At 44.4% G+C, this 230,686-nt stretch carries 205 protein-coding genes and 1 pseudogene (2 of these 206 cut by a window edge); 80 read left to right on the plus strand and 126 right to left on the minus strand.

Annotated features, from left to right (window positions below):
• Positions 1–823: the 3' portion of a substrate-binding domain-containing protein gene (locus tag L1D60_RS06000; RefSeq protein WP_239840190.1), read on the plus strand. Its footprint begins 179 nt before the window's first position; only the last 823 of its 1,002 coding nucleotides appear in the window; its start codon lies off the left edge, out of view; the stop codon is at positions 821–823.
• A gap of 162 nt (positions 824–985) precedes the next feature.
• On the opposite strand, the gene L1D60_RS06005 is transcribed toward L1D60_RS06000, so the two are convergent.
• The gene (locus L1D60_RS06005; protein ID WP_239840191.1) at positions 986–2,164 is read right to left on the minus strand and encodes an EAL domain-containing protein; all 1,179 of its coding nucleotides are present in this window, start codon (positions 2,162–2,164) and stop codon (positions 986–988) included.
• Positions 2,165–2,566: 402 nt separating this feature from the next.
• Here L1D60_RS06005 and L1D60_RS06010 point away from each other — a divergent pair, with 402 nt between their 5' ends.
• Positions 2,567–5,047: a CHASE3 domain-containing protein gene (locus L1D60_RS06010; protein WP_239840192.1), complete on the plus strand. Its 2,481-nt coding sequence runs from the start codon at positions 2,567–2,569 to the stop codon at positions 5,045–5,047.
• Between the two features lie 37 nt (positions 5,048–5,084).
• Here L1D60_RS06010 and L1D60_RS06015 read toward each other — a convergent pair whose 3' ends face one another.
• The 4 genes from L1D60_RS06015 to L1D60_RS06030 all read right to left on the minus strand — a co-directional run bounded on the left by L1D60_RS06015 (position 5,085) and on the right by L1D60_RS06030 (position 7,021).
• Positions 5,085–5,624 (minus strand): RDD family protein, encoded by a 540-nt coding sequence (locus L1D60_RS06015; RefSeq protein WP_239840193.1) that lies wholly within the window; start codon positions 5,622–5,624, stop codon positions 5,085–5,087.
• Between the two features lie 248 nt (positions 5,625–5,872).
• Complete coding sequence (locus L1D60_RS06020; RefSeq protein ID WP_239840194.1) at positions 5,873–6,022, minus strand: hypothetical protein; 150 nt, start codon at positions 6,020–6,022, stop codon at positions 5,873–5,875.
• An 83-nt stretch (positions 6,023–6,105) separates the two neighbouring features.
• Positions 6,106–6,585 carry a GNAT family N-acetyltransferase gene (locus L1D60_RS06025; protein ID WP_239840195.1) on the minus strand — a complete coding sequence of 160 codons (480 nt, stop codon included), beginning with the start codon at positions 6,583–6,585 and terminating at the stop codon, positions 6,106–6,108.
• 130 nt (positions 6,586–6,715) lie between these two features.
• Positions 6,716–7,021, minus strand: coding sequence for an NIPSNAP family protein (locus L1D60_RS06030; protein ID WP_239840196.1), 306 nt, complete (start codon positions 7,019–7,021; stop codon positions 6,716–6,718).
• 312 nt (positions 7,022–7,333) lie between these two features.
• On the opposite strand from L1D60_RS06030, the gene L1D60_RS06035 reads away from it, so the two are divergent.
• Positions 7,334–7,687, plus strand: coding sequence for a hypothetical protein (locus L1D60_RS06035; RefSeq protein ID WP_239840197.1), 354 nt, complete (start codon positions 7,334–7,336; stop codon positions 7,685–7,687).
• Positions 7,688–7,813: 126 nt separating this feature from the next.
• Here the strand turns inward: L1D60_RS06035 and L1D60_RS06040 are convergent, their stop codons facing one another.
• From L1D60_RS06040 to L1D60_RS06100, 13 genes are all read right to left on the minus strand, one after another.
• Positions 7,814–8,440 (minus strand): LysE family translocator, encoded by a 627-nt coding sequence (locus tag L1D60_RS06040; protein WP_239840198.1) that lies wholly within the window; start codon positions 8,438–8,440, stop codon positions 7,814–7,816.
• Between the two features lie 136 nt (positions 8,441–8,576).
• Complete coding sequence (locus L1D60_RS06045; RefSeq protein ID WP_239840199.1) at positions 8,577–8,966, minus strand: carboxymuconolactone decarboxylase family protein; 390 nt, start codon at positions 8,964–8,966, stop codon at positions 8,577–8,579.
• A 58-nt stretch (positions 8,967–9,024) separates the two neighbouring features.
• Positions 9,025–9,381: a MerR family transcriptional regulator gene (locus L1D60_RS06050; RefSeq protein ID WP_239840200.1), complete on the minus strand. Its 357-nt coding sequence runs from the start codon at positions 9,379–9,381 to the stop codon at positions 9,025–9,027.
• A 38-nt stretch (positions 9,382–9,419) separates the two neighbouring features.
• Positions 9,420–9,602: a hypothetical protein gene (locus L1D60_RS06055; protein WP_239840201.1), complete on the minus strand. Its 183-nt coding sequence runs from the start codon at positions 9,600–9,602 to the stop codon at positions 9,420–9,422.
• A 28-nt stretch (positions 9,603–9,630) separates the two neighbouring features.
• Positions 9,631–10,245, minus strand: coding sequence for a LysE family translocator (locus tag L1D60_RS06060; protein ID WP_239840202.1), 615 nt, complete (start codon positions 10,243–10,245; stop codon positions 9,631–9,633).
• Positions 10,246–10,274: 29 nt separating this feature from the next.
• On the minus strand, positions 10,275–10,730 hold the full coding sequence (locus L1D60_RS06065) for a GNAT family N-acetyltransferase (RefSeq protein ID WP_239840203.1): 456 nt from the start codon (positions 10,728–10,730) through the stop codon (positions 10,275–10,277).
• Between the two features lie 131 nt (positions 10,731–10,861).
• Entirely contained in the window at positions 10,862–11,374 is a 513-nt protein-coding gene (locus L1D60_RS06070) for a GNAT family N-acetyltransferase (protein WP_239840204.1), read from the minus strand.
• Between the two features lie 60 nt (positions 11,375–11,434).
• Entirely contained in the window at positions 11,435–11,779 is a 345-nt protein-coding gene (locus L1D60_RS06075) for an energy transducer TonB (protein ID WP_239840205.1), read from the minus strand.
• A gap of 55 nt (positions 11,780–11,834) precedes the next feature.
• A complete protein-coding gene (locus L1D60_RS06080; RefSeq protein WP_239840206.1) occupies positions 11,835–12,188 on the minus strand; it encodes a hypothetical protein in 354 nt (117 codons plus the stop codon).
• A 220-nt stretch (positions 12,189–12,408) separates the two neighbouring features.
• Entirely contained in the window at positions 12,409–13,101 is a 693-nt protein-coding gene (locus tag L1D60_RS06085; RefSeq protein WP_239840207.1) for a hypothetical protein, read from the minus strand.
• A 91-nt stretch (positions 13,102–13,192) separates the two neighbouring features.
• Positions 13,193–13,645 carry a hypothetical protein gene (locus L1D60_RS06090; RefSeq protein ID WP_239840208.1) on the minus strand — a complete coding sequence of 151 codons (453 nt, stop codon included), beginning with the start codon at positions 13,643–13,645 and terminating at the stop codon, positions 13,193–13,195.
• A 355-nt stretch (positions 13,646–14,000) separates the two neighbouring features.
• Positions 14,001–14,951, minus strand: a complete 951-nt coding sequence (locus L1D60_RS06095; RefSeq protein WP_239840209.1) for an alpha/beta hydrolase — start codon at positions 14,949–14,951, stop codon at positions 14,001–14,003.
• A gap of 232 nt (positions 14,952–15,183) precedes the next feature.
• Positions 15,184–15,684, minus strand: coding sequence for an opioid growth factor receptor-related protein (locus L1D60_RS06100; RefSeq protein WP_239840210.1), 501 nt, complete (start codon positions 15,682–15,684; stop codon positions 15,184–15,186).
• Between the two features lie 72 nt (positions 15,685–15,756).
• Here L1D60_RS06100 and L1D60_RS06105 point away from each other — a divergent pair.
• Positions 15,757–16,040: pseudogene (locus L1D60_RS06105) on the plus strand (transposase); the annotation flags it as partial.
• A 201-nt stretch (positions 16,041–16,241) separates the two neighbouring features.
• Here the strand turns inward: L1D60_RS06105 and L1D60_RS06110 are convergent.
• The 7 genes from L1D60_RS06110 to L1D60_RS06140 form a co-directional block, all read right to left on the minus strand.
• Positions 16,242–17,270, minus strand: a complete 1,029-nt coding sequence (locus L1D60_RS06110; protein ID WP_102459962.1) for an IS110 family transposase — start codon at positions 17,268–17,270, stop codon at positions 16,242–16,244.
• Between the two features lie 68 nt (positions 17,271–17,338).
• Entirely contained in the window at positions 17,339–18,190 is an 852-nt protein-coding gene (locus L1D60_RS06115; protein ID WP_239840211.1) for a DUF4062 domain-containing protein, read from the minus strand.
• Positions 18,191–18,348: 158 nt separating this feature from the next.
• Positions 18,349–19,044 (minus strand): hypothetical protein, encoded by a 696-nt coding sequence (locus L1D60_RS06120; RefSeq protein WP_239840212.1) that lies wholly within the window; start codon positions 19,042–19,044, stop codon positions 18,349–18,351.
• A gap of 7 nt (positions 19,045–19,051) precedes the next feature.
• Positions 19,052–19,663, minus strand: coding sequence for a DarT ssDNA thymidine ADP-ribosyltransferase family protein (locus L1D60_RS06125; protein ID WP_031817782.1), 612 nt, complete (start codon positions 19,661–19,663; stop codon positions 19,052–19,054).
• 370 nt (positions 19,664–20,033) lie between these two features.
• Positions 20,034–20,630 carry a hypothetical protein gene (locus L1D60_RS06130; protein ID WP_239840213.1) on the minus strand — a complete coding sequence of 199 codons (597 nt, stop codon included), beginning with the start codon at positions 20,628–20,630 and terminating at the stop codon, positions 20,034–20,036.
• A gap of 200 nt (positions 20,631–20,830) precedes the next feature.
• The gene (gene rarD / locus L1D60_RS06135; protein ID WP_239840214.1) at positions 20,831–21,790 is read right to left on the minus strand and encodes an EamA family transporter RarD; all 960 of its coding nucleotides are present in this window, start codon (positions 21,788–21,790) and stop codon (positions 20,831–20,833) included.
• A gap of 349 nt (positions 21,791–22,139) precedes the next feature.
• The gene (locus L1D60_RS06140) at positions 22,140–24,722 is read right to left on the minus strand and encodes a nitrate reductase (RefSeq protein ID WP_239840473.1); all 2,583 of its coding nucleotides are present in this window, start codon (positions 24,720–24,722) and stop codon (positions 22,140–22,142) included.
• A 509-nt stretch (positions 24,723–25,231) separates the two neighbouring features.
• Between L1D60_RS06140 and nirB the strand changes: the two genes are divergently transcribed.
• The 4 genes from nirB (at position 25,232) to L1D60_RS06160 (ending at position 31,821) form a co-directional block, all read left to right on the plus strand.
• Positions 25,232–27,814: a nitrite reductase large subunit NirB gene (gene nirB / locus L1D60_RS06145; protein ID WP_239840215.1), complete on the plus strand. Its 2,583-nt coding sequence runs from the start codon at positions 25,232–25,234 to the stop codon at positions 27,812–27,814.
• A 107-nt stretch (positions 27,815–27,921) separates the two neighbouring features.
• The gene (gene nirD, locus L1D60_RS06150) at positions 27,922–28,266 is read left to right on the plus strand and encodes a nitrite reductase small subunit NirD (protein ID WP_239840216.1); all 345 of its coding nucleotides are present in this window, start codon (positions 27,922–27,924) and stop codon (positions 28,264–28,266) included.
• A gap of 138 nt (positions 28,267–28,404) precedes the next feature.
• Positions 28,405–29,874 (plus strand): NarK family nitrate/nitrite MFS transporter, encoded by a 1,470-nt coding sequence (locus tag L1D60_RS06155; RefSeq protein WP_239840217.1) that lies wholly within the window; start codon positions 28,405–28,407, stop codon positions 29,872–29,874.
• Between the two features lie 138 nt (positions 29,875–30,012).
• Complete coding sequence (locus L1D60_RS06160; RefSeq protein WP_239840218.1) at positions 30,013–31,821, plus strand: bifunctional protein-serine/threonine kinase/phosphatase; 1,809 nt, start codon at positions 30,013–30,015, stop codon at positions 31,819–31,821.
• 93 nt (positions 31,822–31,914) lie between these two features.
• Here L1D60_RS06160 and cra read toward each other — a convergent pair whose 3' ends face one another.
• A complete protein-coding gene (gene cra, locus L1D60_RS06165; RefSeq protein ID WP_239840219.1) occupies positions 31,915–32,919 on the minus strand; it encodes a catabolite repressor/activator in 1,005 nt (334 codons plus the stop codon).
• A 384-nt stretch (positions 32,920–33,303) separates the two neighbouring features.
• Between cra and fruB the strand changes: the two genes are divergently transcribed.
• From fruB to fruA, 3 genes are read left to right on the plus strand one after another with little or no spacing between them, the layout of a single operon-like run.
• On the plus strand, positions 33,304–34,437 hold the full coding sequence (gene fruB, locus L1D60_RS06170) for a fused PTS fructose transporter subunit IIA/HPr protein (protein WP_239840220.1): 1,134 nt from the start codon (positions 33,304–33,306) through the stop codon (positions 34,435–34,437).
• Between the two features lie 9 nt (positions 34,438–34,446).
• Positions 34,447–35,427 carry a 1-phosphofructokinase gene (pfkB, locus tag L1D60_RS06175; RefSeq protein WP_239840221.1) on the plus strand — a complete coding sequence of 327 codons (981 nt, stop codon included), beginning with the start codon at positions 34,447–34,449 and terminating at the stop codon, positions 35,425–35,427.
• Positions 35,428–35,441: 14 nt separating this feature from the next.
• Complete coding sequence (gene fruA, locus L1D60_RS06180; RefSeq protein WP_239840222.1) at positions 35,442–37,178, plus strand: PTS fructose transporter subunit IIBC; 1,737 nt, start codon at positions 35,442–35,444, stop codon at positions 37,176–37,178.
• 76 nt (positions 37,179–37,254) lie between these two features.
• Here fruA and L1D60_RS06185 read toward each other — a convergent pair whose 3' ends face one another.
• The 4 genes from L1D60_RS06185 to L1D60_RS06200 form a co-directional block, all read right to left on the minus strand.
• A complete protein-coding gene (locus L1D60_RS06185) occupies positions 37,255–38,205 on the minus strand; it encodes an AraC family transcriptional regulator (protein ID WP_239840223.1) in 951 nt (316 codons plus the stop codon).
• 89 nt (positions 38,206–38,294) lie between these two features.
• The gene (locus L1D60_RS06190) at positions 38,295–41,402 is read right to left on the minus strand and encodes an efflux RND transporter permease subunit (RefSeq protein WP_239840224.1); all 3,108 of its coding nucleotides are present in this window, start codon (positions 41,400–41,402) and stop codon (positions 38,295–38,297) included.
• Positions 41,399–42,589 (minus strand): efflux RND transporter periplasmic adaptor subunit, encoded by a 1,191-nt coding sequence (locus L1D60_RS06195; protein WP_239840225.1) that lies wholly within the window; start codon positions 42,587–42,589, stop codon positions 41,399–41,401. The genes L1D60_RS06190 and L1D60_RS06195 overlap by 4 nt, the downstream gene beginning before the upstream one ends.
• The gene (locus L1D60_RS06200) at positions 42,579–43,466 is read right to left on the minus strand and encodes an ABC transporter six-transmembrane domain-containing protein (RefSeq protein WP_239840226.1); all 888 of its coding nucleotides are present in this window, start codon (positions 43,464–43,466) and stop codon (positions 42,579–42,581) included. The genes L1D60_RS06195 and L1D60_RS06200 overlap by 11 nt, the downstream gene beginning before the upstream one ends.
• A 189-nt stretch (positions 43,467–43,655) precedes the next feature.
• Between L1D60_RS06200 and L1D60_RS06205 the strand changes: the two genes are divergently transcribed.
• The 5 genes from L1D60_RS06205 (at position 43,656) to L1D60_RS06225 (ending at position 47,369) form a co-directional block, all read left to right on the plus strand.
• Positions 43,656–44,249 carry a hypothetical protein gene (locus tag L1D60_RS06205; protein WP_239840227.1) on the plus strand — a complete coding sequence of 198 codons (594 nt, stop codon included), beginning with the start codon at positions 43,656–43,658 and terminating at the stop codon, positions 44,247–44,249.
• A gap of 20 nt (positions 44,250–44,269) precedes the next feature.
• The gene (locus tag L1D60_RS06210) at positions 44,270–45,190 is read left to right on the plus strand and encodes a sterol desaturase family protein (protein ID WP_239840228.1); all 921 of its coding nucleotides are present in this window, start codon (positions 44,270–44,272) and stop codon (positions 45,188–45,190) included.
• Positions 45,165–45,836: a response regulator transcription factor gene (locus L1D60_RS06215; protein ID WP_239840229.1), complete on the plus strand. Its 672-nt coding sequence runs from the start codon at positions 45,165–45,167 to the stop codon at positions 45,834–45,836. The genes L1D60_RS06210 and L1D60_RS06215 overlap by 26 nt, the downstream gene beginning before the upstream one ends.
• Positions 45,836–47,131 (plus strand): HAMP domain-containing sensor histidine kinase, encoded by a 1,296-nt coding sequence (locus L1D60_RS06220; protein ID WP_239840230.1) that lies wholly within the window; start codon positions 45,836–45,838, stop codon positions 47,129–47,131. The genes L1D60_RS06215 and L1D60_RS06220 overlap by 1 nt, the downstream gene beginning before the upstream one ends.
• An 85-nt stretch (positions 47,132–47,216) precedes the next feature.
• Positions 47,217–47,369 carry a hypothetical protein gene (locus L1D60_RS06225; protein ID WP_239840231.1) on the plus strand — a complete coding sequence of 51 codons (153 nt, stop codon included), beginning with the start codon at positions 47,217–47,219 and terminating at the stop codon, positions 47,367–47,369.
• Between the two features lie 154 nt (positions 47,370–47,523).
• Here L1D60_RS06225 and L1D60_RS06230 read toward each other — a convergent pair whose 3' ends face one another.
• The 3 genes from L1D60_RS06230 to yghU all read right to left on the minus strand — a co-directional run bounded on the left by L1D60_RS06230 (position 47,524) and on the right by yghU (position 53,564).
• Positions 47,524–47,847 carry a DOPA 4,5-dioxygenase family protein gene (locus L1D60_RS06230; protein WP_239840232.1) on the minus strand — a complete coding sequence of 108 codons (324 nt, stop codon included), beginning with the start codon at positions 47,845–47,847 and terminating at the stop codon, positions 47,524–47,526.
• A gap of 159 nt (positions 47,848–48,006) precedes the next feature.
• Entirely contained in the window at positions 48,007–52,440 is a 4,434-nt protein-coding gene (locus L1D60_RS06235) for an SslE/AcfD family lipoprotein zinc metalloprotease (protein WP_239840233.1), read from the minus strand.
• A 266-nt stretch (positions 52,441–52,706) separates the two neighbouring features.
• Positions 52,707–53,564: a glutathione-dependent disulfide-bond oxidoreductase gene (gene yghU, locus L1D60_RS06240; protein ID WP_239840234.1), complete on the minus strand. Its 858-nt coding sequence runs from the start codon at positions 53,562–53,564 to the stop codon at positions 52,707–52,709.
• 274 nt (positions 53,565–53,838) lie between these two features.
• On the opposite strand from yghU, the gene L1D60_RS06245 reads away from it, so the two are divergent.
• Complete coding sequence (locus tag L1D60_RS06245) at positions 53,839–54,183, plus strand: YajD family HNH nuclease (protein WP_239840235.1); 345 nt, start codon at positions 53,839–53,841, stop codon at positions 54,181–54,183.
• A gap of 134 nt (positions 54,184–54,317) precedes the next feature.
• Here the strand turns inward: L1D60_RS06245 and L1D60_RS06250 are convergent, their stop codons facing one another.
• Positions 54,318–54,698 (minus strand): NADH:ubiquinone oxidoreductase, encoded by a 381-nt coding sequence (locus tag L1D60_RS06250; protein ID WP_239840236.1) that lies wholly within the window; start codon positions 54,696–54,698, stop codon positions 54,318–54,320.
• Between the two features lie 593 nt (positions 54,699–55,291).
• On the opposite strand from L1D60_RS06250, the gene L1D60_RS06255 reads away from it, so the two are divergent.
• From L1D60_RS06255 to L1D60_RS06265, 3 genes are all read left to right on the plus strand, one after another.
• Positions 55,292–56,527: an OFA family MFS transporter gene (locus L1D60_RS06255; RefSeq protein WP_032552300.1), complete on the plus strand. Its 1,236-nt coding sequence runs from the start codon at positions 55,292–55,294 to the stop codon at positions 56,525–56,527.
• Between the two features lie 136 nt (positions 56,528–56,663).
• Positions 56,664–58,304 carry a VRR-NUC domain-containing protein gene (locus tag L1D60_RS06260; protein ID WP_239840237.1) on the plus strand — a complete coding sequence of 547 codons (1,641 nt, stop codon included), beginning with the start codon at positions 56,664–56,666 and terminating at the stop codon, positions 58,302–58,304.
• 116 nt (positions 58,305–58,420) lie between these two features.
• On the plus strand, positions 58,421–60,775 hold the full coding sequence (locus tag L1D60_RS06265) for a fatty acid cis/trans isomerase (RefSeq protein WP_239840238.1): 2,355 nt from the start codon (positions 58,421–58,423) through the stop codon (positions 60,773–60,775).
• Between the two features lie 199 nt (positions 60,776–60,974).
• On the opposite strand, the gene torS is transcribed toward L1D60_RS06265, so the two are convergent.
• Positions 60,975–63,938, minus strand: coding sequence for a TMAO reductase system sensor histidine kinase/response regulator TorS (gene torS / locus L1D60_RS06270; RefSeq protein WP_239840239.1), 2,964 nt, complete (start codon positions 63,936–63,938; stop codon positions 60,975–60,977).
• Between the two features lie 92 nt (positions 63,939–64,030).
• On the opposite strand from torS, the gene torT reads away from it, so the two are divergent.
• Together torT and L1D60_RS06280 are read left to right on the plus strand one after the other, a co-directional pair.
• Complete coding sequence (gene torT, locus L1D60_RS06275; RefSeq protein WP_239840240.1) at positions 64,031–65,080, plus strand: TMAO reductase system periplasmic protein TorT; 1,050 nt, start codon at positions 64,031–64,033, stop codon at positions 65,078–65,080.
• A gap of 64 nt (positions 65,081–65,144) precedes the next feature.
• On the plus strand, positions 65,145–65,600 hold the full coding sequence (locus tag L1D60_RS06280; RefSeq protein ID WP_032552293.1) for a methylglyoxal synthase: 456 nt from the start codon (positions 65,145–65,147) through the stop codon (positions 65,598–65,600).
• A gap of 123 nt (positions 65,601–65,723) precedes the next feature.
• On the opposite strand, the gene L1D60_RS06285 is transcribed toward L1D60_RS06280, so the two are convergent.
• Positions 65,724–66,074 (minus strand): VOC family protein, encoded by a 351-nt coding sequence (locus L1D60_RS06285; protein WP_239840241.1) that lies wholly within the window; start codon positions 66,072–66,074, stop codon positions 65,724–65,726.
• 38 nt (positions 66,075–66,112) lie between these two features.
• The gene (gene helD / locus L1D60_RS06290) at positions 66,113–68,188 is read right to left on the minus strand and encodes a DNA helicase IV (protein WP_239840242.1); all 2,076 of its coding nucleotides are present in this window, start codon (positions 68,186–68,188) and stop codon (positions 66,113–66,115) included.
• A 176-nt stretch (positions 68,189–68,364) separates the two neighbouring features.
• Between helD and yccS the strand changes: the two genes are divergently transcribed.
• The 5 genes from yccS (at position 68,365) to L1D60_RS06315 (ending at position 74,079) form a co-directional block, all read left to right on the plus strand.
• Positions 68,365–70,527 (plus strand): YccS family putative transporter, encoded by a 2,163-nt coding sequence (gene yccS, locus L1D60_RS06295; protein ID WP_239840243.1) that lies wholly within the window; start codon positions 68,365–68,367, stop codon positions 70,525–70,527.
• A gap of 376 nt (positions 70,528–70,903) precedes the next feature.
• Entirely contained in the window at positions 70,904–71,065 is a 162-nt protein-coding gene (locus tag L1D60_RS06300) for a hypothetical protein (RefSeq protein WP_191907742.1), read from the plus strand.
• 310 nt (positions 71,066–71,375) lie between these two features.
• Positions 71,376–71,696, plus strand: a complete 321-nt coding sequence (locus L1D60_RS06305; protein ID WP_239840244.1) for a hypothetical protein — start codon at positions 71,376–71,378, stop codon at positions 71,694–71,696.
• A gap of 166 nt (positions 71,697–71,862) precedes the next feature.
• Positions 71,863–73,122: a hydroxymethylglutaryl-CoA reductase gene (locus tag L1D60_RS06310; RefSeq protein WP_239840245.1), complete on the plus strand. Its 1,260-nt coding sequence runs from the start codon at positions 71,863–71,865 to the stop codon at positions 73,120–73,122.
• Positions 73,123–73,155: 33 nt separating this feature from the next.
• Positions 73,156–74,079 (plus strand): LysR family transcriptional regulator, encoded by a 924-nt coding sequence (locus L1D60_RS06315; RefSeq protein ID WP_239840246.1) that lies wholly within the window; start codon positions 73,156–73,158, stop codon positions 74,077–74,079.
• A 190-nt stretch (positions 74,080–74,269) separates the two neighbouring features.
• On the opposite strand, the gene L1D60_RS06320 is transcribed toward L1D60_RS06315, so the two are convergent.
• From L1D60_RS06320 to L1D60_RS06345, 6 genes are all read right to left on the minus strand, one after another.
• On the minus strand, positions 74,270–74,668 hold the full coding sequence (locus L1D60_RS06320) for a DUF4345 domain-containing protein (protein ID WP_239840247.1): 399 nt from the start codon (positions 74,666–74,668) through the stop codon (positions 74,270–74,272).
• Between the two features lie 525 nt (positions 74,669–75,193).
• Positions 75,194–75,964 carry a hypothetical protein gene (locus L1D60_RS06325; RefSeq protein ID WP_239840248.1) on the minus strand — a complete coding sequence of 257 codons (771 nt, stop codon included), beginning with the start codon at positions 75,962–75,964 and terminating at the stop codon, positions 75,194–75,196.
• A gap of 135 nt (positions 75,965–76,099) precedes the next feature.
• Positions 76,100–76,606 carry a DUF2199 domain-containing protein gene (locus tag L1D60_RS06330; RefSeq protein WP_239840249.1) on the minus strand — a complete coding sequence of 169 codons (507 nt, stop codon included), beginning with the start codon at positions 76,604–76,606 and terminating at the stop codon, positions 76,100–76,102.
• 244 nt (positions 76,607–76,850) lie between these two features.
• Positions 76,851–77,747 (minus strand): YjjW family glycine radical enzyme activase, encoded by an 897-nt coding sequence (locus tag L1D60_RS06335; protein ID WP_239840250.1) that lies wholly within the window; start codon positions 77,745–77,747, stop codon positions 76,851–76,853.
• A 22-nt stretch (positions 77,748–77,769) separates the two neighbouring features.
• Complete coding sequence (locus tag L1D60_RS06340) at positions 77,770–79,329, minus strand: YjjI family glycine radical enzyme (protein ID WP_239840251.1); 1,560 nt, start codon at positions 79,327–79,329, stop codon at positions 77,770–77,772.
• A gap of 188 nt (positions 79,330–79,517) precedes the next feature.
• Positions 79,518–80,117 (minus strand): methyltransferase domain-containing protein, encoded by a 600-nt coding sequence (locus L1D60_RS06345; protein ID WP_239840252.1) that lies wholly within the window; start codon positions 80,115–80,117, stop codon positions 79,518–79,520.
• Positions 80,118–80,279: 162 nt separating this feature from the next.
• On the opposite strand from L1D60_RS06345, the gene L1D60_RS06350 reads away from it, so the two are divergent.
• Together L1D60_RS06350 and L1D60_RS06355 are read left to right on the plus strand one after the other, a co-directional pair.
• Complete coding sequence (locus L1D60_RS06350) at positions 80,280–81,158, plus strand: LysR family transcriptional regulator (protein WP_239840253.1); 879 nt, start codon at positions 80,280–80,282, stop codon at positions 81,156–81,158.
• A 330-nt stretch (positions 81,159–81,488) separates the two neighbouring features.
• Positions 81,489–82,385, plus strand: coding sequence for a cation diffusion facilitator family transporter (locus L1D60_RS06355; protein WP_239840254.1), 897 nt, complete (start codon positions 81,489–81,491; stop codon positions 82,383–82,385).
• 18 nt (positions 82,386–82,403) lie between these two features.
• On the opposite strand, the gene yddG is transcribed toward L1D60_RS06355, so the two are convergent.
• Entirely contained in the window at positions 82,404–83,345 is a 942-nt protein-coding gene (yddG, locus tag L1D60_RS06360) for an aromatic amino acid DMT transporter YddG (protein WP_239840255.1), read from the minus strand.
• Positions 83,346–83,501: 156 nt separating this feature from the next.
• On the opposite strand from yddG, the gene L1D60_RS06365 reads away from it, so the two are divergent.
• Complete coding sequence (locus L1D60_RS06365) at positions 83,502–85,670, plus strand: diguanylate cyclase (RefSeq protein ID WP_239840256.1); 2,169 nt, start codon at positions 83,502–83,504, stop codon at positions 85,668–85,670.
• 137 nt (positions 85,671–85,807) lie between these two features.
• Here the strand turns inward: L1D60_RS06365 and yjjG are convergent, their stop codons facing one another.
• Positions 85,808–86,482: a pyrimidine 5'-nucleotidase gene (gene yjjG / locus L1D60_RS06370; protein ID WP_239840257.1), complete on the minus strand. Its 675-nt coding sequence runs from the start codon at positions 86,480–86,482 to the stop codon at positions 85,808–85,810.
• Positions 86,483–86,677: 195 nt separating this feature from the next.
• Here yjjG and L1D60_RS06375 point away from each other — a divergent pair, with 195 nt between their 5' ends.
• The 3 genes from L1D60_RS06375 (at position 86,678) to L1D60_RS06385 (ending at position 92,392) form a co-directional block, all read left to right on the plus strand.
• On the plus strand, positions 86,678–86,839 hold the full coding sequence (locus L1D60_RS06375) for a hypothetical protein (protein WP_239840258.1): 162 nt from the start codon (positions 86,678–86,680) through the stop codon (positions 86,837–86,839).
• A gap of 254 nt (positions 86,840–87,093) precedes the next feature.
• Positions 87,094–88,242, plus strand: a complete 1,149-nt coding sequence (yiaY, locus tag L1D60_RS06380; protein WP_239840259.1) for an L-threonine dehydrogenase — start codon at positions 87,094–87,096, stop codon at positions 88,240–88,242.
• 403 nt (positions 88,243–88,645) lie between these two features.
• The gene (locus L1D60_RS06385; protein ID WP_239840260.1) at positions 88,646–92,392 is read left to right on the plus strand and encodes a hypothetical protein; all 3,747 of its coding nucleotides are present in this window, start codon (positions 88,646–88,648) and stop codon (positions 92,390–92,392) included.
• Between the two features lie 52 nt (positions 92,393–92,444).
• Here L1D60_RS06385 and L1D60_RS06390 read toward each other — a convergent pair whose 3' ends face one another.
• Entirely contained in the window at positions 92,445–92,879 is a 435-nt protein-coding gene (locus L1D60_RS06390; RefSeq protein WP_239840261.1) for a YccF domain-containing protein, read from the minus strand.
• A 234-nt stretch (positions 92,880–93,113) separates the two neighbouring features.
• Here L1D60_RS06390 and L1D60_RS23535 point away from each other — a divergent pair, with 234 nt between their 5' ends.
• Positions 93,114–93,239, plus strand: coding sequence for a hypothetical protein (locus tag L1D60_RS23535; protein ID WP_008218887.1), 126 nt, complete (start codon positions 93,114–93,116; stop codon positions 93,237–93,239).
• 99 nt (positions 93,240–93,338) lie between these two features.
• Here L1D60_RS23535 and L1D60_RS06395 read toward each other — a convergent pair whose 3' ends face one another.
• Positions 93,339–94,415: a beta-eliminating lyase-related protein gene (locus L1D60_RS06395; protein WP_239840474.1), complete on the minus strand. Its 1,077-nt coding sequence runs from the start codon at positions 94,413–94,415 to the stop codon at positions 93,339–93,341.
• A gap of 304 nt (positions 94,416–94,719) precedes the next feature.
• On the opposite strand from L1D60_RS06395, the gene L1D60_RS06400 reads away from it, so the two are divergent.
• The 3 genes from L1D60_RS06400 to L1D60_RS06410 all read left to right on the plus strand — a co-directional run bounded on the left by L1D60_RS06400 (position 94,720) and on the right by L1D60_RS06410 (position 99,002).
• Positions 94,720–95,334 (plus strand): NAD(P)H-dependent oxidoreductase, encoded by a 615-nt coding sequence (locus tag L1D60_RS06400; protein WP_239840262.1) that lies wholly within the window; start codon positions 94,720–94,722, stop codon positions 95,332–95,334.
• Between the two features lie 3 nt (positions 95,335–95,337).
• Positions 95,338–97,263, plus strand: a complete 1,926-nt coding sequence (locus L1D60_RS06405; RefSeq protein WP_061031172.1) for a monovalent cation:proton antiporter-2 (CPA2) family protein — start codon at positions 95,338–95,340, stop codon at positions 97,261–97,263.
• A gap of 515 nt (positions 97,264–97,778) precedes the next feature.
• Positions 97,779–99,002 carry a DUF819 family protein gene (locus tag L1D60_RS06410; protein ID WP_239840263.1) on the plus strand — a complete coding sequence of 408 codons (1,224 nt, stop codon included), beginning with the start codon at positions 97,779–97,781 and terminating at the stop codon, positions 99,000–99,002.
• Between the two features lie 78 nt (positions 99,003–99,080).
• Here the strand turns inward: L1D60_RS06410 and L1D60_RS06415 are convergent, their stop codons facing one another.
• Positions 99,081–99,326: a hypothetical protein gene (locus tag L1D60_RS06415; protein WP_061031174.1), complete on the minus strand. Its 246-nt coding sequence runs from the start codon at positions 99,324–99,326 to the stop codon at positions 99,081–99,083.
• A gap of 287 nt (positions 99,327–99,613) precedes the next feature.
• Here L1D60_RS06415 and L1D60_RS06420 point away from each other — a divergent pair, with 287 nt between their 5' ends.
• Entirely contained in the window at positions 99,614–99,769 is a 156-nt protein-coding gene (locus tag L1D60_RS06420; protein WP_239840264.1) for a hypothetical protein, read from the plus strand.
• Between the two features lie 47 nt (positions 99,770–99,816).
• Here the strand turns inward: L1D60_RS06420 and L1D60_RS06425 are convergent, their stop codons facing one another.
• The 3 genes from L1D60_RS06425 to L1D60_RS06435 all read right to left on the minus strand — a co-directional run bounded on the left by L1D60_RS06425 (position 99,817) and on the right by L1D60_RS06435 (position 103,144).
• Entirely contained in the window at positions 99,817–100,662 is an 846-nt protein-coding gene (locus L1D60_RS06425; RefSeq protein WP_345772857.1) for a hypothetical protein, read from the minus strand.
• A 173-nt stretch (positions 100,663–100,835) separates the two neighbouring features.
• Positions 100,836–101,867 carry an L-threonine 3-dehydrogenase gene (tdh, locus tag L1D60_RS06430; RefSeq protein ID WP_061031177.1) on the minus strand — a complete coding sequence of 344 codons (1,032 nt, stop codon included), beginning with the start codon at positions 101,865–101,867 and terminating at the stop codon, positions 100,836–100,838.
• Positions 101,868–101,950: 83 nt separating this feature from the next.
• Positions 101,951–103,144, minus strand: a complete 1,194-nt coding sequence (locus L1D60_RS06435; protein ID WP_032550346.1) for a glycine C-acetyltransferase — start codon at positions 103,142–103,144, stop codon at positions 101,951–101,953.
• Positions 103,145–103,501: 357 nt separating this feature from the next.
• On the opposite strand from L1D60_RS06435, the gene L1D60_RS06440 reads away from it, so the two are divergent.
• On the plus strand, positions 103,502–104,251 hold the full coding sequence (locus L1D60_RS06440) for an EAL domain-containing protein (RefSeq protein ID WP_239840266.1): 750 nt from the start codon (positions 103,502–103,504) through the stop codon (positions 104,249–104,251).
• Positions 104,252–104,284: 33 nt separating this feature from the next.
• On the opposite strand, the gene L1D60_RS06445 is transcribed toward L1D60_RS06440, so the two are convergent.
• Complete coding sequence (locus L1D60_RS06445) at positions 104,285–105,097, minus strand: helix-turn-helix transcriptional regulator (RefSeq protein ID WP_239840267.1); 813 nt, start codon at positions 105,095–105,097, stop codon at positions 104,285–104,287.
• A 53-nt stretch (positions 105,098–105,150) separates the two neighbouring features.
• Complete coding sequence (locus L1D60_RS06450; RefSeq protein WP_239840268.1) at positions 105,151–106,395, minus strand: MFS transporter; 1,245 nt, start codon at positions 106,393–106,395, stop codon at positions 105,151–105,153.
• Between the two features lie 240 nt (positions 106,396–106,635).
• Here L1D60_RS06450 and L1D60_RS06455 point away from each other — a divergent pair, with 240 nt between their 5' ends.
• Together L1D60_RS06455 and L1D60_RS06460 are read left to right on the plus strand one after the other, a co-directional pair.
• Positions 106,636–107,568, plus strand: coding sequence for a LysR family transcriptional regulator (locus L1D60_RS06455; RefSeq protein WP_239840269.1), 933 nt, complete (start codon positions 106,636–106,638; stop codon positions 107,566–107,568).
• Positions 107,568–107,951 (plus strand): VOC family protein, encoded by a 384-nt coding sequence (locus L1D60_RS06460; protein WP_239840270.1) that lies wholly within the window; start codon positions 107,568–107,570, stop codon positions 107,949–107,951. Before L1D60_RS06455 ends, L1D60_RS06460 begins: the two co-directional genes overlap by 1 nt.
• 77 nt (positions 107,952–108,028) lie before the next feature.
• On the opposite strand, the gene L1D60_RS06465 is transcribed toward L1D60_RS06460, so the two are convergent.
• The 4 genes from L1D60_RS06465 to L1D60_RS06480 form a co-directional block, all read right to left on the minus strand.
• Positions 108,029–109,453, minus strand: a complete 1,425-nt coding sequence (locus L1D60_RS06465) for a PepSY domain-containing protein (RefSeq protein WP_239840271.1) — start codon at positions 109,451–109,453, stop codon at positions 108,029–108,031.
• 114 nt (positions 109,454–109,567) lie between these two features.
• Positions 109,568–109,918 (minus strand): hypothetical protein, encoded by a 351-nt coding sequence (locus L1D60_RS06470; protein ID WP_239840272.1) that lies wholly within the window; start codon positions 109,916–109,918, stop codon positions 109,568–109,570.
• A gap of 233 nt (positions 109,919–110,151) precedes the next feature.
• Positions 110,152–110,547, minus strand: coding sequence for a cytochrome b562 (locus L1D60_RS06475; RefSeq protein WP_239840273.1), 396 nt, complete (start codon positions 110,545–110,547; stop codon positions 110,152–110,154).
• Positions 110,548–110,677: 130 nt separating this feature from the next.
• Positions 110,678–111,424, minus strand: coding sequence for a phosphatase (locus tag L1D60_RS06480; RefSeq protein WP_239840274.1), 747 nt, complete (start codon positions 111,422–111,424; stop codon positions 110,678–110,680).
• A 158-nt stretch (positions 111,425–111,582) separates the two neighbouring features.
• Between L1D60_RS06480 and L1D60_RS06485 the strand changes: the two genes are divergently transcribed.
• Entirely contained in the window at positions 111,583–114,486 is a 2,904-nt protein-coding gene (locus L1D60_RS06485) for an HD domain-containing phosphohydrolase (RefSeq protein ID WP_239840275.1), read from the plus strand.
• On the opposite strand, the gene L1D60_RS06490 is transcribed toward L1D60_RS06485, so the two are convergent.
• A complete protein-coding gene (locus L1D60_RS06490) occupies positions 114,458–115,432 on the minus strand; it encodes a DMT family transporter (RefSeq protein WP_239840276.1) in 975 nt (324 codons plus the stop codon). The genes L1D60_RS06485 and L1D60_RS06490 overlap by 29 nt on opposite strands.
• 91 nt (positions 115,433–115,523) lie before the next feature.
• On the opposite strand from L1D60_RS06490, the gene L1D60_RS06495 reads away from it, so the two are divergent.
• Both L1D60_RS06495 and L1D60_RS06500 read left to right on the plus strand, forming a co-directional pair.
• Entirely contained in the window at positions 115,524–116,453 is a 930-nt protein-coding gene (locus L1D60_RS06495) for a LysR substrate-binding domain-containing protein (RefSeq protein ID WP_239840277.1), read from the plus strand.
• The gene (locus tag L1D60_RS06500; protein WP_239840278.1) at positions 116,450–116,770 is read left to right on the plus strand and encodes a heavy metal-binding domain-containing protein; all 321 of its coding nucleotides are present in this window, start codon (positions 116,450–116,452) and stop codon (positions 116,768–116,770) included. Before L1D60_RS06495 ends, L1D60_RS06500 begins: the two co-directional genes overlap by 4 nt.
• 76 nt (positions 116,771–116,846) lie before the next feature.
• Here L1D60_RS06500 and L1D60_RS06505 read toward each other — a convergent pair whose 3' ends face one another.
• The 4 genes from L1D60_RS06505 to L1D60_RS06520 form a co-directional block, all read right to left on the minus strand.
• Entirely contained in the window at positions 116,847–118,112 is a 1,266-nt protein-coding gene (locus L1D60_RS06505; RefSeq protein WP_239840279.1) for a peptidoglycan DD-metalloendopeptidase family protein, read from the minus strand.
• A gap of 140 nt (positions 118,113–118,252) precedes the next feature.
• On the minus strand, positions 118,253–119,092 hold the full coding sequence (locus L1D60_RS06510; RefSeq protein WP_239840280.1) for an alkyl sulfatase dimerization domain-containing protein: 840 nt from the start codon (positions 119,090–119,092) through the stop codon (positions 118,253–118,255).
• A gap of 200 nt (positions 119,093–119,292) precedes the next feature.
• On the minus strand, positions 119,293–119,715 hold the full coding sequence (locus L1D60_RS06515; RefSeq protein WP_239840281.1) for a hypothetical protein: 423 nt from the start codon (positions 119,713–119,715) through the stop codon (positions 119,293–119,295).
• A gap of 51 nt (positions 119,716–119,766) precedes the next feature.
• Positions 119,767–120,051, minus strand: a complete 285-nt coding sequence (locus L1D60_RS06520) for a hypothetical protein (protein ID WP_239840282.1) — start codon at positions 120,049–120,051, stop codon at positions 119,767–119,769.
• A 343-nt stretch (positions 120,052–120,394) separates the two neighbouring features.
• On the opposite strand from L1D60_RS06520, the gene L1D60_RS06525 reads away from it, so the two are divergent.
• Positions 120,395–121,912, plus strand: coding sequence for an arylsulfatase (locus L1D60_RS06525; RefSeq protein ID WP_239840475.1), 1,518 nt, complete (start codon positions 120,395–120,397; stop codon positions 121,910–121,912).
• A 41-nt stretch (positions 121,913–121,953) separates the two neighbouring features.
• Here the strand turns inward: L1D60_RS06525 and L1D60_RS06530 are convergent, their stop codons facing one another.
• The 3 genes from L1D60_RS06530 to L1D60_RS06540 form a co-directional block, all read right to left on the minus strand.
• Positions 121,954–122,868, minus strand: a complete 915-nt coding sequence (locus L1D60_RS06530; RefSeq protein ID WP_239840283.1) for a LysR family transcriptional regulator — start codon at positions 122,866–122,868, stop codon at positions 121,954–121,956.
• 300 nt (positions 122,869–123,168) lie between these two features.
• Positions 123,169–124,953 (minus strand): ABC transporter ATP-binding protein, encoded by a 1,785-nt coding sequence (locus L1D60_RS06535; RefSeq protein ID WP_239840284.1) that lies wholly within the window; start codon positions 124,951–124,953, stop codon positions 123,169–123,171.
• Positions 124,947–126,710 carry an ABC transporter ATP-binding protein gene (locus L1D60_RS06540; protein ID WP_239840285.1) on the minus strand — a complete coding sequence of 588 codons (1,764 nt, stop codon included), beginning with the start codon at positions 126,708–126,710 and terminating at the stop codon, positions 124,947–124,949. Before L1D60_RS06540 ends, L1D60_RS06535 begins: the two co-directional genes overlap by 7 nt.
• A 444-nt stretch (positions 126,711–127,154) precedes the next feature.
• Between L1D60_RS06540 and L1D60_RS06545 the strand changes: the two genes are divergently transcribed.
• Entirely contained in the window at positions 127,155–128,204 is a 1,050-nt protein-coding gene (locus L1D60_RS06545; RefSeq protein ID WP_239840286.1) for a polysaccharide lyase family 7 protein, read from the plus strand.
• Positions 128,205–128,280: 76 nt separating this feature from the next.
• Here L1D60_RS06545 and L1D60_RS06550 read toward each other — a convergent pair whose 3' ends face one another.
• From L1D60_RS06550 to L1D60_RS06565, 4 genes are all read right to left on the minus strand, one after another.
• Positions 128,281–128,874 carry a glutathione S-transferase family protein gene (locus L1D60_RS06550; RefSeq protein WP_239840287.1) on the minus strand — a complete coding sequence of 198 codons (594 nt, stop codon included), beginning with the start codon at positions 128,872–128,874 and terminating at the stop codon, positions 128,281–128,283.
• 84 nt (positions 128,875–128,958) lie between these two features.
• A complete protein-coding gene (locus L1D60_RS06555; protein WP_239840288.1) occupies positions 128,959–129,465 on the minus strand; it encodes a DUF2059 domain-containing protein in 507 nt (168 codons plus the stop codon).
• A gap of 332 nt (positions 129,466–129,797) precedes the next feature.
• Entirely contained in the window at positions 129,798–130,316 is a 519-nt protein-coding gene (locus L1D60_RS06560; protein ID WP_239840289.1) for an NUDIX hydrolase, read from the minus strand.
• Between the two features lie 207 nt (positions 130,317–130,523).
• Positions 130,524–131,456 carry an exopolyphosphatase gene (locus L1D60_RS06565; RefSeq protein ID WP_239840290.1) on the minus strand — a complete coding sequence of 311 codons (933 nt, stop codon included), beginning with the start codon at positions 131,454–131,456 and terminating at the stop codon, positions 130,524–130,526.
• 239 nt (positions 131,457–131,695) lie between these two features.
• Between L1D60_RS06565 and L1D60_RS06570 the strand changes: the two genes are divergently transcribed.
• Positions 131,696–131,950 carry a DUF333 domain-containing protein gene (locus L1D60_RS06570; RefSeq protein WP_239840291.1) on the plus strand — a complete coding sequence of 85 codons (255 nt, stop codon included), beginning with the start codon at positions 131,696–131,698 and terminating at the stop codon, positions 131,948–131,950.
• A gap of 227 nt (positions 131,951–132,177) precedes the next feature.
• A complete protein-coding gene (locus tag L1D60_RS06575; protein WP_239840292.1) occupies positions 132,178–132,867 on the plus strand; it encodes a hypothetical protein in 690 nt (229 codons plus the stop codon).
• Positions 132,868–132,871: 4 nt separating this feature from the next.
• Here L1D60_RS06575 and L1D60_RS06580 read toward each other — a convergent pair whose 3' ends face one another.
• Positions 132,872–133,735, minus strand: coding sequence for an ElyC/SanA/YdcF family protein (locus L1D60_RS06580; RefSeq protein WP_239840293.1), 864 nt, complete (start codon positions 133,733–133,735; stop codon positions 132,872–132,874).
• A 254-nt stretch (positions 133,736–133,989) separates the two neighbouring features.
• On the opposite strand from L1D60_RS06580, the gene L1D60_RS06585 reads away from it, so the two are divergent.
• From L1D60_RS06585 to L1D60_RS06595, 3 genes are all read left to right on the plus strand, one after another.
• Positions 133,990–135,360 (plus strand): L-serine ammonia-lyase, encoded by a 1,371-nt coding sequence (locus L1D60_RS06585; protein ID WP_239840294.1) that lies wholly within the window; start codon positions 133,990–133,992, stop codon positions 135,358–135,360.
• Positions 135,361–135,769: 409 nt separating this feature from the next.
• Positions 135,770–137,248 carry a peptide MFS transporter gene (locus tag L1D60_RS06590; RefSeq protein ID WP_239840295.1) on the plus strand — a complete coding sequence of 493 codons (1,479 nt, stop codon included), beginning with the start codon at positions 135,770–135,772 and terminating at the stop codon, positions 137,246–137,248.
• 227 nt (positions 137,249–137,475) lie between these two features.
• The gene (locus L1D60_RS06595; protein WP_239840296.1) at positions 137,476–138,261 is read left to right on the plus strand and encodes a siderophore-interacting protein; all 786 of its coding nucleotides are present in this window, start codon (positions 137,476–137,478) and stop codon (positions 138,259–138,261) included.
• Positions 138,262–138,349: 88 nt separating this feature from the next.
• Here L1D60_RS06595 and gntR read toward each other — a convergent pair whose 3' ends face one another.
• The 12 genes from gntR to L1D60_RS06655 all read right to left on the minus strand — a co-directional run bounded on the left by gntR (position 138,350) and on the right by L1D60_RS06655 (position 152,295).
• Positions 138,350–139,351 (minus strand): gluconate operon transcriptional repressor GntR, encoded by a 1,002-nt coding sequence (gntR, locus tag L1D60_RS06600; protein WP_239840297.1) that lies wholly within the window; start codon positions 139,349–139,351, stop codon positions 138,350–138,352.
• 146 nt (positions 139,352–139,497) lie between these two features.
• Positions 139,498–141,036, minus strand: a complete 1,539-nt coding sequence (gndA, locus tag L1D60_RS06605; protein WP_239840298.1) for an NADP-dependent phosphogluconate dehydrogenase — start codon at positions 141,034–141,036, stop codon at positions 139,498–139,500.
• Positions 141,033–141,542 carry a gluconokinase gene (locus tag L1D60_RS06610; protein ID WP_239840299.1) on the minus strand — a complete coding sequence of 170 codons (510 nt, stop codon included), beginning with the start codon at positions 141,540–141,542 and terminating at the stop codon, positions 141,033–141,035. The genes gndA and L1D60_RS06610 overlap by 4 nt, the downstream gene beginning before the upstream one ends.
• Before the next feature lie 86 nt (positions 141,543–141,628).
• Positions 141,629–142,951 carry a TRAP transporter large permease subunit gene (locus L1D60_RS06615; RefSeq protein WP_239840300.1) on the minus strand — a complete coding sequence of 441 codons (1,323 nt, stop codon included), beginning with the start codon at positions 142,949–142,951 and terminating at the stop codon, positions 141,629–141,631.
• Complete coding sequence (locus L1D60_RS06620) at positions 142,944–143,501, minus strand: TRAP transporter small permease subunit (RefSeq protein ID WP_032550293.1); 558 nt, start codon at positions 143,499–143,501, stop codon at positions 142,944–142,946. The genes L1D60_RS06615 and L1D60_RS06620 overlap by 8 nt, the downstream gene beginning before the upstream one ends.
• Positions 143,502–143,586: 85 nt before the next feature.
• The gene (locus tag L1D60_RS06625; RefSeq protein ID WP_239840301.1) at positions 143,587–144,603 is read right to left on the minus strand and encodes a TRAP transporter substrate-binding protein; all 1,017 of its coding nucleotides are present in this window, start codon (positions 144,601–144,603) and stop codon (positions 143,587–143,589) included.
• Between the two features lie 202 nt (positions 144,604–144,805).
• Positions 144,806–145,708: an EamA family transporter gene (locus tag L1D60_RS06630; protein ID WP_239840302.1), complete on the minus strand. Its 903-nt coding sequence runs from the start codon at positions 145,706–145,708 to the stop codon at positions 144,806–144,808.
• Between the two features lie 104 nt (positions 145,709–145,812).
• On the minus strand, positions 145,813–146,517 hold the full coding sequence (gene phnR / locus L1D60_RS06635) for a phosphonate utilization transcriptional regulator PhnR (RefSeq protein ID WP_239840303.1): 705 nt from the start codon (positions 146,515–146,517) through the stop codon (positions 145,813–145,815).
• Positions 146,518–146,594: 77 nt separating this feature from the next.
• A complete protein-coding gene (locus tag L1D60_RS06640; protein WP_239840476.1) occupies positions 146,595–148,304 on the minus strand; it encodes a putative 2-aminoethylphosphonate ABC transporter permease subunit in 1,710 nt (569 codons plus the stop codon).
• Positions 148,305–148,324: 20 nt separating this feature from the next.
• On the minus strand, positions 148,325–149,434 hold the full coding sequence (locus L1D60_RS06645; protein WP_239840304.1) for a putative 2-aminoethylphosphonate ABC transporter ATP-binding protein: 1,110 nt from the start codon (positions 149,432–149,434) through the stop codon (positions 148,325–148,327).
• A gap of 285 nt (positions 149,435–149,719) precedes the next feature.
• Complete coding sequence (locus tag L1D60_RS06650) at positions 149,720–151,141, minus strand: FAD-dependent oxidoreductase (RefSeq protein ID WP_239840305.1); 1,422 nt, start codon at positions 151,139–151,141, stop codon at positions 149,720–149,722.
• Between the two features lie 143 nt (positions 151,142–151,284).
• A complete protein-coding gene (locus L1D60_RS06655) occupies positions 151,285–152,295 on the minus strand; it encodes a putative 2-aminoethylphosphonate ABC transporter substrate-binding protein (RefSeq protein WP_239840306.1) in 1,011 nt (336 codons plus the stop codon).
• 299 nt (positions 152,296–152,594) lie between these two features.
• Between L1D60_RS06655 and phnW the strand changes: the two genes are divergently transcribed.
• The 4 genes from phnW to L1D60_RS06675 all read left to right on the plus strand — a co-directional run bounded on the left by phnW (position 152,595) and on the right by L1D60_RS06675 (position 157,470).
• Positions 152,595–153,701 carry a 2-aminoethylphosphonate--pyruvate transaminase gene (phnW, locus tag L1D60_RS06660; protein WP_239840307.1) on the plus strand — a complete coding sequence of 369 codons (1,107 nt, stop codon included), beginning with the start codon at positions 152,595–152,597 and terminating at the stop codon, positions 153,699–153,701.
• Entirely contained in the window at positions 153,698–155,110 is a 1,413-nt protein-coding gene (locus tag L1D60_RS06665; RefSeq protein ID WP_239840308.1) for an aspartate aminotransferase family protein, read from the plus strand. Before phnW ends, L1D60_RS06665 begins: the two co-directional genes overlap by 4 nt.
• 64 nt (positions 155,111–155,174) lie before the next feature.
• Positions 155,175–155,993, plus strand: coding sequence for a phosphonoacetaldehyde hydrolase (gene phnX / locus L1D60_RS06670; protein ID WP_239840309.1), 819 nt, complete (start codon positions 155,175–155,177; stop codon positions 155,991–155,993).
• Between the two features lie 400 nt (positions 155,994–156,393).
• Positions 156,394–157,470 carry an OmpA family protein gene (locus L1D60_RS06675; protein ID WP_239840310.1) on the plus strand — a complete coding sequence of 359 codons (1,077 nt, stop codon included), beginning with the start codon at positions 156,394–156,396 and terminating at the stop codon, positions 157,468–157,470.
• 85 nt (positions 157,471–157,555) lie between these two features.
• On the opposite strand, the gene L1D60_RS06680 is transcribed toward L1D60_RS06675, so the two are convergent.
• Positions 157,556–157,954, minus strand: coding sequence for an OsmC family protein (locus L1D60_RS06680; RefSeq protein WP_239840311.1), 399 nt, complete (start codon positions 157,952–157,954; stop codon positions 157,556–157,558).
• Positions 157,955–158,172: 218 nt separating this feature from the next.
• Between L1D60_RS06680 and msrB the strand changes: the two genes are divergently transcribed.
• Complete coding sequence (gene msrB / locus L1D60_RS06685; RefSeq protein ID WP_239840312.1) at positions 158,173–159,315, plus strand: peptide-methionine (R)-S-oxide reductase MsrB; 1,143 nt, start codon at positions 158,173–158,175, stop codon at positions 159,313–159,315.
• A gap of 62 nt (positions 159,316–159,377) precedes the next feature.
• On the opposite strand, the gene L1D60_RS06690 is transcribed toward msrB, so the two are convergent.
• Together L1D60_RS06690 and L1D60_RS06695 are read right to left on the minus strand one after the other, a co-directional pair.
• Positions 159,378–160,745: a TrkH family potassium uptake protein gene (locus L1D60_RS06690; protein ID WP_239840313.1), complete on the minus strand. Its 1,368-nt coding sequence runs from the start codon at positions 160,743–160,745 to the stop codon at positions 159,378–159,380.
• 8 nt (positions 160,746–160,753) lie between these two features.
• Positions 160,754–161,413 (minus strand): TrkA family potassium uptake protein, encoded by a 660-nt coding sequence (locus L1D60_RS06695; RefSeq protein WP_239840314.1) that lies wholly within the window; start codon positions 161,411–161,413, stop codon positions 160,754–160,756.
• Between the two features lie 280 nt (positions 161,414–161,693).
• Here L1D60_RS06695 and L1D60_RS06700 point away from each other — a divergent pair, with 280 nt between their 5' ends.
• Positions 161,694–162,809, plus strand: coding sequence for a mechanosensitive ion channel family protein (locus L1D60_RS06700; RefSeq protein ID WP_239840315.1), 1,116 nt, complete (start codon positions 161,694–161,696; stop codon positions 162,807–162,809).
• 70 nt (positions 162,810–162,879) lie between these two features.
• Here the strand turns inward: L1D60_RS06700 and L1D60_RS06705 are convergent, their stop codons facing one another.
• From L1D60_RS06705 to L1D60_RS06745, 9 genes are all read right to left on the minus strand, one after another.
• Positions 162,880–163,293: a hypothetical protein gene (locus tag L1D60_RS06705; RefSeq protein ID WP_239840316.1), complete on the minus strand. Its 414-nt coding sequence runs from the start codon at positions 163,291–163,293 to the stop codon at positions 162,880–162,882.
• A 174-nt stretch (positions 163,294–163,467) separates the two neighbouring features.
• The gene (gene aroG, locus L1D60_RS06710; RefSeq protein ID WP_150868654.1) at positions 163,468–164,520 is read right to left on the minus strand and encodes a 3-deoxy-7-phosphoheptulonate synthase AroG; all 1,053 of its coding nucleotides are present in this window, start codon (positions 164,518–164,520) and stop codon (positions 163,468–163,470) included.
• A 294-nt stretch (positions 164,521–164,814) separates the two neighbouring features.
• On the minus strand, positions 164,815–165,030 hold the full coding sequence (locus tag L1D60_RS06715; RefSeq protein WP_239840317.1) for a DUF3820 family protein: 216 nt from the start codon (positions 165,028–165,030) through the stop codon (positions 164,815–164,817).
• Positions 165,031–165,048: 18 nt separating this feature from the next.
• Positions 165,049–165,714: a DUF3313 domain-containing protein gene (locus tag L1D60_RS06720; protein WP_239840318.1), complete on the minus strand. Its 666-nt coding sequence runs from the start codon at positions 165,712–165,714 to the stop codon at positions 165,049–165,051.
• Positions 165,715–165,812: 98 nt separating this feature from the next.
• On the minus strand, positions 165,813–166,163 hold the full coding sequence (locus L1D60_RS06725) for a helix-turn-helix transcriptional regulator (protein ID WP_239840319.1): 351 nt from the start codon (positions 166,161–166,163) through the stop codon (positions 165,813–165,815).
• A gap of 220 nt (positions 166,164–166,383) precedes the next feature.
• Positions 166,384–167,307: a heme o synthase gene (gene cyoE / locus L1D60_RS06730; protein WP_239840320.1), complete on the minus strand. Its 924-nt coding sequence runs from the start codon at positions 167,305–167,307 to the stop codon at positions 166,384–166,386.
• A complete protein-coding gene (locus L1D60_RS06735; protein ID WP_239840321.1) occupies positions 167,300–168,349 on the minus strand; it encodes a COX15/CtaA family protein in 1,050 nt (349 codons plus the stop codon). The genes cyoE and L1D60_RS06735 overlap by 8 nt, the downstream gene beginning before the upstream one ends.
• 52 nt (positions 168,350–168,401) lie before the next feature.
• Positions 168,402–168,974, minus strand: a complete 573-nt coding sequence (locus tag L1D60_RS06740; protein ID WP_239840322.1) for a hypothetical protein — start codon at positions 168,972–168,974, stop codon at positions 168,402–168,404.
• Positions 168,964–169,827 (minus strand): SURF1 family protein, encoded by an 864-nt coding sequence (locus L1D60_RS06745; RefSeq protein ID WP_275665583.1) that lies wholly within the window; start codon positions 169,825–169,827, stop codon positions 168,964–168,966. The genes L1D60_RS06740 and L1D60_RS06745 overlap by 11 nt, the downstream gene beginning before the upstream one ends.
• Between L1D60_RS06745 and L1D60_RS06750 the strand changes: the two genes are divergently transcribed.
• Complete coding sequence (locus tag L1D60_RS06750; protein WP_239840323.1) at positions 169,826–170,056, plus strand: DUF2909 domain-containing protein; 231 nt, start codon at positions 169,826–169,828, stop codon at positions 170,054–170,056. The genes L1D60_RS06745 and L1D60_RS06750 overlap by 2 nt on opposite strands.
• A gap of 51 nt (positions 170,057–170,107) precedes the next feature.
• Here the strand turns inward: L1D60_RS06750 and L1D60_RS06755 are convergent, their stop codons facing one another.
• Genes L1D60_RS06755 through coxB form a run of 4 tightly spaced genes read right to left on the minus strand, consistent with a single transcriptional unit; the run spans position 170,108 to position 174,497 of the window.
• A complete protein-coding gene (locus L1D60_RS06755; RefSeq protein WP_239840324.1) occupies positions 170,108–170,992 on the minus strand; it encodes a cytochrome c oxidase subunit 3 in 885 nt (294 codons plus the stop codon).
• A 39-nt stretch (positions 170,993–171,031) separates the two neighbouring features.
• Positions 171,032–171,637, minus strand: coding sequence for a cytochrome c oxidase assembly protein (locus tag L1D60_RS06760; protein ID WP_239840325.1), 606 nt, complete (start codon positions 171,635–171,637; stop codon positions 171,032–171,034).
• 8 nt (positions 171,638–171,645) lie between these two features.
• Positions 171,646–173,292 (minus strand): cytochrome c oxidase subunit I, encoded by a 1,647-nt coding sequence (gene ctaD / locus L1D60_RS06765; RefSeq protein ID WP_239840326.1) that lies wholly within the window; start codon positions 173,290–173,292, stop codon positions 171,646–171,648.
• Positions 173,289–174,497, minus strand: coding sequence for a cytochrome c oxidase subunit II (gene coxB, locus L1D60_RS06770; RefSeq protein WP_239840327.1), 1,209 nt, complete (start codon positions 174,495–174,497; stop codon positions 173,289–173,291). Before coxB ends, ctaD begins: the two co-directional genes overlap by 4 nt.
• A gap of 398 nt (positions 174,498–174,895) precedes the next feature.
• Here coxB and L1D60_RS06775 point away from each other — a divergent pair, with 398 nt between their 5' ends.
• Positions 174,896–176,602, plus strand: a complete 1,707-nt coding sequence (locus L1D60_RS06775) for a phospho-sugar mutase (RefSeq protein WP_239840478.1) — start codon at positions 174,896–174,898, stop codon at positions 176,600–176,602.
• A gap of 46 nt (positions 176,603–176,648) precedes the next feature.
• Here L1D60_RS06775 and L1D60_RS06780 read toward each other — a convergent pair whose 3' ends face one another.
• The 4 genes from L1D60_RS06780 to yegD form a co-directional block, all read right to left on the minus strand.
• Positions 176,649–177,278, minus strand: coding sequence for a LysE family translocator (locus tag L1D60_RS06780; protein WP_239840328.1), 630 nt, complete (start codon positions 177,276–177,278; stop codon positions 176,649–176,651).
• Between the two features lie 287 nt (positions 177,279–177,565).
• Positions 177,566–178,198, minus strand: a complete 633-nt coding sequence (locus L1D60_RS06785) for a fumarylacetoacetate hydrolase family protein (protein ID WP_239840329.1) — start codon at positions 178,196–178,198, stop codon at positions 177,566–177,568.
• A 258-nt stretch (positions 178,199–178,456) separates the two neighbouring features.
• Positions 178,457–179,521, minus strand: a complete 1,065-nt coding sequence (locus L1D60_RS06790; protein ID WP_239840330.1) for a porin — start codon at positions 179,519–179,521, stop codon at positions 178,457–178,459.
• 502 nt (positions 179,522–180,023) lie between these two features.
• Entirely contained in the window at positions 180,024–181,376 is a 1,353-nt protein-coding gene (gene yegD / locus L1D60_RS06795) for a molecular chaperone (protein WP_239840331.1), read from the minus strand.
• 136 nt (positions 181,377–181,512) lie between these two features.
• Here yegD and L1D60_RS06800 point away from each other — a divergent pair, with 136 nt between their 5' ends.
• The gene (locus L1D60_RS06800; protein WP_239840332.1) at positions 181,513–181,821 is read left to right on the plus strand and encodes a DUF1289 domain-containing protein; all 309 of its coding nucleotides are present in this window, start codon (positions 181,513–181,515) and stop codon (positions 181,819–181,821) included.
• A 98-nt stretch (positions 181,822–181,919) separates the two neighbouring features.
• On the opposite strand, the gene L1D60_RS06805 is transcribed toward L1D60_RS06800, so the two are convergent.
• Positions 181,920–182,264, minus strand: coding sequence for a HopJ type III effector protein (locus L1D60_RS06805; protein WP_239840333.1), 345 nt, complete (start codon positions 182,262–182,264; stop codon positions 181,920–181,922).
• A 248-nt stretch (positions 182,265–182,512) separates the two neighbouring features.
• On the opposite strand from L1D60_RS06805, the gene L1D60_RS06810 reads away from it, so the two are divergent.
• Entirely contained in the window at positions 182,513–183,172 is a 660-nt protein-coding gene (locus L1D60_RS06810; protein ID WP_239840334.1) for a PilZ domain-containing protein, read from the plus strand.
• A gap of 70 nt (positions 183,173–183,242) precedes the next feature.
• On the opposite strand, the gene luxQ is transcribed toward L1D60_RS06810, so the two are convergent.
• The 5 genes from luxQ to L1D60_RS06835 form a co-directional block, all read right to left on the minus strand.
• Positions 183,243–185,825, minus strand: coding sequence for a quorum-sensing autoinducer 2 sensor kinase/phosphatase LuxQ (luxQ, locus tag L1D60_RS06815; RefSeq protein ID WP_239840335.1), 2,583 nt, complete (start codon positions 185,823–185,825; stop codon positions 183,243–183,245).
• A complete protein-coding gene (locus L1D60_RS06820; RefSeq protein ID WP_239840336.1) occupies positions 185,825–186,919 on the minus strand; it encodes an autoinducer 2-binding periplasmic protein LuxP in 1,095 nt (364 codons plus the stop codon). Before L1D60_RS06820 ends, luxQ begins: the two co-directional genes overlap by 1 nt.
• A gap of 249 nt (positions 186,920–187,168) precedes the next feature.
• Entirely contained in the window at positions 187,169–187,492 is a 324-nt protein-coding gene (locus L1D60_RS06825) for a GIY-YIG nuclease family protein (protein ID WP_239840337.1), read from the minus strand.
• Entirely contained in the window at positions 187,493–188,146 is a 654-nt protein-coding gene (locus L1D60_RS06830; RefSeq protein WP_239840338.1) for a YceH family protein, read from the minus strand. It abuts the gene before it with no gap.
• 62 nt (positions 188,147–188,208) lie between these two features.
• A complete protein-coding gene (locus L1D60_RS06835; protein ID WP_239840339.1) occupies positions 188,209–188,409 on the minus strand; it encodes a hypothetical protein in 201 nt (66 codons plus the stop codon).
• Positions 188,410–188,604: 195 nt separating this feature from the next.
• Between L1D60_RS06835 and L1D60_RS06840 the strand changes: the two genes are divergently transcribed.
• From L1D60_RS06840 to L1D60_RS06850, 3 genes are all read left to right on the plus strand, one after another.
• On the plus strand, positions 188,605–188,919 hold the full coding sequence (locus L1D60_RS06840) for a DUF496 family protein (protein WP_032550242.1): 315 nt from the start codon (positions 188,605–188,607) through the stop codon (positions 188,917–188,919).
• 106 nt (positions 188,920–189,025) lie between these two features.
• On the plus strand, positions 189,026–189,652 hold the full coding sequence (locus L1D60_RS06845; RefSeq protein WP_239840340.1) for a D-Ala-D-Ala carboxypeptidase family metallohydrolase: 627 nt from the start codon (positions 189,026–189,028) through the stop codon (positions 189,650–189,652).
• 154 nt (positions 189,653–189,806) lie between these two features.
• The gene (locus L1D60_RS06850; RefSeq protein WP_239840341.1) at positions 189,807–190,043 is read left to right on the plus strand and encodes a hypothetical protein; all 237 of its coding nucleotides are present in this window, start codon (positions 189,807–189,809) and stop codon (positions 190,041–190,043) included.
• 59 nt (positions 190,044–190,102) lie between these two features.
• Here the strand turns inward: L1D60_RS06850 and L1D60_RS06855 are convergent, their stop codons facing one another.
• Positions 190,103–192,670, minus strand: coding sequence for an ATP-binding protein (locus L1D60_RS06855; protein ID WP_239840479.1), 2,568 nt, complete (start codon positions 192,668–192,670; stop codon positions 190,103–190,105).
• Positions 192,671–193,464: 794 nt separating this feature from the next.
• Between L1D60_RS06855 and L1D60_RS06860 the strand changes: the two genes are divergently transcribed.
• Positions 193,465–194,901 (plus strand): glyceraldehyde-3-phosphate dehydrogenase, encoded by a 1,437-nt coding sequence (locus tag L1D60_RS06860; RefSeq protein WP_239840342.1) that lies wholly within the window; start codon positions 193,465–193,467, stop codon positions 194,899–194,901.
• 204 nt (positions 194,902–195,105) lie between these two features.
• On the opposite strand, the gene L1D60_RS06865 is transcribed toward L1D60_RS06860, so the two are convergent.
• Positions 195,106–196,155 (minus strand): hybrid-cluster NAD(P)-dependent oxidoreductase, encoded by a 1,050-nt coding sequence (locus L1D60_RS06865; protein ID WP_239840343.1) that lies wholly within the window; start codon positions 196,153–196,155, stop codon positions 195,106–195,108.
• 93 nt (positions 196,156–196,248) lie between these two features.
• A complete protein-coding gene (gene hcp, locus L1D60_RS06870) occupies positions 196,249–197,910 on the minus strand; it encodes a hydroxylamine reductase (protein WP_239840344.1) in 1,662 nt (553 codons plus the stop codon).
• Positions 197,911–198,188: 278 nt separating this feature from the next.
• Here hcp and L1D60_RS06875 point away from each other — a divergent pair, with 278 nt between their 5' ends.
• Together L1D60_RS06875 and L1D60_RS06880 are read left to right on the plus strand one after the other, a co-directional pair.
• Positions 198,189–198,419, plus strand: coding sequence for a hypothetical protein (locus L1D60_RS06875; RefSeq protein ID WP_239840345.1), 231 nt, complete (start codon positions 198,189–198,191; stop codon positions 198,417–198,419).
• Between the two features lie 88 nt (positions 198,420–198,507).
• Positions 198,508–199,695, plus strand: coding sequence for an alpha/beta fold hydrolase (locus L1D60_RS06880; protein ID WP_239840346.1), 1,188 nt, complete (start codon positions 198,508–198,510; stop codon positions 199,693–199,695).
• A gap of 85 nt (positions 199,696–199,780) precedes the next feature.
• On the opposite strand, the gene L1D60_RS06885 is transcribed toward L1D60_RS06880, so the two are convergent.
• The 3 genes from L1D60_RS06885 to L1D60_RS06895 all read right to left on the minus strand — a co-directional run bounded on the left by L1D60_RS06885 (position 199,781) and on the right by L1D60_RS06895 (position 201,886).
• Positions 199,781–200,395, minus strand: a complete 615-nt coding sequence (locus L1D60_RS06885; RefSeq protein ID WP_239840347.1) for a LysE family translocator — start codon at positions 200,393–200,395, stop codon at positions 199,781–199,783.
• 88 nt (positions 200,396–200,483) lie between these two features.
• Complete coding sequence (locus tag L1D60_RS06890) at positions 200,484–201,431, minus strand: LysR family transcriptional regulator (protein WP_239840348.1); 948 nt, start codon at positions 201,429–201,431, stop codon at positions 200,484–200,486.
• Positions 201,432–201,439: 8 nt separating this feature from the next.
• Entirely contained in the window at positions 201,440–201,886 is a 447-nt protein-coding gene (locus L1D60_RS06895; RefSeq protein WP_239840349.1) for an Lrp/AsnC family transcriptional regulator, read from the minus strand.
• A 231-nt stretch (positions 201,887–202,117) separates the two neighbouring features.
• Between L1D60_RS06895 and yjeH the strand changes: the two genes are divergently transcribed.
• The gene (yjeH, locus tag L1D60_RS06900) at positions 202,118–203,377 is read left to right on the plus strand and encodes an L-methionine/branched-chain amino acid transporter (protein WP_239840350.1); all 1,260 of its coding nucleotides are present in this window, start codon (positions 202,118–202,120) and stop codon (positions 203,375–203,377) included.
• Between the two features lie 34 nt (positions 203,378–203,411).
• Here yjeH and L1D60_RS06905 read toward each other — a convergent pair whose 3' ends face one another.
• Positions 203,412–204,866, minus strand: coding sequence for a PLP-dependent aminotransferase family protein (locus L1D60_RS06905; RefSeq protein WP_239840351.1), 1,455 nt, complete (start codon positions 204,864–204,866; stop codon positions 203,412–203,414).
• Positions 204,867–204,956: 90 nt separating this feature from the next.
• Between L1D60_RS06905 and L1D60_RS06910 the strand changes: the two genes are divergently transcribed.
• Positions 204,957–205,619: a pyridoxamine 5'-phosphate oxidase family protein gene (locus L1D60_RS06910; RefSeq protein ID WP_239840352.1), complete on the plus strand. Its 663-nt coding sequence runs from the start codon at positions 204,957–204,959 to the stop codon at positions 205,617–205,619.
• Positions 205,620–205,637: 18 nt separating this feature from the next.
• Here the strand turns inward: L1D60_RS06910 and L1D60_RS06915 are convergent, their stop codons facing one another.
• Positions 205,638–206,645, minus strand: coding sequence for an AraC family transcriptional regulator (locus L1D60_RS06915; protein WP_239840353.1), 1,008 nt, complete (start codon positions 206,643–206,645; stop codon positions 205,638–205,640).
• A gap of 156 nt (positions 206,646–206,801) precedes the next feature.
• On the opposite strand from L1D60_RS06915, the gene L1D60_RS06920 reads away from it, so the two are divergent.
• The 6 genes from L1D60_RS06920 (at position 206,802) to L1D60_RS06945 (ending at position 213,392) form a co-directional block, all read left to right on the plus strand.
• Positions 206,802–207,152, plus strand: a complete 351-nt coding sequence (locus L1D60_RS06920) for an MFS transporter (protein WP_239840354.1) — start codon at positions 206,802–206,804, stop codon at positions 207,150–207,152.
• Entirely contained in the window at positions 207,146–208,369 is a 1,224-nt protein-coding gene (locus L1D60_RS06925; protein WP_239840355.1) for a biotin/lipoyl-binding protein, read from the plus strand. Before L1D60_RS06920 ends, L1D60_RS06925 begins: the two co-directional genes overlap by 7 nt.
• A gap of 606 nt (positions 208,370–208,975) precedes the next feature.
• Positions 208,976–210,214 (plus strand): cytosine permease, encoded by a 1,239-nt coding sequence (gene codB / locus L1D60_RS06930; RefSeq protein ID WP_239840356.1) that lies wholly within the window; start codon positions 208,976–208,978, stop codon positions 210,212–210,214.
• Positions 210,215–210,223: 9 nt separating this feature from the next.
• Entirely contained in the window at positions 210,224–211,501 is a 1,278-nt protein-coding gene (locus L1D60_RS06935; RefSeq protein ID WP_239840357.1) for a cytosine deaminase, read from the plus strand.
• A 356-nt stretch (positions 211,502–211,857) separates the two neighbouring features.
• Complete coding sequence (locus L1D60_RS06940) at positions 211,858–212,070, plus strand: cold-shock protein (RefSeq protein WP_004740083.1); 213 nt, start codon at positions 211,858–211,860, stop codon at positions 212,068–212,070.
• Positions 212,071–212,375: 305 nt separating this feature from the next.
• Positions 212,376–213,392 (plus strand): GGDEF domain-containing protein, encoded by a 1,017-nt coding sequence (locus L1D60_RS06945; protein WP_239840358.1) that lies wholly within the window; start codon positions 212,376–212,378, stop codon positions 213,390–213,392.
• 198 nt (positions 213,393–213,590) lie between these two features.
• Here L1D60_RS06945 and L1D60_RS06950 read toward each other — a convergent pair whose 3' ends face one another.
• On the minus strand, positions 213,591–214,184 hold the full coding sequence (locus L1D60_RS06950) for a hypothetical protein (protein WP_239840359.1): 594 nt from the start codon (positions 214,182–214,184) through the stop codon (positions 213,591–213,593).
• A 170-nt stretch (positions 214,185–214,354) separates the two neighbouring features.
• Between L1D60_RS06950 and L1D60_RS06955 the strand changes: the two genes are divergently transcribed.
• Positions 214,355–215,887: a DUF3612 domain-containing protein gene (locus L1D60_RS06955; RefSeq protein ID WP_345772858.1), complete on the plus strand. Its 1,533-nt coding sequence runs from the start codon at positions 214,355–214,357 to the stop codon at positions 215,885–215,887.
• 524 nt (positions 215,888–216,411) lie between these two features.
• On the opposite strand, the gene L1D60_RS06960 is transcribed toward L1D60_RS06955, so the two are convergent.
• Positions 216,412–218,010 (minus strand): DEAD/DEAH box helicase, encoded by a 1,599-nt coding sequence (locus tag L1D60_RS06960; protein ID WP_239840360.1) that lies wholly within the window; start codon positions 218,008–218,010, stop codon positions 216,412–216,414.
• Positions 218,011–218,160: 150 nt separating this feature from the next.
• Positions 218,161–219,513, minus strand: coding sequence for a diguanylate cyclase (locus tag L1D60_RS06965; protein ID WP_239840361.1), 1,353 nt, complete (start codon positions 219,511–219,513; stop codon positions 218,161–218,163).
• A 312-nt stretch (positions 219,514–219,825) separates the two neighbouring features.
• On the opposite strand from L1D60_RS06965, the gene L1D60_RS06970 reads away from it, so the two are divergent.
• Positions 219,826–220,971, plus strand: a complete 1,146-nt coding sequence (locus tag L1D60_RS06970; protein ID WP_239840362.1) for a DUF3541 domain-containing protein — start codon at positions 219,826–219,828, stop codon at positions 220,969–220,971.
• A gap of 75 nt (positions 220,972–221,046) precedes the next feature.
• Here the strand turns inward: L1D60_RS06970 and L1D60_RS06975 are convergent, their stop codons facing one another.
• The 5 genes from L1D60_RS06975 to L1D60_RS06995 all read right to left on the minus strand — a co-directional run bounded on the left by L1D60_RS06975 (position 221,047) and on the right by L1D60_RS06995 (position 225,673).
• Positions 221,047–221,661 carry a class I SAM-dependent methyltransferase gene (locus tag L1D60_RS06975; RefSeq protein ID WP_239840363.1) on the minus strand — a complete coding sequence of 205 codons (615 nt, stop codon included), beginning with the start codon at positions 221,659–221,661 and terminating at the stop codon, positions 221,047–221,049.
• Complete coding sequence (locus L1D60_RS06980; RefSeq protein WP_239840364.1) at positions 221,661–221,933, minus strand: hypothetical protein; 273 nt, start codon at positions 221,931–221,933, stop codon at positions 221,661–221,663. The genes L1D60_RS06975 and L1D60_RS06980 overlap by 1 nt, the downstream gene beginning before the upstream one ends.
• Before the next feature lie 256 nt (positions 221,934–222,189).
• On the minus strand, positions 222,190–223,398 hold the full coding sequence (locus tag L1D60_RS06985) for a NupC/NupG family nucleoside CNT transporter (protein WP_239840365.1): 1,209 nt from the start codon (positions 223,396–223,398) through the stop codon (positions 222,190–222,192).
• 548 nt (positions 223,399–223,946) lie between these two features.
• Entirely contained in the window at positions 223,947–224,273 is a 327-nt protein-coding gene (locus tag L1D60_RS06990; RefSeq protein ID WP_239840366.1) for a hypothetical protein, read from the minus strand.
• A 116-nt stretch (positions 224,274–224,389) separates the two neighbouring features.
• Positions 224,390–225,673 (minus strand): HD domain-containing phosphohydrolase, encoded by a 1,284-nt coding sequence (locus tag L1D60_RS06995; protein ID WP_239840367.1) that lies wholly within the window; start codon positions 225,671–225,673, stop codon positions 224,390–224,392.
• Positions 225,674–225,898: 225 nt separating this feature from the next.
• On the opposite strand from L1D60_RS06995, the gene L1D60_RS07000 reads away from it, so the two are divergent.
• The gene (locus L1D60_RS07000) at positions 225,899–226,429 is read left to right on the plus strand and encodes a GNAT family protein (protein WP_239840368.1); all 531 of its coding nucleotides are present in this window, start codon (positions 225,899–225,901) and stop codon (positions 226,427–226,429) included.
• A 162-nt stretch (positions 226,430–226,591) separates the two neighbouring features.
• Here the strand turns inward: L1D60_RS07000 and L1D60_RS07005 are convergent, their stop codons facing one another.
• Positions 226,592–227,944: a HAMP domain-containing sensor histidine kinase gene (locus tag L1D60_RS07005; protein ID WP_239840481.1), complete on the minus strand. Its 1,353-nt coding sequence runs from the start codon at positions 227,942–227,944 to the stop codon at positions 226,592–226,594.
• A 4-nt stretch (positions 227,945–227,948) separates the two neighbouring features.
• Positions 227,949–228,635 (minus strand): response regulator transcription factor, encoded by a 687-nt coding sequence (locus L1D60_RS07010; protein ID WP_239840369.1) that lies wholly within the window; start codon positions 228,633–228,635, stop codon positions 227,949–227,951.
• Positions 228,636–229,203: 568 nt separating this feature from the next.
• On the opposite strand from L1D60_RS07010, the gene L1D60_RS07015 reads away from it, so the two are divergent.
• Positions 229,204–229,701: a hypothetical protein gene (locus L1D60_RS07015; RefSeq protein ID WP_315974665.1), complete on the plus strand. Its 498-nt coding sequence runs from the start codon at positions 229,204–229,206 to the stop codon at positions 229,699–229,701.
• Between the two features lie 106 nt (positions 229,702–229,807).
• Positions 229,808–230,686, plus strand: partial view of an EAL domain-containing protein gene (locus L1D60_RS07020; protein WP_239840371.1) — the 5' portion only. Its footprint extends 1,068 nt past the window's final position; 879 of the gene's 1,947 nt are visible here — the first part of the coding sequence; the start codon lies at positions 229,808–229,810; its stop codon lies off the right edge, out of view.

The raw sequence follows: 230,686 nt of genomic DNA on the forward strand, positions 1-230,686 counted from the left end.
AACGGTAGGCATGCTGGTGACCACCTCGACTAACCCATTTTTTGGTGAAGTCGTGAAGGGTGTTGAACGACGTTGCTATGAGAAAGGCTACAATCTGATACTTTGTAATACAGAGGGCGACAGTGAGCGCATGAAATCATCCATCGACACTCTATTACAGAAGCGTGTCGACGGTTTAATGTTGATGTGCTCAACTTTAGAAGGGGAACATCTGGACGTATTCGAACGCTACCCAGAATTGCCTGTCGTTGTCATGGATTGGGGTCCAATGTTATTCGCAAGCGACAAGATTCAAGATAACTCCCATCAAGGGGGTTACATGGCGACACAACATCTTATTGATAACGGCCATACTGAAATTGGCTGTATTACAGGCCCTCTACACCGCAACCAAGCATCTTCGCGCTATGAAGGCTTTAAACAAGCGATGAGTGAAGCAAACATAGAAGTCCGTGCCGATTGGATCGTTGAATCTAACTTCGAGTGTGACGGCGGTTTTGATGCGTTTCAAACCCTAAAAAGCCGAGGAAGACTGCCAAGCGCCCTGTTCGTGTGTAACGATATGATGGCAATGGGTGTAATTCACGCAGCGACACAAGACGGGTTGCGAGTACCACAAGATCTTTCATTGATCGGCTACGATGATATTCACCTGTCGAAATACATGACCCCTGCATTAACAACCATCCACCAGCCAAAGCATCGACTAGGTAAAGCCGCGGTTGATACCCTATTAAGCCGTTTAGAGTCGCCAGAAGTTTACCCTCAAGTTGTAGAGCTAGAGCCAACGCTGGTAGAACGAAGCAGCGTTATGGCTTTATAAATTGCAGTTAAAGTAAGCCTGAGTGTTTATTCGCCCTAAAAATGATGACAAGCCTCGCTTTTAACAGCGAGGCTTTTTAACAGGTAGCAGCGACTAAAGCTACTTTTCAATATAACGCGCCAAATAAACAAAAAGCGCTAGTTTTAATTAGCGCGCTCGTATTTAAACGTAGATCCGATTGTACATCGCTTGAACATCGTCAACTGTTGCATCGGATATGTTACTCGGAAGTTTTTCAAGAAAATTATCTGAAGTTTCAAGCTGCTCAACAAGATTTAGGACTTCGCCCAACTCTCCCTTCCTATGCTTGAGTTGTTCACGAATTCGTGGCTCTAGATTAATCGAGTCAATGATTCGTTGACTTCCATTGCGTGTAATGTCATCCAAAATGGTTATCAGACCGATAAAAAATCCACAATGGTTAACTTCCCGATTCTTAGATTTTCGACACAAGAACTCAAACATTTTCGCACGGTTTATCGCTTTATCGTACAAGTAGTCATTACTACATAGCTCAGACGAAATGATGGTAGAGACCAAAACCTGTATCTTATACAAACCTAAATAGTTAATAGCATGTTTAATATTAACGATAGGTTTTGATAATTTGATACTAATATCATTGGCAGTTTTAATGATACTAATATAAGTGCTTACGTCTTTTTTAATCTCATTTTCCAACTGGTGCTTGTTAATATTTTTACAATTAACCTTCTCTAATATTTTAATTAGGGTTGATTGCCTTGGAGTTAAATTATTTGACTCTTGTAATTGTGGCTTTTCAAGATAATAGCCTTGAAAAAGGTCCATCCCTATTTCAAGACACTGATTAAATTCATCTTCTGTTTCTACTTTTTCTGCAAGAAACAAGCACGGGTGGTCACATACACTCATTACCGTTTGAATGTAATCGAAATCGCACTTAGTAAGGTCAAATTTAATGATGTCAGCAAGAGCAAGATATTGCCGCCAAGGGTTGTCTGGCGAGAAGTCATCAAAAGCGATCCGATATCCTAAAGCCTTAGCCGCCCTAACTTCTTGTAATAGAGCTTTCGATGGTATCGTCGTTTCTAAAACTTCAAGACACACCCTCTCTTTTGGAAGAATGCGATACGTTCTCTTCAACATATCTTGTTCGCAGAAGTTGAAAAACCAGTACTTTTGATTATCAATACGAGTAATCGGACTGAGTGTTAGACTCCCTGTTATTATTGAATCAGTTGCATTATCAGGAATAGATGTTAATGGCTCATTCCCTTTCTTTCTAAATAAAACCTCATAGCCAAAAACTGATTTGTCATTCTTAAAAATTGCTTGTTTAGCGAAGAAATATGTATTCATTTTTATATTTTATAGATGTTGTGTTCTAACGTTGAAAACCATCACTGATTGTTACGGTTCCAATCCTTTGCATAGTGAATAGTTGTATAACGAACCAAATGCTAACATGAATGATTACAATTTGTTACAACACATGCGTATAATTTATAAAAATATCGATATTTATTAAACCACATCATCAATCTCTCATCTAAATCGAAGATTTACTGTCTAACTGAGCGATCGCTTGTTCATTTTTATCCAAAAATTTCAGGTTCAATGCTGGCCATGCGCACTACTCTAAAGGAGTATTTTGCAATTCTCGATAACTGGTCACACCAATATGCATCTTAACACCTAACATTTTCACTGTTCTCTTCTACAATAATTCAATATGGCAAACAGTTTGAGGCATGTATCTAGATGGTTGCAGATTGGTTTGACAACATATCCATCCAAAAGAAATTGCTCGTGAGTTTCTCCATCCCCATCATTTTTATGTTGTTGGTTTCCCTTTCGGTTTATAAAAATACCCAATCGATGGTGAAAGATAACCATTGGGTTGTTCATACCCACAAAGCAATTGCTCGTGCTCAAGAGCTATTAAGTCTGGTCGTCGATATGGAGACTGGGCAACGTGGCTATCTACTGACCGGTAATACTGATTTTCTTGAGCCGTACCACCTCGCATCTTCCCTATGGAAAGACAGAGTCACAACACTAGCCAAACAGGTCGATGACAACCCAGATCAAGTGGAGCGCTTATATCGCATCAATGCTTTATTGGATAGATGGTTATCAGAGTCGGGAGAAAAAGAGATAGCCCAACGCCAACTCGTTGATTTGGGTGAGGCGCCTTTACTCAGTGTAATAACACTTGCTCAGCAAAAGACCGGTAAAGCGATTATTGATGAGATAAGAAAAGAGATAGCTCAGTTTATTGAAATTGAAAATGAGCTAATTAATATTCGCGTTATTGAGTCCGATAACAGTGCAAATCAAACCGCATTCGTACTCTTGGGCGGAGAGATCTTTAGCGTTGCGATTTCACTATTAGTTGTAATTTGGTGCTCTAAACGCATCAGAAAACGCCTTGAACTCTTACTAGAGGCAACCTATCAAGTCTCCGAAGGACAATTGGACAAAGGTGCTAACACTCTCAAACTGAGCCGCAGTCTCCATGCCAAGGATGAGGTTGGCCAACTCACACACAGTTTTCAGAAAATGACCGATAACTTACTCCAAAGCGATCAGAAGATGCGCTCTTCCAACGAAGCTCTGATCAAAGAACGTAAGAAGGCAGAGGCTGCCGTCAAAGCCAAAAGTGAATTCCTTTCGACCATGAGCCACGAAATTCGCACCCCGATGAATGGCGTTTTAGGCATATCACAAATCATTGCTTCACAAACCAAAGAGCCCTCAACCAAAGAGAATATCGATATCATTCTCGACTCTGGGCAGCACCTAATGACTGTTCTCAACGATATTTTGGATTTCTCGAAAGTTGAAGAGAACAAGCTTGAGCTAGAAATTGAGCCATTTCACTTCAACCAAGTACTTCAACCGGTTTGTAGCGCACTTCAGCCATTAGCCAATGAGAAAGGCATTCAACTGCTTACCGAGAATAGTATTGGCGAGCATATAGAACTCTTGGGTGACCGAGCGCGCTTACGTCAAATCTTGTTCAACTTAGGAGGCAATGCCGCCAAGTTCACAAATCAAGGCTACGTACTTATTCAAACTGGTTTGAACCCAGCAAGCTCTGCACTTGAATTGACTGTAACGGATACTGGCATTGGTATTCCTCACGACAAACACCAACACATTTTCAACTCCTTTGAACAAGCTGATACATCAACAACACGAAAGTTTGGTGGAACTGGGCTTGGTTTAGCCATAGTCAAAAACCTCGTCAATTTGATGGGTGGTGAGATAACACTGAACAGTGCGCCAGGCTTAGGGACTCGTTTCAAAATCACCTTGCCCATGACATGGCGCGAAAGTGAAACGTCTCTAGAAATAGAGACACACTCCCCACTCAGCCCTACCAATAAACATCCGTTAAATATTTTGTTGGTTGAAGACAACCGAGTAAATGCCATTGTCGCTAAAGGTTTTTGCGAAAATTATGGACACCATGTATCACTTGCAGAAAGTGGTGTGGTTGCAATAGAGCGACTCAAGGCTGAGCGTTTTGATCTTATATTGATGGACAACCACATGCCAGAAATGAACGGGATAGAAGCGACTCGTTATATCAGACAAACATTAGGACTCAACATACTTATCTTCGCCTATACCGCCGATGTGTTTCGTGAAGCACACGATAAGTTCATCGAAGCCGGTGCAGATCACGTGTTGACCAAGCCGCTTCAACAAGAAAGTTTCTTGGATGCCCTGCACCACTTCGCTTGTCGACTTCCTAATCACACAAACAGTGTTAACGACGCTGTGGGGAGCAGCGCCGAAAACCATGACAATGTCATTACGCTACACCGTGAACCAATAGAGAAGTTGCGACTCACAGAGGAAGAGATCAGCCAATCTGAAATCATTCAAATACTGCAAGATGATCGCGAAGGGCTAGCGACACTGATTGATTCAACCATTGTTGAGTTCGAAGAATCTGTTGATCAGCTAATCGGGTTTTACATGGCCAAAGAGGTCGAGTCGCTACAAAAAACGCTCCACTCAATCAAAGGAGTGGCGCTCAATTTAGGGCTAAACACACTCACCCAACAGTCGATGGATTTAGAAACTCAAACTAAGAATCATAAGCTACCCGAGATTGAGCCACTGCAAAAACTCATTAACCGACTGCTAGTGAATATTCACCAAGCACAAAGAATTAAAGCGGCATATCAAAGCCCAACTACGAGCCAGATAAACCGCCTTAAACAATGATGTTTCAAATACTCACACTTAACGCTATCGAGAGCAATCAAGCTTCACGAAAATCGACTGTCCTTGGTTTAGAAACATCCACGACCTTTGTTCCTGCTAATCTGTCATGCAGACAACGCCTCTGTTTGCCAAAAATAAACAGAATGTTTACGGTGCCGGCAAGCAAGCCTAATAAGGAAACTAACTTGAACCACCCCATGCTCGGGAACACTTCGATTAGCATAGTAGGAACAAATACCATGAGGGTAAAAGGAACCCACCTCATAAAGAAGATCTTCGATAGGCTCAAAAGTTGATTGTCCATCGAAACAATGGCTATCTCGAACACATTCTTACCAATGGTCTGACCGTATTTGTTTAGTAAGTACCCATGACAAAGAAGGTACAGAACAGCTGAAAAAACTAATGAAGAAATCGGCCCAAATGCAGCGTTAGAAAGCACTAAGTTTCGCGTTGGCTCAAAGTAAAAGAGTACGACCATGATCGCTGCAGCAATTAATCCATCAAGAAACCAAGCCCAAAATCGCGACCACCTAGATGCGATTTTCACTTCACTACCGTCAATTTGCCCTAACATGGCTAACTCCCTGAAAAATGCCAAGTATTAATGTTCATATTCAATACTCTGTATATATAAATGCTCGCGAGTCCTAATGATTTAGGCTTGAAACTTAGATTACCCCTAGCCTAAGTAATAATATGCAATCGATAACATTTATAAATTTGCATGGTTTATATAATTTTCTTAAAAATAATTCAACTCAATATAGTAACAATATGATATATAAACACTTTTACCCAACAACCGTCGGTTTAATACGAATTCTAAATGAACTGAATCAACAACAACGCAATGATAAAACCAAAGGTAAAGCTGGGTGGGTGAAATGGTCTTTTCTTCGAAATGACGTACTCTCGAGTGAGCTCTTCTTGGTAAGTTTTGACCGCTAGGGCCTTGATGTAATTATTTTGCATAACATTCTCTCCTTGTTGTTTTACAGAGAGAATAAGACCTCAAGTTAACTTTAGGTCAATAGTAAATATCAAGAATATTGTGGTTAGTTTCTGGCTTGCAACCTCCCACGCATAATATGTTGTGAGCCAGCGGCACCTCCGAGATACAACTCTTCAGTCTTTTCAAAACCACCCTTCTGGTAACAGGCAATGGCACCTGGATTCTTTAGATTTACAGTTAAATAGATAAATTCGAACGAACTATAATACTCTTTCAGATAAGGGAACAATGCCTTAACTGCTGCAGTTCCGAGCCCCTTACCTTGTTGTCTTTTATCTAACGCGAACGCTCGCAAGCCTAGAGCCGTTGCCGGGCAAAACTCATAATTATCAGAGTATGCAATATCAAGCTTGAAGAAACCGATAACGTCATCATCGAGCTTAATCACATGGAGGTGGGTAGTCTCAGTCACGTCTTGTAAGAACTCTTCGGCAGTACCTGCAAATTTAACTTGTTCATCTGTCAGTTGCACTGACTTTACTGCGTCCATTAGCGGTTGCGTCAATCGCTCGATTGTTACCATATCTATTCAATTCCTTTATCTATAAGCTTTGATGTTCTCATTCAACATTACTTCCATTACAACACAGTCGTCATTGCTAGCCTTCGCTGAAATCCAAGCTTTATGAACTTGCAAACACAAAATATAAGGGTTAACTCAAAACCGGACGGAAGAAACTGCGTTCATAACTGAGAATACAATCAACCTTCTCAGCGAAAGCAAAAGCTTCAATACACTCAGGATCCTTCAAAGACTTGATTCGATAATCTTCATAAGCCGTCAGGCTTTCAAAAGTGAACAATGCCAACGCGATATTGTTTGCTCCCTCAGAAGGCAAGAAATAACCATTGTGCTGTCCACCAAATTTTGCCACCAACGGTATCCACATCTTGGCGTACTCTTCGAACTCTTTTACTTTCTTGGGATCTATCACATAGCGAACATAACAGGTGATCATACGCAGTCATTCCTTTTGTTGCGTTTATTGAATCAGCCAGAGTACCTCAAGCGTAAACGGAACTCTAATCAGAGTTAATTTAAGCCGGTTAATTCTCGGCGGTCACCACATTGTCATCAACTTGGTTTTATACCGACTCTTTTTTCGCGTCTTGTTTTACCTATCCAACTTTCATCTAGGACAAGTTGTGCACGAAATACAAAATATCTCACACCGCCAAATGCAACATATGCAACAAGTAACAAAAGAGTGAACATTGATTCCATATTGCCGTAGCATATTGATGTTCAAATTAACATAGGAATCAATAACATGGAAAAGACTGAAACAATGAGTACGGGTTTATCAGAAACTGAGAAAAATGCAAAAACTCATGCGATCGTCGCATACGCGTTAATGCTACTAGGCTTCTTTACGGGTATTAGCTTTCTTGCAGGTGGTATTTGGGCGATGGTTAAAAAATCTGATGCTCAAGGGACTGTCTTTGCTGATCATTACGACAACATCATTAAGACGTTTTGGGTTTCAATCGTACTCAGCATCGTTGGCTTTCTTACTGTTGTCTTTGTAGTGGGTTACGTTGTTTTATTAGTCGCGTTCGTCTACACACTTTGGAAGCTGATCGCTGGTCTAGCAAAAATCACGTCGGATAAGAGCTTTAACTAATTTAAACGTGTTTCGTGATTACGACACGTTTAGCATCCATAAATAGTCAAAAGGGCGTCATTGCGACGCCCTATTTCATTCATTTTTAAACGCTTCGCCACTGCAAACAACGGGACTTTAAATCACCTATCGTTGCTTCATGAAAGCCACGGCCAATCCTGATGACACGAAGGTCACGCCCGCGCCAATATTAAGTCCTGACACCAACTTGGGTTTGTTTCTGAACCAGTCAGACAGCTGAGACGAGAATACACCCATCAAGCTAAAGCCCAGTGCCGTCAATGCCGCAAACCACACCCCATAACCGATCATCTGCGTTGTTACAGACCCTAAGCTTGGGTTTACAAATTGCGGAACGAATGCCAACACGAACATACCCGGTTTAGGGTTAAGAGCCGCAGAAAGGAATCCGGTCGAAAATATCACTTTAAGTGACTGCTTCTTAGCGGGTTCCAACGAAAACAAATTACGTGAGCGAAGCACTTTCACGCCCAGCCAGATAAGGTAAGCCGCACCCACCAACTTAACTGCATAGAACGCGATTTCAGAGGTTTGAATAAGCAGTGTTAAGCCGAATGTAGCCGCAACAACGTGAAATAGAATACCCACGCCTGACGACAACCCAGACACAATCGCGGCAAATCGACCTTGGCTCAAACCTCGCCCAATGGCGAGCAAATTGTCTGGCCCCGGTGAAATCACCAGTAGTAAACACGCTAATGTATAGGTGACAAATACCTCTAAGGGAAACATAAAACCTCCTTGTTATATGATTTCGACTGTTACAATCTGGTTAAAAATAAAGCAACCTCAATTGCTAAGCTAAACCATTACTCAAGAAAGAACAAACCCAACACTGGATTAAAATGCCAAGTGTTGGGCTTCAATTTTATGCTTGTTGATGGTCAGAACGCTCGGCTAGGACTTCCTTGAACGCAAACATGCCATTCAGCGCAGCTGGAAACCCTGCATACACAGACATTTGGATGATCACCTCTTTGATCTCTTCTTCACTGCACCCCACATTAAGTGCCGCATTTAAATGCACTTTAAGTTGAGGAGCACAATTGCCTAAAGCCGTTAATGCAGCAACGGTCGCGATTTCTCGGGATTTAAGGTCAAGTCCGTTACGCGCATAGATATCACCAAAAGGATACTCAATCGTATATTTGGCTAAATCGGGGCAGATATCTTGTAGACTCTCGATAACATTCTGCCCAGCTTCTCCATCGATCTCTGTCAGCAATTCGAGCCCTTTATCAAAACGCGATGTTTCCATGGTTGTTCTCCTATCTGTTCGAATAAGAGAAAGCTTACAAGTTAGAGTTCACTCTAAGTCAACCAACTTTACCGTTTTTATAGAGGTCAATTTTGTTTTCAAGTGCAGCAAGATGAGATTGCTGTTGTTCAATATGAGCTTCGAGGTTCTGTTGATGTTTCTCGAGCAACACTTGGCGCTGTAGCACAGTACTTGCTCCCTGTTCTCTCAAACTTGCGTATTTCAGTATCTCTTCCAGTGGCATAGCCGTCTCTTTTAGACGCACTACAAACTCTATCCACTTTAGATCTTTCAATGTATAAGCACGGTGTCCGCTAGAGGTGCGTTGAACATTTTTCAGCAAACCGATTTTCTCGTAGTACCGTAACGTATGAGCAGACAAACCCACTAAGTTAGAAAACTCTTTGATATTCATTGTGCTTCTTCCCAGCAGGTTTATTGTTTAAGCACCAATCACACTGACTCAATGACGAGGTTTACATCTGGACTAGTCGAGGAAAACACCACATCTGAGCCCTCGCTTGTTTCCAATGTAAACTCAGCGCCAGATTCAACGTGAAAGCTCAGCTTAGTTTGATCTAATTGCACCGTGATTTCGCCAGATTCCGCACTGACATTTTTAAATGTCTTTTTCATTTCAAACTCCTTGTCATTAACAGATAAACTATTGGCGACTGATTAACAGATTCGCGCCAGACAACGCCAGAAAGGAGGCGCATGCCCTATTGAATCGTTTTGCCATTTGGGGCTTGGTGAACCACTGCCTTAAATAAATACCAAATATGGCGTAGAGCGATATTGCCCCTAACTCCAAGACTAAAAACGTAAGCCCGAGAATCAAAAACTGCTCGTTTACATTGGCCGACACATCGACAAACTGCGGAAGAAATGCCGTAAAGATGAGAATCGCTTTCGGGTTACCTGCTGCCAATAAAAACTCTTGTTTAGCTAACCCTAAACGGCTCTTAACACTGTCAATTTCGGATATAGGGCTTGCCTCAGAACGCCAGAGATTGAAAGCTATCCACAACAAATACGCAGCACCTACAATTTTGATGGTAAGAAACAACGTTTGAGACGCATACAGAACCACGGCTAATCCCGATGCCGCTAATGCAATCATGACCGCGAACGCCGCAATTCGCCCAAGGCCAGCGATAAAGGCAGACTTAAAACCGTAACAGCGCGCATTGTTCATCGACAGCAGGTTATTTGGGCCGGGCGTCATGTTCAGCGCAAAGCACGCGGGGATAAAAAATAGTAATTTCCAGATTTCCACTACTTTTCCTTAATGATTCATTGTTACTTTCAAAGCTTGCGCTCAAGTCGTACCTCAATGGCTGCTTCATCTGACGTATTCGTCAATTCAAAATAGCCAGACTCTATTCTCTCTACGACATTAAAGCCCAGTGACTCAAAAACACTAACATTGCCGGTTTGTTCAACGCACCAAACCGATATTTGATTAGCATGAGGGAACATTTGCTGAACTTCCGAGATCAGATGTCGAGCAACTCCTTTTCGGCGCGAAGTGGATGCTACGGCAAGTGCACTTAAATGAAGTGTGTCCCCGTTGAATTTAACGCATACAACCGCAACCAATCGCTGTTGCGAGTAATAACCGAAGCAACTCCAATCATCCGCTGACGTCATTTTAATCTGTTGAGCTAGCGCCGTTGGGCGATAGATATTTCGTAGTTCGGCAAACACTGTATTCGAGAGTTCTATAAGAGACGCATCAGTGCTCGGCAGTCGTTTTATCATTGTTACTCTACTTTAGTATCTTGCCAAAGACCCAACTGATCATTGATAATTTCCGTCTATACAACAGTACGCATTAAGCTCTTCCACTTTCTCGATAGTGTTGGCGCGAATTATGGTGTAATGGCGCTTAATTACAGGGGTAGCTCTTTGGCGAATTCGATATCCTTAAGCACAACATCACCTACATACTCCTCATTGGTTATGCCTGTGAGAGCAAAGCCTTGTTTGATATAGAAGTTTATTGCGCGTTCGTTGCTATCAAGTGCCCATACAGACACTTTTTTAGCTCCTAACGTAATGAGTATCCCTTCGCACTCGTCGTATAACGCCTGCCCAACACCAGAACCAGTCTTGTCAGGCTGGACATAGATAGAACTAAGGTCATACACATCAGTCCCTTTTAATGACTTTGGCTGCCCACAGCATAAGAAACCAGTCAATCGGTCATCACAATCCGCAACAATAACCTCTGCTAAGCTCTTTTCAATTATGTTTGACCATAATTTCTTACGTTTCTCTACTGTATAGCTCTCGATATAAGTTTGAGGCATCAATCCGCTGTAAGCGTCTACCCATGATTTGACGTGTATATTCGCAATTGCATCGACATCGCTTAATTGCGCCTTCCTAACTTTAAACTTCATGATTTCCTTGTCTATATATAAACAAAGTAGGCCCTATAACCTCTATGTAATTTCTCAACCCTATATAGGGTTAGCTTTAAAATCGAAACGAATTTGTTGAGGAACTGATTCTACATTTTCGAAGGGCTCGTATTTCCATTGCGTTAGAGCTCGGACAGCTACTTCTTCAAACAGTCCTTTAGGGAAAGATTTTACAACAACTACATTCGTTACATCCCCTTGGCTGGTTACGTTAAACGTCATCTCAACATAGCCCGATAGCCTATTTTCGACTGCAACTTTAGGGTACCTAGGGTGGGTTTGCTCTCTCACCTTAAGGTCATCATAAGCAGTAAAGTCGACTCCTTCCATAAACCCAGCACAGCCAGACAACAATGCCGCTATAAATAGTGATATAAATTTCACATCCACCTCAGATTTTACAGCGCCAGAATTTAACAACTGACGCAATGGTTTTATGTCAGCTCAACTCGCCTTTTACTTGCACATCTTTGATACCGAGGTACGATTCTATCTCGTGATCAAGAAACAGCGCTTGTTCACTTGATTCCAATTCAGATACCAGACGTATATTTTTACGATCTTTTAATATGACTCGTACCTCGAACGTTACACTTGATCCGCCTTTTGACTTCTTGACAACACCTTTACAGTAAACTTGTTCGCTCAATGATGAAGGTATGAGCTTTTTAAAACCAAATGGTACTGGTGATATCTTAAACTCAACAAAACTATGACTGACAGAAACAGTTGTTTTATTTTGCGCAACGAGCGTCTGCAAAGGTCGCGCTGTAATTACGCCCGATGAAAACACAATGTCTATTTCTTTTTATTTTTCGGGAATTAACTTAGCCCAAAGCCTATTTAGTTTAATGCTGTAAAATAAATGCAACGCCATACTTTATACGTTAACCACACGCAATAAATTCACAGAAACAATAACAGGAATAACCACCATACGTATAGATGATGAAATGTGTAACTGTGCACACTATTAGGCTCTATAAGTTTCAAAGTTGTTTATAAAAGGGCATTTACGGTAAAGGGAACCAGACTAAAACGTGTGTAATCTTTGTATGTTGTACTTTCTTTCCCGTCGAGTGAACATCTTTTGAGATTTCAAATTGACCTGTTTTGTCATTCTTGATTGCATCACTAGAAACAACTTCATACGCCGTAGTTACTTCATAAGTTGCAGCCAAGCGTTCTCCAGTTTGAAGGGTTTTCTGTTTTTCACTCGTTGGTGACTCAGCTACCAATTGACGATGATTATTCAATAACTGATAAATATCAATTCGCTTATCTAGGTCGACAAAAACCGTACTATTTACATCATGAATCGTAGTCAACCTCTCACCTTTAAATATAATGTCCATAATTACGACTAAAGAGCGACCACCTAGGTCAATTGAATCAACTTTAGAGGTGATTGACTGATAAATCTCATGCGATAAACTAGCAGCCTCTAAGAAAGAGTCAGCTTTGTTATAACTGTTCGTTCGATAAAGTGCTGAGCTCAAAAAAATGATTAGCTCATTGTCACGCTTATCAATCGATAAAAAACATAGATCTTCGAGATTGCGATCTTGACAACTGAACCTTGATTCTAGGGCTTGGTGAACTTTGCCAGTGCTACTCGCATGCGCCAAACCAACAAAAGTTAAACAAATAAATAAACTAAGGTATCTCCATACTTTCAGCCCAATATCTCTCGTATTCTTACCCACATAAACTCTCATTGCTACATGTCTCTTCCCTTGCTATAGACTTTCGAATCTATTTAAACCACAGTTTTTAGTTCTTCAGACCAAATAATGGTCACTGCAATGCCTTTTTGCAGGTTATTTTTTGCCCATATACACTTTCTTTAAGGACATTGTTTTTAGATAAAAACTTGAGTGACCATGAAGCTTGTTCAGGTATAGCCATTTGTGTTTTAAACTGTTCTAAATACGCCTTAGGAAATTTGTCATCTACTTCTACTGTAAACTGAAGATTGTTCTCAGTGAGACTATTTCTACTTTTTTTCCAGGTACCATTTGAGCTTACTTCTACCTCATTAAACTCATTGCTACCTGGAAATCTGAAGTTTATTTTAGACAGTTTTTGAAACGAACCATTATCCTTATACACAACATGGTCGTGATACGAGAGCTCGATTAGTGGATCACCTAGCCCCTCACACTGCCAAGAGCCCGATATTTCATATGTAGCGAGGCTACCATCTATAACATCCGTCGATGAACACCCGGTTAAAAGGCTTACAGCCAAAAAAGACACTCTTTTATACACAACTCATACTCCAACATATTATTCTTACTGCTACGGCATCACTCAGCTAAAAACCTACACCCCTTGTGCTTCCGACCCAGAAGTAAAGTTATAACTATATACATCGACCACTCGCGTTAAATTTCTGATTACAATAACAAAAACACCAACCATACGTACAGACGATGAAATGAGTAAGAGTGCACACTATTGAAAACTATTAATTTCAAAATTGTTTATGAACGATTAAAGACAACAAGATCGTCCTAAACGTATAATAACTAGATCCATGGGAAAATGCCTGCAAGAGAAAGATCAATACTAAGAGAGAGTCCAATTTTAGATCAGAATATCTTCAAGAGTTGGTTATAGATTTTGCAGTCGCTAAATCTGATTTTTTTATTTGATTTGAAACTGCAGCGATACACCGTTTTGCCGAATTAGACACACCGGACAATTGAAAGAACCCATGAATGACACCCAAATAGCGTTCGCAATATGCGTCAACGCCTTGTGAGCGCATCAACTTGTATAGGAGCTCACCCTCATCGCGTAGCGGGTCAAACTCTGCGGTAATAATGGTCGTGGTAGGCAAACCGCTCAAGTCATCGCTTAAAAGGTTAAGTTCTGGTTCTGTAATGTCTTCAGAACTGCAGCTCGCATATAACTCAAATCCAGAAAGAAGCATATTTGCAGTAATAATGTAATCTGATCCATTTTCTCTGTAACTTTGAGTGTTACCTGTTGGATCAAGCATGGGGTAAATAAGAATCTGTTGACGAGGCAACCACTGCTCAAGCTTTTTTAACCTAAGCGTCGTAGCCAAAGCCAATTGCCCACCAGCGCTATCTCCCACAAACACGATGTGCTCTGAATCACCACCATATTTATGCGCTTGCTCCTTAATACCAACTGCAGCTTGATATACATCGTCATGTGCTGCTGGATAAGCATGTTCAGGAGCTAACCTGTATTGAATGCAGATAACTATCGAATTGGACAGAAGTGCGATTTGTCTTAACTGTGTATCATGAGTTTCAAAACCACCACTAATGAAACAACCTCCATGAAAATAGACGGTTACAGGTAAATTCACTTCACCTGTTGGTTTGTAGATCTTAACCGGAATACTATTGATTACATCTACGTATTCGCTTTCAATGCTAGGACTCTCGCCAGCTAACACTGTGCTACCGATATAGCCAGCCCTGCGATCCGCGATGGTTTGTGCCGAAGGGCAAGGTTTACCATTTGATTGAAATTCTTCGACTAGCTCTCTGATGCCAGCTTCTAGGTAATTGGTCATTTTATAACTCTACAACTAAAAACCGGAGAATAATATATCAACACAAGAACATGTATATACATACAGTAAAAATTTGTGACGGACATGAGATATCACAGCTTTTTGAAGGTGGGCCACGCAAACAAAAACCATGATCATATCGCCATAAACACAAAACCCAACGGTGGAATAAAAAATGCCATGCGTTGGGAATCATCTTAAACAGTTGATTAGTGAGCTTTTCAGCGTGCTCCTAATCTTTTAGCGCATTACGCCAATACTCGACGGTTTTATCTGAAACCATGCCCGTTTCTCTGGCCGCCGCTACTAAAAAGTCACACAAATTACATGCTATCTGCTCATTACCGAGCAAATATAAACTACGAATTGCTCGGGTCAGGCGAAGTTGGTTGTGGTCATGACTTTTAAGCCAGACATGATTAACAGGGCTTAGCGTCAGTATTGAAGAAATTTCGCACCCATCTCGCTGCAATCCCCAAAACTCAAGTAAAAGATCTAATGCTTTTAAGTGAGCAACACGCAATTCTTCTGAGTTAGCGAAAGCCTCTCGATCTGCTTGAGTTACCAAGGGAGCATGTTGATTGAACTTAGTACCCTCATCTATCGGGAAAAGAACTTGAATATACTTATGATCATGCTCAAGCCAGAAGTGGTTGTAAGCTAACAACTGATCTATATTGCGACCAAACTTATCTGGCGCTTCGCCAGACATAAAGCGAGCAATTTCACTCATTTTAAATCCTGCTAAATTAACTTTTATCTTTGTGCACTGACGCTGCATTAATAATTAGCAACGTACCTGAGGCTATATCACAAACAAGCCGCTTCACTAATTGGTGTGGCTCCCATAACACGCGAAAGTGGACGCTATTAAAGGTAAGCGTGTAATACAAGGGGGTCGCTTCCCAAGTGCGAACCGTTTTATACATGGCAATGATGTCAGCCATGCAATGTAACCCTATATTTAAAGCCACTTATGCTCGACTTCTAGCAGCCGGAAAACCTAAGAAAGTCGCAATAATCGCGTGTGTAAGAAAGATGGTTGTGACCCTTAACTCGATGCTAAGAGATGGCGCCATGTGTGACGCCATAGTCGTTTATATGGACTCCCCCGTTTCAACAAAAAGAACGATAGATATTCGCGTGCTTATATACGAGCTACTATTGAGGAGCTACCTCTGCTCAATGATAATTTCGGCTGTTAGGGTACAATGCTTGTTAGCGAGCTTTTCCTCTTTCGACTATTCTGTATCACCTAACTTTTATCTTACGCTTCATTTTGTCAAACTGTCAGAGCATAGATGCTCTATACTCCGTATCAGATTTAAGCATAGCAAAAGCGGTACGAACTGTTTTATTTGCCAGCGCTACCGCTGCACATTTTTTACCTCTACGTACTACTAATGCTTGTAGCCACTGTTCTTTCTTTGTTTTAGCATCGCGTTTTACGACTTGCTGAACCACAGACATTGCGCCTGTAATTAATAGGCTGCGCAACGTTGAGTTTTTCCGTTTATCAATATGTCCCAACTTCGCTTTACCACCAGAAGAATGTTGGAGTGGTGTTAAGCCAATACAAGCGGAAACATCTTTTCCCTTTTTAAACTGACCAAGTTCTCCTGATGCCAAAGCAATGTACAAATGAACTGCATTTAACTTCCCAATACCTTCAATCTTCATTAACTTTTGGCATTCTTGGATTGACCTTATCCATTGATCAAGGGAATGATCATAAGTATCAATTGCTTCGCACAAAACCAAATATAAGTCGAGTGACACTTTCAGCATATGCCTAAAATCAGCTGTTAGCTCATTGTCCGCGTCTTCCAAAATCAGCTCTATCGATTGAGTAAAGCCTTGATGGTTCCTCGAAACTGGAAGATTAAACTCCCTCATCAATCCTATTAATTGATTTTTTAATGCCGTCCGTTGTTTAACAGCTTGCTCTCGTAATTTCAGCATTGATTGCGCTTGCTGTTGGCTATTCGTCTTACCAGAAACGAAAGTTACTTCAGGTAACTGTGAGGCTTGAATGATCGCTAAAGCGTCATTCTTATCTGTTTTTTGATTCTGACGAACCGCTTTAACCAAACGAGAGGAAATTAACTTCGAAGTGTGGCCTAAAGATGTGGCAATTTGATTCCAATAATTAGAGCTTGCGCAAGCTTCAAACACCACCAGAGAGGGTGACAGATTACTGAGATAAGCGCTGAACTGTTTCGGTGTCATTTCTCGATTAGATTGCACCTTTTTATCTGCGTAAACGCAAACTTGAATAACCTTAGCGGCTAGATCAACGCCAATAATGAGATTTTTCATAATCAGACTCCCGTGTTGCTTCCTATTAAAAGATAGGCGGATTGGGGATGGGGAGTCCAATCATCTTGTTAGGCATTTTTTAACTTGTCTGCGTATTCATAGCCAGAATGTGTAACTCTGAACACTTGACCTTTGTGACCAACAGCTTCTACAAACCCTTCGATGAGTAAGCTGTTTAAAGCAGCTTCCCAACGAGCAATTTCTCTTGCTGAACCGTCGGTATGCATCTGCTTACCATTCGTTTGCATTGAACTACCATTGAGATACGAAACTTTTAATATATTCCCGCTCCTGTCATTTGAGGCTTCTACTAGCAATTCTTGAGCATCGCTACTTAATTGATTGACGACAGTTTCAGGAAGACCGCCAAACAAATCTAAAAGTACAGGCTCAACTTTTTGGAAACCTAGGAAGGGATCTTGTTTGTTGGCTCTACGAACTAAGGCATCATTGATGATAACTGCGAAAGCGTCTAGAGTTTCATAAGGAGCAACAAGCCCCTTATCAAAACACTCTTTTTTAAACGCCATTAGTTTTTGATATTGCTCGGGATCAACTGACCCCATTTGTACTGGCTGATCTGAGAAGCAGATCATCGCAGGTTTCCCCTTATCTATATGCTCTTTTATTTCCTCTAATGTACCACTTTCATGATCACCAGTTGGTGTACCAATTCGTGTCCAGAACATACCAATTAGAAAGTCAGCGTCTTTTAATATTTGCTTGTTTAAAATACCTTGAGCACGGTCACCCATTGCAGAGTAAGAATGTGACTCCCAACCTATAGCCTGTAGCATCACTCCAGTTTCTTCTGAGTGTAAGTCATTCCACTTTTGAATTACTTCACGAGCTATTTGCCTTTCTTTAGCAACATCACTTGGAGACGCTAAAAATATTTTATATACGTTTGCTGTATACATTGATTATTCTCTCCGGACTTTAAAATGCCTAACGCCCAATTAAGGGGTGAACAACGCCTCCACCCAACCTAGCGCATAGTGCCATAAACACTAAATTTGAAGTAGAAGCAAAAGTGCCAAGCGTTGTGAATCCCTCTTAAATTGCTTGTTAGGCCACATTAGATCAGTGAATCTTGAACTTGGATGACTCTCTTTTGATTATCATAGTGCTGCTTGGTAACTTTTAAAAACAAATCAGGACTAGATAGCGCCTCTTCCAACACACCTGCGCTATTTAGACTAACGTAAAGAGCAGCTGCATGCGCTTGGCAATTTATAGATTTTTTAGGATTGAATTCAATATCACTAAACCCATCAAATTTATAAAGTTGATCAACTAATTGTGGGTTACTAACTAATGCCTTTATATACAACCAATCATAAAAATAGGTTCGAGGGATTAATGGAAACTCCGTATTAAAAAACTTAAAGCTGACCAACTGCCCTGAGTCTTTTATACGAATGTCTTTTTTTGAACTTCTGGAGTCCGCTAGATACAAATCTTTGTAAGGCCCACCTCTTTTAAAAACCTTACTGCCTTGAAAAGCCGATTCAACTGTGATCTTGTGATTATGCTTCTTAGTCACGAAAGAAAGATTGAAAGCACTTAGTAATATGCCGAGTTCGTCTAAAGATTTACTCGAAATCTCTAGAATGTTATTTATTCCCAGTAACTTAGCTGAACTGTGAAGTTCAGAAACTAATTTTTGTTTCTGGGTTTTAGCCATTCCTGGATGCCATTTAAAATCTATGGCCTTTTCAATAACTCCAATGCTACCATCTGTTTTCGGGACAAAAACGGGTCTAATTGCCATACTTGAATTACCAATGCTGATAGTCTAGTCGTGCTGAATAATGAGCTCTATGGTACACAACCTGATGTGCAGGATACAGAGGTTTCAACTCCAACTCTTTTGCCTTAGTTGGCACAATAACACCGACAATATCACTTGGAAGGATAGTATCGAACACTAAAACCTCTGCCTGTGGATCTGTTGGGCATTCATCTGGCAATTGCAACTCTTGACGTGATGGTTTTCCTGCTACTGGCAAAAATAGGGACTCAAACGCCTGAACTCCTTTTCTCTGTTCAATTGGAACAGATGTAACTGATGAATTGGCTGCATTGGTGGTACAAAACGCGCAGTCTTTAGTCCATAAGACTTCAGCTTTAACACCAAAAACAACCCACTCTACGGAAGGGTCTTGCTGCCTTAGACTATAAAACATCTTGTAATTAGGATGACCAATTGACAAGCAACTAGCAGTTTTAAATCCATCTAGCCGATGTTGATCATTGTAAGCTACATTTGATTGATTAGCCTCTAAGGTCGCTCTCGGAACAATCCCGCTCTGAAAGATTGAGCTAACATTTTCTAACTTTGTAAAGTGCCATAGATATTCGATCTTTTTTTGTTTTACTGCATTTTCCATAACCAACTCCGTTTTTACTTATTTACGACATCTCGATATTGTGGCCTAACAGCTATATTAGACAGAATAATTCTGCATTTTGTCCTTGAAACAATTCTGTCTAACAACCTATACCGTTCAGGCTAAGCCTAACTAACTTTTTAATAACAGTACCTTACTGGCTTCAACATTCAACAAACGTGACTAAATACAGAATTTTTCTATAAAACATCGAGGAAATACAGAAAACAAATGTGTTTGCTTATTTAATCGTCATCTTCTTGGTTGATTTCTTCGCTGCAACCTAGGCATTTTGGCTCTAAGTCTGTGGGTAGCATGATGATTAAGCCGCAGTGTGGGCATAGGTCGCCTTGGGTATACATAGTCACTCCTAAGCTGCGCTGAATTCGCCGTTGTATGAGATAAGGCCAGTTTTTTTGCCTTTGAGAAGAATGGTCACGCCCTGTTGATTTGATCCGGTGATTTGCCAGCCAAGCTTTTCTGCCTTAGCTAGGGTCGCCAGTGCTTTAGGTTTTCCTTCTAGGCTCTCCAGAATCGAAGTAACGTCGATCTCTTCACCAATCATGTCAATGAGAACCGGATTGTCGTAGTCGACTTCGGCTAACGTTTTGCCCTGCTCGTTCACTGTTAACGAGACAATACGGAACACCGCTTTATCGTTGTAATCGACAATATGAGACTTTCCTGCATCATCAACGTAACCGTCAATTGCGACTATGTAACCTGGTTTGCCTTGGGCAATGGTTTTGACATGTTTTGCGCGCTCTACGCCGCCCGCTCGGGTTCTGCCGTCGTCGTCAGTTTCCATGCCACTGCTGGCAATATCGAACTTGTCGCCAACTTTGGTGCGATTCCATGCACGTAGGTAAACCCCTTTGGCGTTCTCACTTCCCCACGACCACACGGTGTTGTGAAGCGGTGCCTCCAGTTTTTGTTCAAAGAACTTAGAAATGGCTAATTTAGACATCAACTTACTCCTACTAAATAGAAACGCACTCATCAAATGTAAAACAAGTAAGGTATGAACCCAAACTTACAGAACATTGTACCAATTTCGAAATATAGTATGTAAAACCAGATGTTTAATCAATCAGTATTTCATACTTAAAACGAAAAACGCCGACTAGATCGTCGGCGTTTGTGTTGAGAGTAGTTAAAGCTAAGTGGTTAAGAACGCGATTGTTTGGCGATCCTGCTGGCTTTCATTCGTTTGTAGCCGTCCATGACTAAAGCGATTAAGGCAAACGAAATAAACAGGTAGGTCGGGACTTCATGCAGCACAATGCTGTCGCCAATTAGTAGCCCGACAATAAAGATGAAAGTCGGCTCTACGTAACCCATTAAACCAAACAGAGACACCGGCAGCTTTGAGTAAGCGAAAAGATAGAGCAGCATTGGCGTAACCGACACTACTGCTAGCCCAAGGTAGTAAAGGTACGACGTGGCTGGCAGGTTCATAAAATGCTCGGCTGGGTAAAGGTAGAACATCCCGAAGATAGCCAAAGGGAGCATCATAATGTGGTCAACGGCCAAGCCAATATCGGTCGGCATTGGGTTGGTTTTACGAAACATAAAATACACTGGATAGCCAAGTGCGACGACCAATACCACCCAAGACAGGCCCGATGCCCAGACATAAGCATACAAAGTACCTGCCAACGCAAAGTAACACGCCACTTTTTGCAACTTAGAGAGGCTGTCTTTGTAATAGAAGCAGCCGATTAACACCATCACAATAGGCATGGTGAAGTAACCTAGTGCGAGGTTCAGGGTTTCTCCATTGGCCGGAGCCCAAACGAACAACCAATATTGTGGTGCGACAAGCACAGCGGAAGTCAGGTATTTAGGCCACTTACGCCACTGCTTCAATGCTTCCCACAGCAGCGGTAATCGCTTAGTGAAGAACAGTAAGATAAAGAACAGCATCGTACTCCAAACAATACGCTGCGTAGCCAGCCAATGACTCTCGCTCCCTGCAATTAAGCTTGGCCCTATATCCGGATGGATTTGTACATAAGCTGGAATGCAAGCAAACAGCATTGAACAAAGTATCGATGCAGCCACCCCTTTTGATTGATCAGACATCAAGTGGGTGTATTTATGAAATAAAGCCTTTAACTGACTCATGAATTCTACCTATCGTAACTGTGCTTACAGGCTACAAGACAACAACAAAAAAGCGCCGTCATGGTTTGACAGCGCTTCTCAGTATCCAATCGAAAAACTCTATTGGATAACTCTGATTCTATAATTGGTTCGGCGCATTAAATATCACCGCTCATTAAAGAATGCAATCATTAGGTATCTAATTGCTTAAGATTTAGCATAGGTTGTTCACAAGATCACTACAATTAGAAGATTCCTCTACTTTTTAACTCATTAGTAAGTTATTAATCAATATTTAGCGTACTAAAAACACATTAACCATTGATTTATCGTGCCAATATTACGTGCTAGAGATCATTCACCTCATCAACTATTTTGCCAATGTGCTCAAAAACTCCGCTTCAAACTCTTCATCCGCTTTTCGAGTTAAACACGCCACCAGCCAATCAATGCTGTCATTATCTAGCTTACTATTCACCACAAAGGCTTGTTTCACTCCAAATTGGTCTAGCTTCGCAGAGCCGTAATTTTTAAATGACTTATTGCCATGGTAGTGGAGTGATTTAGTCGTCTCGGAATCTGGCTCCGGTATAGATTCAAGAGTGTTGGCAAGCTGAATCACTAACTCCATCGGGTTCTTGGATGAAGAGATGCGATACAAGAAACCGCCTTCCACTCTTTGGCGTACCCAATAGTCAAACCCGCTACAGTCCATCACTTTGTCACTCACAAGTGCCGCCTCGCTACGATAGCCACATGACTCAACCATGACTGGGGTATGTTTGAATTCAGGCTGACCAGACGTTACATCAGTATGAGGTAAAATAAGATCACACGGTTTGCTGTCTTTTGCAGTTGGGGCGTTCCAGTGAATGGGCATGAAAACTTGTTCGCGGCGCATCTCTTTGGTGACCACTAAGCGAGCTTGGCACTCCCCTTGTGCGCTGCGTACTTTCACGACAGGGTTAACGGTGGCGTGGTTGAATGCGTCTAAGCCGAATTCATCCAAATCAAGTTCAGCCACCGTATCAGGGTGCATGGCGACGAAAGGTTCTGGCGTGTGCTCGCCTAATCCTGCGGCTAACCCCGTTCGGCTCATGGTGTGCCATTGGTCGCGGATTCGGCCAGTGTTCATGATAAGTGGGAACTCGACACTGGTATCGGCGATGGGCTTGTCGTGCTCAACCGCGACAAACTGCGCCTTGCCCGACTCGGTAAAGAACTCGCCATTGGTAAACATGCGCTGCTCGATGATATCTGGTTGGTATTCAAGCACCGGCCACTGTTGTGGGGTGAGTTCACCGTAGCCTTTCTCATCCAGTTTGGTTAATCCGATCAAACACAAATCCCTCGCTTTACCTCTCTCATTACCGAGTGCAGTCATCTCGCAGTACTCTTTGAAGATCTCGCCTTCATGGCGGTAATCAAATTGGCCTTTGAATCCCATTTTTTGAGCGACTTCTTTTAAAATCCACCAATCAGGTTTTGCTTCTCCCGGGCTTGGTAGCACGCGACGTTGACGTGAGATTCGGCGCTCAGAGTTGGTTACAGTTCCCGACTTTTCACTCCAACCTTGGGCAGGCAATACCACATCAGCCAAGCGCGTGGTTTCTGTATCAGCGATGCAATCAGACACCACCACAAACGGACATTTCTCTAACGCCGCTTTTATTTTCTCACTGTCTGGCAAGCTCACCACTGGATTGGTCGCCATAACCCACACTGCTTTGATTTTGCCGTCGTTCATCGCATCAAATAGGTCAATGGCTTTTAACCCTGCATGAGTGGCTAGGTTATCTGTCTGCCAAAAATCGCTCACGGTTTGGTGCGATTGTGGATCACCAAACTCAAAATGCGCCGCTAACGTATTGGCTAAGCCACCCACTTCACGGCCCCCCATCGCATTTGGTTGGCCTGTCACTGAGAATGGCCCTGTGCCCACCTTGCCGATTTTGCCTGTCGCTAAGTGGCAATTAATAATGGCATTCACCTTGTCACACCCTTGGGTAGATTGGTTTACACCTTGGGAGTAGATGGTTAGAACCTTGTCGTTGGATGCGAACAACTTGTAGAACTGAGTCAATTGCTGCTCGGTAAGCCCTGTCAGCTCAGAAACGCTTTTATCGCCCCAACCATTATCGGTATAACGGTAACGGGTTGCGGTGCGAATCGCTTCCGTAAAGCCTTGAGTGTGTTTTTCTATGTAGTCTGGGTCGAGCTTGTCATTGTCGTCGAGGTAACCTAGCAGACCATTAAACAGCGCCACGTCTGAGCCGGATTCGAGTGCCAAATGCATATCGGCTATTTCACAGGTATCGGTGTAGCGCGGGTCAATCACCACCACTTTCACTGCGGGGTTAGCTTGTTTCGCCGATCTCAATCGTTGAAATAGTACAGGGTGACACCAAGCAAGGTTAGAACCTGTAATCACCACCACTTCCGCTTGTTCAAGATCTTCATAACAAACTGGCACTGTATCAGTACCGAACGCACGCTTGTGCCCAACGACACTCGACGCCATACAAAGGCGAGAGTTACTGTCGATGTTGGCGCTGCCAATGAAACCTTTCATCAGTTTATTGGCGACGTAGTAGTCTTCTGTGAGTAATTGACCCGATACATAAAAGGCTACCGAGTCTGGCCCGTGTTCTCTAATTGCTTGTGTGAATTTATCAGCCACCAGCTGCGAGGCTTCATCCCACGGAAGTAGCTGCTGTCCGCTCTCGACTCTTTTCATTGGTTGGGTTAAGCGACCTATTGGGGTCACAGTGTCGCCCAAGGCTGCGCCTTTAGTACATAACTTGCCATAATTCGATGGGTGCTCTTTGTCGCCACGCACTTCCAATTTCCCCGAAGCAGTTGGCCTTACTTCAATGCCACAACCCACGCCACAGTAAGCACACGTTGATTTGATCCAATCCTTGTTTGAACTCATCACTCTTCCCTCGTGCAGTGTTCTTTTTATTGCTTCCACCTAACGAATCAGAAAGCCGCTAATCCATCTCTTTCTGCGGTGAAAATTTCTCTTTTTTATTAAAGCAATTTACGCACCACTATTTAGCTCATTCTCATGCAATAAAAATAGTTAATAATTACAAATACTTAAAACAAATAAAAATAGCAGAACTCATGTTAAGGGAATGAAAAAAAGCAAACATTGAGATATTTGCACCATGTTGATCAATTTTGCACCACAAAGGCTCATTTTCATAAATCTCCCACTTCAACAATCTACCACTTTAGGGGTAATTAAGTTATTTAACACTTACCTAATCAACTGAATATTATAGATATTATTATTTTTCTCGATCTGCTTTTTTATCTGGCACCCTACTTGCTCCCTTAAATACCAACAACCCAAAATTCACAGTTTTTAAGTTCATTGGAAGAGCAGCAAATTACCCACCATTGAGAGTGGTCTGTTTATAAAACGCTAGGAAGCCAGCAAAAAAGGAATTTACTATGAGCAAACAAAAGATTGTCGTCGTTGGTAATGGCATGGTTGGCCACAAATTTATCGACAACATCATTCAAGCAGATTCAGACCAATATGAGGTCATCACTTTCAGTGAGGAATCGCGTCTTGCCTACGACCGAGTTCAACTCACTGCGTACTTTAACGGTAAGTCCGCCGACGACTTAGCCTTAACCAGTGAAGCTTACTATCAAGAAAACGGCGTTAAGTATCTTATTAATGCCAAGGTCACTGAACTTGATACTGCAAACAAGGCCGTCGTAACGGATAGCGGGCATCGCGAAAGCTACGACAAACTGATCCTTGCGACAGGCTCATTCCCGTTCGTCCCACCAATTCCTGGTAATGACCAAGAACACTGCCATGTCTACCGCACGATTGAAGACTTAGATGCCATTGAACTGTCCAGCAAGCAAAGCAAATCAGGCGTGGTGATTGGTGGTGGCTTATTGGGCTTGGAAGCCGCAAACGCGGTGAAAAACCTCGGTTTAGAGACCCACGTTGTCGAGTTTGCCCCTCGCTTGATGGCAGTTCAGCTCGATGAAGGTGGCGGTGCGCTGCTAAGACGTAAGATTGAAGACTTGGGTGTACAAGTTCACACCGAAAAAGCGACCTCTGAGATTGTCGCAGGTGAAACGTCTCGTTATCGCATGAACTTTGCCGACGGCACTCACCTTGAAACCGATATGATCGTGTTCTCTGCCGGTATTCGACCGCAAGATGCATTGGCTCGCAGCTCTGATATCGCGATTGGCGAACGTGGCGGTATCGTGATTGACGATAACTGCCAAACCAACATCGATGATGTCTACGCGATTGGTGAATGTGCGCTTTGGGATAACAAGATCTTCGGTTTGGTGGCTCCGGGCTACTCGATGGCGAAAGTGGCGGCTAGCCACATCCTTTCTAATGGCGAAGATGAGAGTAGCTTTACTGGCGCTGACATGAGCACCAAGCTCAAGCTATTGGGCGTAGATGTTGCCAGTATTGGTGAAGTGCATGGTAAAACCGAAGGTGCGCAATCATACACCTACAACGATGAAATCGAACAAGTTTATAAGCGTTTGATCGTCTCTGCCGATGGTAAGAAGATTGTCGGTGCTGTGTTAGTCGGTGACGCTGAAGCCTATGGTTCACTGCTTCAAATCAAGCAAAATGACATGCCACTTCCAGAGAACCCATCTGTACTCATTCTTCCAAACCTCGCCGACGATTCGGGCAGCGCAATGGGTGTTGAAGCCTTACCAGACAGCGCGGTGATCTGTTCATGTTTTGATGTAACCAAAGGGGATATCAAAGAAGCCGTTTCCGCTGGCTGCACCACAATGGCAGCGCTTAAAGAATCGACCAACGCCTCAACCGGTTGTGGTGGCTGTTCTGCCCTAGCTAAACAGGTACTTGATAGCGAACTGAGCAATCTCGGCGTCGAGGTTTCTAACGATATCTGTGAGCACTTTGCTTACTCTCGCCAAGAGCTGACCGACATTATCCGCGTCAACAAGATCAAAACCTTTGATGAGCTGCTTGAATCACACGGTCAAGGCTTAGGCTGCACTGTGTGTAAACCTGCCATCGGTTCAATTCTTGCCTCCTACTGGAACGATTACATCCTCAAAGATGAGCACATCGAGCTGCAAGACACTAACGACATCTACCTCGGCAACATGCAAAAAGATGGTACCTACTCTGTCGTTCCGCGTATCGCAGGCGGTGAGATCACGCCAGACAGATTGATTGTCCTCGGCGAAGTCGCTAAAGAATACAACCTTTACACCAAGATCACGGGTGGCCAACGTGTCGACCTGTTCGGCGCACAACTTAACGAGTTGCCCGCTATTTGGAAAAAGCTGATCGACGCGGGCTTTGAAACCGGCCACGCCTACGGCAAATCGGTGCGCACTGTGAAGTCTTGTGTAGGTAGCACTTGGTGTCGTTACGGCGTCAACGACAGCGTTGGTTTAGCGATTAAGTTAGAGAACCGCTACAAAGGTCTGCGTTCACCTCACAAGATCAAGTTTGCAGTGTCTGGCTGTACTCGTGAGTGTGCTGAAGCGCAATCAAAAGACATTGGCGTTATCGCCACCGACAAAGGCTGGAACCTGTATGTCTGTGGTAACGGCGGTATGCGTCCACGTCATGCCGACCTATTCGCAACCGACCTCGACGAACAGACTCTCATTCAATACATCGACCGCGTGTTGATGTTCTACACGCGAACGGCTGACCGCCTACAACGTACTTCTGTTTGGATGGAGAACTTAGAGGGCGGTTTGGATTACCTCAAAGAGGTGGTGATTGAAGACAAACTCAACGTCGCGGCAGAGCTCGAAGCCGACATCGCACTCAACATCAAAAACTATCAGTGTGAATGGAAAACCACCATCGAAAACCCAGTCAAGATGAAGCGATTCCAGCACTACATCAACAGTGACGAGATGGACAACACGCTCTCTTTCATTACAGAGCGAGAACAACGCTTTCCAAAACCAACGATCAACACCGAGCACGACGCAGAACGCGCTCTCGCTTTGAATAGTTCAGAGCAAATAGAAATTACCGAAGTGTCGTAAGCCGTTTTGGCCGTTAGCAGGCCTCCGATTTTAACTCCACCTGCTAATGGCCCTCTTTACGAACTTCCCAAAAATCGATAACTCAACAATTTGACAAGGAGACTGTCATGGAAAACTGGACCACGGTTTGCTCCCAAGAGGACTTAACCCCTAACGCGGGTGTCTGTGCCAAAGTCGCAGACCATCAAGTCGCAATTTTTTACTGCAAGCGCAGTGACAAGATTTATGGCCTATCAAATTTCGACCCGATTGGTAAAGCCAATGTGATGTCACGTGGTATTATTGGCTCGTTAAGTGGAGAGCCGTACGTTGCTTCTCCTCTATACAAGCAGCATTACCATCTAGAGACAGGGGCCTGTTTGGAAGAGCCGGAACACGCTCTGATACGCTTCGAAGTACGTAGGCACGGTAACGACATTCAAGTACTGGCACCCGAAGCGCTAGCAAGCTAATCACGCATTAGGTCGTATTTCAGATTCACCCATAACCATGCCTTAGCCGCCTATAATTAAGGTTCGCTACGGAGTTGGCATGTGAACGGCTAGATATTTAGAACTCTAGACACTTTCCATATTTAAAGGATTTAATACATGGATAACTCAAAATTTTCGCTGCTTTCATTTACAGGTAAGATGAAAATCTTGCACCTCAGTTGGATCGCCTTTTTCATCACCTTTGTAGTCTGGTTTAACTTCGCACCACTACTACAAATGGTAAAAACAAGCCTAGGTTTGACCACTGAAGAGATTAAAACCCTTCTGATTTTAAACGTTGCTCTGACCATTCCAGCGCGTGTCGCCATCGGTATGCTGACCGACCGTTATGGTCCAAGACTCGTCTACTCTGCTCTACTGGCGATCTGTTCGATTCCGTGTTTCATGTTCGCACTCGCTGACTCGTTCATTCAAGCAGCCATCGCGCGTTTCCTACTGGGCTTCATCGGTGCAGGCTTCGTGGTCGGTATTCGCTTGGTGTCTGAATGGTTCCCGCACAACGAACTTGGTACTGCAGAAGGCATCTACGGCGGTTGGGGTAACTTTGGTTCAGCTGCGGCGGCCTTTACCCTTCCAACACTGGCACTGGTTTTCGGTGGCGATGAAGGTTGGCGTTACGCGGTAGGTGTAACGGGCGCAATGAGCCTGCTGTTCTCCGTTGTCTTCTACAAAAACGTATCAGACACACCAAAAGGTTCTACCTACTTCAAGCCTGCGCAAGTAACCGCAATGGAAGTGACATCTAAGGGTGACTTTTTCTTTCTACTCATCATGAAGATCCCTATGTACGCGGCATTGGCTCTGCTGGCTTGGAAACTGTCACCATCAGGCATTGGCATGCTTTCAGATACAGCGGTTTATGGTGTATATGCCGTACTCGCAGCACTGTATGTGTACGAAATCACTCAAGTTTGGAAAGTGAACAAGAACGTCTTCAAAGAAGAAGTACCAGAGATTCACCAATACAAATTTAAGCAAGTGGCGGTATTGAACGTTCTGTACTTCGCAACCTTTGGTTCTGAGCTGGCTGTAGTTTCTATGCTACCTCTGTTCTTCTCTGAAACCTTCGAACTGACACCGGTTCTGGCGGGTATGGTAGCTTCGGCTTATGCCTTCATGAACTTAATGTCTCGCCCTGGTGGTGGTTGGATTTCAGATAAATTCGGTCGTAAACCGACACTACTTATCCTAACAGCAGGTCTAGCAGTGGGTTACTTTGCAATGGGCCAAGTAGACAGCACATGGCCTGTATGGCTGGCTGTCGTTGCGGCAATGGCGTGTTCGTTCTTCGTGCAAGCAGGTGAAGGTGCGGTATTCGCAACCGTTCCTCTAATTAAGCGCCGTATGACGGGTCAAATTGCTGGTATGACGGGCGCTTACGGTAACGTGGGTGCGGTGGTTTACCTAACGGTACTTTCTTTCGTGAGTTACCAAACATTCTTCCTAGTGATTGCGGCAACCGCAGTACTTGGCTTTGTTACTCTAATGTTCATGGAAGAGCCAAACGGCCAAATTGCGGAAGTGAATGATGATGGTAGCGTGACACTGATTAACGTATCGAGCTAGCCACTCATTGAATGATATCGGGAGAAGTAACCGAGACTGCAACACTCGGTTACTTCGTTCAAAAGCTCTTGTTTATGACCAGAGCTTTTGTTCTTTCCCTTCGTTTTCAAACAATGAGCAGATAGGAGCAAGGACGTTATGACTCTCTCATTTAGCCAAAGCCAAACCACAGTCGATCCAAAGACAGCGCAAGGCATTCTTCCACAAGCGAGCAATCAACTCAGACTCAACTTTGGTGGCTATTCACACCAAGGGGTAAGAAGCGAGAATCAAGATGCGATTATCGTTAAGCACCCTCAAACCCGAGCCGAACAAGAGTTCAAGGGCAGCGTGGCGTGTATTGCCGATGGTGTGAGTTGCAGTGAACAAGGGCAGAAAGCCAGTCACACTAGCGTGATGCAGTTCATTACGGATTACTACGCTACGCCTGAGAGTTGGAGCATTCAGCGTTCTGCAAAAAAGGTGCTTACTTCTCTCAACTCTTGGATGTTCAACGCCTCATTTTCAGAGCTGGATGATGACAAACAGCTTGCGCACAATACCATGGTGTCGACCTTTAGTGCGGTCATTCTCAAATCAAATACGGCGCATATCTTCCATGTCGGAGATAGCCGAATCTATTTAATTCGCGATGGCAAAATTAAACAGCTAACGCGCGATCATACCCGCAATAACATCGTCAACACCCATTATCTGACTCGTGCGCTCGGTATGGATAGTCAACTGAATGTGGACTATCAAACTCTACCTATTCAAGCAAAAGACCGTTTTATCCTGACCACCGATGGCGTGCATGAATTTGTCGATGAAGCAGATCTGATCGAGGGTGCCGATAACCAAAACGATTTCGAACTGGCGACACAAGCGATCTGTAACAAGGCGCTGGCCATGCACAGCAAAGACAACGTCAGCTGCTTAATGATTGAAGTAACACAACTGCCTAAGCCGTCGTTGATTGAGTTTCACGAGAAGCTGGCAACACGTGTTATTCCTCCGGTTCTCAAGCTCGGCCAGATGATTGATCAGTTTCAGGTATTAGAGGTGCTCTATTCAGGAACGCGCAGCCACGTGTATCGAGTAATACAAGCTCAAACACAAAAGGAGTTCGTGATTAAAGTCCCCTCTCTGCAATATCACGATGATCCTTCGCAATTAAAAGCGTTTTATAACGAGCAGTGGGCTGGGATGCTGCTTAACAATAAACGAATTATGAAGGTCTATCCGACCGATGAGCACTCTCAGTTTCTTTATCAAGTGTGTGAGATGGTTGAAGGCGTGACGCTAAGGCAGTGGATGTACGACAACCCACAACCAAGCCTGTCAGAAGTACGCACTATTTTAGAGAAGATCATTCAGGGCATTCGAGTACTGCAGCGTGCAGATATGGTACACCGCGACCTCAAACCCGAAAACATCATGCTGCTCCCCAATGGCGATATTAAGCTCATCGACCTTGGTGCGGTTTTGATTCGTGGTATCGAAGAAGGGTTACCTGTTGAAGAAGATGCGATTCCCCTCGGCGCGGTCAACTACATTGCCCCAGAAACCATAAAGCAGAACATTGCGACCACACGTTCCGATCTATTCTCTGTGGCGGTGATCGGCTATGAAATGCTAACCGGACAACTGCCCTACCCAGAAATGACGCCGCGCTCTCTGGCTCAGTCTCGTCATCATCAATGGCATTATCAGCCAATCACCCAGCAGCGGACCGACCTTCCCGCTTGGTTTGATCTGGTATTGCAAAAAGCCTGTGCTGAACATCCAACAGAGCGCTATTCCGTACTGGGTGACTTTATCTCTGATCTCTATACACCTAACTCTAAGCTGGTGAAGCGCAAAACCAAACAACCTTTGTTGAACCGTAATCCAATTCAGTTTTGGAAGGTGCTGGCTTTGCTATTAGGTATTGTGGCACTGGTCGAGTTTGGCATCTTGATTCAATGAAAAAAGCCTCCACACCATTAAGGCGCCAAGGCTTCTGCAAGCAAATGAACAGTTCTGGAAGCGAATAAGCTCTTGTAGAAGTAATTAGGCAGGCTAGCTGCGTTTTACTAGGCTTCGTGGCACCAATTCAATGCCTGACTGATAACGTTTTGCCGACGCATTTAGCGCCAAGGCGAAAGCGCTGTCGGCGATCACCTCAAACTGCTGAGGTAGTGAGTGTACTTTGAAGGGTAAGAAATCCAATAGTCGATTATCACCAAAGGTTGCTAACTTCACTTGGTTGACTAGCTCTGGCTTTTCGACCATCACATCCAGTACACCCTCTAGCAAGGTGTAAGACATAGTCACAATCGCATCTGGAACCGTGCCCTTTGCAATCCACTCTTCAAACACTTCTCGACCTGACTCTCGGTCAAAGTGTTCGCCATAACCGACAACCGTGGGTTTGTTCTCTTGAAGCCCTGTCTGTTGAGTGTGCGCTTTGTTTGCAGCTTCGAAACCAAGGTGACGTTCGCGAGAGATGTTTAGATCGGGCAACGCACCAATCAAACCAATACTGTGAATATTGTCATCAAGAATTGAATGGGTTAGTTCAAACGCTGCCTCAAAATCTTCACTGATTACACAAGCAAAATGCTCATCATCTAACGGACGGTCAATCGCAATCACGGGCGTACCAGAGTTTTGCAATTGCAAATAGAACTCGTTGGCATCTGGCATTGAGCTCGCAACCAATAAAGCATCAATACGACGACTCACCAAAGCTTCAGCGACTTTTCGCTCGGTTTCGGCGTCATCATCTGAGCATCCAATCAAGATCTGATAACCCACTTTACGAGAATTCTGCTCGATCAGTTTTGCTAAACGGGCGTAACTGCTGTTCTCTAGGTCTGGGATAATCAAACCAAACGAACGGCTGTTACCTGCTCTCAATGAAGATGCAGCGTGGTCTGGACGGTAGTTATGCTCGTTCACCACAGCCATCACTTTCTGCTGTGTTTTCTCGCTAATGCGGTACTTTTGAGCTTTACCATTAATCACATAACTTGCTGTGGTTTTTGATACACCCGCCAGTTTCGCTATTTCATCAAGTGTCATATCAAGGACCTGTATTTTGTGCGTAGGATCATATAACCAAAGTTCTGATCCTCGGAATAGTTGAATTATATGCTGAATCGATTCAGTATGAAAGCTGAAAGGATTCAGCAAAATCTGAAAAGTGACTCGAATCATCTTTTTTTAGCAACATTGAGATTGATGACTATCTTCTAAAGACAGCGAGGCACAATAGTAGAAACAGATAACAGCAAATCAGTTTTAACAAGAGAACTGGGCTTTGCTGAATTTTTTTACTCTTTTTGCTGAACCGATTCAGCTTGACGTTCAGCAAGGTGTTCAACACTGATTAAGCAGAACGCGAATCGGACATACAGCAACTATGAAGCGACACGCTCAAACAAAGCAATAAGCTAAAGAGGCAACATGCTTAAACTAACTAAATCTGACATTTCGCTTGGTCAATCTGCGCAAGATAAGTTCCAAGCTATTCGTAACATTGCCGGCAAACTAACTGAAAAAGGTCTGGTTGATGAAGGTTACTTAGAAGGAATGCTGAACCGTGAGAATCAAAACTCCACTTTCCTTGGAAACGGTATCGCTATTCCTCATGGCACGACTGACACCCGTGGTTTAGTAAAAGAGACTGGCGTTGCAGTACACCACTTCCCTGAAGGTATCGACTGGGCAGACGGCAACCGCGTTTATGTCGCGATCGGTATTGCGGCGAAATCAGACGAGCACTTAGGCATTCTAAAACGGCTAACCAAAGTTCTTTCTGCTGACGGCGTTGAGCAAAAGCTGCAACAAGCGAAAACAGAAGATGAAATCATCGCCCTACTTCACGGTGAAGTTCAACTTGAAGCAGATTTAGATGCTTCTTTAGTTCAACTTAAGTTCCCAGCAAGCGACATGGTGCAAATGTCGGCAGTGGCTGGCGGCCTACTGAAAAACACAGGTTGTGCAGACAACGCATTCGTTGCTGACCTAGTAACCAAAACGCCAACTCACCTTGGTCAAGGTCTATGGCTTCTTGGTAGCGACAAAGGCGTAACACGCACAGCCGTATCTTTTGTTTCTACGGCGAATGATTGTGAGTTTGAAGGTACTCAAGTGAAGGCACTGGTTGCGTTTGCCGCTTGTAACAGTGCTCACCAAAACATCCTAGCGAACCTAAGCCAACTGGTTTTCGAGGGCAAACAAAATGCGCTGATCGAATCAGACATCGAAGGCGTAATTGCTCAGCTCAAAGGCGAAGCACCGAGCACTTCTGGCGAAGGTTCAGATAACCAAGCGGTATTTAAGATTAAGAACGCGCACGGTCTGCATGCTCGTCCGGGTGCAATGCTGGTCGCAGAAGCGAAGAAATTCGATTCGGCAATTCGCGTATCAAACCTAGATGGCGATGGCAAAGAAGTAAACGCGAAGAGCCTAATGAAAGTCATCGCGCTTGGTGTGAAACACGGCCACCAGCTTCAATTCACTGCAGAAGGTGACGACGCAGCACAAGCTATCGAAGCCATTGGTAAAGCTATCGCTTCTGGCCTTGGTGAAGGTTGAGGATTCGCTATGACTGAATTAAAGCAAATCAAAGCGGTAACCGTAACGCTGAACCCGGCTTTGGACCTAACGGGCAGCGTGAATACGCTCAATGTAGGCTCAGTGAGCTTGGTTAATACAGGCTCTCTGCATGCCGCAGGCAAAGGAGTTAACGTAGCAAAAGTGCTGTCAGAACTGGGTGCAAAAGTAACGGTAACAGGCTTCTTAGGTCGCAACAATGAAGAAGCGTTCTGCCAACTGTTCTCTGAAATGGGAGCAACCGACCGCTTCATTCGTGTCGACGGTGCAACGCGCATTAACGTAAAACTGGTTGAGAACTCAGGTCAAGTGAGCGACATCAACTTCCCGGGCGTACCCGTTGATCAAGATGCGATTGACGCGTTCGAGAAAACACTGATGGAACTGGCTGAAGACCACGATTACTTTGTGATTGCGGGCAGCCTACCACAAGGTGTTTCTCCTGAGCTATGTGCTTCTTGGGTACAACGCCTGCATGACCTAGGCAAAAAAGTGCTATTCGACAGCAGTCGTGACGCATTAAAAGCCGGTATCGATGCTCAACCATGGCTTATCAAACCGAACGACGAAGAGCTTTCTCAGCTGTTCAATGCTGAACTGACTAACCGTGACCAATGCCAACTTGCAGGCCAAGCGCTAAGCGAGAAAGGGATTGAGAACATCGTGGTCTCATTAGGCGCTGATGGCGTGATGTGGCTCAACAACGGAGAGTGGATGCACGCTCAACCGCCACGCATGCAAGTTGTGAGCACAGTAGGCGCAGGTGACACCCTAGTGGCTGGCCTATGTTGGGGTCACATGCAGCTGATGCCTAAAGCAGAACTTATTCAATTCGCTACCGCCCTTTCGGCACTTGCTGTGTCTCAAGTAGGCGTTGGTTTAACCAGCCAAGAAGAGCTGGACTCAGTACGACAAAATATCCAATTACAGGCGCTTAACACTCCAACTGGCCAGTTTGAGTCAAGCAAATAGGACAAAGGTTTACTATGAATATTACCATTATCACAGCATGCCCGAGTGGCGTTGCAAACAGCATCATCGCAGCAGGTCTACTTGAGAAGGCAGCTAAGGAACTAGGTTGGAGCGCAAACATCGAGTGCCAATCAACCGTTCTTCCAAGTGAAGCGGTTTCTGAGCAAGTGATCGCAAGCAGCGATGCCATCGTTATTGCGGCAAACACGGACGTAGACACACAGCGCTTTGTCGGCAAAAAAGTCTACCAAGCGCCAATCTCTGAGTGCACTGCAGACGCAAAAGCATTTCTAGAGAATGCGGTTGCGAACGCGAAAGAGCTAGACGCTTCACAAGTCACCACCGCGAAAACAGAAGTTAAAGCAAGTGGTGCGAAGAAGATTGTCGCTATCACCGCTTGCCCTACTGGTGTTGCACACACCTTCATGGCCGCTGAAGCGCTAGAGAATGAAGGTCAACGTCTTGGTCACCAAATCAAGGTTGAAACACGTGGTTCAGTGGGTGCGAAAAACCAACTGACTGACCAAGAAATTGCAGAAGCAGACTTAGTCATCATCGCCGCAGACATCGACGTTCCACTTGATCGTTTCAACGGCAAGCCGCTATACAAAACAACGACGGGTCCTGCACTTAAGAAAACGACTCAAGAGTTTGAAAAAGCGTTCGCAGAAGCAACGCCATACCAACACACGGCATCGTCTTCACAAGCAGCACCTGCTGACGAGAAGAAAGGCGTATACAAGCACCTAATGACCGGTGTGTCTCACATGCTTCCAGTCGTGGTTGCGGGTGGTTTGATCATCGCACTCTCTTTCGTATTCGGTATCGAAGCGTTCAAAGAAGAAGGCACACTAGCAGCAGCACTGATGACCATTGGTGGTGGTTCGGCATTCGCTCTGATGATTCCGGTTCTGGCTGGTTTCATTGCATTCTCAATTGCTGACCGTCCGGGTCTGGCTCCGGGTCTGATCGGCGGTATGTTGGCGAGCTCAACAGGCGCAGGTTTCCTAGGTGGTATCGCAGCAGGTTTCATCGCAGGTTACTCAGCCAAGTTCATTGCTGACAAGGTTCAACTTCCACAATCTATGGAAGCCCTTAAACCGATTCTTATCATTCCATTTATCGCGAGCTTATTTACTGGCTTGGTAATGGTGTACATCGTAGGTGGTCCGGTTTCTGGCGTAATGAGCGCAATGACTGACTTCCTAAACAACATGGGTACGTCTAACGCGATTCTTCTGGGTGTGATTCTAGGCGCAATGATGTGTTTCGACCTCGGTGGCCCAGTAAACAAAGCGGCTTACACATTCGGTGTTGGTCTATTGGCTTCACAAACTTACGCACCAATGGCGGCTATCATGGCAGCGGGTATGGTTCCTGCTCTAGGTATGGGTCTTGCAACTTTCCTAGTGAAAGACAAGTTTGAAGCGGGCGAGCGTGAAGCGGGTAAAGCATCATTCGTACTTGGCCTATGTTTCATCTCTGAAGGTGCGATTCCATTCGCAGCGAAAGATCCAATGCGTGTTATCCCTGCATGTATGGCTGGTGGCGCACTGACTGGTGCTCTATCAATGCTGTTCGGTGCACAACTGATGGCTCCTCACGGTGGTCTGTTCGTACTATTGATTCCGGGTGCTATCTCTCCTGTGCTGATGTACCTAGTAGCAATTGCAGCAGGTACGGCGGTTACTGGTTTCGGTTACGCAGCTCTGAAAAAGATGAGCGACTCAAAAGTAACAGCAGAAGCATAATCCCCCTATTCTGCTAAGCTCCGATAAAGTGACTTTATAAGCAAAGGCTCCTCAATTGAGGAGCCTTTTTGTTTCTTTAATTTGTAGCCGATTCGACATCATCGACAATCACTGGTAACTGAAATGAGAAAGTCACACCTTCAACATCCGTTGTATCAATTTGACGAATCATCTCCACTAAGTGCCCTTGAGTATCGAGTCGGAGCTTTTGTTGCTCAGCACTTTGAAACAATGACTCCAACGCAGCGCTGTATGCTACATCTGATACCAAATAAACCTCGCTACATAAGTAGTAACCCTCAGCAATGATCACATCATGCTGGCTAGGGTCCGCCTGCCAATTGCCAATACAGAGATCAATCTCATCCCATGTTTTGCGCATCTGCTTTAATGGTGTGGTGCTCATTAACTTAGTCGATTTTCTACCATACAACTCAAATACAGTGTCCCAATCAGGGTCATCTAGCTTTAAGTTTTTCATGCTTCGTTGTGGGTACCAGACCAATTCGGTTGGAATCGATTGAGCAAGCTGGCTCTCTATCGATCCACTTCCTGTCGGGTGTGCAAGCCGTTTAAGGAAATCTGCGGTTTCTCGTGGAGTCGCTTCGTATCCCATTCTACGAATTTGTTTGGCAGTCACGCCGAGGTCTCTTTTCAATGCTTTACCAAGCGCTTGAGACGAAGAGAAGCCGCAATATTGGGCTATCTCCATTGCACTCCACGGCTCATCGTTCAATAGCAAACTCACCGCCACCTGTAGCCGGATTCGACCTAGGTATTGGCCCGGTGTCTCATGGAACAATTCAGCAAACTGGCGATGAAAATGATACGGAGAAATCGCAGCGGCAGTCGCGATTTCTTCCCAAGTACGTCGCTCTGCCCACTCTTCATGCATCATGGTCAGAGCTTGAGTGAAACGCTTCTTTTGATGATCCGGAAGAGATTTCAACAACGCCACCTCCGGCACCAATTGAAATGCCGGTCTAGGTTCTAACATAGATTGGTTCTTCTCGTCCTTGTTACTCATGCTCTTTCCAATATGGGGCAATCGATGCCCGAGTTCTAATGTAATATCCGTCACTATGCGTTCTCTAAAAGCCATTCGTAATCTAAAGGCTATGCGTAGTCTAAAGAAAGCGACGTTTGCTCGATTTTCGGCGCTTTGCGACAAAATAAACCGAGCAGCACCGGAATCAAAATTAAGGTGACCGCCGTAGCAAACAGCTCACCAAACACCAGCGAGACTGCGGCAGGTTTTAAGTACTGCGCCTGCTCTGCCGTTTCACTGAGCAGCGGTAACAAACCACACACAGTAGTAATGGTCGTCAGGAATATTGCTCGTAGTCGACTGGTTCCTGCAATCACCAAGGCTTTCTGCAGCGGTACCCCACTTCGATACTCCGAGTTAAATCGAGTGATGAGAACCAATGAATCATTGATAACAATACCTGTCATCGCCATCATCCCAAACATAGAGAGCAAACTGATTGGCAGATCCATGATGTAGTGGCCGAAGATCGCGCCGGCAAAGCCGAACGGAATCACAGCCATAATAATAAAGGGCTGCCAGTAAGATTTAAGTGGCACTGCCAGCAAAATGTAAATCAACAACAGAGTGAGGATCATGGCGGTTTTAAAGCCTGACGAAACCTCGCCAATCTCTTCAAATTCGCCCCCTGCTCTTATCGTGACGTCAGGATATTGAGCTTCCAGTTCTGTGATGGTCTCATCCAACTGCGCCATAGTTTGCTCTGGCGATTGAATATCACGATTCTGCTTCCAGTATAGGTTAAGCACTTGCTCGCGATTACGACGGTACACGACTTGTGGCTCCTGTTCGTATTGAAGGCTCGCAACATCGCCGAGTAACACCGAACCACCATCAGGTAGGCGAATCATGGCTTGTTCTAACTGAGACAGCGTCTGACGGTGCTCTCTTGCATATTGCAGTAAAACCTTGGTCTCTTGCCCTTTTTCAAGCAGGCGATGTATTTCTCGCTCACCATAAGCCTCACCAACCAGTTTTGCGAGTTTATCTTGCGTTAGCCCCAACTGTTCACCAAATCGATTTACCACAATACGCACCTGCGGCGAACCGGCTTGTCCATCGTCATACACATCTGAAACGCCGCTCAAGCTGGCAAGTTTTTCAGACAGTAATTGGCTCACTTGTTTAGCCAGTAACCTGTCACTTGCTGATACCGTAATGAAGGTACCACCTGCAGGCTCTTCTGCCGCGCTAAATTGAGTCGAATACGCTCCCTCTACGGCTCCTGTAGCACCACGCCAACGGTCAATCAATAGGTTACTTGGTAAAGTGCTGAGTGATTCAGTTGTTAGCTCCGCTGTTACTTCAATCTCACCAAAACCGTCTGACCACGCTAGTAGGTTAACCACTGGAGCTTCGCTTAAAGGAAAATCATCCATCAAGCTCTGCTCAACCTTCGCCATTGCTAATTCAACTTGTGACAGTGCTTGCTGCTGTAACGGCAGTGGCGCACCATCTTCCAGTTCGATTTTTGCGGTAACGTAACGCCCTGGGATCTCAGGGAACAGTGCGCTTCGGATAGCGCCATTCGACCACATTCCATATGCTAAGGTGATCATGGCAACAAACCCCAATAACGACGCGAACTTATAGTTCAACGTATGCTCCAGCACGGGCTTATAAACTCGCAGGTTAAACGCCTGAAGCGCCTGCTGAGCCTTACCTTGGATTCGTGTAATGATGTTTCGACGCGGTTTAGATTCAATCTGCGCAAGGTGCGAAGGCAGGATGAACTTGCTCTCCACCAGCGAGAAAATCAATGCGAAGATCACCACTGCAGAGAAGCCCGCCAACACCTTAGCCAATTCATTGTTGATCCACAGCATCGGTGAAAAGGCAGCGATGGTAGTAAGCACGCCAAAGACAGTTGCAACCGATACCGAGTGAACGCCTTGCCACGCTGCAAGCTTGGGATCGATCGCCTTTCCCGCTGGCGATGGCGATGGCGTCCGCTTTTCGTGGATTGCCTCACCCACAACCACCGCATCATCTACTAAGATCCCGAGCACCAAAATGAAGCCAAACAGAGTTATATCATTAACGCTGTAATTCGTTAGCTGCATGGAAACCAACGTGCCTGCGAGCGCAACGGGAATGCCGACCGCGACCCAGAATGCTAGCTTGAGTTCAAGAAACAGCCCCAACAAGACAATAACAATCAATAGCCCTTGCCATGCGTTGTCACCTAAGCGAAATAGTTGTTCTTCGATGTAAGGTGCCATATCCGCCATGGTATCCAGCGAAATATCAGACGGCAGCTGTGCTCGCTGCTCTTTAAGCACTTGTTGAACCGCCTCGCTCACCTTAAGTAAGTTATCGGTTTGGCTCGTGCTTATCAGAAGTGCAATTGCATTCGAACCGTTATTTCGGACGATGGAACCGCTCTGTTCATAGGCTCGGCTAAGCTTGGCAATATCACCCAATCGCACTTTGCCGTTTGCATTTGCGATCACAACCAAATCATTGAGCTTCTGCAAGTCATCTGCGTAGCCGTCACCACGAATGATCACGCGGCCTTTGCTGCTAAGAAGCTCACCAGTTCGAGACTCAAACGAGCGTTGCTCAATCAACTGCGCGAGCTCTTCTAACGTAATGCCCAAGTTCTCAAGCTCTTGCGGCTTTGGCTCGATGATCAACTGAGGATTTCGTGAACCCCAATTCGATACCTTGGATATCTGAGCGTGCTTTTTTAGTGCTTGCTCAACTTGCCTCGCAATCGGTTGAAGCTCTGCATCGCTGCGATCCCCAGACACAATCACGAATGCCGCAAGATTGGTAAACTCGTTGCGAACTACCTGTGGCTTTTCTGCCTGTACGGGAAACCCATTTATCGCATTGACTTGGTTGCGTACATCATCCAACAGTTTGTCTAAATCGGTTGAGCTGGTTTTGCGTACCACCACTCGCGACATACCTGCGCTTGATTGGCTGGTGATCTGCTTAATACCTGCGATACCACTGATCGACTCTTCAATGCGCTGCGTGACACTTTCGTCAATCTGCTGCGCGGTACCTCCTGGGTACGCCACATTAATCACCACCGACGACGGTGCGATCTGAGGAAAAGACTCAACCCTAAGGTGCCCAAACGAGAGCACACCACTGACCACAATCGCCATCATCAGTAGGTTGGCAGCAACTGGATTATGGATAAACCACTTGGTTAACCAATTCATGGCGTCACCTCTTCCGATTGCGTTGCTTTAGAGGCGATAGCTGTCGTTAATTCAAGCGCCTCAACCGTGCGAATCGGGGCAACTTGCTTACCCGCTAACATTGAAGACAAAGGATATTTAACCACTGAGCGAGTTTTTTGTTTATGATCAGAGAACTTCACATGCACTTGCTCTTGAGTCTCCTCTACCAGTGTCACTCGCTCTTTTTGCAATTGATCGTGACTATCTAACGTCCAGACATAGCCGTCGCGCGTTAAACTGCTTATCGGAAGCGAACTCACGTCAGTTTGTTCACCAAGATTCACCTTTACCTCAACCTGTTGATTTGGGAACAAACGTGGCACCTGATATGGGTTTTGAACCGAGAGCACGACTTGTCGTTGGCGAGTAACCGGATCAACGTTTGGCGAAACATAGCGCACTGCGGCTGGCCAACGCTGTCCAGAGCGGCCAACCACGATTATCTCTGGCTGAGAAGCTTCTTGCCCTTTAAGTACCGCTTGCTGAACTCTTGCCCAATGTAACTCAGATACTGGTAGCGCAACGTCAATCGAATCGCTAGCAGCCAGATCAAACGTGGCTTGTCCCGCTTCTATCCACTCTCCTGGACTCACATGACGATTCAAAATCACTGCATCAAAGGGCGCAACGATGGTGGCTTCTTTAAGTAATTTTGTCGCACTCTGATAAGCCTGTTTTGCTTGAGTTAACTCGGCTTTGGCCGCTGCAACCTGTGGTTCTTTGCGGGCAAACGCGGAACTTTTACTTGGATTGAGCATTTTGAGTGCCACGGTTTGTTCATGTTCTATTTGCTTTAGATTCAGTTCCGCTTGTTTGACCTGGCTCAGAGCCATCGCAACGTTGGAGCGCAGTGCACTGTTATCTAACTTAGCCAATACGTCGCCTTCTTTTATTAATGTTCCCGGCTCCATCGCCAAGTTGACCCAAGCTAGCTGAGCACTGCTTGATGCCTTGAGTTGAATTGGCCAGCGTGACTGTGTGACGGCCAACAGATTCAATGAGGCTTCATAGGTAGTTGGCGTCACTTCAATTACAGACACAGGGGCAAGAATGGCCTCTTTTTCTTCCAGTGTGACCGGATCGGGTTCGAGTTCATCGACAAGAATTAAGGCAGCGAGAATCGCCACACAGCCGAGGGCAATGGAAAGCGGCTTTTTAAACTTCATAAGGCTTCTCCTTCATAACCTGTTGTTTGGTTTTTTGATTAAGACGCTGGCTGATTTCACCAAGTCGAGAAAGGGTTTGTAGGGTAATTGGCAGTAGCACCGCCGTTTCAACGAACTCCAATGAGTAAGTCACAATCGAAAAGACCTGCCCCGGCGTCGGTGAATCCATGTAACTCACTAGCCATAAGTTACCCAGCACCGCAGAAAACAGCAGCGTGAAGATAAATCCATACACAATGGCTTCAGTGTCGGAAAGTTTCACTTCACACTGTTTGAGGCGTTCAAAGTGATGTCGAATAGCAGACAATTTAGCCGCGCCGAGCAACAAGACTTGCTGTTCAACTTGATCATTAAATTCGCCATTCAAACGAGTAAAGGTGTGATGAAATAATCCGTAGATGATCAGCATTACAATGCCCGCCCCCAACATAGATAACGCCAGTGAATGATCGAAGGTTGCCAAGATCACCACAGTGGCAATCAGTTGAACTACCGCCGTCATCAAGGAAGGCAGGTCGTCTTCGAGGAAATCGACCAATTCGCGGGACATGGTCAAGCGCGCATCTTTGGCTGATAGCTCTAAACCTCGTAGGTTTCTCTCGACCAAATTCGCAAGCTTAACTCTAATAGAGCCATAAACACGGGTGTCGTAGAAACGACGAGCAACGCTAACAATCACCAGTACAAACAAGCACAAGGCCAGCATCAATAGGGGTTGCAGATCCTGCTGTAGTACACCGTCTATTGCGAAACCAATAAACAGAGGCAATAGAATCAGCATAATGTTTTCGATAAGTACCATCAGCCACGTCAAGAGAACCTTCCAAAGATTCAAACGGATGATGGTGAACAGTGAGATGGGTTGTTTGAAGCTCATTATTGACCCCGTAAATAATTATGGCGTCAGTATTACTAATTCGACGTTGGAAAAAGTGTCCCAAATTGCTGTATTGAGGTTTTTATCTTTGGTTACCTTTTGATTACCTCCCTCCCGTTATCTTGTTTATCAACACGAGAATGCACACTCGCTATTCTCAATATCCAATAACAAACAGGGAGAGTGACAATGAAACTGTTCGCTTCAATACTCACAACAACGGCCATTACCGGCGCGATTTGGGCAGCTCTACATACCCAACCTGCGATTGCAGACGCAAAGACTCAAACCAATGCCGACGCCAGTGAAAACACTAACGCCAGCGCGGCACTCATTACAGCGTCTAACGACAAGACCGATATGACAAAAGCAGGTTCTATTATTGGGGTAACCAAGACAGTTGCGCTCGATTCGGTCCCGCAAGTCTGGGCGCTCTTTTATGAGCAGGTTGAATCCAACAATAATCCGAACTTAAGTACGCCGAATGTTGTAGGCAATGAAGTGATTGTTCTTTACCAAGATATCACTAAAGATTTCAGCGAAGCTAAAGTCACCGTCGGCTTTGTACAAAACGCGACGTCTGATGCGAAGCCTAATGCGAATTTTCCAAGCATCAAACAAGCCGTAACGCTGCTGAATAAAGGGCAACATGATGATACGGAGCTAACAAACGCTTGGGAGATGATAGATTTTCGACGCGAAGTGAAGGCCGTACTCGAACGCCACTATCTAAATCAGCACGGGCTGCCTGATTCCAGTGAACTCTATGTCTACTATAAATAGAACCAACAAGGATAATCGTCATGGAATTTCTGTCTCAGATCTTTAGTGAAGGCCAAATCATATTCACCGAAACTTGGGTCGATGATAACTTTGTCATCGTCGCTCTGGCGTTGTTTATATTTGAATTGATTCGCTATGCATTCAAAAAGAAACTCTCTTGGAACATGTTAGGTGACAGCCTGACTAACTTCGTCACTCTATTTTTCTTATTAGTGATCGTGTTTTTCATAGGCCTTGCCTACGTAGGTGCCTTTGTTTTCGCTTATGAAAATTTTAGTTTGACTCAGCTACCCATCACAGGTTGGACGATTTTAGGTTGTTTGATCTTGGCGGATCTTGCCTATTACTGGGAGCATCGCTTCTTGCACAGCAATGGGTTCGCGTGGGGAACACACTCGGTGCACCACAGTTCCCCCTACTTTAATATCTCCGTGGCATACCGTTTTGGGCCGCTGGATTGGTTTTTCCCATTCTTCTTCCACTTGCCGTTGATTCTGCTTGGATTCAACCCGTTTGTTGTGTTGATGTGCGAGACGTTTGTTCAGCTTTATCAAACGCTACTTCACACAGAGACGGTGAAGAAGTTGCCACGACCTATCGAAGCAGTGTTCAATACGCCCTCTCACCACAGGGTTCACCATGCGACCAACAAGCAATACCTCGACAAAAACTACGCTGGTATCTTGATCATCTGGGATCGCATGTTTGGTACCTTTGCGAGAGAAGAAGAAACCGTAAGCTATGGCGTTTTCCCAAGAATCAATTCGGTGAACCCATTAAAAGTATACTTCCACGGTTACGGAAAACTCCTCAGCCAAATGTGGCACGCACCAAATTGGACGTACCGCTTACAACTCTTGGTACAACCACCAATATGGGCTTGGAGGAGAGAACGAGAATCAAGAAAGGAAACCCATGACCATTCACGCACTTTTGATTGAAGATGACAGTGATCTAGCTGAAGCCATTGCTGATTACATGGAACTCGATGGCTTCGAGTTCGACTTTGCCTACAACGGAATGGCAGGGTTGAATCTCGCGCTAAGCGGTAGCTACGACTTGATTCTCACCGACATTAATATGCCGAAAATGGATGGGCTTGATGTTTGCCAATCACTGAGAGCGCAAGGAATCACGACACCGATCTTAATGTTAACAGCCAGAGACACCTTAGAAGACAAAATCGCGGGCTTCGATGTGGGTTCCGATGACTATCTCGTCAAACCTTTCGCGATGGAAGAACTAAAGGTACGTTTAATGGCGTTAGTGCGCCGCTCACAAGGGGTGGTCTCTACCCTTTGTGCCGTTAACGTTGAGGTGAACCTTAATACCCATCAAGCCACTCGCAGTGGAGAGCCATTAAAGCTCTCCCCTGTGTGCTGGCGTATGCTGGTAACGCTAGTCAAAAACAGCCCCAATGTGGTGGCTCGTGCAAAATTAGAAGAGGCTTGGGAGGACGAACTACCAACCCCAGACAGCTTTAAGGCCCAGCTATTTAAGCTAAGACAAGTGGTTGACGCCCCTTTTGATTCAAAGCTAATTCATACTGTGCACGGCGTCGGAGTGGCATTGCGAGAGGAAGCATAATGAAACGCGTCAGCATCAAGAGAGACATCTATCTTTATCTGTTTGGTCTTTTACTGCTACTCACGGCGGCTTACGGCTTGATGGTTTCTCAGAGTTATCATATTGGCATCAACGAGAGCGCCAAATACGGCTTCCTGTATGAGTTAAAAGCAGCAGAGCAACACTACCTCACCACGGGAGAAGCGCCTCGTAGTGACAATCCAACCTTTCAGGTATTCCTTGAGCCCTCTCAAATCCCAGCCAAGTTTCAGCAAGCATTCTCGTGGCAGGATTTTCAAGCCGACGAAATCTATGAAGCCTACATAAACCCGACTTCCAACTCATATCAAGATTATGGGAAGTATCTTTATGCGGCCAAGCATCCTGTACCCGGTAGTGATCAGATCCTCTACATCGTTTCTGAATACGATGAAGCGCTATATCTGGCGCTATTTGAGTTAAGCCCACCAGAATCAGTCTCTCAGTTTAACTCAGCGTTTTTGGTGATTGGTGGTTTGTTGTTATTGGTGTTCTTGTCGATTCGAGTGCTCGTTTACCGCCTAACGAAACCAATCCTGACGCTATCAACTTGGTCAAAGACGCTCGATCTTGATGACGTCAGCCATCTAGAGAAGTTTCGTTACAGTGAGATTCAGACCTTAGCCGAGCAGTTAATTCGTAGTGTTGAAGGAGAACGCAGCGCCAATGATCGTGAGCGCTTCTTCCTGCGAGCAGCCAGCCATGAATTGCGTACCCCAATCACCACCATCTCTGCCAGCGGAGATATGCTAGAACGCCTTGCTGAACATATCCCAAACAGTGGCCAGCGCGCGGTTGCTCGTATTCAGCGATCTGTTCAAAGCATGCAGACTCTTGTGATAACCCTTTTGTGGATGAGCCGCAATAGTAACCTTGAGACCCAGTATGAATCGATCCCTACAAAACCTTTGTTAGTGCAGATCGTGAATAGTCAGCAATACCTACTCTCCCAAAAACAAGTCGAGGTAGAGACACAAGTCAGCTGTGATGAGATCCACCAACCCAAAGAGCTTCTCGAAGTCGTGCTGACCAATCTTGTCCGAAATGCATTTCAACATGGTGGTCACGGTAAAGTCACCATGAGATTAAGTGACCAAGAATTTGAGATCAGTAACACCTCACCCGACCCAACTTTGGCTGCAGACAGTAACCGAGACACGTCTTTCGGTATAGGTTTAGAATTGGTTGAACGTGTCTGTAACAGCCAGGGTTGGCAGTTGGCGCACAGGCAGCACCAAGATGCCTTTATCGTCACGGTTCGCTTCAATAACTTGTAATTCGAGTGAATGAATCTGGCTGGTTACCAAGTGGTTACCTTTGTATCGGTATGCTACACCTATACACAGATAGAGGAGCCGACTCATGGGCACTTGGATACTAGAAACCTTATTATGGGCTATCGTCACTGTTGCAGTTTGTGTGGCAATTTGGGGATTAAACCTGACCAATATATTGATCGCACTAGGCGCATCAGTTGCGGTATCTCTGCTGTTAGGCAACAGTTGGCGCAGTTAGGCTTTCATGGCCACATAAAGCATCATTAATCATCACAACACATTTAACGACACTGGCAAACCTAAAGACGCAGAATAACTAAAGTACTCAAAAGAAAACCCCGATGATCAATGACCATCGGGGTTTTGTGTTTGTTACATATCCTGCATTAAGGCTAGCTTGATAATGTCTCTTCAAAGACACCTAACTCTCGGCCAAGCCAAATCGCTCGCACAGTGTGATCAAGCGTCTCTTCCCCACCGGTTACTGGGTGGATCAGCACAGACATATCACCACGTTCTTGATCTAACCACTCCACAATACCTGACTCTTTGTTAGCAAAGTGGATTTCAAACATTGGCATTTTATGAGGGCCAACGAGGCGCTGAACCAATGGGAAAACCTCCATCACATCGTTACGCTCCGAGAGGATTTTTTGACGTAGAGTTTCAGCTTGCTCTGCAAATCGCAGAGGAAAATAAACATGACCGTGGTACATATCACCGTCCTTTAGAATTATGATGAGGGCAGTGTAACCTGCTTTGTTGAACAATAACAGCTCACCTAATCTTCTTATTTAAATACAAAGTGTTATGCAATCACACCACCAATTTAAGCAAAGACTGCCCTCATAGACCCTAGATAATCGTCAACACCTTCAATAGATTGAATCAATCTCTAATGGGCCTTTTTCTGGCTTATCTAGATTTAATTGCTCAACGACACGTAATGCATTGGCACTGATTCCACCGCTATACGATTTGGATCCATCCGGATTTGTCATTGAGGTTTCACCGATATTCCAAGCAACAAAGAAGTCACTCAAATCATAATTCGATACATATGAACTGCACACCATCATGAGATCTCCACCAGTAAGACCAGTTTCTGCACTACTACAATAGTTGCGAACCTCATCCCCAAAGTCATCACCTCGAGCTTTTCGGTGCATCAACTTAAACATATTCCAGCCTTCGTCTTCACCATAAACGCTTGATTGGTTTGCGCCTTTTGCATACCAGTCGTCAATAGCAAAATGCGTCTTTGCCCAAATCTTCAACTGTCCAAACATCACCAAGCGCATCCCCGCATCACCATTCGCCCATGCATGTTGGTTATTCATCTCTAACCATTTCGGAGCTTTCTTGATATCCGTCTTGATACGATCCATCTCTGGTTTGTCGTTTCGTCCCTCTAACTCTTGCATGTACAGAGCCAATAAGTTGTTCGTAACTTCCGTACTGCCTTCAGCCAAGAATGGTGCAGATGCTAAGTTATGCCCAACTTCGTGCCACAATAGCCAATCATTGATTGGATTGGTCGGGATGGTGGTTCGGTCCGGATTAAAACTCGAGTTCATCACAGGGTAACCGGAGTGAGCTGCACCAATCGAGATCTGAACATCATTCACGAAACGATGACGAAATGCTTCAAGATCGGCATACGTAAATCGGCGATGTAACCCGCCCACTTGCTCTTCATCTCGACCATAAAAATCACTAGCAGCATCAGCAAAGCGATTCATCTCTTTCGCGAACTGGTGTAGATCCGTTGACTGTAGATTTTTAACCGGTGTGGTATAGATAAACGAACCCGTATCGACTTCTGCTATCGGAGCCTGAGCATTTTCAACGGAATTAAGCCACTGACCCTCTTTCCACCAAGCGGCTTTGATTACGCCCGAAACGTTAAATTGGGCCTCTCCACCATTATTCTCTTTAGGTTGAATGTAGATCAGACCACCGTATGGGGATTTGAAGGTCAAGCTCGATCCATCATATGCATAAGTGGTTTGCATTCTCGGCGGGCGTTTTAAACTTGTTTCGTGATTTGGCTTACCGGTTAAATCGTCTGCCATCATCACAGTGATCCTCGCTGGAACACCATCACTGATGGTCACTTCCTGCGCCTGCGGCGCCCATAAGCCAGTTGATTGGTTGTTTCCTGCTGAATAGGTCACCGCTTGACCCGTTGTTACAACCGAAACCGTCTCAGTTGTCGATGCAGCCATAGTTCTACCTGGATACAACGTCGTGTCTACAACAATGTCATGATCCCAATACGAACGACCCAACATGATACGCGTTAATGGTTTTTCCATATAATTCAATGGATAGCTAGGGTTCAATTGACCTGCTAATTCCCCTTCACTATGAATCATCTCATTTGCGACAAGTGACGCTTTAAGGTCAACGGGACACTGCGCCTCTTCCGTATCGGCTTGATGTTTGCCATCGGTGTAGCAGTTTAAGAACTGCACAGCTTGCTTGAAGCCTAATTCATCTTGCACACCTGACTCAAAACGGTATGCGTTGTCATTCCACATCCATACCGACAGGTTATCGAAACTCTGATTTAACTCACTGTTAGATAGGCGTTTTCCTGACTTACCCTGAGTTCGATAATAGATCTCGTGCTCGTAAAGAGAAGTGAAGTTTGAACCAAGGTTTGCAGCTTTGACCATGCTTTCAACCACACTTTTGCTCACATCGTAGCGGTCAAAGTCTGCACGTTGGTAGGCACCACGTACTGTCATTCCATGCCCAGATCGTGTTTCGATACAGTTGAACTCGTATTCGTAATCATTGCGACAAAGAGGAGTACCTGTAAAGGCTGTTTGCAGTTCCTTAATCGCTTTAGCACGCTCTTCGTCCGTCTCGACAAATATCCGCGCCTGCTTAGTCACCATTATTGGTGATCCAGACTCATCAACTGACGGCTTACCTTCTGCATCTAGCTTCACGACTTCATAAGTTGGGATTTCAAACTTAATCTTGGACTCATCTTTAATCCACTCGACCGTACCATCTTGATTAATGGTAAACGGAGGCTCACCTTGGTTGTCTTGGAAACGCTCCAAAACCACCATCTCTTTCTGACTCTTCACATGCAAGTTGGGATAAGGAGCTTGGCAGTAATACGAGCTACCACAGAAAGCTTGATTCGTCGGTGTTACGTTTTCACCACCCAAAGAAACACCAGCAGCATCAGCTAGACGCCCAATAGGTTCAGGGTTCGTAGTTTGAATTGCGTCCATAAACAGGATGTTACCGCCGTTATTTACGTAGTTAATAAGCGCGGTAATATCTTCTTGACTCAAATTAGGGTTGTCTAAATCAGAAACAAACTGGTTAGTCATACCGTCTTGAATCAGCTTAGGTGGGTATGCCTGAAGAATCAGGATTGGTGTTGTCGTCACATCAAGCCCATCAAATTCACCAGAACCCCGCTTTTCAACTGATGCAAAACCATATTGCGGACTCACAAAAAAGGTGTACTGCTTACCCATTGTAGAGTGGTGATACGCCGAATAAGCTTGGTCAATATTGGTAACGGCATTCAACCCAGCAATTGACGAACCGTTATTGAACCATTCAAATAAGTTCGAGAAAAACAGCCTCATACTGCCTTGATCATCATGCTGTAGGTTTTCGATCTCCGAAACGGTACACAGCTGCTTGTTACTATCGATATGCAGTGATCTATTGGCCCAATAGTTTTCTGGACACGACAAAATACTTGGATATAAACCGTTGCCCATGAACACGACTTTACCTTTACCTATCTCCCCTGCGGTTACAAAAGGAAAACCGTAAGTTGCATTGTCTTCAGAAACCAGAGGGATTGGTAACATATCAATGTGAGGGTGTTCGGCAATGTAAGGTCTTCCTTCACGTGTCCAAGCTTGCTGTTCTCCAAAAGAGAGCTCTCGGTTAGTATCGGTTCTCGGCATCATCACAGGAAAGGCTCGGTTTGAGATGTTGAGTGCCCGCATGCCACGCGTGTATCCCGAAGCACCGTAAAAGCTGCCGTTATCATTAAACACATGGAAGGTGTTTACGTTATGGAATATTTGCTGAAGCGACTCGGTAACATAATGACCTGATTCCATAGATAAGGTCACAGGTTGGCGAACATAATCCATGAACAGCGGCGTTTGTCGCAACTCATCGTCGATTTCTGCTGTCAGTCCTTGATTAAATTGATCAGTAAATTCATTCGGGATCTCGAAACCTGAACCTTCAATCGCCCCACCATTCGGAAGCGTCAAGTTGATCAATTCGTTAATCACGTTCGGGTACTGTGAGAAAGTGCGCTGTACCTCTTCTGAAATCTCAAAGTGAGATGCATGCTCTACAGCGTAACGCTCAATGAGAGACTGAATATTGGCTTTAACCACCACATTGTCGGTCACATCAGAGAGCTTATACGAGATTTGGTTGCCGGTAATGTGGCCAAATTCAAAGGTATCAATACCAAATGTCAGCTTGTCTCCCCATAAGTACTCAAAGTGCCCCTGTTCATCGGTAATGCCCGTCGCGTTGGTTGAAAAGAAATGCATACCAGAGATGGCTTTGCCGTTAGCGTCTGTCAATTTACTTTGAGTGAAGACCTTACCTTCAAGACTTGGTTTGTAGGCATAACTGGATTCTGCGTCGGCAGAAACAAAATCTGAGTTGAGGTTGTTATTAGCACTTGGATCCACAGCTGGAACAATGGTTGTATCCACATGAGAGCTTGGCGCTTTACCAACAGTATCGGTAGCTTCTTCTTCCTTAGTCGCTAAATAGGCTTCTACGGCTGCTGAATCATCCAGTTGGGAATACACGGCTTCAATGTCAAACGCATCCAACTCATTGAGACAAATCGCGCTTTCCGTTGCACAAGCATCGATAGATTGAAGAACCTTAGTGACATCGCCTCCATGCTGATGGGTCAAATCAAATGAAACGGTCAATTCACTGTTTGAAATCGCTTTTTCCGATGGTTCAGGGAAGGGAGCAGTAAAGTCACCCAAGTTGAGGTGTCCCAAATGACAGCCAAAGCTCACACCCTGCTTGATTTCAAACGTACCATTTTCTAGCTGAACACCATTGCAATACACGTCTCCCTTTACCAAAGAGCCACTTGATAACAAAGAGGCGACATACGTAGCGGGCGGAATAATGTCAGTCGGTGGAATGATGTCTGTAGGCGGCAAAATATCGGTTGGTGGAATTGTATCAGGACTCTCATTGTGACTTGTGGAGTCGTCATTACAACCAGAAAGGAACGCAGACAGTATCGCCAGCGCGAGTAAGTTTTTTTTCATTGAGTATGATTAACGGTAGTTTTAATTAGAGCGCTATTTTAGAGATTTACTCCGTCTTGATGACTATAGTTTTTTATCCTAACCACAACCCTATTTAGTCATAAACATATGAATTAAAGAGATTTAATCACCTTATTTTGCCTTACCAATTGCAATTCATCGGTTTGATGACCCTAAAACAAAAACGCCATACCGCTTTCACGATATGGCGCTCAAACTTATGCGATGATTTAATTCAAAGCTTCATATTTACACTGCAGTAAAGGTTACGGCTTCAAGTTAAGCACAGCATCAATATCTTCTGCAGAGTGGCGCTCTGGTACTTGCTCCCACTCTTCTCCCCATGAGCGGTTTACAATACGCCCACGCTGGAAACCTTCGCGTGCTTCAAGCTGCTTCGCCCAGCGTACAACGTGAGTGTACGACTCCACTTGTAGGAACTCTGCAGCATCGTACAGATTGCCAAGTACTAAGTTGCCATACCAAGGCCAAATCGCGATATCAGCAATTGTCAGCTCGTCACCTGAAACAAACTCGTTATTTGCGAGTTGTTTATCAAGAACATCCAACTGACGCTTTGCTTCCATCGCAAAACGGTTAATTGGGTACTCTTGCTTTTCATCCGCGTATGCGTAGAAGTGGCCAAAGCCGCCACCAAGGAATGGTGCTGAGCCTTGTGCCCAGAACAACCAGTTGATCGCTTGAGTGCGTGCTGCTCCCTCTTTTGGTAGGAAGTGACCGAACTTTTCAGCAAGGTGCATTAAAATTGAAGCCGACTCGAATACATTGACTTCTTCGTCACCAGATTTATCAACCAACGCTGGGATCTTTGAATTCGGGTTAACCCCAACAAAACCAGAAGAGAACTGATCCGACTCACCGATATTGATCAGGTAAGCATCGTACTCGGCTTCTTTCACGCCTTGTGCGAGCAGCTCTTCCAGCATAATCGTAACTTTTTGACCATTCGGAGTGCCTAGCGAGTAAAGTTGCAGATCGTGTTTGCCAACTGGCAACTCACGTTCAAACCTCGCGCCAGATTCAGGGCTATTGATGTTTGCCCATTTATTTCCACCAGCAGTATCGTTAACCCAAACTTTCGGCGGAGTGTATTGTTCTGACATAGTATTTCCTTATTGATATTGGGTCTCACTCACTGATATTAGGTCACACACTCTCGGTTAAAACCCCTCAATACGATTTATTTTCAAACTGTTAAGCATGGCTTATTCCAGAATGACATAACTCGATTAAGGGTATAGTTGATGGCAAAAATCTGTCCCTAATCAAACTTCATTCAAATCTTGATCGATAGAGTCATGATTTCGCTATCACTCACCTATCGCTCGCGACAAGCTGTGATAACATCGCTTCAATACAAGAAATAGGAAACAAACAATGTCGTCTGATTACAACGGTTCAAGTGCAGCGTATGCACGAAAAGAAAGTGGCTACCGCGAGAAAGCGCTCAAACTCTACCCTTGGGTTTGTGGTAAGTGTGCTCGTGAGTTTGTGTATTCAAACCTTCGTGAGCTAACCGTTCACCACGTTGACCACGACCACACCAACAATCCTGAAGATGGCAGCAACTGGGAACTTCTGTGCCTTTATTGTCACGACCATGAGCACTCAAAATACACCGACCATGAACGTTTTGGGGTTGATGCTAAAGCTCAGCTAGATGATCACCAACACGCGACACATAACCCATTTGCGGATCTTGCAAAGATGATGAAGAAGTAATACGTTCTTCAAGCTTCAATCGCAACAAACCCCAGTATGTCGCCATACTGGGGTTTGTTTTATCTAGTGCCAAAATAAATATTGGCGAGATCAAAAAAGCCTTCCGAAGAAGGCTTTTTAAAGAAGAATCTGATTTACGCTGCTGCTTGTTTGCGAGCCTCTTCAATCTGCTTCTCACGTTTTTTTAGTGTTAGCTTATCGCGGTAAGAGAACCATACGTAAGACACAACCACTAAGAAGAACAGGTAAGACAACGAGAAGATAAACGGTGACTGGATAATGTCGTTCGAGATGCCCCAAGAGACACCGATAACCGTTACCGCAATTTTCGCGAAGAAGCCACATAGCAATAGTACTAGAGCCAGTTGTGGGAAACGCGTGCTGCGAAATGCCAACCAATAGCAACTACCTACAGCTAGTGCCGCAATGTAGAAGCCGAACAAGAAAGAATGAATATGATCAGCAGCTGCAACACCACCAGTAATCGACATCAATAGAATTAAAAATAGTTTCATAATACTCGCCTCATGTAGACTAGAAACGCATCCTTTCAAATTTGGAATCTCAGTTTGCGTACTATTTTCCCACTTTTTTCGCACAAAACAAGCCCAAAAACTGAACAAATTGTAACCAGAATGGTCTGCAAATACCTATATTAACAATTGGTTAACATTAAGCTTTTCAAGAAACTAAGTCCCCTCTGGCCTTATGGCCAATATTGGTCAAATTGATTTATTTTGTTACACAAAATTAACCATCGAAATAAATTAAAATTAATTGCAATGATGTGATGGTCGCACGCTTTGTAGGGGTACTGTAGAAATGGCTTCGGTTAACGCTATGAATAGTGAAGGCTGAATGACCGTTTTGTACAAAAAAGAAAGGTGTTCACAACAACTACAACACCAAGAAAAAACAGTTCTTTAACAACTCAAGTTTTATTTTGATAAAAGGGTAAAAAGAGATTCCAATCACATTTTTATTGGTTATAATCCGCGCTCTTTTGCGCTATCTGTTGATAAACGCAAACTAATTTTGAATAAACCATCACAATAACCCGTTTTCTTTTGAGTTACCCGCTCAATGGATGACAGAAACGAGAATAAAAATGAGCAAGATTGATAAAGCTACACGTATCCTGCTAGCAGGCTTCTGTATCAACCTTTGTCTTGGCATCCTGTATGCTTGGAGTGTATTTAACAAAGCCCTACAAGGTGAAGGATGGTCTGCAGCTGAAGCATCAGCACCATACGCGACTGCAACAATCACATTCTCTATCTGTCTTCTAGTTGCTGGTATCCTGCAAGACCGCATGGGTCCACGTAAGATCCTTATCCTTGGTACTGCACTAACTGGCCTTGGTATGATCGCATCTGGCTTTGCGACTTCTCCACTAATGCTGAACATCACATTTGGTGTTGTAGCGGGTGCTGGTATCGGCTTCGGTTACGCTTGTCTATCTCCTTCTGCAATGAAATGGTTCCACCCTTCTAAGAAAGGTATGGTTAACGGTCTTATCGCGGCAGGTTTCGGTCTAGCAGCTATCTACCTAGCTCCTGTAACTGCAGCTCTTATCGAGAGCATGGGTATTCAAACAAGCTTTAAGATTCTTGGTGCTGGTGTACTAGCGATTGCAGTACCTCTAGCAGCAACAATCAACAACCCACCTGCGGGCTACTCTCCAGCTGAACCAAAAGTAAAAGCTGGTCAAGCTCCAAAAGCAGTTAAGAAGAGCGAAGACCTATCTTGGAAAGTAATGCTGAAGACTCCTCAGTTCTACTCTCTATGGATCATGTACGCATTCGCAGCTTCTGTTGGTCTAATGATCATCGGTAACATCACAAGTATTGCAAGCGCGCAAGCAAACCTACCAAACGCGGTTTACCTTGCTTCTATCCTTGCTGTATTTAACTCAGGCGGTCGTGTTGCTGCTGGTATGCTTGCTGACAAAATCGGTGGCGTTCGTACTCTTCTACTTGCATTCATCCTGCAAGGCGCAAACATGGCTCTATTCGCTACGTTTAACACTGAGTTCACGCTAATCATCGGTACAGCGGTTGCAGCGGTTGGTTACGGTACTCTACTTGCAGTATTCCCAACTCTAACTGCAGAGTTCTACGGCCTTAAGAACTACGGTACAAACTACGGCGTACTATACACAGCATGGGGTATCGGTGGTGCAATCGGTACAGCGGTTGTTGGTTACTCAATGACTAACGGCGACAGCTACGGCCTTGCTTACACTATCTCTGCAGCAATGATGGCAGTGTGTATTGTTCTAGCAATCATCACTAAACCAATGTCTGAAGCTAAAGTTGCTGAGCTAAAAGCATCTCAAGCTTAATCTGATAAAAGATTGAATTTGAAAAGAAAGAGCTTAACCTTAGGGTTAGGCTCTTTTTGTATCTGCTCCATTCACATTGATGGTAATGCAATTTAAAGGAAAGCCTTTTCAGATAACGGATTGATGAGACAAAACCTTGCTAGACAACACACCAGTACTACCACCTACTTATTATCTCGATAACTTTCAGCGCCTTATCGATCATGCTCAGCAGTGGTATTTCGATCTTCTCAATCCCCAAGAACAAGAGTGGCTTGAGCGCTTCACAGCATTGCCCGCTCCCGCTCGTTGTGCACTCGTGAGAATGTTTAGCCGTAAGGGACACTGGTTTCGAAGCGACAAGCTTAATTATCAAGAGATTGAAGATTTTGACCTTCAGTTAGAACGACTAAGCAAACACGGTTTTATTCGTTCGAGTAACGGCAACAAAAGCAACTGCCCTCACCTTACATACGTCGAGCTGGCAAATGAGTTGCTCACTAAGCCTGAGATCATTCAAATCTTTCCTGAGCTAACCAAGCATCGCTCTGCCCGCAAAGACATCCTGCTTGGCATGCTCCCTGAAGAAACCTTCACCGCTTTCGACCAGCTTCCATTTACCTGTGTTGAATTGCTGCACCCTGAGCTCATCGAGCTTCTGCTCGTGTTATTTTTTGGCAATACCCACCAAGATCTTAGCCAACTTGTATTGAGTGATTTAGGTTTAAATACCTTTGAACCCGTCAATATTTCTCTTGAATCTCGATTCTTTCAAAACCGTAAGCAAGTCGATGAGCTGTTGGCGCTGCATAAGATTCAACATCAATATTATGAACTCACAACCAAAGACTCGGAATCTCTCACTACTCTGCTGAGTGACATTCCCACCAATAGCGACCACACTGCGTTAGTTCGTCGCCGTTCAAAACTGATCAACTTGATTGCCAGAGATCTTGAACGATTAGAAGAGTATCAACTCGCACTGCACTATTTCGCTCAATCACACCTACCGCCAAGTCGTGAACGACAAGCGCGCATTCATGACAAGCTAAACCAAATCGAGACAATGAGTGACGTTGTCACTGAGATAGTTCAACATCCGATTGATATTGCTGAGTTGGAAGTCGCGCACAAGTTAGAACAGAGAGTGCAAAGGCTGCAAGGTCATAAAGTCCCACGTTCTAAAAAGCCCAACTGTGTCAACGAACACATTGAACTCGACCTCAGCAAAATGCGTGTTGAAGAGGCAGTACGTACACATATGGAAGCGCAGGGTTGGCACTGTTACTTCAGTGAGAACACCTTTTTGAACGGATTATTTGGTTTGGCATTTTGGAATGTAATATTTGCTGAAGTTGACGGTGCCTTTATTAACCAATATCAATACCGCCCTCTCGACTTGTACCACGATGACTTTGTTAGCAAAAGACAAGACTTGATCGAGCAAACCTTCAACGAATTAAATCACAAAGGAATGCAGATCCTATTGGATACATTTGAAGACAAACAAGGTATTACTAACCCATTTGTTCAATGGGCGTACTTTTCTAAAGAGCTTTTAGAGCAAGCGATTGAACATATTCCTCTGTCTGTTCTCTGTGAGCTGTTTAGAGTGTTACTCAAAGACCTCAAGCTTTACCGAACCGGCATGCCCGATCTTATCGCTTTCAATGAACAAGGCTTTCGCTGGATAGAAGTGAAAGGGCCGGGAGATAAACTCCAAGACAATCAGTGGCGCTGGATTAAAGAGTTTGAAAGGTTACAGATCCCATTCTCCGTCTGTTGGGTCAACCACTAATCGACTCGGTTGGTTTGGTGTTTTTCGAACCATTTCTATTCATCAAATCGCTAGAACATGAACATTTTCAATCATTTTCGATATACTTAAGAAAAATGATAAAACTATAAGTTTCTATGAATCTAAAAAGAATATGGATTGTCGCACTGGTCAGTCTCTTTTCTGGCTGTGCAATGTACGCTGGCTTAAACTTCGATGACCTATTTGGGGAACCCGAAGTTCGTGACCGCCAAGCACCTGTGGTCTCTGCTCAAGCACAACATTTCATCAATGAAGTCAAACCGATCATCGACAATCGATGCGTGGTTTGTCACGCCTGTTATGACGCCCCGTGTCAGCTAAAAATGTCCTCAGTGGAAGGAATAGACCGAGGTGCGAGCAAGGCATTGGTTTATCAAGGCACTCGTTTAACCGCAACAGCGCCGACCCGCTTATTTGAAGATGCCCTAACCACTCAAGAGTGGCGTGAGGCTGACTTCCACCCTGTATTGAACGAGCGTATGCAAAATTCGACGGCCAACTTGGACGCTGGTTTAGTCGCTCGTATGTTGATTCAAAAAGAGAACCACCCTCTTCCCGATCAAAAGCAGTTAGAAGGCTTTGATTTCGCTGTCGATCGCAACCAACAATGTCCAACCATTGAAGAGTACGCCCAATACGAAAAAGACTACCCTACTTGGGGAATGCCTTATGGGATGCCGAACCTCGACAAAGGTGAATATGCGACCTTGATGAGCTGGCTAGAAAACGGCGCGATTATGAACGCTCACATCCCTTTGACTGAAGGTGAGCAAGCGTTGGTTAACACCTATGAAAACTTCTTAAACAAAAGCTCGCGTAAGAGTCAGCTATCTGCTCGCTACATCTACGAGCACTTGTTCCTCTCTCATCTCTACTTTTCAGAGTTAGAGGGGCCAACTCGCTTCTTTACCTTAGTTCGCTCTGCAACGCCACCAGGCCAACCCGTTCAACGTATTACAACACGTCGCCCTTACGATGATCCTGAAGTGCCACGTGTCTACTACCGCATCATCCCTGAGCAAGGCACGATTGTAGATAAAACGCACATGCCGTTTGCGCTCAATACGCAGCGACTACAAAACTGGACAACCTGGTTCGTCAATACACCATACACGGTGAAAGAGCTGCCTAGCTACGAGGTAGATGTTGCTGCGAACCCGATGACCGCGTTTGAAGCCTTACCGGTAAAATCGCGCTTTAAGTTCATGCTCGACAATGCTCAGAACACCATCATGGCGTATATCAAAGGTCCTGTATGTCGTGGACAATTGGCGTTAAACGTTATTAATGACCGCTTTTGGGTCGTATTTGTCGACCCAGATAAAGCCGACCTTCCAGAGATCAACGACTTCTACGCCAGCCAAAAAGATAACCTTAAACTCCCTGGGGAGCTTGAGAGTAACACTCTGCCCGTCACCAACTGGGTTAAATATTCGAAGCAACAAGCTCGTTATTTAGATGGTAAGTCAGAGTTCACCAATAAGTGGTTCAAAAACGGTGAAAACCTCACCATGAACGTTATTTGGGACGGTGGCGGTACGAACCCTAATGCAGCACTAACTGTGTTTAGACACTTCGACAGCGCCTCTGTGGTGCAAGGTTTGGTGGGCACACAACCAAAGACAGCGTGGGTGCTTGATTACGCGCTCTTAGAGCGTATCCACTACCTGTTAGTGGCGGGCTTTGATGTCTACGGTAACTTTGGCCACCAGCTGATGACTCGCATGTTTATGGACTTCTTACGTTTAGAAGGTGAAAGTAACTTCCTGACCCTACTACCAAAAGATGTTCGCCACGAGGAGCATTCAAGCTGGTACCAAAACCAGAATACTCAGCTCAGTGATTTCTTACAGCGCAATATCGCCCCATTCGATCAGCCGTCTAGTGTCGTCTACAAAACCGATAACCCGAAGGCGGAGTTGTTCGATATGCTCGAAGAGAAGCTTAAACCTATCCTCAATGATCGTTATAAGATCGTTGATACTGGGTTCGCACCAAAACATGAAGCCTTGTTGCAACAGGTCGACTCAATCACAGGCGAGGGGCTAAAGTATGTTCCGCAACTCGTTATGATGATGATTAAAGCGCAAAGCGGTGAAGAGCAGTTGTTTACTATGATTCACAACAATTCTCACACCAACATCTCTAGCCTGTTTAACGAAGAGAGCAATCGTGACTACGAGAACGATGACCTAACACTGGTTAGAGGCGTTGTTGGTAGCTACCCTGCCGCGTTCCTAGAGCTAGATGAAGAACAAATCCCTCAACTAGTTTCGATGTTACAAGCAATTGAAACTGAAGAGGATTATGTCGCTTTACTTGATAAGTTTGCGGTACGTAGAAGCTCAAGTGACTTTTGGCCGTTCAGTGACCGCGTTCACCAGTGGTATCAGCAAAACCAACCTATTGAGTTTGGTCTATTGGACTACAATCGCTTTGAAAACCGTTAACTTTGAACACCATTAGCTACAAAAACCATGAGCTTTAAAACCCGTTAGCTTTAAAATTCATGGTATTTGTAACGCAATTTGAACCATTGAAGTTCGATTGCGTTAAAACTAAAAATCCTCTGCCAGTGCAGAGGATTTTTTGTCGGTAAATTGGTTGGCAATTTGGTTGAACGCTTGATTGGTAACTTGAATATCGTTTCTAAAAGTAAGCTTTCAGAGCCTGATTAGATTCTTCTACTGTCTCAATCAATGCGCCTACGGTGTTTTCATATTCCGTCAAAGGTTCAGATGCAGCTTCAATCCCTAAACAAACCTGATGCAACTTACCTAAACCCAAACTACCTGCCGAGCCTTTCAGCTTATGCGCCAGCGATTTTACTTCTCGCGAGTTCTTCGCCTCGCTGGCCATCGCCATCTCATCGAGAATCACTTGAGAACTCTCTTCAAATAGTCCGACAATCGACTGCATTTTTTCTTTACCAAGAATCGCCAAGTCACCCTCGATAACCTTAGGATCTATGATCAACACATCTACCTCCTGCTGTTGATTAATTGTTTCATCAACGTCGTTGACTGAATCTACGTCGCCTTTTTGAGCACTGCACATGCGATCAGATGGGTCTGGCTGAGGTAATAACAGTCGACGCCCCGTCAACTGGGTAACAATCAGTCTCGCTAGTGCCTCTTTCTCTAGAGGTTTAGGCAAGAACCCATCAAAGCCGGAGGCTAAGTATTCTTCAACTTCTTCATTGAATACATGGGCTGACACCGCAATCATCGGCGGCTCAGTTCTTTGTTCTTCTGCATGGTTATTAAGAGCTTTAAGATCATTTTTCAGTTCTTGAATAAGCTCCGTGCCGTCACAATCAGGAAGGTTGATGTCTACCAGCGCTATATCGAAATCTTGCTCTTTAAACAGCTCACGCGCTTGTGCGCCTGTGGTAGCAATGGCGACTTGATGCCCAAGATTATTCAAGAAACCCTCTGCGACAATACAGTTAACAGGGTTGTCTTCAATCAACAGCACTTTGGCTTTAACACATGTCTCAACCGCCTGAGTTTGATCTTCGACTTTTTCGCCAAGCTCAAGTGGGACAGAGAACCAGAACTGGCTGCCCTCGCCCTCTTCTGAGTGTACGCCAATATCACCATTCATCGCGGTTAAAATGCTCTTACTGATCGCAAGGCCTAATCCTGTGCCGCCTTTCTTGTTGCGACCACTCTCGGTTTGGCTAAATGCATCAAACAAGCATTGCTGCTCTTCCGCTTTAATTCCGGCACCGGTATCCGCGACCTCAAACATCACGCGATTTGGATCTTCGATATCCAAACTGATGTAAATATCAACAGAGCCGGTGTCAGTGAACTTAATGGCGTTGCCAACAAGATTATTTAAGATCTGGCTGAGACGCGTTACGTCACCGCGCCAATAAGTCTGTACATCACTTTCAATGTGGAAGCTGAAATCGATTTTCTTTTCTGACGCTCTTCCTTCCATCAATTGATACGTATCTTCAACCATTTGATGAAGGTTGAAAGAAGCAACGCGGATCTCTAAATGCCCAGCTTCGATTTTCGAGTAATCCAATACATCATTAAGTATCGCCAGTAAGTTCTTACCGCTGCGGTTGATGATGTCAGCATACCCCGATTGCAGTGGGTTAAGACCAGTGTCCTTTAACAGCCTCGCCGTTCCGAGTACACCATTCATTGGCGTACGAATCTCGTGGCTCATCGTCGCTAGAAACGCGGATTTAGCTCGGCTTGCTTGCTCTGCAGCACGACGTGCTTTAGCGTGATTCACTACCTCTACGTTTAACTTCTGGTTGGTTTGTTGCAACTGATAAGTCCGCTCAGTAATCAACTCTTCAAGATGCTCTTTGTGCTCTTCAAGCTCTCGTTTGGCCTTGGCCTCGCCCACGGCCACTACTTGTAGCGCTTGAGCCGTGTTTCGAGCCGTGATGATCGCTTGTCCCATATGAGCGAGCTCATCGTTACCTTTAACCGATATATCGATATTCAAGCGCCCCTGAGCAATCGACATCAAAGCAACGGAATATTCCGCAAGCCTTTTCACTACAGAGACATACACGACGCGCCACACAATAAAGGCCGCGATAAACAGACCAATCACAGAGATGACCGATAACGTCCATTGGGCATAATTCAGCGTCGTTGTCAGCTCATCAACCGCCTCTTTGGTACTGGCGTTGGAATCGTCGACTAGCACAGTGACTGTGGTATTCAGCTGGGAAAACAACTCCAAAGTTTTCTGCATTAGGAATTCGGACTTCTTAGCGTTTTCTGACTTCTCTAACGCTATTTCAAAAACCACTTGTCGACGTCTCAACTCTTCTAGTAATTGCGACATCTGTTCTGAGCGAGTTGGGTCTTCCACCGCTTTCACCCGGCGAGCCATGATTTTTAGGTTGGATTCAAACTCACTCTGGATCTGGTTGATACGATCCACATCTGTGACGGTCGGTGTCTCTTCAATTTGATTAAGCATCTTAAAGGCAAGCAGGTGTAACTCATGCAAGCGTTCAGAGAGATCCAAATCCACTTCTACCAAGGCATCAAGCGCTTTGTATGCTCGATCCGTCTGCTGCTTTTCTAGAAGGTCATAGATGTGGGTTACGTTGGCAACAGCAATAGTTGCGGTGTTCAGTACTTGGGTACGGGTGAGTTGTTCAAGCTCTTCAGCCAATAAGCGCATCTCTTCCACGCGAGAGCCTAGCTCTTTAGTTAGCCACAATTTGCGCTCTACCGATACTCCGAGCTCAGCTAAGGTATTGATAACACTTTGAACGTTGTTTTCTAAGTTACTCAATAGTTCAGAGTCAAAGCTGTCTGATCCCAGCTCTTTAATATGACGCAGCAAAGACTCCAATAACTCAAATAGCTCGGAACCAGCCTCTTTGCGTTGCTCTTCATTGCGTGCATTGCTCAGGGTCTGAACTGATGCAATGATGCGATTACTCAATTCTGAAACCTGACGTGCTTCAATCATGGCCGGGAGTGCCGAGTCGACAACGTTTCGTTCTGTTTTTGCCACGAAGCTAAAGCCTGACACACCAATCAAAGCCGATAAGACTACCAATAAGGCCATCACCAAAAATGCGGCGAGCAGCTTTCTACCTATACTTGCTGTGGCTAACAACATAAACCCATAACCCTAAAACGTTCTTCTTTACCCATGCAGAATACGCTATATTTTGCAGTGTTTCTTATCCAAAGCCAATAAACTGACAATTCATGCTATCTAAACGTTTAGTTTCAACTCTAGTTTCCTGTTTACTGAGTGCAACCAGCTACTCTGTAATCGCAAACGACCTGACAGCAAGCAACCAAACCGCTGTCGAACACCAGAGCTCTTCTGCTGTGCAAGAGAAAGAGAAAGTGTGCGCCATCTACCCACACCTAAAAGACTCCTACTGGTTGTCCGTTAATTACGGCATGATTTCAGAAGCCAAAGAGCAGAACATTGAACTGCGAGTGCTTGAAGCTGGCGGTTACCCAAACATTGGCAAACAAGCGTCACAACTTGAGTTATGTAACCAGTGGGGTGCTGATGCCATCATCTTGGGGACAGTTTCTCCCGATGCATTCTATGACAGTTTGACCAAATGGGTCGGTTCAACGCCTGTGTTTGCCACCGTAAACGAGCTGAACTTGAGTGAAACCCAAAAAGAGAAAGTGCTCAAAGGCACAGTCGGTGTCGATTGGTGGCAAATGGGTTACGAAGTCGGTGAATTCCTCAAGGCAAGACACCCTAAAGGCTCAGGAAAGACTGATATTGCGTTGCTACTTGGCCCACAGGCAAGTGGTGGCACCAAGCCTGTCGCGATCGGTTTTTATGACGCAATCAAATCCAGTGATATTAATATTGCTGTAAGTTATTGGGCGGATAATGACAAAGAGCTGCAGAGAAACCTCGTTCAGCAGGTGATCGATTTGCCAAATATCAAATACATCGTTGGCAGCGCTGTCGCAATTGAAGCTGCTATCAGTGAGGTAAGAGCCGCTAATAAAGAGAAAGAGATTGGGTTAGTTTCTAGTTACCTAAGTCATGGAGTTTATCGTGGATTACTTCGTAACAAGGTTCTATTTGCCCCAACAGATAAGATGGTTGAACAAGGGCGCCTGTCCGTAAACCAAGCGACACACTACCTGAGAAAGCAGCCTTACGAGTTCCATCAAGTGCCTAAAATTGAGGCATTGACGCCTTCATCTCTCAAAAAAGAGGTGATTGCCGATTCGTTGTCACCTTCTGAGTTTCGTCCGGTATTCAGTGTCACACCTTAGTGATATATTGATAATTAGAAATTGAAAAAATCAAAAATATAAGCCAATAATTTAGGAAACATTCATGCAAAAAACAACACGTACGATGCCTGCTCACAAGCACATCGCTTTAGTGGCACACGATAACTTTAAGCCAGAATTGCTGCGTTGGGTTAAAGAGCATAAAGAAAAACTACAAGGGCACTTTCTGTACGCGACGGGAACAACAGGACACCTGCTAAGCAAAGAGACTGGCTTAGCGATTAAGAGCATGATCAGTGGCCCAATGGGTGGCGACCAACAACTTGGTGCGCTGATTTCTGAAGGTAAGATCGACATGATGATCTTCTTCTGGGATCCACTCAATGCGGTACCACACGACCCAGATGTGAAAGCACTGCTGCGTATTGCAAGTGTATGGAATATCCCAGTGGCAACTAACCGTGCGACGGCGAACTTCCTGTTCAACTCTTCAATGCTTGAAGAAGAGGTATCTATCGAGATCCCAGATTACGAAGCTTATCTAGCAGACCGCACTTAATTAAGCTTTTAAATACAGATACAAAAACAGCCTGCAGACTTGAACTTGCAGGCTGTTTTATTTGAGCGTTAGTGGATAGCGTTTATAGGGTTTGATGCACACAAACTTATCTAGATTTACAGGCTACTTATCGCTCCACACCGCCATCTCGTTGCCACTCGGTTCGCAGAAATGAAAGCGTCGACCACCTGGAAAGGCGAAAATGTCACGCTTAATCATGCCACCCGCTTCCACAATATCTTGCTCGGTTTGCTCTAAACCTTGGCTATAAAACACCATCAGAGCTCCACCGGTATTGGCATCACAGGTCAAATCAGACTGATAAAAACCACCCATCAGCCCTTTTGCGGTAAAAGCCGTATATTCTGGTCCATAGTCTTCAAACTGCCACTGAAATACGGACTCGAAGAACGCTTTTGTCTTGTCTAAATCTTTTGCTGCAAACTCAATGTAATTGATTGAACCATGTTCCATTTCGGCCTCCTTACCAAAAATGTTGGCTTGGCTATGGGTTACTTTCTACGGACAACCGGATAATCCGATTGATGCAATTCTTGAACAAAGCCTGAACCATCTCCACTGTGAGTGATCCAAACTTTTTCCTTCGCTCGTGTCATCGCGACATAAAACAGCCTTCTCTCTTCAGCATAAGGGAAAGTGTCCGATGACTCTGTTAACGCACCATCAATATGCAGCTGTTTTTTCTTCGCTGGAAATTGACCTTCATCTACACAAAGAATGATCACAAAGTCAGCTTCTTTACCCTTACTTGCGTGACAAGTCATAAAACTCATGTCCAGCGATGTGTAAATCTTCTGCCAATCAGCCAACAACTCAGGCTTATGATAATGGTTCCGACCAAGTAGCAATACTGACTTGGTACCCTTGCCTTTTACTTGTCGATTCAACTGATCGAGGATCTTCTCCACGTCTTTACTCGGAGCAGTGTAAACCGCCTTCTGCTTCTGTTGTTTAAAGCTATTGAGCTCTTTTGGTAACTGAATTGGGTTTTCTTGCACAAACCGATTCGCTACTACGCCCAATTGGTTATTAAAGCGATAAGTTGTGTCTAAATGATGAATCGTCGAACTTTCGAATCGGTCTTTAAAGCCCGTCGTTAAATCAACATCCGCACCAGCGAATTGGTAAATAGATTGCCAATCATCTCCTACCGCGAAGATGGAAGCTTGATGCTCTGCTTTCGTTTGATTACACAAGGCTTCAACCAAAGCTAAGCGGTCGGGAGAGATATCTTGGTATTCATCGATCATGATGAACTTCCAAGGTGAAATAAATCGACCCTTCTCGACGTATTGTGTCGCACGACTGATCATCATAGAAAAATCGATTTGATTCTGCTCTTTCAGATTCTTCTGCCAAGCGGTTACACACGGCCAGCACAGAGCCAACTCGCTGTTCAATCGAGTATAATCAGGATGATCGATAAGCTGCTGCTGAACCTCTTTCTTGGTTAAGCCTGAGCTATTCAGTTGCTCTAATTGCTTCTCTAACCACCCAATGAGCTTAAGGTTAGATACATGACTACCAAGCTCCTCATCGCCCTTTAAATAAGCAATAGGCCATTTAGAGAGGTGCTTTTGCCAACGCTTAAAGTTGGTCGGAGTCATCCAATGCTTTTTCAACCAGTCGATACACCACGCTTGGCGCTGATTATTGTCCAATGCCAGTGGAGAGATGGTCACCGGCTCACTTTCAACGTGATTAAGAATTTTTAGCCCCAACTGGTGGAAAGTCTTCACCTGCACTTTCTCAGCCGAGAGACCAATCTTACTGTCTAGACGCTGTTTCATCTCATCTGCAGCCTCACGTCCAAACGCCAGCAATAGCATTTCTTCTGCCTGAGCTTGATGGCTCTGTAGAAGGTAAGCAACACGAGCGGTCAGGACACTGGTTTTACCCGAACCGGCACCCGCCAAGATCAAGTTATGATCGTCGTTCATTAACACCGCATATTGCTGAGAAAGGTTAAGTGGCGAAGACTCACACTGCGCAAATAACACTTCCCAGTTTTGACGTTCGCGATCAAGCCATAGTCGGTTGCGCTCAGCTTGCTGCTCTTCGGTATCAAGCAACCATGGAGACAGGCGTGCAATTCGCTTAGGCATGCGCTGTGCAGCTTCATCAAGAGTCATCACCATCGACTCTAAGCCTTGATTGACTTTGTTCACCCATTGATCGACTTGGGAGTGTGGCAAGAATGCAGGTAACTGTTCGAGGCGAGTCAATTCCGCTTCCCAATCAGGCACATGCTCTGCTAATTGTTCGCATTGAGTGTCATGCCACTGTTGATAAGCATTCACAGCGCTACGAGCAAATTGGCGACATTCATCCCACGGCAAACCTTGAACCAACCAGCTACGTTGTTGACCTTCATGAGTATTGGCAAAAAACTGCAACGATCCCCAAAATAAACCGCGCTTTATAGCGACTTTACCGCTCCATATCGTGAACGGGATACGTTCCTCACTACCGACAGATGAGAGAAGTAAACGTGAGCCATCCAGCTCAACTTGATGGTATTCATTTTGGATAAAAAACTGTGCAGTCTTATTTGCGCTTAGCTGCATTGGGCTTGCTCTTAAATGGGAGATAGTGAATTTATATCATGATGCAATAAGAAATAATAATATCCCATTTCTTATCGCCGTTTTCATGACCACCTGAGGTTAATTATGAATTAGTATCAAATTCTTGTGCTTGATTTCTGTTAGGATTACGTTTTTAGCTTGAATAGCGAGCGACTGTGAACTTTTCCAATAATTTACGCCTCTACTGGGCGAACAAAACCATAAATTACAGCGTCCTCATTCTGATCACCCTATTGGGTGTCGTGGTGCCCGCTTGGTACTACGAACAAAACACATTAATCACCCCTCTGATTCTTGGCGTTATCGCAGCTGCACTGGCAGAAAGTGACGATAGCTTTACTGGGCGGCTCAAAGCCCTGACATTAACTTTTATCTGTTTTGCAATTGCCGCTTTTTCAATCGAACTGCTTTTTGATACGCCTTGGCTATTCGCGATTGGATTATTCACATCGACTTTCGCCTTCATCATGCTTGGAGCCATTGGTCCTAAGTACGCCAGTATCGCTTTTGGCTCATTGCTTGTCGCTATTTACACCATGCTTGGTGCCCACGAAAGCACCAATCTGTGGTTCCAACCGTTACTTCTTTTGACAGGTGCGGCTTGGTACTACTTTATGTCGATGATTTGGCAAATATTCTGGCCAATGCAGCCGGTACAGCAAAACCTTGCGACCGTATTTGACCAGATAGGCAACTACATGGAGTCCAAGGCCGAGCTATTCTACCCCGTCACTGACCTAATTCCGCAACCGCACCGCATTATTGAAGCGAAACTGAACGCAAGCACGGTAAATGCGCTCAACATGTGTAAGGCGACGCTATTAAATCGTTCTAAGCGTGGGCACATTGATGGTCCAAGTGACCGTTTTCTCAATACCTATTTCATCGCTCAAGATATTCATGAGCGAGTCAGCTCAACCCACTATCGCTACCAAGAACTTGCTAAGCACTTTGAGCGCTCAGATGTGTTGTTCCGTTTTAAGTACTTACTTGAAGCACAAGCGAAAGCCTGTCATGAAATCGCGAGTTCTTTGAAGGTGGGCGCAGAGTATCAACATAGTGATAGGTCAGTACTTGCTTTGGATGAGCTGATGTCTTCTTTAAGTCACCTACATCAGCAAAACCGTCCAGAATGGAAACCGCTGCTTAGTCAGCTCGACTTTCTATTTAACAACTTAGCGACGGTAGAGAAACAACTATCGAACATCAACAACCCTGACGCTGAGAAGCTTGAAGAAGATGTGTTGGATGACACCAACCCTCATACTTTGAAGGCGATGTGGCATAAGATCCGCGCTAACCTTAACAAGGACTCGATGCTATTTCGCCACGCTATACGCATAGCGGTGACGCTGACGCTCGGTTACGGAATCATCCAAGGTTTTGAGATCGAGCGTGGCTACTGGATCTTATTGACGACCCTGTTTGTGTGTCAGCCAAACTACAGTGCAACTCGACAGAAACTCACTGCACGTGTGATTGGTACAGTCGCTGGCCTACTGATTGGTGTCCCACTGCTGACCTTCTTCCCATCACAAGAGAGCCAGTTGGTGTTTATCGTGATCAGTGGTGTGATGTTCTTTGCGTTCCGTATTAATAACTACGGTTTTGCCACCGGCTTCATTACCCTATTAGTACTGTTCTGCTTCAACCAGCTTGGCGAAGGCTATGCCGTAGTACTGCCTCGTCTTGCGGATACCTTTATTGGCTGTGCACTGGCCGTATTAGCGGTTATGTATCTATTCCCAGACTGGCAATCGAAACGCTTACATAAAGTGATGGCCGATGCGCTCGATGCCAATAAATCCTATTTGGCGCAGATCATTGGTCAGTATCGTATTGGTAAGAAAGACAGTTTGAGTTATCGAATCGCTCGCCGCAGCGCGCACAACAACGACGCTAACTTAACAGTAGCGATCAGTAGCATGTTAGTTGAGCCTGGCAAATATCGAACTTCAGTTGATGAGAGCTTCCGTTTTCTGACTCTTAACCATGCTTTACTCAGTTACATTTCAGCGCTAGGTGCTCATAGAACGCGTATCGACGATGAAGCGACTCATAAGCTGGTATTGGATGCACATAGCGTTATTCACGAGCACCTAGACGCGTTGTACTCACAGCTACATAGCCATAGTGAACAGTGTGAAATCAAAAATAGCTACGACCCTGAATTGGATAATCGTTTGAGTGAGTGGCGAGAAGAAGACGAAAGTTCTGTCCGAATGGTGTTGCAACAACTCCACCTTATCTACCGAATGCTGCCTGAATTGCATACCTTGGCTACTAAGTTTGCGGTTAAAGTAACGTTCAATAAATAGTTCAATAGAACGCTAAAAAACCATACAAAAACAAAGCCTATAACAAACAAAAAGATAGCTCAAAATTCATTCATCTTGAGCTATCTTTTTAATCTCAATGCCATACCATATAAATCAACAACTTACGAACCCAACCCTACCAAGCCCCGTCATTGCTGGCACCATCGAAATTTACATTACTAAAATCCTCTGACTTTGATTGACCGAGCACTAACTTTGCCTGACATTTCTCGGACAAAAATTGGTCACATAAACTTATAGTTGTCTTATAAATTGGAATCACAAAATATTTAGTGATTTTCCTATCATTTTACTGGATCTATGCTACTAGAGTACTATGCTTTTAGTAGCGTAACAGATGACGTAAGGCCGTATCATGAACGCACTACAATTCGAAGCTCTAAAACAGCAGATTCATCTACTGAGCAATCAACAACTTATCGCTCTGCAAGGTGAAATCGACAGTAAAGTCGACAACAAGCAAGAACCTTTGCTTACGGACGAAGAAATGAAAGCACTAAGCGAGCTGTTTAGTTAATACCAAACCGACTAAACAGCTCCCTTATCTTCCCTACTGTTCTACTCTCAAGCGTTTGCCTTCTTGCCACGCCTGATAACTTATCAATATAGCAGTTCACTCACACGCCTCCACAAATCAGCCCGTTTATTATCTCTTCATTAGTTTGATGAATGGATTTATTAGTACAATCCAGCAAGCACAGAATTTCCTATATCTTTCCCCTAACGACCACTTAGTTACAATTAACCTACTCATAGGTCACACATTTCCCTTGCGTTCAATATTTAGCCAACCTAAACTCAAGTCAGGAATTTAACGAGGTCAATGAATGTCCATTTCAGGTATACATTCTGGTTACGCAATCATGCAGCAGTCTGCCAACATGGTGGAAGAAGCGGCTGTGGAGCTGAATCAGCTCGCTCAGAATGAACCTCAATTAGAACAAGAAATGGAACCGAAAAGCGATCTCAGCTTTAATCAACTCCCTACAGCAGACCCACTTCAAAAAGAGACCGTCAGCGAGCCAATGCCTTCTCACAGTGATGCGCTAGTAAAACTCACACAAAGCGCAAGTTACAATCGCGTGGGTGCTTCTGTCATCGAGCGCCAGAACGAAGCCATTGGAAGCCTGTTAGATATTCACATCTAATATGGTGATTAACAGCACGATCATAACCGCCCAACAAAGCATGCCTTATATTTGCCGATTGCGGCACAAACTGTAACTCATTATATCTGGCGCTTGTTTCTCACTCATTACTCGGTAGAATCAGCGCAAAATATCTCTTGCTGTTCCAACTGTACCAATAATAATTATGCCAAAACTCAACCTGCACCGTCGCGACTATGTTTCAATCTTAGGTGGCGATATCACCGCAGAAGAATTAGAACAAAAGCTTCAACCCCATTTCGACAAGCCAAGTAAAAAGCTGACTCCAAGTCCTTACTTGACTGAGAAAAACCTTACCCGCCGTTGGACCGCACTTGACAATGCAGAGAGCCAAGCTCAATTGCTTGACGCTCACACCCTTTCGCAATTTTCTGCCTACGAAAAAAACATCGAACACTTCATTGGCACCGTTAAAGTACCTGTCGGTATTTCTGGCCCACTGCGTGTAAACGGTCTGTTTGCCGAAGGCGATTATTTGGTGCCATTGGCGACTACAGAAGCTGCGCTCGTCGCTTCATATAATCGCGGCTCTAAGCTCATTTCTGCTTGTGGTGGGGCAAGTGCGATGCTGCTCAACGAAGGTGTAACTCGCACTCCTGGTTTTGCCTTCGAGAACTTGGCGCAAGCTGGTCAATTCGTCGCATGGGTAGTGACGCAATACGATCACTTTAAAGCGCTTGCAGAATCTACGACATCGCACGGCAAACTCACTGACATCAGTTGCAACATCGAAGGCAACCACGTTTACCTCGTATTTGAGTTTCTGACTGGCGACGCTTCTGGTCAAAATATGGTGACCATTGCGACAAATGCAGTGTTCGAATACATCATGGAACATACGCCAGTGAAGCCTGACCATGCGTTTCTCGATGGCAACCTATCTGGTGACAAGAAAGCCAATACACAGACGCTACGGAGCGTACGTGGCAAAAAAGTGACCGCAGAAGTGAATATTCCTGCGGAATTAGTTGAAAAGTACCTGCACACCACGCCAGAGAAAATGGTTCAATTTGGACAAATGACCACTGTCGGCGGCGCACTAAGCGGCACCATTGGTATCAATGCCCATTATGCGAATGCACTGGCTGCGCTCTATATCGCTTGCGGTCAAGATGCGGCATGTGTGGCTGAGTCGGCTATTGGTATGACTCGCATGGAACTCAACAAAGAAGGCGGCTTGTACGCTAGCGTCACCCTTCCAAACCTGATGCTCGGTACTGTAGGCGGCGGTACGGGTTTACCAAGCCAGAAAGCGTGTCTGGACTTATTAGGGCTACATGGCAATGGCAACTCACAAGCTTTAGCAGAAGTGTGTGCTGCGCTCTGTCTGGCCGGAGAGCTCTCTATTGTAGGCGCATTCTGTGCTGGTCACTTTTCTCGTGCTCATCATAAGCTAGCGCGTTAGAATCCAGTTTCATTATTTGATTCTGGAGTTGAGATGGATTATCTCCACCTATCGCGCGTTAGCCTGAAACACCTGACGGTTCTGCACGTTATGCTCAATACTCATAGCGTAACCCAAACTGCAGAGCAGTTGTATGTAACGCCATCCAGCGTCAGTAAAACGCTCTCTCAACTCAGAGAAATCATTGATGATGAGCTTTTTTACCGTGACGGTACTAAGCTCATCCCTACTCCATTTGCGCTTCAAGTCGCGCCAACCGTACACGCCATTCTATCGAGCATGAACGGTCTTCTACATCAAAAGACCTTCGTTCCAGAGACTTACAAAGGCAGTTTCACCTTATCAATGCGCGAAAGTACCTTTGAGGTGTTTTCTCCAACCATCAGTCAGATAACCACTCAGTTAGCCCCTAACGCAGCGCTAAAGGTGTACTCGAAGCAACAGTTCGGCTTTGACTCGCTTTTGAGCGGTAAAGTGAACGCTATTTTATTGCCTCACGATATTTCACAGCCACCGACTGAAAGCAAAGAGTTGGTATGGAAGACCATCCTATCTGATGAGATGGTATGTTTGATGGGAGCCGATCATCCACTCGCCAATACAACGCTGACTATCGAAGACTACCTCAGCTACAAACACATCGGCATCTTTGATAACGAGCTTTCACAGCCCTTCTTTGAACAAAATTTAGTGCAGTGCCACAAACCTCGTGACGTCGCTATTTCGGTAGCTGACTTTGGCTCCGCCGCCGTGCTTTGCCATCAAACGCCATACTTGTTTACCTGTTCAAAGCTATGGTCGCAGAAAGCATTACAAGCCAAAGGGCTCATCGCGAAGCCATTGCCTTTCGATTATGGAAAAGTCGCATACAGCTTGGTATGGAATCGACCAAACATGAATGATCAAGCAATGAAATGGCTATGTGATCAGTTCATCACGCCAGAGAGACCGTTTTGAACTTCGGTGAACAACTCAGCCGAAATAGCGTTAGGTATCTCAGCTGTCGAGCCAAAACCAGAATCGTAAATTGTGAGTACTTTTTTACTGGCCATATTAGTAACATTTACTGTGTTATGACCTATTAATCACTGCTCTGGTTGATCTTTTAACACCTTGTTAATAGGTGTTGCTTCAGCTCATTCGTTACCTAAGTGCTCTGTTGAGTTCTTCTGAAAGCAACGACTAGCAAAACAGCGAACACTATCTCTATAGCTAGCGCAGTCAAAATACTTTGAGATGGCATTCCATCTGCCATAATTCCTATCATCCTACCTACAGGAAAAGCAAAGAAGACAACTTTAGCGACAACGACTGACGTTTTAGCTAACGAGCTCGAGAAAAGGCCAGCTATCATTAGCATACCTAGTGCCGCTAGATTAGCACCTAGACCACGTAGCTCACTTAATAGGCTAGGTTCACTATCTATCGCTACCCCGTAACTGGCGTAGAATTCTAGAGGTGAAAGTGAGATAAGCCCACCGATTACAAACGCAGTAAAACCGGCTGCACCCAAAACAATACGTTGGAATTTAGTTACAATCTTCATGTTATCTCCACCCAGATTTCAAAAATTAGACAATTTTTAGATGATAAATCTTAATTGTCTGTAAGTTTGTTCATTAAACCTTATTGGGCGCCGATTAGGTTTACAGAAAATCGCAGAAGATTTGCAGAAAATACAATTATGGATGATAAAAAATTCCGAGCGTTGGCAAAGTTTGCTCCTGAACAACACAATGAAACTGATACTGGTTCACCGTTAAGTCAGCTTAAAATGAGCAGCGTGTTCTATACGCACTCAACCATGAGGTGCCACGATGCCATCCATTCCCTCTAGCACTATGTTTCATTTGATACTTGAAGGTGAAGCAATTGTGTAGGTGTTTGATGAGAAGGTGAAACTTGGTCCTGGGGATTTTATCCTACTACCACGAGAAACTGGTCTTGATGTAGGGTATCAATCAGAAGCTGCTTTTAGCCGTGCGTATAAAGCTTGGCTAAAATTAGCGACGAAGGAGCGCAAGCCAAGCTTTGTGCGTCCTACTTGAGCAACTTGTTAGATTTCGTTTACCTATATGTAAATCTTGTCGCAATACAGACAATACTCATATTCCGTGAAGTTAAACTCAAAGTCATTTTTAAACATTGCATAATTTTGAGGAGTTATATCAAAACTATGATTTCCAGTATGTTCATCAGAAAGACCTAAACCTTGCTTTATTTTTTCCCGAGTCATGGTTTTAAGGATTGTTTCTTCTTCAACTAAGCTATCTCCATCTTCGTCAGTGCGACAAGTTTGGATATAAAAGTCACAACGTTTCATATCGTAAAGTGGTTCAAGTAGCTCAACAAACAATCCCGTTTCATTAATTTTTTCAATCGTGCTCTCATTTAAATTATTGCAACAGATATACATGTAGTAGTCCCAACCAAACCTAAGACTAAATTGTTCATTAATTTCTAATCTGCACCACAAAAAACCCCTTAAAATCATCTTGATTACAACTGTAAGGCAATTTATTTCGAGTTTCTTATCTTCAAAGAGAGCAATATCCTTAAACTCTTCGCTAACTAACCACTGACTATTTTTATCCGAAAGGTTATCTTGTAGAAACCTAGATTCAAGATCTACTACTCGAAGGTGCTTAATGTGTTTAGACTGGAGGCACTCTATAACAGCATTTATATACTTTTCTTCAACTTCAAAGTATTCCGATGCTTTAAACTCAATTCCGTTAAATTTTTTCCCGACTTCTGACGGACATGTCCATTCATCAACTTTGTACTGCCCATCGGAATTTCTATTTTTAGGATCGTATTTTGTAATTCTAAAATTCAACATTGCAAATGTTTACCATTGGTGGATTTGATAAAAGAAATCTAACGCCTGCGATAAGGTGTGCCCGACAGAACCAACAAAGAGCACCGAACCCCATACCAAAACTGCCGAGTGTAACGCATCACCTAGATTGGCTTTTTAGCCGTGCATGCACAATTCTGCGATTTTTTGAGCTTTTTCAACTGAAATACCATTGATATAGTCAGAATAAAATTCATGCTCTGTTTCATGAATAACTAGATATGGTCTTTCACCATCCACTCTAGGACAAACATCTGTTGCCATTGCATAGGTACTCTCGTAATACGGGAGATAATTGCAAAGCCAACCGAAGTAATTCTTGTTCACATCTGGTTCTTCGTAAGTATCAAGATAGTGTTCATAACTTTCTCGACTTAGCGAAACCCAAACACCCCACAAAAATGGATCCGCCATACCTATGATAGGGATTTCAATAACGACTCTAGCAAAGTAATGATAACCATCCAGATCCTTGTAGTAACAAAGATCAGTTCCAAGTTTACCAGCTTCCTGTATTTCATCGGGTTGCTCTAAGTATGGATCTGGAGCCCTAAATGAAAAGCTTGGTGATCCCTCATGAGTTTCATCACAACTCGAACATTTAAAACTAAAAATTGCTGCCATATGATTTTTTCTCCAAACAGCTAACATTCTTAATAACAAGCAGCCTCGTTGTTCTACCTGCCAAATTTTGATTAATTTATCATAAGCTATTAAAAATTAAAGAAAACATATCGAAATAGGTACTCTAACCTCACATAAAAAACTCGCTAGCGCGTTATCAATTTATAACAGCGCGTGTTATCCAAGGTATGAAAATCATAGAACCATTGAGAAACCGTATTTTTAGGTACTGAACCAAGTGAGTTTAGGTGTAGACTTGCGGTGTCAGCATTGGTCGCTGGACGTAAGCGAATAACTGGTCATGAAACTCATTCATTTGCTGCTTAGTGCATTTTGACCAATTCAAGGCTTCCCCTATCACACCATGATGCTGAAACGCATTGAGACGAATCGCAACGCTTTGTGGTAACGATTGAAGATAACGACCTACCTGTTCAACCTCTGTGTCGAGATCGCTCTTTCCGGGGATATGCAATAAACGAACTTCATGCAACTTTTGATGTTCCGCTAAGAAGTTGATTGAAGAGAGCACACGATGGTTCTCGCGTCCAACTAACCATTGATGAGTTTCATTTTGCCATGATTTCAGGTCGATCATTGCGCCATCAAGGTATGGCAGAACCCTACTCCAGCCTTCCGATGAAAGTGAGCCATTACTATCAATAAAACAGGTTAAATGAGAGAGCTGAGGATCGGTTTTGATTGCTTTAAAGAGTTCGATAATAAACGGCAGCTGCATTGTCGCTTCACCACCTGAGATGGTAACTCCGCTTAAAAAGAACTGATTTTCTCTCGCGATTTCAAGAACATCGGAAACCGTCATCAGTGATATTTTCGGGCTCGACTTATAACTGCACTCATCAATGCACTTATCACAATGTGTGCATTTTTCTGGATGCCAAGTAACCGTTCCAGAATCGCTATTTCGAGTTAGCGCTTCACTTGGGCATTCAGGAACACAATCACCACAATGGTTGCAGTGATTGATGGTGTGAGGGTTATGACAAGTGATGCAATCAAAGTTGCACCCTTGTAGAAACAACACCAAGCGATTTCCCGGCCCGTCAACACAAGAAAAGGTCAGCACACGGCTGACCTTCGCTTGTTTTTCTGCCTTTATATTTTTAGTAACCCTAGCCATGTGAGTCGTTAGATCAGAAAATTTATTGTTCGTAGGTAGGTGACATTTCTAAGCTCGCCACACGTGGTTTACGCTCCAAAATACCAGTGTTTTTTGCCGCCTCTGCGCCCAAGAAAGTGGTATTGGTACGAGAACCCTCGTCATCATATTTTGCGATATCAGAGAGCTTAATCATGTAGCCCGTCACGCGCACCAAATCGTTAGACGCGACGTTTGCAGTAAACTCACGATAACCGGCTTGAATTGCACCTTTACATAGGTTGAACATCGCCTCAGGGTTGGATTTCACGGTCTCATCAATCGTTAAGATGTCACTAATGCCTGACGTGTAAAACTTATGATGACCTGCGGTTGCTCGTACGTAAGAGACCGGATCCGGCTCTGTACCGTAAGGGATACGTACGCCCGGTGTTACATCTTTATCAAGGCTAATACCACCTTGCGCGTGCAACAGTGCTTTACCATTCAGACCATACTGTACTGGTGACGAATCAACAATCTCAGCCAATTTTTCAGAGATCGTATGACCAAGTGTATTAGCGGCATCAGCGTGACCATATTTAGCGTCAACATCCTCTTTCTCCATCAAGATGTTCACGGCTTCTGCCATGCCGTAGATACCAAACATAGGCGCAAAGCGTGCTTCTTCAATCAAGCCCTCTTTCGTCAAGAAGCCTTCGAAGAAATTCGACTCTTCATGAAGGAAACGACTGCGAGCATCCATCAGCTCAACCATGATGTTGGCGTATGTCGGCAGTACCTGCTGTAGAAAATCAGCGCTGTCTTTAGACTTTAGCGCGACCTCTTTTAGGTTCATACGAACCAAGGTATTTGAGCCACCAGCAAGCGGCAGAGAGTTATAGCAGCTCACGATTCCAAAACGCTTATCACCGTAAGCGCTCGCATGTGCTGGGTAATTCGCGATATGAGGCTTACTGCACTCACAGATGTTACTCGCGGCCTGACGCAATAGGTCGTCTGGAGTCACAGCTGGGTCGTACATAAAGGTCAAATTCGGAGCGATTTGCTTCAGTTCAGCGTCTACTCGCAAGATAGTGCGACAAATGATGTTATCTGCAGGGCCGATATTTACATGCATGAACGCATCTGGAAGCGTGCGATCTAGCATTATCCAGAACAGTTTTAATTTTTGATAGATTTGTTCGTCTGTTAGATCGCCAACGAATGGCATCAATACATCGTCTAGTTGACCGAGGTATACAGGGATAGAGGTCACTGATGGAACATGGTGATAGATGATCGTCAACATGTTGAGCGCTTCATCAAGATTAGTCGCCGCGCTGAGTTCTAAATACTCTGAGCCTAGATGTAAGTATTTAGAATAGTCTGGCAAGACGTAGCGCGGCTTAAACGGCGCATGGCCTTCAAACATGTCACACAGCACCCCGTCTTTAAGTGCTTGTTCAGCGGCTTGGCTGATTGGCATATACGGTAGGCTTGCTTCTGCTTCTAGCGCTAAATAGCTCGACTTCTGCTTAGGCGATAAGTTGGCATCCGAAATAATATTATGGAAACGTTGCTGAAGTTCAGGCATTGGTGATGACGTTGTTTGTTGGCTCATGATAAAACCCTTTGTATTTATATGGTCTTATTCTAAAAGAGTTATTACTTTTCCACTATTGAAATATAATCAATTAAACATTTCCATTATGGAAATAACAATCATCAATGTTGTAGCCAAAAGAAAACCCACACTGCAACACAGTGTGGGTTTATTCTATCTATTGAGTATCAATACGTTAGCGTAACTTAGTACGGGTGGTAAGACTGCTTACGACCGACGCCCATTAATACTTTCAATTCACCCTGAGGAGTATCAATCGAGAATGGTACTGACACTTCTACGTTTGAGAAACCTGCTGCAGTTAACACATTCTCTGAGCGACTCAGTGTTAAACCGGACGTTTCTTCGTTACTCTCTAGACACCAGTCCCAGTGAACAAACAGCCCTTCTTCTTCTAAAAGCGTGTAAATCAAACTCACCGTATCTTGTAGATTCGGAATAAAGCCACACACCGAAGACGCGACTACGACATCAAATTGCTTTCGAAATGCAGGGTGTTGAGCTGCTAAACCACGAGAAAGAATATCAACAACGGGCTCTACATTGGGTAGCTCTTTTTTGTCGAGTTCTTCGATCATGGCTTCAGAGAAATCTAAAGCAATTATCTCTTTTGCAAAAGGGGACACTTTTTGGCTAAGCAGACCTGTGCCACAGCCAAAATCAAGGACACGGGTTCCGTCTAGATCAACGAGCTGGCTTAACTGGTCAAATACGGCTTTTGCGAATTCAGCCGTTGCGGGTTCTTTATCCCAGTCTTTTGCGTACTCGTCCCATTGTTTCGCCATCATGGCCTCCATCTTTACTTCTTGTACGTTCGGAACCCTCTCAGATTAAACTAAATTAATCCATTCGTCATAGAGTTATCATGCAATGATGGACTATTTCTAAGAGAATCAGCACAATATTCACATATAAACCTTATGATTCTCGCTCATTCTGGAAAATCTATGAACTTGTCTCAAATCCAAGCTTTTTGTTCCGTTGCAGACCTCGGATCGGTCTCAGAAGCTGCACGACAGCTCGAATGCAACCGAACTAAGCTCAGTATGTCGATCAAAGCGCTTGAGAAAGAACTGGATGTCGAGCTGTTTATTCGTAGTGGTAACCACGTTGAATTGTCGGAAGCGGGAAAAGCGATCTACAAGGATTGCGAAGGCATGTTGGTGACGGCAGCTCGTATCAAACAAACCTGTCTGCATGTTTCTGGTGAGTTTAACGCCGAAATTTGGATAGCACGCGACGACTCGCTGCCCGATGAAATGTGGCAAGATCTATCGCATAAACTGAACAACCGCTACCCTTCCACCTCATTCAACATTGTGCTGGCTTCCAGTGGTGATTTAGCCAACCTTGTGGAAACTCAGCAAGTCGACTTCGCCTTTGGGGTTGATTACGAGCGTGTCGATGACCCAAGAATCCTCTACAACCCACTTGGTAAAATCCGCATGATGTCTGTGTGCCAAAAAGGGCATGCTCTAAGCGAAATGCGTCGAGTGTCAGATGAAGTCTTACGTAATTCCATGCAAGCGACCATGGTTTATCTTAACGAGAAAGATAATCCTGTTCTCGACCCATTCTCACGCCGCTATATTGGCTTTTCGAGCTTCGACTACATGCTCGATACCATCATGCGTGAGGACGCCTGGGGTGTAATGCCAGAACCACTGATTCGTCATCTACTCCGCGAACAGAAACTATCGGTTATCAAGCATACCTACGGTTTGACCCAAGAAGATTACTGTATGTTCACGGCTGCTGGTATGGCGGAACACCCGGGAATGAACTGGCTGGCGGACAAGATCAGTGACTATCTATTTGATTTTTAAATATAAACATTTCTCTCATTTATCTAGAGTTCACTCATCCCCTCTCTAATTTCGATGAGCATTACTCCGCATTAATGCTCATCCAATCTAACAGTATTACGACTCTAACTACTGATCGTATTTGTTATTTCAGACGCACTTCTCTCAAGTTTTCCTCTTCGATATCAGTCAGTGTCAAAAAACATGACAGGCAAAACAACCTCTAACTTAATGATTTAATTAAATAATTAATAAATCCTACAATTTCACCTTTACGCCAAGACAGATTTAGTTTGTAAAACTTGCTCAGTATTAGAACAATGAAGGTATCGAAGACACTAGGAAATCATTATGTGTGACAGGACAAACCAAAACGAAAATCGAGTATTAATGTTCTCAGCCCTTCTTGCATCTGGCTTTGCATTAGGTGGCTTGGCACTAGGCTTAATTGTTGGTTCCCTCGTCATCGTATTCGACGGTGTTTATTCGCTGATCAGTTTACTGTTAACTTTATTGTCACTTGCGGCATCGAAGTACATTAATCGCCCGTCAGATTCTAACTTCCCTTTTGGTCGAGCAATCATCGAGCCTATCGTTATTGCATTTAAAGCCGCGGTTATTCTTATCGTTGTCGGTTACTCATTATATTCAGCAGTGGGCGCATTGATGACTGGTGGCCGAGAGGTTGACGCCTCTATCGCAACCATCTTTGGTGCTCTGAACGTACTAGGTTGTGGTTACGCTTGGTGGTACATCGCCAATAAGAGTAAGTCATTCTCTTCTGGTCTGATTGAAGCTGAATCGAAGCAGTGGCAGATGGATACATTGTTGAGTGTAGCGGTGACTGCAGGTTTCGTCGCAGCATGGTTCATCACCTTGTCACCATACGCTGAGTTTGCTGTTTATGCTGACCCTATGATGATGGTTCTGATGTCGTTCTACTTCATTAAAGTCCCATTCGATATGCTGAAACAAGCAATGCGTGAACTGTTAATGATGTCGGCAAACAAAGAGATTTGTGAAAAGGTTGATGAGAACGTCATCGCAGTCGATAAAGAAGCGCAACAAGATCTTAAACTGAAAGGTGTAACTAAGGTGGGTCAAGAGCTGCGTATTAACGTGGACATTCACACCAACGATCAAGCAACCATTGCAGTCAATGATATTGAAAAGACGCGCCGCCTACTCAAGCGACGCCTTTCTAAAATGCCTTATGAGCTGAAACTCAATTTGAGTATTGCAAGCTAAAGGGTAACCGATTAGCGACTAGGTGTTCGCTTGCTCGATATCACCACTTTCTGATTTAGCCGACGCTTTTTGTGTCGGCTTTTCTCTTGTTACCCACCAGCACGCCAGTGAACCAATCGTCACCATGCACACGCCTTGTAAGAAGGTCATAGTGAGTGAAAGGCCGAGCAGCATTGAAGAGAATAGAGTTGCGAAGATTGGCGTAAAGTACGACATGGTTGCAAGAAACACCATGTTGCCACCTAATATCGCGGTATTCCACAACGCATAACCCGCTCCCATCGCCGCCCCCGCCAACACAAGATCGATAGCAGCGCTCGTTGTCATGATCATCGCCGGTTCATCACTCAGCGCGTATTTAATCCAGAGGGTCACCGCAGTCGCAATAAAGAACAGCACAATTGCATTCTGACCTTTCGCCACACGCTGTGTGTAATTACAATACACAGCCCAGATGATCGCACCAAAGAAAGCCATGGAATAAGTTAGCGGGTTAGTCGCCACGTTTGCGGCAATCTGCTGTACCGAAAGACCTTGATCGCCACTGATACTCCATGCCACGCCGAAGAACGCCAGTACGATACTTGGGTAAACCAGTAAGTTGGTCTTCTTTTTACTGAGTAACACGGCAAACAGCACAGTTAATGCGGGCCAAAGATAGTTGATAACCGCCATTTCGATTGCTTGATGACGGCTGTTCGCCATACCAAGAGCAAGGGCCAAAAATATCTCATAGCAAACGAAAAGTGAGCCACCAATCAGAAGATATGACTTAGAGAAACGCGAAATTTTCGGTAAACCCATGGTAAACACCAGTAGGATCGAGCTCACCGTATAGAGACTGGCAGCCCCTCCAATCGGTCCTAACTGTTCAGATACGCTGCGTGAGAGCGCGATTAAGCAGCTCCACAATAGAATGGCCATTACGCCATAACAACTATAACGATGAGTCTTTAACACTTGATTACCTTTTTACAAAGCCAACTTAAGCAAATTCCTAAATGGCGAGCATAAACCAGAAACTTGGCCAAATGATAGAAAAAACAAAATAAGACTTCCTAAAATAAACAACACTTCGTACAATATAATTATATTTATTTCATCATTGTCACCTTAATGAACTATACCGATAGCTTTACTCATTACCTAGATCTGCAACTAAAAGAAGTCATTGCTTCTCAAAGCGCAGAGGCTATCGGCCATGTCAAAAAAGCGATGGACACCGAAGCCGTTCGATTAGATAAAACCATCCCAAGTTCTATAAAGTTATTTGTCGACGGTTTCTGTGTATTGAGAAAAGGTAAAGTAAAACAGGCTCTTGTCTATCTTAGTCAAGCTCTAAATAAAGCAGACGCTTCACCCTCTTTGATCCTCAAATACTACATCGAGTATGGTTTAGGTATCGCCATGATTCGCTCAGGCAACTTCACTGAAGCCATTGTCGAATTAACCAAGGCTTCGGAATGTAAACACATTGCTAGCCCATACTTGCTTGCAAGAATCTACGCGAATTTAGGTTATATATTTCTCGAAGCTGAAGACTTTCACAAAGCCCACTACTACTGTGAATTAGCCTGGGAAACCAGTACTCAGACACCAGAGCAGATGGTGATCTCACCTGTACTCACCAACCTTGCATTTACCAATAGTAAGCTGGGTCGGTTCGATATTGCTGTCCAACAGTTTGAGCAGTACAGAAAGACTCTCACGTTACACGCAAGTCCACTTGGCGAGTTCTTCTATCATAATGCCTTTGGCGCCCATTTAGAGCTGCTAGGAGAATCTGAGCACGCACTCAAGCACTTTTGTAACGCGATTCAATGTGCAGAACAGCTGTCAGACGATTTCTATCTATTAGATGCACTTCTTGAGTATTGCCGTTGTGCTATCGAGAACCAACATATTGCTCACCTCGATACTCATATTCAAAAAGCGCTGACTCTGGTTGAAGCATTCGGTAGTGCTAAGATGTTGGAGGCTTTCGCCACTATCTTGCATCAAGAATCGAAGTTTAATAACAACGCCACATTAAAGAATGAGCGCCTAGAACAAGCCTTCAATTTACAGGCAAAGGCACTCAAGCTACACGGTGAAAGTAACAGTGAGTCCATCTCGCAACTGTATCAACTCCATTCTGAACGTCCTCAGTTAGAGAACGCGCAGTCGTTGGCAAAAAACTTGGAGTTAATCTCTTCGTTTGGCGAGTACCTTGGATCACACAACGATCTCACAGACATGGTATTTCGTCTGTATAACGACCTTTCAAAACTCATGTCTGTCGACTGTCTTGCTTTGGGCTTGTATGACGAAGCGACTGAGAAATTGCATTACGAGCAGTTTATTGACCTTGGTAATCTTCTACCGCCATTCACTATCAATTGTCGTGGTGAGTCGACATTAAGTACGTATTGCATCAAGAACAATCTATCGTTCGTGCACGGCAGTTTTTCTCCTGAGGTACTACAAAAGCTTGTTAATCAGGATCCGACCGCGCACGCTTTTGTCGGTACGACGCAAGAGGACTACCCGTCGGTTATCATGATTCCGTTAACGCTCGATCATAAGACTCTAGGTGTGTTGACGATACAGACCCACCAGCCGCATGCTTACCAAGACTACCATATGTCTTTGATTAAGCACCTTGGCTCGTACATTGCGGTCGACTTACAAAACAAACAACACAAAAAACAGCTCGAAGCCCAGAAGAAAGAGCTCAACCGTTTGGTGAACTTAGACCCTTTAACTGGTCTCTATAATCGCGTCTCTCTTGGCTCGTCGATTCAAAAGCTACAAAAGTGTGCACAAGCGGCGAGCAAGATCTCGGTGCTGCTCGTTGATGTGGATTACTACAAGCAGTACAACGACAGTTATGGTCACGTAAAAGGGGATGGCGTGTTAAAGGAGATCGCCAATCTACTTCGAATCCACTTTACCAAAGAGCACTGTAAAGTATTCCGATTTGGAGGCGATGAGTTTCTTATTTTGACCGAATGCATGATGAAGTCTGAACTTGAGAAGAAGGCTCGTGACTTTATGTCTGATCTTCATCAGCATAACATCGAACATATCTCTTCCCCGTGTAGTGACAGGATCACCGTATCCATTGGCGGGGCGATATTTGATCACGGCACTAAGAGCCTATTGCTCGATTCAGAGTTGATTCAAAAAGCGGATGAAGCTTTGTACACCATCAAGGACAAGGGTAGAAATGGCTCGCTCATCGTGAATGCCGAACACGTTAACAACCCCGAGCCTAGCGACGCTTTCCCTCTACCTTTTATGTAGTGCTCTCACTCGCATCAATAACTGCCAATAAAAAAGGTACCCAACTTCCGTTTTAGGTACCTTTTCAATCAACTGTCTTTTGTAGAGCCAGCGGCTGTAAACACGAAACAGCTGTTAACAGGAAACCACGGCCAACACTAAGCGAGAAGCAGCGCCTTTAACTCAGTCAAAGACGCGACTTGATAGTGAGGTTCAATGCCACTTGGCTTTGGTTTACCTTCAACATTCAGCCAACATGTTTCGATACCAAAATCGATGCCGCCTAAAATATCTGAGTGCGGGTTATCACCTACCATCAACATACGATCTTTAGCCGGTTCGCCAATGATGCGGTGTGTGTGATCAAAGATCGCAATGTCTGGTTTAGCCACGCCCACCTCTTCAGAGATCACCACATGGTCGAAGTAATGCGTCATCCCTGTGCGCTCCAAACGAATAGACTGCAGTTCGGTAAAGCCGTTAGTGATGATGCCCATTTTCACCTTACCTTGCAGTGCTTCCATCAACTCTTTAGCGCCCGGCAATAATGTACAGATGTCTGCCATTGCGGCTAGGAAAGCGCTATTCAATACGGCGGTTGTGGTATCTAGCTTTTCCGCCCAAGACTCAAAGCGGGTGTGCTTTAATTGATCCGCAGTAATACGGCCATCTTGATAATCAACCCAAAGCGGTAAATTGACTTGTTGGTATGCCGCGTAGTCTTGCTCGTTAAACTCAACGCCGAAGCGAGAGAACATCAGCTTCATTCCCTTAAACGAGTCAAAGTGAAACAGCGTTTCATCCGCATCAAAAAATATCCAGTCGTACTTCATTACCTATCCTACTTGGGTTCGATCGTTCTAGAGAGGCTATGCCTCATGTCTTTTGCACACTTTCTACACAACTGTGAGCTCGTAGAAAGTTCTGACCTTTTATATAAATCACGCATCAACTTATGATGTATCGCAAATTTTGCCACATATTAAACTAATAACATACAAGAAACACATTTCAATACCGGAGGTATTATGAAGCACTTCTTACCGTCGTCTGTCATGCTTACACCGTTTCTTGTCAAAAACTACGACGCTTTTGTCGGCGACCAATCCGAACCAAAAACAGAGCAAGAAATGGTCTCTGGTGATGAATCCAAACAAGAGGCTATCGATATAGAAGAGACAAAAAGTTAATAAAATTAGAACTTTATGTAGATCTTTTTCATCAACACTATTTATTCTCATATGGATGGCGTACTGCTCACGCCACCTATTATTATTTAAATTATCATTAGAATCGAGCTAACCGTTTGCTTCATGAAGCACGTCACAATCCCTAACCAGAAAGTGGTAGTTAGGCGTGAAAATTGTCCCAGATCAATTGTTCCACAGACCTTTATCGCCAACATAGAGCTCAAGCAAAAATCATAATTTAACTGGAGCAACTCATGGCTAGTGCATTTTACATCCCTACAATCAACTTCATGGGTACTGGCTGTTTAAAGGATGCTGCTGATAGCATTCAGTCTCAAGGCTTTAAAAAAGGTCTTATCGTAACCGATAAAATCCTAAACCAAATTGGCGTGGTTAAGCAGGTACAAGACCTTCTTAGCGAGCGCGGTGTAGACGCTGTGGTATTCGATGGCACTCAACCAAACCCAACCATCACAAACGTAAATGATGGTCTTGAATTACTGACTGACAACGACTGTGATTTCGTTATTTCTCTAGGTGGCGGTTCTCCACACGACTGCGCGAAAGGTATCGCTTTGGTTGCTTCTAACGGCGGCAAGATTGCAGATTACGAAGGTGTCGATCAATCTGAAAAACCGATGATGCCTCTTATCGCTATCAACACGACTGCGGGCACCGCTTCAGAAATGACACGTTTCTGCATCATTACAGATGAAGAGCGCCACATTAAGATGGCTATCGTTGATAAGCACACAACACCGCTTATTTCAGTAAACGATCCTGAACTAATGCTTGCTAAGCCTGCATCACTGACTGCTGCAACAGGTATGGATGCGCTAACACACGCAATCGAAGCTTACGTTTCTATCGCAGCGACACCAATAACAGACGCTGTAGCGATTAAAGCAATTGAACTTGTACAAGCTCACCTAAGAACGGCAGTAGCGCACGGCGAAGACATTGAAGCACGTGAGCAAATGGCTTACGCACAGTTCATGGCGGGTATGGCGTTCAACAACGCGTCACTAGGTTATGTTCACGCGATGGCGCACCAACTGGGTGGTTTCTACGACCTTCCACACGGTGTATGTAACGCTATCTTGCTACCACACGTTCAACGCTACAACGCGCAAGTTTGTCCTGAGCGTCTACGTGATGTTGCAAAAGCAATGGGCGTTAACGTTGAAGGTATGTCACCAGAGCAAGGTGCAGAAGCTGCGATCGAAGCGATTGTTCAACTAGCAAATGACGTGAACATCCCAACAGGTATCGCGGAACTTGGTGCGAAGCTAGAAGATATCCCTACTCTGTCTGACAACGCACTGAAAGACGCATGTGGTTTTACTAACCCTAAACAAGCGACCCACGAAGAAATCTCTGCGATTTTCGAAGCGGCAATGTAGTTCTTCAATTTATAAAACACCAAACTTTATATGTTAGTTTGAAAGCGGGCTTGCCATAGGTGAGCCCGCCTTTTTATCGAGCAAAGTCACAATAATTGACAAGACGGAACCATATGCGTGCAGTGAAATAGATCACATATTAAAACAATGGTTATTTTTTATTTTGAAGCCAAAGCGAGTCTCTGCGAACAATGCAGCATAACCTAAAGAACACAATGCCATATATTATTCCTTATTTGCCTTAGTGTTACCAACACTAGAAATCATAAACCAGACAAATGAATGCCAAGTATAACTATTCATTTAGTCAAAAGTGCATTTTTATGCACCTTGCGCAAACCCAGTTCATTTCCTAGCTTTCTTATGCAACATAATCTATGCAACGTCAGTTTAGGATGAACTAATGAAAAAGAACCCACTCACTATTGTGCTAGGGTTAACTGCTAGTGTGGGTCTGGTCGGTTGTCTTGACGACTCCGATTCAGACTCGTCTAGCGGTTCCGCGTCCAGCACATCTTATAGCGTAACGGCCATTGATGGATACTTGAATGGTGCCCAAGTTTGGTTAGACCTTAATGCTAACTTCCAGTTAGATTCTAACGAACCTTCTGCCACAACAGGAGAAGGAGGTAAAGCTAGCCTAGATATTACTGGTATTGATAATCCAGAAACCTACCCTCTTGTCGTTAGGTCGATAAAAGGTCAAACCGTTGATGAAGACACGGGCAATACCGTCGCATCCGACTACGTAATGTCCGCTCCTGCCGGAGAAAGAGACGTCACACCACTCTCCACTTTAGTACATGTCCAACTTGAATCAGGGCAAGCAGCCAGCAAAGAAGAAGCAATCACAAATGTTGCGACAGAAATGGGATTAGAAGAAGGTGAAGTTCTTGGTGATTACAAAGAAAACAATAACGAAAAAGCGGCCTTTGGTGCGAGAAGCCTAGTTGCATCAGGGAACTTACCAGAGAGCCCTGAAGAATTGAACACTGCTGCCAACGATGACGACGGCAGTAATGACCTCTTAGCTGCTATCAGTGTTGTAAACTCAAAAATCAAAGAAATTGTTGAAGACAACGAAGCAGATTTAGATTCCATTGTCTTCAACAAATCAGGTGTGGCAGACAAGGATACAGATAGAGATGGTGTCGCAGATGAAGACGATGCCTTTCCAAGCGACAGCAGTGAATGGCTAGATAGTGACAATGATGAAATTGGTGACAATGCCGATACTGATGACGATGGCGACGGCGTTTCTGATACAGAAGATGAAATGCCGTTAGACCCGAATGAAACCAAAGACTCAGATTCTGATGGCAAAGGTGATAATGCCGATCTAGATGACGATAATGACGGAGTTCCAGACACCGAAGACGCATTCGACTTCGACCCAACAGAGACACTAGACACTGATAATGATGGTATCGGCAATAATACTGATGAAGATGATGATGGCGATGAAGTCAATGACGAAGAAGACGCATTTCCACTTGACTCATCAGAGAGTATTGACACCGACGAAGATAATATAGGAAACAACGCTGATACCGATGATGATGGTGATGGTGTTTCCGACGAAGAAGATGACTTCCCATTAGATAAAGACGAATCTCTCGACACCGATAAGGATGGAATCGGCAATAACGCAGATACCGATGACGATGGTGATGAAGTTAGTGACGAAGACGATGCGTTCCCACTAGACAGCTCCGAAACGGTTGATACTGACAAGGATAACATAGGCAACAATGCAGATACTGATGATGATGGTGACGGCGTTTCCGATGAAGAAGATGACTTTCCATTAGATAAGGACGAATCTGTCGACACCGACAAGGATGGCATTGGTAATAATGCAGACCCCGATGACGACAATGACGGTATCGACGATGAAAACGACCTCGATCCGACCGATCCAGATGTAGGTTTATCGGACACGGCAAAGGCAATCGAATTCATCAAATCAGAAGGCGCTATTTACTCTCTTTGGGAGGAAGATTACGACAAAATCACCCAACTCTTTATCGACACCTTTACTCCAAATGGTGATGTTGCTCCATTAACCCAAATTCAGCGAGTTAAATCTGACGGAACGTTAATCACAGTACCAAACGATTATGAGTCAGACACCCAACTCACTGAGCAAGGTTGGACATCAATCCCCGAAGAATATGTACTGGATATCAGCGATAGTAAAATAATGGCTTACCCAGTAGATCACCCGACGTTAACTTACAGTGCAACGGCAATATATAAAGATCTATCGGGCGTCTCTATTTCCTCTTACAACCTAGATTTAGACTTGTTGGAAGACAGTCAGGGTAGCTACCCTGATGGCTCAACGGCTGTAGTTCTTAACTTCACGCCAGTTAACGATGCGTACTATCTTTGGATTAACTGGACGCCATGGGTTTTTGATGGTCACAATGGCAAAGACAATGCAACATTGGACGAACTGATCGTAGACACAAGTGCAGGTGAAGTTGGCCAGACATCGATGTACTACGGTGTATCAATTGGATGGGATGTTAGTGCCGAACTAGTCTCTGACAATACAGTCAACTTTTATTCTTTAAATTGGCATGATGGAGAAGCTGTAAGGGTATCGTCAGCCACTTGGACTCGCTCAACGATGAACAATGAAGACATTATTATGTTTACTGTTCCCGAGGAAGCGATCGCAGAGTGGGGCGAAAGCTTTGATCAAGACTCTCCGCATGTCTTATTTAGCGTTGTTGACGGCCAACTCCATCAAGGTTCACTTGAAAAGGCAGGAGAACCAGAAGTTGATGAAAGCATCTACATCAATGCTATTGCTAGAGATGCTGCTTTAAACATTGTCGATGTACCTGTTTCTACATGTAGTACTGGAGACGACGAAGACGACACCTCAACAACACAAGAGTTTGAAGCCGCTGTTACAGCTTGTGGTGGTAGAATCACAATCACGGAACAGATGATCGTCGACCAAAATTTCCATCGTGTTAAGGGCAATGGTGACACCCGTGACTACTTCTTTAACGCAGATGGGACGGTAGACGTTTCTAAAAATGGTGAATACGGATATACAGACAATTGGGGCATAAACAATGGTCAAGTGGTAGTCACTTATACTGAAGCAGACTATAGCGCATCATGGACTTGGGCATTAATTGAGCAATCCGATTCAGTGTGGTCATTGAAATTCTATGAATCCGAGGTTCAGGGTGAACAGTCGACGCAACTAATTTGGTCTGACACTGTGGAACTCATAGAAGGCAATGTCATCTGTAGCTTCCCCGAAAATTCTAACGCGTCATTAGATAGCTTTAAAAATGACCTCTCCGAATATTCAGATTGTGCTGACAACCCATTAACCTCTGAACTATCAGGGTTACAGCTTGGTAGAGTGAAGAGTAATGGGGAGACTCGCGGATATCAATTTAACGACGATGGCACGGCCATAAATTACCGTAACGGAATTCCTAGATATTGGGTATGGGAATTTGACGCCGATAACAACATGTATGTTGTTTACTATGACGAGGAAAAAACGGAGTTAGCTGAGTATATTACTGTTTTGTACAACAGAGAAGGCTCCGTGAGTCTCGCTTTCTACGAACCAGAAGCATCTGAATCTTGGGCTTCAACCTACGAAGACCTATCGACTAGCAATGGCATTCTCTATTGTGATACAGGCAATACTGATTGGAATGACGAAGACAACGTGCCAAATTATGGCTCTTTCCAAGACTACAAAGATAGCGTGGAATCTTGTATAGAACTAAGTGACTCCAACGCAGCATTTAGTGCGGACTACTTCGACAGAAAAATCAGCTTCACAAGCAACTCAGATGAAGACGGTGAATTCGAAACTTTCGTATTTGAAGAAGATGGCACTGGCTCATATATCGTTTCACATATAGATGACGGTGACCAAGAAAACTTAACCATGACTTGGTCTGTTAACGATGAAACAAACCTAGTAGACGTAGTTATCGATGCTGGAGAAATCACAGCAAGAGATACTCTAGCTATTATTGACAGTAATAGTATCGAGTTTTCCATCAAAGGATTCTCAAGGGGAAGCGACTGGGATGGCGTAGGAGATGACGACGGAGGTGATATTTGGTCCCGAGTTTTCACTGCAGATCAACCCGATGACTAATTAACGATACTCATCCAGCAATCAATGCCCCCTTTATTGGGGGCATTTCTTTCTAGCCTTTGTAGTTTCTAACACGTGCCGCTTCAGCTTCGCGCTTGTCAACGACCGTTTTGCCGATAGGTGCCAATGAAATCACAGCTAATTTAAGGTGCTGAATAGCAAATGGGATACCGATGATGGTCACGAAGCAGGCTACTGCAGATAAGATGTGGCCAATTGCAAGCCATACCCCTGCGAATACGAACCAGATAATATTGCCTATCATGCCTAATGGACTGGTACCGATATCACCCTCATTGGTTAGCTCATCACGCGCAATCGCTTCTTGACCAAATGGAAAGAACGAGAAGTTACCCATAACAAAACACGCTCTGCCCCACGGAATACCAACGATGGTCAGAAATGCAAGCAGCCCAAAGAACCACCACGCCAATCCCATAAATACGCCACCGAACAGAAACCAAATGATGTTACCTATTGTTTTCATTCTGTATTCTCCAACTCTTTGAATGCTGTTTAATTACTATGCCAAATAAGGCTGCGCTTCTTTCAATAGGTTCATTATTGTTGAGCCTTTATGAACCGTTTATGAATCAACGCAATTTTCTGTGTTTGATGCACACCACGAAATACCAAATCCGCATAGGGCAGTGCTAATTTATTTGATACCATTCAGTTCTAACCCAAGCGCAGACTCAACAACGAATTTAAGGCCGAATCTATGAACAATACAGAGCAACCTAAAAAGAAAATGAAAAACTGGGTGCCTATCGTCTTCTTCGGAGTTCTTAGCACCGTTCCAGTATTTATGTTCCTAGTCGACGTGTACATCAACCAATATATGTAACACACCCTCTATTGTCCCGACTTAAATGAATACAGGTAAACACACCTGTATTCATCCTAGTTAGCACTCCTCACTACATTCAGTCCAGCCGTTCGGTAATCAAATCAGTGCTTCGCTAATGAGGTCCAAGATATCGATCAGCTCGTGATCCGGCAGGTTTAATAAGTTATCCCCCACATACCACTCAATCTTGCATTGATTCGGTAACTCACAGATAGCTGGGTTTCCTATCCATACCTTATGCTTACTAGCGATATTGTCTCTTAAAGCAACCCCATCTTCGTAACTTGCCGGCAAATAAAGATGTAGCATGTTCGCTTGCGGTTGTTGTGGGTTCACTTTGAATTGAGGGTAATCTAACAAGATTTGGTAGATCTGTTTCGTGCGTTCATACAAAGCGGGCATCTGCGCTAGTCGTTGATCAAACTGCATAGCTGCAGATACAACATAAGGTGTACGGTGATACACATTACCGCCTTGTCGTTTCATCCAAGCTGACGCCTTCGCAACAAACGCTTTATCACCCAACAACAGTGAGCCACCAAGTCCATTTAGCCCTTTGTATAGCGAGACATACGCACTATCAAAGCCCTTTGCGATTTCGCTGTAAGGTTTTTGATAATATGCACCACACTCCCACAAGCGCGCGCCATCCATATGCAGATGAATGGATTGTTCGTTGCAATACTGCTTAATCGCTTCGAGCTCTTCCCACTCTGGTAGCTGACCACCTATCTCTCGCATCGGTAACTCATAAAGCGCTGCTGCGATTTCATCTGGCCACGCTTTCAAGTCATCGACATTCCAAGTGCGAAACACATTGCCCACTGGCAACACATTAAAGCGGTTCTGGAGCTGGTACCCTTGGCGCTCATGACGCAGGATATGACTCGATTCATGCATCGCAACCAGCGGGTTTCTTTTCTCCTGGCAGGCGATCTCTAATGCCGTTGGTTGATTCATAGTGCCAGTGATAACAAATACAGCCGCTTCATATCCAAGCAGCTCTGCAACTTTGGCTTCAAAGCCTTCGATGAACTCACCATCACCGTAAGTATCGTGATGTATGTTGTGCTCTTCACACCATTCAGCCATCTGAGCAAATGTTTGGTCCGGAGTTGGATCTAAGTGACCTGAAAGAAACAAATTACACTGTTGACGCAAGTCCATGCTCATACTTTTTCCTTTATTCATTGTTGTTCTATGTAGAGAGATTGAATTATTTACGTTCGCTACCAACGTTGACATAAAATACGCTTATTCGCTTTTATTATTCACGAATAATTAGTTTTACTTAGTCGTAGGGTGAAGGTAAGAAAAACACCTAAATCAGAGCGTGTTTTATATAATTAAGCACTCGATAAACCTATGTATCTAAATAGATAAGTATGGGCTAATTCGTTGTTCTTCAATCATTCTTCTATTATTGTATATCTATAATTCCAATAAGCATTATTCGTTAACGGACAAAGAGGGCTTTATGTCGAAAAATCGAGTCTTGGTGCTATTCGCCCACCCTTCTCAGCATCGCTCTGAAGCAAACAAACCCTTATTCGAACAAGCCAAGCGTATTGGTGGCGTGACCTGTGTTGATCTCTACGCTGAATATCCAACTTTCAAAATCAACATCGATCGTGAACAGAAACGCCTGTTGGACCATGACATCATCATTTTCCAATTCCCACTTTATTGGTATTCAACTCCGGCAATTCTAAAAGAGTGGCAAGACCTTGTTCTTGAGTATGGTTTTGCCTATGGCACAGATGGCAACGAGTTAGAAGGTAAGAAATTACTTTGCAGCATTACTGCGGGGGGTAAAGAGGATGCCTACCAAACTGACGGCTACAACCATTTTACCATTCGTGAGCTACTCCACCCTCTTGAACAAACCGCTGCTTTGTGTGGTATGGAATATTTAGCGCCTTATGCGCTATTTGGCTCGCGAACCGCCTTGGAAGAGAACCGCATCACCGGGCATGTTGAGCGCTATAAATTTTTGTTGGAGTCGCTAGTCGCGGGCAGTATTGACTACAAAAAAGCAAAAAAAGTCGCGAAGTTAAACCACTACCTCGACGAAATCATCAACAGGGACTAAAGAATGACTGGATATTTTTTACAAGCCTTTATCTACTTAGTCGCCGCCGTGATCGCAGTGCCGATAGCTAAGCGTCTTGGCTTAGGCTCAGTACTGGGATATTTAATCGCAGGTGTGGTTATCGGACCTATCATCGGCCTTGTCGGTGAAGAAACCACCACCATTCAACACTTTGCCGAATTCGGCGTGGTAATGATGCTGTTCTTGGTTGGCCTTGAGCTCGAACCTAAGATGCTATGGGCAATGAGAAACCGTTTGATGGGGCTTGGTGGCCTACAAGTAGGAGGCACAGCAGCGATTGTAATGGGCATTGCTCTAGCCTTTGGCCAACCTTGGACTATCGCTCTCACTATCGGCTTAATCTTTGCGTTGTCATCGACCGCGATTGTACTTCAAACATTCAACGAGAAAGGCTTGTCTAAGACTGAAGGCGGTAAGAATGCCTTTTCGGTTCTATTATTCCAAGATATTGCCGTTATTCCGATGCTGGCATTCATTCCTCTGTTGGCGTTGCCAGAATTAATTGAAGCTGCACAAAGCGCGGTCACTTCAGCTTCTGACCACCATGAAGAGTTAAGTCTGGTTGCTGGTCTACCTGGTTGGGCTTATGGCCTTGTGATTACCGCATCTATCGCGATTGTGGTTGTTGGCGGGCACTTCTTAAGCCGTCCACTCTTCCGCTTCGTCGCAAGCTCTGGCCTGCGTGAGATCTTCACGGCAACGGCACTGATGCTGGTTATTGGTATTGCTGCACTGATGAGCCTTGTCGGCTTATCGCCTGCACTAGGCACTTTCCTTGCGGGTGTTGTACTGGCGAACAGTGAATTCAGACACGAACTGGAATCGAACATCGACCCGTTCAAAGGACTGCTGCTTGGCCTGTTCTTTATTACGGTAGGTGCGGGAATCAACTTCGATGTTCTATTCAATGATTTCATCCTAATCATAGGGCTAACTCTGGGTGTCATGTTACTAAAAGCAGCTGTGCTTTTTACCTTGGCATTGATTTTCAAAATCAAGAACAGCGATCGTTGGCTATTTACACTGAGCTTGGCGCAAGCCGGTGAATTTGGATTCGTACTATTAAGCTTCTCGGCGCAAAACCACGTATTGCCGGCTGACATTGTTCAAACGCTCTCACTAGTGGTTGCTCTTTCAATGTTCCTAACTCCGGGCCTGTTTATTTTGTTTGATAAGGTGATTCTGCCTCGTTACGAGCAAAAATCGAATGACCGTGAAGAGGACACTATCGAAGAGAAAGGCACAGTAATCATTGCGGGTATCGGGCGATTCGGTCAGATCGTTAACCGCTTATTGGTATCGAACGATGTCAAAACGGTGGTTCTAGACCATCAGGCTAACCAAGTCGACGTGTTGCGCTCCATTAATATCAAATCTTACTTTGGTGATGCGACTCGTCACGATCTGTTGCACACTGCGGGTATCGAAGAAGCAGCAATGCTTGTTGTTGCCATCGACAATCAAGACTCAAGCGTGGAGTTGGTCAAGTACGTTAAGCACTCCTACCCTAACGTAAAAATCTTGGCTCGTGCGTTCGACCGTGGTCATAGTTACCGCTTAAGAGAGGCTGGTGCTGATTTCGTGGAGTCAGAAACCTACCACTCAGCACTAGAAATGGGCGCACAAGCACTACGCTCGTTGGGTCATCATCCATTCTTCGTAGAACAGCAGAAATCGACCTATCAACGTGTTGAAAGCCGTAAGTCTGAAAAGCTATTCAAAGCTTGGTCGGAAGCTGAAGACAACCCAAGGTACGACAATAACTATCGACAGATATTTATTCACCTTGAAGAAGCGATGAAAGAAGACATGAAGAAAGACCGATCCGATAAGCATTCTCGCTCAGAGCGTGGTTGGACACCGCCTCCAAAAGGTTATGCAGACGGTTTTGAGGAAGAGGAATCATAGACTTCGATTCTCAATCCCAATTAAAAGCGGCTATTTAGCCGCTTTTTCTTTATCTATGGCCCCTAAATACCGCAAACAGGTGCCATTTATTGATACCTAAGCGGATAATAATCGCAATTAATGTGATCAAGTTATAATTTTTAATCTCATCCCTCTCTTCAAAAACGAATTCACTTTTTACATTTTTGAAACATACCCACCCTGCATAAACCCCAATTAAAATGTGGCTTTATATGCACTTCCTTTAACTATACTGAACTCAGCTAAAATTCCAACAACCAGTTTCAGGGCGTTGAACACCATTGCATATATCAAAGTCGACCTTACTAACCTTTGCGAAAGCATTCACACAGCAAATATCTGAAGCGTCCAATTCACAAATCAAAGCCAATCTAATTAACACAAATGTTTCAAAGAATGTCTATCGTTACAATTTGTAACGAATTGAAGTTGTCGGTATAGTCCTGCCATCAAAAAAGTGAGACCTATGCGCTCACCTTAAAGGAGATATAATAATGATCACTAATGATGCCGTAATTATGGGCATGTTAGCTGTTATTCTTGGCGGTGTATTTATCACGGAAAGTAGCCAAAATAGCGCACTTAAAAAATTCTACTCGTTCGTTCCGGGTTTATTGCTCTGTTACTTCGTACCTTCACTACTTAACAGTTTTGGCATCATCGACGCTTCCAATTCAAAACTTTACTTTGTTGCAAGCCGATACCTACTTCCAAGCGCACTTGTATTGCTGATCATTTCAGCAGACCTACGCAAAATCTTCGGGCTTGGCTCAAAAGCTGTGATCATGTTCCTTACCGGTACACTTGGCATCATCATTGGTGGTCCCGTTGCGATTCTGATTATCGATCAGGTTAACCCTGACCTCGTTTCTGGTGATGTATGGCGTGGACTCACAACAGTAGCCGGTTCTTGGATTGGCGGCGGCGCTAACCAAGCGGCAATGAAAGAAGTGTTCGAAGTAAATGATAAACTGTTCTCAGCAATGATTACGGTTGACGTTATCTGTGCAAACATCTGGATGGCAGTGCTTTTGATTATGGCTGGCCGTCAGAAGAAAATTGACGCATGGTTAAAAGCCGATACGTCATCTATCGAAGAGCTAAAAGAGACGGTATCCAAATACCAAGAAGAGAACGCTCGCCCGACAACAACAACCGATCTCATGAAGATCGCTGGGATTGCCTTTGGTCTAACAGGCCTTGCTCACTTCTTCAGTGACATAATCGCACCATGGATCTCAACGAATGCTCCAGAACTAGCAAAATACAGCCTAACATCTGGCTTCTTCTGGCTAATCGTTATGGTAACTACATTCGCCTTGATCGCTTCATGCTTCAAATCGACGCGTAGCCTAGAGCACAGTGGCGCATCGAAAATTGGTTCAGCGTTCATCTATATCCTAGTTGCTACCATCGGTATGCAAATGGACGTTACAGCAATCTTTGACAACCCAGGTTACTTCTTCATTGGTATCACATGGCTAACTATCCATGCCCTACTCATGATTGCGATGGCGAAAATCATTCGTGCACCGCTGTTCTTCATGGCGGTAGGTAGCCAAGCTAACGTTGGTGGCGCGGCATCGGCTCCTGTGGTTGCAGCAGCATTCCACCCAGCATTGGCTCCAGTAGGTATCTTGATGGCAGTTCTTGGTTACGCATTAGGTACATACGGCGCTTACATCTGTGGCCTAATCATGCAGGCTGCTGCAGGTTAATTGAGCTCACCTTAGCTCAAGCTATCCATTAAACATCAAAGCCCGATATTGGTACGCCAATATCGGACTTTTTTATGTCTACAGGTTAGTCATGATGTAGTGAAAACAAGGAATTAAGATCATCTGTAGCCCCAAGAATGCCAGCAGATACTGAAGAGTTTCATTTTTGGACTTCTCAATCTTTTTGTTCACATACGACTGAGATACCGGGTCGATTTCATTAATTGAATCTTTAAATGCTTTGGCAAGTAACACCGCCCTCTTCTCTGGAACGCCTGCCTTAATCAATGTGTTGGATAATTTTCTAACGTCTACTCGTACCATTTTAAACACCAATAATTAGATTAAGTGCTTGAAATCTATCATAGAGAATAGATCGTATCTCACTTCAAAATGAATCGTGTGTTTTAAGTTTATTCTTAGTTTCAAACCGCTTTCGGTTTTGTTTTCATTAGCTTTTCTGTAGGAAGATTTAGACTTAATTCCATCCTATTGATACTAAAACAAACCATCGTTCAGGCTAGCTAAACACCTGTTAGAAAATCATTGATTTATACGAACACATCTATCCAGTTATATTGCTTATCAAAGTGATTAACAAGGTGATGACGATGGGCGAACTCGATAGATACTGCGAACAAATCAACCTAGAACTGACAGAGCAAGATGTTGCTCGCCTTGGTTGGAACAAGCCTATGTTTAGCAAGTGGATTACTACGCTCTCAGCTATGTCTTTATTTGCTTTGTGGCTAACTTATTGGTTTTAGTGAGAAGGCCAAACGACGACCGTCCAGCCTCTATCTCTTAAACCCTACTAATCGAACAAAGATGCTAACTTGTTTTCAACGACTGGGCTGACGTTAAAGCTCAACATGAAGTCCGGGCGAGTCTTTTCATCTTTCTCGATATAGTAATTAGCTTCAATACCAAACTTCCAAGGACGACCGTTGAACACCGTTGTTTTACTTACGCTAATATTCAACGGAATTTCAGCCTGCTCTTTGTTCCAGTCATAGGAAAGTGTCGGCGCTGAGCCTACCGTCCACCCTCCCTCCAACAACTCTACCCAAAACAACTGCGTAGATGTCTTTTTGATGCGTGTATCAGAGTGATCCGCGCCATTGCCAGATACACCATAAAGGTGGCTTGGGAACACACCTACCACGCGATCGGCGCTTACTTTACCGTACATAAACTCAGGGCCAACAGCAAACTGATCCGCCGTGAGTTCACTACTTCCGGTTGGTAACGAAGCAAACACACCAAAAGCGGCAATGGTCCCACCTTCCATTTTGGGCGCATAAGCTAGGTCAAAGGAAATATCACTCACTCCCGACTGATCCATATGTTGGGAACTTGTCGGCGTATTCACATTGAAATCATTCTGAACATAAGAGATAGCCGGGCGGAAGATGACTTTGTCGCCGTTCTCCATAGGGAATGGTAGCGTCGGCTGAAGAACCGTAGCAAAACTGTCCCCTCCTCCGTCGTATCCGGCAGAGTATTGAAGTTTTAAGTTCAGGCTCGCGTAAGCCGTGTTCGGGTTTGCAAGTTCCTTTGCTGCCTGCTCTGCTGTTTGATTACTTTCTTCATTAGCAATCGCGACAGTAGACGTTAATAATAATCCACTCATTATTACAGCAAGTGATTTACAAGCCATTAAGCCCTCTCTAAATATAAACGCTGTGTATTTACGCGTATTTTAAAGACTGCCGATATTCAAAATAGCCATTAGGCGACATGGGGATTTGTTCGCCCTCAAAAAACAAAAATGCCCCAAATTTCTTTGGGGCATTTTCATTGTGGAACTAGCTAAGGGTCTCCCCTATCTGCTTATTCCCAATCTAGGATTACTTTACCAGACATACCAGAGCGCATCATGTCGAAGCCAGCTTGGAAGTCGTCTACTTTGTAGTGGTGAGTAATGATTGGAGACAGATCTAGGCCAGACTGGATTAGTGAAGCCATCTTGTACCAAGTTTCGAACATCTCACGACCGTAGATACCTTTGATAACCAAGCCTTTAAAGATTACTTGGTTCCAGTCTACTGCCATGTCTGATGGTGGAATACCTAGTAGAGAGATCTTACCGCCGTGGTTCATGTTAGTCAGCATGCTGTTGAACGCAGATGGTACACCAGACATTTCAAGACCTACATCGAAGCCTTCTGTCATACCTAGATCAGCCATTACGTCTTCTAGCTTCTCTTCCATCACGTTTACTGCGCGCGTTACACCCATTTTCTTAGCAAGGTCTAGGCGGTATTCGTTTACGTCAGTAATTACAACGTGACGAGCACCTACGTGCTTAGCAACCGCAGCAGCCATGATACCGATTGGGCCAGCACCAGTGATTAGCACGTCTTCACCTACTAGGTCGAAAGAAAGCGCTGTGTGCACTGCGTTACCAAACGGGTCAAAGATTGATGCTAGATCATCTGAAATCTCTGCAGGGATCTTAAACGCGTTGAACGCAGGGATCACAAGGTATTCAGAGAATGCACCAGTGCGGTTAACACCAACACCTGTTGTGTTACGACAAAGGTGAGTACGGCCGCCACGACAGTTACGACAGTGACCACATGTGATGTGACCTTCGCCAGAAACACGATCGCCGATTTCAAAACCACGAACTTCTTGGCCGATGCCAACAACTTCACCTACGTATTCGTGACCTACAACCATAGGTACTGGGATTGTGTTTTGTGACCACTCATCCCAGTTGTAGATATGTACGTCTGTACCACAAATTGCGGTTTTCTTAATACGGATAAGAAGATCATTATGACCCATTTCAGGTTTTTCAACCTCGGTCATCCAAATGCCTTCTTCAGGCTTAAGCTTAGAAAGTGCTTTAATTTTCATAATGTTACCTAGTTCATCTCGCCTAACTATAAGGCGAGAATCAAAAATATTGCGTTATCTATATTCTGAGTAAAGCCTCAGAATCAGATGATTTCCATCTCTTTACCCACTTCGATGAATGCATCGATAGCGCGGTCTAGTTGCTCACGAGAGTGTGCAGCAGACATTTGAGTACGGATGCGTGCTTGGCCTTTTGGTACTACAGGGAAAGAGAAACCTACAACGTAGATGCCTTTCTCTAGTGCGCGCTCTGCGAATTCAGCCGCTACCTTTGCGTCACCTAGCATGATTGGAATGATTGCGTGGTCAGCACCACCCATTGTGAAACCAGCGTCTTCCATGCGAGTACGGAAGTGTGCAGCATTTTCCCATAGACGGTCGCGAAGCTCACCGCTCTCTTTTAGAAGATCAAGAACACGGATAGATGCGTTAACGATCGCTGGAGCAACTGAGTTAGAGAATAGGTATGGACGAGAACGCTGACGTAGCCAGTCGATCACTTCTTTCTTACCAGACGTGTAACCGCCTGAAGCGCCACCCATTGCTTTACCTAGCGTACCTGTGATGATGTCGATACGGTCAACAACGTTGTGGAACTCGTGAGTACCCGCGCCGTTTTCGCCCATGAAGCCCACTGCGTGAGAATCATCAACCATTACTAGAGCGCCGTATTTGTCTGCTAGGTCACAGATAGCTGGAAGGTTTGCTACTACGCCGTCCATAGAGAATACGCCGTCAGTTACGATTAGCGTGTGACGAGCACCTGCTTCTTTAGCCGCGATAAGTTGCTGCTCTAGCTCTTCCATGTTGTTGTTCGCGTAACGGAAGCGCATTGCTTTACATAGGCGAACACCATCAATGATTGAAGCGTGGTTTAGAGCATCAGAGATGATTGCATCTTCTTTGCCTAGGATAGTTTCGAAAAGACCTGCGTTCGCATCGAAACAAGATGTGTAAAGAATCGTGTCTTCTTTACCAAGGAATGTAGATAGTTTGTCTTCTAGCTCTTTGTGGATGTCTTGAGTACCACAGATGAAACGTACAGACGCCATACCAAAGCCGTGTTGATCCATACCCGCTTTACCAGCTTCGATAAGTTCAGGGTGGTTAGCTAGACCTAAGTAGTTGTTTGCACAGAAGTTAAGTACTTCTTCGCCTGTTGAAATTTTAACAGCTGCTTGCTGCTGAGAAGTGATTACACGCTCAGACTTGTAAAGACCTTCAGCCTTTACTTCTTCAATTTGTTTTTCAATCTGTTGGTAGAATGCAGAAGACATTGTCTAATTCCTTCCTAGTTATTATTCACAGCGAATTCGCTGCTTATTTATAGGGGGAGTATAAACGGTGACGTGAGCGCCATTTACACTGTAAAACTTATGCCTACATTCTAGTAGAACATCTCGATCTCGATTATCCCTCTAGTTGGAAAAACATTAATGAACCTGAGGCACGAATCAAATGCCTTAACTATGAAGAGAGTCACAATTCACCGTCCAACCTGATTAGAAAAAGAACTCACAAACACTAATAGTTCGATTTATGTCGAATTAAAAAATTTTCCCGCAAAACGATATAGTGACTAAACGCATATGCCCCCACAATGCGCCTCCCTTAACAAATGAGCGCACTGACCAATGAACTTATCTGACCAATTGATCAAGGAAGCTTTCGCCAATGAGTGGCACACATGCTTTTACCAGCCAAAAGTAAAAGCTGACTCTAGCGACGGCTCTGACAATACAGATGTAATTGGAGTAGAAGCGCTTTTCCGATTGGATATCCCTGAGCACGGTATCTTCGCACCCGGTACATTCATTGATCGCGCGTTTGCGCTTGGTTATGAAGAGACCATCTTCTTTAATGTGTTAGAGCAAGCGCTCACTGAGATACGTGCTGTTTCTCCGTCGTTAAACTTGGCGGTAAACATCAGTAAACAAGTATTAGCCAATCCAAACAATGTGGCGAGAGTCAGAGAGATGCTTTGGAACAGCTCTTTTCCAGCTAAGCAGCTCACTTTTGAGCTGAGTGAGAATGATGAGCTTTGTTCTTCGTTGGCGTCTCAAATGGAGAGCTACAAGGCGCTCGGCGTAAAGTTTAGTGTTGATGATTTTGGTGTCGGCTATTCAGATATCGATAAGATTCAAAAACTTAGTATTGATGAGGTTAAATTCGATCGCTCTTTGATTAACAAACCTGTAAGCGAAGCATCACAGCTGATCGAAACCGTGATTGAGTACTGTCGAAACAGAGGGATTTCGACAGTAGCTGAAGGTGTAGAAGACCACACGACTAGAAATCGAGTTCAGCAACTTGGTTTTGATAGTTACCAAGGCTTCTTATACAGCAAACCTGTTGCTCTACCAGACCTAATGCTGCTCATGTAATTAGGTTCATTCCAATGAGAACAATGCTAGCGGCTAAGCTAAAACAAACTCGACGCTTTTCTTTTTCTGCTTAAGGTCTTGATACCTTAAGTATTTGAAATAGATATCGTGCTTGTTTTGAATGGTCTGCGAAAACGGGTTACTCACTACTTTGGTGATCTCAGCCTTGAAGAACACCATGCCCATTTTTGTGGTGTAAGGTTCAAAATAGAGGTCATAGAGAAACTGGCACATTGCCGGATCTATCGTTGGGAATCGAAACTCGGTACCTTTAAAACGATTAGCGAGATCATCGAAGATTTTGCGTCGGATAGTGACACTGACCGCAGCCAGACTACATAGCATTTTAGAAGCACCATCATAGATAACGTGCCCAATGATGACACCGTTATATAGGAAACAGAGTGCTTTCATGTTGGCAAGTTCAATCCCAAGCTGACTCGAAACCTTTATAAAGTCTTGCCCGTACAGCTTTTGATGCATGTTCTTAATCGAGCTCAAACGCTCGTCAGACAACGCACTGACGTCTGTCGATTCAACGCTAGTGATGTGATAATCGTAGCCAATATCAATATTAAAGCGTGTGTCCATTAGCTTAGAGGCGCCTTTCACATGAACCATCTCATCTACCGAAAATTCATACTCTCGTTGAAAGAAGCTGGCGATGCCTAAGCGACGAACAAAGCTAGGGAGCGTTTTACCACGCTCCCACTGACTAACCATCACCTGGTTAATACCGGAAAATGCTCGATGAGAGGTCGATAAAATATCAGCCAGCTCTTCCTGAGATAAAGCTTTCTCTTCACGCAGGCACTTTAACTCTTGTGCAAAATTCGATTTATCCATAACTCACGTTGCCTTAGTTATTATCTGTCGCTTAACACCCAAGGCTTATCTCGCTAGCTCTGGGTAATCGGCTCTCTTTCGACACTGTCTTCGGTATGCTCTGCCAACCAGTACAACCAAATCATCACCAAACATAGGATGAAACAGAGCACAAATAGCCAGTAGGCGCTCAACATCTCTATCACCACACCACCAAGCAGTGGCGCAATAGCAAAGCCAAGAGAGTAAAGTGCAGCCGCACCGAAGTAAGAGCCTCTTAGATGTGGCGGTGCCATTCTATCGATTTGTACATTAAGGGTTGGGAAAGCAATCACTTCTCCTAAACTTAATATAAAACAAGCAATTCCCCAACCTAGTGGCCAATTATTTGGTGTAAAAAGAAAGCCAATTTGCGCAATCGCCATCAAAATCATGCCGATTCGAGTTCTCACAAACAGCGGCACATGCTCAAGCCATTTAAGCATCGGGAATTGAAAGACAATAATGGTGAGAGTGTTGACCAAGACCAGACCCGCGATTAACTGTGCTGCGTCTGTGATTGATGAACGTACGATGACCTGAGGAATAGACGACTCCACCTGCGCATAGACAAACATCATGATGAAGTTAGCGACCATCAGTTTTACAAAAATATTGTCTTTGCGAATCACATTAAGCGTCGCGGCAAAATTAGGCAGTTGAGAGGGATCCGGCTTGGTAAAAGTACCTTTGCGCTCAATTCCTAACAGCAGCCAGAAACCGTAAACGACATAAGTACCACCAGCAACAAAGAACAGGTTTTGTGGCTGGGCAAGCGCCAAAGTGATACCGATCAGTGGGCCGAGTGCACCACCCAAATTAAGTAAGAAGTAACGAATATTGAGTGCTAATTCTCTGTCTTTCAAGTCACTGAGGTTATCACCTATCACCGCTTTTGCTGGCGCTTCGATCATCGGGCGCATCAAACCTGTCATCATTATCAGCACATAGAACTGCCAGACTTCACTCGCTAATGCGATGCCGGTGTAGGATATCGAGGCAATCCAACTGCCTAGCACCATGACCCATTTGCGCCCTAGCTTGTCCGAAAGGTAACCCGAGTAGAGCCCAGTCCCAGCCCCAACAACAGCGGAAACCGCGAGCATGGTGCCGACTTCAATCGCAGATGCACCGTAATCTTCATAGAGAAAGACAATCAGAAAAGGCCATGTCATAAAGTAGCTTGTTCGGGCGAGTAACGTTCCAGTCAGAACTGTCCATACTGAAAAGTTAAACCGTTTTATACGCTGCTTTTGAAATAAGCTCTCCGATCTATCCATGAATACCGCTCCCTTAACCAACTGATTTAATTATGACTATTCAGCCAGTATATGTATTTGATTGAATAAATACATAGGCGGAAATTGTTTTTATAAAACACGGAATCTTCTGCTTAATTCGCCAGCATAATGTGACGCAAGCCACACAAAACACTGCGCTTAATATTGAATGGAGTTTGACGTATGATGCTGATAGTCGATTTCTAGAAATATCAGCCCACTGGCCGAGTACCCAACGTTATGATCAACCCAAAACTGATAGCCCTACTTCCTGATCTTGCCTCCTTTATTTTGGTGGTTAATGAGGGCAGCTTTACCGCCGCAGCCAAGCAGCTTGGTGTAACGCCATCAGCACTGAGTAAGCTCATCACCCGGTTGGAAAAAGCGCTATCAGTGAAACTATTCGAGCGTACTACCCGAAGCCTGATCATTACGCAAGCAGGTCAGCTAGTGTACGACCAGAGCGTAGTGATGATTAGTGCGGCACAACAAGCGGTAGAGCTCTCAACGTCTGATCATACTGAGCCCTCTGGTTCTCTAATCGTGGCGGCTCCCGAGGCTTTTCTAAACTCTGTCTTGCAGCCCTTTGTTGTCCCTTTCCTTAACCAGTACCCAGAGATTCAACTCAAACTACGCGCTGCTGATGGAGACATCGATATTTTGCGTCAGGGAATTGATATCGCGTTTCGCCTTACCGACAAGCCCGATGAGAGCTTGGTACTGAAGGAGCTTGGCAAAACCAATCTAGTCTTGTGTGCAAGTCCAGATTATCTAGCGAATAAGGGAACGCCTTCACATCCCACAGATCTTAGCCAGCATGACTGTTTGTACCTTGCTGAGACAGACAAAGACCACATCTGGGATTTCCTCAAAGACGATGAATTCCACACGGTCTCAGTCAGTGGTCGCTACGCTGTGAACCACTCGCAAATGCGTTTAAAAGGAGTACAAGAAGGATTGGGAATCGGTATTTTCCACGACTTCGTGATTCAAGATGCCTTAGCTGAAGGGAGCGTAGTTCAAGTTCTCAATGATTGGACAATCAAAAGTAACTATCACGGTGCTATCGCAATGCAATTTGCTCAAACGAAGTACATGCCAGCGCGTCTGCGTGTTTTCATAGACTACGCCATGGAACATTTAAGCGACAAACTTGCAGGAGAGACAAGATAGTGCTGAAAGGAATCCACCATGCAGCAATCATCTGCTCCGATTATCAAGTCTCGAAGCGCTTTTATACCGAGATTCTAAAACTGGAAATTGTTGCCGAGAACTATCGCGAAGCTCGCCAATCTTACAAGCTCGATTTAGCGCTGCCCAATGGTGCTCAAATTGAACTATTTAGCTTCCTTAATGCGCCAGAAAGACCAAGCTTTCCAGAAGCTCAAGGATTAAGACATTTAGCCTTTTGTGTTGATGATGTTCAACAAATGAAAGACTACTTAGAAAGTAAAGGCGTGGGAGTCGAACCTATTCGAGTGGATGAGTTCACTGGTCGAGAGTTTACTTTTTTCGCCGACCCCGATGGGTTGCCACTGGAGCTTTATCAGGCGTAAAAGAACCACCGAATACATGACAATCGTTGTTTAAATTAATACACCGCCCCTCTTTCACAAAAGGGGCGGTTTTCTCTCTAGCTCAGAGCCATCTTCAATCTTTCAACGCGTGAGAACAGTAGCCAGTCCAGTAGCATCACGATGGCAATGGTCGCTCCGGCTAACGGAAACAGCACAGAGATTAAGACCACCGTCACCAAGCCCGCTTTCCAGATGCCTGAATCTTCAAACTTAGGTGGTACTCCTAACTTCCCTTTGCCAACAGGGCGGCGCACCCACCACATGACTCCGCCAGTGATTGATACAGCAATAAAGGCTAAGCAGAACAGGACGTTAAGAATTTTGTTCACCACACTGATATCGCCTTGATGCAAAGAGATACCAACAGCTAGGGTTTTAGCCATCACATTGTAATCGTTCCATGTTACCTCACCGAGGATACGGCCTGAGTATTGGTCTAGGTGGGTTGTTCTGTCTTTTCTCGGGTCGACAATATCACCACCCATGGTATTAGCGGTGATGGTATAGACCCCTGTTTCAGAGCGCGGAAAATTGACTCGATAATAGGTGAAGCCCAATCTAGACGCGGTTTGAATGACTTCCTCAAGCGAAATGCTCTGTGCAGACACATCATGGTGACTATGCTCATCCGCCATTGTGGAATGGTCGTGCGATTCCGGTAGTGGCGTTTGCTCCAAGTTCCAAGGTAACTCCTCTTCGGAGCCATGATTTAAAGAAGCATGCGTTTTATCAGACAATGGTACGTCATCCCACATTTGTGCAGGAAAGCTGCTCCAAGCCTGAACCATTTTCCCGCCCCAGAAACCAGCCCAAGCAAGACCTGATAGAAGGAACAGCAGCAGAACCAGAGACAGAGTACCACCAAGATTCGCATGTAGATCGCGCATCAAAATACGTGTTCCCGATGAGAAGCGAATCTTTAAGAATCCAGCTTTGGTTGCATTATCACGTGGCAGCCATAAATAGATACCTGAGACCAAAAGAAGGATAGAGAGACTGGTCGCCACTTCGATCAGATAGTCGCCCCAATCCCCTACTAGCAAGGTGCCGTGAATGTCATTTGCTAACTGATACCAACTCTCGCTGCGCGGGATCTCACCAACGACCTCACCCGAGAAAGGATCAACGGTAGCAAAAACCGAACGGCCATCAGATAGGTTGACCGAGAAACGATTCGGCAAGCTTTCCGACTTCGCGGTAATGAATTGAGTAACAGTCCCTTCGGGGTACAGAGCTTTAACCGCATTTAACTGTTCGTTAATCGATACTCTAGTGTCTGTTACGCCGCTTTGAACGATTAATGCTTCTGGATAAAGTGCGCTTTCTAGCTCGTCATCAAGTAGCATCACCAGCCCGGTTACACTGAGCATCAACATAAATGGGATAACGAACAGGCCTGCGTAGAAGTGCCATCGCCAAGTGAGAAAATAGAGGGTTTTACTTTGAGCCGGAGCGGCAGGTTGAGATTCAATTCTCGACATTGATATTTCCTTTTTGCACGCACCAAAACACCTTCTGAGGTCATCAGAAAGTGGAAAAAGGTGTGAGCAGATTAACTTTACTTATGTATGTTGTTTTATTTGTTGTTATTTAGGTTAGGAAATAGCTTGAGGCGGACCTCTAGGAGAGTGTCTCTTAAAAGCCTCGCTTAGAGCCAAAAAAGCGTAGCCGTCTGAGACAATCGAACTCAGTCGAGTTGTTAGTAGTGCAGTTGGAATTTCATCATGATGGAAGCTAGAAAAATGGCTGAAGGGACACGGTTTACCGTTGTGTGTTTGTGGCTCCCCTTCTTCAACTTGTACTAGCTCAAACCCATTTACGGTACAAAGCGTCGCCCACACGCCAGCGCTGTTACCATGAGCATTGATAACAGGCATCAGTGTAATGAGCGCCCAGCTTAAAGCGGTAGCCCATAACATGGAGTAATTGAACGACGTTTGACGCATCTAGTACGAATCTATAAATAGGGTTTATAAATTCCCAACATTATGAATCAGCTAAACAGTCGTTTAAACGGATTAATTAACATTATGTTAAAAACCTAAGCTAACGCACATTATTGATATCATTCACATAGTCAGTTTGTTCGAAATAAAAACGCCACACCAACAAAAGCCGGTGTGGCGTTTAGAATTCTCTATGTGCAATAGGATACTCTTAGGCTAGAGCATCGATAAGGTTAGCCGAATAGCTTGCTCCAGATACTCGGGTTACGCTTCTCGTGGTATTGCTCACGTAGGCCGTCGATCGTGCGTAGCTCCTGCTTCGCTTCTTCAAATTGACCTTGTTCTAGCTTCTGCTCAATTGAATCAATTGATGCTTGGATCTTAGAGAAACCTTCCATAAAGTTTTGCTCTTTCTCTGCAGGGTAAGAACCCGTTTTCAGCTCTGCAACCAAAGTGTCTAGATGTACCATTGGCTTTTGCATCTCTTCAATGCTTTGAGCTTCTGCAGCTTGTTTGAATGCAAGCTTCATTTCCTGCATGTTTTTCTTGAGATCTACGTTTGCAAACGCTGATGCCGACATCACCGAGGCCGCAATCAGGCCAGATAAAAGAATTGAGCGAGTTTTCATTGTTTCTCCAGTTGAAGACACACCTTTTTGTTTACGGTGCTTATGACTTTATTTGTGAGCGCTAGTTTATACAAAAATGCCGCACACACAAAAAATGATTGTGACGAAATGCAAACCCGCCAACATTCTCTTAAACAAGATCTGAATATTCTGGGATTGCATTGCGGCCACGTAGTGCTAAAAAGCGCAGAAACTGGCTAGGCGAATGGGTAATGACTTTCTCTGATGGTATACCGACTTCATCAAGCAGCTGAGAAACGAGGTCTAAGCCCCCGACATCCGCACAGAAGTGTGCATCACTGCCAGTTGTGATGTATGCCCCTTTTGCCTTGGCAATTTTAGCAATTTCATAACAGCGCTCGACACTGCCTATACGGCTATTACCTTTCAAGGTGGTGTTATTGATCTCAATAGCCACATTATGCTCAACAGCGCAATCAATCACAGCCTCAAAAACAAAGTCAAAGTTTGGATTACCCAAATGCCCAAGCGCATCTACGCGCCCTGCCTTGATTACGTTTATCAACGCCAAAGTATGAGCGGCTTTGTCTGCAGGGCGAAAAACAGGTTCATGAAAGCTTGCGATAGCCCAATCGAGGTTTTTATCGACACTCGGGTGCACGTCAATCTCACCATCGGTATTCATGATATTGGATTCAACACCGCGGATAATCGCCACACCTTCAATAAAACGAGGAAGAATACGTTGATTGCTGAAAAACCAGTAGTGAGGCGCACCCGGCATAGACTCTGAATGATCCGTCGTACAAAACATCGCAAGACCTCGCTCACTGGCCGCTTTGGCATTCTCAATTAAGGTACTGTATGCGTGACCACTGGCGTAAGTATGGGTATGGGTATCAACTTGTAATTTCATCTGTGCGCTTTCACTCCGCTCTCTGCTCTGGATGCTTCAATCAGTCTATCAGCTCAAAATGACAATTAGCATACCGAGAATGCCTAAGTTGAGTCATTTTTTTGCAACCTTATCAGCTTCAACAATACTTAAACCAGTCACTTGATTGGTAAATAATAATGAGAAAAAAACGTTACCCCTTAAGCATACACATCACAACACTGTTTTTAATCATGACCAGCATTGTTGGAACTGTGCTGATTATGATGAGCTACAAGCACTCTCAACAACTGCTGTTAGGCACCATTGAAGAGGTCAGCCAGGAGCACAGCGATAAGCTTGAATTGGTGTTTAAGCAGTCAGTCGCCCCTGTGGTCACGGCCCTCAATGTTCTGGCCGTTAGCCCCTTCATTAACGATGAAAGCACGCAGAACAAATATCATGCTTGGCTGTCGTCATTAGACCTTATATTCCAACAAAGCCCGAGCCTCGTTGCTCTATTCTACGGTTCCGAGAATGGTGACTTTAAGCTCTTCAGACCCATTAAAACCAACAAACAGCGCCAGGAACACAGCGCACCCTCGAAAGCGACCATGATGGTCACAGAAACCTCGACCGATGGGCTAACACGAATCACTTTCCTTGATGGCGCGCATCAAGTCATCAGCCAACGAGAACAGGGGCAAGATCTTTTTGATCCAAGAACACGGCCTTGGTTTCTCAACGCCAAGAGAGACGGTTCGATTCAGCTATCAGAGCCTTACCAATTCTATTTTCTCAAAACTCCAGGGATTACGTTATCTCGCCGCTCTAGTGACCAGCAGTATGTGTTAGGTGCAGATTTTACGCTCAATTCCCTATCTGCTCAGATTGGCGATCTAGCTTTCTCTCCACAAAGCCGCTTGGCGCTGTTCGATCGTCATTTGAACCTACTTGGCCATCATCAACTCGACCTTGATGCCACTACTTCTATTACCAACTCCATACGCATGAATTCACGAGAAGCCAACAATGCGCTTCAAGAGTCGGTTCTGGCTCCACTCTTACTCGGTAACAAAGCATCAAAGCAGAGTATTCAGAGTGTTGAGTACAACCTTAATGCTTGGGCTCTAACTTTGACACCGGTGCAGTTAACGGCCAACGTCACTCTATTTCTTGCAGAAGCGACACCTCATACCGACTTACTCTCGGATTTAATATCGATGAGGGATAGGCAAGTCACCGTTGCCGTTATTCTTCTGTTCATCTGTTTTGGATTAGTTTGGCTTGTAGCCAATCGACTTTCTATGCCGCTCCAAAAGCTGATGGAGTTAACGCACAACATCGCTCGCTTTGATTTTAAGCGCACTCACTACCCTAAGAGCATGATCAATGAAGTGGCCAACTTGGCACATTCCATCGAACTTATGGAGCATACTCTGCATGACCTAATTGCCCTACTTCGGGATACCGCAGGCAATCAGGACTTCTCGGTATTGGCTAAAACCATTGCTCACCAGAGCTACCTTATCACGAAAGCGGAAACCATCTTGTTGTATGCCTATGACAACAAACAAAAGCAGTTTGAGATTGCCGCCAACCACGCCATCATCCCATTTAAAGCCGATCTCAACGAATTTGTTAAAGATACCCCTTGGTTACTCGCAAAATTGAAAATGGGAGAAGTGGTTCATTTAGACAGAAGTGAAAATGCTCTGAACCAATACCACGATACGATTTTCAATTCAGATCTGTACTTCTTTCCGCTTCTAAATAGAGAGAAGCAACTCGTCGGGATTGTGATTATTGGCTATGAGCGTGCGATATCAAAAATGCAATCGGACAAACACGCTTTTCTACGCGAACTGTTGAGTTTTGCCGAAATCGCCAAAGACAACATCGATCAAATGCAGCAACAGAAAGAGATGCTCAACGCCTTTATTGAGCTGATTGCGTCCGCTATTGATACCAAATCACCATACACAGGAGGGCACTGTCAGCGCGTTCCAGAACTCACGCAATGGCTGACCGAAGCAGCAGTTAAAGACGATCGCTACTACCCACTGTTTGCGCTAGACAAAAAGCAGTGGGAAGCATTGAGCTTGGCTTCTTGGTTACATGACTGCGGCAAAGTAACAACGCCTGAGTACGTGGTCGACAAAGCCACCAAACTCGAAACCCTTTATGACCGCATTCACGAGATAAGAATGCGTTTTGAACTTCTTAAACAACAAGCCGAAACGGACTATTGGAAAGCGATTGCCAACGGATCACTGCAAGAAAAAGAACTCGAGAAGCTGAAAAGTAAACATCAACAACTCGACGACGACTTCGCTTTTGTCGCTCAATGCAACATCGGTTCAGAGCGAATGGAAGAAGAGAATCAAGCTCGCCTTGATGAAATCGCCAAATATCAATGGAAACGAACACTTAGCGATCAAGTCGGTATCGCTTGGACAGAAAAGATACGCTTTGAAGAAGAATCAGAGCTACCTATCATGGAGCCTTTACTCGCAGACAAACCTCAACATTGTGTGCCGTGGGAGAAAGGTTTAAGCCCACAAGATTTATGGCAAGAAGACTATGTACTCAAACCTGGCAAGCTAAAATACAACCGTGGGGAGCTTTACAACCTTAAGGTACGTAGCGGTACCTTAACTCCTGAAGAACGCTTTATGATTAACGATCATATTATCCAGACCTCGGTGATGCTCAATAAGCTTCCCTACCCTGAACACCTTAAAGAGATACCGAAAATCGCCAGTTATCACCATGAACGAATCGATGGTAAAGGCTACCCATTTGGGTTGGATGATGATGAACTCTCTATCCAAGCCAAAGTGGTGGCGATTGCTGATGTGTTCGAGGCATTGACGTCTAGTGATCGCCCATATAAACATGGAAAAAACCTAGAAGAGTCTTTAAACATTATGACTCGTATGGCAACCACTGGGCACATCGACCCTAAGCTCTATTTACTGTTCTTAGAGAAAGACATTTACAAACGCTATGCCGATGCTTTTCTTGAGCCTGAGCAACACAGTGACGTTGATACGCCACAGCATATAGAGAAAGTTAAGGCCTACATTCGTTCACTGTTTTAGGGCTTTCCGTGTCTAACTTGGTAGCAAGCTTGTTTTTTCGATGAGACAGAAAGGTGTTGACCATACTGGCAAGAAGAATCAACCCGATGCCAAATAGTTTTTCATTCGAGAATGTGTCATCGAACAACAGAGCTTGCCAAATCGCACTAAACAAGAGTGTGGTGAATATCAGTGGAGCCAATTGAGAGCCGCTGCTGACGAGTCGGTAAGCTTTGGCACGACAGATTTGTGTATTGATGGTAAACGCCGCAAATATTGCCAACATCAATCCAACCCAATAAAAATTCGATAGCGTATGCCCTTCACCCACATTAGTAATGAGCACCTGGTCGAGTGCCACAATATCGATCACGCTGTAAATCATAATCGGTAAAGCCAATAGAGCGGCGATCAAGAAAGTCCAAGCGTTCATCTCTGCTGCTGACAATTCGCCTTTTGATGCTCGGTATAAACTCACTTGTGAACCAGAGTTAAAGAAACCAGCCATCAAGCCAATTAAGATCGCCGGCTTAAAGTCTAACTCAGATAGATTCCCCGCCATCAGTACAACACCGGTAAACGTCATTCCTAAACAAACTAAAATCCTTGGGTTGAATTTCACACCAAATATTAATTTTTCTAACACTGGGATAAACAAAGGACCAGTGCTAAACAGAACAATACTCTCAACTAAGGTTAAGCTCTGTAGCGATGATAAAAAACAGAGCTGACAAGCTGTCATGCATAAAGCTCGAGATACAATAGGTTTGAGTAGCGTACGGCTCGGTTTACGCAATCGAACGAAAACTAAGATCGACAGTAAAATCAAACCAGGAAAGAAGAATCTAGAAAAAACGAGCAAGGTTACTGGCATGATTTCAGCGAGATATTTCGCGGCAAGCCCGCCGACTGACAGGCTAAATGTAGACACCACCATAAACAGGGTGGCCTTGGTAATATCAGACATAATTATCACCTCCTATGCGCTTTATTCTAGAAGGCTGACACAACAAAAAATAGCGAGTAATATTAACCAGAACTGTAAGGAAAACTTACTTATGAAGAAACTGGTTCCATTAAAGTCAATCTACGCTTTTGTCGCGGTCGCTGAGACAGGCAGCATGACCGAAGCCGCTAAGGCACTGTTTGTTAGCCACTCCGCCGTGAGCCAAGCGATCAAATCTTTAGAGCAGCAAGTCAATAAGCCCCTATTCCAACGCGTGGGGCGACGCGTGGTTCTTAATGCCGATGGTAAGCGCTACTATCGCAAAGTCGCTCCTGCTCTAGAACAAATAGTCGACGCGACCGATCAATTAGCCAATACACCGAAAGAGAACCGTTTGACCGTCAATATGGTCAACTCTCTAGCGCTGCATTGGTGGATACCTCGAGTTCCTATGTTGCAACAAGACTCACCTAGCTTAGATATCCGACTCTCGAACCGCATCGGTTACTTCGACCTCGATCAAGAGGGTGTCGACATTGCGTTGGTACATGGAAAGCCGAGAGAGTGGCAAAATTACTACTGTGAAAAGCTTGGTGATGACGAGTTAGTTCTAGTCGCAAGCCCAAATTTAGTCAGTGAACGGGGCTCACAATCCATGGAACAGCTACTCAAGACCTACCCCGTCATTGGCGTTTTCAACCCACGTAGAGAGAACGATTGGCAAGTGTGGTGTGATGCACATCAGCTACCTATGCCCTTTTTCAGCACCAACCTCTCCTTTGATGTCTCTATTCAGGCGGTACAAGCGGCGACACGTTCTCTTGGCATACTTGTCACCCATCGGCTGTTTGTTCGTGACGACATAAAACACGGAGCTTTGGTTGAAATTAGCGACCCCGTTTCGAATCCGCATCAAGACTATTATTTTGTCTGTTCAGATAACAAACTCAAAAATGAAAGTGTGCTAAAACTAAGAGCATGGTTACGGGCGCAATTTGCGTCTAACCGCAAAGATGAAACCATTAAGGGAACTGCATTATGATCGTGACAACAACCCAATCAGTGGAAGGAAAACGCATCGTCGCGTACAAGGGTGTGATTGCTGGAGAAGCCATCCTCGGTGTTAACGTGTTTAAAGATATGTTTTCTGGAATTCGAGATTTCGTTGGTGGCCGTTCGGGCACCTATGAAAAGGAGCTCGAAAAGGCACGCTCTTATGCATTCCAAGAACTGGAACTAAAAGCTCAAGAGTTGGGTGCAAACGCCGTTGTCGGTGTCGACATTGATTACGAAGTATTGGGTCAAGGCAACGGCATGCTCATGGTTTCGGCCAGTGGCACGGCTGTAGTAGTTGACTAATACCATTAAGCCCTTTGATGAACTCAGTTTGTCGTCAAAGGGCTAGTTCTAACAATTAATCTTCGGGGCGCTAAAATTAGCTAGGTTGATCTTGATAACCTTCCAGCCATTTATCAAACTCAGAAATTCGCGCATAGAAGGCACTCTTTTCTTCTTTAGAGATTGAGCTTGCCATTGGTAAGTTTGCTTTCATCGGATCAACTGCGCGGTCGCGAACTAACACTTCAAAGTGTAAGTGTGGGCCAGTAATTCGCCCTGTTGCTCCGGCAAGAGCGATCTTCTGACCTCGTTTCACTTGCTGCCCTTTCTTTACTAGGAATCGGTGTAAGTGTAGGTAGCGAGTTTTGTAAACGCTGTTGTGCTCAATAACTAGGTACTTGCCTGCATATGGATGGTTTCGTACTGCGATGACTTTACCATCACCTGTTGAATAAATAGGCGCGCCAACCGGAGTCGCGAAGTCTGTCCCGTTATGTGGAGCAATGCGCCCTGTTACGGGGTGTTTTCGCTTTGGGTTAAATGCCGAAGTAATTCGGCGATACTGGCGATCTACCGGGTAGCGATCGAATGCTTGTTCTAGGCTGTTGCCTTCACGGTCGTAAAAACGACCATCGTCGGCAAGAAATGCAGCAACTTCTCGACCTCTAAGCTGAATCGAAATCCCTTGAACTTCTGTCTTGCCAGTTAAGTGATCATCAGCATACTGCTCGCTCACTAACACACTGAAACGGTCACCAGCCCGAAGGTCTCGAGCAAAATTAATCTTATCTCTCAAGGTTCGTGTGATATTGGCAATTTGGCGGCTCGATAAGCCAATTTTATGCGCAGATAGAGAGAAGCTGCCATTGACCACACCGGTATACATCTTCTCTTTCCACTCACCCGGCATTTCGATGAACTGATAGTCAAAACTGCCATCGTCATTTAGAGAATAGACTGAGCGCTCAATCAAACTTTCATGATACGTAAGCTTCACTAAACGGCGTGTCTCTTTATCCACCAGCAATTCTAGGTGGTCACCCGGCTTAATCGTATCTAACTTCAGCGTTTCTAAATCCACTTCAAGAATCTTATGAGCCGTTTCGTATGGTAGTTGCCACGAAGAAAATATATTACTGAGGGTATCCCCGACTTTAACAAAGTAGTGCACCTTTACGAGATTGCTATTCGATTCAGAAACTTCTGTTGGTTGAGGCGGGACAGCCTCGCCCTTTACCAACTCTTGATAAGGTATAATTTTGATTTCAATTTCTTGAGGGGGCTCAGGTTCAATAGAGAGGATGGCAGCTAGCGAAAAGGCAACAATAGCGATGGCCACTAGCCCTAGGCGAATAAACTTCATAGGTCGAATTGAGTTTGCAGAGGTAAAAACTTCAATTGTTATAACATAACAATTAGAGCTAATAAACCAGTGTTTGTAACAATCTAATGAAGCTATATCTCAGCCCTATCGGTCACTGGCTAGGCTATGTTGCAGACCTATTACTCCTCACGTAACGCTTCAAAACCCTCTAAACCTCTTAACATTTCGAAGTCGGTTTCATCAGAGATAAGGTCACGCATTGAGGCGCTAGCCTCTATTGAGCGTTTCAGATCTTCAATCGCTTGAGATTCCGAGCCTAAACGCGCGTAGGCACAAGCGCGTTGATAAAGGGCGTGCGCGTTTTGATCATCGACTTCTAGCACACGGTTACATAAACTCATTGCCCAGTGGAATTCTTGCATCTCCATGGCCGCATCCGCTTTGTAAGTCAGTGCTTCTAAGTCACCCGGACGAATCTTGAGGATCTCATCATAAATCTCTAGCTTCTGCTCTGGCGTTTGTTGGTTTTGAGCTCTCAGCCAAAGGTTGTGTACTTCGTTGATGATCTCAATCTCACGATTGTTTTCCGAGATAATACGAGTTTTACGCTTTAGATCTCGCTCTAACGCAACAAACTTCTTCTCGTATTCTTGAGCGATCTTATCCAACCGTTGATCGGCCATCTCTTTAGTGTTGTGTTTAATTTCTTTGAGCGATTGCCAACCAATCAGTGCGATCAAAGAAGCCACACCCGCGATGATGTAAAAGAAGTAAGTGACGGTAACATTCGCGTAATTAAGCGACTTATCCGCGACATCTAGCTCACGGTCAGTAATTTGAACGATCATTCTGCGTTCCAGATCTTGCTGATCAGTTCGCAGCGACTTGAGTTCATCCAAGATGTAACGTTCCATCAATGGCCTATCTAGGTATTCTTGCTCAGAATATCGTGTCTCCTCAGATGCAACACTCATCATAGGTAACACTGCCATTATTACTAACCAAACCACTCTTAGCATCGTATATTCCTTATAGATCTTGATATTAGGTCACTCTATATTGAAATTACGCAATTCGCCAGTCGAGAACCCGAGTCTAAATCATGTTGGAGTGTGCCTTAAAGTCGAGGTGAAAATAAACCCGTTTTAGGTTCTAGATACAAAAAAACCACGGCTGTTACCGTGGTTTCCTTAGATTTTAATTAAGCTTGCAAACCGAGTTAAGAGAGTTTTTTCAACCAAACGTCACACTTGGTGATAAATTCAGACAGGTAAAGCTCAGGATTGCCTAGCTTCTCTCCGCCTTTTACATCGGCACCAGTTGCACGCCAGTAATTACGCGAGATGAGATTACGATTGAAAACGAAATCGCTCACTTCTGCTTTCGCTAACGGAATTTTACTGCCAAACACTTGATAGTACAGGTCGAGAATCAATGACAGCTCATTGCTGTTTCCTTTCAAAAAGGTATCAATGTTTAGCTCGATTGCTTGGCGTTCATGTACATTGCTATCAGTGGAAACCAATTGAGCAATGACTGTGTAAAGTGAGAACTCAACCTTTTGCGCCGCAAGCAATGCTGCGCCTAATAACGCGTGCTCGTTAGACAATTGTTCAGTTGATGAAGCGGTAGCTGTTGTCACTGTATTAACCTCAAATAATGATAAAAGTCGTGCTTTGCCGTTTGAACAGGCTTAAGCACTCTTACTCCAATTAACTGCACCTTCTGACTCGGCACGATCAGCATCAAACACAATATAATCAGATGCACCTTCTGCCTTCACAATCTCGACTTTACCTTTAAAGCCAACTTGAGAAAGCTTCTTGATCAAATGCTCAGGAGCGGTATCAAACACCACCTTCATAAACGGCAGTTGCTCAGCATGAACAAAGCCATGCTCATTAAACAGGTCCATTGCTTGAACTAAATGGTCTGAATCGGTTAACTCAATAATTTCTACAACTTCTTCCAACAACATTTTTTATTCCATACTCGCCAGAAAGTGACTGACACGAGCATCGTGCTGTTGCTCGCATACATTTCGGTGCTTAAAAGCACCCCTTTAGTAGTATCGAGAGGATAACATATTTCCCGAAGTAAAATATGTTTATTTTGGCTATTCCCCAGATACAAAACTGCGTACTTTTATCTTATTTATCAATGACAACTCCATCGGTGAACAACCATCAACTCCGTGATTTAACCATAATTTATACCCTGTAGTCCTCTAGGTTAATTGCATTTTGTTACTTTCTTCTCAACCAAATTCAGAACAACGAGAGGACTCGACCTTGACTACCTTCACCAAATCCGTACTTGCAATGAGCGCTCTAACTGTCGCTCAGGGTGTTGCGGCAGCAGAGCAACCAAACATTCTCGCTATCTGGGCAGATGACCTAGGCTATTACAACACCAGTGCTTACAACCGTGGCATGATGGGCTACGAGACTCCAAACATCGATCGTATTGCACACGACGGCGCTATTTTCACAGACATGTATGCACAGCAATCGTGTACCGCAGGCCGAGCAGCATTTATTACCGGTCAACACCCTTTCCGTACCGGTCTTTTGACCATTGGTATGCCGGGTTCTGACCACGGTATTCCTGACTGGGCACCAACCATCGGTGATGCCCTTAAACAAGAGGGTTATGCGACAGCACAGTTTGGTAAGAACCACCTAGGTGACCAAGACAAACACCTTCCGACGAAGCACGGCTTTGATGAGTTCTTTGGCAACCTGTATCACCTCAATGCAGAAGAAGAGCCAGAAACTTACTTCTATCCAAAAGACCCTGAGTTTAAAAAGCAATACGGCCCACGCGGTGTGATTAAAGCGACGGCGGATGGCAAGATTGAAGACACGGGTCCATTGACTCGCGCTCGTATGGAGACCATTGACGAGGATTTCACTGAAGCAGCGATCACCTTCATGGAGAAATCTGTGAAGGCAGACAAACCATTCTTCGTTTGGTACAACTCAACGCGAATGCACGTATGGACTCGCTTGAATGACCATTACGATGGCATTACAGGTCAAGGCATCTACGCTGATGGCATGCGCCAACTGGATGATAACGTCGGTGCTCTGTTGGATACTCTCGATCGCCTAAAAGTTGCAGACAATACTATCGTGATTCTTTCAACCGATAACGGTGCAGAGAAATTTACTTGGCCTGATGGCGGTACATCTCCTTTCCACGGTGAAAAAGGCACCACTTACGAAGGTGGTATGCGTGTACCACAAATCGTGAAATGGCCAGGCGTTATCGAGCCAGGCTCTGCGGTAAATGCTTTGATGTCTCAAGAAGACTGGTTACCGACACTGGCGGCAGCAGCAGGCAATGACAACATTGTCGATGAGCTGAAAGAAGGAGTAACACTGAACGACAAAGAGTGGCGAGTTCACTTGGATGGCTCGAACTTCAAGCCATTCTTTGAAGGTAAAACGGACAAAGGTCCTCGTGAAACGATTCTTTACTTCTCAGCGAACGGTGAGCTAAATGCACTGCGTTGGAATGACTGGAAAGCAAGCTTTGCGATGATGGAAGGTGACATGCAGTCTGCAGTGCGTCAGGCTCCAGCTTGGGCATCGATCACCAACCTACGTATGGATCCATTCGAAACTGCAGCCAAAGAATCTGGCATGTATACACGTTGGATGATCGACAACATGTGGTTGTTTGTTCCAATGTCTCAAGAAGTGGCGAAGTTTATGGGCTCTCTAGAAGGTTACCCAATGCAAGCAGGTCAAGGCTTTAGTGCGGCGAACATCAACTACAATACCCTGAAGCTACAAAAGCTTGTTCAAAAGATGCAACAACAAGGCGCGAACTAATTCAGATTAGCTAATTGAAAGTTACAACGCCCAGTTGAATCCTAATTAAAGCCCCACTGGGGCTTTTTTTGTGAGGCATCAATTATCTTATTGCGAAACCATGCATGCGCCATATCTGAATTGCGGCTCTTGTGCCACACCAGATACTCGATGCCTAAGTCCGACTCAAATGGCAATGGTGACACTTGAAACTCTTGTGACAATCCAAACTTTTCGATCACGGACTCTTGGCTAATACAGACCAAGTCAGTGCCTTTGACCATATCTAACATCTCAAATGGCCCTGGAGCTTTACGCGCGACCTTTCTCTTTTGGGCGTACTTACTGTTTTTCATCAGCGGTGAATCTTCCGTGTTCCACATACTGTGCACCACGTGCTTCTCCGCTAGGTACTCTTGCAGTGTAATACTTACCCCTAAACGAGGATGGCTCTTATCGTAAACCACCACCATGCGCTCGCTAGCCAAAGGCACACATTCCAATGCAGGATCATTAGTCGGCACATGTGCGATGCAGAGATCGTATCGATGCTGGCGTAAATCCAATGCGATATCGCCTGTGTACAAAGGGTCGATGTTGATTCCAATATCGGGAGTCTCTTTGTAGAGCATGTCTGAGACTCGCTTCATGACTGAGTAAATCGCTCCGCTAATACACGCGACATTGAATGATCGATCAATTTTGCTTGGGTCGAACTTGCGCTTGCTTGGAAATGTCGATTCAAAGGCATCATAAGCTTGCTTGATTTGCGGGTAGATGTCGTAACAGAAACGGCTTGGTCGATAACCCTCTTTGGTTTTCACAAACAAAGGATCATCGTAGGTTTCTTTGAGTCGACCTAATGCTTTACTGACAGCAGGCTGGGAAACGCCAAAACGCTTGGCGGTGTTTGAGATAGAAAGCTCTTCCATCATCACAACAAAATAAGGGATTAAGCTAAAGTCTGTATTTTTCATACTCTGTTTCACATGCTCTGTTTTAAGAACGTTGGGTTGACCTGATACCTCACACCTCGATAGTCCGTTACTGAGATTGAAAGCACTCACAAAATATTCTCTAACGTTAACAACCTAGAATTCCCATCACCCCTATCAATATCAAACAATGGCTAAGTTATATCGAGTATAACTCTTGGTTATGCTCGCTTCTTTCCCACCTGCAGAGTGGATTAGCCAGTCAGTGTCAGTTCAATATCACAAGGCCCCTGCTAGAATACCTGAGGCTTTCGATCTGCATTTTGAGTGTGTTTTAGCCTATTACGCCCCAACCGCTTGTGGGTCACTGGTTTCTACTATGGACTCGTTAAGTAACCCAGCATACACACCGTTATGATCAACCAATTGTCTGTGATTACCGCGTTCAACGATTTCACCCTTCTCTAGTACCAAGATCATATCGGAGTGGCGCACGGTACTAAGACGGTGGGCAATGGCGATAACGGTCTTCTCTTTGAACAGCTTTTGCATCGCCTTTTGAATCAAATCTTCAGTAATTGAATCCACTGAACTGGTCGCCTCATCCAACATCATCACTTGACCACCTTGTGCCACCGCTCGAGCGAAGGAGAGCAATTGAGTCTGACCTACAGACAGATTCGAGCCATTCTTATCTAAATGAAAGTCATAGCCATTTGGTAGCTGTTGAACAAATTGGTCAGCGTAAACATAACGTGCAGCTTGCTCAACATGCTCACGTGAAACGTGCTCTTTACCGAGTGCGATATTAAAATGAACGCTCTCTTCGAATAGATGAACATCTTGCATCATTAGCGAGAAGAGATGCGCTGAATCTTCCATTGAAATATCGGACAGCTCGATGCCATTGAGCAAAATACTACCTTCATAATTCTGATAGGTTTTCGAAATCAAACGCATGATCGTCGACTTACCTGAGCCTGTAGAACCTACCAAGGCAATCTGATGACCTTTCTCTAAGACAAACGAGACATCTTTAAGTACATAGGGTGCATCCGGCTTGTAACGGAAGCTGACATTCTTGAATTCCAAACTCACAAAGTCACGTAACTGCTCTTCTACCTGATGTGACGGCAACAGCTTTCGCCCCTGCTCCTCCGTCGGCTCTATAAATAGCTCTTCAATATGGTCAAAGGCCGCAAACGAGCTCTGAATAGAGGCTATCTGCGAGGTAAAATCACGGATCGGAACAAAGACTTTCTCTAAGGTATTGATGAACGCAATCAATACACCCAAGGTTAAGCTGCCTTGTAACACTTGTTCTGAGCCGAACCAAATCATTAATGCGATGGTTATCGAGGTGACACCGGAGATCACCGAAAAAAGAATCGCATCGTACTTATTGATCTTCTTCTGTGCTTTTAAAAACTCATCGGTATAACCCTTGAATCTTTTCTCTACTGCATCTTCGGCACGATAAAGCTGAACGGTTTTCATGCCCAGCAAGGCTTCTTGTAAAAAACCAATTCCGCGCGCCAATGACGAGCGTGTAATCAGGTGCATCTGACGCAGCTTATTTCGGACCAACACAGTCAAATAGGTCACCGGTGGCATCACCACTAATACGATCAGGGTGAGCTTCCAGTCGATGTAAAACATCATCCCAATCAGAGCGAGCGTATTAAGTGTGTCTTTTACCAAACCAACCACAGACTGAATAAAAGTCTCGCCAATCGTTTCAAGATCGCTGGTTAGACGTGACAACGTGATACCAATCGGCGTGTTATCAAAGTAGCTACGTGGCAGTTTCAGTACACGAGCAAACAAAACCGAGCGCATATCTGTGATAGTCAGCTGTCCTGTCTTTCTGAGGTTATAAGCGTAAGTCGTATCAACCACGTAGCTCACAATTAAAGCCACAACCAGATAAAACACATACTCCAACAAGCCATCGATATTGCCATGACTCAATTGAACATCGATGACTTGAATGATCAACCACGGAAACAACAAACTTGTCAGAATGGTGAGCGGTAGCATCACAATACCAATAAATGCGGTGCGTTTGTACTTCTTAGCAAATTGAAGGAAGTGTTTGAGATATTGAATATCAACGCCTTTTAACATGCTGCTGCCTCCGCTTCATTTTGCTGTAATTGCCACGTCTCGTAGTAGTAAGGGCAAGTTTTAAGCAGAGTCTTGTGATCGCCTTTAGCAATCACTTTTCCTTGGTTTAAGACGATGATCTCGTCCATATACTCTAGTGCATTGACACGATGTGACACCACCAACACCGACTGGTTTTTCAAGCGTTTAAATAACCCTTCTAGAATCTTTCTTTCGGTTTCATAATCGACAGCTGAGAGGACGTTATCCATGATGATCAGATCCGCAGGCTCTAATAGTGCTCGTGCAATACTCAAACGTTGCTTTTGCCCACCAGATAGCATGATGCCTTTCTCTCCCACCAAGGTTTGGTCTCCCAGTTCGAGACGTGCCACATCGCTAGCGAGCTGACTAAGGTTAAGCACTTCGTCGACTTGCTCTTTAGCAATATCAGCTTTAGTGCTACCAAATCGAATGTTCTCTTCCACCGTTGCGGAAAACAGGTATGGATCTTGAGTCACGGTCTTAACATAGCGGCGCAAGTCGTTACGCGAAAACTCAGTGATATCTTTATCACCCAGAAATACACTTTCTGCCGCCACGTCTAAATGATGATTCAAGCAGTTAACCAGTGTCGTTTTGCCAGAGCCAATACTGCCGAGCACCCCTACTTTTTTACCCGACGGAATATCAAAACTGATGTCATCCAACACCAAGCGCTCTTCACCTTGATACTGATAGCTGAGGTTTCTTACCGACAAAGTTTGGCCTTTCAACTCTTCAACTTCATCGGTCGTTAACGTCGTCTCATCTAGCTCTGACACCTTCGCATTTAAAATGGTTTGTGCACTGGTTATTCCGACAATGCCACGCTGATAGATAGTCGCGATACGGCCGAGCTGCATCAGTGGCATAGCCAACAGTACCGAATATGTTAGGAAAGCCGTAATTTCGCCCAGAGTAAGCTCTTGATTAACCAACATGTAGCCACCCAAACCAAGAATCAGGATCTTCATTAGGTCATTGGCATAGTCTAGAACGGGCATAAAGAACACTTGGATGCGTGTGATCTTGATTCTGCACTGCAACAACATCTGATTCAGCTTCTCAGTCTCTGATCTAACCCACGGTGACATTTGTTGGCTCTTTATCAAATCGATACCCGATAGGTAACTCATCAGTTGCGCAGACAAGTTCTGTAATCGCTTCATATGCTCCATATGCAGCGACTTCATTCGCACAAAGCCAACACGGAAGATGACGAATGCAATGATAATTGGAATCACCGAGTACATGGTGAGTTCGGGCGAAATTCGCCACATCCACAACGGCGTTAAAGAGAGCGCTAACAACGCGTTGAAAAACTGCAAAAATCCAACACCAAACAACAAACGTACGCCTTGCAAGTCATTGTTAATGATTGAAATCAAACGTCCTGATGCAAACTGAGAGTGGAAGCTGTTTGGTAATCGGTTGAGCTTTTCCAGCAGCGTATTTTTGAGAGAGGCTTCGGTTATACGCCCCGGATTCAGCGCATAGATACGCGACCAGATCCGCACAACGATCATCGACACCGACATCACCACGATGATCGCAATATACGTTTTCAGCTGATCATGACCCGCCACCGACGCGTCATCGATAAGATCAATCGCCAACTGGATGTAGCGAGGGATTTCAACCTGCAGCCAGTTAACGAGAAATATGAAAACAATCGCAAGCAGGTAAGACTTACGATTCAAGCGCAGATAATGCGCGAAAAACTGAGACTTAGTCATATAGGTCTTTCTTTGAGCCTTTTGGGGAGCGTTATCAACCAGTGTCGATGAGGGTCAACGTTTACAATACAAAGGTAACTCAAAAGCAACTAGTTGACAAGGTCAACTATAATTAAAATCCCAAAACGGCTTAAGATGATCCAAGGCCTGATTTTTGTCGCTACCTAATCGTCAATGAAGTTAAACACAGGTCAGCAAACATCGAATTCATATAAAACCCAATGTTGCTTTACAACTCATTGAGCTTGTTTATTGATGAATTCATCAAGGAGTGCTTGTGAGCATAGTAAGTTGTTAGCAAATGTATTAAGACAGCCCTCACAGTGACCAATTAAAAACGGCTGAAAAATGTGATCTTATTTACACATAGTGCGATCAGCCCTTTTTCTTGTTTCAGTGGCAACTATTATGTATGACAATATTACATAATGAGAGTAACCAATAATGAACAAAAGAACCCTGATTGCTGCCTCTATTTTATTGTCTGTACCTTTAGCGAGCATGGCGGACGTCATCAACAATGGCGTCTCACATCCAGTGCCTGCGGATAAGTTTGATATGCGGAATTGGAAGATCACGATTCCTTCTGACATCAATGAAGATGGGCGTATCGATGAGATCGAAGGCGTTGCAATGATGAGCTACTCGCATGAAGACTTCTTCTTCCTCAACGAAGATGGTCACCTAGTCTTTGAAGTGCATAACAAAGCAATCACCACCAAAAACTCCAAGAATGCACGCTCTGAACTGCGCCAAATGCCACGCGGTGCCAACTTCGACAACATTCTTACCGATGGCAAACTCAATCAATGGTCGCTTTCTAGTCACCCAGAAGCAGAAAAATACAGCGCTGTCGGTGGTACGCTAGAAGCGACACTAAAGGTCGACCACGTATCGGTAAATGCTAAACATCCTGAGAAATACCCTGCACACTCAGTGGTAGTGGGTCAGATCCACGCGAAGAAACACAATGAACTCATTAAAGCGAAAACAGGCTACGGTCACGGTAACGAACCGCTTAAAATCTTCTACAAGAAGTTTCCAGGACATGAGTACGGTTCGGTATTCTGGAACTATGAGCGTAACTTAGCGAAGAAAGATCCTAACCGTGCTGATGTTGCGTACCCTGTTTGGGGCAATACTTGGGAAAACCAACAAGAGCCGGGTAAGGCAGGCATCAAGCTGGGTGAAGAGTTTAGCTACCGTGTCGAAGTAAAAGAAACCATGATGTATCTAACGTTTGAAACCGCACGTCATGACACCGTGAAGTATGAAATCGACCTAAGCAAAGGTATTGATGAGAAAGACTTCCCAACGGGTTACGCAGAAGATGATTTCTATTTCAAAGCCGGTGCTTATGGTCAATGTAGCGTCAACGACTCCCACCCTATTTGGGGGCCTGGCTGTGCAGGTACGGGTGACTTCGCAACCGACAAGAAGAATGGCGACTACAACAGCGTGACTTTCTCAGCGTTGAAGTTGAACGGAAAATAACCCTCTACTTTCAAACAAAAACGACCTACAGACTCAGTGTATGAAGGTCGTTTATTATATCGATAATTGCTCTTAACTATGGCTCCGCATCCGCAATGCGTTCAATACTTCTTAAATTATTCAAATGAGAGTCATAAAAAGGGATAGGCGCAGAGCCGTGTTGCAACGCTTTTTTATAGATAGAAGCGATGAAAATATCCGCCAGAGTGAATTGATGGCCAATCGCAAAACTTGAGTCTAGGCAGATCGACGGTCTCAGCTTATCAAGACTTCGAGTGATCCACTCTCCCCGCATTGCTCGTTTCGGCGCTTCTTCAAGGTCAGGCCTTAAGAAACCTAACACAGTCCGATTTTGTGGGGAGTGTATAGTCGAGTTAACGAATTCACATACCCTACGTACATCAGCTCTAATCTGCGGTTCGTTTCCCAACAACAAGAAGCCGGTAAATACCTCTTCGACGTACTCTACAATAGCCATAGATTCGGAAAGTACCACCCCATCGACAGACAGAGAAGGTACATATCCGAATGGATTGATCGCCAAATAGCTTGTTTGCAGCTCTTGAGAGGTCACTTCTACCCGATTGTATGAAATTCCTTTGTAATTCAGTGCCCACTCCACTCGTTCGGAGCTGTTCGAGCCAACGGCACTATAGAGAACCAAATCCATATTACCTCCTAGCTATTTCTGACCTAGTTGCGGTGCCCACCAAAAGGTTTTGCTCTCTCGGCGATCAAATCAACGCTGGAATTGTTATTGCTTCTGACTTTCATGCTTGCGGTGCTCTTTCAGTTTTCTGTCAAACTCTTCGGTGAGCGCTTGAACCTCAGGCATTAACCTTTGGGCCATTGCCTGGCTTGTGACCATCGACTCTTGCATCACAACAGGCATTTTACTCAGGATACTTTGACCCGTTTCTGAACGATAAAACTCTAACATTGCTGTGATTTCTTCTTCCGTAAAATGCTTGTTGTAGATGTTGAGCATCATTGGCTCAAACTGCTTCCAACTTAATTGTTCTTGCATCACTACACCAACTTTTTGGTAATACTCATCGAACAAAGGGCGCTCGGACTCCGTAATCTCTAGGTTCTGGTGCAAATTGTTCATCATATTCTGAATCTGGATATGCATAGCATCTACCATTTCATCCAGATTCATCACTTCTACTAACGCATCCACTTTTTCTTGCTTAGAGGACTCGGCTGCTGATAAATGCAAAGGCAATAACAACATCAACGCAATAACAACTTTCTTCATTATGTTCTCTCTCAATATACTGCAACGCATAAGTTTGACGGTACAAACCAAATTTTCTTCATGAAAAACATCCATAGTTACCGGATGATTCCCACTTAATTCATTGACAAAAAAGGCAATATTGAGAACATATATCATTTAACATTATAAAATCGAGCAAATATCGCTAAACATTACAAATATGCGACATGACGAATAATGAAACAAAAATTTGAAGGGGCTCAGGAGAAAAAAGGCAAGTCGACGAAACGAGGCTGGAGACCGTAAGAAGAATTGTGAAACATGATATGTGGGGTAGTACTGAACCTAACTACCCCATGTGCGCTTGTAAATTACAGCATCTCTTTGGCAATCAAATGCAGTAGGAAGGTCTCTCGCTCAATGCTCATGCCCTTTTTAGGACTCTCAGCCATGGTCTTCTCGTTATGAGCAATGGCCTCATGAATGTTAATCCAGACCGGTTTCATACCGTTCTTCACTTCATAATCTTCATACGCGGTGTCACCTAATTCGGTATCGATCTTACAAGTGTAACAGTAGGAGATCATGTGCATAATATCGGCGTCATCTTTATACCAAGGGCGGAACTCTTCAAAAATGCCAAATGGCTTAATACCATGAATATTCTGGGCCCCAGTCTCTTCTTGCAGTTCACGAACCATACCTGCAATAACGTCTTCACCCTCGTCTAAACCACCACCAGGAATGGTGTAATCATGGTATCGCTCTGTATATAGCATCAGAATATTCTCACCATCCAGCACAATCGCACGAGCTGCATTGCGCTTGTATACAGTTTGGTTATCTAGGTGTTCTATATCTGGGTGGATACTTGTTTTTAGGTGTCTCATTATCGTTATAGCTCTACAAAATTTGGCGGCATCATATCACAATCATGTATGGATTGAATTCCGCCTCGTGTCCGATGGTTTGAATCTAAACTGATATCCAATCCATCAAAAGCTCAATACACAAAAAGCCTTACACGCATCTTCATGTAAAGATGCCTATAAGGCTTTGATACTAAGTATAAAATTCAGGTTATCGGATAGTTCAGCTTAACCGTCTGCTGTAATTACTTCGATAAGTGCTTGTTGAACCTGCGCAGCTTCATCAACCGCTATTTGGCAAGTACCGGCCGCGATGTGACCTCCGCCACCATATTGCAACATCAATTCACCAACGTTCGTTTTAGAGCTGCGATCAAAGATAGATTTACCAGTCGCAAATACGATGTTTTGTTTCTGGAAACCCCACATCTTATGAATCGAGATATTGCACTCTGGAAACAGTGCATAGATCATAAAGCGGTTGCCCGCATAGATAGTCTCTTCATCTGTAAGGTCAAGGAAAACTAAATTCTGATGGACCTGTGCACAGCGTGTAACCTGCTCCTTAAACTTCTGCTCATGTTCACGATAAAGATCGATACGTTCTTTTACATCAGGCAGCTCGAGGATTTGATCGATTGTATGATTTTTACAATAGTCAATTAAGTCCATCATTAGAGCATAGTTAGAAATTCTAAATTCACGGAAACGACCAAGACCAGTACGGGCGTCCATCAGGAAGTTAAGCAAGTTCCAACCCTGTGCATCCAGTACTTCATCTTTGTTGAACTGTGCTGAATCCCCTTTATCAACCGCTTCCATCATCTCCTGCCACTCTGCAGGGAATGTTGCAAGGCCGCCATAATGGTCCCAAACCACACGCGCAGCAGAAGGCGCATCTGGATCGATAATATGGTTAGTGCGCTCACCCGTGTTTCGAATAGTTTCAGACAGGTGATGATCGAACGTCAGGTATGATGAAGGGACGTAAGGCAAGTTGGTTACAATGTCATTCTCCGTTATCTCAATGATGCCATCTTGCATATCTTTTGGGTGAACAAACTTAATGTCATCAATGAGGTCTTGTTGTTTTAACAATACAGCACACACAAGGCCATCGAAATCACTGCGCGTAACGAGTCGGTATTTTTGGTCTGACATCTTCATTCCTTTGTCATCAAACATTTCAAGCTAAGATAACCGCACAGAATATCTATAATCAAGACATTCACTTACCCCATATGCAAGCAATATAAGTAAGCTTGATCCAACACTCAAAATCCGCCTAAATCTGAGGGATTATTACACTAATTCAACCTGTTGCTTAAATTATCACGGATTTTTCCTGATTCTAAAATATACTCTTTAGAAGAGCTTCCTAACCTTGCTAAGGAGATAGCATGAAAACAATTGGCTTGATGGCAATGTTCACTTTGGTTTTAGGGGGTTGTGCGAACGAGTACGACCAATACAGTGAGTCTGAACGTGTTTCAATGGCAAACCCGGCTGCCGTTTACTGTGTTCAACAGGGTGCTGAGTTAGAGACAGTGACAGAAAATGAACAGCGCACCACTTATTGTGTCTTCGAAAATGGTGATCGCGTTGAGCAATGGGAGTATTACCGCCAAAACCAAGAGCAAAAAGCAGAAAACTAACGCCTCTATCTCAAGTGGCCGAAGCGCCACTTGAACACTTCACCTTATCCTCTTGATAAATAATTACTATTTTTTAGCCCGTTGTTACTTTTGTCGTCGCTAAGCTTCTCTTTTTACAGTACGCGCCGCAAATGAACAGTGTTTTATTCCTGACATTCCTCTGACATTAGGCCATCTTCGACCTATAAAATGTGCGCTGTGTTACACTTATTTACAGATTGTTCATTATGAAAAGCCAAGCGAAAAACAGCGACCAAAGCTCGATGTCTTTAGAGATCCCTGAATTCAATATCTCTCAATCGACGTCTCAAGTCATCTTCAAGCGCTGCCAAACTGCGCTTATCGTTCTTGCCATCGGTATCATAGTCAACCTAGCACTGCGCATCGATTACGTCTTGATCGGTGGAGAGTTGAGTGAGCTCTCTGTCACCGAGGCCCTAGAGCAGTTGCTACTGTTGGTATCTTCACTGTCATTTATGTATATGGCGAAACATAACAGCCAAGTGAAGCACGCAGCCATGTTAATGAGTGCTTTTTTCGCTGTGATGTTGATACGCGAACTGGATTTCTGGTTTGATATTATTGCCCACGGAGCATGGGTCTACCCTGCTATCTTAGTGGCTGGTAGTGCTATTTTTTATGCGATTAAAAACGGTAAACAAACCTTAGATCAAATCGCTTATATTTTGGCTTCACCGCACATGAATCTTCTGATTACCGGTGTGATGCTATTACTTGTTTTCTCTCGTCTGTTTGGAATGGGAAGTTTCTGGCATAACATCATGGGTGACAACTACATCCGTGAAGTCAAAATCATCGCCGAGGAAGGGACTGAACTGCTCGCTTACTGTTTGATTGGCTTTGCTAGCGTTAAAACCGTCAACGGCTTTAGAAAAAAAGCAAAGCAATCATCTTAATCGCTCAGCGCCACCAGCGTGTATCCAGTTCTTGTTCCGGATCTAGATAGCGATTGAGCAAAGTCAGGTTAGTGTCCAGCAATGCGAGATACTCCCTGACTTTTTCTTTGTCTGCATCCACGGGAGTTTCTTCAATACAGGTTTGTAACAGAGGCAGTAGCGAATCTAACAAACTCAATTGAGCCTCCACCGACAGTTTTTTCGCTTTATTGATTGCCTTTATCGCTAATTCAGCAGGTACCTTTCTAGTCTGCACTTCTTGCCCTACAAAGCGTCCAGCCACCGTGCCTTCAAGATAAACACGATATGTCGTTAAGCTATCAATCAATAGAAAGAGCTCTCCTTGCACTGTCATATGTGGGTATGGCACCACAACATGCTGCTCAATATCTCGTTCAATATTCAGAGACACTCCCAATTGCTGACAACGCTCTTCAAGTACTCTAAGTAACCCCTGCGCGTCCATTAACGATTGAATCTCAAAAATACGCTGTAGGTGATAGTCATTCGATACAAATGTGACATTCAACGGCCGGCCGTGTTCAAACAGACCGCTGTCGATGAGTTCCGACGCCAGATTCTGAATATTCTCTATGGTATTGGTTGATTGTTTCTCTAATAGTCTCGCTTGAAGGTCTAAAGGAGATTCAAGTTGACTCTCAAGCTGCAAGAAATACTCATACATCACCTCTGCTTCGGACAAAGTTTGTCCCGGTGTGACACCACCACAAAATGCAACTGCTATTTTGTCGAATGAACGGCCAACCAGATAATCAATGGCAGCTTCAACTCTGCCCCTTCCTTCTGTAGTCAATTCATTCTTATTTAGCCGCTTACCCAGCACAACCAGCAGGTTTTTAATGCTCATTTAATGTACAAGTCTCGTTTTCGCAATTAGATAGAGTGAATTATGTATACAATACTTGTTAACAAAAGTATTTTTAAATTCTCATGAGTTGCTCGCAATAACGCTCACTATTGATGACAACTTTATAGGTAGTAAATGCCCATGAGTATAAAAACATAACAATATCATTCATACACTATGCTCATAAGAAGCGAGGTATGTAAAAACAGTTACACCAGAGTTCGCACTAAGCGAACCCTTCACAGGAAGTTATTATGCTGTCTATTTTTGATATCTATAAGATTGGCGTTGGACCATCAAGCTCACATACCAATGGACCAATGATCGCAGGGTTTCAGTTTACTCAAAAAATCGCCCCTAAATTGGAAGAAGTGGCGAGAGTACAAATTGACCTTTATGGGTCTCTTTCTCTAACGGGTAAAGGACACCACACTGACCGTGCTACGATTTTGGGTTTACTCGGTAATAAACCGGACACCATTAAAATCAGCAGTGCCAATCAAGCGATGCAAAAAGCCATTGAAGATAAGAGCCTTGCCGTTAGCGGTCATCATAACGTTCATTTCGACGTTGAGACCGACATGCTATTCCATAGCACCAACCTACCCCTGCATGAAAATGGCATGACTATCTCTGCATTCAATGCAGAGGGCGTACTGCTTGATATGGAAACCTATTACTCGATAGGTGGCGGCTTCATCGCGACCGAAGATGAGCTCCAAAATGGTAAACAAGAGCAAGAAACCCATGTTGAATTTCCTTTTAGCTCTGCCGATGAATTGCTCGCGCTTGCAGACAAAAATGGCCTCAGTTTAGGTGGCTTGGTTCTGCGTAATGAAACCTCATTCCAAGATATGGAAGCGATCAATCAGCGTACTGAACAGATCTGGAAAGTGATGTCACTCTGTATGCAACGTGGCTTCGAGACCGAAGGAATTCTTGACGGTGGTCTAGAAGTGACCCGACGCGCTCCTGCTCTACTGAAAAAGCTAGAAGCCAACGCAGCCATTGAAAACGATCCGATGGAAATCATGGATTGGATTAACCTGTTTGCTTTCGCGGTAAGTGAAGAGAATGCAGCTGGCGGCCAAGTGGTGACCTCGCCAACAAACGGCGCAGCAGGCGTAATCCCAGCCGTACTAATGTACTACCACCGTTTTATCAAAGAGCTTGATACTAAACAGCTTAAGGACTTCCTTGCTGTATCAGGCGCGATTGGCATCTTGTATAAAACCAACGCTTCCATTTCAGGTGCTGAAGTAGGCTGCCAAGGCGAAGTCGGTGTATCTTCCTCAATGGCGGCAGCTGGTCTTACTGCGCTGCGTGGTGGCAGTAATGAGCAAATCTGTATCGCCGCTGAAATCGCTATGGAGCACTCACTAGGCATGACCTGTGACCCAATTGGCGGCCTGGTTCAAGTGCCTTGTATTGAACGTAATGCAATGGGGGCGATGAAGGCCATCAACGCCTCTCGAATGGCATTGAAGCGCACCAGCAAGTGTTTGATCTCTTTGGACAAGGTGATTGAAACCATGTACCAAACAGGTAAAGACATGAACAAAAAGTATCGCGAAACGTCTTTGGGCGGCCTAGCGGTGATTCATATGGCCCCACCGTGTGAATAAATAACTTTGATGGTCAGCCTCATTAACTTGAATTGAAGCTACTCCTCACAACGGTAAACTAAGTTTCCAAATTTAAAACAAAGCCAGCCTTAGCGCTGGCTTTTTGTTCGCTTGGAAACGCCTTTTATAAATCACCGTCATTGTTTGTGAATTTCATGCGATTAATCCTTAAACAAATTCCCTTTATTAACTGAGGACTTAGATTAAAACCGCTCACAACTAATGAGACATCGCCCTGCGCAATCTTATCTTGCAATTTTCATTCATGAAAAATATCAATGCCAACATAAGAAAAGATACGGCGAGTTAAAACTCTAATGAGACAAATGTTTCAGTTTATGTCTTGCTAGTAATGATATTATAATTAGGTGATTACACTATATCTTAATATAAATGTGAGAAGAAAATAATGTGGAATAGATTAAATAAATCAATGATGTTCTGCCAAATGATGTTTGGATTATCATTCTATGGCGTACTCGTTAGCTTAACCCGTTTCTTCCTTGAAGACCTAAACTACAACGAAGCAGATACCATGATGATCGTGGGTGCCTTTTCCGCGATTGGTCCTCTCTTTGCTATCGCTGGTGGCTTCATTGCCGATAAATTCCTTGGTGCTTACCGCTCTCTTACTATCAGTTTCTTAGCATTCGCGTCTGGTTACGCTCTTTTAGTTCTAGGCGCATCGGCAACCAACGTTCCACTTTCTATGTGTGGTATCGCACTAGCAAGTTACGGTCGTGGTTTGATGTCTCCTTCTTACCCGAGCCTATACAAGCGCACTTTCAATTCTCAAGAAGACTTTGAGAAAGGCTACCCAATCAACTACTCAATCAACAATGTGGGTGCTTTCTTAGGTCAATACCTATTCCCAATGATTGTGCTGGTTATTGGCTTCCACGGTGGTTTCGCTATCTCAGGCATCATGGCAGCAGCGGCGCTAGGTATGCTTATTATGAGCCGTAAAGGCCTTGTTGAAGTCGGTGCAGAGTTAGACCAAAAAGCAGTTCCGGCAAAAAACTGGGCAATGTTTGGTGCACTTTCAGTCGCGATGATCGGTCTTGTATTCTTCATGTTCTCTAACATGGATGTCGGCCAAAACATCGTTTACGCCATTGGTGGTGCAGCTATCCTTTACTTCGTGTCTCTGATGTTCAAAGCGAGCAAAGCTGAGTCTCTGAAGATGGGTACTATCTTAATCATCACTTTCCTAACTACATGTTTCTTCGTTTACTACGGTCAGATGATGACCTCGATGAACATGGTAGCGATCAACACGCTGAAAGGTTCTCTATTTGGCTTCATTCCGCTAGAACCTGAAGCGGCAATGGCGATGAACCCGCTATGGTGTATGGTTGGTGGCCCTATCGTTGCTGGCTTCTTCGGCATGCTAGAGAAACGCGATGTTCACCTATCTACAGCAACCAAAGTAGCATTGGCGTTCGTGCTGACTGCAATTGCATTTGGTATCCTAACGTTTGCTGTAACAACGGTTGGCGAAGACGTGATTATCCGTCCAGAGATCTTCCTAGCGATTCACTTCTTCCAAGCAATTGCTGAAGTTATCGTAGGCTCAATGGTTGTTGCCTTCATCCTATCTGTAGCGCCTAAGCACATTGAGAACTTCTCTGTAAGTCTATTCTCTGTTGCTATCGCTCTGTCGGGTATCGTGGGTGCCGTATTCTCTACGTCAATCGCGTTAGAGAAAGGTCAAGAGATCACTCAAGAGATCGTTCAAACGGTTTACGGCGACTACTTCCAGCTTCTAACAGTGTTGGCAGTAGTGATGGTTGTTATCGCTATGGCGGCATCGTTCGTGATTCGTAAGATGCTAGATGCAGCAAAAAATGCAGAGCAAGCGGTTGAGCTAGAAGAAGCGAAAAGCTAACTCCAGTCACCAACCTGCACAGTAATTACAGTATGTAATTACGCCACTAACGCCCTAATACCTGATTAGGGCGTTTTTTTATCTCCCCCATTATTCACGCCTCTTTGTTCTCAAAAAATTTATGCCAAAATTGCATGACGTAAATCCATGTAAATGATAACCATTTCTATTGAGTCATTTAATGAAGGCTACTATGATAGTTAGCTTATAAAGAAAGAGAGTCCACTATGAGTAAGCCAAGTCCTATCCAAGTTACTGTTACAAGTACCCAAACCATCACTCCAAATATGCAGCGCATCACCTTAAGCGGTGATGGCCTAAGTCGCTTCCCGAATGACTGTGAAGGTGGTTACATTAAGCTATTGTTTAACGAGATAGGTGGCACAGACTTAACAACTCTCGATGAAGGGCAACGTCCAACCATGCGTACCTACACGATTCGTGAGTTCAACCCAGAGGTGCCTTCAATTGACGTCGACTTTGTTCGTCACAACACCGTGGATTTACAGTGTGGTTTTGCTGCTCGCTGGGCGATGAATGTACAGGAAGGTGAAACCATTACCATTGGTGGCCCAGGACTCATTCAAGGATTAAACAAAGACGCTGATTGGTTCTTCTTAGCTGCGGATATGACTTCTCTGCCTGCTCTTTCGGCAAAAGTAAAAAGCCTACCGCGTGATGCAAAAGGTTACGCTGTTATTCAAATCACCTCAGAGCAAGATAAACAGCCATTGGACGCACCAAATCATCTTGAGATCATCTGGTTGGTAGAGTCGGATCAAACGCCATCACTGTCCGATAAAGTTCAAGAACTCACTTGGCTTGAAGGCACTGCTGCAGTATGGACAGCATGTGAATTCGAGAACATGCGAGCACTGCGCCAATACTTCCGTAACGAGAAGGAAGTGGCTAAAGAGAATATCTACATCAGCAGCTATTGGAAACGTGGCGTTAGCGAAGATGGTCACAAGGTTCTAAAAATGGAAGATGCTAAAGCGCAAGCAGACGCTTAAGCCAACCCCCAACGGCTAACCTGACGAATAAATGAAACGCCCTTAACTGAAGACAGTAAGGGCGTTTTAGTTTGATTAGGGCAAATGACTAGATACTTTCGCCAAGCTCAATCGCGTAACCCAAATCCAGTTTCGCCGTCCAATCTGTTCTGCCTTGCAAGCGCGAAACGATTTGCTCAGCAGCGGCCTTACCTATCTGCTCCCTTGGGGTAATCACTGTTGCTAAACGTGGGGTCATAGTCATCGTGATATCGTGACCATGGAAACCCGCTATCGCCATCTGTTCAGGTACCTGGATGCCGCGTCGCACGCACTCATAGAAGGCACCGATTGCCAAGTCATCGTTAGTACAGAAGATACCGTTAGCCTCAGGGTGGGTGTTTAGCAATTCACCAAGCAGCTTTGCACCTAGCGTAAACGATGAGGCATCTTCAGTTTGAATCGTCAATGGCGTAAGTGCGTGCTCTTCCATTGCGTGTTCATAGCCCGCCATCTTTAATCGTGTGCGCTCATCCATTCGAGCTGCAAGGTACGCAATATTTTGACGGCCTCGAGTGATCATCACTTTGGTCATTTCTCGCGCGGCATCGAAGTTATCAAAACCGACCGCTTGCTCGATACGTGGCGAAACCGAGTCCATGATCTCGATAACAGGAATCGACGCAGTTTGAAGCATCTTACGAGCTCGCTCGGTATGAACGTTTTCTGAGAGGATGATTGCGTCTACGTTGTAAGACAGCAGTGATGCAATACTCTGCTCTTCAAGCTCTTCGCTATAACCATAGTGAGCAATCATGGTTTGATAACCTGCAGGCGCAGTGACCTGCTCTATCCCACGAATCACTTCTGCAAAAACTTGGTTTGTTAACGACGGAACCAGCACGCCAATGGCATTACTTTTTGCGTTTGAAAGGATATCTGGGGCGCGGTTTGGGATGTAACCCAGCTCTTCAACCGCGGAATTGATTTTGTCTCGTAGCGCTTCAGAAACTTGTGAAGGGTCTCGTAAACAGCGACTTACGGTCATTTTGGTGACGCCAACTAAATTGGCAACATCTTGTAAAGTAGGACGTTTTTTCTTATTTGACATAGTAAGTTAGTTATTATTGTTATTGATTATGTTACTGGTAACAGTGTATCCAACTGAATTAGGATTTGAAGCCTTATCTCGCGAAATGTTGATGTAATACCACAAACAAAAACGTCCCCATAATGAGGACGTTTAAAAGGTAAGCACTAAGCTTCAATCTCTGTGCGTGGTGTTTCACTCCACGTTATATGAAACTTCTGTTGCTCATCTCTATCGGTGCGCGAGTAAGTATGAGAACCAAAATAGTCGCGTTGTGCTTGCAGTAAATTAGCAGGTAATACTTCACAGCGAAGTGAATCGAAGTAACCCAAAGCGGAACTGATGGCCGGCATTGGAACACCCGTTAACGCTGAGTTTGCGACGACTGCTCGCCACCCAAAAGAGCGTTCATGAACCTCTTCAACAAAACGATTCGCAAATAACAAGTTACTCAGCTCGGCATCACCTTGGTATGCCTTGGTGATGTCCTGCAAGAAAACAGCTCGAATAATACAACCTGCACGCCAGATCTTTACAATATGAGCAAAATCGAGATCCCAGCCCTCTTTGATTGAGGTGGCTTTCAACAAATCAAAGCCTTGAGCGTACACCGACAACTTCGCGCAATACAGTGCGTCGTGTAGCTCGTTAATGGTCTCTTGTTTGGCCTTACCGCAGTTTGGCTGAACGTGCGTTCGTAACACCTTCGCTCCTTGAATTCGCACTGCTTTTTGGCTGCTTTGAGCGCGAGCGAATACCGCTTGAGCAATGGTTGGAGCTGGTGCGCCCTCTTGAAGGCTGTTCACTGCCGTCCAAAGGCCTGTACCTTTTTGCCCAGCTTTATCAAGCACCACTTCCACAAACGGTTTCTGTGTCGTTGGATCTAACGTCTGCAAGATATCAGCGCTGATCTCCATCAGATAGCTGTTCAGTACACCTTGGCTCCACTTAGCGAAAACTTCACCAATCTCTTGTGCTGACATAGCCAAAACGTCAGACATAAAATGGTAAACCTCACAAATGAGCTGCATGTCCGCATATTCAATGCCGTTATGCACCATTTTCACATAGTGACCAGCACCGGCCGGGCCTAAGTATGCCGCGCAGGGTTCACCCTTGTCAAATTGACCAACGGGCAAGCCATTTTCGTCAACCTTAGCTGAAATAGCTTCCCACATTGGTTGAACGTAATCCCAAGCCTCTTTGTCACCGCTAGCCATCAATGCAGGGCCTGTGCGAGCCCCTACTTCGCCGCCAGACACCGCCGTTGAGAAGAAGCGTAGTTTTCCTCGATATTTCAGCTCACGCTCTTCTGTATCGGTCCAAAGGCTATTACCGGTATCGATAACAATATCGTCTTGCTCAAGACCCACCGCCAACAGATCATCAATTACAGATTCAACAATACTGCCCGCAGGGACAGACAAGGCTATCACGCGCGGCTTAACCAGTGAGTCGAGAACTTGTTTGAGGTCAGTGGCTTTGAAAAAGATCCCTTTATCAACTTGTTGCGCTAGTGCTATTGCTTCCGATTCCGTACGATCACGATGTGCTTCACTGATATCAAAGCCTGTCACGTTGAAGCCTTGATCGAGTAGATTCAAAGCGAGGCTTTTGCCCATAACACCTAGGCCAATCATCGCAATATTGGACTGAGATACGCTTGATTGAGAACTATTTAGTTGAGAGCAAACTGAAGTGCTCATGACTTCTTCTCCTCAAACTGTTTAATCGCGTGTAGCGCATCAGCAACAACACCTTCCACATCTTGTGCAATATCGATAAACAACGCTTCATCTTGTTGTGGTTCAACCAATGCTTCAAACTGGCTTTTTAACATTGCTTCACCATTGAAGTAGTGATTTTCACGGGATTTATGACGATTCCAAATCGTGTCAAACGAACCTTGTAAGTAGACAATCACTAACTCTCGGTTATTGTTCCTTAGAATGTCACGGTACGATGGTTTTAGTGCTGAACAGGCAATCACAGCCGCTTCATTCTCAACGTAAACCCTGTTTAAGGTTTCCAACCAACCTTGGCGGTCATCGTCGTTTAGAGGTGTACCTTCTGCCATCTTGTCCACATTTGATTGTGGGTGGTAATCATCACCATCATGAAAAGGCAGATTTAGAGCGTGAGCAATTTCGCTACCAATCAAGCTTTTACCGCAGCCTGAAACGCCCATTACTAAGATTTTTTTCGCTTGCATTGGACAATACTATCCTTAGCCTCCAACTCACACTGGAGGCTGTCTATATAATCTAGGGGGTTCTTTAGGTCTTTAAAAGATGTGGATTATTTCCACCACATCGCGAGCTCAGGGAATGCAATCACCATCCCTAAAACCAGAACCTGTAAGCCGATGAATGGCAATAGTGAACTGAAGATCTCGCCTAAGCTGATGTCTTTTGGTGCCACCGATTTCAGGTAGAAGGCTGCTGGACCAAACGGAGGTGATAGGAATGACACCTGCATGTTTAGACAGAACACCACACCGAACCATACTGGGTCGTAACCAAGACTTGTGATAATTGGCACGAAGATAGGCATCGTTAGGAGAGCCACGCCAACCCAGTCAAGGAACATACCAAGAACCAGTAGGATAACCATCATGATAAGCAGTGTTGCGAGCGGGCTACCGCCACTTAGGCTTAGAATCACTTCTTCAACAAAGTCGATACCGCCCATTAGGTTGTAGATACCGACTAGTGCGCTTGCACCAATACCGATCCACATGATCATGCCACAGGTACGCATAGTTGCGATGGCACTCTCTTTCAGCATATTGAAGTTAAGCTCACCACGAATCGCTGCAGAAATCATGATACCGACAACACCCAGAGCAGACGCCTCAGTTACTGACGCGATGCCCGTGTAGATGCTACCCAGAACCGTAGCGACTGAAAGCAGCGGGAAGAACAGCGCTTTGAAGTAGCTTGGCTGATTTTCCATGTCTTCCGCGATTTCTTCATCACTTGGAATCGGAGCCAGAGATGGATTCAACTTGCAACGAATCAGTACATAACCGATGTAGCAACCCGCTAGTATGAACGCTGGTAGGAACGATGCTTTAAACAGGTCACCAATCGACACACTCGCTGTCATACCGTAGATGATAAGTACGATAGAGGGAGGAAGCATGGTACCTAGCGCGCCACCCGCACAAGTTGTACCAATTGCTAGCTTGCGGTCGTAACCAAGACGCAGCATTTGTGGCAGAGCAAGAATACCCAGCAGCACGGTCTCACCACCGATAACACCAGACATTGAAGCAAGCAGTACCGCCACTAATAGAGTTTGTACAGCAACGCCACCGCGAACTCTTCGGCCTACTGACTTCATTGCGTCAAACAGGTCGCGAGCAATGCCTGAACGGTCAAGCAGAGCAGCCATCAATACAAACATCGGAACCGCGAGGAATACATAACCTGATGCAAAGCTGTAAGTACGGCTAGCAATTAGAGGCAGTGCATCTGGACCAAACCAAAACAGTGTGAAAAAGATGGCAACGAAACCTGTTACGAACGCCAGCTGCATACCTGTCAGTAGCAAGCCGATCATCATAACCAGCATGAGGACACTGCCCCATGCAATGCCAATAGAAGATAAATCAAACATCGTCTTTCTTCCCTAGCCCTACAATCTCTTGGATTAGGTGCAATACAAACTGGACAACAAGAATACAAAGACAAACAAAGATGATGCCTTTAAGAAGTGCTGGATACGGAGCATTCAGTACCGAGCCTGATGTTTCAAGACGAAGGTCACCCCAGGGTGTAAACCAAGACTCTTGAACCATGAAATAAGAGGCGTAAGCCAACATACCTGCAAACGCTAAACCCACTAAGTGGTGAACTAGGTTTAGGTATTTTCGAGTTTGAGAAGAAACTGAATCATAAATGAGAACGACTCGAACATGTTTGTTAGCGGCAAAGGCGTAAATACCACCCACGATAAATAGCGATCCACCAACAAAAGAAGCGGTTTCGTGCACCCAAGTAGTTGGGGCATCGAACGCATAACGCATCACCACTTCGTAAAAAGAGATCAATACAGTGAAGATGAACAAACCACTTAGAACATTGCTGACCTTGATTATGGCGCGGTCGAGAATGTTTCTTGGTTGCTCTTCTTGCTCTTGGGGCGCATGAGGCGTTTTATCTGTCATAACGTATTACTCAAAAAAAACGGAGGGCAATTGCCCTCCAAAAGAGAAGCTAAAATAGGTATTTAGCCTGGATAATCGTTGTGAATTAAAGTAGACCGTTGGTCTCTAGGAAGCCAGTTACAGAGTCATAGACTTTCTGTGCATTTGGAGAACGCTCAGCAAATACTTTCCATTGACCTTTCGCGATTTCACGGAACTTCTTACGCTCTTCGTCTGACCAGTTGTGAATCGTAATTTCTGGATTTGCTTGCGCTTCTTTCACTGCAGCTTGGTCAGCCATTTTCAGCTGAGTTGTCATGTCGTACGAGAAGTCACGAACCGATGTTTGCAGAATGATTTGCAGATCTTCAGGCATTTTGTCCCACTTCTTCTGAGAGATAGAGATGTCGATCAGAGGAAGAGAGTGGAAACCCGGTTGCACTGGGTGGGTCGCGATGTCGTTCATACCTGCTTTTTGGTTCGTAGAGAATACGGTGTAGTCAGCCGCATCAATAACGCCCTTGCTTAGGCCAGTAAATACTTCAGAACCCGGTAAGTTAACTGGCGTTGCGCCTGCAGCTGCGAATACTTGCTGTACTAGACCTTCAGGAGCACGCAGTTTTAGACCTTTAAGGTCATCAACACCGTCTACTGGTACTTTCGAGATGAACGACTCAACCCCCGTAGTCGAAGCACCAACAAACTTAACGCCGTATGGAGCGTAAAGCTCAGTCATAAGCTCGTTACCACCGCCGTAGTTCATGTATTGCAGAAGTTGTGTTGTATCAGACCAAGCACCAACCATGTTACCGATAAGGCCAAATGCTGGATCTTTACCAGAGAAGTAACCTGTCGCTGTGACTTGGCCATCAAGGATACCCATTTTGATCGCGCCTAGCGTTTCTGTGTGCTTAACCACAGCACCCACAGGTAGAAGGTCAATGTCGATACGGCCGTTAGACATAGTCTCTACACGCTCAGCCCAATTCTGTTGAACTTTGAAGTTCAGATCACCGGATGGATCTGAAGATTGAATTTTCAATTTGAAATCTGCAGCCATTGCAGAAGTCGCGAATAGACCTGTTAGGGAAGCAGCAATCAGCGTTTTAGTCATAGCTTTCATTCGGGGTATCCTTATGGGTTTCACTTAATCCGGTTTGTTATTTTATGTTACCGGTAACGTTGAGTGCGATGTTACCGGTAACTTTACCGAACTGTCTATGAGAGAGATCACATCTTTAACAACAGTAAAACGTTTGCTATCAATAAGGGAATTGCGTGCGAAAAGTCACACTTCAAGAATGAGTAACTATATAATAGTTATTTTAAAACAATGAGATAACTAAACCGGAGATAATAAAAAGCACACCTACACCACGAGTCACGTGCCACTTTTCCTTTAAAAAGTAGATCCCCATCACAACACCGAAGATGATGCTCACCTGCCTCAACGCGACAACCACGCTGACATTTTCAGTCATGGTCATTGCAAACAGTACTAATCCATAAGTGGCAGCCATCATCACACCGGCTGTTGCTGCTTGTTTTCGAATGCGCCACGCGTTTACAAACTCAATACTTTGATTGGAAACCAATAGCCAAATACTGAGAGGTAAAGCTATCGCCCAGAACTGCATTCCCAAATAAAAGACCGATGCATCTCTATTGGTGACAGTGCTAGCGTCGATATTACCGAGCAACAACAAGGCTTCTTTATCAATGATCGAATAACCAGTGGTACCTATTGCTGCGATTAACGCCCAAAGCACACCTAGATTTAAATAAGCTCGTGGCCTTAGATCTTTAAAGCTCTTAAGCGGTACCACTAGGCAACCTAGAGTGATCAGCGCAAACCCAAACCATTGGTTGTAAGTTAATGAATACCCTAAAAACCAGGTGCCTAACCCCACCATCAATACAGGCAATGCGCGAGCCATTGGGTATATCACGCCAATATCCGCCTGTTTGTAAGCGATACCTAACCCCACTAAATAAACCACCTGACAGATTCCACTCAGCAGTAATAGTTGCCAAAACGGTAGACCGATACTAGAGAAACCGACGGTATTGATGTACCAAACTAGGTAAGGGGTGAGTAAGGTGGCAGCAGAAAAGCTAGACGCCAAGAAGAAGGCCGAACCAGAGCTTTGATTTGATTTTCCAAGCACATTCCAGCCAGCATGCAACAGAGCTGAAATAATCACTAAAACAATGGCAGACAGTTCCATGTTCTTCCCAATTTTGATGATAAAAAAGGTCTCTAATTTAGAGACCTAGATAGTATTTGATATGCCTATCAGACGAGCTTATATGTGTTCAATCATCTAGTCATTTATCGTTCAAGATGAGCGACCGATTCAATACTGATGGCATCGTGTCGCCAGTATTCAATATCGCAGTCAATTAGCTCACCATCTTGGTTGTAGTTGATCCTTTCAACCACCATCGCCGGTGATCCAGATGTCGCCCGAAGTGCCTGAGCCGTCTCGCCCAGCAACGAGGTTGTACTTACTCGATAACGAATCGTTTGATATACAACACCAAAATGCTCTCGGTAAATATCTGTTAGTGATTTAGAGAGATCATGTTCAAGCAGGTTCGGGAACAACTCAGGGCGAATATAGTTAGTGACATACACCACCGGCCTATCTTCAAGATGACGAACTCGATCAACTCGGTATACATCAGAGAATGGTGCCAGCTTTAGCAAGCGTGTCGCCTCTTTCGTCGCCAATATTCCTTTGGCAGCAACCAACTCCGTCTTCGGCTGACGGTTTTGAGCCAGTGCCATATTGGTGAAGTTGAGTGTTTGCGTTGGGTCGTAACGAAGTGGCTCCGGTGAAATAAACCAACCCCTGCGATCTTCGCGGTAAATGCGCCCTTCCGCCTCCAACGAAGACAAAGCTTCGCGCAAAGTAACGCGAGTCGTATCGAACGACTCCGCCAGTTTTCGCTCCGCTGGCAGCTTTTGTCTTGGAGAAAGCATCCCCGACTCAATCTGCTCAACGATGACATCTTTAATTTTTACGTACTGCACCAATTTTCCTTTTAATTGTTCTTTTTGGTAGCCACTCCATGGCCACTCATATTAATTCTGATTCGCCAAGCCGCGAATTATCGCTTACGCCACGCTTGTGTGCGTTTCTCAAACAGTTTATTGACAATTAAGTGCACAACTTTCGCACTTGCTGCTGCGAGCATAATCATCACTGCCATCGCGGCGGCAGCCCCTGTTTGACCGGCATCATCCATATTAAGTACCGAGACCGACGCAGGAATAGTGTCCGTTGAATATAAGAATACTACCGCAGAAGTCGTGGTAAGTGCATTAATAAACAAGTAGGTCGCAATATCTAATATCGCGGGTAAGCATACCGGTACCGTCACCTTAAAGAACAATTTGTACTGTGGCAGATTGACCGAAGCCGCCGTTGCTTCAATTTCTGCTGGAAGTTGCTTTAATGCCGTGAGAGCTGTCATGTGACCAACCGTGTAATAGTGCACCACTGTGTTAATCACGAGGAATGTCATTGTGCCATATAGAAAGTTCAGCGGATTGTTCAAGTCATTGAAGTAGAAGATATACCCCAAACCTAGCACCATACCTGGAACGGCCATTGGTACAACGCTCAGCATCTGCATCACTTGGCGAATCGGTGCAAACGCACGCCCTTTCTCGATACCGTATGCTCCGAGGAAAATCAATACGGTACCAATAATCGCCGCCCATGCACCTAGTGTCAGCGAGTTATAAAACGGAGTCCAACCATACGTACTCATTTCAGCGAAATTGTAATTATTGAGGGTAAGCGCTTTGTTCCAAGGCCAAAACGTTACCATTGAGCCATAGATCGCGATCCCCAAAACGACTACCACTGCAGCAGAAATCGTCAAGCAATAGATAAAGCAGATACTGTCTCGAATCACACTAGGCTGAGGTTGATAGGCGACCGAACGTGTATCAAAGAGGCTTTTCTGCTTCTTCTGAACCCAACGATCCACGCCAAATGCCAAAGCGGCGGGTAGTAATAACAAAATACTGGTGACAGCACCCATAGAGAAGTTCTGCTGACCAACCACCTGCTTAAAAATATCAGTAGAAAGAACGTTGTAACTCCCGCCGATTACTTTCGGTACACCAAAATCACACACCACCAGCGTAAATACGACGATCAATGTGCTGATCAAACCATATTTCGCTGCTGGCAAAGTAACGACAAAGAACGTTTTAATAGGTGATGTGTTGAGAGCACGTGCGGCTTCATACAAGCGCGCATCGGACGTTCTAAGAGAAGTGGTCAGAATCATGAGAGCATGTGGAAATGTCCAAAAAATCAAACCCAACGAGATGCCAATCAAGCCATAGACTGAGTGCCCACCGAGCACTTCTTTAGCGATACCTTGATTACCAAACAGAAAGATTAAGCTTATAGCAGGGAGCAGTGAAGGCGCTAATATCGGTGCAGAACCAAGTACTTGGAATAACCCTTTCATCGGCATACAAGAGCGCGTTATGGCATAAGCATAACCAAACGCGAATACACCTACGACAACTGTCACCAGTAACCCAAGAGTAAATGTGTTACCCACCGACTGCCAAAGACTTGCTGAAGAGAAATAAGTCGCGAAATTTTGTAGGCCGACAAACTCCCCTTCACCGTTCTGGACACTTTTCTTAAGCATCGCCCACAATGGCATCAAAATGAACAGTACCATCACCACAGACAAGGACGCCAACAAGCTGAATAGGATGACGTTATCTTTACTTACTCGTGCGAGAAGCGGTGTCACGCGCTGCTGAATTCGTTGCTTAGATTGCATCATTTGTGTCGATTCCATGACAATTACGCTGCCTCAACTTTAGATACAAGACGTTCATTGCTCGAATATGCGCGCAACCCTTCTTGATCGAGCGCCACATAACGAATGTCTCCACGACGCAGTTTCATGTCATTAAAGGTTTTCACTGGCACATCGACCACAATCTGCTTCGCTCTTGGGTCGTGCTGAAGTTCACACTCAACCCGGTAGAATGCCCCCAAAAATTCACTCGAAACGATACGAACAGGAAGAGACTCACTAAAGCGATCAACAAACTGGATCTGCTCCGGTCGCACAGCAATATCAAATCGGTCACCAACGTTCGCATCCAAGTTATCTAACTCTGGCAAAGTTAGGATGGATTCCGCGATGCGCATTTTTGAATCGGCAATCACTGACGTTTCAATGAAGTTCATGCAACCAACAAACTCTGCGACAAATCTTGTGGCTGGCTTTTGATAGATCTCTTGCGGCGCTCCTACTTGTTCAATCACACCATGATTCATCACCACAATGCGGTCAGCCATCGTCAAAGCTTCATCTTGATCGTGTGTCACCATGATAGTAGTGATCCCAAGCTTTCGTTGCAGTTGGCAAATTTCATCACGTAAATGGGTTCTTACTTTGGCATCCAACGCAGAAAGCGGTTCATCAAGTAGTAAAAGCCCCGGTGAAAGTGCTAATGCACGAGCAAGAGCAACTCGCTGTTGTTGACCACCTGATAGTTGGTTCGGGTACTTCTGTCCAGAGCCCGGCAAGCCAATGGTTGCAAGCCAACTCTCAACCGCTTCAAGTGCCTCTTTGTTCGACATGCCCTGATTTTTCAAACCAATTGCGATGTTCTCTTCCACAGTCAGGTTAGGAAAGAGCGCATAAGACTGGAATACAATGCCAAAATCACGCTTTTCTGGTGGTAGAAAAGTGGTATCAACTTGGTTCTGTTCAATGCGTCCAGAAGTAGGAAGGTCTAATCCCGCAATCGCACGCAGAAGGGTTGTTTTTCCGCAGCCAGACGGCCCTAAGAAACAGACAAACTCCCCTTTCTCGATAGACAGAGAGATGTTTTTTAACGCCGTAAACTGACCAAACTGTTTTACAACGTTTTCTATATTCAGATAGGTTGAATTGCTCATTTTCTGCAGCACTCTTTAAATGGTATATACCAAATTTAAACTCTGAACATTTCAGTTGAGTGACAAATTTATAGAAGCTAAATGACAGTTATATTGCGTTTGTATAACGGTTCGGTTTCGTGAACAAAAAACAGAAGAAATGCACAATTCCCTAAACACCACCTTGTCTAGAAGCCGCTCAACTTATCCATTAAAAATCAATTTAATTCAGACACTTGGGAAAGGAAAGGTAACTATGGATTGGCACTCTAGTTACCTTTCGAAGAATAGAAGCATATAAGTAAACTAATTAGTCATTTTATCCGCTTTACCCGCAGCGCCTGCTAGCTTGGCCAGTTGCTTGTCTATCCACATCGGCTTTTGATTGGCATCTTCTGCGTTTTCTTTGCGACGCACCGCATCACGCACCATCATTGCCCCTAACCAGCGAAAAGGTTCAGGTGGAAAGTGACCAAGTGGCCCTTTTGTCATACCACTTCTTGTCCACTCGTTATCTAATTCCAAGACCATAGACGAAAGAATTTTACCACCCATACGGGTTTGTGCGACGCCGTTACCTGAGTAGCCGAGCCCATAAAAGATATTCGATTGATTCTCAATGTTACCGAAGAAAGGTAGCCCGGTAACGGAACGGTCAGAACCACCAGACCAGCTGTAAGAAAAATCTTGCTGTTCTAGCTTTGGAAACAAGGTTTGAAATGAGTTTTTAAGCAGTGGTAGATACTGCGTCTGCTGGTTGAACATGCTATCGACATGATTAGCGAACGAAAACTTGTTCCCACCTTTGCCCAACATTAACCTGCCGTCTCGAGTATCACGGTAATAGTGAACAAAGATCCTTGAGTCAACCACAGTCGCCCCTTTTTCTGGGCCATCTGCAACTAATTTTTCTGGAATTGGGTTGGTAATTATCATGTCCGAAGAGACGACAACAATGCTTCGTTTGAAAGCTTTAAAGTGGTCGAGCATCCATGCATTGAGTGCCAATACCACTTTATCAGCCGTAACGGTTGCCGCTGGTGTTAGGATTTTAGCCGGCTCACCGTAATTCAACTCAAGCATTGGGGTATTTTCGTAAACTTCTACTCCTAACTCAATAGCGACTCGGCGGAGTCCTCTTGCTAATAGTGCCGGTTGTACACTGCCAGCGGCTTCAGAATAGTAACCTTCGATGTGACGTTCAGATCCAGCCTGACGGCTCAGATTGTCGCCACACTCTTGCCAACTGTTAATACCGAGCTTTTCTAGCTCACGAATAACTGGCGCCATGCCTCCTTTTTGAGCTTGATTCGTTGCCGTGTAATAGGTACCACTGCGATAAAGATGAGCGTCAATATCATGCTCTTGGCAAAACGCTTCAATTTCAAAAATAACCTTTTCAGATTCCTCCACCAACCATTTGGCTTGTTGTTCTCCATAAAGACGCTTCAACGTTGGATATTTAGTAGACCAAGTCAGCATACAGCCACCGTTGGCACCCGACGCACCACTACCGCACATATCTTTTTCAATAACCACAACACGTTTTTCTGGCTGCTGTTGTTTAATCAAAATAGCAGTCCATAAACCTGTGTAGCCTCCACCAACGATAGCAATATCTGTTTCAATATCTTGTGTCAGTGATTGACCGGCATCAATCGGGGGAATGTCTTGACCAAATTCCTGTTGCAGCGCTTGTTTGAACCAATATGAATAGTGTTTTGACATAAAAAACTTACCTAATGAAGTCGACACCAAGCTGTCTGGCGTCATTGATATTGAAAGTTGTTAAATAGAGTGAGCATTGCAAGGCCACCCTTACTGATCAAAAAAGGAAGACCTAAGCCTTCCTTTGTTGTTCAGTTTTATGATTAAGATTTTGGTTCAGACTTCGCGTCAAATTTGTCAGACCAAGTTTTCAATACGTCTGCACGCTCACTGCCCATACGAGCAAAGTCCATCTTCGCCATATTCTTCTCAACATTTGGGAAGTTTTTCACTGTCGCAGTTACGTCTTTATGGCCAACGACTGGGTACATCTCAATGTAGAGTTCATTTGCTGCTTTAGAAATCGACCAGTCAACAACACGTTTCGCTGCTTCTGATGATTTAACAAGACCAACCGCTTCAGATTCCCAACCGATACCTGCTGGAGTGATTACTGCCAATGGAGCACCTTGCGTTTTCAGCTTGGCACCACGGCTTGCCATAGAGATACCGATCGCGACTTCACCCATACCGGCTTGTACACATGGCTTCGATCCAGAATGCGTGTAATGCGCAATGTTCTTATCCAACTTTTGCATGTAATTCCATGCTTGATCTTCACCCATGTTCTGCAGCCACGCTGAAACTTGCATGTAACCTGTACCAGAAGACGCTGGGTTTGGCATTGCAATGTGGCCTTTATAGATAGGTTTGGTGAGATCTTCCCACGACTGAGGAGCCGGCAGGTTCAACTGTTTTGCGACAGCTTCGTTAAAACACACTGCATTAAAAAAGGCGTCGTTACCGTACCAAGCCTGAGAAGATTGTGGATCATTCAGATTTGCGCGAAGTGCATCTACCCCTTGAGGTGTATACGGCTGCAGGATGCCCTCTTCTTTTAAAAGCGCCATAGATGAGCCAGCAAGCCCCCACACTACTTCAGCACGTGGGTTATTTTTCTCAGCTAATAGTTTAGCCGTCATAATGCCCGTTGAATCACGCACCCATTTGATGCGAATGTCTGGGTTTTCGCTCTCAAATGCATTTTTGTACTTCGCCAAAATATCTGTTTCAAACGCTGTATAAACCGTCACTTCCTCGGCCGCAAATGCGTTGGTAGCCAGTAGTGACACAAGTGCAGCAAGTGATCCTTTCATAAAACGGTTTTTCATCATGTTCTCCAGTTGAACTGTCTAGCAAGATTGGATGCAGCCGATTCGACTTACATTCTTTCATTTCCATTAGTGAGCACACACCTTATTGGTATGTACCAGATGACAAATATTAACCTATTCGAGTTTTATGACGATTAAATGAACAAAAAATGGCATTTTAAAGATCTCTAACCACAAAATGATCACCAAGAATTTTGAATGTGAAGCTTTTGTGAATCTACTCCTTTTAGTCTTTACCTCTATCGAATCTGATTGATAAAGTAGCGCTAAATATTGGTATAGTCCAAATGGAAATAAACATGAAAAACGAATACTTGCTATTAACCCCTGGTCCTCTCTCTACTTCTGAGTCCGTTCGCCAAGCGATGCTAAAAGACTGGTGCACTTGGGATGACGAATACAACAAAGACATCGTACAAGTCATACGCCATAAGTTGGTCAAACTTGCGACTCAACACTCGGGCTATACAAGTGTGTTAATGCAAGGCAGTGGTACAGCATCGGTAGAAGCAACGATAGGTAGTGTCATTGGTGCAGAAGGCAAACTGCTTGTGGTCGATAACGGAGCTTATGGCGCTCGCATCTCACAAATTGCACACTATTTAAACATTCCATGCCATGTAGTTTCACCAGGCGAGACATCACAACCTGACTTGAACGAAATGGAAACGGTAATGGCTATGGATCCAAGCATTACCCATGTAGCAATTGTCCATTGCGAGACCACAACAGGCATGTTGAATCCAATTAAAGAGATTGCTCAACTCGCGAAGCAACAAGACAAAGTCGTTATTCTAGATGCCATGTCGAGTTTCGGTGGTATCCCAATGGACATCGCTGATCTTGGTATCGATTTTATGATTAGCTCGGCGAATAAATGTATTCAAGGTGTGCCGGGCTTTGGTTTTGTTATTGCGAAGCAGGATGAACTTGAGAAGTGCAAGGGACAAGCTCGCTCACTGAGTTTAGACCTTTACGACCAGTGGTCTTGCATGGAAGCTAACCACGGTAAGTGGCGCTTTACTTCACCAACACATACCGTGCGCGCGTTCTATCAAGCGCTCATTGAGCTTGAGGAAGAAGGTGGTATTGCCGCGCGATTCCAACGTTATTCAACCAACCAGAAGACACTGGTGGCTGGAATGCGTTCTCTGGGTTTCCAGCCGTTACTGAATGACGATCTTCACTCTCCAATTATAACCTCTTTTTATTCTCCTACTCATAGCGACTACCAATTCAACGAGTTCTACGAGCGCCTTAAACAACAAGGTTTCGTTATCTATCCGGGTAAAGTCTCTAATGCTGATTGTTTCCGCATTGGCCACATTGGTGAGGTTTACCCTACTGACATAGAACGTCTAATCGGCGCGATCAGCAAAGCAAAATACTGGGAAGTAACAGCATGATGCAGTGCGAATCAAAAGAGAACCTCTCTCACACTCACTTTCGTAGTGAAGGAGATGTAAACACAACGCCTGCGCGACAGGAGTGGAACGCTTCTTTAGAAGATCAAACAACACAGGCATTGCTTAAGAGAGATTCAGACGTGTTTCTTCATCAGGCGATGTCAACGCCCTGTTTAGATACTTTGCAATATGCAGAAGGCATCTACATTGAAGACGCAACGGGTAAAAAGTACATGGATTTTCATGGAAATAACGTTCATCAATTGGGATATGGACATCCAGAAGTCGTCAAAAAAGTAACCGAACAAATAGCGTCGCTACCGTTTTCTCCGCGACGCTTTACTAACAAGACCGCTATTGAGTGTGCAGAAAAACTCACGCAAATCTGTGGTGGCGAGCTCAACCGTGTGTTGTTCGCACCCGGTGGCACCTCTGTCATTGGTATGGCTCTTAAACTCGCTAGACATGTCACTAACAACTTCAAAGTCGTGTCGCTTTGGGACTCTTTCCATGGCGCATCTTTAGACGCGATATCGGTAGGTGGAGAAGCCTGTTTTCGAGAAGGGATGGGACCACTCATGGCCGGCGTAGAGCGTATCCCTCCAGCCGTATCTTATCGCGGAGCGTTTCCACTGCGCGACGGCGACCAACACTCTGACGTCCATTACGCCGATTACCTTGAGTATGTGATTGAGAAAGAGGGAGACATTGGTGCTTTTATCGCAGAGGCTGTGCGTAATACTGACGTTCAAGTACCAAGCAAGGCATACTGGAAACGCATCAGAGAGATCTGTGACAAACACAATGTCTTATTGATCATCGACGATATCCCCAACGGCATGGGGCGCAGCGGTGAATGGTTTACTCATCAAGCTTATGACATCGAGCCAGATATTCTCTGTATCGGAAAAGGCTTTGGCGGTGGTTTAGTTCCGATCGCAGCAATGGTAACCAAAGACAAATACAACACAGCAGCACAAGTATCTCTAGGCCACTATACACACGAAAAAAGTCCAATTGGCTGTGCAGCAGCGCTGGCAACCATGCAGGTCATCGAACAACAGAACCTTTTACAAAAGGTGAAAAGCGACAGTCAATTTGTGAAACAGCGTCTACTCGAGATGAAGAGACGTTACTCAATTATCGGTGATGTTCGCGGTATCGGCCTGCTTTGGGGAGTTGAACTGGTCTCAGACCTTATCGCAAAAACACGCGCCTACGACGAAGCAGAAGCCCTGCTCTATCAATGCCTAAACCAAGGCTTAAGCTTCAAAGTTTCTCAAGGCAACGTCGCTCAACTCAGTCCCCCGCTAATTATTGCTCGAAGCGACCTTAGCGCTGCCCTAGATATCTTTGAAACTGCCATTTCCAAGGTATGCCAAGACTTTGGTTACCAAACGTTAACCTAATTCGCACCAACAAATTAACCACAGCCTTGATTCTTATCTCAAGGCTTATATAGGACACAGAATCATGACACATTCATCCGCAATCCAAGCTGTAATTTTCGACTGGGCCGGCACCATCGTAGACTTCGGTTCATTCGCCCCAACCAGTATCTTTGTCGAAGCTTTCAAGCAAGGGTTCGATTTTCATATCTCCCTTGAAGAGGCGCGTGAGCCTATGGGACTCGGTAAATGGGATCATATCCACGCCGTTGGTCAGTTACCTTCGGTAAAGGCTCGCTGGCAGAACCAGTTCGGCAGAGAGATGAATTCCGAAGATATTGATGCAATATACGCGGCATTCATGCCATTACAGAAAGCGAAAGTCGCTGACCACGCCGCACCAATCATGAATGCAATCGAAGTGGTGAATAACCTGAAAGCGCAAGGGGTAAAAATCGGCTCATGTTCAGGTTACCCACGCCAAGTGATGGACGTGCTCATCCCTGTAGCCGCAGACTACGGTTATCACCCTGATTGTGTTGTCGCTACTGACGATCTTCCACAAGGTGGTCGCCCTGCTCCATTCATGGCTCTGAAAAACGTCATAGACTTAGGCGTCACGAATGTTGCGGCGTGTATTAAAGTTGATGATGCAGCACCAGGAATCGATGAAGGCCATAACGCTGGTATGTGGACCGTGGGTCTACTTCTGTCTGGCAATGAAGCTGGACTCACCTTTGATGAGTACCAACAAGCGGATGAAGCGACACTTATCGCTGCTCGAAACAAGGCGAAACAGAAACTTGGAAAGTCGAAACCACATTATCTGATTGATACCATTGATGATCTACCTGGCGTTATCAAACAAATCGAAGCTCGTATCTTACGTGGAGAACGCCCTTAGCTTCACGCCGCACACCCTATAATTGCTTTTCAACGATTCATTCCCGGTGTCAATTTCTTGGCATCGGGTTTTGTTCGTTTTATAAGCATGAAGTAGCGCAAGATTTTGAACTCTTTTCTAGAATAAAATTTGTAAAATCAAAACCTTGAGCTATATCTTTATATATTCACATCCGTTGTTGATAACTTAACAATTACAAATAAGTTAAATGCATAATTTTTAACAATTTTGTTGACTCTCATGTGCAATAGGATTAACAATAGAATTACCGCTCATATAGATAGATTCCAGCTGGATCAGCGCCTCCAGTTATCGTCTGAAAGCAGTGAGTTACATACAGTCGATGACCATTTAATGGCAGATTCAGGTAAGAATAAAAATTAATCACAAGGATAAGATTATGAAAAGACTGTCAAAAATTATGTGTGCACTTATCGCAACCTCTGGTCTTGCAGCAGCACCTTCAGTATTGGCGAACACTACATATGTGGGCGCTAAGATTGGTTCTGGCTGGCTAGATAACGCGTGTGTGTCAGGTGCTCAATGTGATGATAGTGTGGTTGGCTGGGGTATTTACTCTGGTTACAAGTTTTCTGAGCAATGGGGTGTAGAACTAGACTCCAACATGATCGGCGACTTTAAAACAAGTTTCGCTGGCCCTAGTGGCACAGCAGTCGAATTTAGCGATCCGATGATTGCTATTGCACTTTCTCCAACTTATCGTTTCCCAATTCAACAAGCATTCGATGTGTTTGTTAAAGCAGGCCCTGCGTATGTCTCTCACGGCGGTGAAGATGATTTCGTGCTGTCAGCAGGTATCGGTGTTGAGAAAGAATTTATCAACGATCTAGCACTGCGTCTTGAATATCAATACTTTGATGGCTTTGATGACAAATACATCCAAGACGTTAACGCTAACTTGCTAACACTTGGTGTAAGCTACAACTTCGGAACAGGTAACACTACGGCAGCTGGTGTTCCAGCAGTAGCCGCAGCGGCAGCCGTTACACAAGCGCCTTCTGAACCAATCGTTGAAGAGATTGTGATGGAAGAGAAAACAACCGTTGTAGTCACTAAAGAACAAACGGAAAGTTTCTCTCAAGAGATGTTCGCAACGAACAGCACTGAGCTATCAGCAGACGGTAAGGCAGCGCTTGGGCCTCTGATTGCTGTACTTCAGGCTCACCCAGAATCTAGTGTTCAAGTTGTTGGTCACACTGACTCAACGGGTTCTGCTGAGTACAATATGACAGTATCGAAGAAACGTGCTGCAGCCGTTGCAGCGTACATCGAAGAGCAAGGCATTGATGCTAGCCGTATTACTGCAACAGGTGAAGGTGAAGAAAACCCTGTAGCAACCAATGATACAGCGGAAGGTCGTGCAATGAACCGACGCGTAGAAGCGACCATTCCAGGCTTTGAATACACTGAAGAAGTTCAGGTTGAAAAAGTAATGGTTGAAGAGACTGCTCAATAATTGACTACTATACAGCTTAAACTAGCTGCATAACTATCAACTCGAACGAAGGCCACGTATGACAAATACGTGGCCTTTCTTTTTGTTAGACGATTTCCCAGCTGTGCGTCATTTCCACACCCGCGCCTAGCATCAAACACACTGAGCAGTATTTTTCTAAAGAATCCGCACATACTTTCGCAACAAGCTCTTTATCTAGGTTGTCACCAGACACTTCAAAGTGAATATTGATTGCAGTGAAGATCTTTGGCGCTGTTTCACGACGCTCTGTCTCAAGCTTTGCATTGCAGCCGGTAATCGCTTGTCCAGCTTCTTTTAGTCCATCAACGACGTCAACGGAGCTACAACCACCTGCAGCCATTAACACCATCTCCATTGGGCTTGGAGCTGTGGCACCGCCGCTACCGTCCATTACGATAGAATGACCAGATTGAGATTGACCCAGAAACTTAAAACCTTCTACCCATTTAACTTCTGCTTTCATGTTTTTCCTTAATCGAGCGACAAGCACTCATCATGGTTATACAACTACATAAGCGCCACCCTACTACTGGTCGTTTTGAAGAGCAAGTTGTGCTGTATAAACGCGTTCAATTTAATTTCGAAATATTTTTTTAGTGAATAGTGTAATTTTTTCCATCGAACTCCTGTCTCTATTCGTACATTCAGCATCGAATGAGTAAACGTCAAGATGAGGTATCTATGAAGAAATTATCTAAAATATTGGTTTCACTCGTGGTTGCATTACCACTGGTTTCACTATTTGTTAGCCAAACAGGCACAGCCAATACAATGGATAAAGCGGCACACTCAGGTAAAACCGAAGTTGCAACTTTAGCTGGCGGTTGTTTCTGGTGTACCGAGTCCGATCTTGAAAAGCTCAATGGGGTGATTGATGTTGTTTCGGGTTACTCAGGAGGGAAACTGGAAAACCCAACATACAAGCAAGTGGCGTCAGGCAAAACTGAACACATTGAGGTAATCAAAGTTGTTTATGACCCTAGTGTGGTTAACTATGAGCAAGTGCTTGACCAATTCTTTCGCCATATCGACCCGACCGACGACAAAGGTTCGTTCGTAGATCGTGGTCCTCAATATCGCCCAGCTGTTTTCTATCATGATGCGGAACAGAAAGAGATTGCTCAAAACTTCATGAATGAGATTGAAGAAGCAAACCTATTTGGTGCTCCTCTAAAAACTGAGTTGATTGAGTTTAAAAAATTCTGGCCAGCGGAAGATTACCACCAGGATTATTACAAAAAGAGCAAAGTTCGTTATAACTACTACCGCTATGCATCAGGCCGAGATCAATACCTAGATAAAATCTTTGGTGATGATCGCCAAGAAAACCCACAAACGATTCGCCAAATATTAGATGGCAAAAACCAAGCTGCAAACGTGAAAGTTTACACTAAGCCTTCACAAGATGAGATCAAACAGAAGCTGACATCGCTGCAATACAATGTGACTCAAAAAGATGCAACTGAGCGCCCTTTCAATAATGAGTATTGGGATAACAAAGAAGAAGGCATCTATGTTGATATAGTAACAGGCGAGCCGCTTTTCTCGTCAAAAGACAAATATAAGTCAGGTACAGGTTGGCCGAGTTTCACGCAACCGATCAACGACAACTACATCGTAACAACAACCGATTACAAATTGCTTTATCCACGTACCGAAGTACGCAGCCGCTTTGGTGATTCACACCTTGGTCATGTGTTCAAAGATGGTCCAAAGCCCACAGGATTACGTTACTGCATGAACTCAGCCGCTATGCGATTCATTCCGGTCGAGAAGCTCGCTGAAGAGGGTTACGGAGAGTATTTAGAAATGTTTGAAGGGTAATCACCAAGAGAAAACAAAAGCCAGCGGAGATGCTGGCTTTTTCACCTTTATGCTTTCACTAGTTAACCCGTTAAAACGGTATCTTCTGGGTATTTCACTAATGAAGGCTCTGGTCGAGCTAACATATAGGCTAAAGTTAAAGGCCCTATTCGACCAATGACCATCACAACAACCATAATGTACTTACCCGGTTCAGAAAGATTTGCCGTCAGCCCTGCGGTCAAACCAACAGTTGCAAAGGCTGATATCACTTCAAACATCACGCGATCAAACGCCGCTTTCTCCGTTAACATCAGTAAAAACATCGCTGTCGTCAACATAGCTCCACTGACTACGATAATTGCGAGTGATTTAGTCACCGCTTGCCAAGAAACGGTGCGCTTAAACATCACCACGTGTTTTTTCTGACGCAAGAAACTCCACGTCGCCACAAACGCCACTGCAAACGTCGATACCTTGATCCCTCCCCCGGTTGACGTTGAACCGGCACCGATTAGCATCAATACAATCATGACAAGCAGAGCGGGCTGAGTATAGTGAGTAAGGTCAACACTATTAAAACCTGCAGTACGAGCACTGGCTGATTGAAAGAATGCTGCCAGCCATTGACCGTTCGTTGTAAGTCCTTGCATCGTTTCACTATTATTGCGTTCTAATAACCAGAACAATACAGTTCCGACTAAAAGTAGCGTCGGAGTCGCTGTTAACATAATTTTGGTATGAAGATGCAGGTGATTAAAGCCGCGACGCCAGTTCGAGACGAGATCACCAACGACGGTAAAACCCAAGCCTCCAAAGATGAACAATCCAGCCAGGGTAAAAATAACCAGAGGGTCATCAACGAACGTCATCATGCTATCCGAAAACAGTGCAAAACCAGCATTGTTAAAAGCTGAAATAGCATGGAACAGAGCGTAAAAACTCCCTGTTGCCCATCCATATTCCGGAACCCAACGAAAACATAGAAGAGCAAAACCAATCAATTCAGCGATGAGTGCAAAGGCAATGATCTTTTTGACTAAGCTTCTGAGGTTCACACGTTTATCTTGCCCTAACGCCTCTTTGGCAAGTGCTTGCTGCTTCAAGCTGAGTCTCACACCAAACATATACAGCAGGACAGCAGACAAAGTCATTTGCCCGAGTCCACCAACCTGCATCAGAAACATTAATAAGATTTTTCCAGACAGGGTAAAGTGCGTTCCTGTATCTACCACACCTAGCCCTGTAACACTAATGGCCGATGTGGCAGTGAAAAGCGCATCGGTGAATGATAGACCTGTAACGGAGAATACAGGCAGAGTAAGGAGCAGAGCCGAAGGAATAAGGACACCAAGAAAGCTAGTAAGGATAATCTTGGGCTCCGATCCCTTCTTAGGCTTATTGTCTGGCTTTAAGGTGTAGAACAATCCTTTTCGATGAACTGAATGCATAACCCGCCTTATGACAATGATTTTAGTCGATTAGCCAATAGCTCTTTAGGCCCAGCAATGATAACCACGTCACCGATCTCTAAACTAATATCCAACTCTGGCGCTTTGACTAAGTTAGGGCCACGTTTAAAACCTAAAACATGAACCTCATTCTGCTGGCAAAGCTTGAGATCAGAGAGTGGGCGCCCAAGCAGGTTGTGCCCAATCACGATTTCAGTCAGAGCAAGCTCACTACCTAAATCGATAAACTCTAGCACTCGTCTATCGAGCATCTTCCTCGCAACTCGGATACCCATATCTCGCTCGGGAAGAATGACATGGTCAGCCCCAATCTTGGCTAGGATCTTAGCGTGAAACTTATCATTCGCCTTTACCCAAACAGTTTTGGAGCCTGCCTCTTTCACAACTAGTGTAGTTAGAATGCTCGCATTCACATCCGACCCAATTGAAACCATGATCATGTCATACTCGTCCAATCGTAACTCTTTCACGGTTTGTTCACTGGTACAGTTCGCCACAATACCTTGTGAAACAAAGGCTGCCGCTTCTTTAACTCGCTCTTCGTTAATATCCACCGCTAGCACTTGCGCTCCAGAATCTTGAAGCTCTCTACATACTGCAAGCCCAAAACGTCCTAAACCAATCACAGCAAACTGTTTATCCGTCATAATTTCCTCTATCCTCATTGGTGAGGCGAAATAACAAATCATCAATAGCAACGCTAAGTAAATACCAATACTCAGCGTCTCATTCGGATTTTTTCCTAATCTCTTGATTTTAAAGGTAGAGAACAAATTCGATTTCTGCTAATTTCGGCCACATTATTTTTCTGTCATAGCAAGTAATTGCATAAAACTGCCGAGAAAAACGGTGGTGATACCTTTCGCCGAGCTTCTTGCTCACAGAACTTGCTAAGACACCCGCGTTATCACCGAGTGAACTCAAATCATGAACGACTTTTTTCAACAAGTTCAGACTTACATAAGTGCGAACCACCATGAGTGGAGCAGCAGCGTTCTATTCATCACCATTGCCAGTTTCTTCGCATGGATCGCATGGCGAATTCTTCATAGTCGATTGGAAATTCTGGCCAAGAAAACCGCTTTCCATTGGGATGACTTGCTGCTCGATGCTTTGAAAACACCGATCAGCACCGTGTTGTGGTGTTGGCCTGGTACTGTCTCTTTGGGGTTAATACTTCAAGGGGAGTTTGGAGGTGAAATCAATTGGCTTAGAACCCTAAAGCACATCTTAATCATCTGTACCTTTGTTTGGTTCACTCTCAGAATGATCTCTAACAGCGAGGAGTACATCCTAGCTCAGAAGAAACGAGATGAAACGACAGTACAGGCCATCGCGAAAGTATTCCGTCTATTCTTTATGGTGATGGGTGCACTGACCATCATGCAAACCTTTGGGTTGAGTCTGTCAGGCCTTCTTACTTTTGGTGGTGTGGGTGGTTTAATCGTCGGTTTGGCGGCGAAGGACTTATTATCTAACTTCTTTGGCGGCATGATGATCTACTTCGATCGTCCATTCAAAGTCGGTGACTGGATTCGCTCTCCTGACCGTAAAATTGAAGGCACCGTAGAACGTATTGGATGGCGTATGACCATTATCAGAACCTTCGACAAACGCCCGATATACGTACCGAACTCTGTCTTCAGTAACATCGTTGTGGAAAACCCTTCACGCATGCTTAATCGTCGTATCAACGAAACCATCGGCCTGCGTTACGAAGACGCCGATAAAATGCAAGCGATCGTGGATGACGTAAAAACGATGCTAGAGAACCATCCGGATATTGATGCCAAGCAAACGCTCATCGTCAATTTTGACAAGTTTGGCCCTTCATCTCTGAATTTCTTTATCTATACCTTCACAAAAACAGTTAATTGGATTCGTTTTCACGAAGTCAAACAGGATGTATTACTTAAAGTGCTTGAGATTGTGCACGCTCATAAAGCTGACGTCGCATTCCCAACACAAACCCTACACCTGCAGCAGGGAGTCGCCCATATTCCTGAGCACGACACGCCAAGTACGCCTGAGAGCAGCCTTTAAACCAAAAGAGCCATACTATTACGTATGGCTCTTTGCTATTTGATGTTCTTCATCGCTCGTTAACTACGAGCTATTTTAGTTGAATACTAGAGAAGGTTTCGTTAATCAATCCACTACTTGAGCGTTTCTTCATCGTGACTTTCACAGAACGCTTTGTATCCGTAACATCATAGCGTATTGCGTGTCCTAGAAACTTATCATTGCGCTTAAGTTCACGAGCTTCCAGCTTTACCGTTTTATTTCCGCGATTGACCTTACAGCGGTAATCCCAATCGTTCTTACCATCTTTTACGCTAAGCAGAATGCGTTGATTTGTAGTGCTTGAAGTGGCTTTGATCCCGCGGGGTTTCTTATCAATTGCCAAAGCAAGGCCTGCTTTACATAACTGCTCCGCAGTAAAACCCTGCGCCGCTTCTACTGTAGATGCGTTGAACGCAGAAAAAGCCACTAAAGCAATACTCGGAAGCACGAATTTTGTTTTCATTGATCAAACCCTTCAAGTTATCGAACACCATTTCATTTAACCATCACCAATACGGTAAGTCAACGGTTTATGGTATACCTATATTTTAAAAAAGCGGTTCTCGACTTTTCTAGGTCAGAAAACAAAAAAACCTTGCTGCGAGACAGCAAGGTTTTTGTTATTCAGCCAACAATATTACTTGTTACGACGACTCTCAACTGCATCCGCCAGCTGACGCAAAACAGTTTCTGTGTCTTCCCAACCAATACAAGCATCAGTGATTGATTGACCGTAAGTTTCTACCTTGCCATCAACAAGATCTTGGCGACCTTCAACAAGATGTGACTCGATCATCACACCGAATACAGCAGCATCGCCGCCAGCGATTTGTGCGCTAACGTCGTCTGAAACATTCAGTTGACGCTTAAATTGCTTAGAGCTGTTTGCATGGCTGAAATCAATCATCACTTTTTGTGGCAGACCTGATGCTTCAAGTTCTTGTTTGATCTTAGCTACGTGCTCTGCGCTGTAGTTTGGCTCTTTACCGCCACGCAAAATAATATGACAGTCTGGATTACCTGCAGTTTCTACGATAGCAGAGTGACCGTATTTAGTTACAGATAAGAAGTGGTGAGATGAGCTCGCAGAACGAATAGCGTCGGTTGCGATCTTGATGTTGCCATCAGTACCATTCTTAAAACCAACTGGGCAAGAAAGACCAGACGCCAGCTCACGGTGAACTTGTGATTCCGTTGTTCGAGCGCCAATTGCACCCCAGCTGATCAAATCCGCTACGTATTGTGGCGTGATCATATCTAGGAATTCACTTGCGGTTGGCATACCCATGTCTGTTAGGTCTAGTAGAAGTTTACGGCCCATACGCAAGCCGTCATTTAGCTTAAACGTGTCATCCATGTATGGGTCGTTGATTAGACCTTTCCAACCGACAGTAGTACGTGGCTTCTCAAAGTAAACACGCATTACGATTTCTAGACGATCACCCAGCTCATCACGCAGTACTTTCAAACGCTTGCCATACTCAAGTGCCGCTTCTGGATCGTGAATAGAACACGGACCAACGATCACAAGCAGGCGATCATCTTTATCTTCCAAAATATTATGAATCGCTTTACGGCTTTCAAAAGTTGTAGAAGAAGCAACTTCTGTCGCAGGAAACTTTTCTAATACAGCAACAGGGGGTAATAACTCTTTTACTTTATTAATTCGTACATCATCTGTTTGAAACATTGCTTACTTCTTCCTATTTCTATCCTTGAGCCGAGTGTACATTTTGTGTGCACAATTTTTACATCGGCGCTTATCGTCTTGTTCCCTGTAACTTATCTAGGAAAAACGAGAGTTTCAATCACTAATTTAAAAAAAACGCAATTTTTTTTATATTTTACATCAAAAACACTTCGTACAATTAATTTTACACCACAATTAAACATTTACTTTACAGACACTTAGATGAAAATCAGCTTTACTATCATCAATATTTGAATAAAAAAACAGCTGACATTTTGCCAGCTATTTTACGCTTTACATTCTTTTCAGAGGCTTAACTACGCTGTCTAGCCCTTCAATTTTCAACGCCAAACAGAGCTTCAACAAGTCTCCAAGCTCCCCGTTGGGGAAACCTTTCTTGTCAAACCACAGCAAATATTCTTCCGGAAGGTCTATTAACACTCGCCCTGAGTACTTTCCAAATGGCATCTGTACTCGAGCCAATTTCATCAAATTTTCTTTGTCTAGCATCATGCTGTCTTATTCAGATTATTCTCTGTTAGCTAGAGTAACACCTAAACGTTCAACCCAGTAATTAATCGCATCTTTAGCGTCATCAAGGGAGTCAATCATCGTTGAAAAATCTTTGTTTCCTGCTTGGCGATCAATAGCGGCAAACAGCGGCGTGCCATCTTGCGCATCACTGACCAACAATTCAATACTGGCGCTGCCCACATTGGTGTGCTCACCAGTGGCCACCTTAGAGATCGTTGACATAGCTAAACCAAAAGGCAACACACTGCTCGTGACAGCTAAGATAGGATTAGGCGTTTCGACATTGCTCAACGCGATACTAATCCTCAAGCTACGACCATTTGGCTCACTAACAACCGTTTTGTATTGGGAAATTCTTTCGGTCAAGCGCTCTAACATGTGATCCGTTAATTCTTGGACGTCATCAGAATCTATCGAACCCTCTTCGGTCAGCACGAAGATTTGGTCAATCACTACTGAATCATACTCATCTAATTTGTTCTGTAGGCGATCTACATCGCGCAGACCAATGCGAGCCCATACTAGGTCGACACCGCCGTCTGGACCTGAGGTGAAGTCTTCATAAGAAGTGAATTTAGTGGCTTTTTGGATTGGGCCACCAGCACACCCAAAAAGAGTCATACTGATGGCAACCAGAAGGAAGTATTTTAGAAATCGCATATAAGCACTCGGTCATTAACTGAATCAACAAAGAATGCTATACCATATATAAAAGAAATGTCGAAAATTTATTAGTAATATACGATCAATTTCTAAAGTTAGTTGGTTTTCACCGTGTGTGCATATTCAACGACCACCTGATTACCCTCAATATAAGCATTTTGGATCTCACCATCGACGCTCATTCTGCTTTGTAAATAGACGATCTTAGGCCCTTCACTGCCCTCTTTTAACGATGGAAGAATGTTCTTAGGTTCAAGGTGTAGCAAACGACAGAACTGACTAACAAAAGACATCGTCAGTGGCGTTTCACCTCTTAGCATTCTTGAGAAGGCAAGTTGATTCATGCCTAACTTCTTAGAAAATTCCATTTGAGTCAGTCGCATGCGCGATTTTTGTGACATCCAAGTTTGATAGAGTGCATCCCTATCCAGATCAGTAAACTCCATGAGGGTTCCTTTGTATAATTCAGACCTATTAATTGTGCTAATTTCTATTGAAATTATGTCAACGTAAGGTTAGTGAAACCCAAAGGTTTGGTTTTGTTATGAACTCAGTTTTTTACGAGAGTATGCCGCCTCTGATTGTGTTATCAACGACAAACTACCTCGTATACACGCAATAAATACATACAAGGCACTTCGCCATTAACTCCAATATTGTTGCAGTTTACAAAAGGTAGTGATCAAGCAATAGTGCAGCAAACAACACCATTAAGTGATAAATGGAAAACTTGAAAGTTTGCATCGCGCTGCTGGAGTTACTGCGATACTTAAGAACCCAAGCATGATAGATAAACCCACCATTTAGCAGTAGCGAAGCGCTAAGATAAATCCACCCGCTCATCCCCACCAGTACTGGCAAAATACACACTACGCTAAGAAGCAATGTATAGAGCAAAATGGATGTCTTAGTGTATTCGATCCCGTGCGTCACAGGCAGCATAGGAATGTTGACTTTGGCATACTCGTCTCTTCGATGAATCGCCAATGCCCAAAAGTGTGGAGGTGTCCAAATGAAGATGATCATCACTAATAACCAAGCGTGAGAATGCAACTCATTGGTTACAGCCGTCCAGCCCAGTAAAGGCGGCATCGCACCAGCAATACCCGCGATGACGATGTTTTGAGGTGTCGCTCGCTTGAGGTACATGGTATAAACCACCGCATAACCTAACAAGCTCGCAAAAGTTAACCAAGCTGTGAGAGCATTTACCCACATCACCAAAGCAACAAAACCGATAACACCGATCGCTGCTGCAAAAAGAAACACGCGAGTGCTATTAAGCTCGCCAGAGGGTAATGGTCTTCTACTCGTCCTGCTCATCTGCCCATCAATTCTTCTATCAATGAGGTGATTAAAGGCCGCTGCTGACCCAGCCATGAGACCAATACCAATAAGCCCCACGAGCGTTTGTTGAATGGGTAACCCGTTAGGTACGGCAAGACACATCCCTACCAGCGCCGTAAGTAACATCAGCGCAACGACCTTGGGCTTGGTGAGAGTCAGGTAGACTCTCCATGCTGCTTTTTCTCGAACAGTAGTGTTAGACGATGGTACAAATTGATTATGCGTATCCGTTCTACTAGCCATGCTTACCTCCGCCTAATGCGCTTCCCTTCAATAAAAAGTCTCTAGTTTGGCGCTGCCACACTAAGAAATTTGTCACGACTAAAGTCACCAATAACAGTGCCGCGACCAAGTTGTGCATCACTGCGACCGAAATAGGCAAATGGAACCAGACATTACTAATGCCAAGCCCTACCTGACAGAACAGCACAAAAGCTAAAATAGCACCTAGTTTTCTTTGACCATGCCCAGCTTGAGACCAGAGCTGATAAACCGTGATTAATACAACCAATACGGCGGCCATAGCACCAAACCGATGCATAACATGAATCGTCAAACGCGCTGGGTACTCCAAAACACCAAACTCATAATTGTCGTGACCACGTTGCCAAAGATCGAACGCCTTATCAAAATCTAGGTAGGCCAGCCAGTTACCCTCACAAATAGGCAGCTGAGTACAAACGAGTGCCGCGTAATTCGACGAAGTCCAACCACCGAGCAAGATCTGACCTATCACCACAACCAAACTTATGCTTGCCCAGAATCGCAACCAAAGAGATTTGAATGGTGCAAACCCCTGCCCAACCTTATTTAATCGACAGTGCAACAAGCTAAGCAAAGAGAGTAGAGTAAACCCTCCCATAAGGTGTGCCATCACAATAACAGGCATCAGTTTCAGCGTGACCGTCCACATTCCGAGCAGCGCTTGAAAAATAACCGTTGCGGCAATAAGTAGCGGCAATCCAATTGGAGTAACGCGTTTAGATATGCTCCAAGCGGTAATCGCAAAAATTAGTAACCCTAACGTTCCCGCAAAATAACGATGCACCATCTCTATCCAAGCTTTATCTGCCTCCAGAACACGCTCTGGGTATTCTAGATTTGCGTTAGCAACAGCGGATTCGCTTGATGGAACGACAAGTTTGCCATAACAGCCCGGCCAATCAGGACAGCCTAAACCGGCATCAGATAGACGAGTATAAGCGCCCAATATAATCACAGTGAGCGTTAGAATCAGGCTCACTTTAACCAGTAACAGCAATGGCCTAGGGGTTGAATTCATCATCAATATCGCTCTCCCTACCTGTTGTGAAACAACTCGCTCTTCTCTTTAGCGCTTATCCGACTCGAGACAATTTCAGTAACTTCCTCAAGTCATGTATCAAGCCTTTTGATTGAGGCACCAACTCCTCTGACTGGCTCACACTCTCGTACACCATGACTAACTGACCTAAGGGATCGATCACTACGATCGAAGCTTCACCGAGTAGGTCTGTGAGCATTTTGTTGCCCGCCACTTGTGTAAAAGACGTCTGTTCATCAGCGCTGTTGCCTTTAAAGCTCGATAAAAAAATCACCGGGGTAACGCGTTCACGATTTTTGCCAAGCGCTACATGACTCTGCTTGATGTAGTGAAGTTGCTGCTCACACAATTGGTCACATTCATTTGGTGCAATGTAGCCAATCAGCCACCCCTTATTTGGATCTTCAAAATCAATAGAGAGATCGTCGAGAGTAACCCTTGGTTCAACAAGCAATCCGCTGTTGGTCGCTCCTTCGTTATACCAATGCTGATCTAAGACGGTTTTGGCAATAATGGCAGGCAACGCGAAGATGACCACCAGACCAATGAGTAGCAATCGTCCTTTGCGGCGCTTTTTCTCAAACGCCGCTTGTTCATCACTCTTCATAGCGACTCTCCCCTTTACTGCGTTTGCTGATAAAACGGTAGCCAATCAACAGCATCAATCCCGATAACACTGCCGCCATTGAAAACCATTGCACTGAATAGCCAAAGTGCTTTTCTGACTTCATCGCTGTTGGTCGCCATAGCAATTCATAAGGCCATGTTTCATCGTAAAAAGGTTGAAACAAGACTGGAAGAATATCTGTCGAGGTATATACCGATATCGCCTCAATATTCAGATTCTGAATACGCTTTGGTTCGGTCTCCTCTAGAGCCAAGTCTGAGCTCAGAGGATTAGTAGAGCGGAAATACAAGCGACCCGAGGTTTGTCGAGGTATTGCAGGCAAATCAATCACCGGAAGCTCACTACGCGTTTTGTTCGCTTTTACAAACCCTAAATCCACCAATATATGTTTGGGTTCTGAAAAGCCGGTAATGGGCATTAACTGATACAGAATGTAACCAACACTCCCTTTGTGAGTTTGGTTATCCAGCAAAAACATTGGTCCACTTTCCTGAGCAAAGTTAACGATCACCTTAGTTCCATTCAGCATTTTTAAGTACTCATCTTCGACGGTGCTCTTACTCAGTTCCATCGAAGAAAGCTCATGGCTCTCTATGCTGTTCACCCATTTTTTCCAATCTGCCAACACGGAAACCAGTGGCTTGCTCGGCTGGGTTGCTCTCATAGCTAAATGCTGTTCTAGTTGCTGCTTCTCGAAACCACGTTCCCTTTGCCATAACCCTAACTTGATTAATAGACCGACAGAAACCACAGTTAAGAAAGCAACCACCCACACGCCAACATATCGGCGTTGATTGTTTTGATGATTTGCTTCATTAGGGGTTAACACCATGGTTTCATCCACATCCGTAATCTTGTTTAAAGTCCTTTTAGTCGTCCTGCTGTTTGTTATTGCCTTTAACCTGATGAAAGCGCTGTTTCAGTTCTCGTCAGGTAAACATAATGGCAAACAGCTCAGTCACTTCCTTGGGCGACGTGTTTTCTTCTCAGCTATCGTGGTGGTTTTACTGCTCCTTGCTATGGCAACAGGCTTGATTACTCCCAATCCACGTCCTTACTAATCGGTTAAGCGTATATACCTTAATACCCAAATGCCTAAATACTTAGCCCCATTACAGAACATAAACGAAGATAAACAAGCCCAACCAAACCACATCAACAAAGTGCCAATACCAACTTCCCGCTTGGAAAGCAAAATGGTCTTTAGGCGTAAAGTGATCTTTTGCTACACGTCCCAACAGCACAATCAGGAAAATCGTTCCTAAACAAACATGTAACCCGTGAAATCCTGTGAGCAAAAAGAAGGTATTGCCGTAAATGCCTGACTGCAGCGTCAGATTCATCTCTTGATAGGCGTGGATATACTCTTCAGCTTGAAAGAATAGAAAGAAACCAGCGAGCACAATTGTTATTTCTAACCAAACAGTCAGAGCCATGCGTTTGTTCTTTTCGAGACTCAAGTGCGCCATATGGAGGGTTACAGAAGAGAGCAATAAAATGATGGTGTTTTTCAGAGGCAACCCTTGCCAAGACATTGCTTGAGTCGTGACACCATCGGGGGTCGTTGTTAATGGCCACATCGACTGGAACATTGGCCACAGTACCTCATGAGTCATCTCATTGTTCCCGGCACCACCCAGCCACGGCACAGAGATCATTCGCGCATAAAAGAGAGCACCAAAGAACGCGCCAAAGAACATGATTTCGGAAAAGATAAACCAGCTCATACCTTGCCGAAAGGAACGCGATATTTGCTCGGAGTAAAGACCACTTAACGACTCGGTAATCACATTGCTAAACCAACCTGCCAACATATAAAGCAGCACCGCAAAACCCAGAATCAAGGTAACTTTGCCAAACACTCCGCCAGCTGCATCAGTACCCATGTTTTGCACCGTTAACCCTGATCCCAAGGCGACAAGGAATAACGCAACAGCCCCAACCAAGGGCCAGTGACTCTGATGCGGAACAAAATAGACTTCCTTTTTAGAACTCATTGCTCAACTCCTTTTGTTGATACAGGTTCTTGCGACGACTCAGTTTTTTGCGACTACATCCTGCTCTGATGACGTCCCATCAGTAATATTAAATAAGGTATAAGAGAGTGTTAGGGTATGAATCGACTCTGGAATATTAGGCTCAATATAGAAGATCAATCCCATCTCTGTACTCTGCTTTGCATTCAATGGTTGCTGGTTAAAGCAGAAGCATTCCATCTTGTTAAAATAAGTCGCTCCGTTCCCCGGAGACACAGATGGCACCGCTTGTCCCACTAGATTCAATCCAGACATATTGGTGGCGATGTAGTTGGTCTGAATCACTTCACCAGGGTGAACTTCAAGCACGCGCTTCTCTGGCTCAAATCGCCATGGCATGTCGGGCTTAATATGTGACATGAGCTCAACTCGCACGGTGCGGCTGTAATCAGGTTGCATCCCTTGTGGCTGAACCGCGGACACCGTATTCGTTTTGCCATTGATGCCCAACGCTTCACACATCACGTCATACAGTGGTACCAAAGCAAACCCAAAACCGAACATGCCAATCACACTCAGCACCAAATAAGCCGTCAGTTTCTTAGTTGACCGCTTTGTAGTGTTATTTTGAGCCTGTGTATGTTCGTCTTGCGATTGCTTGTTCATAGCTCACCTCAGTCCACTTTTGGTGGATGTGTAAAGGTGTGATGCGGTGCTGGACTTGGTACTGTCCACTCTAGCCCTTCCGCTCTCTCCCAAGGCTTACTTTCTGCTGGTTCACCACCTTTGATGCATTTAATGACTAACCATAAGAAGATAAGTTGCGATAGGCCGAAGGCAAAGCCGCCAATCGACACCACCTGATTCACATCAGCAAACTGAATGGCGTAATCAGGAATACGGCGCGGCATCCCTGCTAAACCAAGGAAGTGCATAGGGAAGAACAGAACATTCACGGAAATGACCGAAGTCCAGAAGTGCCACAAGCTCAATTTGTGGTCGTACATGTTGCCAGTCCATTTGGGCAGCCAATAGTAAGCCGCAGCCATGATAGAAAACACTGCTCCGGTCACCAGAACATAGTGGAAATGCGCCACCACAAAGTAGGTATCATGGTATTGGAAGTCGGCTGGAACAATCGCCAACATCAAGCCAGAGAAGCCACCGATGGTAAACAGGACAATAAAGGCGATAGCAAATAGCATTGGAGTTTCGAAGGTTAGCGCCCCCCGCCACATGGTCGCCACCCAGTTAAATACCTTCACCCCTGTGGGCACCGCAATCAGCATGGTGCAATACATAAAGAACAGCTCGGCGAAGACTGGCATCCCGGTCGTGAACATATGGTGTGCCCATACTAAGAAAGACAAAATCGCAATACTACACGTTGCGTAAACCATTGAATGATAACCGAACAAGCGCTTACCACTGAAAGCCGGAATAATCGCTGAAACGATACCAAACGACGGCAAGATCATGATGTACACCTCTGGATGCCCAAAGAACCAGAAGATATGTTGGAACATCACAGGGTCTCCCCCACCAGCAGCATCAAAGAAACTCGTCCCAAAGTACTTATCAGTTAACACCATAGTTACCGCCCCTGCGAGAACCGGCATCACGGCTATCAGCAAGAACGCAGTGATCAACCATGTCCAAACGAACATTGGCAGTTTGAACCAAGTCATTCCTGGTGCTCGCATGTTGACGATAGTAACAATCACATTAATCGCGCCCATGATCGAACTGATACCCATGATATGAACTGAGAACACAAACAGCGCCGTGCTGTCAGGCCCGTAGGTTGTCGATAAAGGAGCATAAAAAGTCCAACCAAAGCTGGGACCACCACCCTCAGTAAACAACGATCCGATTAAAATGAGAAAAGCAAAAGGAAGGATCCAAAAACTGAGGTTGTTCATTCGAGGCAAAGCCATATCAGGCGCGCCGATCATCATCGGAATCATCCAGTTAGCAAGCCCCGTAAACGCGGGCATTACTGCACCAAACACCATGATCAACCCGTGAACTGTGGTCATCTGATTGAAAAAATCAGGCTCGACTAGCTGTAATCCAGGTTGAAATAGTTCGGCACGAATCACCATCGCCATCGCACCGCCAGTTAGGAACATCGCGAAACTAAACCACAAATAAAGCGTGCCTATATCTTTATGGTTTGTTGAGTAGAGCCATCTCGCCCAACCTTTAGGTGCCGCATGATGGTCATGTTCGGGCGCGTCAATTACGTCATCTGCAGTATGGCTAGCCGCCAAATCTTCCGCCGGGGCTGATTTCACCGGCTTATCAATGGGTGAACTCATATCGCCTCCTTGCTATTCGACGTTGAACTCGAGTCGGTTGCGGCATCTTCGCCACCGCCCTCAACTTGCTGCTTGTAAGCATTAATATCTGACGCTTGAACAACGTCACCAGTGTCGTTCCCCCAAGCATTACGTTGATAAGTAATGACAGCAGCGATCTCTTTTTCAGTGAGTTGATTATCAAAGGCCTGCATTGCAGTTCCAGAACGACCATAAACAATGACATCGATATGCTCCGATACATTCCCTAGAGCAATCGGACTGCCTTTAATTGCAGGAAATGCCCCTGGTATCCCTTCACCATTTGCTTGGTGACACACAGCGCAGCGGGATGCATAAACTTGCTCGCCAATCGTATTCAATTCTTCTAGAGAAAGTGACGCGTCTAATGCCTCCTTAGCAGCCTGAGCCTCAGCAATCGCGAGGGCTTTCTGGTCCACCAACCACGCATCAAAGTCGTCTTCTTCCATGGCTTGGACCACAATTGGCATGAAGCCATGAGCACGCCCACACAACTCGGCACATTGACCACGATAAACACCTGGTTCATCTATTTTTGTCCATGCCTCGTTAATGAATCCCGGAATAGTGTCTTTTTTGACAGCAAACGCAGGTACCCACCACGAATGAATCACGTCATCTGAAGTCATCAAGAAACGTACTTTACGATTGATTGGCAGCACAAGGGGTTTGTCTACTTCTAACAAGTAGTGCGCACCCTTCGCTTCGATACCTTCTATCTCTTTATCACTGGTTGCTAATAAGCTGAAATACTCAACATCTTCGCCGAAGTAGCTGTAATGCCACTTCCATTGCGATCCTGTAATTTTGATAGTGATGTCAGATTGAGAAGTATCTTCCATAGCAATCAAAGTCTTGGTTGCTGGTATCGCCATGGCGATAAGAATAATGATGGGAATGACGGTCCAAATAATTTCAACTTTGGTGCTTTCATGAAAATGCGCGGCAACCGCCCCCTTCGACTTCCTATGTCTCAGGATCGAATAAAACATAACCCCAAAAACAACAAACGCGATGGCGCAGCATATATAGAAGATCAGCATGTGCAGCTCGTATACCTTGCCACTAATCTCCGTTACACCTTGCGTCATGTTGTACTCACTCGTCGCTTGAGCAAGTGGAGTCAGTAACAGTGACATACTACTAGTGACAAGCAGTACATACCTCAGCAGTAATCGTTTCAAAAGATCTCTCCTCTATCCATCCATATTGGATATGTGCGAGCTATCAAACGGCAAACGCCGACAAAAATTGAAAGGCTTGGAATCAGACCGACAGGCAATTGTTATTCGCAATTGCTAACGCTGCTACCTGTTAAAAGCTACGAGCAAACTCGATAAAAGGTTCAAAAACAGCGAAGTTGTTACTTTTTGTTATATTTATGTAAAAGGCTAGTTATCGATACTCAAATATTCAAGGTCACATTAGTTACTAAATGCTCAATTATTTAATTTGTGCTTCTACAAAAAAATCGAACCTTTATCACTGTTTGCACAAGTTTTACGATTGCCTTCAATGTAATGCGAATGAATATCAATTAGATTAATTACCAAGCCGATTTAAAACGAGAAGGTTAATGAATATGCAAGATGCCATGAACTGGTTGGCGAGAGACCCAGATCCAAGAACTCGCGAAGAACTTCAACTGCTCATTGATGAAAAGAATCACGATGAAATTAGCGATAGGTTCAGTCAACGATTGGAATTTGGTACAGCAGGTTTACGCGGCAAAGTAGGCTGTGGTCCAAATCGAATGAACCGCTTGGTTATTCAAGAGACAGCGACAGGTTTAGGCCACTATTTAGCTGACCATGTCCCACAAGCTCTTCAACGTGGCGTTGTTATTGGCTACGACGGTCGACTGGATTCAAAACAATTCGCGACTGATACCGCGTCTGTCTTGTGTGCACTTGGATTTAAGGTTTACCTGACTAGCAAGGTAGCCGCGACACCTATCGTAGCCTTTGGTATCGAACGTTTTGGGGCTGCCGCAGGCATCGTGGTCACAGCGAGCCATAACCCACCGGAATATAATGGTTTCAAAGTGTACTGGGAAAATGGTGCGCAAATCATCCCACCTCACGATAGCGGTATCGCAGCGGAGATCGATATTGCTGCTACCAAACCTATCCCTCTGATGAGCTTAAGTGATGCAGAACAAGATGAAAAACTGGTTTGGTTAACAGAAGAGTATTATCAAGCTTATCGCCAAGCCGTAAATCAGGCTTCTTTTATCAGCAAACAAGGTTCAGATTTAGAAACGGTGATCGCATACACGGCGATGCATGGCGTCGGCGCACAAATGGCCGAAGATCTACTCCATGACAACGGCTTCCACAAAGTATTCAGTGTTGCCGAACAGCGTGAACCAGACGGGCATTTCCCAACAGTCAACTTCCCTAATCCAGAAGAGAAAGGGGCTATGGACCTAGTTGTCCAATTAGCGGAAAGTGTCGATGCCGATATCGCTTGTGCCAACGACCCTGATGCAGACCGATTTGCGGTTGCAGTCAAGCTTCCAGACGGTGGCTACAAAATGTTGACTGGTGACCAAGTCGGAGTGCTTTTTGCGCAATACTTATCAGCCAAATCACATCCCAAAACGCAGCTTGTCGGTAACAGTATCGTCTCTTCAACCTTGCTAGAAAAAGTAGCTAATACGAACGGAGCAAAATACTTCCAAACGTTAACCGGCTTTAAGTGGCTGACCAACGTGGGTATGCAGCTCGAAGATGACAACAACGAATTCTTGTTTGCCTATGAAGAAGCGCTTGGCTACACAATGGGCACACTAGTTCGCGATAAAGATGGCCTTTCGGCTCTAGTGGTATTTGCTCAGCTTGTAGAAGAACTCAAATCACAAGGTAAGACGGTGTGGGATCTACTGGCAGACATTTATATGCAACACGGACTGTATACGAATGCTCAACGCAGCATTGCGCTTGATCCAACGGCCCCTTCCATCGGTTCTAAGCTACGAAGTCAGCAGCCAACGACCATTAATGGTATTGCGATAAAAGTCATTGAAGACCTGCAATCGTCGCTGCGTGTTACTGTCGGTGGTGCTACGGAAGCGATCAATCTTCCTGCCAGTGATGTGCTCATTTATCACCTTGAAGACGGATCTCGGATTATAGTTCGACCTTCAGGCACTGAGCCAAAAGTGAAGGTTTACTACGAGACCATAACTGCTTATGAACAAGGTGAAAGCTACACCGAAGCGGTACAGCGCGGTGAAACTTATATGAACCAATTGATTGAGCAGCACCAAGCAGAACTCAACCGATAGATACAAAAATGGACGCTCCGGCGTCCATTTTTATGTTTGATTAGCGCTAATTAAAGAACGAAGACAACATCCACAGAGACAAAATCACAAACACGCCACCCATCACTTTCTGCTGATAGGTTCTAAACTTCGCGTTTTCCAATAGTGGCTTACCTAAGGTACCCGCTAATGCAACCAGCAAGAAGTTAAAGGTCAAACCCAACAGGTTGAGCAGCAAACCCAATACAAGCATTTGTTCACCCGATGTAGCTTCAATATTGGTTGAAACAAACTGAGGTAAAAACATCACGAAAAAGACAAGAGCTTTTGGATTCAGCAGATTACTGATCAACGCTCTTTGGTAATACGCTTTGGCTGCCGAATTATCACCAAGCTCCGGCGCGTCACCTTGATCTGAGCGCAGACAATCCCACCCCATTTTAAGCAGATATGCCCCACCTAATAGATGCAGTGCTTTTAGGGCGAGTGGGCTCATCGCTATCAATGCCGATACCCCCATCGCCGCCAAAACCGTCAAAATGATTCCTGACGTCGCGTTACCTAAGCTCGCAAACAATCCGACCTTTCGACCATAACTCATACTAGAGCTGGCGATCAGTAGCATGTCAGGACCAGGAAGAAGAAGCAGTGCAACGACGGCAGTTAAGTAAACAGGAAGAATGGCTAGATCGATCATTAGATAGTGCGCTGATATAAAAAAGACGGCGGATTTTATATCAACAAAGCGCTTTACACTAGATGCAATCAGTTGAAACCTTGATCATTTAACGAATAAAAAACCATTTGAGCACAATTACTCAACGTTATTCGCTAATTACCTAGTATCTGTAGACGGGAGTTTGTTATCAGCAGCCCAAAAAGCAGGTGCGTGGAGCCTTTGAATTGATGGCCTATTTATCTGATTCTTTTACTTAGTTACATAGTTTCTTAGTCACATAGTTTCTTAGCTACATAGTTGCTCAGTTACTTGGCGACCCACTCGATCTCGACTAAGGTTTGCTCACCACACTTCAAGCGTCCCAAGAATAGATCGCCTTGATGAACCTCTCCTACGCCTTTAGGTGTGCCTGTCATAACCACATCACCATCAAGTAACGTAGTGTAGGAACTCAACTCTTCAAGAATGGTTTGTGGTGAGTAAAGCATCTGAGAGACATGTCCTTTCTGTACTCGAACACAATTGATAAAGAGCTCTAAGTTAAGATCCGACAAATCAAATCCGTCTAGGGATACAAAACGACTGAGTACTGCAGAGCCATCAAATGCCTTAGCTCTCTCCCATGGCAAGCCCTTCCCTTTTAAGTAGCTCTGCAATTCACGCTTAGTAAGATCTAAGCCTAAACCTACTGCGACATATTGCCCTTGTTCGACAATAAAACAGATCTCAGCTTCGTAATGGAGCGCTTCTTGATGAAAAGAGGTTAAGGTTGAGGTCACACAGGTACTTGGCTTGTTGAAGACGACCATATGTTCAGGGATAGCGTTGTTCAGCTCTTCAATGTGATCAACATAGTTTCGACCGATACAAACCACTTTGCTTGGTGTTGCGGTAATTTTGGAGTCCTGCCACTGCTGTTCTGAATGAGTGTTGCTCATTGTCTTTCCCTGACCATTAATCGAGCAACGAGTTTAACTGATCAATGATGAAGAATCTTTGACAACCTAACAGCTTGTTTCAAATATCTGATCTTTAGCGCAGTCTGGATGGGCTTAGTAAAGAAGAAGTTTTTCGTAGATAGAATAAAGCAGCCCCTTCCAACCTTTCGATTGGAAGGGGCCTAGCAAGTGTTTAGGACAGTATCCTAAGAGGGGTAATACTCTTGGGAGTAAACACTATGCTGAATTAGTAATGGCTTATAGGTAGTAACGAGCACCAAGTAGCCACTGATCGTCAGCTTTGTCTTTGTAAATACCAGAGCCTTGTAGGTCGAACTGGTAGCCAGCAAAGCCTACAAACTGAGATGTAAAGTTGTACTCAGCTTGTACCGCTGTCGTGCTGAATACAGTCGCGTTTAGCTTCTCGTCTTCTACTGCTTCGTAGTTAACGCTTAGGTTTAAGCTGTTAGATAGCGCGTAAGCTGCTAGTAGTTCAACTGCTGTAGTCTCTTCTAGCGGGCCAGCTGACGTCTTGTTCATGTAGTTGTTCATTGCGTAAACACCTGCAAGGTATAGACCTGAACCGTATGAACCGTAAGTTGCACTTACAACATTAGAGTCAGCAGTTTTTGAACCAGAGATGCCGTCAAAGTTTACGTCACCAGTATTGTATGCGTAGTTTACAGAGAAATCTGCAATGTTGTAGTTTAGAGCGATTTGCGCACGGTTACCGTACTCATTGTCTAGAGTAACAGCGTCACTGTATTTAACTGAATCAGCTTTACGACCTTGCCATGCAACACCAAGACCTAGTGTACCTGCGTCACCGAAATCTAGTGCGTTAGAGTAGCTCACCATCTCTTCACCACGACCTGTACCTAGGTTACCGTGATCGTCGTAGATGAAGTCGTTAGCAAATGCGATTGGCATATCTGCAACGCCAGCCACGCTGTAGTATGGCGCCCACTGAGTACCAACAGCTGCACGGCCAAAGTCGTCGTGAGTTAGACCAACGTAACCAAGACGAGTAGAGAATGCATTGTCGCCACCGTCAAGCATGTTAAGCGCCCACTCACCTTTAGCGTCAGCAGTAAAGCCATTGCCTAGGTCGTGAGTTGCATTGAAGTTGATACGTGGAGATACAGTTTCAACGCCGATATCGTCGTTGCTAATACGATCGCCACTGTTTACGTCGCCAACAGCAACAGATACGTGACCACCGATAGAGAATGTTGTGCCGTCTTCGTTGTAAAGTTCTACTGCAACTGCCTGTGTACCAAATACAGCGCCAGAAACAGCAAGCGCTAAAAGTTTCTTATTCATTGTCATATCCATTTGTAACTTGGGGTGTTTACTCACTAACAACCTCTAGCCGAAACCGAAGTTGTTACCTTCATTTAACAAGTGAGGCAACCGTAAGCGATGAATGACAAAAAAGTTGCATTAAAATATATAAAATAAAACAAACAGAACTAGATAAAACAAAAAACCGCCTAATAACAAAGTATTATAAAAACAAAACGCGCAGAAAAGTTGAAAACATATATAGTTATAAAAATTTATCTTTGAATTTAAAATCAAAAATTAGAGATGAATATTCACCTCATAATTTCCTTTATCAATTTCAAACTCCACCGGGAAACATTTCGCAACATTATGTAACATGCCGAATTTTTTAGCAGCGTGTAATTTATTAGCGTCCCCAATCATTCCAAATGGTTTATTAAGTCAAAGCCTGAACTCGCAGCAGTATTACCCAGATACAAAAAAAGCAACCTTGAGGAAAGGTTGCTTTTCGCTAACAATATCATTGGCTTATTATGCTTTATTTAAAGCAAGTTTCCGCCCAACGAGCAAGCCCTGCTGTGACGGAACCAAAATAGTTGCCGCTCACAATAGGTACATTAGGCACCGCTTGCTCTACTGCCTGACGAAGAATTGGAGAGCGTGCAGAGCCCCCTGTCATATAAATAACATCTGGTACTTTCTGTCCTTGTTGAATTGCTTCTTTAACCAATTCAATCATCTTAGCTTTTGGGGTATCAATCGCTTCAACCATCTGATCGACAGAGATATCAACTTCAACCAACTCCGACGCGACCTGAATTGCCGTTCGATACTCACGACTGTCTGCAAGGGCAATCTTAGCTTCTTCTGCACGTCTTACAATGCTGTAACCTAAGGTGTCATGATAAACACGCATTAGCCTATCAAGCTTTTCCGGTTCAGCCGCCTCTTTGCGCAACAGCTTCAACGCGGCTAGGTTTTCTCGGGAGTAAAAGTTCTTTTGTGCTTCAACATTGTTAATCGCAATTGGGTTCCAGAATTGCGTCAATGGCATATCGATGCCAGATATGCTTTTGCTGGTCATACCGAAAGGATGCATCATGCGTTTGAAGGCAAGATAGATATCCAAATCATTACCACCGACACGCTGACCACTATGAGCCAATAAGCTTGCACTTCGATCGGCGTTTCCTGCCCAAGTCGGCCCCATCTCAAGCAATGAGCAGTCTGTCGTACCACCGCCAATATCAACGACTAAAACAGTCTGGTTCTGAGTAAGCGTGCTCTCGTACTCCAGCCCCGCCGCTACTGGTTCAAACTGAAACGCAATATCTGAGAAGCCTGCTCTCGTCGCAGCCCGAGTCAATATACGCTCAGCTTGTTGGTTGGCTTCTTCACCGCCACGACCATGAAAGTTGATTGGACGACCAATTACGGCTTGGTCAATTGCACACTGCGTAGAGCATTCAGCTTGCTGTTTAATGTTCGCCATCATGGCGCACACCAAATCCTCAAAGAAGCTCACTTGAACATCGTGTAAGCCACTAGCGCCCAAAAATGACTTAGGAGACTTCACGTAATAAACGTCTCTTGGATCTTCAAGGTATAGATCCAACGCGGCTTGTCCAAACGCCATATCTTCTGGTACTAAATCGATACTTTCTTCTCGGTTAGCCGCAATGGCACGACGCAGAACCTGCTCACCAATAGCATCACTTGGTTTAATGTTAAGGTGACGGAACAAGTGTTCAGAGACACTCTCGCGTGTAGGAGCGAATACCGTAGAGGGAATATAGTGGTTATCACCTTCAAGAGGCAAAAGACGAGGTGCCCCTTCGATCATTGCAGCAACTGAGCAGTTTGCCGTTCCATAGTCAAATCCGATGAACATCAATCATATCCCCCAAGCTAGAAAAGGGGCGAGATGCTACCTGAAATGCCTGTAAATCGCTAGGCTAAACAGAACTATTCTTAACATCTATGCTCAGTATGTTACATTGCCACGCAAATGCTTCAGGAATTGAAAAATGAAAACACCTTGTATCGCAGCTTGTAAAAATAATGGCGGTATTTGTGGCGGCTGCCATCGAACAATGAATGAAATCATCGGCTGGAAAAACCTTTCCGATGAGCAAAGAGAGCAAGTGATGCAAAACCTTTCGTCAGAAGGTGCAACTCACCAATGTCCTCAGTGCGACCAACCCGCACAATGTGATATCAGCGCAGGTAAAGAGACATGTTGGTGTTTTGAGTTAGAGAAGAGAGATACTAGCGGTGTGCCTAAACAAGGCTTGTGTATGTGTCGCAAGTGTTTATCTGCCCTGCCTATTGAATAGTATCAAGCGTAATGTCTATATATGACAAGAGGGCCGAAAGCGCCCTCTTGTTGTTTGTCGCAATAGCTTGTCGTTTATCGCAATAGAATGGCAGTTTACTATTTTTTTGCCAGCGCTGGTTCAGAGAAACGAACGCCCTGCCAACCGTGTTTAATGAAGTTACGGATGTTTTGGTGATCATCGTTTTCTGGAAACTCTAAAACATCATGACGATAGTACTGACCAAAACACGCCAGGGTTTGCTGCTCCGATAGCCCTTCTAATTGGCCAAACGCAAAGATTTTACATGAACCATTGTTCTGCCCAGCTTGATTCACAACGTCTCCGTTTGCGAACTCACGCTCTGTGAATAGATAGCCGTTCTCGATCACCTGCATGGTATCTTCAAACTGAATACTTTCTGGCTCGCTGTCTAGTTTCGCCAAAAAAGTTGATAGTTCCATTTCTCTGTTCTCCATTAATTTCTTTCTGTAGCAGTGTATCGAGTTTGAGCGTGACTGCAAGGCTGGAAAGCACCCATGAATAATAAAATAAACATTGTTTTCAAAAACTTGCTCGTTTACTCGTCAGACCATAAAACGTGATTTGTTGACCTCTAAATCTCATCAATTAACATAATGAAACTAATGACATAACACGATCAGAGCGTTATATTATTTCAACACTTGTTCAACACTGCTTATATGGAAATATGCCACAAGATAATAACCACGAACTGTTTAGATATCTGAAACCAGGAACACGTACAGCAGGTGTTCTTGAATTTGGCCCACAAGATTCTATCCAAGTGAGTACTCTCTATATTGGTCATAAAGAGGACCAATATCTGGTGCTTGAGTTATCTCAGAAATCGACCGAAGCCCTAACCCTCAGAAAACTCAATAACGTTGATATTATTATTCGAGCGATCACTGACACTGAGTTAGGCCATATTGTGGCTTTCAAGACCAGTGTTCTCTCTCATATCACTCAGCCAGCACATCTAATTTTTCTTAGACCACCTTCGAACTTCGCGACCAAGCCAATTCGCGAACATGAGCGCTACAAGATAAACCTAAGCAGTGAAGTGTCATTTGATACCTTAACGCTCGACGCGACACTGATCGATTTTTCAATTTCTGGGTGCGGTGTATTCTTGTCTCAGCAATCAGACATAGATATCGGCATGAAGATTAAAGTCTCTTCGATATTAGATGAACATCTGCCAGACGACTTAATCTATAAAGTGGTGAGTAAGAAACGTCACGGTCAAGGTTGGCTTCTTGGCATTCAATTCCCAGAACATCTTGATTTAGATGAAGAATTAAAGAAACTGCTGCTCGAGCTCGCTTTCAACACGGGTAACCTCTAATACATTGCGGCAATGACAATAGTCAGAAGTAAGAAAGGCGCGTGATGCGCCTTTTTGTTTTTAATTAGCCTTACTCGTTGCCAACGAGACGCTTGACCGGCTGATAATGCTCTTTGAAATGAATAAATGCACGGTGCAAAGACTCTTCTTTTATCGGCTTCACAATCACATAATTCGCACCGGCTTGCATAAAGCGATCTCGTGTTGAGATTTGTGCGTCAGCCGTGCAAGCATAGATCGGCGTTTGTAAATGAAGCTCTTCCCTCAATTTGATCGTAGTCTCTACACCACCTAAATTGGGAAGTTGGTTGTCCATTAAGATAAGGTCATAGGGCTGAAGCTCAGCATACGCCATGGCCTCCAAACCATCTTTCGCCCACGTTACCGCCATTCCATATTTCTTACAAAATGCCTGCGCAATAAAGGCGTTGGTATGATTATCTTCGACCAATAGCACCTTCAGTGATTTATCAAACAAATCTCGTGGCGCTGTAGACTCATCCAACTTAGGGCCTGTAATTGGCTCAGTTCGATAGGTTACCGGAATATCGATAACGAATTCAGACCCAGCATCCTTACGACTTCTTACTCTAATATCGCCTTCAAGCATATCGACTAAATTCTTAACGATTGCTAACCCAAGCCCCGTACCACCGTATTCACGCGTCGTGGTTTCCTCAGCTTGAACAAAAGGCTCGAATACTGCGTCTAGTTTCTCCGGTTCAATACCAATACCACTGTCCTTAACCTTGATGATTAAACCCGCTCGGTTAGTGTTAATCGTGGTCTCTAAATCAAATGAAACGAACACACCTCCCGAATGGGTGAACTTCAATGCATTACTCAAGAGGTTAAACATGATCTGATTTAGACGAACTTGATCCGTGTAGATCTCCAGCTCCTCTGGTAGTCGGCTTTCAATATCAAAGCTGATCGATTTCTCGATACAGAGTGGTCTATAGATACTATCCAAGGTATTGATGAGCTCTGAAAGTCGGAATTCTTTCTTTTGGATATTAAACTGACCTTGTTCGATTTTAGAAAAGTCCAGAATATCATTGAGCACTGCAAGTAGGTGTTCGGCACTGTTACACAAAACATCCACTTTCTCTCTATTACCTTCACTCGTCACAGAGCGTTTCAGTAGCTGAGACACACCCAAAATGCCATTTAACGGTGTTCGAATTTCGTGGCTCATTTTAGCGAGGAAATCCGCACGAACATTCGCAAGATGCTCCGCTTCTTCACGAGCGCGATCGGCTTGACGCTCCGCTTCCACCAGCTTAGTGATATCTTGCCCCTGAACAACTACGCCAGTAATGCCATGCTCAACACGTATCGCCGACATGTTCCAACGAAATACTTTATCGCCAATCGGAACATTGATACCCGTTAACTTTGCGCCGTTTAAAACCATTAACACATTCGGCTGCATCTTTTTCTCAAACTCTTGAGCTAAGACGCCTTTAAAGTCATCATCCGCGAACATCGCCATGCGAGCGGCTGGGTTCATCTGAATCAAAGTGCCACTTTCAGACCAAACCAAAATCGGGGAGTGTGCAAAGTTAAACAAGTCTTGGAATTTTTGTCTCTGTTCTGCTAGTCGCTCAAAGGTGTCTTCTAAGGTGCAGCCAATGTGGTGAAACTCATAAATGTTCGAACCATCAAACTTATGGACTTCGTGGTTATCACTCGCAGAACGAGTAAATTCCATCAGTTTATTTAGCTCTTTAGACACACGCTTATGTATCCAACCTCTTGCGAAGAAAGACATGGCGATCAGAACGATAATCACAGCCGCAATGGCACGCTCATAGTTCTCTTCGAGCGCGATAAAGTTACTGTTCTTCTGGACTGCACGAATCGTTAGTGGTGTATCCACTGCGTTTATCTTGATTCTTGCAATCGTGACGAAATGTTCAGGAAGCTGTTCATGTACTCGGTAAGAGAGAACATCTTTGAGAGAGTATGGTTCATCGCCACTGAAGGTTGATGTGACGGGATCACCATGCGCTTCAATAACAATATTCTCGCAGTTACTACCTTGCTGAATAGACTCTGCAAGAGAGAAGTTATTGTCTAAAACAATGGTGATATAAAGCTGCCCCAGCACCTCACCCGTCTTGTTATCCACGATAGGGGTTTTGCGCGCAAGAAGATGGCGTTTACCAATTTCCGTATCCAGCTCAAGAAAGTGCCAGTTACTACTGAACGCTACCTGAGAAGATATATATTCCAAACTGCTCTCATCAAAGCCATAAAACTGACCGTTGCCGTCATCCCAGGAGACGCCATCATGCGTTGTAACAAAGCGCATATCGGGTGCGTGGTTGGGTTCTCGCTGATCAACGCCAAAGAAGAAATAGCTGAGTTCTTCTCTATCCCCATTGGCGAAATACTCCTTGAGCATGGTGCTATGAGAGCTGCTATCTTGATGGATTTGTAGTACCGATAAACGGTAATCAAACATGTTTTGTATCAAACTGGACGTTTGCTGGACCGTTCGCTTGGTTTCTTGCTTTACAATGCTACTGCTGGTTTCATAGTTATGAATCAACACACCAATTGCCATCACGCCAATCACCAGAATAATAATTCGGGTGATGAGTTTCGCGAGTGTATTACGTGGCGTGGTAGCGTAGCTTTTCTTCATTATTTTCCTGAGTATCTAAAGGCTCGTTGTTTTAGTGCTTCTATACGTTCTGGGCTGTCTTCTTTGGTCACAACCTCGAAGTCTCCAGAGTAAACTGTTGGTACAGCATAGCCTTCTAAGTCCCATTTAATGGCTTCTGCCATCGCTATACCCGTGTCATCATTCATTCGCATCACAGTAACATCTAGCTCACCACGAGCCAACGCTTCTAATTCAGCGGAACCACCACCCCAACCATTGAGTTTGATATCTAAACCCGATTCACGGATGGCCTCAGCAGCGCCTAGCGCGACATCAGTGGCGCATGCGTAGATGAAATCGAGATCTTGATTGCGAGCAATGCTGATCTTAGCGGCTTTATAGCCACTCTCTTTATCAGACTTAGTATAAAAAGAAGACTTTAGTTTGAAGTTGGTCTCTTCACTCATTTCATGGATAAAGGTATCGCCACGGGCATCACTGATGTAGCCTTCTGAGCGATAAAGTACTGAGTACTCGCTCTCTTCTCCTGAATGCGTTTTGAAGTAGTCAGCAAGCTTCAAACTGCCTGTTGCATGATCAAAACCCACGTACATAAATGGCTGTCGCTCTTCCCAAGCTCGAACTGGTGTTGTGATGTTTTGTAGAATCAGCTTGGTATTAGTTGAGCTCAGAACGTGTTCAATAAATTTGCGATGGCGCGTTGTGTCGAGCGTGAAAATTAGATAATCCGTTTTGTTTTCTATCGCTTCTTGAAGAGAAATACTTTGCTGAGCCAAATCGGCGTTGACACGAGTAAAGACCTGATTTATTTGATAATTAATTCTGAGTTTATCCAAACGCTTTTCAAATGCTTGAATATTCCTCACCCAGTAATCTGAGATCTGCTGGCCAGGATATACGACCGATATAGTGATAGGTTCTTGTTGTTTGACTTGCAAAGGAACAGGGTGTTTTTGAACGGCTTGGTTCATCTGTTCAGTCAGCGCTTTTTGCGCTGGGAACTTATCCAAAAACTCTTGGTATTCCCAATAGCCATTAAGCACATGCGTACCGTGGGAAAGGGCTGGCCCTGACAATAGCGAAGCCCCAAGCAACATAAGTGAACGTTTCATTATTTTCTCATTTTTTATGAGCTACTTTGGCTCATTTTTTACCTAGCCTGATGTCATATCGTTGTATGACTTTTTATACATTATGTAGGACAACCGTGAAAAATGATAGGCTCAAACAATAATTAGAACATCATTCCTATTAAAAATTATGAACTTGGTTTTAAATTAATACAGGGACTTAAGAATCAGCCAAAATCACATTCAGCCAAGTAATAAAGAGAGAATAAAGTCAGTGTCAAAGAGAAATAGCTAAGACTTGAACACTGGTTCAAAATAAACAATTTTCTCATCTTGAATATCGACGCACAGTTGCTTTGTAACCAGACATTCTTTCCGCGGTTTAGAGAGTTGTTTTATGGAGTACTCAATTCTCAGTGCGTGGCTTTTCGAGCCTGCGTTGTGGCTCCATTCAAGTGATAAAGGGCCTTTACCCTTGAGAGCTTTCGCTCCTTTACCTTGCTCATGCTGCTCGAATCGTCGAGACAGATTATTGGTGATGCCACAGTACAGGGCGTTGTGACGAGTGCGGATCAGGTATACCACCCAATCCGCATCTAATTTCTTGTCTGTCATCTAAATAAGAGATTCAACCAGAGCTTTTAGTTCTGCTAACTCTTTCTTTAGATTTTCAACTTCTGCTTCTAAAGCTTCTACGCGTTCATTACCAGAACCAGATGCCATTGCTGGCGCTGCAGATGCCAATGCTTCCACGTCAACTTCACCACTCAGCAGGTGCTGATAACGAGATTCACGTTTACCCGCTTCTCTAGGTAGCTTAACGACAAGAGCACCCTCTTCACGAGCCGCTAATTTGTCTAAAACCGCTTCCACCTCTTTTACGTCTGTGAAGTTAGCCAAACGCCCAGTGCGTGTTCTTAATTCGCCTGGTGTTTGTGCACCGCGCAATAACATGCAGCAGATAATCGCACGTTCTTGTTCTGTAAACTGCAGATCACCAAACTCGGTGTTGCAGAAACGGTGTTGGTACTTACTCACACGGCTATTAAAGCCACTTTCGTCACTCACTAAGCGACGGGAAATCAGGCCATCAACAGCATCAAGCACGTCTGACTCAGAAAGAGATAAAACAGGCTCACGGTTGCTTTTCTGGTTACACGCGGTTGTTAAGCTATTGAGAGTAAGAGGATAGTGATCCGGGGTCGTCACCTCTTTCTCAATTAAACAACCAATAATACGAGCTTCTATTGCGGAAAGTTGCGTGTTCATTCTTTTTCCTTTTTTATTATTTTCAATTCCGTCTATAACACATTCAAGGCTAACCCAACGGATTAGTGTTCAGACAGAATAGGGACTCTTCTTTTTCGGCCTTGTTCATCAATCACCATGATCTTAGAACGATTTAACTCAATTTCCACCACTTCTAAGTTGGTGCGTTCTTTTACATAAGCAGTTCGAAGCTTGTCTTGCTCGTTGCAAGCTTCTTGAGAGATCGCTTTCGATTCCTCGTTATTTGATTCTGATTGGTTCATCTCACATTTCATATAATGCTTGCCTCTAAGCAAGATACTATCGTGAACTGTCCGAGAAAAACAATCAGCTGAGTAACAGAGTGCTGAATAATTAAACAACCTTACTTTTGCTTTGATCTAAAGACTGTTACAACCGCATTCGATGTGCTTTAATCAGAATCAGATAACGTATATGACGATTAGGAAAAGGAATCTATGAGTAGCGTATTTGAAATTGTTAACCAAGCACGTCGTAAGAATAAGCTTAAGCGTGAGCTTCTAGACAACGAAAAGAAAGTTCGTGATAACCGCAAACGTGTTGATCTTCTAGACAACTTACTGGACTACATTAAGCCAGAAATGTCTCACGATGAAATCCTAGGCATCATCAAAAATATGAAAGCGGACTATGAAGACCGTGTTGATGACCACATCATCAAGAGTGCTGAAATCTCTAAAGCTCGTCGCGACATCAGCCGCCGCATCCGTGAACTAACGGAAGAAGACAAGCAGACTCAAGGCAAAAAATAAGCCCTTGTAGTCCAACGAATGATATTAGCCCACTTTGTTAAGTGGGTTTTTTTACCTCTAAATTTAGCGACTATACTCAAATGACTGCCACTGTTGGAGTCATTCTATGTATACCACTTTGTTGATTGCCGCCCTCTTATCTACTACTGAACCCCACACCGATGAACTAGAAAAACTCTACACTACAGAGCGAGAGATTAGCTACGACGACCTTGTTGTTGATGTCAGAGGCTATAAGGTTCCAACCAGAGCCGCTTTCCAAGGCTGGGTTCTACTCAATAACGCAGAGAAAAAAGTCGCTAACATCGGACAGCAACTCAGAGATGCAGGTATTAAAGAAACCATGCCTTTGCACCTGATCTTACTCCAAGGTACCGACTGGGTACTCAGCGACACCACACTCTTTAGCTTACCCAACGTTCAACATATGCCTAAAATGATCAAAACGCTTACGTTCATCCAGACTTTTATCGAGCCAGAAATTGGCATTGTTATTCCGGTATCAGGAGAGCGAACCAGTAACTATAACCAACAAGCGGGAGGGGCTCCTCGCAGTAAGCACCTAGAATTTTGTGCACTGGACTTGGTGCCATCAGAAGATATTTCACGCGAAGAGTTACATGTAAAATTAAAACAAATCCACGCTAAAAATGGGAAGGAACATAACGTCGGATTGGGCCTTTATGATGGCGTACGATTCCATATCGATACATGTGGCTTCAGACAGTGGTAAAGACATTTATGAGTCATAATGACACAAACAACCACCATGTCATTATGACTTCATTTATGGGGAAATAAAACATAAACCACTGATTATAAACACATAAAACTATTGGAACGAGTTTTGCTCTTCTCATAATGAATCAAGATTATGAGGACGCACCATGAAACCAACTCAAACAACTTTTAAAACACTTCTTTCTGTTTCCAATGCTGGGCTGATCATCACGACACTACTAATGATCGTAAGTATCATTATCGCCTACCCTCTTGCTGACAGCTTCTCCCTCGCTGCTCAAATAGCGGCTCATATCGGAACCATCGTCATTGCTGCATTTTTAAAGGTAAGTTATGTCGGTCGCTGTCTTGCACAGTATAACCTTGGAATGGAAGTGCGTTAATTGCCCTTTCTAACTGCTCAATGATTCTGTGTCTTAACTTGGCAGTGATCGCCACTTGGTTAGACGATTCCCAAGCTATCAAAAAGCTCGTACAACTGGTGAGATTTGTATGGCTTGGGAAGATAAGCATTCATACCTGCTTCAAAACAGTCCTTGATGTCTTCGTCAAGCACGCTAGCAGTTAATGCGATGATTGGTAGCGGTGCGATACCTTGCTCTTTCTCCCATGCTCGAATTGCCTGAGTCGCGGTAATACCATCCATGACAGGCATCATACAATCCATGAGTATCGCGTCAAATTGCTCCCCCTGAGTCACAACATCGACGGCTTCCTGCCCATTGCTGGTGATGATGTACTCATAGCCCGCTTTTTCCAAAAAGAAGCTCGCAATTTTCTGATTCATTAAATTATCTTCAACGATCAGTATTCTTCGATTGAGTTCATGGACATCTTCCGATTTCGTCGGCTTATCCGCGGCTTGACTAACGCCACTGTCTAGTGCGAGTAGACTGTTTGAAAAACGCTTTCCTAAAAATGGGACTGTGTGTGTCGAATGCACTGACTCGGTAATTTGATTGGTTTTAAACAAGTGATGCTGACAAACAATCACCTTAGAAATTGGATAGCGCTGTTTCAATGCAGCAAGGTCGCGATCCATTTGTTGATGCAACGTATGGCAATAGAGCAGAACATCACAATCTAGCTGCGAGTTCGAGATGTCATTAATCGACGGAACCACTTCAGACTGAATTCCAAAACGTTCACACTCTCGGCTTAATTGCGCTACATAGTTAAAGCTATTAGAAACAATGAGTGCCGTTTTCAAGTTATCGAATGTTTTCGGTTTACTTTCTACAGTATCAACATAGAAACTGAAGATGAACTTTGAGCCTTCGCCTTTTACTGACATTGCCGCAATTCGGCCATCCATAAGGTCAATCAACTGACGACAGATTGCCAAACCCAACCCCGTACCACCAAATTGACGCGTGATACTGCCATCCTCTTGAGTAAATGGCTCAAATATAGAGTCGAGCTTACTCTCTTCTATACCAATCCCCGTATCTGCAACTTGGCACTCCACCATGCCTCTTGTTTCCGAACTGGGTGTATAGGTTACCGTCGTGCTGATCGCACCTGAGTCGGTAAATTTGATCGCGTTTGACAACAAGTTGGTCATTACCTGACGTAACCGGTGTTCATCAAATAACAACTGGTGCGGTGTATTCGCGTCTATGTTGATATTCAACTCGACATTCTTACTGATCGCTTTAGACAAAATAACACTAACAGAGTCATACACCACTTCACGTAGATCAGCCGCTTGAGGGGAGAGCAACAAATTACCTGATTCAATCTTCGACAAATCGAGAATATCGTTGAGCAACACAAGCAGAGTGTGAGAGGAGGATTCAATATCAGACAAAACCTCTTGTTGATTTGCATTCAATTGACTCTGCGAGAGGATTTCAGCCATCCCGATAATGCCATTGAGCGGGGTTCGAATTTCATGAGACATATTCGCTAAAAAGGCACTTTTGGCACGGTTAGCTGAAATAGCATCCTCTTTTGCTTCAATCAAATCCCGGTAGTGTTGTTGATTGTCGCTCATGATCTCGTTGACCTTGTCCGCAAATTGAGTCAGCTCATCATGTCCTTCTGTTTCAATGGGCTTATGCTCGCCTGTGCCACGATTTTGGTCCGACATACCATCAAGAATGTAAGAGAGGTTTCGATTCAGACGTAGTGACGTCGTTGACGTCAGCCAAAATACCAACGACGCCAAAGTAATAACAAACATCGTCGTCAGTGTGGTGCGGATCTTTTGCTCTTCAATCCGCGCAGCGAGTTGCCCTTGAAGCTCTGCGGTGTAGCTATCCACCACCTGCAGTGTAACAACATGCCTCTGTTCTAAGCCAGAGACGTAATGTTTGATCTCCTGTGAATCAAATTGCCTCTTAAATATCCGCTCTCTGAAATCAATACTCTCTTGATACTCCTTACTAGCAAACACATCAATGAGCTGTCGGAGTCGTATAGAAGAATCACTGTTTCGGATAAAGGCATTGAGATACTGGGATTGTCGATGAATAGTACTGAGATACTGATCAAGGCTGTCTTCTCTCAACTCCGGATAAAGGTAAAGCTTGTAACCAACCCACGCTTCTTTCTGCGTCCAAAACACAAAGTTATTGAGATCACTGAAGATCTTCCCTTCTATCTTGATACTGTCATCCGCAAGAAATATATCGACATCATTCAGTTCAACCAATATCTCCTGCAATACATCAAATGCTAATACGCCAAGATACGGTCTTTGTGCGGGCGACGGTTGTTGGAGCTCGATCAATACTTGATTAAAATCTCGAAGTGAATTGGCGATATCCCATTGAGCAGAAAGCCCTTCTAATTGTTTGTTGTACTGGAGAATAAGATCAAATTCTTTGTTCGCAGAGGTGTAAGCACTTTCTCGGATTGGGGAGGAGTTTGGTAGCCTGAGTAAACGATATATATCGCCAGACAACGCACTAAAGGCCTGAAGCGCCTCAACCCTGACTCGCGTCGCTTCCAAGTTCGTTACCTGTTCTCTATTCTTTAACGCCTCATTTATCGTAAAACCGAGCATAAAGAGAATCGAGATAGAGGACAGCAAAATCAACCGCCACCTAATTGATATATTTATCATTTCCGTTAAATCACTCCCTTCCTTGAAAGCAATGTCACCAGTCTAGTTTTAATAATAGGACACTCACGGCGTTTAATTGATCAAATATGCAACTTGTACCGAACAATTCCATACACACAACCTATGAATCACGACAAATTCATAGACTAAGTCGCAGTTACTCATCGCCATTGTTGCTATTGTGAATCTTATTAGTATCAAATTTGCCAGTAAATAAAGCGTCAGAAGTGGATTTATCTAGTAAATAAGTCGAATATTTTTCGTGTTAAATCCTTAAGAATTCCTCGCAATAGGCTAATTTGGGCGAGCTATAGACTTAGGTGGATACATTTCCACCACATTGTTAACTCATTCCATTTATTTGACTATTTTGATCACACTTTAAAACCCCAAAAAGCAACCGTTTGCATTCTCTTTTTGATCTAAGTATTTTTCGACAAAAAATAAGTGCTACAAATTGATAAAGTCAATAGTGTTGCATATCACAAAATTCGACGTTATAACCAAAGATTCTAGCTAAATCAGCCAATATAGCTGGATTTAATTTTACTAGCAGAATAACAAGCCTTACCTTACAATCCCGCCACATAAAAATTACAACTTAAATACAAGCCTAATTCGTGCCAATAAAAGTGACAATTTAAGATCACAGCACAACGGTTTATCCCCCAAGCAGGTAAGCACCCTACACTCGCCAAGCCTGCAAAACTTAACGTGAAAGGTCCCAAGTAAAGATGAGCCCTGAAAAGCACCTCCTAGACTGGCAAACTAGTCAAACTATTGCTGAATCTATCGCCCCAACTCTTGGTCAGCTATACCGTCAAAAAGGCGTTGAAGTCATTCTCTTCGGAAAGACTCTAGTTAACGCAACGACTATTGACATCATCAAAGCTCACCGACTTTCAAAGCACTACACAGGCTCCCCGCTTACCCCTTCACAAACACAACCAATTATCCAACACCTACTTTCAATGCGCTTATCTCCTTGTCGCGTTGATGTGGGTCGCCTAGCGCATCAATACTGGGAAAACCACGATGATGTTGCTGCGATGGATGACTTTCTTCAAACGGCTCTAGTTGAGTCACTAGAAGGCGAAGCGATGACTAAGCCTCGTGATGTTGTGTTGTACGGTTTCGGTCGTATCGGTCGACTACTTACTCGTATTCTTGTTGAGAAAAGTGGCCCAGGTTACCCACTTCGCCTACGTGCTATCGTGGTTCGTGGTGGTAAAGATGGTGATCTAGAGAAGCGTGCTAGCCTACTGCGCCGTGACTCAGTACATGGCCAATTCAACGGCAGCATCGTTATAGATAGTGAGCGCAAAGCAATCATTGTTAACGGTAACTTCATTCAAGTTATCTACGCGAACAAGCCAGAAGATGTTGATTACACGGCTTACGGTATTGATAACGCTCTGGTTGTTGATAACACAGGTGTGTGGCGTGACGCAGAAGGCCTAGGCCAGCACGTTGCGTGTAACGGTGCAAGCAAAGTACTTCTTACAGCTCCAGGTAAAGGCGACATCAAGAACGTTGTATTTGGTGTGAACGAAGATGTTATCAAACCAGAAGATACGATCATCTCAGCAGCAAGCTGTACGACAAACGCTATCACTCCTGTATTGAAAGCAGTACACGACAAGTTTGGCGTAACATCGGGTCACATTGAGACAGTTCACTCGTTCACAAACGACCAAAACCTGATTGATAACTTCCACTCAGGCGATCGTCGTGGCCGTGCAGCTTCACTGAACATGGTTCTGACTTCAACAGGTGCTGCGAAAGCGGTAGCGAAGGCAATGCCTGAGATGGCTGGTAAGCTAACTGGTAACGCAATTCGCGTACCGACGCCAAACGTGTCAATGGCAGTTGCTAACCTAAACCTAGAAACAGGTACAACGAAAGAAGAGCTAAACACGTACCTACGTGAAATGGCGCTATCTTCTCCACTTTCAGCGCAAATCGACTACACAGATTCAACGGAAGTGGTATCAACTGACTTAGTCGGTTCTCGTCACCCAGGCGTTGTCGATGGGGTTGCAACAATTGCACAAGACAACCGCGCTGTACTTTATATCTGGTACGACAATGAGTTCGGATACAGCTGCCAAGTGGTTCACTGTATGGAACAGATGATGGGCGTACGCTACAAAACTTACCCAGCGGTTTAATCCTCTAGGTATGAAAAGCTCCACAACATAATAATCATATAGGCGAAGTTCGTATGAGCTTCGCTCCCCCCCCTTTCCTCGAGTACTTTACGGTCAATTCTTGGAAGGTTGCCACTTGGTTCTGCTCTCTCTAACCGAACTAAGTGGCCTTTTTCATCCTAGTGATTCAGATACTAACATCACTAAAACATATAATATGCCGAACTACCCGAGTTCGACTTCTAGCTCACTCTCAATAGTGCTTGAACATGCCAATACATAGCCTTGTTCAATCTCTTCCGCGGTAAGCGTTTCTTGGCTGCTCGAAGTAACACTGCCCTTGGTGACTTTGCATTTACAAGAGCCACAAATACCACTGCGGCACGCAATGATGATCGGCACACCCGCCTTCTCTAATGAATCTGCTAGCGGCGTTCCTAAATCAGCTTCAACTTTCGCACCAAACGCAGGAACGAATACTTCAACTGACCCGCCTTGCGCTCCAACTTCTGTTTCGTCCGTAGACTCCAGCTTCGAGATTGGCGTAAAGCTCTCTTGGTAGAAGTTAGCCATGTTGAATTCAAGCTCAGTCAAGTAACCTTCTACGTCTTCCATGAAGCCAACTGGACCACATAGATACACGGTTCTTTCTAGAATGTCAGGAGACAGGCGAACCAACCAACTCTTATCTAGACGTCCTTGCGGCGCGGTTGTGCCTTGGTTATCTTTCAGTAATAGTTTTAAGTTAAAGTTCGGATGCATGTCATCTAACTGACTGAGCTCTTCAAAGTAGATGGTTTCATGCTTGCTGCGAGCCTGATGGATGAAGTCAATTTCAATCGCGGGATCGTGCTTCAACCAATACTTAACCATTGAAATCACTGGCGTAATGCCACAGCCAGCACTCACTAAAGTCACTTTGTTTGTCGCACTTGGTTTACAATCAATACAGTTAAATTCACCCGCCGGTTTGAGTACCGTTACTTCATCCCCTTCGTCTAGTTCATCGACAATGAAGTTTGAGACTAACCCGCCCTCGACACGTTTTACCGTCAATTTTAAGCGGTTATCATCCGTATCTGAGGCAATGGAGTAAGCTCGATAGTCCATTTTCTGTGGCATATTCAAACCAAGCGTAATAAATTGACCCGGCTTGAAATTGAAGTGGAGATCTTGTGGGATAGAGCCCAGTTCAAAGCTAACCGTATCCGGCGTTTCATGCCACTTTTTAAGACAAACCAAAGAGATTGAATCGCTATCAGACCAAGCGTACATAGTTATACTCACTTTTATAATTTGGGATGAACGACAAAAGCCTCGGGCCACAAATAGAATCTCTCTATTAGGCTCGAGGCTTGGTTAGCGAGATTAAGCCGCTAGGATTGTTTTAAGATCTTGTTCAGGTGTAGAAATAGCACGCATGTCGAACTCATCTTGAATGATCTTCAGTAGGTTCTCGGTTAAGAACGCAGGTGCGGTTGGACCTGTGTAAATCCCTTTAACACCTAGTGCAAACAGAGTCAGTAGGATGACAATCGCTTTCTGCTCAAACCAAGAGAGTACTAGTGTCAGTGGAAGCTCATTAATGCCACAATCAAACTCTTGCGACAGTGCAAGTGCAAGTTGAATCGCAGAGTAAGCGTCATTACATTGGCCAACATCTAGAAGACGTGGGATGCCGTTAATGTCGCCAAACTGGTTCTTGTTGAAACGGAACTTACCACAAGCAAGAGTTAGGATAACTGAATCGTCAGGTGCTTGAGCCGTAAAGTCGGTGTAGTAGCTACGCTCAGCTTTATCACCATCACAACCACCCACTAGGAAGAAGTGTTTGATGTTGCCTTCTTTTACTTGCTCAACAACAGCCGGAGCCGCTTCCATAAGCGCATTGCGACCAAAACCAACCGTGATCATCTGTTCGATCTCGTCGTGTTTGAAGCCCTCTTGCGCTAATGCACAATCAATAACTGCGCTGAAGTCATCGCCTTCAAGGTGAGCAACACCTGGCCAGCCTACAATGCTACGTGTGAATAGACGATCTGCGTACGCGCCAACATCTGGGTTAAGTAGACAGTTAGAGGTCATCACAATCGCACCTGGGAAGTTAGCGAACTCTTTTTGTTGGTTCTGCCATGCGCTACCGTAGTTACCTGCTAAGTGTGGGTACTTGCTTAGTTCTGGGTAACCGTGAGCTGGAAGCATCTCACCATTGGTGTAAACATTGATACCCTTGCCTTCCGTCTGTTGCAGGATTTTTTCTAAGTCATGTAGGTCGTGACCAGAAACAAGGATACAGTGACCTTTCTTCGTTTTAACGTTCACGGCTGTTGGCTGTGGGTGACCAAAAGTATCGGTTTCGCCTTTGTCCAGCATCTCCATTACTTTGTAGTTCATCAGGCCAATCTGCATTGATGTATCAAGCAGCTGTTTTAGATCTGTTGGATCAGTACCTAAGAACGCCATGATTTGGTGGTATTCAGCGTGTATATCTTGGTCAGTTTGACCAAGTACACGTGCGTGTTCCATGTATGCTGCAGCACCTTTCAAACCATATAGACACAGTAGGCGTAGGCCAATCACGTCTTCGTGTTGCGAGTCATGGCCACGGTTAACAGCAGCTTGTGGTGCAAGAGCCAGTAACTGACTGCTATCCGTAGGAAGATCGAACTGAGCAGCTGGAGACAATGCAGGAATTTCTAAACCAACGAGCAGTGCAGCAGCACGAACTTGCTGCTCTAAACGCTGCTTGTACTCGTGTGACTGTTGAGCAAATTCGATGATACGCTCAGGGTCGAAGTTAACATTCGTTAATGTCGCGAAAAATGCTCGTGGTGCCCACTCATCGATTTCCGTATCAATAACGTTGCAAGCGCGGCCTAGATTGGCCCAAAAAGAAACCCCTTGCAGTGAGTACACCAACACATCTTGCAGATCAGAAACTTCAGAAGTTTTACCACACATACCTTGTGCAAATGAGCAGCCTTTAACTGTCGGTGTTTGAATAGTTTGTTCACATTGAATACAGAACATATTGGGCTCCAGTAATAGTCGTTTGTTGTAAGTTCTTGGCTCACAATGATTTATTTTTCCTACACCCTAGAGCACCTTCCGTGCCAACTTTTAAGTTATTGTTTTATATATACAAATGGTTATATCCATAATAATGATGCGTATTTATGACTACAAAATCCCACTAAAAATAAACACACCTATGTCAATATGACTGCAAATAATTTTTTGAACACCGTTCATGTTTCGTTCAGAAAAGCTTTGTTAGAGTGACAGCATAGAAAAAGAGGAAATGAATTATGAAAAATATCTTAGTGACTGTTGCAGCTCTCTTCACTGGTCTTATCGCGCTATTCACCAGCTTGCTGCTTGCTATCCCTCTAACGATTGCAGCCCTCATCACAGGGAAAAAAATTCAGAAGCAGATGAGCCAACAAGGCTTTACATCTCGTATGAATAACCACTACTCGTCAAATCGAGATGCCGGTGTGATTGAAGGCGAATACGAAGACCTGTCGAACAAGCGATAACACAACGTTTCGTTAGCTTTGTTACAGTGGGCATTAGGCCCACTTTTGAACTCACACCATCTACAAGAAACCGATTAATAGATCAGGCATGAACAAAATCATTAAATTCAGCTTACCGACACTCGCATTGATTGGCATATTTGGTTGTTCTCATGAACCTATTGTTCCCGCATATCAAGCTTCTGGTGAGCTTCCAGCTTATCAACAAGATAATTTTGAACGCTATCAATCAGATACACAGGAATGGTTAGCCTCACACCGTATATTTGTTTCGCAAGATCACCAGAAAGAGATTGAGCTAAACTCTCCAACCGAATATCAGCCACAGCAACCAAACGGCCAAGCCGTGTTGCTTGTTCACGGCTTGGGTGATTCCCCTTACTCATTTCACGACATAGCAACTTATCTTGCTCAGCAAGGCTATCTGGTACGTACGGTGTTACTCCCTGGTCACGGAAGTCGCGTCGCAGACCTAATGTTACCTAGTTTGGAAGACTGGCAGGAGGTTGTGGATCACCACACCAAACTACTTCAACAAGAGTATGACTCTGTATGGCTTGGAGGTTACTCTACCGGTGCAAACCTCGTCACATCACAAGCAATAAAAGACGATACTATTTCGGGTCTGCTGCTGTTCTCGCCAGCGTTTCAACCGAAATCTTCGGCGGTGCAATTTGCTGAACTGGCGAGCTACTTCGTTACATGGGCAGATCAGGATCCTGAAGACAATATGCTGCGCTACAACTCTTTACCCATGAACGGGGCATCGGTTTACTATCAAACTTCCGAAGTCGTACGCAACGATCTTCAAGATGGGCAATACGACAAACCGGTCTTCGTATTAATGAGCGAAGGCGATAGTGTAATAGACACGCAATATGTAGAAAGCGCCTTTACCCAATCTATGCCAAACCCAAGCAATGTACTGATCTGGCAAGGGGAGCAAGATTTAAGCGACCCTAGATCTGTGCGCTATAGTATGAAATTGCCAGAACAACGCATCTCTAATGGCTCACACATGGGATTACTCTTCTCGCCACAGAACCCATATTACGGCATCAATGGCAGTGAGAAGATCTGCTCTAATGGTCAAGCTGAAGGGTTAGAGGAAAAGTGCCAAGCAGGCGAGGAAACATGGTATTCCGCATGGGGTTATCAAGAGCCAGACAAGAACCACGCTCGCTTAACTTTCAACCCATACTTTGAAGATAACATGCACAAGCTCAGCGATATGATGGCGTCTAGCGGTACTATGGCAAATACGCAGAAACAATGATCTGCAGAGAGAAACCATCGGCATCACTTTCAAAAAAAGGCTCACCACAAACATGGTGAGCCTTTCCGTTTCTATAGTGTCTTTACTAGATTGTCCACACCACACGTGCGGCTAATAAGATCAATACCACACCTGATAGCCTATCTATTAGCTGGGCCTGAGAACGAATGCGATCAACAATCATTGGGCTAGAAAGCACCAGTGTGATGAAGGTATACCACAAACCATCCACAATCAATGGAGTCGAGACAATGATCACCTTATTCATCAGCTCATTCCCCAAAGCGACAAACTGGCTAAATAGAGCGATAAAGAACAGGGCAATCTTTGGACTCAGAATTGAGATAAGAAAGGCTTCACGAGCAGACTGCATATAAGTAACTGGTTCCCCGCCTTCCAATTTTGCGGCGACACCGCCTTTCGAACGCAGCGCATTAACTCCAAGATATGCCAGGTAAGCAGCACCCGCTAAGCTAATGCCTTTAAACAAAAGTGGTGACTGTTCAAGGACGACCGCCAAGCCGATAATAGTGGCAAACGCATAGATACCGATACCTGCCGCGTGTGCCCACGCCGCAATCAAACCATTCATTCGTCCACCAGCAAGGCTATGCTTTGCGATCATTGCCAAGCTTGGTCCCGGTGACATCGCCCCCAATAAGCAGATAGCTAAAAGAGAAAACCAAATCGTTATTGTCATTATTCCATTCCTACACTCAATTTCTGCGAAGCAGACTGTCCTCGCTGACTATATTGTCACCTTAAGTTGAACGAGATATAAATTGAAATCAAAGATAATCATCATTGCTATGATTTGAATTCATACTGATATTGTAACTGGATTTTTGCATCGCGAGGTACGCCTTCTCCCGTACCCATTTATGAGCAGAATCGTTATCAAACTTAGGGTGCCACATCAGCCAATAGGTATGACTGTCCGTCTCAAAAGGCAAAGAACGATAGGTCAAAGGTTGATGGCGAGCTAGGTTGTACGCAATATGCTCTGGCACGATCATCAAATAATCATCTTGGCTAAGCACATTACATGCTGCGGAGAAAAACGGTACTTTCAGTGCCACTCTTCGGGTGTAGCCTAACTGCTTCAACGCAATGTCAGCTTGAGTATCTTTATCACCACCGCCGGTCACCTTGATGTGTGCAAAATTGACCAAATCATCGATACTCAATGCTTTTTTTTGCGCAAGTGGGTGCGAGCTTCGCATCAGACATACCGATTTATCTTCACCGAGCTTCATGCTTGAAACATGCTCTGGTTTGCTAGGAAACATACTAGATGCCAAGTGAATCCCCATATCGTGAAGACATTCAAGGTAACTGGGATCCCATAATCGATAAGCGAGATTGATATGCGGTGCCACCTCAGAAACATCGGCAACAATATTAGGGAGTATGTATTGAGCAACATAATCACTCGACGCAAGTACTAACTCCCCTTTCCACTCTTTAGGATCAAAAGGTTGGTCATCAAGAAGGTGGTCAAACTCTCCGAGCAAAGCATCCAGTTTCTCTTTGAGTAACAAAGCACGAGAAGTCGGAATGAGTTTATTGCCGTCTCTTACCAGTAAGGGATCGCTACACAGTTCCCTTAGTTGAGAGAGCTGACGACTGACCGCCGATTGCGTGATATGGAGTCTTTCCGCAGCGCGACTCACATGACACTCTTCAAGCAGAACATGCAGCGAGCGCAGCAGATTAAGGTTAATGTTGCCTAACATGAAACGCCTTACCGAGTTTGCTTATTAAAAAATTCAGTGAGCACTGTATGGGTCATCAACTGGCGAAGGTCAGCGTAACTGTGCAGCTGATCGCGGATTCGATTAAGGTGCTCCATACTTTCAACTTCCACATAAAGCATCATGTCTGTCTCACCACTGATGGAGTGACACCACTGAACACCATCAATCTGGTAGATAGATTGCGCATACGATTCGCAACTGTGGTCACTGCTTGAGAGATCAAACTTTAAAGAGATGTAAGCGCAAACATTCTTTGACGAATTCGCATCCGCGACTCGCGCGTAATACCCTTGAATCACTTGATCACTTTCAAGTTTCTTCATTCTTGCATTGACCGCCGAACGGGATAGATTGACCTCTCTTGCAATATCACTGACCGAGCAGCGCCCATCATTTTTTAGAATATCGACGATTTGACGATCAAATTTATCCATTGTGCTCACGACTTCCATTGTTCTAGTTATTTCAACTTCCTAATTTGACACAAATTTCAACGTTAGAACAGCCGACACTTTCACTTCTAAATACCAAAACTCCGTTAAAATGACACCTAGTTACGACGTTTCGCTAGCTGCAATCTCTACAATGACGGGGTATGCTTTTGTGATAAAACATAGCGCTGGCGAATCGGATACCAGCCAAGAAAAGATCTTCAAGGATGGCGAATGACACAACTCAAGCAAGAAATTACCCTGCTTTCCGGTATAGGGCAGCTTTCTACGACTCTATTAGGAACCGGGCTATTCATGATTCCCGCAATTGCAGCGGGCATCGCTGGACAGTTGTCACTCCTCGCTTGGTTGATCCTTTTTATTGCGATTTGCCCAATCGCTCTCACATTCGCAGCACTTGGAAAACGCTATCCCAACGCCGGTGGTACTGCTTACTTCGTTCGCCAAGCTTTTGGACAACGCATGGAAACCGCGGTGGCCTGGCTATTTGTAAGTGTGATTCCTGTAGGTATCCCTGCAGCGATCGCCTTAGCCGGAGGATTTGCCCAGCAACTATTACCAACACCGCTTAACGCACCACTCACGGCCCAATTTTTAACTGTGGTATTGCTGATCATTGTGAACCTGCTAGGCAGCAAATCTTCAGGTCGACTACAAACTGTTATTGCTCTATCTATTTTCGCTCTCGTTAGCGCTTTTGTTTGGAAAGCGGATATCGGAATGTCGGATGTCGCGATTCCAAGTGTCGATTCGAACTCAATGTGGGCTATTGGTTCTGCCTTAGCTGTCATGTTCTGGTGTTTTGTTGGTATTGAAGCCTTTGCCCACATGGGAGAAGAGTTTAAGAACCCGCAAAGAGACTTTCCTATCGCTATCATCGCAGGCTGCTTTGTTGCAGGGTTGGTTTACTGGGCATGTTCGGTGGTCATTTTAAAACTCGGTGCGTATGGCTCTGCTGAGTTTGATGCGACAGCGATTCCATGGATCACCGAGCAACTGTTTGGTGCCGGTTTTAAAACAGTCATTAGTGTACTCGGATTTTTTGCCTGCTTTGCCAGCCTCAATCTGTATACACAAAGTCTATCACGCATGATATGGGCACAAGCTCGCCAACATAAACCAAATGGAAAAATGGCACAGCTCAATACTCGTGGTGCACCACTTTATCCAACGATTGCTATCGGTGCTGTAGCACTCTTGTCTTGTGTGATTGGAGAGCTCTCTTCCTTAGACCTCGAGTTTTTCCTCAAACTCGCTAACGGCATCTTTGTACTGGTTTACCTGTTAGCTATGCTCGCAGCCTGTCGATTACTGTCAGGTGCCGGCCAGTATGTCGCAATGTTATCATTGGCACTGTGCACCTTAGTCTTCATCTGTTTGAGTTGGTCAATGCTCTATGCCTGTGTCGTTTTTGCAGCCCTACTGTTGCCATGGCGTCGCTGGCTAGGTCGACCTCGAGTGTCATTAGAGTAACAACCTAGCGTTCAACAAGATCTTGTCCGCACCATTACTCATGATAAAAAGCTTGAGCAATGGTGCGCATTTTTTGAGGTATTTCATTCAATGGAACGTTCCCGAATCCCAATACCACCGAACGCCAGTCACGATCATTGTCTTTCGCGTATTCGTAAAAACTAAACGGACGCACGACAATATTTTCTCGCTCAGCCCTTCTACTCCAATCGTGCTCTGAAATCCCGCCATACCATTTCACGGTTACGTGTAAGCCCGCCGCTTGGCTTATCACTTCAAGGTCTTGTCCGAACTCACTCTCAATTGCCGTTAACATGGCCTCATACTTCTGTTTGTACGAGCGACGCATTTTCCTAATGTGCCTTAACAGGTCACCTTCATTAATAAAGTCTGCCAAAGCTTCTTGAGTATGTGTGGGTGAATCGCCGGTAATGGCGTCCTTCACTTCCAAACAACGGGGGACCAACTGTTTAGGCACCACCATATAACCGATTCTTAAGCCATTAAACATCACCTTACTGAGCGAACCGACATAGATCACGCGCTCGTCTTGCTCTAGCTTCCCCGCTAGCCCTTGCATGCTGGTGTATGGACGATGCGCAAACTGAAATTCACTATCGTAGTCATCTTCAATAATCCAAGCTTGATTCTGTTTTGCCCAATCGATGATCTTCAGCCTCTGCTCTGTTGTGAGTGTGGTACCCATCGGATATTGATTACTCGGCGTAACATAAAGAGCCTGAGCTTGGCTCGCTAAAACCTTATCTAAACACAGCCCTTGTTTCTCACGCACAGGAACAGGCTGCATCTTGAGTTGTAAAAGATCGATGATCTTGTGAACCTGACGATAGCCGGGCTCTTCCATCAAGACTTCATCTCCCGTTTTAAGCGTCGCCATTAAAGCCATTGAAAGCGCCTGCTGCGCACCAACAGTGATGATGATTCGACTGGGATCACAATGCACAGCACGGCTGCTCGCCAAGTAATGGCTCAATGCCTCGCGAAGCGCTATGGAGCCTTGAACCTGCTGGTTACCTGCTAAGCTTAAACGCGTCACATGCCGTTGTAGTAGGCGCTGCCATTTAGCGAATGGAAAGGCGCGCAGATCGGGCACTCCAGGGGCGAAGCCCTGATTGACATCAAAAGGAGTGATTCCGATCGATTCACTGAGTTCCCTACCCTTCAAGCCCTCAGTTTTAACCGGAGGCTCTGGCGCAGCTAAATAATGTTCAGGCTGCTCGATTGAAACAAAATAGCCTGCACCTTTACGACTCTCAATGTAGCCCTCACTCATTAACTGTTCATAAGCAAAAATCACAGTATTACGGCTGACATCAAGCTCTATGGCTAGCTTTCGAGTAGAAGGCAGTTTATTCCCTTTACTCCAAAACCCACGCACGATCTTTTCCCGAATAGCGTGAAATAAGGCACTCTGCCGCGTTGCTTTGCTGAGATCTAATGACAGATCTCCAATATCAATTGGCTGCATAACTGGATCTAAACACTCTTCAAAACTGGCTCTATTTATATAACCAGTTAACCGTTAGTTTGAATAAAAAGCAATCAAGGAGATGTCATTATGCTATCGAGAACCAACAGAACAAGAATCAAAAAAGGAACACACAAAGCGGAGTTTGATCAACAAAAGCTATACAACATTATTGATGAGAGTCTTATTGCTCATATTGCTTTGGAAGGAGAACAGGGCCCCGTGGTCATCCCGATGTTGGCGTGGCGCGTTGATAACCATGTTTACATTCATGGCGCTAAAAACAGCCGTCTGCTCAAAGGATTAAAAAAGGGGGTTCAGACTTGCCTGACCTTTACCCTATTTGATGGCTGGGTGTTGGCTCGTTCCGCTTTTCACCACAGTGCGCATTACCGTTCGGCCATTGTATTTGGAGCCTTTGAAATCATTGAGGATGCCGAGGAGAAAGACCGACTCCTCAATCACTTTGTTGAACAGATCGCTCCCGGCAGAACGGAAGAAATTCGCTTAAGTAGCCCGAGAGAGTTAGCAGCAACGGAACTGCTGGCAATCCCGTTAACCGAAGCCTCGGTTAAAATTGGCAAGCACGGTGTCAATGACGATGAAGCAGACCTCGAGATTCCGGTTTGGGCAGGTGTACTACCGTATAGAACCGTCGTCGGCCCACTTGAAACCGTACCTGAACTGGAAGGTAAAATAGACCCACCGGATTATTCAGCCGCCTACGGTTCACGTTGGGTGGACGCGCCATAGGGCAATAATGACTGAGGCTTAAAAGTGGGCCTGAAAACGATCGCGATACTGCTTGGGAGTTAAACCTCTATGTTTTTTAAACATACGGTTAAAGCTAGCGGTATTGGTATAACCAAGACGTGTCGCGATCTCGTCAATCGGTGTGGAGTAACGTAATAGTTCAACTGCGACATTGCTCAGTGCGTAACCCGTAATAGTAGAAAATGTGACTCCTAACCGATGCAACCTGCGCTGGAATTGTTGCTCTGATAAGCCAAGCAAGGAAGAAACCTTTGAAAGGGTTGGTAATCCAAAATGTCGGCTGTAGTTAATCATCTCATACAGCACCTTATGCTCATCTCCAGCATCAGGCATATTCAAATAATTATCCAAGTCGTGGTAGTTCATCGCCAAATTTGCGCGACCAGAAGAGCGCACTTGGTTTACCGATAACCTCAGATTACTCGGTAGCCAAACTTCCGTTCTAGACTGCCCCCATTGTATTGGACAACCAAAATACGCTTGGTAAAGCTCAACATTTTTTCGATGACCAGCGATCGACACGGTAGATGGTTTGAAATCTTCACCAAGATACATCCGCAATATTTTAGTCATGAAGATAGCGACTCGAATCGAATCATGAACCTTACCTTGCGAACTGTAGGCGGGATTCTCATAGCACCATTTAATCAAAGGTCCCACTTCCGTACCGTATAGGTGAGCACCAGACTGTAAACAGTGAAGGCTTAGGTTTACGCGGCGAATAGTAGAAGCGAGATCATGCCCAGAGAAGAACCAGTTCGCCAAGGGGCCTAGCTTCTCAACATTAACCTTTTGGCCGATTTGTAAAATGATGTCTGGGTTCTGTGTTTGATGTTCTAAGTTTTGATACCACTCGTCCACTTCTCTTACAGGTATCAGATTCATCGGATTATCAAACACCGATCTTGGAATACCCAAATCCTCAATGTTAATTATGTTCTTAGCCGCGACTTGTTGATAAAGGCTAAAAATACCGAGAGCGCGCAAAAAATTAACGTTCTGCATAAAACCACTCATTCATTATGGAAACGAAACAATTTTAATATCACAAATAACAAATCACATCAAAAACCACCTCATTTAGAAATAATCTGTAATTTTGCAACTTTGTTATCTGACTTAGCTCACAATTGTGTTTCTTAGTTAATGTAGGGTTTGTCAATGAGTCTTCTTAGTGTCCCGTTTGTTGGAACTGGTGCCGATACAGCACTGCACGTTGTCGCTGGTATTGTTCTTGTCGCGACTATTGCGGCTGCAGGTTACGGTTTCTGGCGTGTTCATGAATTACCAATTAATAAAGCACACAGCAAAGAGCATCACCAGTTGGGGCTGATCACGGCACTCACTTGGATAGGATTTATCTGGCATTGGGTATGGGTATTGGCTGTAATTCTTGCGTTTGTCGATATGGAAAAAGCAATTATCAGCCTCAGGGATACTTGGCATGCACCTTCGCCAAAGAACCCAGCAACGCAAGACGATGATAACAAAGAGGAGAAGCCAGCATGTTAGAAGGTTTAGCAATTTGGGCGCTTTTCATTTATCTACTCAGACTCGTTGGTATGCCATGGAATAAAGGAACCAAAGCCTTCGCTTACCTTGGTGGTACGTCTTGGTTATTGTTCGTTTGGGTTGGATTAATCAACTATACGCCGATGGATCTGTCAGGGGGTTCTGTCGTCCAATCACCACATATTCAGTTGCGCCCTGATTCAACTGCCGTCTCTGGTAAAACAACTAAGGTGCATATCACACCGAACCAAGATGTAGAGCAAGGCCAGCTTATTTATGAAATTGATGACACCAAATACGTCATCGCACGTGACAAGGCAGAGATCCAACTTGAATCTGCACGAGTTGCATTAGAGACTGCGCGTCAAGAAGTCGATATCGCTAAGATTTCGTACCAGTCATCACTGGAAGACATCAATTCGACTGAAGCAAAAATAGAATCTGCGAAAACCGACCTTGTATTGCAAGATAAGACTCTTAAACGTTATTTGCGCCAAAACAGTGTGGTAGAGCATACAATTACCGAGTCAGACATCGATCAGCAAACAGCAACTGTTGATTTAGCGAAACACAACCTGACCACATTGAAGTCTGAGCTTAGTAAGAAAAAAGTAGATGCTGAAAATGCCAAACTAAATATCCAAAAAGCCGAAACCAATGTCACTAAAAAGCAGACTGACGTAGATACCGCCGTCTCTACGTTGGCGCAAGCTGAGTGGAACCTAAAAAGTACTAAAGTTACCGCACCAACGGATGGCTTTGTTACCAACTTCATTCTTCGTGAAGGTCAGCGAGTTTCTATGATGCCTCGTATTCAGATGTACACCGAAGAGAAGTACGTATTGATGCGTGTGAACCACCAAGCGATTCGTAACATTAAAGTGGGTCAGCCAGCTGAATTCGCAACAGCGGTGTATCCCGGCAAGATCTTCTCCGCAACGGTAGAAGGAATTGTTGAGGCCACAGGTGAAGCTCAAGCCACACTGCTGGGGATAGATGAATCAGTGCGAGCAACGACAGGCAAGAACTTACAGAATAAACATCACTTCGTTCGATTGAAGATTGAAGAGACCGAGGGTTATGACATTCCCGTTGGTTCAGTAGGTCTTGCATGGGTCAGTGGTGAGAAACCCATTAGTTTCATGGCATTCCTAGATGTGATTCGCGGCATCATTATCCGAATGAAGTCTCAGCTGTACTTCTTCTATTCGATATAAGCCCAAAAATCGAAACAACCAAAGACGAAAGGTCAGCATTTAGCTGGCCTTTTTTATTACTCAACACATTGCATTTATGTGTCAGTTGCAAATTGGCAATGCAAAATGCAAAAACAACGGTTAAATACGCATCAAAGTGATATAAAACAGGCGAAAACAGGGCTAAAAAAGTTGGCACACTACCTGCAATAGTATAACTGACCCTTCTTAAGCCGAGGGTCACCTAGCCAACTGACGTTGTTAGTGAACCTACATTGTTCACACTATATATAAGCCAACTGCCTCTTTGCGGTTGGCTATTTTTTTATCTAAATTTCCGCAACACTTTACAGACAAGCATTCATTTCAATAACAGCCACTTTTCACAACCAAACCCTACCTAGTGAAACACAACTCCTATTGGTAAACGTTTCCCTGATAAAAAACCAAAAAATATTAAACTTCTAACTAATTGTTAATATTATATATTGATAGATTTTTCTGACTTTTAGACAACTTAATGACAAAAATAACATTGACTACGTGATTTATATCACCATAATGCGCACGTTTGCCTGAAATACGGCGTGCGGAATTAATTTATTTTATCAATTGCGGAGGTAAAAAATGGCTGCGGATAACAACTACAGTCTAGGGCCGGTTCCAACATCGGCTAGGAAAGGAGTCGCTTCATTAACAATGGTAATGTTAGGTTTGACTTTCTTCTCCGCAAGTATGTGGACCGGTGGTTCACTCGGTACTGGCCTTTCCTTCAATGATTTCTTCCTCGCCGTTCTCATCGGTAACCTAATTCTCGGCATTTACACTTCTTTTCTTGGCTACATCGGCTCTTCTACTGGCCTCTCTACTCACCTTCTCGCTCGATTCTCTTTTGGTACTAAAGGCTCTTGGCTTCCTTCTGCTCTACTTGGCGGCACGCAAGTGGGCTGGTTTGGTGTTGGCGTAGCGATGTTTGCCATTCCAGTACAAAAAGCGACTGGTATTGATACCAATACTCTAATTATTGTTTCTGGCTTGTTGATGACAGCTACAGTGTACTTCGGGATTAAAGCGCTAATGGTGTTATCCGCGATTGCTGTGCCTGCAATTGCCATTTTGGGTGGCTACTCAGTGATGACTGCGGTAGATAGCGTTGGTGGCTTGGAACAGCTTCAGCTTATCAAACCGGAAACCCCAATGGATTTCTCAATGGCGCTAGCAATGGTTGTTGGCTCTTTCGTGAGCGCGGGTACTCTGACTGCTGACTTCGTCCGCTTTGGCAAAAAACCAGCAAGCGCAGTGCTAGTTACTATGGTGGCGTTCTTCATTGGTAACTCACTGATGTTTATCTTTGGCGCTGCGGGCGCTGCAGCTACTGGCCAGTCAGACATCTCTGATGTGATGATCGCTCAAGGTCTGCTGCTTCCTGCTATCATCGTATTAGGTCTGAACATTTGGACAACCAACGAAAACGCACTGTACGCATCGGGGCTTGGTTTCTCAAACATCACAGGTCGCTCAAGTACACTGATGTCTATTATTAACGGTATCGTAGGTACGATTTTCGCGCTGTGGCTTTACAATAACTTTGTAGGTTGGCTAACGTTCCTATCACTGGCGATTCCACCAATTGGTGGCGTTATCATCGCTGATTTCTTTGCTAACCGTAAACGCTATAAAGATTTTGCAAAAGCAGAGTTCCAAACCGTGAATTGGGCTGGCATTATCGCAGTTGCCATTGGTGTGGCTGCAGGTCACTTCCTACCAGGTGTTGTACCTATCAACGCGGTATTGGGCGGTGCGATCAGCTACCTAGTGCTCAACCCTCTTATGAATAAAAACGCTCTGAAATCTCAGACGGCTTAAGGAAACACTATGACAACCTTATTGATCAAGAACGCGAAGCTTCAAGACCAAGATGGCTTGAAACAAATTCTGATTGAAAATGGTCAATTCAGTCGCATTCTAGACAATGATGATCAGCTTGATCATCAAGGTGACACTCTCGACGCTCAAGGTGGCATCGCGGTGACTCCTTTCTGTGAGCCACACATTCACCTAGATACGACACAAACAGCAGGTGAACCAAACTGGAACATCTCAGGTACACTTTTCGAGGGTATCGAACGCTGGGCTGAGCGCAAAGAGTTACTGTCAATCGAAGACGTGAAAACGCGAGCAAAACAGACACTGAAATGGCAGATTGCCAATGGTGTTCAACATGTTCGAACGCACGTTGACGTTTCGGACCCAACACTTATCGCACTTAAAGCGATGATTGAAGTTCGTGAAGAGATGAAGGAGTGGGTGGACATCCAGATCGTCGCGTTCCCACAGGAAGGCATTCTTTCTTACCCGAACGGAAAAGAGCTGCTTGAAGAAGCGGTTCAGCTGGGTGCAGATGTGATTGGTGCAATTCCTCACTTTGAATTCACTCGTGAATACGGTGTTGAGTCTCTTCATTACGTATTTGAGCTTGCTCGTAAGTACGACCGCTTAATTGATGTTCATTGTGATGAAATTGACGATGAGCAGTCTCGTTTCGTTGAAACCTTAGCGGCCCTTGCACACAAGTTTGAAATGGGCGACAAGGTGACGGCAAGCCACACGACGGCTATGGGCTCATACAACGGTGCTTACGCATCTCGCCTATTCCGTCTACTTCGCATGTCTGGTATCAACTTTGTGGCAAACCCACTGGTGAACATTCACCTACAGGGCCGCTTCGATGACTACCCGAAACGCCGAGGTGTAACGCGAGTTAAAGAGATGCTCGCATCAAACATTAACGTTTGTTTTGGCCACGATGATGTTTTCGACCCTTGGTACCCGCTAGGCACAGCAAATATGCTGCAAGTACTGCACATGGGGTTGCACGTAACACAGGTGATGGGTTACGACCAAATCAACCAATCACTAGACCTTATCAGCAAGAACTCTGCCCGCACACTGAATATCCAAGATAATTTCGGTATTGAAGTGGGTAAACCAGGTAGCTTGCTGATCCTTCCTGCTGAGAATGGTTTTGATGCAGTACGTCGCCAAGTGCCCGTTCAGTACTCTGTACGCCATGGTAAAGTGATTGCAGAAACCCAACCTGCACAAACCAAAATTAACCTCGATAAATCAGAAGCGGTTAACTTTAAACGTTAGTATCGTCTACACTAATAGGAAAGGAAGCGAGTTAGCTTCCTTTTTGTTTGTCGACTAGAGTGAAAACGTAACTGCTGCAAACTCAGCAAGCCCTTATTTTTTCTGCCCTAAGCGGCAAAAAAGTCGCCAAATTCGTAATGAATGTGTGTACAAAGATACAGACTGTGTTAACATGCTCTTGCTCTGTTAGCCGGAGTTATTTAAGTTAGAACCAAAGTAAAATTGACAAGTAAAATCGTTACCCGTTTTTGTAAGTAGTTTTTCCTTATTTCTTAGCAATATTAAATAATTCAATTATCAGCGCATTGCATTAATGCAATCAACAATTTAGTAATTTTTTGAATAAGGGACAAATTATGTCTAACACAAATACTGGTACTGTAAAATGGTTTAACGAAGAGAAAGGTTTCGGCTTCATTTCTCAAGATAACGGCGGTGCTGACGTATTCGTTCACTTCCGTGCTATCGTTTCTGAAGGCTTCAAAACTCTGAAAGAAGGCCAAAAGGTTTCTTTCGAAGTTGAAAACGGTCAAAAAGGCCTACAAGCAGCAAACGTTGTTGCTCAATAATAGCTTTTAGCTAAAAAGATTTTAAAGCGCTGGTTTTTATACCGGCGCTTTTTTATATCTGCTCGTCACACATTACCGATTCCTCCCTCTCCCTACTTTGCATTCACCAAACCAATGCTTCTCAAACCACTTTTGGTGATATGTTACCCAATAAATACTTTGCAACACAAAAACCCTAGCAAAATCGGGTAATTTATATAACCCGCATCCACTAATCGTATAATTTTTAAAGCAAATAGAGCGAAAATCCGCTAGTCTTGAGCTTACGTTAGATTTAGCTGGTTTATATATCTACAAGTAAAATAATGAAGAAAGACGAATTTCAGAAATCCACCGCAAATTTAAAGAAAGCGGTGCCACTTATGATGAAAAATAGAGTATCCACAACGCCTGCAAACTACGCCTTGTGGTACACCTATGTAGACAACGCCATCCCACAACTCAACAAAGACATGGATGGCGTACTAGAACATTATGGTATCTGCCCTCCCGCTCTCGGCGAGCAACTTTACAACGACTATGTCGCAAGTAAATCCGAAACCACCATCAATGATTTGCGTGCCAATCTAGAGCTGTTGGTTTCTGAAGTATCGAGCTCGATGAATGATACTCTGACCGATACTTCGGCATTCTCTGAAATGATCGATAAGAGTTTTGCAGATTTATCTCAAGTCGATAACAACAGTATGTCGATTGATGAAGTGATGTCTCTTGTTCATCAGTTAGTTTCTGAATCAAAAAACATTCGTCACTCAACCCAATTTCTTAACTCTCAACTGAATGCCGCGACTTCTGAGATCAGTAAGCTGAAAAGTCAGCTAGTTGAGGTTCAAAAAGATGCACTCTTTGATAGTCTAACGACCCTTTATAATCGCCGCTCTTTTAATAAAGACCTTCAGATGTTGTGCGAATCCGATCAAGCGTTGTGTTTGGTATTGCTAGATATCGATCACTTCAAAACCTTTAATGACACCTATGGCCACTTATTTGGTGACACTGTTTTAAAGGGTATCGCACGCAAACTGAAAGTAACCTGCCGTGATGGCATCTCTGCTTACCGTTTCGGTGGCGAAGAGTTTGCTTTAATCATCCCAAACAAGTCACTGCGTATCGCACGCCAAATCGCCGACACCTGTCGTCGCTCATTAGAAAAGCTCTCGATTAAAGATCGTCGCAGTGGCGAGCAAGTAGGTAATATCACCGCTTCGTTTGGTGTTGCAGAGCTGAAGTTAAACGAGACTGCCGATTCATTAATTGAGCGCGCTGATAAGCTTTTATACGAAGCGAAGTCTCTAGGGCGAAATAGAGTTATGCCGCTATAAGTCAAATCATGCAGCTTTAATCTAGATACTGTCCTTCAAATACCTATGGACTCGAACTGTCGACATAGGGCGACGCAGTAATAAGCAAAGCAATGGTAGCTTGTATCAATAATCAACAAAGCCCCGTCAATATAGACGGGGCTTTGTTTTTATCAGTTATAAACTAGCCGTTTCGCGTTGTCAGTGTTACTCAACCACTTAAATGTTGTAGCAGTAGTTTAGGCAGTAATCTTCGCCACTTTTTGAGCGAAACTCTTTGTCTTCACTGCATGCTTTAGGTTTACCCTTCTCATCGCCTTGAACTAAGCTGATCCAATGGCGCAGAGCCGCTGTCTCACGATGTTCAGATTGCGTTGCCTCCATAGGTGACTGACCGAATGTCGTACACGTTTCTAGCTGAATATCGTCAATGTCTACCAGTTCAATACGCCCTGTTCCCTTATGACAACCAAACATGACTTCAAGGTGACTACCGCTACCATCGCGGAACAAAATTGAATCTGGGTCGCATTTTTCACCCATATATGCCACGAACTGCTTAGGGTGCTTAAGTCCACTGTGTTGACCATCTTTGAAATATGCCATGATGTGGCGGTAATCGATTACATAGCTGGTTACGTCCTGATGCGAGCCATTCTCTAATGGGAACAGACGATCAAGTAGCTGTTTTGCTTTAATCTGTTTTTCCGTTTGCTGGTTAGCACTGATCGTCTCCACGGCAAAGACAGCTTCAGCGATAAATGGCTTAGATTGTTTTTGGATTTCTGTTTTATCGAATGTCAGCATATTCATAGTCTTTCCCTCTTGACCAGTCCGATGAAAAATCATCGATTTTCATAGCAAATGTGTGTCCTAGAGCAATTATTCCAAACAAACGTTTAATTTCTTCGTCATTTTGTGAATTGCTTAGTTTGTAGACTAGCGCTTTTTTATCTACAATTTCACAACAAAAATTTTACAATGTGAATTTTACAAATATGGCCTTGTCAAAAAGTTTAGTTCGTCAGTCTCATTTCCTAGGTACGAAGATACGTAACCTACGGAAACGCAACCATTTAACTATGGAAGATCTCTCTGCGCGTTGCATTAGAGTGAACCCGGAGTACGCCCCCTCTGTCTCCTACCTCTCCATGATTGAGCGAGGAAAGCGCGTCCCGAGTATCGACATGCTTGAAGTGATCGCTGAAGTTTTCCAGAAAAACCCGACTTGGTTTTTGGACGATGAGCCAGAGCAACAAGCGATCACGCCAGACAAGGGCAATCGAGGTGGGATAAGCGGAATGGCTTTGGAGCCGAGTTTCTTATTCTCCAATGACATTCTTCAGATTGCCATTCCAGAAATGCTCTCTCAAACGGGCATTTCTGGACGGCAATTTGCACATCTACTCATTCGAGCACATCAAGAAAGCAACCAAAACCACTTTCCAGATTTAGAACGCGCAGCTGAAGAGGTGGGGCTAAAACGTCTTAATTTGAGCGTTGAAGACCTTATCGATATTGCACGTGGGTTAGGAATACAGATCCGATGGGTTACACGCACACCACAAGATGTCGTCGATGAGCTTGGCATCAATGCGAAACAGTTGGTGACATCCTTCTTTGAGCCACCAGGTACTATTTATCTCAATGAGATCCTTAAAGAGTACCCAACTCGCCTTAAGTACGACCTTGCTGTTTACATTGGTCATTGCATCTTGCACAGCAAAGAAGGTTTGAAAAGCGTATTGTCGGTTGGTAATAACAACACATGGGATGACGCTCAAAGCAAAACCTCTTCTCAACTGAATTCGCAAGACATCCTACAAGCATGGCGAGACTTTGAATCAAGTTTCTTTGCTGGTGCTTTACTCTGCCCGAAAGTACCGTTCAGGCAACTACTGGATAGAACGGGTTATGAAATCGACGTACACAAAAGAGCGGGGGTTTCCCCCTCTGTTGCAATGCGAAGAATGACGGTAGTATCGCCCTACCCTCACTGGCACTACTTCGATGCTTACGGCCCAGGAAAACTCAAGGCAGTCTATCGAGGTAACGGGATACCACTTCCGTGGGGCAACATGCGAACAGTAGCCGACCCATGTCAGCACTGGGCAGTGTTCCGGAGATTATCAGAGCCTAGAGACGGTAGCTCAGCACAGATTTCTATCCTAAATGTAGGTGATGAGCCAAGGATCTACTGTTGTGAATCCATCAACATGACTGATCCAGCGGGCAACAATCGTGTGCTGTGTGCGGGGATCGACCTCAACCCTGCGATTGATGCTCAAGGTGGTGATTCGCGAGAGATAGCAGAGCAACTAAAAGCGTCATGCGTTAATAATGGCGGTTCAGTAGCGATTCCACGCAATATTAAGAAAGATCTTACGACCATCGCTAAGATTCTAAATATCAATTGGATTGAACGGGGGATAGAAACAGAAGCTCGACTCATCTGTTCCCGAGGCGGAGAGTGTCCACGTCAGCCAAGCTGTTATTCAAAGTGTGGAGAGCGTTAAGCGTGAAGAAGGTTAAGTGTGGAAAGGGCTAATAGCGTCATTGGCAAAGTGGCTAATCAGAAACGCTAGGCAAAAAAAAACCAACCACAATAAACGTGATTGGCTATATATTTTGTGTGAACAATAAAGGTTCACTAACAACGTCAGTTGGCTAGGTGACCCTCGGCTTAAGAAGGGTCACCTATACTAATGCAGTATGCGTGCCAACTTTTAAAACCCCATTTTACTACGCATCAGCACACTTATTAGTCGTTTATGGCTTAGTAATTTGCAATTTGAAATTGCATTTTGCAATCAATATTAATAACGCTAGTGATTATGTTGTTATTACGATGAATTAATGAATGTTCTGTAAACGGCTTTCAAGCACGAGCAATCCTCTGTATACATAACTAATACGTAATATATTGAAAATAAACACCTATTATCTTAAGTCCAAAGAAATGTCTTAGGGCAAAAAAAAACGCAAACATGATGAAATCAGTTTGCGTTTTTTTTGTTAACAACAGATGTGATCGAGTCCGTTACTTATTGTTGGTACCTGCTCTAGATTTGTTGCGATTACCCGTGTTCGATTTACCTGCTGTTCCTTTTGGACCATAGCTTGAGCCGTAACCAGACTTACCTTGAGTCGCTTGGTTGGCTTTACCACCACGTTTCGCTGTAGACGGCTTCTTCCCAGCTGTCGCTGGCTTTGAGCTTGAACCTGTGGCACTCGTAGGCTTTTTACCTTTACCGCGCTTAAAGTTACTCCCATTATTCTTAACAGTGGCGTCATCACCACCTTGAGCTTTATGAGCAGTCGCTGGTTGGCGCTTGGGTGCAGGGCCGGTGCCCGGAGCGTGGCGCTTATTCTTGCCCACAGGCTTATGACCACGAGCGTTGTCCGCTGAACGCTGGCCGTCCGAATGTTCAGTCTTTGGCTTTTTAGGTTTTTTCGGTTTCTTTGGCTTAATCGGACGAGTATCCAGCTTGGATTCTGGCAATTTATTAACTGGGCTAAAGCCCTCTAGCTCACGACGCTCTAAAACTTGTTGGATAAGGCGTTCGATACCGAAAAGCTCAGAGGCCTCATCAGCACATACTAAAGAGATAGCCTTACCTACTTCGCCCGCACGTCCAGTACGACCAATACGGTGTACATAGTCTTCAGAGACATGAGGAAGGTCGAAGTTAACAACTTGAGGAAGCTGAGGGATATCAATACCACGCGCAGCAATATCCGTTGCAACCAAGACTCTTACCTGACCCGTTTTAAAGTTTTCTAAAGCTTTTGTTCGCGCACCTTGGCTCTTATTACCGTGGATTGGTGCGGCAGTAATGCCTTGGTCGCCAAGAAAACGAGCGAGCTTGTTTGCACCGTGTTTGGTTTTGCTAAACACTAGAACTTGCTGCCAATCATTATCTTTAATGAGTTTTGCCAGCATTGGTGCTTTCTTTTTCTTGTCTGCCGGGTAAATGCTCTGCTCTACCGTTTTCGCCGTGGAGTTTGCTGGGTTTACTGAGATCTCAACAGGGTTATTCACCAACCCTTTTGCTAGGCTGCGAATCTCATCCGAGAAAGTCGCCGAGAAGAGCAGGTTTTGACGCTTTTTAGGCAGGAAAGCTAAGATCTTGCGAATATCACGAATGAAACCCATATCTAACATGCGATCCGCTTCATCGAGTACCAAGATTTCTAGCTGGTCGAAACGGACTGCATTTTGATTATATAGATCAAGCAAGCGCCCAGGTGTGGCAACCAAAACATCACTACCTTTGCGAAGCTTCTGCATTTGAGGATTAATCTTCACGCCACCGAATACAACCGATGAATTAAGAGGCAAGTTAATCCCATATTTCACAACACTTCCATTCACTTGCGCAGCCAGTTCGCGAGTCGGTGTTAACACCAAAGCACGAACCTGATTCGCTCGAACACGTGGGCCTTTAGAAAGCAGTTCCAAAATAGGTAATGTGAAGCCGGCGGTTTTACCTGTACCAGTTTGAGCGGCTGCCATTACATCCTTTCCTTTTAAAACCGCTGGAATCGCTTTTTCTTGGATAGGTGATGGCTTGTCATAGCCTTGTGCTTCAATCGCTTGCAGAATAGGAGCAGAGAGGCCTAGGGAGGTAAAACTCATAGAATAATGTCTCAGTTAACGAAAAGGTAAGCTCAGTGCGAAGTTCGCCTGGGCTGAGTAACGCTAAATCGTGATCAACTTCGCGTTACAAAGCGCGGTATTCTGAGGCTTTTAACCCAATTCAGCAACTAAATTCTAATTCGAACTCTACTAACTTGCGCGCTTTCTCTGGTACATTTTTTCATCAGCCGCTTTCAACAGCTCATCAACATCACCAAACTGCTCCGAGTAAGCCACCCAACCAATGCTGACACTCAAGGAAATGTGCTGACCATCAAACTCAACAGGCTCATCATTAATGTCTTGTTCAAGCTTGTTGCGGATTGCCGTCAGGTGCACTTCTCTATGAACTCTAGGAAGTAGTAATAAAAATTCATCGCCACCAATTCGAGCCACAATGTCAGAACTTCGGAGTGTGTCTTTAATTCGTTTCGCCACAACGACTAAGACTCTATCCCCTGCGGCGTGACCGTAGGTATCATTAATTGATTTAAAGCGATTCAGATCAATGTTCATCACTGTAAAGCGATCCAAAGGATGGCGCTGTGCATTCTTAAACGCGAGGTTTAAGCTATACATGAAATAGCGACGATTCGGCAGCATAGTCAGTTCATCATGCATTGCACGACTGTCTGCGACGGCATATAAGCGATAGATGGCTAAGAATGCCAAAGCCAAAAGCACCAGTAGCGAGTAGCCTATGATTCGTACTACATAGATGCGCTGCCATGGCACATCCATTAGAATATTTTCTTGTCCAGAAAGAGCGAGATACCACCCCCCATAAGGAAAGTTGGCCATTTCGGTTGCAAACGCATGGCTAAAGACTTCGCTGTCACCATAGAACACTGAGCCGCTCTTGCCACCGCTATTAAAACCACGAATCGCCAGCTTATAGTGGCTTTCCAGCTGCAACGCACCAACGTCTTTGAGTAAAGAATCCAAAGAGATCACAGCACTCGAAACCCCCCAATACTGGTGATTAAATGGCGGATCCATAAAAATCGGCGTGCGAGTGATAAGAGCCCATCCCCCTTGAAACAATTCGAAAGGCCCAGAGATAAAGGTTTGTCCTAACTGGCGAGCGAGATCAACCGATAACCACTGTTCAGGGTGATCTCGATAGTCAATGCCGAGTATTCCCTCGTTGCCTTCCAGCGGATAGACGAAACTCAGCACATCGTCTTTCGCTATACCAATCAACTGAATGTGCGCGCCATCTTGAATAATACTGTCTGCAATTTTGTTCCAATCTTCAGGGCTGCCTTTGGGATCAATAGCCACTTGTGTCGACATTCCATTGAGCAGATACATATCAGTAACAATCACTGCCTCAATTCTCGACCTCACTATCGCAAGTTGTCTTTTAGCTTCGGAGAATGCTTCATTTTTTAAAAAGTTAATCTGTTTGTTATGAAACATCTCAACCGCTACTACGGTTGTAAGCAAAAATAAACAAGACAATATCCTGGCAGACCACTGCTTACTTGAACGATACGGCATCTTCGTTCCTCCTGCTCTGTCTATTCTTGTATGTTACTGCAGCAAAAATCAGTCCATTTTTACTCATATCGCAACTTTTTGCGTAAGTTGCTTCCATAGTAAGCTGCTCGCAGAAGAAAAATCTATAACTTGTAAAGTTCCAGTGCCAATATTGAGCTTTTCATCACCAACGACATTCACAAAACCAATTGCTAGCCTTTCATTTCTCATTATGAGCAATAAAAATAACAACATGCTGACTAAAGACTTACACTTTTCAGTATGTTCAATGTTACTTTTTCTTTTCTTATTCTTCAGTTGGATACTTTTGATATGAAGCTAAAAACAATAACACTAGGCGTTCTTCTATCCACTTCTGTCGTTACGGGCTGTTTTGCGCAACAAAGCACCACCAACAAAACAGTTGCTCCTCAAACAGCACAAAGTCCTCAACTACAGAACACCCAACAGCAAAGCTTTAAAGCATCCGCAGATATCATTAGAAACACGTACGAAAGCCAACTCTATACGCTACCTGCTTTTAAAGAGGGGCATTATGGTGTTCGTATGTTCCGCCAAACCCAAGATGAAAAGTATGCTGCAGCCGTTTGGAGTGACATGGCACGTGTTGCGAGTAAATTGAGTCGACTGTCTAATGATGTGTATACCCAAGAACAAATCGTTCTCTACTCTGAAAAGCGTATCGCTTCGTATGTTGATGAAGACGACGAGCGCAGCGTTCGCCGCTACAACATCACCAAACACATGCCAGAGTATCTGTTTTTAGGTGTTGATTTGCTCGGTTCAATGGCTCGTGCGAATGAATATGGGTTAGAACACCAGAACGATGACAAACTAAGAGAGATCATTCGCCGCTACGACTTCTCAAAATACGCGACGAATGAAGAGATGGTCAAAGCGTGGGCTGCTCAGCTTGCAAACCAAGTCTATTGGCTACGCCAATTAGGGGAACAAGATGTGGTGAATGAGTTCGTTGAAACGTTCAAATCTGCTTACCCTGACAGCCAAGACAAGCAACTCTCTACGCAACAGTTTGGGAACAAAATCTACGGGATGACACACATTATTTTCGGTGATTCAGAATACTATCAACATCAGGTCAGCGAGAAAGAGCACCAATGGATTTACGATTATTTCCGTGAAAACATCGACACCATACTGCTACGAGCCAAAGAAGACGTGATCGCTGAAGTCGGTCTGACCTTTTTGTTAGCGGGTTTAGAAGATGACCCAGTCGTAGAGAAAACACGCCTGGCCATTCAAGCGTCTATTGATAAACAACAAGGCATGATTCCATCCATCACTGGCGACTTCGATTTAGAATATGGCGAGCATCGAAATGTACTGGCGATTATGCTACTCGACTGGCAGCAAGTGAACGAGGCTCCAACGTTCAAAAAGCATCCAAAAGTATTCAGTAACCTGCCGTATGGTTTAGTAGAGAACAAGCCACATTAAAGATTCGTTTAAAAAACACGAGTACTAAAGCCAACACATCAAACCCAAGCATCGTTTCGCTTGGGTTTGTGCTATTTATTGCGACTTCCTCTTATTCATGACAATCGTAAAATCACCATCGCAGTAGCCATCTATCAACGTGACATCTTCACAAAGCGTTTTACAGAATCGGTAAACACCTTGCGGATGATAGCTGACAAGTAACTGTCGAGCTGGATAGTAATGTTTGTCTAATAGGTTAAATACCAAGGTTTTATTGGCTAGCCCATACATTCTAGTGATCATCGATGTCAGATAGTGCTCGTTTTTAGAGGCATAATTAAGTGAACCACTCGCCACAACCACATCATGTGGATTCAAAGACATGGTACTGATGTCGCCACGGGTAAAAGCACACATAGGGTTTTGGTGTCGCGCTTTGGCTTGCTGATAAAATGTCGCATGTTGCTCGACTCCAAGATAAGAAGGGATCGAGTATTGTTCTGTCAGAAATGGATACAAATCCCCGTAACCGCACCCGAGATCAAGTACCGTCTGGCCGTCAAACTCAACACTATTAGCAATCACCGAAAAGCGAGCATGTTGAGATTCTCGGTCTGTCCAGCCGAGAGAACGCGCCCCATCGTCAGGCCAACGCTTCGACTGCTTTCTGTGATACCAATATATTCTAAAACGATCGAACCAATGCATTACTGAGTATCGCTAGAAGTCGGTAGATAACTGCCAATTTTGTAACCAATCGCATAGCCAACGACTGCTACCGTAACAAAAACCATTGCAGAGAAGACATAAGCAACACTCGCCATTACACCGCCCCCCCAAACCACGCTAAATACCAAGCCTAAATACGCTTCTTTAGGCCATTGCGTCACTGGAAAGTGGCTATCACCTGCCAATAAAAAAATCAGAGCCGATACTAATGAAGTTGCAACCAATAAGCCGACACATACTCTTGTTTTCATAATAAGCCTTTATTAAATAACGCGATAAAACAATACGTTGAAGGTTTACGCACGTGAGAAGTATATACGAGATAGGGTCACCTCACTATTCCCCTTACGAGCGATACTGATCGATTAACACAGGCAGCCAAGAAATAAAAAAATAGGCACTTAGGTCAAAGCCCTAAGTGCCCGTCAATAGAGTTACATTGTTCTATTCCACTACTCTTATCATCGCCACAAGGGGGTTATGTAAGAGAAGGGAAGTAACCGCGGATTACAACAAGATGAAGATACCCGCTAAACACGCACTCATCAGATTCGCCAATGTCCCGGCAGCAACTGCTTTAAGCCCAAGGTTTGCAACGTCAGCACGACGCTCAGGCGCAATAACACCGATAGAACCTAACTGAATCGCAATAGAACCGATGTTCGCAAAACCACACAACGCAAATGTGATGATCACTTGGCTGTGTTCAGACAGTAGCGCTTTGTTTTCTACGAAGTCGATGAAAGCAACAAACTCGTTCATGATGATCTTCTGACCAATGTACGAACCAGCCATGAGTACTTCATCACTTGGAATACCAATCACCCAAGCCAGTGGAGAGAACAAGTAACCAAATACAGCTTGCAGTGTGATACCAGTAAAACCAAAGGTTTCACCTAGGCTCTCAAGGCCAGTGTTCACCATTGCGATAACACTTACGAAGGCAATCAGCATGGTACCTACCGCAACTGCGACTTTCATACCATTCATCGCACCACTTGCTAGCGCATCAATTACGTTACTTTGATCAGCTTTGTCTAATTCAATATTGTCGTAATCACTCGGCGTGTCTAACTCTGGAACAATGATCTTAGCCATTAGAAGGCTGCCCGGTGCCGCCATAAAGCTCGCTGCGATAAGGTACTTAAGCTCAACACCTAGACCAGCGTAACCACCCAGTACACTGCCCGCTACCGATGCCATACCACCAGCCATCACTGCAAACAGTTCTGAACGAGTCATTGATTTTAAGAAAGGTCGAATAAGAAGTGGCGACTCGCCTTGAGAAAGGAAGATATTACCGGTTGCAACCAGAGACTCTGCCTTGCTGGTACCCAACAACTTTTGAACGGCACCACCTAAAACTTGAATCACTTTCTGCATCACACCGAGATAATACAGTGCAGAAATAAGCGCGCTAAAGAAGATGATGATTGGAAGTACACGCACTGCGAAGATAAACCCTTCGGTAGCAAGACCACCAAAAAGGAATGAGATACCCGCATCCGCAAAGCCAAGTAGGCTAGAAACACCACTACTTAAGCTCGTAAGCGCCATTTGTCCCCAAGGGAAGTACAACACTAGAGCAGCAAAACTAATTTGAAGCAAGAAGGCACGAATTACCGTTTTCCAGTTGATCGCCGAACGGCTCTCAGATAGCAGGTACGCGCAAGCAATTAGTGCAAAAACACCAACAAAACCAAATAAAATATTCATAAAATTGTCCTAGAAATCCTTAAAGAGTGAACATGAGCCAAGCGAATGACATCAAAGGAAAAGGACAGAGAATCGCGGGCAATACGCTACGCGAAGAGGGTGTTAACAACGTTAACGAATGTAACAACGAATTGTTCATGTAAGATCACCTTATACAAGCAGTGGAACGCAGCTGGTCCGGTCCGTGGGGTCATTCACATATCCATGTGACGGCTTGTATTGGCTAAGCACCGGCTTAAAACCGGAAGAGAAGTATAAACAACTTAATGAGACTTTCATCACATTTTTAAACGCAAACGATCGCGCGGTTAAAGAAGCATCAATTCGCCAGAATTCGGTAAGATTTATTAAAAAACTGCATTAAAAAAAGCGACAATTTTCACTGTCGCTTTTCTCAAAAATGTAATTTACGGCACGTAGGTCCAACGAATCAAAACAATCCCTATCACTATTATTAGATAGCAAAGCGTGACTTTATAGCGCCCTTGTTGTGATTTTACGCGATTTGTTCCAACTTTCATGTTCCATCATTTAACCAGTTTGGCCCATTATTTAACTACCTGAAAGTCATATCGACCATCATTCTCAGCTCGCTCTTCGAACAACAACACATCCTCATGAAACGTTAGTGCGATGAGTTGATCACTATATTCATACAGATAAGAGACCGAATACTCCTTGTTGAGCATTTGTTTCGGCTCCCCCAACAGCATAATCACTTCTTGTCGGGTTGTTTTGTTTTCCACAAGCTGTTCGAGTTTTGTGTAATCTGCATTCGTTGGGCGCTCGACTAATTGACGTATTTCGTCTGAGAATGAAACCCAGACTGCCCCCATCAATATGGCCAACAACACAAGCAATGTTTTATTCAACACAACACCTCTCCTAAACTGAATGGCAAAGATTACCACTAAAGAGTAGTAATGGCTGTAAGCCGCTGTAAGAAGAAACTTTTGTATGTAAGGTGCTGGAGAAACATGATCACACTAGATTAATATTCAATTGCAGGAACCTGGGCGTCACTGCATTTGTCCGTCGATAATTCAAAGCAGTATTGAGCGTGCTTCTTTAAACAGGCGAACACTTCCGCATCGAGTTTATGGTTATTCACATGTTCATCCAATATCGATAGTGCTTGCTCAAGGCTCATTCCAGCACGATAAGGTCGCGACTGCGTCAATGCTTGAAACACATCAACGACCGCAACAATCCTGCTTGGCTTATCCAATTGCTCGGCTGTTTTGCCCATTGGGTAACCTGACCCATCAAGACGCTCATGATGGTTAGAAGCCCATTCGCAAATTTGCGGAGAACTAAACAGCTCATGCAGCGCAAAACGTGAGTCAGTAGCGTGACGTTTTATACAGCAATACTCTTCATCGGTCAGTGCGCCCGGTTTGTGCAAAATCTCTCTTGGTGTTTGCAGCTTTCCAATATCATGTACTAACCCAGCAAGATAGAGCTTTCTCTGCGTCGTATAGGAATAACCTAGCTGCTTGCCTAGGTATTCTGAGAGCTGCCCTACTTTCAAAGAGTGCTTAAACGTAAAAGAGCTTTTCGCATCCACAACGTTCGCGATGAACTCTGCAAAAGCGACGGTTTCATCTAGCGACATTTGTTGAGAAAAGAAAGGAACTGGCTTAAACCTATCACTCATGATCTGAATGTATGAGATGTCCATAGAGAACCAAAAATCGTCGGTATCCACCAACTCACACATATGCTGAACAAGATTGCTTTCAAACAACAGATCAGCCTGCTCTGTTAAGCGTTCAATAATATAGGTTTTGCCAGCAGGGGTGAGATTACCAAAGCGATCAGCAGACGCCACACCACATAGGTAATCAACTCGGTCAGCGAGCATCACAACTGCGGCCAACTCTTTCTCTAGTTGGCTAATCGGTACATCTTTCAGTTCATTCCACGGGGTATGGTGATACAACACCGGTTTAGCAAAAATAGAGAGCACCGGACACTCTTTAAGTATCTGGTACCCCTTCTTACAATGGTGGTGGGTAGAATCAGGAATGAAGCCCGCGATAAGACTGAGCTGCTCATCGATTTGAGACACGCCACAGTCGTGGATAAGCCCAAGTGAGAATGCGAGTTGGGCTTGCTCTTCTTCCCAACCTACGCTCAGTGCGCAGCGATACGCGATATATCCAACTCTTTGTCCATGGTGCTTGCTCTCAAAGCCTACACAGTCCAGAGCTTTAGCAATACCAAACAGCGCCTTGCGCAAATCTACCGTCACGTTTTGGCAGTACAAATTCATTAATTAAGCCTAGTTTTTATCGTTTTTATATTTATTGGAGGCCAATACTAATCGATTACTTGAGCTTATAGTCACAAATTAAGTAAGGTTTATTGAGTTTCGTGACATAAATAACGTATAACGAACTTTTCGTGCCACAATTTGCATAATAATTAGACAGATAACGTTATAAAGAGCAAACTAGTACCAAAGTATAATGACCTTAAAGCTGTTAATGAGGACACGATGTTTAAAATAAAAATTAGCGATGATATTTCAATTGCATTGGTACAAGAGAGCTTTGCCTCTCATTATGCTGAGCTGGTTTCAACACAAACTGAATATTTAAGCCAATGGCTTGCTTGGCCGCCACACTGTAAGACAGAGCAAGACTTCCGTATATTTGTTCAGCGTTCGCTCCACGATTATGCCGAAGGTAAAAGCATGACCTGCGCGATTGTGTATCAGGATAACATCGTCGGTAACTGTAGCTTTAACAGCATCGATCACGATCTAAAGAAAGTGACCATAGGTTATTGGTTATCCAAGAATCAACAAGGGAAAGGCATTGTCACACAGGTGGTTCGTAAGCTCATTCAGATTGCATTCGAAGAGCTAGGCATGGAGAAGGTTGAGATCTCAGCGGCTGTAGAAAATGCCGCTAGCCGAGCTGTTTGTGAACGACTCGGATGTGAACTTGAGGGAATAATTACTCGAAATGAAAACTTAAATGGTCGAATTGTTGACCATGCAATTTACGGCTTAGAACGTAAATAACCGAGCAATTTCTTCAAGAAAAATAAAGGGAAGTATATCTTCCCCTCTTTATTCTATTATTTAAGCGTAAGATGACTTTTCAATATTAGCGCTTACACCTCAATGTAAAAAATAGAGTAATAAAGCACTTGAAAGCACATTTATTTGAATATTAGCTCTAAATTAAGCATGACCGTCTGCTTTACGCTTAGGCACAACAATAATAAACTTTGCTCCGCCATGAACGCTGCTCTCTATTTTGATCTGCCATCTCATCTTTTTTGCAGCTGCATTAGCTATTGCAAGACCCAAACCAAACCCTCCTGTTTTCGCCGTTCGACTTTCATCGAGGCGAGCAAAAGGTAGTAAGACTTCGTCGCGTTTATCTTCCGGTATGCCATCGCCGTTGTCCTCAATCTGAATCAACCAGCTTTCGGAGTTCTCATCGAGCGTTACCCAAACTTTATCACGAGTATAGTTACCTGCATTTTTTAGGATGTTATCTAACACCAGTCGTGCCATCGTGCAGTCGCATTTAGTCGCAAAACTATTGATAACCAGTGATTCAAACTCAATATTCTCAATCTTTGAATAACGAATTCGATCCAAACAATGGTCAGCTAAATCACAGCTTGTCGTGATCAAATCAAAGTACGCGCTATCGATAACATTCAACTTAGAGAGCATGATAATTTCGGAAGTAAGCTGGTCGATATCATCAATGTATCCATCAATGTCATCGAACAGAACTTGTTGTTCGCTCGGAGCTCCCCTGCGCAATAGATCTGTTGCAAGTTGAATACGACTCAGAGGTGTTCGTACTTCGTGAGGGATCGCTTGAGCAAATATATGACTTTGTTTTACCTTACTCTCAATCTCATCGGCCATAAGATTAAAGCTGTTCGCTAACTCAGAGATAGGGTGGATATCATCCATATCAGAGCGAGTACTGAGTTTGCCTCGACCAAATTGCTGCTGTTTTTCCACCAACAACTCTATCCGCTCTTGGAAACGGCGTACTGGCAGATAGATACTCGCACCGATCGCGATAATGACCGCGATGAGCAACGCAATCAAAAAGTGACGCTCCGAGTCTTCATACCATTCGATGCTGGGTGAAAAAAACTCACCAACCTCACTAAAAACAAAGCTGAACTTTGAATTAGGAAGCTGAAATACTGCAGAGTAAAGATTACGCTCACTCAGGTAAATCGGTACACCATTGAGTGTTGTGAAATGAGTACAGCTAGAACATGGCGCTTGGCCATCCCAGTTTTCAATTAGGCGAAGATTGAAAATGTAGAACTGCTGATAGCCGGTTTTGTCTAGCTCTCTATATAGTGACGTCGGATGATTATGTTGATGAATATACTGTTCAACAAAATAGGAACCATCGTTGAGGAAGGTTTCGATCTCGGTGCGGCGCATATGCCCTTCACCTAAGCTGAGAAACAGATAGATCGTTGCGATCATTCCCGTCACAATGCCGATATAGAGGCGAGCAAACATCGATATGCTTCTGAGCTTGCGCACCATGCCTTTACGAAACAAGCATGTACCCCTTGTTTCTCACTGTCCTAATCAGTTGTTTGTCTTTCGCGTGATTGCGCAGCTTACGACGTAAACCAGAAATTCGCATATCAATTGAACGATCATTGAACGCATAGTCAATACCACGGAACAACTGACAACATTGATCTCGTGTGACAACCTCACCAAGATTATTCACCAATAAGTTCAAGATCTCGAACTCAGCAGAAGTCAGCTGCAAATCTTGTCCATATAGGGTCGCACTTTGAATCGCAGTATTTACAACGATGTCGCAGCTCTTCTCTTCACGACTTTCTAATGGAGAACTGGATGAGGCGCGTCGAAGTAAAGCTTCAATTCGAGCCAATAAAGCATGGCCGCGAATCGGTTTTGTTACATAGTCATCGGCACCAAACTTAAACAAGCTGACCTCGCTCATTTCATCAGCTGATGCGGTGAGTACGAGAATAATACCATTGTAAAACTCGCGAGCCTGTCTACAAATTTGCGCACCGCTAAGACCCGGTAGCATCAAGTCTAAAAGCACCAAGTCTGGCTCGACTTCTCGAATCGCTTGTACCGCCAAGTTACCTTGATCGACAACATCTACCTCGTAGCCCTCAGCTTCAAGATAAAGTGTAGTTAAACGCGCAATCTCTTGGTCATCTTCGATTATGAGCACTTTTGCTTTTGACATTCCTATCACCAGTATTTATAAATGCGCGGGCAGTATATAGACTGAGAATACATCATCAATACTGTAACCGAACTCACCATTTTACAGTATGCAAAACAATTTATTCATATCTGTACATCTATATTTACGATTTTGAACTATAGATGCACTCTGTTGCGCAATCATAGGTATTCTTTAAACATTATCTATAAAACAGACAACATAATAACTTGATCACCTTACATCTCCTTTATTTTCTTACCCTCCCTTACATAACGATCATTTACAACAAGCCAAAAGTTCATTCATTCTACCAAGAGCCTATACGCCAAATATATTACTAACTTAAATGCAAATATTAGTTAGAAAACCTAGAGCGGAACAAACCAAATGTAACGAAAACGATTACTCAGCATTTTCAACAGTGGAATCAACCTCACAATCCGATTAGGCCTGTATTCTTATTCTCATTGATTGACTAATATCCACACCAATTAATCATTCATCAAAATCATAAATAGTTTTACCTATGAACAAAAAACACTTTGCTACATTACTTGTTACTGGCTCACTCTCTCTCGGTTCAGCAATGGCAGAACAAACAGACGAGACGTCTCAACTGATCGAAAAACAGGTGTTGTCTTGGATGAACGTAAACGTTGTTAAACAAAGCAGCATCATTCAGAAAATGGTATTTGACTGTCAGTTCTATAGTGCAACCCCTGTACTGAGATCACCAGATGGCAGTGAAAGTAGCTTTGGCCGTTATCAATTTTATTCCCATGACGGCGTGCTAGGGTCGATGACCGAACCTTATACCACCCAACCTCTTCCAGAGTTACAGCTGTGTATCAAGAGTGGCTTTCAAGTAACCAACCAAGACCAAGCCCAACTTCTATTTGAAGCGATCGAAACCGTCTACCCAAACGATTCGATGTTTGACCAAAACTACGCGAAAGAGATCGTTGAAAAGCAGGGTGAATGGCATCTCATTGATGGTGAGATTTTTGAAGACAAAAAAGGTTATGTCATCAAGGTCGACAATAAAGGCCATGTCACTAAAGTGATTCGCTCACTCAACCTTTAATTGTGTAGTAAGAATTACTCTGCAATATCTCTATCGCATATAAAGACTGTTTAGCAACAACCCACGTTTGCTAATGCCTTTTCACCGAACCCGTTGAGCCTTGAACATGCAAAATTATTTATCATTCGAGCATCTAAAATGCCCTATTTGGGTTTACGACATCGACAACAAATTGATCGTTTGGGCAAATAGTAGCGCGCTGCCACTATGGGAAGCGGATTCAGTAGAAGAGCTCACTTTGCGTAACCTTGGACAAGAGATGTCAGAGGCTATTGAAGCGACACTCGAAGAGTATCAGCGGCAGTTCCACCTCAATCAAACCATTAAAACCTGGTGGAACTTCACGCCTAAACACATAGCAAAACGGGCATTGTGTCATTTTTCAGGTATACCGCTTCCCGATGGTCGAACCGGTATGCTGGTACAAGTTGTTGCTGAAGAAAACAGTTTAAAGCATGACTTGGCTTGCTCAGACGGGTCTAACCTATCTTTACTGTTCGATAAAGCTGGCGACATATTAAGTGTTAATACTGCTTTCTATCAAAGCTATGGAAAGCCATTCAGCCAGTTGATCGACTTCTTAGGCAACGACGAGACGGTTGACCTATGGCTTTTTTCAGCCATGCGTGGACAAGAAATTTTGGAAGAAGTCAGTTGTAAGATCGACGATAAGACCCATTATTTCGATGTACAGGGTAAGTGGTTGTTCGACAAAAATCAGTTATTGCTCAATTTAACCTGTATCACCCGCCAGAAAGAACGCCTCCTTTTAGCCAAATACAATGCTGAACATGATTGTTTGACCGAACTTTATAACCGTAGAGGGATCACTAATCTTTTAGGCACTAGCATTGAATACCGCTCCCCTTTCGAGCTTATGTTTCTCGACCTCGATGGTTTTAAGCTGGTTAACGACACCTATGGGCACAATGTCGGAGATCAACTCCTTAAACAAGTGGGAATAAGACTCAAAGAGTTGGTTGAC

The sequence above is a fragment of the Vibrio sp. Isolate30 genome (genome assembly GCF_022397975.1).
Taxonomy (GTDB): domain Bacteria; phylum Pseudomonadota; class Gammaproteobacteria; order Enterobacterales; family Vibrionaceae; genus Vibrio; species Vibrio fortis.

Coding starts and splice junctions, on each gene's coding strand:
- L1D60_RS06005 (WP_239840191.1), bottom strand. CDS start 2,164: ATGAATACATATTTCTTCGCTAAACAAGCAATTTTTAAGAATGACAAA.
- L1D60_RS06010 (WP_239840192.1), top strand. CDS start 2,567: ATGGTTGCAGATTGGTTTGACAACATATCCATCCAAAAGAAATTGCTC.
- L1D60_RS06015 (WP_239840193.1), bottom strand. CDS start 5,624: ATGTTAGGGCAAATTGACGGTAGTGAAGTGAAAATCGCATCTAGGTGG.
- L1D60_RS06020 (WP_239840194.1), bottom strand. CDS start 6,022: ATGCAAAATAATTACATCAAGGCCCTAGCGGTCAAAACTTACCAAGAA.
- L1D60_RS06025 (WP_239840195.1), bottom strand. CDS start 6,585: ATGGTAACAATCGAGCGATTGACGCAACCGCTAATGGACGCAGTAAAG.
- L1D60_RS06030 (WP_239840196.1), bottom strand. CDS start 7,021: ATGATCACCTGTTATGTTCGCTATGTGATAGATCCCAAGAAAGTAAAA.
- L1D60_RS06035 (WP_239840197.1), top strand. CDS start 7,334: ATGGAAAAGACTGAAACAATGAGTACGGGTTTATCAGAAACTGAGAAA.
- L1D60_RS06040 (WP_239840198.1), bottom strand. CDS start 8,440: ATGTTTCCCTTAGAGGTATTTGTCACCTATACATTAGCGTGTTTACTA.
- L1D60_RS06045 (WP_239840199.1), bottom strand. CDS start 8,966: ATGGAAACATCGCGTTTTGATAAAGGGCTCGAATTGCTGACAGAGATC.
- L1D60_RS06050 (WP_239840200.1), bottom strand. CDS start 9,381: ATGAATATCAAAGAGTTTTCTAACTTAGTGGGTTTGTCTGCTCATACG.
- L1D60_RS06055 (WP_239840201.1), bottom strand. CDS start 9,602: ATGAAAAAGACATTTAAAAATGTCAGTGCGGAATCTGGCGAAATCACG.
- L1D60_RS06065 (WP_239840203.1), bottom strand. CDS start 10,730: ATGATAAAACGACTGCCGAGCACTGATGCGTCTCTTATAGAACTCTCG.
- L1D60_RS06070 (WP_239840204.1), bottom strand. CDS start 11,374: ATGAAGTTTAAAGTTAGGAAGGCGCAATTAAGCGATGTCGATGCAATT.
- L1D60_RS06095 (WP_239840209.1), bottom strand. CDS start 14,951: ATGACCAATTACCTAGAAGCTGGCATCAGAGAGCTAGTCGAAGAATTT.
- L1D60_RS06100 (WP_239840210.1), bottom strand. CDS start 15,684: ATGAGTGAAATTGCTCGCTTTATGTCTGGCGAAGCGCCAGATAAGTTT.
- L1D60_RS06110 (WP_102459962.1), bottom strand. CDS start 17,270: ATGAAAAATCTCATTATTGGCGTTGATCTAGCCGCTAAGGTTATTCAA.
- L1D60_RS06115 (WP_239840211.1), bottom strand. CDS start 18,190: ATGTATACAGCAAACGTATATAAAATATTTTTAGCGTCTCCAAGTGAT.
- L1D60_RS06120 (WP_239840212.1), bottom strand. CDS start 19,044: ATGGCAATTAGACCCGTTTTTGTCCCGAAAACAGATGGTAGCATTGGA.
- L1D60_RS06125 (WP_031817782.1), bottom strand. CDS start 19,663: ATGGAAAATGCAGTAAAACAAAAAAAGATCGAATATCTATGGCACTTT.
- L1D60_RS06130 (WP_239840213.1), bottom strand. CDS start 20,630: ATGTCTAAATTAGCCATTTCTAAGTTCTTTGAACAAAAACTGGAGGCA.
- rarD (WP_239840214.1), bottom strand. CDS start 21,790: ATGAGTCAGTTAAAGGCTTTATTTCATAAATACACCCACTTGATGTCT.
- nirB (WP_239840215.1), top strand. CDS start 25,232: ATGAGCAAACAAAAGATTGTCGTCGTTGGTAATGGCATGGTTGGCCAC.
- nirD (WP_239840216.1), top strand. CDS start 27,922: ATGGAAAACTGGACCACGGTTTGCTCCCAAGAGGACTTAACCCCTAAC.
- L1D60_RS06155 (WP_239840217.1), top strand. CDS start 28,405: ATGGATAACTCAAAATTTTCGCTGCTTTCATTTACAGGTAAGATGAAA.
- L1D60_RS06160 (WP_239840218.1), top strand. CDS start 30,013: ATGACTCTCTCATTTAGCCAAAGCCAAACCACAGTCGATCCAAAGACA.
- cra (WP_239840219.1), bottom strand. CDS start 32,919: ATGACACTTGATGAAATAGCGAAACTGGCGGGTGTATCAAAAACCACA.
- fruB (WP_239840220.1), top strand. CDS start 33,304: ATGCTTAAACTAACTAAATCTGACATTTCGCTTGGTCAATCTGCGCAA.
- pfkB (WP_239840221.1), top strand. CDS start 34,447: ATGACTGAATTAAAGCAAATCAAAGCGGTAACCGTAACGCTGAACCCG.
- fruA (WP_239840222.1), top strand. CDS start 35,442: ATGAATATTACCATTATCACAGCATGCCCGAGTGGCGTTGCAAACAGC.
- L1D60_RS06185 (WP_239840223.1), bottom strand. CDS start 38,205: ATGAGTAACAAGGACGAGAAGAACCAATCTATGTTAGAACCTAGACCG.
- L1D60_RS06190 (WP_239840224.1), bottom strand. CDS start 41,402: ATGAATTGGTTAACCAAGTGGTTTATCCATAATCCAGTTGCTGCCAAC.
- L1D60_RS06195 (WP_239840225.1), bottom strand. CDS start 42,589: ATGAAGTTTAAAAAGCCGCTTTCCATTGCCCTCGGCTGTGTGGCGATT.
- L1D60_RS06200 (WP_239840226.1), bottom strand. CDS start 43,466: ATGAGCTTCAAACAACCCATCTCACTGTTCACCATCATCCGTTTGAAT.
- L1D60_RS06205 (WP_239840227.1), top strand. CDS start 43,656: ATGAAACTGTTCGCTTCAATACTCACAACAACGGCCATTACCGGCGCG.
- L1D60_RS06210 (WP_239840228.1), top strand. CDS start 44,270: ATGGAATTTCTGTCTCAGATCTTTAGTGAAGGCCAAATCATATTCACC.
- L1D60_RS06215 (WP_239840229.1), top strand. CDS start 45,165: ATGACCATTCACGCACTTTTGATTGAAGATGACAGTGATCTAGCTGAA.
- L1D60_RS06220 (WP_239840230.1), top strand. CDS start 45,836: ATGAAACGCGTCAGCATCAAGAGAGACATCTATCTTTATCTGTTTGGT.
- L1D60_RS06225 (WP_239840231.1), top strand. CDS start 47,217: ATGGGCACTTGGATACTAGAAACCTTATTATGGGCTATCGTCACTGTT.
- L1D60_RS06230 (WP_239840232.1), bottom strand. CDS start 47,847: ATGTACCACGGTCATGTTTATTTTCCTCTGCGATTTGCAGAGCAAGCT.
- L1D60_RS06235 (WP_239840233.1), bottom strand. CDS start 52,440: ATGAAAAAAAACTTACTCGCGCTGGCGATACTGTCTGCGTTCCTTTCT.
- yghU (WP_239840234.1), bottom strand. CDS start 53,564: ATGTCAGAACAATACACTCCGCCGAAAGTTTGGGTTAACGATACTGCT.
- L1D60_RS06245 (WP_239840235.1), top strand. CDS start 53,839: ATGTCGTCTGATTACAACGGTTCAAGTGCAGCGTATGCACGAAAAGAA.
- L1D60_RS06250 (WP_239840236.1), bottom strand. CDS start 54,698: ATGAAACTATTTTTAATTCTATTGATGTCGATTACTGGTGGTGTTGCA.
- L1D60_RS06255 (WP_032552300.1), top strand. CDS start 55,292: ATGAGCAAGATTGATAAAGCTACACGTATCCTGCTAGCAGGCTTCTGT.
- L1D60_RS06265 (WP_239840238.1), top strand. CDS start 58,421: ATGAATCTAAAAAGAATATGGATTGTCGCACTGGTCAGTCTCTTTTCT.
- torS (WP_239840239.1), bottom strand. CDS start 63,938: ATGTTGTTAGCCACAGCAAGTATAGGTAGAAAGCTGCTCGCCGCATTT.
- torT (WP_239840240.1), top strand. CDS start 64,031: ATGCTATCTAAACGTTTAGTTTCAACTCTAGTTTCCTGTTTACTGAGT.
- L1D60_RS06280 (WP_032552293.1), top strand. CDS start 65,145: ATGCAAAAAACAACACGTACGATGCCTGCTCACAAGCACATCGCTTTA.
- L1D60_RS06285 (WP_239840241.1), bottom strand. CDS start 66,074: ATGGAACATGGTTCAATCAATTACATTGAGTTTGCAGCAAAAGATTTA.
- helD (WP_239840242.1), bottom strand. CDS start 68,188: ATGCAGCTAAGCGCAAATAAGACTGCACAGTTTTTTATCCAAAATGAA.
- L1D60_RS06300 (WP_191907742.1), top strand. CDS start 70,904: ATGAACGCACTACAATTCGAAGCTCTAAAACAGCAGATTCATCTACTG.
- L1D60_RS06305 (WP_239840244.1), top strand. CDS start 71,376: ATGTCCATTTCAGGTATACATTCTGGTTACGCAATCATGCAGCAGTCT.
- L1D60_RS06310 (WP_239840245.1), top strand. CDS start 71,863: ATGCCAAAACTCAACCTGCACCGTCGCGACTATGTTTCAATCTTAGGT.
- L1D60_RS06315 (WP_239840246.1), top strand. CDS start 73,156: ATGGATTATCTCCACCTATCGCGCGTTAGCCTGAAACACCTGACGGTT.
- L1D60_RS06320 (WP_239840247.1), bottom strand. CDS start 74,668: ATGAAGATTGTAACTAAATTCCAACGTATTGTTTTGGGTGCAGCCGGT.
- L1D60_RS06325 (WP_239840248.1), bottom strand. CDS start 75,964: ATGTTGAATTTTAGAATTACAAAATACGATCCTAAAAATAGAAATTCC.
- L1D60_RS06330 (WP_239840249.1), bottom strand. CDS start 76,606: ATGGCAGCAATTTTTAGTTTTAAATGTTCGAGTTGTGATGAAACTCAT.
- L1D60_RS06335 (WP_239840250.1), bottom strand. CDS start 77,747: ATGGCTAGGGTTACTAAAAATATAAAGGCAGAAAAACAAGCGAAGGTC.
- L1D60_RS06340 (WP_239840251.1), bottom strand. CDS start 79,329: ATGAGCCAACAAACAACGTCATCACCAATGCCTGAACTTCAGCAACGT.
- L1D60_RS06345 (WP_239840252.1), bottom strand. CDS start 80,117: ATGGCGAAACAATGGGACGAGTACGCAAAAGACTGGGATAAAGAACCC.
- L1D60_RS06350 (WP_239840253.1), top strand. CDS start 80,280: ATGAACTTGTCTCAAATCCAAGCTTTTTGTTCCGTTGCAGACCTCGGA.
- L1D60_RS06355 (WP_239840254.1), top strand. CDS start 81,489: ATGTGTGACAGGACAAACCAAAACGAAAATCGAGTATTAATGTTCTCA.
- L1D60_RS06365 (WP_239840256.1), top strand. CDS start 83,502: ATGAACTATACCGATAGCTTTACTCATTACCTAGATCTGCAACTAAAA.
- yjjG (WP_239840257.1), bottom strand. CDS start 86,482: ATGAAGTACGACTGGATATTTTTTGATGCGGATGAAACGCTGTTTCAC.
- L1D60_RS06375 (WP_239840258.1), top strand. CDS start 86,678: ATGAAGCACTTCTTACCGTCGTCTGTCATGCTTACACCGTTTCTTGTC.
- yiaY (WP_239840259.1), top strand. CDS start 87,094: ATGGCTAGTGCATTTTACATCCCTACAATCAACTTCATGGGTACTGGC.
- L1D60_RS06385 (WP_239840260.1), top strand. CDS start 88,646: ATGAAAAAGAACCCACTCACTATTGTGCTAGGGTTAACTGCTAGTGTG.
- L1D60_RS06390 (WP_239840261.1), bottom strand. CDS start 92,879: ATGAAAACAATAGGTAACATCATTTGGTTTCTGTTCGGTGGCGTATTT.
- L1D60_RS23535 (WP_008218887.1), top strand. CDS start 93,114: ATGAACAATACAGAGCAACCTAAAAAGAAAATGAAAAACTGGGTGCCT.
- L1D60_RS06395 (WP_239840474.1), bottom strand. CDS start 94,415: ATGAGCATGGACTTGCGTCAACAGTGTAATTTGTTTCTTTCAGGTCAC.
- L1D60_RS06400 (WP_239840262.1), top strand. CDS start 94,720: ATGTCGAAAAATCGAGTCTTGGTGCTATTCGCCCACCCTTCTCAGCAT.
- L1D60_RS06405 (WP_061031172.1), top strand. CDS start 95,338: ATGACTGGATATTTTTTACAAGCCTTTATCTACTTAGTCGCCGCCGTG.
- L1D60_RS06410 (WP_239840263.1), top strand. CDS start 97,779: ATGATCACTAATGATGCCGTAATTATGGGCATGTTAGCTGTTATTCTT.
- L1D60_RS06415 (WP_061031174.1), bottom strand. CDS start 99,326: ATGGTACGAGTAGACGTTAGAAAATTATCCAACACATTGATTAAGGCA.
- L1D60_RS06420 (WP_239840264.1), top strand. CDS start 99,614: ATGGGCGAACTCGATAGATACTGCGAACAAATCAACCTAGAACTGACA.
- L1D60_RS06425 (WP_345772857.1), bottom strand. CDS start 100,662: ATGGCTTGTAAATCACTTGCTGTAATAATGAGTGGATTATTATTAACG.
- tdh (WP_061031177.1), bottom strand. CDS start 101,867: ATGAAAATTAAAGCACTTTCTAAGCTTAAGCCTGAAGAAGGCATTTGG.
- L1D60_RS06435 (WP_032550346.1), bottom strand. CDS start 103,144: ATGTCTTCTGCATTCTACCAACAGATTGAAAAACAAATTGAAGAAGTA.
- L1D60_RS06440 (WP_239840266.1), top strand. CDS start 103,502: ATGAACTTATCTGACCAATTGATCAAGGAAGCTTTCGCCAATGAGTGG.
- L1D60_RS06445 (WP_239840267.1), bottom strand. CDS start 105,097: ATGGATAAATCGAATTTTGCACAAGAGTTAAAGTGCCTGCGTGAAGAG.
- L1D60_RS06450 (WP_239840268.1), bottom strand. CDS start 106,395: ATGGATAGATCGGAGAGCTTATTTCAAAAGCAGCGTATAAAACGGTTT.
- L1D60_RS06455 (WP_239840269.1), top strand. CDS start 106,636: ATGATCAACCCAAAACTGATAGCCCTACTTCCTGATCTTGCCTCCTTT.
- L1D60_RS06465 (WP_239840271.1), bottom strand. CDS start 109,453: ATGTCGAGAATTGAATCTCAACCTGCCGCTCCGGCTCAAAGTAAAACC.
- L1D60_RS06470 (WP_239840272.1), bottom strand. CDS start 109,918: ATGCGTCAAACGTCGTTCAATTACTCCATGTTATGGGCTACCGCTTTA.
- L1D60_RS06475 (WP_239840273.1), bottom strand. CDS start 110,547: ATGAAAACTCGCTCAATTCTTTTATCTGGCCTGATTGCGGCCTCGGTG.
- L1D60_RS06480 (WP_239840274.1), bottom strand. CDS start 111,424: ATGAAATTACAAGTTGATACCCATACCCATACTTACGCCAGTGGTCAC.
- L1D60_RS06485 (WP_239840275.1), top strand. CDS start 111,583: ATGAGAAAAAAACGTTACCCCTTAAGCATACACATCACAACACTGTTT.
- L1D60_RS06490 (WP_239840276.1), bottom strand. CDS start 115,432: ATGTCTGATATTACCAAGGCCACCCTGTTTATGGTGGTGTCTACATTT.
- L1D60_RS06495 (WP_239840277.1), top strand. CDS start 115,524: ATGAAGAAACTGGTTCCATTAAAGTCAATCTACGCTTTTGTCGCGGTC.
- L1D60_RS06500 (WP_239840278.1), top strand. CDS start 116,450: ATGATCGTGACAACAACCCAATCAGTGGAAGGAAAACGCATCGTCGCG.
- L1D60_RS06505 (WP_239840279.1), bottom strand. CDS start 118,112: ATGAAGTTTATTCGCCTAGGGCTAGTGGCCATCGCTATTGTTGCCTTT.
- L1D60_RS06510 (WP_239840280.1), bottom strand. CDS start 119,092: ATGCTAAGAGTGGTTTGGTTAGTAATAATGGCAGTGTTACCTATGATG.
- L1D60_RS06520 (WP_239840282.1), bottom strand. CDS start 120,051: ATGTTGTTGGAAGAAGTTGTAGAAATTATTGAGTTAACCGATTCAGAC.
- L1D60_RS06525 (WP_239840475.1), top strand. CDS start 120,395: ATGAGCGCTCTAACTGTCGCTCAGGGTGTTGCGGCAGCAGAGCAACCA.
- L1D60_RS06530 (WP_239840283.1), bottom strand. CDS start 122,868: ATGAAAAATACAGACTTTAGCTTAATCCCTTATTTTGTTGTGATGATG.
- L1D60_RS06535 (WP_239840284.1), bottom strand. CDS start 124,953: ATGTTAAAAGGCGTTGATATTCAATATCTCAAACACTTCCTTCAATTT.
- L1D60_RS06540 (WP_239840285.1), bottom strand. CDS start 126,710: ATGACTAAGTCTCAGTTTTTCGCGCATTATCTGCGCTTGAATCGTAAG.
- L1D60_RS06545 (WP_239840286.1), top strand. CDS start 127,155: ATGAACAAAAGAACCCTGATTGCTGCCTCTATTTTATTGTCTGTACCT.
- L1D60_RS06550 (WP_239840287.1), bottom strand. CDS start 128,874: ATGGATTTGGTTCTCTATAGTGCCGTTGGCTCGAACAGCTCCGAACGA.
- L1D60_RS06555 (WP_239840288.1), bottom strand. CDS start 129,465: ATGAAGAAAGTTGTTATTGCGTTGATGTTGTTATTGCCTTTGCATTTA.
- L1D60_RS06560 (WP_239840289.1), bottom strand. CDS start 130,316: ATGAGACACCTAAAAACAAGTATCCACCCAGATATAGAACACCTAGAT.
- L1D60_RS06565 (WP_239840290.1), bottom strand. CDS start 131,456: ATGTCAGACCAAAAATACCGACTCGTTACGCGCAGTGATTTCGATGGC.
- L1D60_RS06570 (WP_239840291.1), top strand. CDS start 131,696: ATGAAAACAATTGGCTTGATGGCAATGTTCACTTTGGTTTTAGGGGGT.
- L1D60_RS06575 (WP_239840292.1), top strand. CDS start 132,178: ATGAAAAGCCAAGCGAAAAACAGCGACCAAAGCTCGATGTCTTTAGAG.
- L1D60_RS06580 (WP_239840293.1), bottom strand. CDS start 133,735: ATGAGCATTAAAAACCTGCTGGTTGTGCTGGGTAAGCGGCTAAATAAG.
- L1D60_RS06585 (WP_239840294.1), top strand. CDS start 133,990: ATGCTGTCTATTTTTGATATCTATAAGATTGGCGTTGGACCATCAAGC.
- L1D60_RS06590 (WP_239840295.1), top strand. CDS start 135,770: ATGTGGAATAGATTAAATAAATCAATGATGTTCTGCCAAATGATGTTT.
- L1D60_RS06595 (WP_239840296.1), top strand. CDS start 137,476: ATGAGTAAGCCAAGTCCTATCCAAGTTACTGTTACAAGTACCCAAACC.
- gntR (WP_239840297.1), bottom strand. CDS start 139,351: ATGTCAAATAAGAAAAAACGTCCTACTTTACAAGATGTTGCCAATTTA.
- gndA (WP_239840298.1), bottom strand. CDS start 141,036: ATGAGCACTTCAGTTTGCTCTCAACTAAATAGTTCTCAATCAAGCGTA.
- L1D60_RS06610 (WP_239840299.1), bottom strand. CDS start 141,542: ATGCAAGCGAAAAAAATCTTAGTAATGGGCGTTTCAGGCTGCGGTAAA.
- L1D60_RS06615 (WP_239840300.1), bottom strand. CDS start 142,951: ATGTTTGATTTATCTTCTATTGGCATTGCATGGGGCAGTGTCCTCATG.
- L1D60_RS06620 (WP_032550293.1), bottom strand. CDS start 143,501: ATGACAGATAAAACGCCTCATGCGCCCCAAGAGCAAGAAGAGCAACCA.
- L1D60_RS06625 (WP_239840301.1), bottom strand. CDS start 144,603: ATGAAAGCTATGACTAAAACGCTGATTGCTGCTTCCCTAACAGGTCTA.
- L1D60_RS06630 (WP_239840302.1), bottom strand. CDS start 145,708: ATGGAACTGTCTGCCATTGTTTTAGTGATTATTTCAGCTCTGTTGCAT.
- L1D60_RS06640 (WP_239840476.1), bottom strand. CDS start 148,304: ATGATGCAATCTAAGCAACGAATTCAGCAGCGCGTGACACCGCTTCTC.
- L1D60_RS06645 (WP_239840304.1), bottom strand. CDS start 149,434: ATGAGCAATTCAACCTATCTGAATATAGAAAACGTTGTAAAACAGTTT.
- L1D60_RS06650 (WP_239840305.1), bottom strand. CDS start 151,141: ATGTCAAAACACTATTCATATTGGTTCAAACAAGCGCTGCAACAGGAA.
- L1D60_RS06655 (WP_239840306.1), bottom strand. CDS start 152,295: ATGATGAAAAACCGTTTTATGAAAGGATCACTTGCTGCACTTGTGTCA.
- phnW (WP_239840307.1), top strand. CDS start 152,595: ATGAAAAACGAATACTTGCTATTAACCCCTGGTCCTCTCTCTACTTCT.
- L1D60_RS06665 (WP_239840308.1), top strand. CDS start 153,698: ATGATGCAGTGCGAATCAAAAGAGAACCTCTCTCACACTCACTTTCGT.
- phnX (WP_239840309.1), top strand. CDS start 155,175: ATGACACATTCATCCGCAATCCAAGCTGTAATTTTCGACTGGGCCGGC.
- L1D60_RS06675 (WP_239840310.1), top strand. CDS start 156,394: ATGAAAAGACTGTCAAAAATTATGTGTGCACTTATCGCAACCTCTGGT.
- L1D60_RS06680 (WP_239840311.1), bottom strand. CDS start 157,954: ATGAAAGCAGAAGTTAAATGGGTAGAAGGTTTTAAGTTTCTGGGTCAA.
- msrB (WP_239840312.1), top strand. CDS start 158,173: ATGAAGAAATTATCTAAAATATTGGTTTCACTCGTGGTTGCATTACCA.
- L1D60_RS06690 (WP_239840313.1), bottom strand. CDS start 160,745: ATGCATTCAGTTCATCGAAAAGGATTGTTCTACACCTTAAAGCCAGAC.
- L1D60_RS06695 (WP_239840314.1), bottom strand. CDS start 161,413: ATGACGGATAAACAGTTTGCTGTGATTGGTTTAGGACGTTTTGGGCTT.
- L1D60_RS06700 (WP_239840315.1), top strand. CDS start 161,694: ATGAACGACTTTTTTCAACAAGTTCAGACTTACATAAGTGCGAACCAC.
- L1D60_RS06705 (WP_239840316.1), bottom strand. CDS start 163,293: ATGAAAACAAAATTCGTGCTTCCGAGTATTGCTTTAGTGGCTTTTTCT.
- aroG (WP_150868654.1), bottom strand. CDS start 164,520: ATGTTTCAAACAGATGATGTACGAATTAATAAAGTAAAAGAGTTATTA.
- L1D60_RS06715 (WP_239840317.1), bottom strand. CDS start 165,030: ATGCTAGACAAAGAAAATTTGATGAAATTGGCTCGAGTACAGATGCCA.
- L1D60_RS06720 (WP_239840318.1), bottom strand. CDS start 165,714: ATGCGATTTCTAAAATACTTCCTTCTGGTTGCCATCAGTATGACTCTT.
- L1D60_RS06725 (WP_239840319.1), bottom strand. CDS start 166,163: ATGGAGTTTACTGATCTGGATAGGGATGCACTCTATCAAACTTGGATG.
- cyoE (WP_239840320.1), bottom strand. CDS start 167,307: ATGGCTAGTAGAACGGATACGCATAATCAATTTGTACCATCGTCTAAC.
- L1D60_RS06735 (WP_239840321.1), bottom strand. CDS start 168,349: ATGATGAATTCAACCCCTAGGCCATTGCTGTTACTGGTTAAAGTGAGC.
- L1D60_RS06740 (WP_239840322.1), bottom strand. CDS start 168,974: ATGAAGAGTGATGAACAAGCGGCGTTTGAGAAAAAGCGCCGCAAAGGA.
- L1D60_RS06750 (WP_239840323.1), top strand. CDS start 169,826: ATGGTTTCATCCACATCCGTAATCTTGTTTAAAGTCCTTTTAGTCGTC.
- L1D60_RS06745 (WP_275665583.1), bottom strand. CDS start 169,827: ATGGTGTTAACCCCTAATGAAGCAAATCATCAAAACAATCAACGCCGA.
- L1D60_RS06755 (WP_239840324.1), bottom strand. CDS start 170,992: ATGAGTTCTAAAAAGGAAGTCTATTTTGTTCCGCATCAGAGTCACTGG.
- L1D60_RS06760 (WP_239840325.1), bottom strand. CDS start 171,637: ATGAACAAGCAATCGCAAGACGAACATACACAGGCTCAAAATAACACT.
- ctaD (WP_239840326.1), bottom strand. CDS start 173,292: ATGAGTTCACCCATTGATAAGCCGGTGAAATCAGCCCCGGCGGAAGAT.
- L1D60_RS06775 (WP_239840478.1), top strand. CDS start 174,896: ATGCAAGATGCCATGAACTGGTTGGCGAGAGACCCAGATCCAAGAACT.
- L1D60_RS06780 (WP_239840328.1), bottom strand. CDS start 177,278: ATGATCGATCTAGCCATTCTTCCTGTTTACTTAACTGCCGTCGTTGCA.
- L1D60_RS06785 (WP_239840329.1), bottom strand. CDS start 178,198: ATGAGCAACACTCATTCAGAACAGCAGTGGCAGGACTCCAAAATTACC.
- L1D60_RS06790 (WP_239840330.1), bottom strand. CDS start 179,521: ATGAATAAGAAACTTTTAGCGCTTGCTGTTTCTGGCGCTGTATTTGGT.
- yegD (WP_239840331.1), bottom strand. CDS start 181,376: ATGTTCATCGGATTTGACTATGGAACGGCAAACTGCTCAGTTGCTGCA.
- L1D60_RS06800 (WP_239840332.1), top strand. CDS start 181,513: ATGAAAACACCTTGTATCGCAGCTTGTAAAAATAATGGCGGTATTTGT.
- L1D60_RS06805 (WP_239840333.1), bottom strand. CDS start 182,264: ATGGAACTATCAACTTTTTTGGCGAAACTAGACAGCGAGCCAGAAAGT.
- L1D60_RS06810 (WP_239840334.1), top strand. CDS start 182,513: ATGCCACAAGATAATAACCACGAACTGTTTAGATATCTGAAACCAGGA.
- luxQ (WP_239840335.1), bottom strand. CDS start 185,825: ATGAAGAAAAGCTACGCTACCACGCCACGTAATACACTCGCGAAACTC.
- L1D60_RS06820 (WP_239840336.1), bottom strand. CDS start 186,919: ATGAAACGTTCACTTATGTTGCTTGGGGCTTCGCTATTGTCAGGGCCA.
- L1D60_RS06825 (WP_239840337.1), bottom strand. CDS start 187,492: ATGACAGACAAGAAATTAGATGCGGATTGGGTGGTATACCTGATCCGC.
- L1D60_RS06830 (WP_239840338.1), bottom strand. CDS start 188,146: ATGAACACGCAACTTTCCGCAATAGAAGCTCGTATTATTGGTTGTTTA.
- L1D60_RS06835 (WP_239840339.1), bottom strand. CDS start 188,409: ATGAACCAATCAGAATCAAATAACGAGGAATCGAAAGCGATCTCTCAA.
- L1D60_RS06840 (WP_032550242.1), top strand. CDS start 188,605: ATGAGTAGCGTATTTGAAATTGTTAACCAAGCACGTCGTAAGAATAAG.
- L1D60_RS06845 (WP_239840340.1), top strand. CDS start 189,026: ATGTATACCACTTTGTTGATTGCCGCCCTCTTATCTACTACTGAACCC.
- L1D60_RS06850 (WP_239840341.1), top strand. CDS start 189,807: ATGAAACCAACTCAAACAACTTTTAAAACACTTCTTTCTGTTTCCAAT.
- L1D60_RS06855 (WP_239840479.1), bottom strand. CDS start 192,670: ATGCTCGGTTTTACGATAAATGAGGCGTTAAAGAATAGAGAACAGGTA.
- L1D60_RS06860 (WP_239840342.1), top strand. CDS start 193,465: ATGAGCCCTGAAAAGCACCTCCTAGACTGGCAAACTAGTCAAACTATT.
- L1D60_RS06865 (WP_239840343.1), bottom strand. CDS start 196,155: ATGTACGCTTGGTCTGATAGCGATTCAATCTCTTTGGTTTGTCTTAAA.
- hcp (WP_239840344.1), bottom strand. CDS start 197,910: ATGTTCTGTATTCAATGTGAACAAACTATTCAAACACCGACAGTTAAA.
- L1D60_RS06875 (WP_239840345.1), top strand. CDS start 198,189: ATGAAAAATATCTTAGTGACTGTTGCAGCTCTCTTCACTGGTCTTATC.
- L1D60_RS06880 (WP_239840346.1), top strand. CDS start 198,508: ATGAACAAAATCATTAAATTCAGCTTACCGACACTCGCATTGATTGGC.
- L1D60_RS06885 (WP_239840347.1), bottom strand. CDS start 200,395: ATGACAATAACGATTTGGTTTTCTCTTTTAGCTATCTGCTTATTGGGG.
- L1D60_RS06890 (WP_239840348.1), bottom strand. CDS start 201,431: ATGTTAGGCAACATTAACCTTAATCTGCTGCGCTCGCTGCATGTTCTG.
- L1D60_RS06895 (WP_239840349.1), bottom strand. CDS start 201,886: ATGGATAAATTTGATCGTCAAATCGTCGATATTCTAAAAAATGATGGG.
- yjeH (WP_239840350.1), top strand. CDS start 202,118: ATGACACAACTCAAGCAAGAAATTACCCTGCTTTCCGGTATAGGGCAG.
- L1D60_RS06905 (WP_239840351.1), bottom strand. CDS start 204,866: ATGCAGCCAATTGATATTGGAGATCTGTCATTAGATCTCAGCAAAGCA.
- L1D60_RS06910 (WP_239840352.1), top strand. CDS start 204,957: ATGCTATCGAGAACCAACAGAACAAGAATCAAAAAAGGAACACACAAA.
- L1D60_RS06915 (WP_239840353.1), bottom strand. CDS start 206,645: ATGCAGAACGTTAATTTTTTGCGCGCTCTCGGTATTTTTAGCCTTTAT.
- L1D60_RS06920 (WP_239840354.1), top strand. CDS start 206,802: ATGAGTCTTCTTAGTGTCCCGTTTGTTGGAACTGGTGCCGATACAGCA.
- L1D60_RS06925 (WP_239840355.1), top strand. CDS start 207,146: ATGTTAGAAGGTTTAGCAATTTGGGCGCTTTTCATTTATCTACTCAGA.
- codB (WP_239840356.1), top strand. CDS start 208,976: ATGGCTGCGGATAACAACTACAGTCTAGGGCCGGTTCCAACATCGGCT.
- L1D60_RS06935 (WP_239840357.1), top strand. CDS start 210,224: ATGACAACCTTATTGATCAAGAACGCGAAGCTTCAAGACCAAGATGGC.
- L1D60_RS06940 (WP_004740083.1), top strand. CDS start 211,858: ATGTCTAACACAAATACTGGTACTGTAAAATGGTTTAACGAAGAGAAA.
- L1D60_RS06945 (WP_239840358.1), top strand. CDS start 212,376: ATGAAGAAAGACGAATTTCAGAAATCCACCGCAAATTTAAAGAAAGCG.
- L1D60_RS06950 (WP_239840359.1), bottom strand. CDS start 214,184: ATGAATATGCTGACATTCGATAAAACAGAAATCCAAAAACAATCTAAG.
- L1D60_RS06960 (WP_239840360.1), bottom strand. CDS start 218,010: ATGAGTTTTACCTCCCTAGGCCTCTCTGCTCCTATTCTGCAAGCGATT.
- L1D60_RS06965 (WP_239840361.1), bottom strand. CDS start 219,513: ATGCCGTATCGTTCAAGTAAGCAGTGGTCTGCCAGGATATTGTCTTGT.
- L1D60_RS06970 (WP_239840362.1), top strand. CDS start 219,826: ATGAAGCTAAAAACAATAACACTAGGCGTTCTTCTATCCACTTCTGTC.
- L1D60_RS06975 (WP_239840363.1), bottom strand. CDS start 221,661: ATGCATTGGTTCGATCGTTTTAGAATATATTGGTATCACAGAAAGCAG.
- L1D60_RS06980 (WP_239840364.1), bottom strand. CDS start 221,933: ATGAAAACAAGAGTATGTGTCGGCTTATTGGTTGCAACTTCATTAGTA.
- L1D60_RS06985 (WP_239840365.1), bottom strand. CDS start 223,398: ATGAATATTTTATTTGGTTTTGTTGGTGTTTTTGCACTAATTGCTTGC.
- L1D60_RS06995 (WP_239840367.1), bottom strand. CDS start 225,673: ATGAATTTGTACTGCCAAAACGTGACGGTAGATTTGCGCAAGGCGCTG.
- L1D60_RS07000 (WP_239840368.1), top strand. CDS start 225,899: ATGTTTAAAATAAAAATTAGCGATGATATTTCAATTGCATTGGTACAA.
- L1D60_RS07005 (WP_239840481.1), bottom strand. CDS start 227,944: ATGGTGCGCAAGCTCAGAAGCATATCGATGTTTGCTCGCCTCTATATC.
- L1D60_RS07010 (WP_239840369.1), bottom strand. CDS start 228,635: ATGTCAAAAGCAAAAGTGCTCATAATCGAAGATGACCAAGAGATTGCG.
- L1D60_RS07015 (WP_315974665.1), top strand. CDS start 229,204: ATGGCAGAACAAACAGACGAGACGTCTCAACTGATCGAAAAACAGGTG.